The organism is Streptomyces sp. SudanB5_2050 (assembly GCF_964272335.1).
Taxonomy (GTDB): Bacteria; Actinomycetota; Actinomycetes; order Streptomycetales; family Streptomycetaceae; genus Streptomyces; species Streptomyces rochei.
Genome location: NZ_OZ186760.1, coordinates 1806927 through 2033905, shown reverse-complemented (window position 1 = coordinate 2033905; position 226979 = coordinate 1806927). Strand labels below are relative to the sequence as shown.

The following is a 226979-nucleotide window of genomic DNA, read 5'->3' as shown; positions in this document are numbered from 1 at the left end:
GACGGGCTGCGGGCGCAGCGGCCGGTGGGCGCCCCGGTGCGGGACGCCCACCCGGGGTGACTACAGCGCCTGGCCCGCCGGCTTCACCATGCCCCGCACCGTGCGGGACTTGACGAAGTCGCCCATGGCGGTCATCTCCCACTCGCCGGAGTACTGCCGGATCAGCTTCGCCATCATCACGCCGGTCTGCGGCTCGGCGCTGGTGAGGTCGAAGCGGACCAGCTCCTCGCCGGTCGCGGCGTCCAGGAGGCGGCAGTACGCCTTGGCGACCTCGGTGAACTTCTGCCCGGAGAACGAGTTCACCGTGAAGACCAGGCCGCTGACCTCCTGCGGGAGCCGGCCGAGGTCGACGGTGATCACCTCGTCGTCGCCGCCGCCCTCACCGGTCAGGTTGTCGCCGGAGTGCTTGATGGCGCCGCCGACGATGGAGAGCTTGCCGAAGTAGCAGCTGTCGATGTGGTTGCGCTGCGGGCCGTAGGCGATGACCGACGCGTCCAGGTCGATGTCCTTGCCGCGGTACGCCGGCTCCCAGCCGAGACCCATCTTGACCTGGGAGAGCACCGGACGGCCGCCCTTGACCAGGGAGACGGTCTGGTTCTTCTGGAGGCTCACCCGCCCCTTGTCGAGGTTGATCTTGCCGGTGCCCGGCGCCGGGGCCGGCGGGGCGGCCGGTGCGGCCGGGGGAGCGGCGGGCATGGACGGCGCGGCGGCGGGCGGCGGCGGAGAGCCCGCGAACGACCGCGCCGGGGGCGCGGGCGGGGCGGGCGCGGCGGGCTGGGCCGGGGCGGCCGGCTGGGGGGCCGGCTCCTCCACGGTGACGCCGAAGTCGGTGGCGATGCCGGCCAGGCCGTTCGCATAGCCCTGGCCCACCGCGCGGGCCTTCCAGGCGCCGTTGCGCAGGTAGACCTCCACGATGACCAGCGCGGTCTCGGAGCCGAGCTGCGGGGGCGTGAAGGTGGCGAGGACGGAGTTGTCGTCCGCGTCGCGGATGGTGGCGGTCGGTTCGATGCCCTGGAAGGTCTGCCCGGCCGCGTCCGGGCTGGCGGTGACGACGATCTTCTCGATGCCCGGCGGGACGGCGGCGGTGTCCACCACGATCGCGTCCGGGGCGGTGCCGCCGCCGGAGCGGTAGGTCACGCCCGGGCCGGTGGGCTGGTTGTAGAAGATGAAGTCGTCGTCGGAGCGCACCTTGCCGTCGGCGGTGAGCAGCAGGCCCGATACGTCGAGCCGCACGGGCGCGGCGACGTCCACCGTCACGCGGGCGGCGGAGAGGGGGATGTTCGAGCCGGGGGTCATAGCTGTCATGCCGGGTGAACGAGCGAGGGCGTTTTACCGTTCCCTTACCCGGGGGCCAATCGGGGAGTGCGGTGGTGGGGGGAGGGGTGGGAGGGCGCGCCGGAGGGTTTCGCCCCCGCCGCCCCTTCCCTTCCCGTCCCGGGGGCTGCCGCCCCCGGACCCCCGCTTTCGGCCTGGACGGCCTCGTCCTCGAGCGCCGGACGGGCTGAGAGCGCGGCCGGGGCGAAAAGGTTCTACGGCACCACCACGATCTTCCTGCCCACCCCCGCCGCGAACTGCTCCAGCGCCTCCGGATAGCGGGCCAGCTCGATGCGGTCGCTGATGAAGACGTCCGGGTCCAGGACGCCGTTCGCGAACAGCTCCGCCGCGCGTTCGTAGCTGTGCAGGACCGCCATCGAGCCGGTGATGGTGATCTCCTGGTTGTAGATGCGGTACGGGTCGATCTGCACCCGGGTCGCGTAGTCGGCGACGCCGAACTGGAGGAAGGTGCCGGCCTTGGCGACGCGGTCCAGTCCGTCCTGGATGGCCGCCGCGTTGCCGGTCGCGTCGATGACCAGGTCCCAGCCCTGGGGGCGGTCCAGCTCGTCGGGGGTCGCGGCCGAGGCCGAGACGCCGAGGCCGCGGGCGGTCTCCAGACGGGCCGGGTTGAGGTCCACCACGTCCACGCTGGCCGCGCCGGTCCGCTTGGCCAGCTCCAGCATCATCAGGCCCATGGTGCCGGAGCCGTAGATCAGGACGTGGGCGCCGAGGCGGGACTGGAGGACGTCGTAGCCGCGGACCGCGCAGGACAGGGGCTCGATCAGGGCGGCGTCCTGGGTGCGGACGTGCTCCGGGAGCTTCACGCAGTTCGCGACCGGCGCCACCGCGTACTGGGCCGCGCCGCCCGCCGTGGTCACGCCGATGGCGGCCCAGCGTTCGCAGAGGTTGTTGTGGCCGTTGCGGCAGTAGCGGCACTCGTAGCAGTAGAGGGAGGGGTCGACGGCGACGCGGTCGCCGACGGAGACCTCGGTGACCTGGGCGCCGACGCCGACCACCTCGCCGGCGAACTCGTGGCCCGGCACGATCGGGAGCTTGGGGGCGAACTCGCCCTGGAGGATGTGCAGGTCGGTGCCGCACAGGCCGCAGGCGGCGACCTCGACGACGACCTCGCGCGGCCCTGGCGTCGGGTCGGGGACCTCGGTGACGACGGCGCGGCCCACGGACTCGATGACGGCGGCCTTCATTTCACGGCTCCCAACGACAGGCCCTGGACCAGTTTGTCCTGGGCGGCGAACCCCGCGGCGAGCACCGGCAGGGAGATGACGAGCGACGCGGCGCACACCTTGGCCAGGAAGAGGCCCTGGCTGGTGATGAAGCCGGTCAGGAAGACGGGCGCGGTCTCGGCGACCACGCCCGTCAGCACCCGGGCGAAGAGCAGTTCGTTCCAGCTGAAGATGAAGCAGATCAGGGAGGTCGCGGCGATGCCGGGCAGGGCGATCGGGGCGACCACGCGGGCCAGGATCGTGGGCAGCTTCGCGCCGTCCACCCGGGCGGCCTCGATGATCGCGACCGGCACCTCGGCCAGGAAGGACTGCATCATCCAGACCGCGATCGGCAGGTTCATCGAGGTGTAGAGGATGACCAGCAGCCAGATGTTGTCCAGCAGGTCGGTGTTCTTGGCGAACAGGTAGATGGGGAGCAGGCCCGCCACCACCGGCAGCATCTTGGTGGAGAGGAAGAAGAAGAGGACGTCCGTCCACTTCTTCACCGGGCGGATCGAGAGGGCGTACGCGGCGGGCAGGGCCAGGACCAGGACGAAGAGCGTCGAGGCGACCGAGGCGACCGCCGAGTTGATCAACGCCGGCCAGGGGCTCGCGCCGCCGTCCGCGCCGAAGAACTCGCGGTAGCCGTCCAGGGTGAGGGAGGCCGCGAAGGACGGCGGATTGGTGGCGGCGTCCTCCTCCGAGTGGAAGGAGGTCAGCGCCATCCAGGCGATGGGCAGGAAGAAGACGATCCCGGCCAGCCAGGCGACCAGGCCCAGTCCGGCACCCGTCTTGCGGCGGGCCCGTACGGGCTTGGCACCGGTGGTGCCACTGGCGGCGGGGCGTACGGCGGTGGTGGCGCTCATGCGCGGCCGACCTCCTCGCGGAACAGGGACGACACCACGCGCAGCGCGAAGGTGGCGATGACGATGGACCCGATGACGACCAGGACGCCCGCGGCCGAGGCGAGGCCGTTCTCGTGGGCCTGGTAGAAGCTCTGGTAGACGGTGTAGGGCAGGTTGGCCGTGCCCAGGCCGCCGGACGTGATCGTGAAGACCGCGTCGAAGTTCTGGACGATGTAGATCGAGCCGAGCAGGGCGCCCAGTTCGAGGTAGCGGCGCAGGTGGGGCAGGGTCAGGTGGACGAAGATCTGCCAGTCGCTCGCGCCGTCCACCCGGGCGGCCTCGATCTGCTGCTGGTCCCGGCTCTGCAGTCCGGCCAGCAGGATCAGCATCATGAAGGGCGTCCACTGCCACACCAGCGCCGCCTCGACCGCGAGCAGCGGGGTGTTCGAGATCCAGTCCGGCTGCGGGCCGCCGACGTAGTGCAGCAGGCCGTTGAACAGGCCGTACTCCGGGTTGTAGAGGACGTGCTTCCAGAGCAGGGCCGCCGCGACCGGGACCACCAGGAACGGCGCGATCAGCAGGGTGCGGACCACGCCCCGGCCCTTGAACCTCCGGTCCAGCAGCAGGGCGAGGGCCAGGCCCAGGACCAGACTGGCCAGGACCACCGCCACCGTCAGCAGGATCGTCGTCCAGACCGACTTGCGCAGGGCCGGGTCGGAGAGCACGTCGCCGTAGTTGCCGAAGCCGGCGAAGGAACGGGCGTCCGGGTAGAGGGAGTTCCAGTCGAAGAAGGAGATCACCAGGGTCGCCACGAAGGGCAGCTGGGTGACCGCGATCATGAAGATCAGGGCGGGGAGGAGCGGGGCCCGGGTGGCCCAGGCCCTCAGCCGGGGCGACGGCGGGCGGACAGTGGTGGACACGCGGTCGGGTGCGGCCGAGGGGGCCGTGGTCGTGGCGCTCATCGTCCCTCGTACTCCTCGGAGATCTGCTCGGCGAGCTGCTGGGACTTCTTCAGGGCCTGTTCGACGGACTGGCGTCCGGCGATGGCCGCGCTGATCTCCTGGGAGACCTTGGTACCGAGGTCGGTGAACTCGGGGATGCCGACGAACTGGATGCCGGGCGCCGGCCGGGGCTGCACCCCGGGGTCGTTCGGCCTGGCGCCCTCGATGGCCTCGCGGGTCATCTCCTGGAAGGCGGCGGCCTCCTTCGCGTACTCCGGGTTCTCGTACGTCGAGGCGCGCTTGCCGGCCGGGACGTCGGACCAGCCGATCTCGTCGCCGACCAGCTGCTCGTACTCCTTGCCGGACGCCCAGGAGACGAACTCCCACGCCTTGTCGGCGTTGCGGGATGCCTTCTGGATGCCCCAGGCCCAGGTGTAGAGCCAGCCGGAGGACTCGGTCTTCTCGACCGGGGCGGGCGCGTAGCCCATCTTGCCCTTGACGGGGGAGTTGGCCGACTCCAGGGAGCCGGCCGCGGAGGTGGCGTCGTACCACATGGCGACGTTGCCCTGGGTCATGTTGTTCAGGCACTCGGCGAAGCCGGACTGGGCGGCGCCGGACTGGCCGTGCTCGCGCACGAGGTCGACGTAGAACTTGGTCGCCTTCTCCCACTCGGGGGAGTCGAGCCGGGCGTTCCAGTCCTCGTCGAACCAGGTGCCGCCGAAGGTGTTCACCACCGTGGTCAGGGGCGCCATCAGCTCGCCCCAGCCGGGCAGGCCGCGCAGGCAGATGCCCTTCATGTCCGGCTCGGCGCCGTCGAGTCGGGCCGCCAGCTCGGCCACCTCGGTCCAGGTGGGGTGCGCGGGCATGGTCAGGCCCTCCTTCTCGAAGACGTCCTTGCGGTACATCAGGAAGGACGACTCGCCGTAGAAGGGCTGGCCGTAGAGCTTGCCGTCGTCGCCGGTGAGGGACTCGCGCATCGGCCCCAGGACGTCCTTCTCGTCGTACGCCGGGTCCTCGGCGACGTAGGAGTCCATCGGCTGCAGCCACTCGTTGCGGGCGTAGATCGGTATCTCGTAGTTGGAGAGGGTGGCGACGTCGTACTGGCCGGCCTGGTTGGCGAAGTCCTGGCTGATCTTGTCGCGGACGTCGTTCTCCGGCAGGACGGTGAAGTTCACCTTGATGCCGGTGTCCTTCGTGAAGTGCTCGGCGGTGAGTTTCTGCAGCTCGACCATCTGCGGGTTGTTGACCATGAGGACGTTGAGGGAGTCGCCGCCGGATCCGGCGCCGCCCGCCCCGACCCAGCAGCCGGAGAGCAGCGGGGCGACGAGCAGCGTCCCTGCGGCGGCCATGGCGAGCGTGGCTCGCGGCCTCCGTCGGCTCTGGGTTCGCATGGATCGCTCCTGAACATATGGGGAGGTATGGGGCAGAGGAGGGCGTGGGGGTGCCATGGGAGTGGACTCTTCCGGGGTCTCAGACGCGGATGACCTGAGGTCCGAGCAGGGAGTAGCGGTGTGCCTCGGCCGTGGGCAGCAGGGTGCTGGTGACGATCGCCTCCAGGGCGCCGACCTCCGCGAACCGGCAGAAGCTGACCGCCCCGAACTTGGTGTGCGTGCCCGCGAAGACGGTGCGGCGGGCGGCACGGATGGCCTGGGCCTTGACCTCGCTGACGGCCGGGTCGGGGGTGGTGAGGCCGTGCTCGCGGGAGATGCCGTTGGCGCCGATGTACGCCAGGTCGATGACGAAGCCGGCCAGCATCTTCGTCGTCCAGTGGTCGACGGTGGCCAGCGTGCCCGAGCGGACCCGGCCGCCGAGCAGCAGGACGGAGGTGTCACCGGCCTCGGCGAGCGCGCCGGCCACCGGCAGGGAGGCGGTGACCACGGTCAGCGGGCGGTCCCGGGGCAGGGCCTCGGCGATGAGCTGGGGGGTGAAGCCCTCGTCGACGAAGACCGTCTCGGCGTCGCCGAGCAGTTCGGCGGCCGCGGCGGCGACCCGGCGCTTCTCGGGCACATGGCTGGTGGCGCGGAAGGCGAGCGTGGTCTCGAAGCCGGCGCTCTCCACGGGGTAGGCGCCGCCGTGGGTGCGGCGGACCAGGCCGTGGTCCTCCAGGGCGCGCAGGTCCCGGCGGACGGTCTCCTTGGCGACGCCGAGGTCGGCGGCGAGCGCGGTCACGTCGACGGAGCCGGTGGCGCGGGCGATCCGCACGATCTCCCGCTGGCGTTCCTCCGCCGTCCTGGTGCCCATGCCGAACACCTGCCTCACCGCCTCGTCGCCGTGTCCCTGCCCGTTCGGGCCCGTCGAGCCCATGGGGGAAGTTGTACAGCGGCCGTGCGGCGCTGACCAGGTCTGTTGCGGAACCGATGCTGCCCGTTCATGCCCGCTTCGGTCATCGGGTGCCCGTCTCGGACCAGGGAGGCAGCGCCACGGGGAGTGGGAACGGGCAGAGCGGCTGCCCGCATGCCGGGGCGGGCGGGCCCGTTCGGTGCCCGCCCGCCCCGTCGGCCGACCGGTTCCGGTCAGTACGGCCAGATCGGGGGGTCGGTCACGAAGTGGCCGCCCAGGCAGGCGTGCGCCGGGTCGTCGGGGTCCAGCTCGCCCTGTTCGGCGATGAGCTTCTGCGCGTACGGCTCGGAGTCGTCCTGAGGCTCGTAGCCGAGCGCCCGCGCGGAGCTGAGGTCCCACCACAGGCGGGTGTTGGCGGAGGAGCCGTGGACGACGGTGTGCCCGACGTTCTCGGCGGTCAGGGCGGCGTGGAGGAGACGGGCGCCGTCGGCGGGGCTCATCCACACCGAGAGCATGCGCACACTGGTCGGCTCGGGGAAGCAGGAGCCGATGCGGACGGAGACGGTCTCGATGCCGTGCTTGTCCCAGTAGAACTGGGCAAGGTCCTCACCGAAGGACTTCGACAGGCCGTAGAAGGTGTCGGGGCGGCGCGGGGTGTCGATCGGGATGAGCGGGTCGTCGCCCCGGGGCCGCGGGGTGTAGCCGACGGCGTGGTTGGAGGAGGCGAAGACGATCCGCCCGACACCCTCCTCGCGGGCCGCCTCGTAGACGTGGTACGTGCCCTCGATGTTGGCCTTCAGGATCTTCTCGAAGGGGGCTTCCAGGGAGATGCCCGCGAGGTGGATGATCGCGTCGACGCCCCGTACCGCCTCGCGCACGGCCGCCCGGTCGGCCAGGTCGGCGACGATCGCGTCCGGCTCGCCCTCGATCGGGCGCAGGTCGAGCAGGCGCAGCTCGTAGCCGTGGGCGGGCAGCAGCTCCCGCATCAGGGTGCCGAGGCCGCCGGCGGCGCCGGTGAGCAGGACGGTGCGGGGAGCGGGCATCCTCGGGCTCCTAGGTCTCCGGGTGGGTCATCCGAACCGCCGGCCGTGCGCGGTGACACGACGGGCGTGCGCATGAGCGGCTGGCGTTCATATGCGTGGACACGCTAAGGAACGGGTGGTCAGCCGTCAAGACTCCGCCTGCTTGACGGTGTTCGCGGGGCGGCTTAGCGTGGTCGCGTTCAGAAATATGGACGCAGATCACGAATATGACAAAGCGAAGACGTCGTCCTCGACCCTGGAATGGGGAGCGCCCGTGACCTCAGCCCCTCTCGCCGCCCGGCTCACCGTCCCCAGCGGGCCGCTGTTCTTTCCCGTCACGGCCTACGGCCCCGACGGCGGAGTCGACCTCGACGTCTACCGCGCCCATGTGCGCCGCGGGGTGGACGCCGGAGCGGCGGCGGTCTTCGCCTGCTGCGGCACCGGCGAGTTCCACGCGCTGACGCCGGAGGAGTTCGGCGCCTGTGTCCGGGCGGCCGTCGAGGAGACCGCGGGACGCGTCCCCGTCCTCGCCGGCGCGGGCTACGGCACCGCCCTCGCCGTGCGCTACGCCCGCCTCGCCGAGGAGGCCGGGGCCGACGGCCTGCTCGCCATGCCGCCGTACCTGGTCGTCGCCGGGCAGGAGGGGCTGCTGCGGCACTACCGGGAGGTGGCCGCCGCGACCGCCCTGCCGGTCATCGTCTACCAGCGCGACAACGCCGTGTTCAGCCCGGAGACGGTGGTCGAACTCGCCCGCACGGACGGGATCGTCGGCCTCAAGGACGGCCTCGGCGACCTCGACCTGATGCAACGGATCGTCAGCGCCGTGCGCACCGACGCCCCGGACGGCGACTTCCTCTACTTCAACGGACTGCCGACCGCCGAGCAGACCCAGCTCGCCTACCGGGCGCTCGGCGTCACCCTCTACTCGTCCGCCGTGTTCTGCTTCGCCCCCGAGATCGCCCTCGCCTTCCACCGGGCGCTGCGCGAGGGCGACGACGCCGTCGCGCACCGGCTGCTGGACGGCTTCTACCGGCCCTTCGTCGAACTGCGCGCCCAGGGCCACGGGTACGCCGTCGCCCTGGTCAAGGCGGGCGTACGACTGCGCGGCCTGGACGTCGGGGAGGTGCGGACGCCGTTGCGGGAGCCGGCCGAGGAGCACCTGAAGCAGCTCGCCCAGCTCATCGAGCGGGGCCAGGCGCTGCTGGACGCGGAGGGCGACCGGTGAGGGCGTCGGCGTTCGTCTACCCCTGGGACGTCAACGGGGACCCGGCGGCTCCCGAGTTCGTCGCGGGCCTCGGCGTGGAACAGGTGACGCTCGCCGCGGCCTACCACTCCACCCGCGCCCTGACCCCCCGTCACCCGCGCCACCGCGTCGTCACCGCCGAGTACGCGGCCGTCCTCTACCCGCCGGACCCCGCCCGCTGGCAGGGCCGCGACCTGCGCCCGTACGAGGCCGGAGACTGGGCGCCCGGCGACGCGTACGGCGAGGCCGCCGCCGCGCTCGCGCAGGCGGGTCTCGAGGTGCACACCTGGGTCGTCCTCGCCCACAACTCCCGCCTGGGCGCGGAGCACCCGCCGACCTCCGTGGTCAACGCCTACGGCGACCGCTACCCCTGGGCGCCGTGCGTCGCGCAGCCCGCCACGCGCGCGTACCTCGCCGACCTGGCCGCCGAGGCGGCGGTCCGGCCCGGCGCACGCGGCACCGAACTGGAGTCGGCGGGCTGGTACGGGCTGGCCCACCTGCACGCCCACGACAAGACCGGCGGGGTCGGCCTCGGGGACGCCGGGCAGTACCTCATGTCCCTCTGCTTCTGTCCGCACTGCCGGGAGGGCTACGGCACGCGGGGCCTGGACCCCGACGGCCTGGCCGCCGCCGTGCGCGCCGCGCTGGAGCCGGTGTGGCACGGGAGCGCGCCGTCGGACGGCGGCTGGGCGGGCGTGGAGAAGCTGCTCGGCGAGGGGTACGCGAACGGTACCCGCGCCTGGCGGGACGAGCGGGCCCGCACCCTCCAGGAGACGGTGGTCGCGGCCGTGCGCGCCGCCGCGCCCGAGGGCTTCCGGGTCCTGCTGCACGCCGACCCGGTGTCGTACCACTGCGGTGCCAACGCCGGGGTGGACCCCGCGCACATCCTCTCCGTGGCGGACGGCGTGGTCGTCCCCTGCACGGGCGGCGCGGGCCTGCTGACGCCGTTCGCCGAGCAGGGCCGCGACGGGGCCGTCCTCGCGGCCAACCTCACCGTGGTCTCCGGGATGGGCGGCCGTCCGGACACGCTCGCCGCGGACGCGGCCCGCGCGGAGGACCTGGGCGCGACGGAACTGCGCCTGTACCACGCGGGGCTGGCGTCGGACGGGGACCTGGCGCGGGTGCGGGCGGCGCTGCGGGCGGGGTGAGCCGGGGCGGGGCCGTGCTGCGGGCGGGGGTCGGCGAGGGCCGGTCGCGCGGTTCCCCGCGCCCCCGTCAGAGGCGTTCGGCGCGCGTCGGGACGGCTTCGGCCTCCGGTCGCCGGCCGAGTGCCACCGCCGTCGCCAGCAGGACCGCGCCCAGCGACGGCAGCAGCAGCGGCAGGGCGACCGTCTCGACCAGGAGCGCGCCCGCGGCCAGCCCGAGGACGTTCGGCGCGAAGACCAGGGTGCCGGCGGTGGCGCTCACCCGGCCCAGCAGCGGTCCCGGTGTCCCGCGCTGCACGGCGGTCAGGGCGGCGATCAGCACCGCCGGCAGGCCCAGGCCGACCGCCGCGCCGGACGCCCAGGCGACCGCGTCGGACGGAACCGCGCGCACCGCCACCGCCACCCCGAACAGGGCGACACCCGCCGCCCCGTACCTACGTGCGCCCAGGCGGCGCAGGGCGGGACCGGACAGGACCCCGGCCACCACCGAGCCGGCGCCCTGGACGGCGTACAGCACACCGGCGTAGGCGGGGGAGCGGCCCAGGGCGTCGACGACGGCGTACAGCGTGGCGCCGCCGACGCCCGCGCACAGCATCGTCGCCCCGCCCGCGAGGACGAGCGGGCGCAACCCGGGGTGCCCCCACAGGTACCGGGCGCCCTCGGCCGTCCGCCGACGCCAGGTGGCCGTCGGCCGCCGCGGCGGCGCCTCCCGCACCCGCAGGGCCGCGTACAGCCCCGCGGCCAGTACGAACGTCGCCGCGTCCAGCGCCGCCACACCCGGGCCGCCGTACGCCGCGTAGAGCCCCGCCCCGGCGAGGGGCGCCACCAGCTTCATGCCCTCGTTGGCGGTCATGCGCAGCCCGTTGAAGTCGCCGAGCAGGCGCGGGTCGACGGCGGTGGCCACGAGCGCCGACTCGGCCGCGTCCTGGACGACGCCGGCCACGCCGTACACGAACAGCACCGCGAACAGCAGCCACAGCGCGCCCGGCGAGTCGACGGCGAAGAGGGTGGGCAGCAGGCCCGCCGGCAGCAGGTTCGCGGCGATCAGCAACGGCTTGCGGCGGACCCGGTCGGCGACCTCGCCCAGGGCCGGACCGGCCACGGTCGGCGCCCAGAGCGCGAGCAGACACAGCGCCGCCAGACCGTCCGAGCCGGTCAGGTCCTTCACCCACACGCCCGCCGCCAGGCCGAGCGCCGAACTGCCGAAACCGGACACCACCACCCCGGCGAGATACAGGCCCGCGTTGCGGTCGCGCAGGACGCGGACCACGGGCCAGGACCCGCGCGTCGACTTCCCCGTGCGCGTCGTTCTTTCCGTCATGCCTGGTCATCGTCGGTCTAAGGCCGGGATGCCGGCATCGGGCAGGTGCCCTAGGGGCGGGCGGTGGCGCCGATGAGTTTCGCGGCCGTGATCGGTCTACCTCCCGACAGAGCCGACCGCCCGTTCCCGAGGAGCAGCCGATGACCGCCGACCCCGCGACCCTCGACCTCGGACCCCAGGCGCGGGTCCTGGCACGCCTCGCCGAGGGCGTGAGCGACGAGCGACTCGCCGACCCGACGCCCTGCCCCGACCTGGCGGTCCGCAACCTGCTGGGCCATCTGGCCGGCCTGGCCGTCGCCTTCCGCGACGCCGCGCGCAAGGACCTGGGAGCCACCACCGACACCAGCCCCGAGGCGAGCGTGCCCGACATCGGCCCCGGCTGGCGGGAGGAGCTGCCGAGAGTGCTCGGCGAACTCGCCGCGGCCTGGCGCGACCCGGCGGCCTGGACCGGCATGACCCGGGCCGGCGGCGTCGACCTGCCCGGCGAGGTGGCCGGTGCCGTGGTCGCCGACGAACTGGTCGTCCACGGCTGGGACCTGGCCCGCGCCACCGGCCAGGAGTACGCCCCCGACCCGGCGGCCCTGGGAGCTGCGTACGGTCTGCTCGCCGCCTCCGCCGAGGAGACCGACCGGGACGAGGGCATGTTCGGGCCCGTCGTCGCCGTCCCCGACGACGCCCCGCTGCTGGACCGGGCGGTCGGGCTCAGCGGACGCGACCCGGGCTGGACGCCGCCCGCCTAGGGCGACACCAGAACTTCAACTTCCTTTGTCAGAAGCATTGACGCCACCCCGCGCCCCTCTTACCTTCAACGCGTCGTACTCCGTACGTCATATATGAGACGCGATACGCGAGATCGGATATCCGAAGCCTCTGATCGGATGTCCGGGGTCCGCGCATCCGACGCGAGATTCCGAGAGGCGCGCATGACCTCTGTGCCCACGCCGATCCCCTCCCGCACGCAGTACGTGCTGGAGGAGATCAAACGCCGCATCCTCACCGGCCGGCTCACCCCCGGCCAGGCCCTGGTCGAGACCGACCTCGCCGCACAGTTCGGGGTGTCCAAGACACCGGTGCGCGAGGCGCTCAAGACGCTGGCCGGTACCGGACTGGTGGTGATGAGCCAGTACAAGGGCGTCACGGTGCGCATGGTGGACGCGGACATGGCGCGCGAGGTCTACGACGTGCGGCTGCTCCTGGAACCCGAGGCGCTGCGGCGCGCGGTGCGCCGCGGAGCCTCCCTGGAGGCCGCCAGCGACGCGCTGACCCGGGCCGACCAGGCCACGGACACCGCCGAACGGTCGCTCGCCAACCGGGAGTTCCACCGCGCCCTGTACGTGCCGTGCGGCAACCCGCTGCTCGGCCGGATGCTCGACGAGGTCCGCGACCAGGCGGCCCTCGTCTCCGCGGTCGCCTGGGCCGCCGACCCCTCCTGGGAACGGGAGGCCCGCGAGCACCAGGAGATCCTGCGCCTCGCCCTCGCCGGTGACGCGGACGGCGCCGCCCGCGCCCTGCACGCGCACATCGCGTCGTTCGTCGAGCGGGCCTTCCCCGAAACGGGAGCCCAGGCCCAGGAAGAGGACGGTCAGGCATGACAGCGACGTTCGAGACCCAGCGGGCGGCCCTGGCCGACGTGGTGGCGATCCCGGTGACCCCGTTCGCCGAGGACGGCTCCGTCGACCCAGGCACCTACCGGGCCCTGCTGCGTCGTCTCCTCGACGGTGGCATCACGACCCTCACCCCCAACGGCAACACCGGCGAGTTCTACGCCCTCTCCCCGGCCGAGCGCAGCCTCGTCACCGAGCTGACGGTCGAGGAGGCCGGGGACCGCGCCGCGATCCTGGTGGGCGTCGGCCACGACGTGCCGACCGCGGTGGCCTCCGCCCGGCACGCCCGTGACCTGGGTGCCTCCATGGTCATGGTCCACCAGCCCGTCCACCCCTACGTCTCCCAGGGCGGCTGGGTCGACTACCACCGCGCCATCGCGGAGGCCGTGCCCGAGCTGGGCGTCGTGCCGTATCTGCGCAACCCGCAGCTGCCCGGCACCCGCCTCGCCCAGCTCGCCGACGCCTGCCCCAACGTCATCGGCGTCAAGTACGCCGTCCCGGACGCCGCCCGCTTCGCCGCCTTCGCCCGCGACGCCGGCCTCGACCGCTTCGTCTGGGTCGCCGGACTGGCCGAGCCCTACGCCCCCTCGTACTTCTCCGCGGGTGCCACCGGCTTCACCTCGGGGCTGGTCAACGTCGCCCCGGCCGTCTCGCGCAACATGATCGAGGCGCTGCGCGCCGGCGACTACCCGGCCGCCATGAAGGTGTGGGAGCAGATCCGCCGCTTCGAGGAGCTGCGCGCCGCCAACGGCTCCGCCAACAACGTCACCGTGGTCAAGGAGGCCCTGGCCTCGCTCGGCCTGTGCCGCCGCGAGGTCCGCCCGCCGAGCAAGCCGCTGCCCGAGGACGAGCGTGCCGAGGTCGCCGCGATCGCCGCGGGGTGGTCGATATGACCGACCGGAAGTCCCCGGAAGAGCTGCGCAGCCACCAGTGGTACGGCAGCGGCGTCTCCTCGGGCCTGCGCTCCTTCAGCCACCGCGCCCGCACCCGCCAGCTCGGCTACCTGCCCGAGGAACACCTCGGCAAGCCCGTCATCGCGATCCTCAACACCTGGTCCGACATCAACCCCTGCCACGTCCACCTGCGCGACCGCGCCCAGGCGGTCAAGCGCGGGGTGTGGCAGGCGGGCGGCTTCCCGCTGGAGTTCCCGGTCTCCACGCTCAGCGAGACCTTCCAGAAGCCGACCCCCATGCTCTACCGCAACCTGCTCGCCATGGAGACCGAGGAACTGCTGCGCTCCTACCCGGTCGACGGCGCGGTGCTGATGGGCGGCTGCGACAAGTCCACCCCCGCCCTGCTCATGGGCGCCGCCAGCGTCGACCTCCCGGCGGTGTTCGTCCCGGCCGGCCCCATGCTCCCCGGCCACTGGCGCGGCGAGACCCTGGGCTCCGGCACCGACATGTGGAAGTACTGGGACGACATGCGCGCCGGCCTCATCGGCGACTGCGAGATGCAGGAACTGGAGAGCGGCCTGGCCCGCTCGCCCGGCCACTGCATGACGATGGGCACCGCCTCCACGCTGACCGCCGCAGCCGAGGCCCTCGGCGTGACGGTGCCGGGCGCCTCCAGCATCCCGGCCGTCGACTCCGGCCACGACCGGATGGCCGCCGCCGCCGGACTGCGCATCGTCGAACTCGTCCACCGGGACCGGAAACTGAGCGACATCCTCACGGCCGACGCCTTCGAGGACGCCGTCACCACCGTGCTCGGACTCGGCGGCTCCACCAACGCCGTGATCCACCTGATCGCCATGGCGGGCCGCGCGGGCGTCACCCTCACCCTCGACGACTTCGACCGCATCGCCCGCACCGTCCCGGTCCTGGCCAACGTCCGCCCCGGCGGCCGGACGTACCTGATGGAGGACTTCCACTTCGCCGGCGGACTGCCCGGCTTCCTCTCCCGCATCCCCGACCTGCTCCACCTGGACCGGCCCACCGTCGCGCACGACACGATGCGCGAGCAGATCGCCGGCGCCCGGGTCCACCACGACGACGTCATCCGTCCCCGCGACAACCCGGTCGCGGCCGAGGGCGGGGTCGCCGTCCTGCGCGGCAACCTCTGCCCCGACGGCGCCGTCATCAAGCACATCGCCGCGGAGCCGCACCTGCTCAAGCACACCGGCCCCGCCGTCGTCTTCGACGACTACAAGGCGATGCAGCGCACCATCAACGACCCGTCCCTCGGCATCACCGCCGACAGCGTGCTGGTGCTGCGGGGCTCCGGCCCCAAGGGCGGGCCGGGCATGCCGGAGTACGGCATGCTGCCCATCCCCGACCACCTGCTCAAGCAGGGCGTGCGCGACATGGTCCGGATCTCCGACGCCCGCATGAGCGGCACGAGCTACGGCGCGTGCGTGCTGCACGTCGCCCCCGAGTCGCACGTCGGCGGACCGCTCGCCCTGGTGCGCACCGGCGACCCGATCACCCTCGACGTCGAGGCCCGCACCCTCCGGCTCGAGGTGGACGACGAGGAGCTGGAACGCCGCAGGGCCGCCTGGACCCCGCCGCCCGCCCGCTACGAACGCGGCTACGGCGCCCTCTACGACGAACAGATCACCCAGGCCGACACCGGCTGCGACTTCGAGTTCCTGGCCCGCCCGGGCAAGGTGCAGGACCCGTACGCCGGCTGACCCCCCCTGTACGACACGCACACCCCCGCACGACACGCACCCACCCCCCCCGCACACCCCTGCACGCCGAGAAAGCGCTTCCTGCACGACCCGCGCACGACGTACCAGAACGGAGAACTGTCATGGCCCAAGCCGCAGCCGTGGCGAAACCGCCCGCGCCACCCCGGCGGCGCCGTGCCTCCGCCACACCGCGCAGGCTCCCGTACCTGCTGATCGCACCGGCCGCCCTGCTGATGCTGGGCTTCATCGCCTACCCGGTGCTCAGCGTCTTCTACTACAGCCTGCAGGACTACAACCCGACCAAGCCGTGGCGGAACGGCTTCGCGGGCCTCGACAACTTCACCAGGATCTTCACCGAGGACCCGATCTTCTGGGACACCCTCGTCTTCAGCGCCAAATGGGTCTTCGTCGAGGTCGGACTCCAGCTGCTCTTCGGCCTGGCACTGGCGCTCATCGTCAACCAGACCTTCGTCGGCCGGGGCATCGGGCGGGCCCTGGTCTTCTCCCCCTGGGCCGTCTCCGGCGTGCTGACCTCCGCGATCTGGGTGCTGCTCTACAACTCCCAGACCGGCATCACCCGTTACCTCGCCGACCTGGGCATCGGCGACTACGGCACCAGTTGGCTGTCGGACACCTCGACCGTGTTCTCGGCCGCCGTCGTCGCCGACCTCTGGCGCGGCGTGCCCTTCTTCGCGATCCTCATCCTCGCCGACCTCCAGTCCGTCTCGAAGGACCTGTACGAGGCGGCCGAGGTCGACGGGGCGAGCCGCTTCAAGCAGTTCTGGCACATCACGCTGCCCCACCTGAAGGACGCCATCATCCTGTCCACGCTGCTGCGCGCGGTCTGGGAGTTCAACAACGTCGACCTGCTCTACACCCTGACCGGCGGCGGACCCGCGGGCGTCACCACGACCCTGCCCCTCTACATCGCCAACACCAGCGTCGACGCCCACGACTTCGGCTACGCGTCGGCCCTCACCACGGTCGCGTTCGTGATCCTGCTCTTCTGCTCGATCGTCTACCTGCGGCTGAGCAAGTTCGGAGGCGAGAACAAGTGATCACCAAGGAGGCCACCGCGCCCGCCCCCGCGCCCGCGCGGGCCGACCACGAACCGCCGCGGCCGGCGAAGAAGCGCCGCCCGGCCTGGGACGAGGTCCCGCGCTGGCAGATCTACCTGCCGCTCGGCGTCTACCTCGTCTTCACCCTCGTCCCCTTCTACTGGATCCTGCTCTTCGCGCTCCGCCCGGCCGGTTCGACCTCGCTCGTGCCCTGGCCGATGACCTTCGACCACTTCGAGAAGGTCTGGACCGACCGCAGCTTCGGCACCTTCTTCGAGAACAGCGTGTACGTCGGCCTCGCGACGCTGGTGATGACCACCCTCGTCGCCCTGGCCGGCGGCTACGCCCTCGCCCGGTTCGACTTCAAGATCAAGCGGGCCTTCATGCTGGCCCTGCTCTGCTCCCAGTTCGTGCCCGGCGCCCTGCTGCTGGTCCCGCTCTTCGAGATCTTCGCCGAACTCCAGATGATCAACTCGCTGGGCAGCGTCATCATCGCCGAGACGGTCTTCCAGCTGCCGCTGTCGATGATCCTGATCAGCAACTTCATCAAGAACGTGCCGTACTCCCTGGAGGAGGCCGCCTGGGTCGACGGCTGCGGACGGATGCGGGCCTTCCTGGTCGTCGTCCTGCCGCTGCTGCGGCCCGGTCTGATCGCCGTCGGCTCCTTCGCCTTCGTGCACTCCTGGAACCACTTCCTGTTCGCCCTGATGTTCCTCAACAACCAGGACAAGCAGACCATCCCGGTCGGCCTCAACACCCTGATGAGCGCGGACAGCGTCGACCTCGGCGCCCTCGCCGCCGGCGGCATCATCGCCGCCGTGCCGGTGGTCCTCGTCTTCGCCTTCATCCAGAAGTGGCTGATCACCGGCTTCAGCGCGGGGGCGGTGAAGGGATGAGCCCGGTCCCCGTCGTCCTCGCCGGCGCCCGCGGCCACGGCCGCTGGCACGTCGCCAACATCCGCCGCCTGGAGCGGGCGGGACTGGTCCGGCTGGCCGGCATCTGCGAGCTGACCCCGCTGACCGAGGAAGAGGCCGGCGGGGAGGTGCCCGAGCAGTCCGCCGACTTCGGCGCCCTGCTCGATTCCACCGGCGCCCGGATCGCCGTGATCTGCACGCCGATCCCCACCCACACCGACCTGGCGCTGACCGCCGCCCGCCGTGGCGTGCATCTGCTGCTGGAGAAGCCCCCGGCCCCGTCGTACGCGGACTTCCGCCGGATGGCCGACGGGGTGGCCGAGGCGGGCGTCGCCTGCCAGATCGGCTTCCAGTCGCTGGGCTCGCACGCGGTGCCGGCGATCCGCTCGCTGATCGCCGAGGGCGCGATCGGCGAGGTCGTCGGCGTCGGCGGGGCCGGGGCGTGGGTGCGCGACGAGGCGTACTTCCGCCGGGCGCCGTGGGCCGGACGGCGGCGGCTGGACGGCGTCGACGTCGTCGATGGAGCGTTGACCAACCCGCTCGCCCACGCCGTCGCCACCGCCCTCGCCCTGGACGGCAGCACCCGCGCCGAGGACGTCACCGGCATCGAGACCGAGCTGAGCCGTGCCAACGACATCGAGGCCGACGACACCTCCTGCGTACGGATCGGCACCGCGCACGGCCACCGCGTCACAGTCGCCGCGACCCTGTGCGCGGAGCGCGCGGACGAGCCGTACGTCCTGGTGCACGGCGGCAGCGGCCGCGTCACCTTCTGGTACAAGCAGGACCGGGTCCTGCTCCAGCGCGGCGGCCACGGCCCCGAGGAGTTCGAGTACGGCCGCACCGACCTGCTGGAGAACCTGGTCGCCCATCTCACCGACGGCACCCCGCTGCTGGTCCCGCCCCAGGAGACCGGCGCCTTCATGCGGGTCGTCGAGGCGATCCGCCGGGCCCCCGACCCCGACCGGCTGCCCGAGGCCGCCTGGCGCCGTGTGCCCGGCGAGGACCGCCGGGTGGTCCCCGGCATCGACGGACTCGTGGCCGCCGCCGCCGACACCCTGTCCCTCTACTCGGAGCTGGGCGCCCCCTGGGCGCCGCGCACCGAGCACCCGCTGAGCGAGGTGAGCACCCGATGACCGGCCACGACTCCCTGGTCCTGCGCGTGGCGGGCCGCCCCGTCGGCCGCTACGTCACCCGGCCCGAGCTGCCCGCCCGGCTCTCCCCGCGCCCCTGTCTGCACCCCGTCACCACCCTGGCCGGCACGGCCGTGACCGAGTTCGGCCCCGCCGACCACCTCCATCACCTCGGCGTCGGTGTCGCCGTTCCCGACGTCGAGGGGCACAACTTCTGGGGCGGGCGCACCTACGTACGCGACCGGGGACCGACCGAGCTGGACAACCACGGCGCCCAGCGGCACACCGCCTTCCAGCTCCGCGACCCCGACGGCTTCGTCGAGGAGCTGCGCTGGGTCGCCGCGGGCACCGAGCTGCTGCGCGAGCGCCGCACGGTCGCCGCCACCGGGATCACTGCCACCGCCTGGGCGCTGGACTTCACCTTCTCCCTCACCAACGTCACCCCGGGCCCCCTCACCATCGGCAGCCCCGCCACCAACGGGCGCCCCGGCGCGGCCTACGGCGGCTTCTTCTGGAGGGCCCGCAAGGAGGCCACCGCGCCCCGGGTCTTCACCGCCGACCGCGAGGGCGAACCCGAGGTCCACGGCAGCCGCGCCGACTGGCTCGCCCTGAGCGGCGACACCTGGTCGCTGGTCTTCGCCGGGGCCACGGAGCGGACCCGGCGCGATCCGTGGTTCGTGCGCACCGAGGAGTACCCGGGGGTCGGCTCGTCCCTCGCGTCCGACGAGCGGACGCCGATCGCCCCCGGCGACACCCTGGTCCGCCGGATCGTCACCGTCGTCGCCGACGGCCGCCTGGGCCCCGACGACGCCGCGGCCCTCGTACGGAAGGCGGTGAGCCCGTGACCCCCGAGGCCCCCGAGACCCCCGAGACCCCCGTGACCCCCGAGGCCCCCGAGACCCCCGAGACCCCCGTGACCCCCGAGACCCCCGAGACCACGGACACGTACACGTACACCAACCCCGTCCTGAACGCCGACTGGTCCGACCCGGACGTCGTCCGCGTCGGCGACGACTTCTACCTCACCGCCTCCAGCTTCGGCCGCGTCCCCGGCCTGCCCCTGCTGCACTCCCGCGACCTGGTCAACTGGACGCTGGTCGGGCACGCCCTCTCCCGCCTGGAACCGGCGGACGCCTTCACGGCGCCCCGCCACGACTGCGGCGTCTGGGCCCCGTCCCTGCGCCACCACGCCGGCCGCTTCTGGATCTTCTGGGGCGACCCCGACCACGGGATCTTCCAGGTCAACGCCCCCGAGATCCGCGGCCCGTGGACCGCGCCCCATCTGGTGAAGGCGGGCAAGGGCCTGATCGACGCCTGCCCGCTGTGGGACGAGGAGACCGGCGAGGCGTACCTGGTGCACGCCTGGGCCCGTTCCCGCTCGGGCGTCAAGAACCGCCTCACCGGTCACCGCATGCGCCCGGACGCCACCGGACTCCTCGACGAGGGCAAGGTGATCGTCGACGCCGACCGCATCCCCGGCTGGTTCACCCTGGAGGGCCCCAAGCTCTACAAGCACGACGGCCGGTTCTGGATCCTGGCGCCCGCCGGGGGAGTGGAGACCGGCTGGCAGGGCGCCTTCCGCTCCCGCGACTTCTTCGGCCCCTACGAGGAGAGGGTCGTCCTCGAACAGCGGGACACCGAGGTCAACGGACCCCACCAGGGCGGCTGGGTGCGCACCGCCGGCGGCGAGGACTGGTTCCTGCACTTCCAGCAGCGCGGGGCGTACGGCAGGGTGGTCCACCTCCAGCCGATGACCTGGCCGGAGGGCGGCTGGCCGGTCCTGGGCGACGACGGCGCCCCGGTCACCGAGCACGCCCGGCCGGGTCTGCCCCCGCAGCCACCGGCCGCGCCCGCCACCGACGACGACTTCCCCGGCGGGCGCTTCGGCCGCCAGTGGTCCTGGACGGCCAACCCCCGCGACGGCTGGGCCACCCGGCACTCCGGGGACGGCCTGCGGCTGGCCTGCGTCCGCTCGGCCGACGCGCACGACCTGCGCAGGCTGCCGAACGTGCTCACCCAGCGGCTGCCCGGCGTCCCCTCGGTCGTCGAGGTCGACCTGCGCCTGGACGGCGAGGAGCCGGGAGCGCGCGCCGGACTCGCCGTGCTCGGCGACGCCTACCGCTGGATCGGGCTCCAGCGGGACGCGGAGGGGACCGTGCGCCTGGTGCACCGGTTCGCCGAGACGGTGGCCGAGGCCGAGCGGGACGCCGACCGTCCGCGTCCCGCTCCCGAGGGCCGGGTGCGGCTGCGGATCGAGACCGTGCCCGGTGCGCGCTGCCGCTTCTCCTACGACCTGGGCGAGGGCTTCCGGCCCACCGGCCGGGAGTTCGCCGCCACCCCCTGGCGCTGGGTCGGCGCCCTGCTCGGGCTGTTCGCGCTCGCACCCGCCGGCGAGGGACATGCCGGTACCGCCACGTTCACCCGGTTCCGGATCGGCCCCCGGTAACCGCACCTCATCCGCACGCCTGTTGGGAGAGCCGCAATGACGCACCTCCGTAGCAAGCGCTTGCCGGGCCCCGGCAGGGCGTTGGCCGCCGTACTGGGCCTGGTCGCCGCCCTGACCCTGGGCACGGTCGGGGAGGCCCAGGCCGGCCCGGCCGGGCAGACGGCGTCCCCCCGCCCCGCCGACCGGCCGCACGGCTTCGCCTCCCTCGCCGGGGGTACCACCGGAGGCGCGGGCGGCGAGGTCGTCACCGTCACCGACCAGGCCGGGCTGGCGAAGTACGCCGCGGCGAAGGAGCCGTACGTCATCCGGGTGGCGGGCTCGATCCCCGTCGCGCCCTTCGGCTCCGACATCGTGGTGGCCTCGGACAAGACGATCGTCGGCGTCGGCGACACCGGCGAGATCGTCCACGGCGAACTCCACCTGAACCCCGGCACGCACAACGTCGTCATCCGCAACCTGACCATCCGCGACAGCTACGTCGAGGGCGACTGGGACGGCAAGACCACCGACTTCGACGCCATCCAGATGGACTCCGTCCACCACGTCTGGATCGACCACAACCGCCTCACGCACATGGGCGACGGACTGCTCGACATCCGCAAGGACAGCGAATACATCACCGTCTCCTACAACCGGTTCGAGAACCACAACAAGGCACTCGGCATCGGCTGGACGGACAACGTCCGCACCCAGATCACCATCGACCACAACTGGTTCACCGGCACCAAGCAGCGCAACCCGTCCGCCGACAACTGCGCCTACGCGCACCTGTACAACAACTACCTCTCCGCCCAGGTGACCGACGGCGATCCGACGTGGACGTACGGGAACTGGGCGCGCGGCGCGACCCGGATGGTCATCGAGAACAGCTACTACGACGGCGTCCAGCACCCCTACCAGGCGGACGCCGGCGCGGAACTGGTGCAGCGCGGATCGATCCTGAAGGGCACGACCGGCCGGCACGACGCGTGGGGCGACGCCTTCGAACCGGGCGACTTCTACACGTACCGGCTGGACCCGGCGGCCGCCGTCCCGGCGCTGGTCAAGCGCTTCTCCGGGCCGCAGAAGCACCTCGGCGCCCACGCACACACCCACTGACCCCCCACGTGTCCAGCACGTCCGAAAGAAGAGAGCCGACCGATGAAGATCAGCAATCGCAGCAGCAGAGGCACGCGCGCGGGCCGGACCTCCGCCGCCGTCGCCCTGGGGGCCGTACTCGCGCTGACCGCCACCGCCTGCGGTGACGACGGCAGCGGGGCGGGCGGCGACAAGGGCGCCGAGGGAAGCGGCACGGGCAAGATCGTCTTCTGGGACAACAACGGCGGCATCCGCACGGCCGTCTGGAAGGAGATCATCGCCGACTTCGAGAAGGCGAACCCGGACATCGACGTCGAGTACGTCGGGATCGCCGCCACCGAGTACCAGTCCAAGGTCGACACCGCCATCCAGGGCGGCGGCCTGCCGGACGTCGGCGGTGTCGGCGCGGCGATGCTGGCCGGCTTCTCCGCCCAGAACGCCCTGGAGCCGCTGGACGACCGGCTCGCCAAGTCCTCGCTGAGCGGCAAGCTCAACAAGGACATGGTGGAGTCCCTGAAGGCGGCCGGCGGCGGCGACGGCACGCTGTACTCGGTGCCGACCTCCGCCAACAACGGCGTCCTCTACTACCGCACCGACCTGTTCGACAAGGCCGGCCTGGACGCCCCCACCACGTGGGACAAGTTCTACGAGGCCGCCGAGAAGCTGACCGACGAGGACAAGAACGAGTTCGGCTACACCATCCGCGGCGGATCGGGGTCGATCGCCCAGGCGCTCGACGCGATGTACGGGCAGTCCGGCATCACCTCGTTCTGGAGCGAGGACAAGAAGACGACGACCGTCAACGACCCGAAGAACGTCGAGGCGCTGGAGAAGTACGCGGCCCTCTACAAGAAGGCCACGCCGGCCGCCGACGTCAACAACGACTTCGCGAAGATGGTCGCCCAGTGGGACTCGGGCACGATCGGCATGGTCAACCACAACCTGGGCTCCTACCAGGACCACGTGAAGGCGCTGGGTGTCGAGAAGTTCCGCGGCATCCCGCAGCCGGTCGGCGCCTCGGGCAAGCGGGTCCAGGTGTCCAACCCGGTCGACGGCCTCGGCGTCTTCAAGAGCTCCAAGAACAAGGAAGCCGCCTGGAAGTTCATCGAGTTCGCCACCTCGCACGAGCAGAACTCGAAGTTCAACGAGTCGGCGGGGCAGGTGCCGGCGAACACGGAGGCCGCGAAGGACGCGTGGATCCAGAAGGCGGAGCCCACCAAGCTGGCGGCCGAGGCGCTGAACGACGGTTCCACGACCATCGTCCAGCTGCCGTACTACCTGCCGGACTGGAACACGCTGTCCAAGTCGGAGAGCGAGCCGGCCTTCCAGAAGGTGCTGCTCGGTGAGACGAGCCCGAAGGACTTCCTGGACGGGCTGGCCGACAAGCTGAACGAGGCGCAGGCCGAGTGGACGGAGCAGATGGGTTAGCCGGTCGCGGGTTCCGCCGCGGGACGGCCCGTGCCTCGCGGGCTGCGGGCCGTCCCCCCAGGTGAACTCATCCCCCTCCAGCGAAAGGCACCCGACATGGTCCTCAGCCGAAGACAGGTCACCGCGGCCGCCGTCTCCGCCGTCCCGCTGACGGTCGCCGCCGCCGGTACCGCCCGTGCCGGCGGGCACCGCCCCCGCACCCTGCGTATCGCCGGTGATTCCACCGCCGCCCAGAAGTACGCCGACGCCGCGCCCGAGACCGGGTGGGGGATGGCGCTGCCCTTCCTCCTGCGCAAGGACCTCCGGGTCGACAACCACGCCGTGAACGGGCGGAGTTCCAAGAGCTTCGTCGACGAGGGGCGGCTGGACGTCGTCCTCGACGCGATCCGCCCCGGGGACTTCCTGCTCGTCCAGTTCGCGCACAACGACGAGAAGAAGGAGGACCCGGCCCGCTACACCGAGCCCTGGACGACGTACCAGGACCATCTGCGGCTGTACGTCGAGGGCGCGCGGGCCCGTGGGGCGCGGCCGGTGCTGGCCACGCCCGTGGAGCGGCGCCGGTTCGACGCGCGGGGGAACGCCGTGCCGAGCCACGGGGAGTACCCGGCGGCGATGCGGGCGCTCGCCCGGGAGGAGGGCGTGGCCCTGCTCGACGTACAGGCGCTGTCCCTCGCGCTGTGGCAGCGGCTCGGGGCCGAGGGGACCAAGGCGTACTTCAACTGGACCCCCACCGAGCAGGACAACACCCACTTCAACCCGCCCGGCGCGATCGCGGTCGCCCGGCTCGTCGCGCGGGAGCTGCTGCGCACGCGGGTGCTGGCGCACCGGGACGTGCGCCGGCTGGACGAGGAGATCCCCGAGTCCTGGATCGAGTGGCCGGCGCCGGCCACCGCGTAGCACCTCGACACTTCCGGAAAAGGAGAGCCGCACCATGAGCACATCCAGATGGCATGGGCATGCCAGAAGAGCGCGGGCCGGCCGGAGAGCGGCCGCGGTCGTCGGCTGCACCGCCCTGGTACTGAGCCTGACCGCCGCCGCGGCGCAGGCCCGCCCCGGTCACCACCATCCCCGCGACACCGCCCGGCAGACCCTGCCCGCCGGCGACGGCTGGGCGTCCCACGGCACCGGCACCACCGGCGGTGCGGACGCGGACCGGGACCGCGTGTTCACCGTCTCCACCTGGGCCGAGTTCAGGGCCGCCCTCGCGGTGGAAGGCACCGCACCGAGGATCGTCAAGGTCAGGGGCACCATCGACGCCGTGTCCGAGGGCTGCGAGGCGTTCGCCGAGCCCGGCTACGACTTCGACGCGTACCTGGAGAAGTACTCCCCGGAGAACTGGGGCAGGGAGACCGATCTGAGCGACGAGCCCGACGACAGCCCCGAGGGGCTGCGCCGCGCCTCCGCCGCCCGGCAGGACCGGTCCATCAAGGCGAACGTCCCCGCCAACACCACCATCATCGGCGTCGGCCGGAATGCCGGACTCAAGGGCGCCAGCCTCCAGATCAAGGACGTGGACAACGTCATCGTCCGCAACCTGACCTTCGAGAGCCCCGTCGACTGCTTCCCGCAGTGGGACCCCACCGACGGGGACAAGGGCAACTGGAACTCGGAGTACGACAGCGCCGTCGTGCACGGCTCGACGCATGTGTGGCTGGACCACAACACCTTCACCGACGGCGAGCACCCCGACAGCGCGGCGCCCACCCACTTCGGCATGCTGTACCAGCAGCACGACGGCCAGCTCGACATCGTGAAGGGCGCCGACTACGTCACCGCCTCCTGGAACGTCTTCACCGAGCACGACAAGACGATCCTGATCGGCAACAGCGACAGCGAGTCGACGGCGGCCGTGGACCGCGGTCATCTGCGGACGACCTTCCACCACAACCTCTTCAAGAACCTCGTCGAGCGCGCGCCCCGGGTGCGGTTCGGCCAGGTCGACGTCTACAACAACCACTTCGTGGCCGGCGCGGACCACTCCTACAGCTTCGGCATCGGCAAGGAGTCCCAGCTCGTCGCGGAGCACAACGCCTTCACCCTGCCGGACGGGGTCAGCCCCGCGAAGGTCCTCAAGAAGTGGAGCGAGGCGCCGGTCACCGCCGCGCACAACCGGGTCGACGGCCGCACCGTCGACCTGATCGCCGCGCACAACGCGGAGAACCCGGCCACGCCCCTGCGGTCGGGCGCGGGCTGGACGCCCACCCTGCGCACCGAGGTCCTCCCGGCCCGCGCGGTCCCCTTCGTCGTGGACCGCGGCGCCGGCGCCGGCCGCCTGCGCTGACGCCCCCCTGAACCGGGCCGGGGCGCCCGCACCGCCCCGGCCCACCCGGCCCGCGTCCCTCGAAGGAGAGCACCCGCATGCACCGACCCGCCCTGTCCCGCCGAGGCTTCCTCCTGACGACCGCCGGCGCGGGCGCCGCCCTCGGCCTCGCGGCCGGCCCCGCCCTCGCCGGCGGCGCCCGTCGCCCGCGCCCCTTCGGCAGGTACGGCTCGCCCGACGACCGCCGCACCCCGAAGACCCTGTACGTGGACCCCCACGGCCGGGGCGACTTCACCTCCGTTCAGGCCGCCGTGACCGCCGCCGAGGGCAGCGGCTGGACCCTGGTCCTCGCGCCCGGCACCTACCGCGAGACGGTGTCCGTGGACGCCGACCGCACCGACGCCACCTGGATCGGCGCCTCCCACGACCCGCGCGACGTCGTCATCGTGTACGACAACGCGGCCGGCACCCCCAAGCCGGACGGCTCCGGCACCTACGGCACCAGCGGGTCGGCCACCACCACCGTGCGGGCCGACGGCTTCACCGCCCGCTGGATCACCTTCGCCAACGACTGGCTGCGCGCCGACCACCCGGGCTGGAGCGGCACCCAGGCCGTCGCCGTCAAGGCCATGGGCGACCGCACCGCCTTCCACCACTGCCGCTTCCTCGGCCACCAGGACACCCTCTACGCCGACACCCGCGACCTCGCTCACTTCGCCCGCCAGTACTTCGCCCACTGCTACGTCGAGGGCGACGTCGACTTCGTCTTCGGCCGGGCCACCGCCGTGTACGAGGACTGCCACTTCCGCACCCTGGTCCGCACCGACCTGTCCGGCGCCCCGTACGGCTTCGTCTTCGCGCCCTCCACCGCGGGCGCCAACCCGCGCGGCTACCTGGTGACACGGGGCCGCGTCACCAGCGAGGCCCCCGACGGCTACTACAAACTGGCCCGCCCCTGGGTGCCCAGCTCCGACACCACCGCCCGCCCCATGCTCACCGTGCGCGAGACCCACCTCGGCGCGGGCATCGACGCCGTGGCGCCGTACGCCGACATGCGGGACGCCCACCCGTGGCAGGACCAGCGGTTCCGGGAGTACCGCAACACCGGCCCCGGCGCGGCGGTCACCGTCCCGGAGAACCGGCCGCAGCTCACCCGCGCCGAGGCCGCCGCCCACACCCGGGAGGCGTACCTCGGCGACTGGCGGCCGTATGCCCGCCGCCGGTGACCCGCCCGGCACCCCGCCCGGCGTCCTGCCCCGTTTCCACCCGGCACTCAAGGACGAGCTGACCTTCCCGCTCGCCTGGGGCACCTCACCGGTCGGGGACTTCGACGCCTGGCGGCGCACCGCCCGCGCCACCGTGGAGGCGCACCTCCTCGTCGACCGGCAGGACGACACCCCGTACGCCCCCGAGTTCACCGCCCGCCAGGACGGCGACGGATACACGCGGGAGCTGGTCACCCTCTCCCTCACCCGCTACGGACGGGTCCGCGGCGCCCTGCTCACCCCGCACGGCGCCGGGCCCTTCCCGGCCGTACTGCTCCTGCACGACCACGGCTCCCGTTTCGACATCGGCAAGGAGAAGGCGGTCCGCCCCTGGTACGACGACACCCGGCTCGCCGCGGCCCGGGACTGGGCGGACCGGCACTTCGACGGGGTCTTCCCCGGCGACGAACTGGCCCGGCGCGGCTACGTGGTGTTCTGCGCGGACGCCCTGGGCTGGGGCGAGCGCGAACCGCTCACCTACGAGCGGCAGCAGGCCCTCGCGAGCACCCTCTTCCACCTCGGCAGCTCCCTGGCCGGGCTGCTGGCCCGCGAGGACCAGCGCGCCGCCGGCTTCCTGGCCGGCCTCGACCGGGTGGACGCCCGCCGGGTCGCGGCGGCCGGCTTCTCCATGGGCGGCTACCGCGCCTGGCAGGCCGCCGCCCTCAGCGACGACGTCGCCGCCGCGGTGAGCGTGTGCTGGATGACCGGCCTCAAGGAGATGCTGGTGCCCGGCAGCAACACCCTGCGCGGCCAGTCCGCCTTCCACATGCTGCACCCGGGGCTCGCCCGCCACCTCGACCTGCCCGACGTGGCGAGCATCGCCGCGCCGAAACCGATGCTGTTCCTCGGCGGTGGACGGGACCCGCTGTTCACCGCCGAGGGCGTGCGCACCGCCTACGCCCGGCTGCGCGCCGTCTGGGACTCGCTCGGCGCCGCCGGCCGGCTGCGCACCGAGATCTGGCCGGACACCGGGCACGCCTTCCCGCGGCGCATGCAGGACGAGGTCTTCGCCTGGCTGGAGTCGGTCACCGCCGCACCGGACTGACCGACCCGAGGGTCGGCACCACCGGTTCGATCGTGCCGTCCGCCGCGAAGCGCAGCCGGTCGATCGTGGTCTCCCGGTGCGTGCCGTCCCCGCCCGGTCCGCCGGGGCCGTTCAGGGCGAAGCGGTGGTAGACGACGTACCAGTCGTCGGTGCCGGGGGCGTTGACCACGGAGTGGTGGCCGGTGCCGAGGATGCCGTACTCCGGGCGCTTGGACAGGATCGTACCCCGCTTCGTCCACGGTCCGAGCGGGGTCGGGCCGGTCGCGTAGGCCACGTGGTAGTCCTCGCTGCGGGTGTCGTCCTCGGACCACATGAAGTAGTAGGTCCCGTCGCGCTTCACCACGAAGGAGCCCTCGCGGAAGCCCTCCGGGGTGATGTCCTCCACCCGGGAGGCGTCGAAGGACACCATGTCGTCGTTGAGCGGGACGACGTAGCCGTGCCCGTTGCCCCAGTACAGGTACGACCGCCCGTCGTCGTCCGTGAAGACGGACGGGTCGATCATCTGACCGCTGAACCGGCCCTTGCCCACCAGCGGTCCACCCAGTGCGTCCTCGAAGGGCCCGGCCGGCGAGTCGGCCACCGCGACGCCGATCTGCTGCTCCGCGCAGAAGTAGAAGTAGTACTTCCCGTCCCGCTCGGCGATCGCCGGGGCCCAGGCGTTCCCGTCGGCCCAGGCCACGTCCGGCCCGAGGTCGAGGATGACGCCGTGGTCCGTCCAGTGGACCAGGTCCCGGGAGGAGAACGCCTTGAACCGCGTGCCGCTCCAGCCGGGGAAGCCGTCCGTCGTCGGGTAGATCCAGTACCGGCCGTCCATGTACCGCACGTCCGGGTCCGCGTACAGGCCGGGCAGGACCGGGCTGCGGGTGGGCACCGCCTCGACGGTCCAGACGCGCCGCGTGCCGTCGGCGGCCGTCACCGTGTACGTCTGCGGCCTGCGGAAGTCGCGGCGCGTACCGGACCTCGGGCTGACCGTCGCGCCCTCGCCGACGTACAGCCTCGGCGCGAGGGCGCGCAGGTTCGCGCGCGGTTCCATCGGCAGGACGACCTTGCTCGTCTCCTCGCTGACGACGGCCCAGCCCTTCTGCCCGCGTGCCGTGGCGTCCACGACCGAGGCGGGGCTCTCGGGGTACGCGGCCAGCAGCCGGTCGTACTCCGCCTGCGTCACCGGGATCACCGTGCCGTGCCGGGGGCTGGCGGGCAGCCGGTAGTCCGTCGACGGCGTCCACTCGCCCGAGGCGAGGTCGGTGGTCTCGAAGGGGAGGTAGCCCCGGCCGCCGTACTCGTCGACGAACAGGTACCACTTCTCCTCGGTGTTGGACTTGAAGACCGTCGGCCCCTCGCCGCGCTCCATCGCGCCCCGGCCGATGCAGTCCGAGACGAAGTCGAAGGAGGTGTCGGTCAGCGAAGTCGACTTCTCGGCGGTGACGAACTTCGAGCAGGGCGAGCCGGAGGACGGGTCGCGCTCGTCCTTGGTGTAGCGGTAGTACGTGCCCTCGTGCTCGACGACCGTGGAGTCGATGACCGAGTAGCCCGGATCGTTCCATACCTTCGGCTCGCTGAAGGAGCGGAAGTCCTCGGTGGTCGCGTACAGCATCCTGTTGTACGTCGAGCCGGTGTGGCCCGGGTCGTCGTCGGCGTAGAGCTTCGACGCCCAGAAGACCACGTACGCGTCCAGCTCGTCGTCCCAGTAGGCCTCGGGCGCCCAGGTGTTGCCCGCGTTGTCCGGGGCGACCTCCACCAGGCGCTGGTCGGTCCAGTGGACCAGGTCGGTGGACTCCCACACCATGATCGACTTGCTGCCGTGCCGCTGGACCTCGTCCCAGCTGCCGCTGCTGTTCCGGTACATGCGCAGGTCGGTGGCGATCATGAAGAACCGGTCGCCCTCGGGGGAGCGGATCACGAACGGGTCGCGCAGGCCCCGCTCGCCGGTCGTGGACGTCAGGACCGGCTCGCCCCCGTTCAGCTCGCGCCAGTGCAGGGCGTCGTTGCCCCGGCTGAGGGCGTAGCGGATCTGTTCGCCGTCGGCGGTGCCCTCGCCGGTGAAGTAGGCGAAGAGGTAACCGGCGTACGGGGTCTTCGGCACGGGCGGTGCTCCCGGGTGTGCGGCGCCCGGCGGGGCGGCGAGCAGGGCGAGGAGGAGGGCGAGGAAGGGGACCAGGAGCGTGCGGCGGACGGTGGGACGACGCATGACACTTCCTGTGGGAGTCTGGGGGATTCTGTTGGATGGCGTGCTCTCGGAGTGTCACCAGCGGGGAGCGGGGCGTCAACGGGACGGCAGGGCCCGAAAGTTTCGGTTCCGCGCAGGGGAACGCCCCCGCCGGTCGTCACCGGCGGGGGCGTTCGGTGGGCCGGCCGAGTGGGGGCTCGGACGGCACGCACCGGCCCGGGGGGCGGGCCGGTGGTCCTGAGGGCTCGGACGGGCTGCCGGCGTCGGCTACTTGTAGGTGATGTCCGAGGCGGTGAAGTCGCAGGTCTTGCCGTACGGGCCGACCGGGGAGAGCTTCTTGGGCTCCTTGCCGCTGCTGTTGCCCTGGTAGCGGGCGCAGGTCTCGATCTTCTTCTTGGCGTCGCCGTGGACGCGGATGTTGCGCAGGGTCGCCGTGTCGCCGTAGTTCTGGTTGACGCCCACGATCGACTTGCCGGGCGCGGTGATGTCCACGTCGTCGATGACGATGGTGCGCTTGTACTGCTTCCTGCAGTTGCCGCAGGAGCGCACCAGCTTGCCGAAGTTCTCCACCTGGAACTTCGAGACGACGAGCTTGCCCGCGCCGTTGAACTGGAGCACCTTGTCGTCGGCGTTCCGCGCGCCGCCGCCGTACACCTTGTAGACGGCGGAGGCCGAGGTGCCCTTGAAGCTGGCGGCGTCCTCGCCGACGTCCAGCCACCACACGTTCTGCAGCGTGCAGGAGCCCTTGCAGTGGACGCCGTCGGCGGCGGGCGTGCCGATGATCACGTTCTTCAGCGTCGCGCCGTCCGCCAGCTCGAAGACCGGGTCCTGGCCCTCGTCCTGGCCGTCGCCGCCCAGGGCGCCGGTGCCGTAGAACTTCTTCATGCCGCCGTCGTAGGTCCCCTTGACCGGGATCGTCGACGAGACGGGCTTGCTGCCGGTGTCCTCGGGCCAGGACGACGCGGCACCCGCGGTGGACAGCATCGTCGTCGTGACGATCGCCGCACCGGTGAGGCCGAAGGCAGCGGTTCCGGCGATCACCGCCCGCCGCTTCGTGACCCGGCGGCGGTGTCGGACGCGCTGTTCAGCTCGTGCAGTCATGCCCATTTCCTTGCGTGGGGAGAGGTACGTTGCGCTACCTGGTCGCCACCCGAGGAGAAAGGGTTGCCGTGACCGCGGGGTTTTTCAGGAACCGCCGTCGCGGGGAGCGAAGTCGCCCCGCACCGACAGCTGTCCGGACGTGGCGGTGGCCGTCGCGGAGTAGCGGTCGCCGTGCGCGTCCCGCCCGCCGCGGTCGTGGTCGTACTGGCCCGCGAACATCCACTCGCCCGCCGGGACCGTGCGGCCCTCCTTCAGGGTCCACCGGTACACCAGGAAACCGTCCCGCTCGCCGACCGTGAAGGCGAAGTCGTCCTCCGGCAGGGACCGCCAGGCACCGGTCGAGGTGACCCCGCCGGTCTGGGCCACCCGCAACTCGACGGTGAGCGCGGTCAGCGGCTCCCCGGTCTTGAGGGTGACATTGCTCTGCGCCCAGAAGTCGTTGCTGTGCGGGTCCACCGAACCGTCCGACCACAGCGGGCCGTCCTGCACGGCCGACGCGGGCGGACGGGCGCTCCCGGTCGCCGTCGAGGTCGCGGCCGGCGGCCGGGAGGAGGCGGGGGCGTCCGGGGACTTCGACCCGGGCCCGGTGCTCCCGGTCGCCTCGGGCGCCGGCGGGGCGGGCATCCGGTCGGCGGTCTCCTGCGGCGACGGCGTGGCCGCGGGTGTCGGCGAGGTGGCCACCGAGCGCTGCGGGGGAGCGTCGTCCTTCACGGCGGAGGCGACCGCGTAGCCGCCGACGGCGAGGACCCCCGCCACGGCGGCCGTCGCCCCGGCCACCCGGGCCCAGCCCAGCAGCGGCGGGCGCGTCGCCCGGTGGTGGGCCGGCGCGGCCCCGCCCGCCATGCCGCGCTCGACCCGGGCCAGGATGCGCGCCCGGTCCGGCCGGTGCGCGCCGGCCGCCTCGCGCAGCCGGGCCCGCAGCTCCTCGTCGACGTCCCGCCGGCCGGTCATCGCTTCCTTCCCGCGGCCTCACCGCTGCGCGCCATCGCCGCGTGCACCTGCCCGACGGCCGCCCGCGTGCCCAGCAGCCGCTGCAGTTCGGCCATGCCCTTCGACGTCTGGCTCTTCACCGTACCCACCGAGACGCCCAGGGCGAGCGCCGTGTCCTTCTCCGAGAGGTCGAACGCGTGCCGCAGCACCACGCACGCCCGCTTGCGGAACGGCAGCCGGCGCAGCGCCTCCTGCACGTCCACCACACCGGCGACGTCCGGGTTCTCGGTCCTCTCCTCGCGCTGCGACCAGAACAGGGCGACCCGTCTGCGCTCGCGCACCGCGGTGCGGATGCGGGTGCGGGCGAGGTTGGCGACCACTCCGCGCGCGTACGCCACCGGACGGTCGGCCGCGCGGACCCGGTCCCAGCGGTGCCACAGGGCCAGCAGGGCGTCCGCCGCGATGTCGTCGGCGGCGTCCGGCTCGCCCGTCAACAGGTGGGCGAGCCGGGAGAGTTCGGCGTAGTGGCGCTCGAAGAACGCGTGGAACTCCACGGAGGCGGCGTCGTCGACGACTGTCCCCACGGGCGGACTCTCCTCGCAGCGGCTTCCCCGGCGTCGAACAGCCGTGCGCCGGGCCGGAATCCGGAACTGTAGCAGCGTTCGACGCACCACTCGTACGGTGCGTCGAACGCTGTGTGACAAGCCGAACCGGCCCGGGAGCCCCGCCCGTTGGATCAGTCCTCGATCGCCGCCTCCATCATCGCCTTGGCCACCGGGGCCGCCAGGCCGTTGCCGCTGACCTCCGAGCGGGCCGCGTCGGACTGCTCGATGATGACCGCCACGGCGACCTCGCGGTCCGACGAGGCGGACTTGGCGTAGGAGGTGAACCAGGCGTACGGGGTCTTGCTGTTCTTCTCCCCGTGCTGGGCCGTGCCGGTCTTGCCGCCCACGGTCGCGCCGGGGATCTGCGCGTTCGACCCCGTGCCCTTCTCGACGACGGTCTGCATCGCCGACTGCAGCTGCTCGGCCGTGCCGGAGGAGACGATCCGCTTAGCGTCGGCGTCGGTGTGGTCCTCCAGGACGTCGCCGCCGCTGTCGGTGATCCGCGACACCATGTGCGGCGAGACCAGCTCGCCGCCGTTGGCCAGCGCCGCCGACACCATCGCCATCTGCAGCGGGGTCGCGGTCACGTCGAACTGGCCGATGCCCGTCAGCGCCGTCGACGACTCGTTCATGTCCTTCGGGTACACGCTCGTGTAGGCGCGTACCGGCACGTCCTGCGTCTCGTCGTTGAAGCCGAACCTCTCGGCCATCGCCCGCACCTTGTCCTGGCCGAGGTCGACGGCCATCTTGGCGAAGACGTTGTTGCACGAGTACTGGAGCGCGGTGCGGATCGTGGCGTTCTCGCAGGGCGCGTTCGGGTTCTCGTTGGTCAGGTCCGTCACGGTGCCCGGCAGCGTGTACGGGTCCGGGCTGTCGGTCCGCTCGTCCACCGACCCGTACAGCCCGTCCTCCAGGGCGGCGGCCGCCACGACCAGCTTGAACGTCGAGCCCGGCGGCAGCGGCTGGCGCAGCGCGCGGTTGGTCAGCGGCTTGTCCGGGTCGCCGGTCAGCTTCTCCCACGCCTCGCCGGCGGTGTTGGCGTCGGTCAGCGACGTCGGGTCGTACGACGGGGTCGACACGACCGCCAGGATCTCGCCGGTCCTCGGGTCGATCGCGACGGCGGCGCCCTTGGTGTCGCCCAGCGCCTCGAACCCGGCCTTCTGCACGTCCGGGTCGATCGTCGTGACCACGTTGCCCGGCTCGGCGCGGGTGCCGGTGATCGTGTCCATCACCGTCTTCAGCCGCGGGTCGGTGCCGTTGAGGACGTCCTGGTAGATGCCCTCCAGCTGCGTCGGCGCGTACGCCTGCGAGGCGTAGCCCGTCACGGCGGCGTACAGCTCGCCGTTCTCGTACGTCCGCTTGTGGGCGAGGTCACCCCCCTCCGTGGGTGCCGAGCCGGTGATCGACCGGCCGGCCACGATGATGTTGCCCAGCGGCTCCGCGTACGTCTCGATCGCGTTGCGCCGGTTGTCCTTGTCGTCCGCGAGTGCCTCGGCCTTGTAGAACTGCACCCAGGTCGCCCTGACCAGCAGAGCGAACACCAGGAGCAGCGTGAAGACCGACGCACGCCTGATCGTCTTGTTCATCCCGTTTGCAGGACGAGCGGGCCGGGGCGAATCGTTCCCCCGCGCCCGTTTTCTCATCCTCCGTTCATGAAGCCGGCCTCGTGGGCCCGGACGACCGCCTGGGTGCGGTCGCGGCTGCCGGTCTTCGCCAGCACCGACGCCACATGGGTCTTCACCGTGGCCGGTCCCACGCCCATGCGTCCGGCGATCTCGGCGTTGGTCAGCCCGGTCGCCATCAGCCGCAGCACCTCGCCCTCGCGACCGGTCAGCCGTGCCACCCAGGGCGGCGGGGCGGGGTGGGCGCGCGCGTGCTCGGCCGCCAGCGCGCGCACCGCCGACGGGAACAGCAGGGTGTCGCTGTGCGCGACCAGCCGTACCGCCCGCACCAGGGTGTCGGCGTCGGCGCGCTTGAGCAGGAAGCCGGCGGCCCCGGCGCGCAGGGCGTCGTAGACGTGGGCGTCGTTCTCGAAGGTGGTGACGACCACGACGCGGGGCGGCCGGTCGAGGGTGGCCAGGATCCGCTCGGTGGCGCGGATGCCGTCGGTCCCCGGCATGCGGACGTCCATCAGGACCACGTCCGGCAGGGTCTCCCGCACGACGGAGACGGCTTCGGCCCCGGTGGCGGCCTCGCCGACCACCTCCAGGTCCGGCTCGGCGGAGAGGATGGCGCGCAGGGCGGTACGGACCATGCGCTCGTCGTCGGCGAGGACGATCCGGATCGGCGGGCGGGACACACGGGCTCCTTCGGGCTGGTGCGGTCGGCGCGGTCGGTGCGGTCGGCGCGGTCGGTGTGGTCGGTGGCGGGGTGCGGTGGGTGCGGGAGGTGTGGCGGGTGCGGCTGCTGCTGAGGTCCCGCGTGCGCGGGTGTGCGCCCGCGGCCCCGGGGTGCCGCGCGGTGTGCCTGCGTCCGGAGGGGCGCGGCGCGGTCCGGCCCCGGCGTGATCCGGGCCGGTGGCGGGATGCGCCCGGCGTGGTGGTGGGGCCGGTGGCGGGGTGCGCCCGGCGTGGTGGTGGGGCCGCGCGTGCGTCGCGGCGGTGGGTGCCCGGCCCCGCCGGAGCGCGTCACGGGGTCCTGCCGAGCGGCAGCCGTACCTCCAGCCGCCAGATCCGTCCGACGGGGCCCGCCCGCGCCGACCCGCCCAGCACGCGGGCCCGGTCGGCGATGCCCCGCAGGCCGTGGCCCCCGCCGGGGCGCGGAGCGACGGTGCCCGTCGGGCCGGTGCCGGCCAGGGGATTCTCCAGGGTGATCCGCAGGTGACCGTCGAGCACGTCGACGCCCACCGCCACGGTGCCCCGTCCGCCCGCGTGCCGCAGCGCGTTGCTCAGCCCTTCCTGCACGATCCGGTACGCCTCCCGGGACACCGCCGGCGGCAGTGTCCGCGGGTCCGCCGCGACGGTGGCCGAGACCCGCAGCCCGCCCGCGCGGGTGCGGTCCAGCAGGCCGTCGAGGTCGTCGGCGAGGGTGGGGGCGGGCGCCGTGCCGGGCGCGTCGCCGTCGCGCAGGACGCCCAGTACGGCGTCGAGTTCCCCGACCGTGCGCCGTGTGGTCTCCTCGATCGCGGCGAGCGCCTCGCGCACGAACCGCGGATCGGAGTCCAGCACCCGGCGGGCCGCGCTCGCCTGGAGGGTGACCGCGCTCAGGGCGTGGCCGACGGAGTCGTGCAGTTCGCGCGCGAGCCGGTTGCGTACGGCGAGGTCGGCGGCGCGTGCCTCGGCCGCCGCCACCCGGTCCTCGGCGGACGGCCCGAGCAGCGCGGGCGCCCAGCGGGCCAGCAGCGCGCCGCACCCGGCGGCGCACCCGGCGAGCGCGACCAGCGTCACGGCACCCGCGAAGGGCGCGAGCGCGAGGCCCCAGGCGCCTTCGAGGGGGCCCGGCAGAGCCGGGCGCCCGTCCCGCAACGCCGGTACGAAGGGCAGCACGATCAGGAACGCCGCGAACGGCGGCACCGCCAGCGACATCCCCGCGACGATCCCGCCGACGCCCAGGTGCAGCGTGAACCAGGCCGCGGTGCGCCCCTTCTCGCCCTTCGACCGGGCGGGCCCGTACGCCAGCCGGTCGGCCTCGACCCCGCACAGCGACCGCACCACCCCGGCCTCCAGGGGACGGGTGAGCGGGAACAGCGAGGTGATCGCGGCGAGCGGCAACCCGACGGCGAACGAGGCCAGTTGGAGGGTGAGCGACCCGAAGACGTCGTCGACACCGGTGAACGGGCCGACGACGACCGAGCCGACGAGGACGTACGGCATGGCGAGCGCGCCGCCGAGGATCAGGTGGATCCACCGCAGCCGGGCCCGCCGGCCGAACAGGAACCGGGCGAGGGCGCTCACGGCAGGGTGCGGACCGCGGCCGACCGCCGGGCCAGGAAGTGGGCGCCGACGGAGGCGAGGAGGAGGCCGACGGTCATCTGGCCAGCGTAGGTGAGCGTCAGCAGCGTTGTCGGGCGGTCGGCGGGATCGTCGGCCGGCAGCAGCAGGGCGAGCAGCATCCAGCCGCCCCAGCAGGCCGTGGCAGCGGAGCAGATCCAGTGCGCGGCGAGGGGCGCCGGGACGGGGAGCGCCCGGCCGCCCCGGAAGGCGAGCAGCAGGGTGCCGGCGGCGGCCGCCGCCAGGAACGCGACGTGCATGCCCTCCAGCACCTGGACGTCCGCGGTGCGTTCCCCGTCCCGGAGCCCCGCCGAGCCACCGCACAGCCAGTACAGCCGGACCGCGAGCGGGAACGACGCGAGGACAGCGCCGACCACGGCGACCGCACGGTACGGCGCCCGGACGACACCCGCCGGAAGGTCCCGCACCCGGCCGCGCCACAGCCGGCCCCAGCGCGTGCGCGCGTACCGCGCGAACAGCGCCCCCAGGGCCAGCCCCTGCACGATGAAGCCGGTGTACACGACCCCGAACACCCAGGAGTCCAGGAAGGGTTCGCCTCCCGCCCCGGACGACGTCGCGGTGTCGCCGCCCAGCGCCCGCGTCAGGAGCTGGAGCGGGAAGCCGGCCATGATCGGCGCGAGCAGCCCCGTGGCCACCCAGACCGGGAGGGCCATCGCCCACGCCGGCACCCGCAGCCCCCAGGGGCGCGTCAGCACCAGGGTCAGCACGATCACACAGCTGTCCAGCAGGACGGTGAGCCCATTGCCCACCGCCATGGTCACCCGGTGCTCCAGCAGCGCGCTGCCCTCGGGAATCCCCACCCGGCTCCCGGCGATCCAGGCGACCTTGAGCCCGAGGTAGGGCAGGCAGGCGGCGATGGCGGTCGCGCGCAGCAGCCGGAGTGTCCGGGTGCCGCCGGGAGCCGGTGCGGGCGTGGCGGTGAGCGTCTGCGTCATGGCTCCACGCTCCCGCCCCGCGCCCCCGGGCGCGTCCTGCGCCCGGGCGATCCGTCTCCGCCGCGCGGCGGAGACGGATCACCGCCGCGGGTCATTCCGCCAGGTGCAGGACCACCTCGTCGATCTCCTCGCCGCGGGCCGGGGCGAACCCCCGGGCCCGGGCGCTCGTCTCGAAGCCGCACTTCTCCAGCACCCGGCGCGAACCGGCGTTGTCCGCCGCCGCACGCGCGTACAGCGGACGGTCGCGCACCTCGGCGAGCAGGGCCCGCAGCGCCGCGGTGGCCACCCCGCGTCCCCAGTACGCCCGGTCGACCCAGTACGTCACCTCGCGCTCGCCCGGTTCGCCGTACACCGCCGCGCTGCCGATCACGTCACCGTCGCCGAGGATGGTCCGCACGACGTCGCGCGAGGTCCGTATGGTGTGCCAGTGGGTGCTGAAGGCGTCCCAGTCGGCCGGGTCCGGCGGCGTGAAGGCCGCCATGCGCAGGGACTCCGGATCGTTCATCTGCCGGAAGAAGACGGGCAGATCGCTGTCGTGTACCTCGCGCAGTGCGATGTGCATGATCAGAGCCTACGCGTGGCCAGCGTCAGCCGGTCCCGCGCGTCGAACAGCGCGTCCTTCACCATCTGTTCGTGCGCGGGCGTCAGCCGCGCCACCGGCACCGAGCAGCTGATCGCGTCCCGCGCCGGCGTGCGGTAGGGCACGGCCACGCCGAAGCAGCGCAGCCCCAGCGTGTTCTCCTCGCGGTCCACGGCGAAGCCCTGCTCCCGTACCTGGCGCAGCTCCTCGATCAGCTTCTCCCGGTCGGTGATGGTGTGCTCGGTCAGCGCGGGCAGCGTCTCCGGGAGCATCTTGCGCACCTGCTCGTCGGTGTACGTGCTCAGCAGCGCCTTGCCCAGCGACGTCGAGTGCGCGGGCAGCCGGCGGCCGACCCGGGTGAAGGGCCGCAGGTAGTGCTGCGACTGCCGGGTGGCCAGGTACACGACGTTGGTGCCGTCCAGTCGCGCCAGGTGGATGGTCTCCGTGGTGTCGTCGGAGAGCCGGTCCAGCGTCGGCCGGGCCGCCGCGACCACCTCGTCGCCGTCGATGTACGACGTGCCGACCAGCAGCGCCCGGACCCCGATGCCGTACCGCGTGCCGGTCGCGTCGGTCTCCACCCAGCCCAGCTCGACCAGCGTGCGCAGCAGCATGTAGAGGCTGGACTTGGGATAGCCGACGGCCTCCTGGACCGACGCGAGGGAATGCATGCCGGGGCGCCCGGCGAAGTACTCGAGCAGTTCAACCGTCCGCACGGCGGACTTGACCTGCGCTCCGCCCCCCGTCTCGCCAGCCGACATCGCCCTTGACCCCTTCGTTCGACGAGAAGCTGAAGATATAGTCTCCAGCACATTCATCAGTAGAGACAGCGTTCAGTATATCGAACGAGTTCCAGGTAGAGCACGTGGAGGGACCCGCGGTGGCAGCAGCACCAGTCTGGAGTGTCGACCCCCGTACCGGGAAGCAGCGTGAACAGGTCGCGGCGGAGGCCACGGCCCAGGAGGTGGACGCCGCGGTCCGGGCCGCGCACGCGGCCCGGGACTCCCTCGCCGACCGCGCGGTCCGCGCGGCCTTCCTGCGCACCGCCGCCGACGAGCTGAAGGCCGCCGAGAGCGCCCTCGTCGAGGTGGCCGACGCCGAGACCGCGCTCGGCCCGGTCCGCCTCACCGGTGAACTGGCCCGCACCTGCTACCAGCTCCGGGCCTTCGCCGACATCGTCGACGAGGGCGAGTTCCTCGGCGTCGTCGTCAACCACCCCGACGACACCGCGACCCCGCCGATCCCGGATCTGCGCCGCTACAAGGTGCCGCTCGGCGTCGTCGCCGTCTACTCCGCCTCCAACTTCCCCTTCGCCTTCTCCGTCCCCGGCGGCGACACCGCGAGCGCCCTCGCGGCCGGCTGCCCGGTCGTGGTCAAGGCCCACCCGGACCACCCGGCCCTGTCGGAGCGGGTCGCCGAGGTGCTGCGCCGCGCCGCCGCCCGGCACGACCTCCCCGAGGGCGTCGTCGGCCTGGTGCACGGCTTCGAGGCGGGCGTCGAGCTGATCAAGCACCCGCTGGTCGCGGCGGCGGGCTTCACCGGGTCCATCCGCGGCGGCCGGGCGCTGTACGACGCGGCGGCGGCGCGGCCGGTCCCGATCCCCTTCCACGGCGAACTCGGTTCGCTGAACCCGGTCGTGGTCACCGAGGCGGCGGCCACCGAGCGCGCGGAGGCGATCGGCGCGGGCCTGGCCGGCTCGATGACGCTGGGCGTCGGACAGTTCTGCGTGAAGCCCGGACTGGTGCTGGTGCCGGCCGGTGACGCCGGTGACGGCCTGGTCAAGTCGCTCACGGACGCGGTGGGCGCCACCGACGCCGGGGTGCTGCTCGACCACCGCATGCGGGACAACTTCGTCGCCGGGGTCGCCGAGCGCGCGGCGCTGCCCGACGTGGACTGCCCGGTGACGCCGGGCGCGGGCGGCGAGCACACCGTCAGCGCCGGGTTCCTGACCGTGCCGGCGGCGCGGCTGGCGGCCGAGGGCGAGCACGACCTGCTTCTGGAGGAGTGCTTCGGGCCGGTCACCGTGGTGGCCCGCTACCGGGACGAGGCCGAGGTGCGGGGGGTGTTGTCGCGGCTGCCGGGGAACCTCACGGCGACGGTGCAGCTCTCCGCCGAGGAGGCGGCGGGGGAGGGCGCCGGAGCGGCCCTTCTCGCCGAGGTGACGCCGCTGGCGGGCCGGGTGCTGGTCAACGGCTGGCCCACGGGGGTCGCGGTGGCGGCGGCCCAGCACCACGGGGGGCCGTACCCCGCCACGACCTCGACCTCCACCTCGGTGGGCGGGACGGCGATCGAGCGCTGGCTGCGGCCGGTCGCCTACCAGGGGGTGCCGGAGGCGCTGCTGCCGCTCGAACTGCGGGACGGGAACCCGCTGGGGCTGCCCCGTCGGTTCAACGGGGTGCTGGAGCGGTAGCGCTCAGCGGGGCCGGCCGCGCACAGCGGTACGGCCCCGCGCCCCTCGGGTGTGCCCTCCCCCGGCCTGAGAGGATCGGTCCATGCTGCTCGAACTGCCCGAACTGCCCTTCTCCCTCCGCCCCTACGGACCCGACGGCGACTGGTCCTACGCGGACGGTGTGCTCACCGGAACCGCCGGGCCCCGGCAGGACCGGTTCGTGCCGCCCACCGGTGAGACGCTGGAGCCCGCCTCCGACGCGCCCCGGCTGCTGGGCGCGCCCGAGGGGGACTTCCAGCTGATCGCCCGGGTCCGCGTCGGGTTCGGCGCGGCCTTCGACGCCGGGGTCCTCTACGTCCACGTCGGTGAGCGGGCGTGGGCCAAGCTGTGTCTGGAGTACTCCCCGGACGCGGCCACCGTCTGCACCGTGGTCACCCGGGGGCACTCCGACGACTGCAACTCCTTCACGGTGGACGGGGACTCGGTGTGGCTGCGGGTCAGCCGCACGGGGCGGGCGTTCGCCTTCCACGCCTCCCTCGACGGGGAACGCTGGACCTTCGTCCGCCTGTTCACCCTGGGCGAGGAGGAGGAGAGCGGGGCCGCGCTGGTCGGCTTCCTCGTCCAGGCGCCGACGGGGGAGGGGTGCACGGCGGCGTTCGACCGGCTGGAGTTCCGGCCGACGTGGCCCGCCGACCTGCGCGACGGCAGCTGACGGAACCGGAACGTCTCGCTCCAGCGTCCTGGGGAGCATGATCGACGAACGTGTGACCGGGTGCCGGGTGATCCGCACCGTCCTGCCGGCCGAGGCGGAGGCCGTCGCCGCCCTGCACGCGCGGGCCCGGGCGACCTACTACCCCGACGGGCTCCCCGACGACGGCACCGACTGGCCCGCGGCCTGGCGCACCGCTGTCGAACGGCCGGACGGTCAGGTGCTCGCCGTCGTGGAGCGGGGGAGCCTGATCGGCATCGCCTCCTTCCGGGTGCCGGAGGGCGGCGCGCGGGACACGGTCAAGCTGTTCCAGTTCCACGTCGACCCCGGTCGCTGGCGCTCCGGCGTCGGCACCGCGCTGCACACGGCCTGTGTCGAGCAGTGGCGGGCCGACGCCAGGCGGACCGCCGTCCTGGACGTGCACGTCGACAACCGGCGCGCCCAGGCGTTCTACGCCCGGCAGGGCTGGGTCCCCGACCCGGAGCACCCGCCGGCCGAGGGCGACCACCACCTGTTCCTGCGTTTCCGGGTGCCGGAGGAGTGAGGCGGGAATGAGGCCCGCTGGTTGAACGTTCACGTACGAGCGGAGAGGGCCTCCGCACCCGTACGACCTGGAGAAGAGCCGAGACATGCGCGTCGAGATCTGGAGCGACATCGCCTGCCCGTGGTGCTACGTGGGCAAGGCCCGCTTCGAGAAGGCGCTCGCGGCCTTCCCCCACCGGGACGGCGTCGAGGTCGTCCACCGGTCCTTCGAGCTGGACCCCGGCCGGGCCAAGGACGACGTCCAGCCCGTACTGACGATGCTCACCGCGAAGTACGGGATGAGCGAGGCGCAGGCACAGGCGGGTGAGGACAACCTCGGCGCGCAGGCCGCCGCCGAGGGCCTGGACTACCGCACCCGGGGCCGCGACCACGGCAGCACCTTCGACATGCACCGCCTGCTCCACCTCGCCAAGGACGCGGGCCGGCAGGAGGCCCTGCTCGACGCGCTGTACCGGGCCAACTTCGCCGAGGAACGCTCCGTCTTCGCCGACGACGAGCGCCTGGTGGGCCTGGCCGTCGCCGCCGGTCTGGAGGCGGACGCCGCCCGCGCGGTGCTCGCCGACCCCACCGCCTACGCCGACGAGGTCCGCGCCGACGAGCGCGAGGCCGCGCAGCTCGGCGCCACCGGGGTGCCGTTCTTCGTGCTCGACCGGAAGTACGGCGTCTCCGGTGCCCAGCCCGCCGAGGTCTTCGCGCAGGCGCTGACCCAGGCGTGGGGCGAACGCTCGCCCCTGAAGCTGATCGACGACGGGGGCGCCGAGGCGTGCGGCCCGGACGGGTGCGCGGTTCCGGGCCGGTGAGACGGCCGGTGAAACGGCCGGGGGAGCGGCGGGCCGGGGCGCTCGCATAAGCGACCCTTTGAGGTACCGCGTAGAAATACGCAATGGACGGGGAGGTCCCGGGGCCGCACAGTGGTCCCATGGAGAGCTTCGAGAACCTCGTCCGTACCGAGTTCGCCCCGAAGACCACGTACCTCAACACGGCCGGCACCGGTCTGCTCCCCGCCCGGACCCTCGTGGCCATGCGCGACGCGGCGGCGTCCGCGGCGGCCGGGCTGCCGTCCGACATGTTCGCCGACGTGGAGGCGTCCAGGTCCGCCTACGCCCGCCTGATGGGGGTGCCCGCCACCCGGGTCGCGACCGGCGCGTCGGTCGCCACGTTCAGCGGGCTGGTCGCCTCCTCGCTGCCCGCCGGTGCCGAAGTGCTCACCGCCGAGGCCGACTTCAGCTCCCTGGTGAACCCGCTGCACCTGCGGGACGACCTGAAGGTGCGCGGCGTGCCGCTGGAGCGGATCGCCGAGTCGGTGGGCCCGGACACCGCGCTCGTCGCGGTCAGCTCCGTCCAGTCCGCCGACGGCCGGATCGCGGACCTGGCGGCGGTGCGGGAGGCCGCCCGGACGCACGGGGCGCGGACGCTGATCGACGTCTCGCAGTCGAACGGGTGGCTGCCGTCGGCCGCGGACGACTTCGACTTCGTCGTGGCCGTCGCCTACAAGTGGGTGCTCTGCCCGCGCGGCGTCGCGTTCCTCGTCGTACCGGAGGATCTGGGGGAGTCGGCCGGGCTGACGCCGCTGTTCGCCGGGTGGGCGTCGGGGGAGCGCCCGTGGGACAGCTGCTACGGCAGGGTCGAGGAACTCGCCCACTCCGCGCGGCGCTTCGACGAGAGTCCCGCCCTGTTCTCCTACACGGGCGCCCGGCACTCCCTCGCCCTGATCGAGGAACTGGGCGTGGAGGCGGTGCACGCCCACGACACCGCGCTCGCCGACCGGTTCCGCGCGGGACTCGCCTCCCTGGGCCACGAGCCGGTGCCCGCGCCGGGCTCCGCGATCGTGTCCGTGCCCGGACTCGGGCACCGCCAGGAGGAGTTGAGCCGGGCCGGCGTCCAGGTCTCCGACCGGGCCGGCAACCTGCGGGCCGCCTTCCACGTGTACAACACGGCGGCGGACGTGGACCGGCTGCTGGACGTGCTGGCGGGCTGAGGCAGGGGGGCGAAAATATCGGGCAGGGGCCTCCCGTCCCACACGAAAAGGCCCCTGCCCGAGTCTCAGACGCGGTTCACTTCACCGGCGTGAAGTCCCGCGCTCCGATGAACTCCGGCCGCCGGATCGGTGCCGCGAAGGGCTCGACCGCCGTGTTCTCCACGCTGTTGAACACGATGAACACGTTGCTGCGCGGGAACGGCGTGATGTTGTCGCCGGAACCGTGCATGCAGTTGCAGTCGAACCAGGTCGCCGAGCCGGCCTTGCCGGTGAACAGCTTGATGCCGTACTCGGAGGCCATCTTCGTCAGCGCCTCGTCGGACGGCGTCCCCGCGTCCTGCATCTGCAGGGACTTCTTGTAGTTGTCCTTCGGCGTGGCCCCCGCGCACCCGAGGAACGTCTTGTGCGACCCCGGCATGATCATGAGGCCGCCGTTGGTGTCGTAGTTCTCGGTGAGCGCGATCGAGACCGAGATGGTGCGCATGTGGGGCAGGCCGTCCTCGGCGTGCCAGGTCTCGAAGTCCGAGTGCCAGTAGAAGCCGCTCGCACCGAAGCCCGGCTTCACGTTGATCCGCGACTGGTGGACGTAGACGTCCGAGCCGAGGATCTGCCGGGCCCGCCCGACCACGCGCTCGTCGCGCACCAGCTCCGCGAAGACCTCGCTGATCTTGTGCACCTCGAAGACCGACCGGATCTCCTTGGACTGCGGCTCCACGATGGAGCGCTCGTCCGCGCGGATCGCCGGGTCGGTGGTGAGCCGCTCCAGCTCGCGGCGGTAGACCTCGACCTCGTCCGGCCCGATGAGCTGGTCGATGGCGAGGAAGCCGTCGCGGTCCAGGGCCTGCAGGTCACCGGCCGAGACGGGACCGGGCGTGTCCGGGGAGCCCCAGACGACCGGGTCCTGCCGAGGGGTCGCCACCTCGGTGGCGCCGCGGGTGGGATAGAGATCGGTGACGTTCGTGGTCGTGGTGGTCACGGTGACTCACACCTCCTCGGTGAGCAGCGGGTAGACGCCGTTCTCGTCGTGGTCCTCCCGTCCGGTCACGGGCGGGTTGAAGACACAGATGCAGTGGAAGTCCTCCTTGACCTTGAGCGTGTGCCGCTCGTGGCCGTTCAGGAGGTACATGGTCCCCGGCGTGATGTGGTACGTCTTCCCCGTCTCGCGGTCGGTCAGCTCGGCGTCGCCCTTGGTGCAGACGACCGCCTCGATGTGGTTCGCGTACCACATCGACGTCTCCGTACCCGCGTACAGGATCGTCTCGTGGACGGAGAAGCCGACCTTCTCCTTGGCGAGGACGATGCGCTTGCTCTCCCAGGTGCCGGACGCCGATTTCACGTGCCGGTCGGTGCCTTCGATCTCCTTGAACGAACGGACGATCACGGTGTTGCGATGCCTCCTAGGTGAAGGGTGTGCAAGGTCTCCGGCGCCTTCGGACCACGGTCGCGTGGACCACGGTCGCGCGGGCCGAGGGCGCCGGAAGCGGTGGGGTGCGGGCGGTGGAACGTCAGGCGGTCTCGCGCACGGCGCGGGCGAGGGTCTTCATGCCCTCGTCCAGCTCGTCGGGCGTGATGGTGAGCGCCGGCAGCAGCTTGACGACCTCGCTCTCGGGCCCGGACGTCTCGATGAGCAGCCCCAGCTCGAAGGCGCGCTTGGCGACGCGGCCCGCGCGGCCCTTGTCGTGGAACTCCAGCCCCCAGACCAGACCGCGGCCGCGGTACTCCTTGACGTCGGCGAGGTTCTCCTCGGTGATGGCGATCATGTGCTGCTCGACCTGCTCACCGCGGGTGCGGGTCTGCTTCTCCATCGCCGACCCGTCGGCCCAGTAGGTCTCCAGCGTGGCGGTCGCCGTGACGAAGGCCGGGTTGTTGCCGCGGAAGGTGCCGTTGTGCTCGCCCGGCTCCCAGACGTCCAGCTCCGGCTTGAACAGCGTCAGCGCCATCGGCAGGCCGTAGCCGCTGATCGACTTGGAGACGGTGACGATGTCCGGCGTGATGCCCGCCTCCTCGAAGGAGAAGAAGGCGCCGGTACGGCCGCAGCCCATCTGGATGTCGTCGACGATGAGCAGCATGTCCTGGCGCTCGCACAGGTCGGCCAGGGCGCGCAGCCACTCGGCGCGGGCGACGTTGATGCCGCCCTCGCCCTGCACCGTCTCGACGATCACGGCGGCCGGCTTGTTGAGACCGGAGCCCTGGTCCTCGAGCAGCCGCTCGAACCAGATGAAGTCCTCGACGGTGCCGTCGAAGTAGTTGTCGAACGGCATCGGCGTGCCGTGCACCAGCGGGATGCCGGCGCCGGCCCGCTTGAAGGCGTTGCCGGTCACCGCCAGCGAGCCCAGCGACATGCCGTGGAAGGCGTTGGTGAACGACACGATCGACTCGCGCCCCTTCACCTTCCGCGCCAGCTTGAGCGCGGACTCGACGGCGTTGGTGCCCGTCGGGCCCGGGAACATGACCTTGTAGGGCAGGTCGCGCGGCCGGAGCACCAGGTTCTGGAAGGTCTCCAGGAAGCGGCGCTTGGCGGTGGTCGACATGTCGAGACCGTGCGTGACGCCGTCCCGCTCCAGGTAGTCGATCAGGGCGCGTTTCAGCACCGGGTTGTTGTGCCCGTAGTTGAGCGAGCCCGCTCCGGCGAAGAAGTCGAGGTACTCGTGGCCGTCCTCGTCGTACATGCGGCTGCCGTGCGCACGGTCGAAGACGGTGGGCCAGCCGCGGCAGTAGCTGCGCACCTCGGACTCGACGGTCTCGAAGACGCTGAGGTCGGGCTGGGTGATGGTCACGACGAATCGCTCCTCGTTGGGTGAGGGTGGGAGAGGAAGGTCGTACGGAACCGGGGGACCGGTGCGGTCCCGGCCGGGAAGTCTTCTGGGGCCGGACTGGCACGGGGTGCCGGGCTGCCCGGCGAACCGGTCGGTCAGCGGGCGCCGGCCGGCAGGGGGCCGATGCGGTACAGGACCTCGGGCTCGTGCGGCCCGTCCGGGAACAGGCCGGTGTCGAACAGCACCTCACGCTCCAGCCGGGCACCGTGGCGCTCGGCGAACGAGGTGAACAGCCGCTGGGAAGCGGTGTTGTCCGGGGATATCGTGGTTTCCAGGGTGGTCAGTCCGCGCTCCGCGACGGTGCGGGCGGCCAGTCCGTCGAGCAGGGCCGCGGCGAGCCGGCGTCCTCGGTACGCCTCGTCCACCGCGACCTGCCACACGAGCAGGGTGTCCGGCCGGTCCGGCCGCACGTACCCCGTGACGAAGCCGACCGGCTCACCGCGCTCGTCGCGGGCGACGGCCGACGTGGCGGCGAAGTCGCGGCACCAGAGCAGATAGCTGTAGGACGAGTTCAGGTCGAGGACCTTCGAATCCCTCGCTATCCGCCACAGGGCGGCCCCGTCGGCCACTCTCGGACGGTCGATTTGCAGGTCTGCTTGCGCGGCAGTCATGCAAATTGAATTTACCCAGCGAAATTCAAAATTGCATCGCCGGACGGGGTTACGTATGGGCGCTCCGTGTGTTATCACGCGGGCGCGTGCCGCCGCGCGAGGGGGCGGCGTTATGTGCCGATTTCTACCGGACGTAAGCCGCAAAGCGGGCAGCATGTGGATCGGGTCACAATCACGTAACTCGCGCGAGACGTGCCCGAAATGCGCAGCTTGAGCTTCGCGGAATCTTTGTGTTTAGGTCCCGGAAAAGCGGGCAGAAGAATACGGGAAGCTGTGCTGAGTGTAATTACTTAATTCTGTTTGTGTGAGGTCCGGGAATTACCTCGAATTCACGCTCCCGTGTCCGTCGGCGAAAGGCCGGGGCCGGTCGGCCGGTCCCAGGCTTCCTCGGCGGCCCGCCGAGCGGCCTCCAGGTCGACCTTCAGGCCCTTCTCGGCCAGTGCGGCACCCAGTGCCGCCAAAGACCCCTGAACGGCCCCGGGCGTGGCGTCCGGCCCGTAGTGGTTGACCCGGATCATCTCCCCGGCCAGCGCGCCGCCGCCGGCGGCCAGCGGCAGCGCCGGGTCGGACTCCAGCGCCCGGGCGACCAGCGCGGACGCGTCCACGTCCGGCGGCGTGCGCAGCGTGGTCGCCACCGGTGCCGCGTCCTTCGCCTCGTCCACGTACGGCTCCAGCCCGCCCAGCGCGAGCACACCGGCCCGGGTGGCCGCCGCGGCCGACGCGTGCCGCGCCATCACGGCCTGGAGGCCCTCCGCCTCGATGCGCTCCACGCACGCCTCCAGCGCGAGCATCTCCAACTGCGCCGGGGCGTGCAGCAGCGCCGTGCGTCCGCCGTCGATCCAGCGCTCCTTCCAGTCCAGCAGCGACAGGTAGGACCGCCGCGGCGCGTTCGGGTTCGCGGACATCCGCGCCCACGCCCGCTCGCTCACCGACACCGCCGACACGCCGGCCGGGCCGCCCATCGCCTTCTGTGCGCCGATGACGCACAGGTCCACGCCCCACGCGTCCGGCAGCACCGGCTCGGCACCCACGGAGGCCACGGCGTCCAGGTAGAACAGCGCGCCGTGCGCCCGCACCACCTCGCCGATCTCCGCGACCGGGTTGGTGTTCCCGGTCGCCGCCTCCGCGTGCACCAGGGAGACGAAGTCGATCTCCGGGTGCTCGGCGAGCGCCCCGCGGATCTGCTCGGCCGTCACCGCCGTGTGGAACGGCACGGCGAGGTCGTGCACGGTCGCGCCGCAGTCCCGCAGCCAGTTCCCGAAGGTCTGCCCGTACGGCCCCGTGATCACGTTCAGCGCCACCGTGCCCGGACCGGCGGCGGCGCGGATCGCGCCCTCCAGCGGGAGCAGCGCCTCGCCCTGCATGATCACGACGTCCTGCCGGGTGCCGAGCAGGCGCGCCACCCGGTCCTCGATCGCGGCGAAACGGCCGGCGCTCAGCGGGGCGAGGTCCAGGAAGGGGTGGGTCACGGCGGTGCTCTCTTCAGTAACGGTCAGGTGTACGGCACGTACGGAGTCGAGAGTAACCATGGCCCCCGCGGCGACTCGCGGCGGAGGGTTTCCGTTGCGACACCCCCACGCCCGGAATTGTGGCTTCCGCCACAGCCGAGCGCGCGCCGGACTGATGGACTCGGCCCGTGCCGGCTCTTCTGTTGCTCGTCCTCGTCGCGGTGGCGACGGCCGTCCTCCTGCGGCGGGGGACCGGGACGTACCCGCCGGTGCGGACGGTCCCGGCCGTCGGGCGCGCACCGCGCGAGCCGGGCGCGCCCTTCCGCGTCCTCGCCGTCGTCGCGGGCTGGGCCGCCGGCCTGCTCTACGTCTGGGGTCTGCTGATCACGGGTCTCACGGTCCTGGAGGCCGAGGACGGCGGCACGGACTCCTCGCCGCTGCGGCCGTGCCGGGCCGGCGTGTCCCCGGAGCTGGCCGGGCGGGTCGTCGACTACTCCGTCTCCTACCTGCCCCTGCGCTTCAGCTGTGAGACCGCCGACGGCGGGGCCTACGACTCCGCCGACATCCCCGGCTACGTCAACCCGGGCGTCGCCGCGCTCGCCCTGACCGCCGCCGCGAGCGCCGTCGCGGCCGGATACGCGAGCGAGCGGCGCGCCCGCGCCGCGTCCCGGGACGCGGGCGCGTGACCGGGCCTTCGACCGGGCCCGGGGGCCGGTCCAGGCCCTGTCGTCACACTCCCGTCTGCCTCGCGACGCCATGCACGCACTCTCGCCGCGCGGGGCCCTGACCCGAGTACATCCAGTACGAGGATCAGGGCCCCGCGCACCGAGAGCACGCACCTGACGCCGCGAGGCCCGCCCTCCGGGCGGACGACGGGAGTGTGACGACAGGGCCTAGGGTGCTGGGCATGAGCGATCACACGGTGCTGCACGTGAAGGGTCGGGTGCTCGTGGGGCCGGAGGAGGTCCGCGACGAGCTGTGGGTGATCGACGGCCGGATCTCGTACGACCGCCCCGCCGGCGCCGGCGACGTCCGCACCGTCCGGGGCTGGGCCGTGCCCGGCCTGGTCGACGCCCACTGCCACGTCGGCCTGGACCAGCACGGGGCCGTCCCCGAGGACGTCGCCGAGAAGCAGGCGCTGACCGACCGGGAGGCCGGCACCCTCCTCATCCGCGACGCGGGCTCGCCCTCCGACACCCGCTGGATCGACGACCGCGACGACCTCCCGAAGATCATCCGGGCCGGCCGGCACATCGCCCGCACCCGCCGCTACATCCGCAACTACGCCTGGGAGGTCGAGCCCGACGACCTCGTCGCCTACGTCGCCCAGGAGGCCCGGCGCGGCGACGGCTGGGTGAAGCTGGTCGGCGACTGGATCGACCGCGACCTCGGCGACCTGTCGGCCTGCTGGCCGCGCGGCGCCGTCGAGGCCGCCATCGCCGAGGCCCATCGCCTGGGCGCCCGCGTCACCGCGCACTGCTTCGCCGAGGACTCCCTGCGCGATCTGGTCGAGGCCGGGATCGACTGCGTCGAGCACGCCACGGGCCTGACCGACGAGACCATCCCGCTCTTCGCCGAGCGGGGCGTCGCCATCGTGCCCACCCTCGTCAACATCGCCACCTTCCCGGCCCTCGCCGACGGCGGCGAGTCCAAGTTCCCCCGCTGGTCGGCCCATATGCGACGGCTCCACGAACGCCGCTACGACACCGTGCGCAGCGCCTACGACGCCGGTGTTCCGGTCTTCGTCGGCACCGACGCGGGCGGTTCGCTGGCGCACGGCCTGGCCGCCGCGGAGGTGGGGGAGCTGGTGACCGCGGGCATTCCGCCCGTCGAGGCGCTGGCCGCGACGACCTGGGCGGCCCGGCGGTGGCTGGGACGCCCCGGCCTGGACGAGGGCGCGCCGGCCGACCTGGTGGTGTTCGACGAGGACCCGCGCGCGGACGTGCGCGTGCTCGGCGCTCCGCGCCGGGTGGTGCTGAACGGGCGGGTCGTCGGGTAGCCGACCGGGGTGACGGTGGGGAACAGCCGTGCCAGGAGAATCGAAAAGGCGGGCGGAAACCCCACGAAGGGGTGAAGTGCCCCGCTATCGCTGACGGTTCGGTGTGCGCGGGGACATTCTTTCCGGGTCCCAAGCATGTCGCTCATGCGTGTCCCGCACGCATGTCTCACTGGGGGTCCCACCACCTTGAACGGCAACACCTTCCGCATGCCCGCACGCCGCCTCGTCACCGTCGCGGCGGCCACCGCCCTCGCCGCGGGTCCCGCGGCGCTGGCCGGCGCGGGCACCGCACAGGCGACCGGCGACCACGGCCGCGCGAGCGCCACCGTCCTGCGCACCGGACTCGACGTCTCGCTGCTCGACAAGACCGTGAACGTCCCGCTCACGGTCACCCTCAACGAGGTGCGGGCCCCCGAGAGCGCCGAGAAGACCGCGCTGACCGCCCGCCTCGACGGCGTCGACGGCGGCAAGCCCTTCAGCGTGCTGCGCGCCGACGTGGCGCGGGCGACCGCGACGGCGACCGCGGCGAAGAGCGAGGGCCGCACCGAGCTGGCCCGCGCCCGGGTGCACGTGCCCGGCCTGCCCCTGCTGTCCCTGATCGAGGTCGAGAAGGTCACCTCCACGGCGACCTGCGAGGCCGGGAAGGCACCGGTTGCTGACGCCAACCTGCTCGGCGCGGTGACCGTCCTCGGCAAGAAGGTCACGCTGACCACCGGCGGACCGACGGAGGTGAAGGTGCCCGGCGTCGGCGAGGTGCGGCTCGACCTCTCCAGGACACAGACCACCTCGCGGACGGCCGCCGCCACCGCGCTCGAGCTCAAGGTGTCCGTCAACCCGCTCGACCTGAACGTCGCCGAGGTCGACGGCACCCTGACCCTGGCCGAGGCGACCTGCGAGTCCCCGGCGGCCCCGGAGTCGGAGGCCGCACAGCCCCCGGCGCAGGCCGAGGAGCCCGCCGCCGAGCCGGAGGCGGAACCTGCCGCCGACGTCCGGCCCCAGGGCGCCCCCGCCGAAGCCGACCTGGCCGAGACCGGCGGCAGCTCGGCGACCCCGTACATCGCCGCGGGCGCTGCCGCGCTGGTCCTGGCGGGCGGCGGCGCTCTGCTCCTGGCCCGGCGCTCGCGCGGCCGCGGCTGACGGACGCCGCGGCTCCCCGGGTCGTGGGGGCCCGCCGGGAGAGGGAGGGCCCGATAGGCGCCCCGGGCCCTCACGGGGCCTTGGTGACCGCCCGCCCCAGCGCCCGCAGGAAGCCGTCCGTCGTCGCCCGGTCCCGTACCGCGAGCCGCAGCCACTCCTCGCCCAGACCGGGGAAGGTGTCCCCGCGCCGCACCGCGTACCCGAGGCGGCGCAGCCGGTGGCGTACGGCGGCGGCGTGCGGCAGGCGCACGAGGACGAAGGGCCCCTCGGCGGGCGCGACGACCCGCAGACCCGCCTCGGTGAAGCCGGCCAGCCCGGCGATCAGGTGGTCCCGGTCCGCGGCGGTGCGGTGGGCCGCGTGGGCGGCCTCCGCCAGCGCCCGCGGCGCCACGCACGCCTCGGCCGCCGCCAGCGCGGGCGTGGACACGGGCCACAGCGGCTGGGCGCGTTCCAGGTCGGCGACCGTCTCGGGGGCCGCCAGGACGTAGCCGATGCGCAGCCCCGCCAGCCCCCACGTCTTGGTGAGGCTGCGCAGGACCACCAGCCCGGGGACGTCCGTCCGCCCGGCCAGCGCCTCCCGCTCGCCCGGCACCGCGTCCAGGAACGCCTCGTCCACGACCAGCGTCCGCCCGGGACGGGCGAGCCCGGCGATCGCGTCCGCCGGGTGCAGCACCGACGTCGGGTTGGTCGGATTGCCGATCACCACCAGGTCGGCGTCCTCCGGGACGGCCGCCGGGTCCAGCCGGAACCCGTCCGCCTCCCGCAGCAGCACCCGGTCCACCGTGTGCCCCGCGTCCCGCAGCGCCGCCTCCGGCTCCGTGAACTGCGGGTGCACCACGACCGGCCGGCGCACCTTCAGCGCCCGCGCCAGCAGCACGAACGCCTCCGCCGCGCCCGCCGTCAGCAGCACCCGCTCCACCGGCAGCCCGTGCCGTGCCGCCACCGCCGCCCGCGCGGCCCGCCCGTCCGGATAGGCCGCCAGGGAGCCGAGCGAGCCGGCGATGTGCTCGCGCAGCCAGGCCGGCGGCGTGTCCGCGCGGACGTTCACCGCGAGGTCCACCAGAGCCGAGCCGTCGTCGCGCACCTCGGCGTCCCCGTGGTGCCGCAGATCGGGGCCCGGAGCCTCAGTGGGCGTGGGAGTGTGCGTGTCCATGCCCGTGATGGTGCCCGTGGTGGTGGTGGCCGTCGTCGTCGGGGTGGAAGTGCGGCTGCTGCGGCAGTCCCACCTTGTCCTCGAAACCGGGCAGCGCGATCCGGTACACGCAGGAGTCGCAGTTCATCCGCAGATCGCCCTTGACGGCCTCCTCGTACCGCTCCCACACCAGGTCCAGCAGCTCCGGCTCGGGACCGATGACGTCGGCCGAGCGCACCTCGGTCTCCGGGTGCGCCGCCGCCCACTCCTCGGTCTGGTGCCGGACCCGGTCCGGGAGGATGCCCGTGAACAGGAAGTACGGCAGGACCACGACCCGCCGCGCCCCCAGCCGCGCGCACCGGTCCAGGCCGCCCGGCACGTCCGGCTTCGCCAGCGACACGAACGCCGTCTCCACGGCCCCGTAGCCGCGCCCCTCCCACAGCAGCCGCGCCGCCTTGAACACCTCGGCGTTGGCGTCCGGGTCCGTCGAACCGCGCCCCACCAGCAGGACCGTCACCTCGGAGGGGTCCCACGACGGGTCCACCGCCTGGGCCAGCCGCCGCTCCAGCACCCGCAGCAGCGCCGGGTGCGGGCCCAGCGGACGCCCGTACGTGTACGAGATGCCGGGGTGGCGCTCCTTCTCGCGGGACAGCGCCGCCGGGATGTCGCCCTTGGCGTGCCCGGCGGACACCAGCATCAGCGGGACGGCCGCGAACCGGCGCACCCCGTGCTCGACCAGCTCGGCGACGGCCTCGCCCAGCGGCGGCGGGGACAGCTCGATGAAGCCGCCCGCGACGGGCAGTTCGGGGTGGCGGCGGCCCAACTCGCGCACGAAGTCGCGGAAGGCCTCGGCTCCGGCCTCGTCCCGGGTGCCGTGCCCGGCGATGAGCAGGGCGGGCGGGGGGGTGGTCACGATGTCTCCTCGGGATGCTCGGAACGGTCGGGGTACGAAGTGGGGTGGTACAGCAGGGCGTTGAGCGCCGCGGCGGCGACCGCCGAGCCGCCCTTCTCGGACACGTTGCTGACGGCGGGCAGCCCGCTCTCGCGCAACGCGGCCTTGGACTCGGCCGCGCCGACGAACCCGACGGGCAGACCGATGACGAGCGCCGGGTCGGCGTCCAGGGTCAGCAGCTCCTCCAGCGCGGTCGGCGCGTTGCCGATCACCCAGAGGGCCCCGGGACCGACCTGCTCGTGGGCGAGCCGGATCGCGTGCGCCGAACGGGTCAGACCCGGCCCGGCCACGGCCTCCTTCAGCCGGCAGACGGTCTCCCGCCGGGTGATCCCGGCCGCGACCATCTCGACGTCCACCACGACGGGCGCCCCGGCGTGCAGCGCGGCGTACGCCCGCTCCAGCGCGGCCTCGTCCATGACGAGGTCGGTGGCGTACTCCAGGTCGGCGGCGGAGTGGATGACCCGCTCCACCACCGCCCGGGTCAGCGGCGGGAAGTGCGAGGTGTCCAGGCGGGCGCGCAGCCGCCGGTAGGACTCCTCCTCGATGGGGTGGACCACGCGGTTCACTTCGGCTCCTCCTGCCACCGGTAGCCGCGCGGCGTCACCATGCGCCCGGCGATCTCGCGGGTCGCGGTGTTGCCCACCGTCACGACCGTCATCATGTCGACCGTCGCCGGGTCGAGCGCGGCGAGCGTGGTCAGGCGGCTGGACTCGTCGGCGCGCGAGGCGTTGCGCACGACGCCCACCGGCGTCGTCGGCTCCCGGTGCTCCGCGAGGATCGCCAGCGCCTTGGGCAGCTGCCAGTCCCGGCCCCGGCTGCGCGGGTTGTAGAAGGTCACGACGATGTCCGCCTCGGCCGCCGCCCGTACCCGCCGCTCGATGACCTCCCACGGCGTGTGCAGGTCGGACAGGCTGATCGACACGTGGTCGTGGCCGAGCGGCGCGCCCAGGATCGCCCCGGCCGCCAGCGCCGCCGTCACACCCGGCACCCCGACCACGTCGATGTCGTCGGACGCCTCCGCCAGCGCGGGGGAGGCCATGGCGTACACCCCGGCGTCCCCGCTGCCGATCAGCGCCACGGCATGCCCGCGCCGCGCCTCCTCGACCGCCGTCCGGGCCCGCTCCTCCTCGGCGCCGAGCCCCGACTCCAGGACCCGCGTGCCCGGCCGCAGCAGGTCGCGGATCTGGTCGACGTACTGGTCGAGCCCGACCAGCACCGACGCCCGCCGCAACTCGGCCTGCGCGCGCGGCGTCACCAGATCCCGGGCGCCCGGCCCGAGTCCGACCACCGCGAGCCGCCCGCGCCCCGGACGCCGCACGACCGCACAGGTCGCCATCGCCGGGACGGCCGCCGACTTCCGCTTGGGCACGAGCAGTTCGCCGCCGCCCACCAGCGCCGCCGCCTCCGCGACCGACGGGGTGCCGACGGCCGCGAGCGGGGCGTCGGACGGGTTGGGCACCTCGACTCCCGCCAGCTCCTCGGCGGCGTACGTCACCAGGGGCACGCCCAGACGCTCGGCGGCGCCCACGATCCCGGGCTCCCCGGCCTTGGCGTCCACGGTGGCCAGCTCGGCGACCGACGCGGCGGACAGCCCGGCGTCCCGCAGGGCGCCCTCCACCAGCCCCAGCACCTCGTCGACCGGCGCGCCCTTCGACGCGCCCACCCCGACGACCAGGGACGGCGGACGCAACACGACCTCCCGCTCGGCCGGCTCCACCAGACGGTCGGTCACCCGTACCGCGTACGCCCCGTCCTCGGCGACCGGCAGTGGCGGCAGCGGCCAGGACACCTCCGCCCGCAGCGCCACCGGCTCACCGTCGAGCAGCGCCCGCGAGACCCCGGCGACATCACCCTCCACGGGCAGCCCGAGCGTGTCCAGACCGGCCAGGCCCACGGCGTCCGTCGCCGTCGTCACCACCGGCTCGGCGCCCAGCACCCCGCCGACCGCGCGGGCGAGTTCGTTGGCGCCGCCGCCGTGGCCGCCGACCAGCGACACGGCGAACCGCCCGCCCTCGTCGACGCACACCACGCCGGGGTCGGTCCGCTTGTCGCCCAGCAGCGGCGCCACCAGCCGGACCACGGCCCCGGTCGCCAGGAAGCACACGAGCTGCTCGCACTCGGCGAACGCGGTCCGCACGGCGTCCGCGACGGGACCCCCGTACACGCGCGTGCGGTCCGGCCACGCCTCGGCCAGCCGGTCCCGCGCCGCCGCCCCCGCCGCGGTGGCGGAAATGAGGCCGATCAAGGGGAAACTCCTTCGGTACGGCTGTGCGGCCTGACGCCCCACAGCAGGAACACGGGATTGGTGGCCGCGAGCCGGGTCACGTCACCCGGCAACGGCGCCAGCCGGGACGACTGCAGCAGCACCCCGTCACACTCCAGCCCGGCGTCGACCAGGGCCTCCCGGGCCGCCGGCACCCGGTCCAGGGCCGCCATGGCGACGACCACGGACCGCCGGGCACGCCGGGCGCAGGCGGCGACGATCGCGGGCAGTTCCCGTCCGCCGCCCCCGACGAACACGGCGTCCGGATCGTCCAGCCGGGACAGCGCCGCCGGCGCCGCCCCCTGCACCACCTGCACGTCCACACCGTGCGCGGCGGCGTTGGCGCGGACCCGCTCCACCCCGTCCGGCGTCTTCTCGACCGCGGTGACGGCGGCGCCGAGCCGCGCGCACTCCACGGCCACGGACCCCGAGCCCGCCCCGACGTCCCACACCAGGTCCCCGGGCCGGGGCCCGAGCCGGGCCAGCGCCAGCGCCCGCACCTCGAACTTGGTGATCATCGAGTCGCGGTGGGCGAACGCGGACTCCTCCAGCGCCCACCCGGCGGCCCCCGCACGCGGCCCGGCGACCGAGCGGACCGGCCCCAGCGCCCGCGCCTCGTCCAGGCACAGCACCACGCTCACCGCCGCCCCCCAGTCCCGCCCGGCGGCCTCGGCGGGCGTCACCCGCTCCACGCGCTCCTCGCCGGAACCCAGCGCGGAGGCGACGACCAGCACCCGGGGATCGGTGCGCAGCGCGGCCCCCAGCTCCGCCGGACCGGCCCCCGGCCCGGTCAGCACGGCGACCTTCGGGTACACCCGACACAGGTTCACCGCCGTCCGCAGGTCCCGCCCGTGGGCGCTCGCCACCACGGCGTCGTCCCAGGGCAGCCCCACCCGCGCGAACGCGGCGGCGACCGAGGACACCCCGGGCCGCACGTCCAGCCGCTGTGCCCCGAACCGCTCGGCCAGCACCCGCACGATCCCGAAGAACCCCGGGTCACCGGAGGCGAGCACGGTCACCGGCCGCCCCTCGGCGACGTACTCCGCGACCGTGTCCAGGGCGGGCGCCAGCGCCCCGAGCACGACCCGCTCGGCCCCCTCGGGCAGCCGTACGGCGTCCAGATGCCGCCGCCCGCCGACGACCAGCTCCGCACCGGCGGCGACGTCCGCGCCCGGGGGCGCACCGGCCCCCATGCCCACCACGGTGATCACGTGCTCGCACCCCGCGCGCGCAGCTCACGACGGGCCTCGGGGTCGGCCTTCCGGTACCCGTGGAAGTGCCCCGGGTGGTACAGGTGCGAGCGCGTGCCGTGCGCGGCCAGGGCCGGACCGACCAGGAACAGGGTGTGCTTCCAGAGCTTGTGCTCCTTGACCGTCTCCTCCAGCGTGCCGACGGTGCACCGCACGACCAGTTCCTCCGGCCAGGTGGCCTGGTACGCCACGACGACCGGGGTGTCCGTCGGGTAGCCGCCCTCCAGCAGCTCCCGCACCAGCTGCCCGCTGCGCGCCGCCGACAGGAACACCGCCATGGTCGTGCCGTGCTTCGCGAACTCGCGGACCTCCTCCCCGGGCGGCATCGGCGTCTTGCCGCCGCCGAGCCGGGTGAGCACCACGGACTGCGCGACCTCCGGGATCGTCAGCTCCCGCTGCGCCAGCGCGGCCACGGCGGAGAAGGCGGAGACGCCGGGCACGACCTCGGTCGCGATGCCGATCTCCGCGCACCGGTCCAGTTGCTCCTGCGTGCCGCCCCACAGCGCCGGGTCGCCGGAGTGGATGCGGGCCACCCGCAGCCCCTCCCGCGCCGCCCGCCGGTAGACGGCCACGACGTCCTCCAGCGACATCGTCGCCGAGTCCAGGACCTCCGCGCCCTCCCGCGCGTGCCCCAGCACCTCTTCCTGCACCAGGCTCGCCGCCCAGATCACGACGTCGGCCTCGGCGATGGCGCGCGCCGCGCGGAACGTCAGCAGATCGGCGGCGCCGGGACCGGCACCGACGAAGGTCACCTTGCCGGTGCGGACAGCGGCGTCACGGGCCACGGAATCCATGGGTCTGGGTCCTTTCCTACGCATATTTACTGCCGTTGCTGCTGTCGTGCGCACGGATCGGCGCTCCGATCGGATAGCAAGGGCCCATGGCGGTCTTCGTCGCGCTCGGCGCGTTCCTGATGACGCTGGCCGGCGGCTGGACGGCACAGCGCGTGACCGACCGGCGCCACCTGGTCCTGGGTCTGGCCGGCGGCCTGATGCTGGGCGTGGTCGGCCTCGACCTGCTCCCGGAGGCGCTGGAGGCGGCCGGCGACGAGGTGTTCGGCGTGCCCGAGGCACTGCTGCTCTTCGTCGCCGGATTCCTGCTGGCGCACCTGGTGGAGCGTCTGCTGGCCGCCCGCCGCGCCGCGCACGGCGCCGAGGAGAACGGTCACCGCGCGCCCGAGGTGGGCCTGACGGCCGCCGCCGCGATGGTCGGGCACAGCGCGATGGACGGCGTGGCGATCGGCGCGGCCTTCCAGGTCGGCGGCGGCATGGGCGCGGCGGTCGCGATGGCCGTGATCGCCCACGACTTCGCGGACGGCTTCAACACCTACACGCTCACCAGCCTGTACGGGAACGCCCGCCGCCGGGCGATCGCGATGCTGGTCGCCGACGCCGTCGCGCCGGTGGCCGGCGCCGCCTCCACGCTCCTCTTCTCCATCCCGGAGGGCGTCCTCGGCGCGTATCTCGGCCTCTTCGGCGGCGCGCTGCTCTACCTCGCCGCCGCCGAGATCCTTCCCGAGGCCCACCACGAGCACCCCGCCCGCTCGACGCTGCTGTGCACGGTGGCGGGCGCGGCGTTCATCTGGCTGGTGGTGGGCGTGGCGGAGTGACCGGCGCCGGTTCACAGTTTGCCGCCCCGCCCGCCGTCGCGCCGGGCGGGCGCGATCAGCGTCGAGAGATAGGGCAGCGGCCCGCCGTCCAGTTCGGCCGCCGCCCGTACGGACTCCTCCGGCAGCCCCAGTGCCGACCCCCACACGGCGTCCTCGAGCCGTCCGGTCTCGCGCAGCGCCTCGGCGACCTCGGCGGCCTGCCGACCGAACTTGTAGGCGACGACCGTTCCGGGCCCGTTCAACGCGTCCTTGAGCACGGCGGCGCCCGCCGTCACCGGCACCAGCGTCAGCGGCTCGGTGCCCTCGGTCAGCACGGCGCCCGACCGCGCCGCGAGATCCTGCATGGCCGTGATCCCCGGCACGGTCTCCACGACGGTGCCCGGCACCAGCTCGCCGACGGTCTGCGCGAGGTAGGTGAAGGTCGAGTACACGTTGGGGTCGCCGATGGTGGCGAAGGCGACGGAGCCGTGCTCCCGCAGCAGCCCCGCGACCTTGTCCCCGGCCGCGTCCCAGGCCGCCTCGCGCCGCGCCCGGTCGGTGCGCTCGTTCAGCGCGAACACGACCCGTACGACCTTCTCGGCGCCCACGTAGTGCAGCACGGTCGCCTCGGCGCGCCCCCGCTCACCGGTGTCCATGACGGGGACGACGACCACGTCGGCGGCCCGCAGCGCGTTGACTCCCTTGACGGTGACCAGCTCGGGGTCGCCCGGGCCGACCCCGACCCCCACCAGACGGCTGCTCATGACGTTCGGCACCTCTCCACGAACCGACGGGCGACACCGGGCTCGGACGCCCAGTGCGTGTGCAGATAGCTCGCGTGCACACCGCGTTCCACGAATCCCTCGACGCGCCGCTCGGGCGCCCGCATCCCCCACGCCGGCGCGGCCCCGGCCCCCGGCTCCACCGCGGTCCGGTGGAACTCGTGCCCCCGCATCCGCGTCCCCGCCGCGGCCAGCGCGCTGTCGGACACGGCCACGGCGTCCCGGTACCCCAGGGTCAACCGCTCCGACATCTGCGCGGAGGCGTCCAGCACCCCGCACATCGGCAGCCCGTCCAGCTCCCGGCACAGGTACAGCAGCCCCGCGCACTCGGCGGCGACCGGGGCGCCGCTCAGCGCCAGCTCGGCGACGGCCTTGCGCAGCGGCTCGTTGGCGGACAGTTCGGCGGCGTACACCTCGGGGAACCCGCCCCCGACGACCAGCCCGGCCGTCCCCTCGGGCAGCTCCTCGTCCCGCAACGGGTCGAAGGTGACGACCTCGGCCCCGGCGGCGGCGAGCAGCTCGGTGTGCTCGGCGTAGGAGAAGGTGAACGCGGCCCCACCGGCGACGGCGACGCGCAACGGTGATCTCTCGTCCGACCGAGTCGGGTGGTGGGTGGGCGCAGGCCCGGGGGTCCAGGGGGCAAAGCCCCCTGGCAACGGCCCGGCAGCCCGGGCCAGCCCGACCAGCGCCTCCAGGTCACACCCGTCGGCGACCAGCGCGGCCATCGCCTCGACCGCCTCGACCGCCTCCGTCCCCCGCTCCGCGACCGGCACCAGCCCCAGATGCCGCGACGGCGTCGAGACCTGCCGCGCCCGCCGCAACACCCCCAGCACCGGCACCCCGACGGAGTCCGTCGCCTCCCGCAGGAGCGCCTCGTGCCGGTCCGACCCGACCTTGTTGAGGATCACGCCCCCGACCCGCACCTCCGGGTCCCAGGACACGAACCCGTGCACCAGCGCCGCCACCGACCGCGCCTGCGACGAGGCGTCCACGACCAGCACCACCGGCGCCCCGAGCAGCTTCGCGACCTGCGCCGTGGAGGCCAGCTCGCCCTCCCCGGCGGCGCCGTCGTACAGCCCCATCACGCCCTCGACCACGGCGATGTCACAGCCGCGCGCCCCGTGCAGGAACAGCGGAGCCACCAGCTCCGTCCCGCACAGGTACGCGTCCAGGTTCCGTCCGACCCGCCCGGTGGCGAGCGTGTGGTACCCGTGATCGATGTAGTCGGGCCCGACCTTGTGCGGCGACACGGCGAGCCCGCGCGCCGCGAGCGCGGCCATCAGCCCGGTGGCGACGGTGGTCTTGCCGCTGCCCGAGGAGGGTGCGGCGATGACCAGCCGGGGAACGGCGGAGGTCACCACTCGATGCCCCTCTGCCCCTTCTGCCCCGCGTCCATCGGGTGCTTGACCTTGGACATGTCGGTGACGAGGTCGGCGAACTCCACCAGCTTCTCCGGCGCGTTGCGCCCGGTGATCACGACGTGCTGGGTCCCGGGCCGCTCCCGCAGCACGGACACCACCTCGTCGGTGTCGACCCACCCCCAGTGCATCGGGTAGGCGAACTCGTCCAGCACGTACAGCCGGTACGTCTCGGCGGCCAGGTCCCGCTTGACCTGCTCCCAGCCCTCCCGGGCCTTCTCCTCGTTGTCCATCTGCGCGTCGCGCTGGACCCAGGACCAGCCCTCGCCCATCTTGTGCCAGTCGACGGACCCGCCCTCGCCGCTGGCGCCCAGCACCCGCAGCGCGTTCTCCTCGCCGACCTTCCACTTGGCCGACTTGACGAACTGGAACACCCCGATCGGCCACCCCTGGTTCCAGGCGCGCAGCGCCAGCCCGAAGGCGGCGGTGGACTTGCCCTTGCCGATGCCCGTGTGCACGACGACCAGCGGACGGTTGCGCCGCTGACGCGTCGTCAGTCCGTCGTCCGGTACGACACTCGGCTGCCCCTTGGGCATTACGCGGCCCTCCTCGTCCCCTGCACGTCCCGCACCAGCCCGGCGATCGCGTCCGCCCGCAGCTCGTCCAGCGTCACCGCCGTACCGCCCAGCTCGTCCGCGAGCCGCCCGGCCAGCCCCAGCCGCACCGGCCCCGACTCGCAGTCCACGACCACGGAGGCGACGCCCTCGGCCGCGAACAGCCGCGCGGCCCGCCCCGCGAGCGCCACCGGCTCGGGACCACCGGTCGCCCGCCCGTCCGTCACCACCACGACCAGCGCCCGGCGCGCCGGGTCCCGCAGCCGCTCCACCCGCAGCACCTCGTGGGCGCGCAGCAGCCCGGCCGCCAGCGGCGTCCGCCCGCCGGTCGGCAGCGACTCCAGGCGGGCCGCCGCCGCGTCCACCGACGAGGTCGGCGGCAGCGCGACGTCGGCCGCCGCACCCCGGAAGGTCACCAGCCCCACCTTGTCCCGCCGCTGGTAGGCGTCGAGCAGCAGCGACAGCACGGCGCCCTTCACCGCGCCCATCCGCTGCCGCGCCGCCATCGACCCGGAGGCGTCGACCACGAACAGCACGAGGTTGCCCTCGCGCCCCTCGCGGGTCGCCTGCCGCAGATCGTCCCGCCGGACCACCAGACCGCGCCCCGACCGTCCCCGCGCCCGCTGGTGCGGGGCGGCGGCCTGCACGGTGGCGGCCAGGTGCAGCTTGGTCAGCGCCCCCCGGGGCCGCCGGGCCCCGGTGGTCCGCCCGTGCTCGGTGCGCGCCCGCGACCGCCGCCCGGCGGCACCCTCGCCGAGCCCCGGCACGCTCAGCACCTTGGTGCGGAACGGCTCGGCGGCCCGTACGGGCGACTGCTCACCGGCCCCGGAAGGCCGCGGCTCACCGCCCTCCCCGGCCTCGGGACGCGCGGCGGCGTCACCGTCGCCCGGCGGGGCGTCGTCGGGCTCCGGCTGACCGCCCGGACCGCCGGGACCGTCGGGCCCGGGGTCGGGATCGTCGTCCCCGCCGCCGTCCCCGTCCTGACCGCCGAACTCCTCCAGCGTCTCGTCGAGCTTGTCCTCGTCGAGGCCCGGCGCGTCGAACGGGTTGCGCCGCCGCCGGTGCGGCAGCGCCAGCAGCGCGGCCTGCCGCACGTCCTCCGCCAGTACGTCCGTCCGCCCGGCCCACGCCGCCAGCGCGGTCGCGGTCCGCGCCATCACGATGTCGGCGCGCATGCCGTCCACCTCGAAGGCGGCACAGGTCGCCGCGATCTGCCGCAGCGCCCCGTCCCCGAGCCGCACCGACGGCAGCAGCTCCCGCGCCGCCGTGATCCGCGCCCGTACGGCCGCCTCCTCGTCCGCCCAGCGCGCGGCGAAACCGGCCGGGTCGTCGTCGTGGGCGAGCCGGCGCCGCACGACCTCCACCCGCTGGTCGGGCTCGCGGGAGGCGGACACCTCCACGGTCAGCCCGAACCGGTCGAGGAGCTGCGGGCGCAGCTCGCCCTCCTCGGGGTTCATGGTGCCGACGAGCAGGAACCGGGAGGCGTGCCGCACCGACACCCCCTCGCGCTCGACGTACGAGGCACCCATCGCCGCCGCGTCCAGCAGCAGGTCGACCAGGTGGTCGTGGAGGAGGTTGACCTCGTCGACGTAGAGGATGCCGCGGTGCGCGTCGGCCAGCAGGCCCGGCTCGAAGGCCTTCACGCCCTCCGCGAGCGCCCGCTCGATGTCCAGGGCGCCGACCAGCCGGTCCTCGGACGCGCCGACGGGCAGCTCCACCATCCGCGCGGGCCGCGCGACGCCGGCCCCCGGCTCGTGCGGGCCGTCCGGGCAGCCGGGGTCGGGGGAGTGGGGGTCGCAGGAGAAGCGGCACCCGGGGACGACGTCCACCTCCGGCATCAGCGCCGACAGCGCGCGCACGGCCGTGGACTTGGCGGTGCCCTTCTCACCACGCACCAGCACGCCGCCGACCGCCGGGGAGACGGCGTTCAGCAGCAGCGCGAGCCGCAGGTCGTCCTGACCGACCACGGCCGTGAACGGGAACGGGGTACTCACTTCTCGTCGCCCTCCGAATCGCCTTCGAGATCGCCTTCGAGTTCGAGATAGGTGGCGCGCAGCCGCTCCAGCGTCTCCGCGTCCGGCTCGGCCCACAGGCCCCGGTCCGCCGCCTCCAGCAGCCGCTCGGTGATGCCGCGCAGCGCCCACGGGTTGGACTTCTTCATGAAGTCCCGGTTCTCCGGGGCGAAGACGTACTCGGCGCTGAGCTTCTCGTACATCCAGTCGTCCACGACCCCGGCCGTGGCGTCGTACCCGAAGAGGTAGTCCACGGTGGCCGCCATCTCGAAGGCGCCCTTGTAGCCGTGCCGACGCATCGCCGCCATCCAGCGCGGGTTGACCACGCGGGCCCGGAAGACCCGGTGCGTCTCCTCGCCCAGCGTCCGCGTCTTCACCTGGTCGGGGGTGGCCGAGTCACCGACGTACGCCTCGGGGGAGGCCCCCGTGAGGTGCCGCACCATGGCGACCATGCCGCCGTGGTACTGGAAGTAGTCGTCGGCGTCGACGAGGTCGTGCTCGCGCGTGTCCACGTTCTTGGCGGCGACCGCGATCCGCCGGAACGCCGTCTCCATGTCCCCGCGCGCCGCGCGCCCGTCGAGCCCGCGCCCGTAGGCGTAGCCGCCCCACACCGCGTACACCTCGGCGAGGTCGGCGTCGGAGCGCCAGTTGCGGGCGTCGATCAGCGGCAGCAGCCCCGCGCCGTACGCGCCCGGCTTGGAGCCGAAGATGCGGGCGGTGGCCCGGCGTCGGTCGCCGTGCTCGGCGGTGTCGGCGTCGGCGTGGGCGCGCACGTAGTTCTGCTCGGCCGGCTCGTCCAGCTCCGCCACCGCCCGCACCGCGTCGTCGATCAACCCCACGACGTGCGGGAACGCGTCCCGGAAGAAGCCCGAGATGCGCACCGTGACGTCCACGCGCGGCCGGCCCAGCTCCGCCAGGGGCACGATCTCGAAGCCGGTCACCCGGCGCGAGGCGTCGTCCCAGACCGGACGGCAGCCCAGCAGGGCCAGGATCTCGGCGATGTCGTCACCCTGGGTGCGCATCGCGGACGTGCCCCAGACCGTCAGACCGACGGACTTCGGGTACGCGCCGGTGTCGGTCAGGTACCGCTGGATCAGCGAGTCCGCCAGCGACTGCCCCACCTCCCAGCTCAGCCGGGAGGGGATCGCCTTGGGGTCGACGGAGTAGAAGTTGCGGCCGGTCGGCAGGACGTTGACCAGTCCGCGGGTCGGGGAGCCCGACGGGCCCGCCGGGACGTAACCGCCGTCCAGGGCCCGCAGGATGTGCCCGATCTCGTCCGTGGTCCGGGCCAGGCGCGGCACCACCTCCGTGCAGGCGAACTCCAGCACCGCGACCGCGTCGGGCAGTTCGGTGCCCAGCACCTCGCGCACCAGCGCCGGTACGGCCGCGGTGTCCCACGCCCGCGCCTCCATGCCCAGCGCGAACCGCCGGCACACCTGCTCCAGCAGGTCGATCGCGTCGGCGGCCGAACGCGCCGGGCCGTCCACCAGGTCCGTCAGTTCCACCGGCACCTTCACGGGGGCGCCCGGCTCGGCCAGCAGCTCCTTCTCCACCAGCCCGAAGTGCTCGGCCAGGGACGCCCTCAGGCCCGGCAGCGCGTTCGCCTGCCCGCCCCACACCTGCGAGGCGCGCAGCACCGCCAGGACGAGGTTGACGCGCGGCTCGCCGACCGGGCCGCCGCCCAGGACGTGCAGCCCGTCGCGGATCTGCACGTCCTTGATCTCGCAGAGATAGCCGTCGATGTGCATGACGAACTCGTCGAACGCGTCGTCGTCCGGCTGGTCCTCCACGTGCAGGTCGTGGTGGAGCTCCGCGGCCTTGACCAGGGTCCAGATCTGCGCCCGGACCGCCGGCGCCTTCACCGGGTCCAGGTCGGAGACGAGCGCGTACTCGTCGAGCAGCTGCTCCAGCTTGGCCAGGTCGCCGTACGTGTCGGCACGCGCCATCGGCGGCACGAGGTGGTCGACGACGGTGGCGTGGCCGCGCCGCTTGGCCTGGGTGCCCTCGCCGGGGTCGTTGACGATGAACGGGTAGATCAGCGGCAGGTCGCCCAGGACCGCGTCGGGCGCGCAGCCGGCGCTCAGCCCGAGGCCCTTGCCGGGCAGCCACTCCATCGTGCCGTGCTTGCCCATGTGCACGATCGCGTCGGCGCCGAAGCTGTTCTCCAGCCACCGGTAGGCGGCCAGGTAGTGGTGCGACGGCGGCATGTCCGGGTCGTGGTAGATCGCGATCGGGTTCTCGCCGAAGCCGCGCGGCGGCTGGATCATGACCACGACGTTCCCGAACTGGAGGGACGCCAGCACGATGTCGTCCCCGTCCACGTACAGCGAGCCCGGCGGCTCGCCCCACGCCTCCCGCATGGCTCCCTTGAGGTCCGGGTCGAGCTTCTCGAACCACGCCCGGTAGTCGGCCAGCGGCACCCGCGCGGGCGCGGCGGCCAGCTGGTCCTCCGTCAGCCACTCCACGTCGTGGCCGCCGGCCTCGATGAGCCGGTGGATCAGCTCGTCGCCGCCGGACGGGTACTCGGTCAGCGCGTACCCGGCGTCCCGCAGCGCGTCCAGCACCCGCACCGCCGACGCCGGGGTGTCCAGACCGACCGCGTTGCCGACGCGGGAGTGCTTGGTCGGGTACGCCGTGAAGACCAGCGCGAGCTTCTTCTCGGCGTTCGGCTTGTGCTTGAGCGCCGCGTGCCGTACGGCGATCCCGGCGACCCGCGAGGCCCGCTCGGGGTCGGCCACGTACACCGGTACCTCGTCGGGACCCTGCTCCTTGAAGGAGAACGGCACGGTGACCAGGCGCCCGTCGAACTCCGGGATCGCGACCTGCATCGCCGCGTCCATGGGGGAGAGGGCGGCGTCCGACTCCTCCCAGGCGGCCCGGGAGGAGGTCAGGCAGAGCCCTTGGAGCACCGGGACGTTCAGGTCGGCCAGCGCCCCGATGTCCCACGCCTCCTCGTCGCCGCCCGCCGACGCCTGCGAGGCGTGCGTGCCGCCGGCCGCGAGGACGGTGGCGACCAGGGCGTCCGCCCGGCCCAGCAGCTCGTACAGCCCGGCGTCCGCGCCGCGCAGCGAACCGCAGTACACGGGCAGGGCGTTGGCGCCGCGCGCCTCGATCGCGTCGCACAGGGTGTCGACGAAGGCGGTGTTGCCGCTGAGCTGGTGGGCGCGGTAGAAGAGCACGCCGACCGTCGGGCGGCCCTCGGTGAAGGCCCGCTCGCCGTGGAGGCCGTACTCCGGCATCTTGCGCGGCTCCTCGAAGCCCTCGCCGGTCAGCAGCACGGTGTCCGACAGGAACCGGGCGAGCTGGGTCAGGTTGTCCGGACCGCCCTCGACCAGATAGCGCAGCGCCTCCGCCACCACCCCGGCCGGCACCGAGGACTCGGCCATCAGCTCGGCGTCCGGCACGCTCTCGCCGCCCAGCAGGACGGTCGGGACGCCGGCGGCCTTCAGCGCGGCGAGCCCGTCCTCCCAGGCGCGCTTGCCGCCCAGCAGGCGCACGACGGCGACGTCCGCGCCCTCCACGAGCGCGGGCAGTTCCTCGCGTACGTCGACCCGGGTCGGGTTGCCGATCCGGTAGGCGGCGTCCGACGCGCGGGCCGCCAGCAGGTCCGTGTCGGCGGTCGACAACAACAACACTGTGCTCATGCGGGCGCTCCCGGTGGGATGAAGGGCAGTCCTTGCGGCGCGCCGGACTCGATGAGCCGCCACAGCGCGTCCGTGTCCGCGTGGTGTTCGATCAGGTCGCCGAGCCGGTCGAGCTGCTCTTCGCGCAGCGCGGCGAACGAGGTGTCGGGGGCCGGCACGAAGCGGCGGCCCGCGGCGGCGGCCACCTCGCGCAGGAACGCCCGCCGGAAGCCGTCCGACTCCAGCGAGCCGTGCCAGTGCGTGCCCCAGGTCTGGCCGACCCGGCAGCCGTCCAGGAAGGGCTCGCCGCCCGCGACCTCGGCGACCCCGTGGTGGATCTCGTACCCCTCGACCCGCTCGCCGAGGGCCTCGCCCCGTGGCCGGGTGAGGGTCTTCTCGCGGGCGAACCGCACCCGCACGGGCAGCAGTCCGAGCCCGTCCACATTACCGGCCCGCGACTCGACCTCGTCCTCGATGTGCTCGCCGAGCAGCTGGAAGCCGCCGCAGATCCCGAGCACCGGGCGCCCCTCGGCGGCCCGGCGGGCGATCGCGTCCGCGAGCCCCCGCTCCCGCAGCCACCGGAGCGCCCGGACCGTCCCGCGCGTGCCCGGCACGATCACCAGGTCCGCGTCGGACAGCTCCTCCGGCCGGTCCACGAACCGCACCACGACGCCGGGTTCGGCGGCCAGCGCGTCCACGTCGGTGAAGTTGGACATCAGCGGGACCGCGCAGACGGCGGCCCGCAGCACGTCGTCCCCGACCGGTGGCGCGACGACGGACTCCCGCACCGTTCCCCGCAGGGAGACGCGCAGCCCGTCCTCCTCGTCGATGCCGAGCCCGTGCCGGAAGGGCAGGACGCCGTACGTGTGCCGCCCGGTGAGTCCGTGCAGCATCTCCAGACCCGGCTCCAGCAGCGACACGTCGCCCCGGAACTTGTTGACGAGGAACCCGGCGACCAGCGCCTGGTCCTCGGGCGCCAGCAGCGCCACCGTGCCGAAGAAGGAGGCGAAGACGCCGCCGCGGTCGATGTCGCCGACGACGAGGACGGGGAGCCCGGCGCCCCGGGCGATCCCCATGTTCACGATGTCGGTCCGGCGCAGGTTGATCTCGGCCGGACTGCCCGCCCCCTCGCAGATCACCGCGTCATACGTGCCCCGAAGCTCGGCCAGACAGTCCAGCACGGTGCCGAGCAACTGCTGCTGCCGGCCGCCGTGGTAGCCGCGGGCGCTCATCTCGCCGACCGGCTTGCCCAGCAGCACGACCTGGCTGCTGCGCTCACCGCCCGGCTTCAGCAGCACCGGGTTCATCTGCGCGGTCGGCTCCACGCGGCACGCCTGGGCCTGCATGGCCTGCGCCCGCCCGATCTCGGCGCCCTCGCGCGTCACGAACGAGTTGAGGGACATGTTCTGCGCCTTGAACGGCGCCACCTTCACGCCCTGCCGCACCAGCCAGCGGCAGATCCCGGCGGTGACGACGCTCTTGCCGGCGTCGGAGGTGGTGCCGGCGACGAGGAGGCCACCGCTCATGACGTACGTCCCTTCCTGACGATGCCGCGCGCGAGCATCCGCGTGCCCGCGCACACGCCCAGCGCCAGCCAGCCCACGCGCCGGGAGAGCCGGACGGCCCGCTCGATGTCGCCGCGGCCGGCCCGGACGGCGCGTCCCGCCGCCCCGTTGAGGACCGGCCGGTGCTCCACCCGGCCGCCGTAGGAGAGCGTTCCGCCCAGCCGCACCCCGAGGGCGCCCGCGAACGACGCCTCCACGGGCCCGGCGTTGGGGCTCGGGTGCCGTCCGGCGTCGGCGCGCCAGGCCCGCGCGGCACCCCGGGGGCCGCCGCCGGCCACGACGGCCAGGAGGGCGGTCAGCCGGGCGCCCGGCCAGCCCGCGAGGTCGTCGAGCCGGGCCGAGGCCCAGCCGTAGCGGCGGTACCGGGGCGACCTGTGGCCGACCATCGCGTCCAGGGTGTTCACGGCCCGGAAGCCGGCCAGCCCCGGAACTCCGGCCACGGCGCCCCACACCAGGGCGCCCACCACCGCGTCCGAGGTGTTCTCGGCGACGGACTCCACGACGGCCCGGGCGATCCCGTCGGCGTCCAGCGCCTGCGGGTCCCGCCCGCACAGGTGCGGCAGCCGCGCACGGGCCGCCTCCACGTCACCGGCCTCCAGGGCACGGCCGATGGCACCCGCCTCACGGGCGAGCGAGGTGCCGCCGACGACCGACCAGGTGGCGGCGGCGGTCAGCGCGACCGAGGCGGCGGGGGAGCGGCGTACGGCACGGGAGGCGGCCAGCCCGAGGGCGGCGGCGCCACCGGCGCACACGGCGGTGTGCAGCGCGCCCCACCCGCGGTGGTCGCGCCACAGCACCCGTTCCACGGCACCGGCGGCACGGCCGAACGCGGCGACCGGGTGTCCGCGGCGCGGGTCGCCGAGGAGGAGGTCACCGAGGAGGCCGGCGGCGGCGCCGTACGCGAAGACGCGTTCGGCGCGCACGGCTCAACCGGCCGTGGGGAGGGGAAGGCGAAGGGTGTCGCTGGTGAGCCTGGAACGGCAGCCGCGCATGGCGATAGGTCCTCACTCAGGGTGTCCGCGCCCTGGTTCGAAGAGCACGGCGGTGAGAGTTCCTGGCTCCCGGGGATCACTCCCCGGTCACAGTGGCGGGACCGCGCCGGATTCACACCGGGCTTCCTCTCCAGCCGCCGCATTGGCTCCGGCAGTCCACCACGCCCCGCGAACACCCGTCAACTTGCCGTTGACCTGCGAGGGGGGAGTGTGCGAAGGCCCACACACGGAAGGCGTGCGCGGGCGCGGGGGAGTAGTGCGGGGTGGGCGAAAAGGGCGGGGCGCCGGACGGACCCCGAGGTCCGTCCGGCGCCCCCGCACCACGACGTGCGCCGCGCCGGTCCGCCGGCTAGGCGACGATCAGATAGATGCCGTACGCCACCGCCGCCGCGCAGGCCGCGAAGCACGCGTACGCGCCGGTGACCGCGAGGCCGGCGGAGCCGCCCTCGGCGGCGGCCCGCTCCTGGCGGGAGAGGCCGGCGATGCCGAGGGTGAACAGGCCCACCAGGACCACGGTGGCCACGAGGCTGACTCCGAAGACGGAGCCGAGAGCTGCCCAGTCGATGCTCATGGAGGTTCGTTTCCTTCGTACCCGGGGCGCGGGTTCAGACGGTGGTGGTGGCCGAGGGGGCCTTGGGCTCGGACGCCGAGGACGCGACGGCGGCCGCCGGCTCCCCGGTCACGCCCGCCGGGGGCGGGGTCACGGCGGCCATCGCCTGGGTCACCACGCCGGCCGCCTCCGGCTCGTCGTCGACGACGTTGGTGTGGTCGACGACCTCGCGCCGGGAGATCTTCCAGATGGCGGCGCTGGAGACGACCAGGAAGACCGCGACCAGGGCGGTGCCCCAGTCACCCAGACCGCAGACCCACTCGGCGATCGCGGCGACCAGGGCCGCGGCCGGCAGGGTCAGGCCCCAGGCGACGAACATCCGGGTGGCCGTGGACCAGCGGACCACGCCGCCCTTGCGGCCGAGGCCCGCGCCCATCACGGCGCCGGAGACCGAGTGCGTGGTGGACAGGGAGAAGCCGAGGTGCGAGGAGGCCAGGATGACCGTCGCGGCGCTGGTCTGGGCGGCGAAGCCCTGCTGCGGCTGGAGGTCGGTCAGGCCCTTGCCCATGGTGCGGATGATGCGCCAGCCGCCGAGGTAGGTGCCGAGCGCGATGGCGATGCCCGCGGAGAGGATGACCCACATGGGCGGGTCGGAGTCGGGGGCGAGCGCGCCGCCGGCGACCAGGGCGAGGGTGATGATGCCCATCGTCTTCTGGGCGTCGTTGGTGCCGTGGGCCAGCGAGACCAGACCGGCGGAGGCGATCTGCCCGGCGCGGTAGCCCTTCGCGGCGGCCTTGCCGTCGGCCTTGCGGCCGAGCCGGTACGTCAGGCGCGCGCCGAGCATCGCCGCGATGCCCGCGACCAGCGGGGCGGCGATCGCCGGGAGGAGCACCTTGGTGACGAGCACGTCGCCGTGGACCGCGCCGACGCCCGCCGAGGCGATCGCGGCACCGATCAGGCCGCCCATGAGGGCGTGCGAGGAGCTGGACGGGAGTCCGACCAGCCAGGTCAGCAGGTTCCAGAGGATCGCGCCGACCAGGGCGGCGAAGATGACCTCGGGACGGATGCCGGTCTCGTCCACGAGACCCTTGGAGATCGTGTTGGCGACCTCCACGGAGAGGAAGGCGCCGACAAGGTTGAGGACGGCGGACATCGCCACCGCCACCTTGGGCTTGAGCGCACCGGTCGAAATGGTCGTTGCCATCGCGTTGGCGGTGTCGTGGAAACCGTTCGTGAAATCGAACGCGAGAGCGGTCACCACCACAATCGCGAGGATCAGCGAGAAGCTTTCCATTTACCCAGGCAATCGTTCGAGGTCATTGGCTGGACGAACGTAGGTAACCATGGTGAACGGAAGATGAACTGGGCAGGGCGTCGCGGTGACCGGAACCGGGGCCGCCGCCTCCCTCCCCGTGTGCGCTCCGATGCTCTCCGGAGACGTCCCTGGCAGGATCGCCGCGACGCCGGTCGGCGGCGGTCGGAACGGGCCCGGAGCGGGCGGGGAGGAGACGGTGACTGTGACGTATTCGCGGGCCGGACGGGCGGCGGAGCAAGCGGAACCGGAAGAGGAACGGGAGCGGAGGGCGGCCTGGGAGGCGCTCGTCGCCACGGCCCGGCGGACGGTGACGGACGGGCTGGTGGTCGGCACCTCCGGCAACGTCTCGGTCCGGGTCGGCGACACGGTGCTCGTCACCCCTTCGGGTGTGCCCTACGACCGTCTGGCCCCCGAGGACGTCACCGGCGTCGACCTCGACGGCCGGCAGGTGCTCGGCACGCTGGTCCCGACCAGCGAGCTGCCCATGCACCTCGCCGTCTACCGGGCCACCGACGCCCGTGCCGTCGTCCACACCCACGCCGTGCACGCCACGGCCGTCTCGCTGCTCGTCCCCGAGCTGCCCCCGGTCCACTACATGACCGCGGCGCTCGGCGGCCCCGTGCGCGTCGCCCCCTACGCGGCCTACGGCACGGAGGAACTGGCCCGCCACGTGCTCGACGCCCTCGCCGGCCGCACCGGCTGCCTCCTCCAGAACCACGGCACCCTGACCTACGGTGCCTGCCTCGACCAGGCGTACGACCGCACCGCCCAGCTGGAGTGGATGTGCCGGCTGTGGCTGACGGCCTCCTCGGTGCCCGGCCGGTCACCGTCGCTGCTGACCGGGGAGCAGCTGGCCGAGGTGGCCGAACGCCTGGGCGGGTACGGCCAGCGCCCCTGACCCGCGCCGCACGGCCCGCGCCCCCGCCCCCGCCTCGGGCCCGTTGATCCGAACGGGCCCGTCCGCCCGCCGTCCCGGTGGCTTACTCCGGAGCCCCCCGGGAAACTGAAAGGCGTGCGCATCCTCCCCGCGACGGCCGCCGCCGTCACCGCAGCCCTGGCCGCAGGGGCGGCGAGCGTCGCCGCCGGACGGCTCGCCAGCGACGCCGCGCTCAAGGCGCCGCCCGGACGGCCCCTGCCCACCGAGCCGAGGCTCACCGTGCACGGCACGGCCGCCGGACAGATCACCCTCACCCGGGACCTGGCCGCGCTGCGACCGGGCCGCTACGGCCTGGCCGGCGACGGCTCCCACGCGGTCGTCGGCCCGGTCCTCGGCACCGCCGACCACGGCGCCGACACCGTCGTACGCCGACTCGAACGCGTCACCCACGGCACCCTCGGCGCCGGCGACCGGGCCTGGTTCACCCCGAACCTCTACGTCGGCAACCCGGGCACCGCCCTGGACCTCGACTTCGCCGACGTCGAGGTCCCCGGCGAACTCGGCCCCCTCCCGGCCTGGTTCCTGCCCGGCTCCCGCCCGACCTGGGTCATCGCCGTGCACGGCCTGGCCGCCACCCGCGAACACGCCCTCAACCTCATCGCGCCCCTGCACCGCCGCAGCGTCCCGGTGCTCGCCCTGGCCTACCGCGGCGACGTCGGCGCCCCGCCCTCGCCGGACGGCCTGCACCACTTCGGCGAGACCGAGTGGCGCGATCTCGACGCGGCCGTCCGCTACGCCGTGGACCACGGCGCCCGCCAGGTCGTCCTGCTCGGCTGGTCCACCGGCGCCACCATGGCCCTGCGCACCGCCGCGCTCTCCGGCGTGCGCGAGCGCATCGCGGGGCTCGTCCTGGACTCCCCGGTCCTCAGCTGGGAGACCACCCTGCGCGCCCTGGCCGCCGCCCGCCGCACCCCGGGCGCACTCCTGCCGCTCGCCGTCCGCGCCGCCCAGGGCCGCGCCGGCCTGCACGCCGACCACGACGCGGGAACCGCCGGCCTGTACCGCCCGGCCGTCCCGACCCTGATCTTCCACGGCCCCGACGACGCGGTCTCCCCCTGGCGCCTCTCCCGCCGCCTTGCCGACACCCACCCGCGCCTGGTCGCGCTGCACACGGTCAGGAGCGCACCGCACGGCGCGATGTGGAACGCCGACCCCGACGACTACGAGGAGACGCTGCGCCGCTTCATGACCCCGCTGGTCTGACCCCGAAGCCCTCGCGCCGCCTCCGCCGGACCGCGCGGCCCGCCCTCGGCCCGCCGCCCCGCACCGGGCGCGTACGCGGCCCCGCCGAACGGGTGGCAGCCGCGCACCGTACCGGTTCCGTTTAGTGCTGTACGGGTGGCTTGATCCCCGCCCGGAAGGGGTTCTGGACCGGTGTGTCCCCGGTCCCGGACAGGGCTCACCGCATTCCGTTTGGGTTTTCGGACCGTCAACCGGAAGACTGCACCCGTGACGTCCCGTATCCCGCGCGACTCCAGGCTCCGACTCGTCCGCCCGCGACCCCTGGCCGCCGCCCCGCAAGCGATCACCCAGCGGCGTCCGCGCCGCGCCGCGCCACGCCCCCCGGAGGGCACGCCCGCCCGGTCGGAGCTGGCCAGAATGGCGCGCGCCGGCCTGGCCGACGCGGCCCGCGTCGCCCGCTGGGCCGACGCCGCCCTCGGCCGCGGCAGCGCGACCGCCGACGGCAAGGCCACCCTCTCCGACGCGACCGCCGACCGCGCCGCCCGGGAGCTGGGCCTGACCGCGGCCGAGGTCCGCGCCGACTGGGACACCGCCCGCCTCGCCGGACTGATCGAGGTGCACGGCGACAGCGCCCGCCCCGGCTGGCGACTGCGCGCCTGGAACCGGGACGACAGCGCCGTGCTGCGCGGCTGGGTCGCCCTCTTCGACGCCTGGTCGCTCGCCCACCCCGAGCCCGCCGGACAGGAGCCCGCGGCGGTCGCCGAGGTCGTCTCCGCGATGCCCCAGTTGCTCTCGTTCCTCCAGCTGTCCGCCGGACCCGTGCCCGTGGCGCAGCTCCTGGACCTGCTGGAGCAGCGCGTCACCGAGCTGCGCACCGAGCGCTGCGAGGTCCCCTACGGCCCCCGCCTGGAGCCCGGCACCCCGCAGACCCCCGAGGCCGCGGCCCCGGCCCCGGACACCACCGCCGACACCCCGCTCGCCCCGCTCCTCGACTGGGCCCTGCACGCCCTCGCCTCCGTCGGCGCGCTCACCTGCGGCGACGGGCACGCCACGCTCACCCCGCTGGGCAGCTGGGCGGTCTGGGTCAAGCTGGAGCAGATCTGCGTCGCCGCGCAGAGCCCCGCCGGCAACATCGAGCAGTCGGCGGAGGACATGCTCCGCGGCTGCGCCCGGCTCCGCCCCAACGCCGCCCGTGCCGAGTACCGCGCCTGGCTCGCCGCCCGCCCCGTCGGCAGCGCCGTCGCCGAGCTGATCGCCGCCGCCCGCGGCGAGGACGCCCTGCTGCGCGGCCTCGCCTTCGACGCGCTGCGGGTCGTCGGCGCCCCCGCCGAGCCCGACGTCCGCGCCGTCGTCGACGAGCCGACGCTGCGCCCGTACGCGCTCCTGTGGCTGGCCGAGCACGACGGCGCCGACCCCGAGGACGCCCACGAGGTCCTCACCCGCCGGGAGGCCACCTGGCTGTGGGTCGACACCGCCGCCGCCGTCGCCGACCACGGCGAGGCCCCGCTGCTCGTGCGGCACCTGGAGTCCGCGGTGCAGCCCACCGTGCCGGCCCTCCTCGACGAGGTCCGGGCGGTCGGACACCCGCGCACCGTGCAGGTCCTGGTCGCGCTCGCCGCCGCACACCCCGACCCCGCGCTGGCGAAGGCCGTGCGCCGAGCGGCGTTCCAGGTGCACACCGGGGGCAGTTGAGGGGCCCGGCCGGGCCGGGGCGGCGGACCTCGCTCAGGTGCTCAGGCGCGGACCTCCGGGGCGTACGTACCGAAGCTCCAGACGTTCCCCTCCAGGTCGCGGGCCATGTAGTCCCGCGAGCCGTAGTCCTGGTCGGTCGGGGGCATCAGGATCTCCGCGCCGTGCTCCACCGCCCGGCGGTGGTGGGCGTCGACGTCGTCCACCACGACGTACACCCCCGTCGTCCCGGCGTTCCTCATCGCCTCGTCGAAGCGGCTGCCCGTGCCCTTCGAACCGAGCATGATCGCGCCGTTTCCCTGGGCCAGCTCGGCGTGGGCCACCGAGCCGTCCTCGCCCTCGTACACGGCGAGTTCCCTGAAGCCGAAGGCCCGGGTGAGCTGGCGGACCGCCGCCTCGGCGTCCGCGTAGAGCAGCGTCGGGTAGACGCTGGGACGGCCGCCGTCCATGCCTGCCATGCCGATCACTCCCTTGTGAGTCGGTGCGGGAAGCCCTGTCGCCAGTCTCGCACCGCCCACCGACGACGCCCCGGACCAGCGCTTCCGAACAGGGGAGCCCCGAACAAGGGACCGCGGGCGCCCGTACCCGGGAAAAGCGCTTGCACGGTCCCGTTAGACTGGCCCCATGGCCATTCTCCTCGCGCATTAGACGGCGGGAATCCACCAGCCGCCCGTCCCGCCACCCACCCGCCCAGGAGTCTGACCGTGATCTCCGCCTCCGGCATCGAGCTGCGCGCCGGTGCCCGCGTCCTCATCGAAAGCGCCACCTTCCGCGTCGCCAAGGGCGACCGCATCGGACTGGTCGGCCGCAACGGCGCCGGCAAGACCACCCTCACCAAGGTCCTCGCCGGCGAGGGCCAGCCCGCCGCGGGCACCGTCACCCGCTCCGGCGAGGTCGGCTACCTCCCGCAGGACCCGCGCACCGGTGACCTCGACGTGCTCGCCCGCGACCGCATCCTGTCCGCCCGCGGCCTGGACGTCCTGATCCGCAAGATGCGGGACAACGAGCAGCGGATCGCCAACGGCAAGGGCGCCACCCGCGAGAAGGCGCTCAAGCAGTACGAGCGGCAGGAGACGGAGTTCCTCACCAAGGGCGGGTACGCCGCCGAGGCCGAGGCCGCCACCATCGCCGCCGCGCTGAACCTGCCCGACCGGGTGCTCGGCCAGCCCCTGCACACACTCTCCGGCGGTCAGCGCCGCCGCATCGAGCTGGCCCGGATCCTGTTCTCGGACGCGGACACCCTGCTGCTCGACGAGCCGACCAACCACCTCGACGCCGACTCGATCATCTGGCTGCGCGACTACCTGAAGACCTACCGCGGCGGCTTCATCGTGATCTCCCACGACGTCGACCTGGTCGAGACGGTCGTCAACAAGGTGTTCTACCTGGACGCCAACCGCTCCCAGATCGACGTCTACAACATGGGCTGGAAGCTTTACCAGCAGCAGCGCGAGGCCGACGAGAAGCGCCGCAAGCGCGAGCGCGCCAACGCCGAGAAGAAGGCCGCCGCGCTGCACTCGCAGGCCGACAAGATGCGCGCCAAGGCCACCAAGACGGTCGCCGCGCAGAACATGGCCCGCCGCGCCGACAAACTGCTCTCCGGTCTGGAGGCGGTCCGCCAGTCCGACAAGGTCGCCAAGCTCCGCTTCCCGGAGCCCGCGCCCTGCGGCAAGACCCCGCTGACCGCCGAGGGCCTGTCCAAGTCGTACGGGTCCCTGGAGATCTTCACCGACGTCGACCTGGCCATCGACAAGGGTTCCCGGGTCGTCATCCTCGGTCTCAACGGCGCGGGCAAGACCACCCTGCTCCGCCTCCTCGGCGGCGTCGAGAAGCCCGACACCGGCCGGGTGATCGAGGGCCACGGCCTCAAGCTCGGTTACTACGCGCAGGAGCACGAGACCCTCGACCCCGAGCGCACCGTCCTGGAGAACATGCGCTCGGCCAACCCCGACCTGGACCTGGTCGAGGTCCGCAAGACGCTGGGCTCGTTCCTGTTCTCCGGCGACGACGTCGACAAGCCGGCCGGGGTGCTCTCCGGCGGTGAGAAGACCCGTCTGGCGCTGGCCACCCTCGTGGTCTCCTCGGCCAACGTGCTGCTGCTCGACGAGCCCACCAACAACCTCGACCCGGCCAGCCGCGAGGAGATCCTCGGCGCCCTGCGCACCTACAAGGGGGCCGTCGTCCTGGTCACCCACGACGAGGGCGCCGTCGAGGCGCTGCAGCCGGAGCGGATCATCCTGCTTCCGGACGGCGTCGAGGACCTGTGGGGCGCGGACTACGCGGATCTCGTCGCCCTGGCTTGATCGAATGGATGATCCACTGAGTATGGATCATTCGGCCCATCGGTGATCCACCATCTGTGTGAGATCTCCTCATCACGAGGTGTGTCCTACACGGATTTCGCGGCCGGGCCCCCTTCCTCGGGGGCCCGGCCGCGTCGCCTTTCTGACCTGGAACTTCGCGGAGAAACCCGTTCGGCCGTACGGACACGATCCGCTGGAATCCCGCATTCCGTATGTGGGGACCCGCTCCTGTCGTCACCACCTTGTCTCATCGACCTTGCCGAATGGGTGGCCATGAGGGCCGGGAGGGGTGATCATGAGGAGACCAGAGCGCACTTCCCATGAGGAGGCACGGGTGGCCGAGACTCTGAAGAAGGGCAGCCGGGTGACCGGCGCCGCGCGCGACAAGCTCGCGGCAGACCTGAAGAAGAAGTACGACGCCGGTGCGAGCATCCGGGCGTTGGCCGAGGAAACCGGCCGCTCGTATGGCTTTGTGCACCGCATGCTCAGTGAGTCGGGCGTCACGCTCCGAGGGCGTGGCGGGGCTACCCGGGGCAAGAAGGCCACATCGGCCTGAGGTTCCGGGCGACCCCTCGGCTTTCGAAAGTGAAGGTGGTCACCCGGTCGGTCGTCGGACCGTCCGGGTGGTTACTGTGCAGTCACTTAGCTCCGTCGTGGCACGGCTTGCCGGCCGGCGTACGACGGGGATGACGACCGCACCTTTCGGAGGCGCCCCATGGCTTCGCCCGCCCACGATTCCGCTCCCGTACTCGACAAGGACGGCGTGCGGCTCACCGTCGACGACGCGATCGCCACGGTGACGCTGACCAACCCGGCCAAGCGCAACGCGCAGAGCCCCGCCCTGTGGCGGGCGCTCACCGAGGCCGGCCGGCTGCTGCCGGGCTCCGTCCGGGTCGTGGTGCTGCGCGCCGAGGGCAAGTCGTTCTCGGCCGGGCTCGACCGGCAGGCGTTCACGCCCGAGGGCTTCGACGGGGAACCGTCGTTCATCGACCTGGCGCGGGGCGGCGACGCCGAGCTGGACGCGACCATCACCGCGTACCAGGAGGCGTTCACCTGGTGGCGGCGCAGCGACATCCTGTCGATCGCCGCGGTGCAGGGGCACGCCATCGGCGCGGGCTTCCAGCTGGCCCTCGCCTGTGACCTGCGCGTCGTCGCGGACGACGTGCAGTTCGCCATGCGGGAGACCAGCCTGGGGCTGGTGCCGGACCTGACGGGCACCCACCCCCTGGTGTCCCTGGTCGGCTACGCCCGCGCGCTGGAGATCTGCGCGACGGGCCGCTTCGTCATGGCCGAGGAGGCCGTGAACACCGGGCTGGCCAACCTCGCCGTGCCCGCCGACCAACTCGACGGTGCCGTCGGCGACCTGGCCTCCGCCGTTCTGGCCGCGCCGCGCGACGCCGTCATCGAGACCAAGGCGCTCCTCCAGGGCGCCCTCAGCCGCGACTACGAGGCCCAGCGCACCGCCGAACGCGCCGCCCAGGCCCGCCGTCTGCGCGACCTGGCCGGTCTCGGGGAGTGACCGGGGCCGGGGCCGGGGGCGGTCCGGCGTAGGCGGGCGCCGCCCCGTCAGTCGATCGCCGTCACCACCACCGCCACCGAGGGGCGGTCCGGCAGGGCCTCGGACACCGCCGTGCGCACCTGCCGGGCCGACTCCGCCGCGCTCCGGCCGGCGCGCACGGCCAGTTCCACCCGAACGTGCCGGCGCGGCAGGGCGGACGCCTGCGACAGCTCCATGACATCCACCGGACGGCCCAGCACGGCCGTCAGCCGGGACACGCCCGGCACGGCCAGCGCGGCGTCGGCCGCCCGCGCCGCGTCCCCCTCCTCCCGCCCGCCACCGGTGTCCGCCCCCGCAGGGTGCGCCGCCGCCCCGGGCGCCGCCTCGGTTCCGTGCCCGGAGGCCGCCCCGTCACCCGGGCCCGACGCGGCTCCGCGCCCCGCCTCGGTCCCGTCGTCCGGTCCCGCACCCGCCTCCAGCAGCTCCGTCGCCCGCAGGTCCACGTCCGTCACCGTCAGGCCCAGCTCGTCGGCCGCGGTGAGCAGGGCCGTGCGCAGCCGGGCCGCCGTCGCCGGCAGCGGCTCCGCGACCGTCGCCGCGAAGTCGGCCGTCACCCTCAGCGGCCCGGGCGGCAGGGCGCTCGGCGGGGACGGCACCACCGGCTCGAACGCACGGCCGGGATCGGCGGCCGCCACCCGCAGGGCCCCGGCGCGCACGCCCGGCACACGCCCGGCCGCTGCCAGCAGCGCCCCGCGCACCGCCCGTTCGGCGATCCACGCCCCGTCTCCCGGCCCGCCGAGCGGCAGCAGCCTGCCCAGCCCCAACCGTTCCCGCACCGCCTGTGTCCATCGGTCCGCCGTCGTCATTCCTCCAGCCTGCCGCATCCCCGGCGCGCGATCGCGGAACCTTGCTTACGGTGGTCGAAGAAGGACGTACCGGGAAAGGACTGCGGCGATGAGTGACCTGACGGAGAAGGACACGCCCGACACCGGTGCCCACCGGGCCCAGGGCGTACGGCGTGGCGGAGGAGCCCCCGGTGAGCGGGGCCGCACCACCATCGCCGACGGCGTCGTGGAGAAGATCACCGGAATGGCGGCACGCGACGTCGCCGGTGTGCACGCCATGGGCAGCGGCATGTCCCGCACCTTCGGCGCCGTGCGCGACCGGGTGCCCGGCGGGGCCAAGTCGGGCGTGACGCGCGGCGTCAAGGCCGAGGTCGGCGAGAAGCAGACCGCCCTCGACCTCGAGATCGTCGTCGAGTACGGCGTGTCGATCTCGGACGTGGCCCGTGACGTGCGGGAGAACGTGGTGGCGGCGGTGGAGCGGATGACCGGCCTCGAGGTCGTCGAGGTCAACATCGCGGTGAGCGACGTGAAGCTGCCCGACGAGGAGGACGAGGAGCCGGAGCCTCGGATCAAGTGACGCGGACGCGGACTGAGGGGAGCGCACCATGAGCATGGCCGTGGTCGGTCTGATCGCCGGCATGGCGCTGGGTTTCGCCGGGTACTTCGGCGGCTTCGGGGCCTTCCTGCTGGTGGCGGCCCTGGGAGCCGTCGGTTTCGTCGTGGGCCGCCTGCTGGAGGGCGACATGGACCTCGGCGACTTCTTCCGCTCCCGCGACGACCGGCGGCGGTGACCGGCGTGAGCGACGGGGCCGGTGGGCTCCTCGAACCCCGGACCGTCGTACCGCCGGGCGAGCGCGGGGCCACGCGGATCGCCGACCGGGTCGTCGCCAAGGTCGCCGCGCGGGCGGCGCGCGAGGCGGTCGGCCCGCTCCACCCGGACGCGGCCCGGCCGTACGCCACCGTCGCCGTCCACCACGACACCGCCCGCGTCCGGGTCCACCTCGAACTGGACTACCCGTGCGACATCGGCGCCCGCTGCGGGCAGGTGCGTCACCAAGTCGTGCAGCGGGTGCGCGCGCTGGTGGGCATGGCGGTCCCGGAGGTCGCCGTCCAGGTGGAGCGGCTGCACCTGACGGCGGAGCACGGAGCGAGTCAGGGGAGGACGCGATGAGCGAGCCCCAGGGAACCGAGGGCAGCACCCGGCGGCTGCCGGTCGTGGAGACCGCCGCGCAGCCCACCGGCCCCACCGATCCCAGCGATCCCACCGACCCCACCGGGCAGGAGACGCCCGGCGGCGACTCCCCGCCACCGCCGGCCTCCGACGCCGCAGGCGGACGGGCGGGCCGCTTCTGGTCCGCGCGGCGTGTCCCCGCGGGCATCGTCGCGCTGCTGCTCCTGGTCGTCGCGGGCGCCTTCCTCTACGACGTCGTCGCCGTGCGCACCGGGCGCTCCGCCCTCGGCTGGCGCCGCGAACTGGCCCGGCAGCTCGCCGAACGCCCCCTGGACGACACCTGGGTCCGGGTCGGCGCCGGGGTCGCCGCGGCCCTCGGGCTCTGGCTGCTCCTGCTGGCCCTCACCCCCGGTCTGCGCAAGGTGCTGCCGATGCGGCGCACCCGGCCCGACGTACGGGCCGGACTCCACCGGGACGCCGCCGCCTCGGTGCTGCGCGACCGGGCCGTGGAGGTCGCCGGGGTGCAGTCGGCGCGCGTGCGGATGCGCCGGCGCAAGGCACGGGTGCGCGCGCTGGCCCACTTCCGTGAACTGGACGACGTACGGACCGATCTGCACGGCGTGCTCGACGACGCGGTGCGCGGGCTGGGACTGGCCCGGCCGCCCACCGTGTCGGTCAAGGTGGCGCGTCCCGGACGGAAGGGGTGAGAGCGGTGCTCAGGACCGTCGACCGAGTGCTCCTGGGACTGGTGGGCCTCGTCCTGCTCGCCCTGGGCGGCTCGGTGCTGGCCATCGGCTTCGGCGCCTCCGCGCCCTCCTGGTGGCTGCACCGGGGCCCGCACGACGTGCTGCTGAGCGCGGCCGAGCGGACCAGGTGGCGGGAGTCGGGCTGGTGGTGGCCGGTCGTCATCGCCGCGCTCGCCGTCCTGCTGCTGCTCGCCCTGTGGTGGCTGGTGGCCGTGCTGCGCCGCCGCCGGCTCGGGGAGGTCCTCGTCGACACCGGCGACGGCGAGGGCGCTGCGCTGCGCGGCCGGGCCCTGGAGAGCGTCATCGCCCAGGAGGCCGACCGCGTGGACGGTGTCGAGCGGACCAGGGTCCGGCTGACCGGCCGACGGGCCTCCCCGGCGGCCCGCGTCCGCCTCCTCCTGGCCCCTCACGTCGACCCCGGCACCGCGCTGGACGACGTCACCGCCCACGCCCTGGCCCACGCCCGTACTGCGGCGAACCTCTCGGCCCTCCCGGCGGAGGTTCAGCTCCGGGGCGTCAAGCACGGCGCCGAGCGGGTCAGCTAGGCCCGCCCCGCACGGCCGGACGGAGTATCCGTGCCGCTTGCCGGCACCCGCGGAGCCCGCGACCCGTCTAGAACCCGTGCCGCATCCCGCCGTCCACCGGCAGCATCACGCCCGTGACGTACGAGGCGGCGGGGGACAGCAGGAAGGCAGCGGTCCGGCCGAACTCCTCCGGGGCGCCGTAGCGGCGCAGCGGGACGCGGGACTCGGCCGCCGCCCTGGTGGCCTCCGGGTCGGCGGACATGCCGTCCAGCTCGCGCACCCGGTCGGTGTCGATGCGGCCCGGCAGCAGGCCGACGACGCGGATGCCGCGGGGGCCCAGCTCGTCGGCGAGGGACTTGGCGAAGCCCGCCAGGCCGGGCCGCAGGCCGTTGGAGATGGTCAGGCCCGGGATCGGCTCGTGCACCGAACCCGACAGCACGAAGCCGATGACGCCGCCGCCCTCCAGTTCGGCCGCCGCCGTCCGGGCCAGCCGTACCGCGCCGAGGAACACCGACTCGAACGCCGCCTGCCACTGCTCGTCCGTGTTGTCGGCGACGAACCCGGGCGGCGGCCCGCCCACGCTGATCAGTACGCCGTCGAAGCGGCCGAAGCGCTCACGGGCGGTCGCGACCAGCCGGCCGGCGGCCTCCGGGTCGGCGTTGTCGGCGCCCACACCCACCGCGTGAGGCCCCAGCGCCGCCGCGGCCTCCTCCGCCGTCTTCTCGTCCCGCCCGGTGACGACCACCTTCGCCCCGTCGGCGACCAGCTCGCGCGCGACGGCGTTGCCCAGGCCCCGGGTGGCACCCGTGACGACGTACACCCGGTCCTTCAGTCCAAGATCCATGGCCCTATCCTGCCCCCTCGTCCCCGAACAGGGCGAGGGCCGTGTTCACCAGTCCGATGTGACTGAACGCCTGCGGGAAGTTGCCGAGCTGGTGGCCGGCCACCGGGTCGTACTCCTCGGCGAGCAGCCCCACGTCGTTGGCGAGCCCCACCAGCCGCTCGAACAGCTCCCGGGCCTCCTTGGTCCGGCCCGTCGCGTGCAGCGCGTCCGCGTACCAGAACGAGCAGACCAGGAACGTCCCCTCGCCGCCCGGCAGCCCGTCGACGGGGTCCCCCTCGGTGCTGTAGCGGCGCACGAGCCCGTCCCGGGACAGCTCGGCGCCGATCGCGTCGACCGTCCCGACGACCCGGGGATCGTCCGGCGGCAGGAAGCCCACGCGCGGGATGAGCAGCAGCGAGGCGTCCAGTTCACGGGAGCCGTAGGACTGGGTGAAGGTGTTGCGTTCCGGGTCGTAGCCCTTCTCGCACACCTCCCGGTGCACCTCGTCGCGCAGCGCCCGCCAGCGGTCCGGGTCGCCGCCGGTCAGCTCCGGGTGCTCCTCCAGGGTGCGCACGGCCCGGTCCAGCGCCACCACGTCATCACCTTCGAGTGCACGAACTGCCGGCGCCCGCCGCGCACCTCCCACAGCCCCTCGTCGGGCTCGCGCCACGCCGTGGCCAGGAAGTCCATCAGGGCGCACTGCAACTCCCACATCTGCGGCTGCGGGTGCATGCCGGCCAGCCGGGCCAGCGACAGGGAGTCCATGACCTCGCCGTACACGTCCAGCTGGAGCTGGTTGACGGCGTCGTTGCCGACCCGTACGGGCGTGGACCCGGCGAAGCCCGACAGCCACGGCAGCTCGAACTCCGGCAGCCGCCGCTCACCCGCCAGGCCGTACATGATCTGCAGGTCCGCCGGATTGCCCGCGACCGCGCGCAGCAGCCAGTCGCGCCATGCCTCGGCCTCCTCCAGGTACCCGGCTGACAGCAGGGCGCCCAGGGTGAGGGTGGAGTCGCGCAGCCAGCAGAAGCGGTAGTCCCAGTTGCGCACGCCGCCCGGTTCCTCGGGCAGCGAGGTGGTGGGCGCGGCCACGATGCCGCCGGTGGGCTTGTAGGTGAGCGCCTTCAGGGTGATCAGCGAACGGACCACGGCGTCCCGGTACGGGCCGTCGTAGCCGCAGTGCGCCGCCCAGGCCCGCCAGTCCTCGACGCTGTGCTCCAGGGCGATGAACGGGTCGACCAGCGGCGGGCGGGGCTCGTGCGAGGGGTGCCAGGTGAGGACGAAGGCGACCTTCTCGCCCTCGGCGACCGTGAACTCCGCGTGCGTCCCGAAATCCTGCCCCCAGCTGCGCACCTCCGGCTCGCTGCGCAGCCACGCCGAGTCCGGCCCGGCGACCGCCACCCGGTGCCCGTCGGTGCGGCGCATCCAGGGCACGACCGAGCCGTAGTCGAAGCGCAGCCGCAGCACGCTGTGCACGGTGACCTCGCCGCGCAGACCCTCCACGACGCGTACGAGGTCGGGGGCGCGGTCGCGCTGCGGCATGAAGTCGGTGACCCGCACCGCGCCGTCCGCGGTCTCCCACTCGGTGTCCAGGACGAGGGTGTCGGGCCGGTAGGCGCGGCGCGTGCAGCGCTCGGCTCCCTCGGGAGCGATGCGCCAGTGGCCGTTGTCCTCGTCGCCGAGCAGTCTGGCGAAGCAGGCGGCGGAGTCGAAGCGGGGCAGACAGAGCCAGTCCACGGAGCCGTCCGTGCCGACCAGGGCGGCGGTCTGCTCGTCGCCGATGAGCGCGTAGTCCTCGATGTGGGGGTGCACGGCATTCCGTCTTCCCGACCCGGGACGGAGCAATCGGGCCCGTCCGCGTGCCGGCGCCCGGGGCGGCCGTCGGCCGCTACACCGCCGCGTGCTCCGGCTGCGGCTGCGCCGCGTCCTCGGCGGTCTCCCGGTCGCGCTTCTCGCGGCGGACCAGGAACCACCAGCCGACCGGTACGGCGGCGGCGAACAGCCACCACTGGATCGCGTACGCGTAGTTCAGCGCGGCGTCCTCGTTGCCGGGCCTGCCGATGCGCTCCGGGGTGCCGTTCTTCGGCTCCGGCTCCATCAGCACGACGTATCCGCCGAGCACCGGTGCCTTCAGGCGCTCGGCCTGCTGCGCGCTGTTGATGAGCATGATCTGCCGGTCCGGCAGACCTTCGAGGTCCTTGATGCCGCTCGCCTCGGTCGTCTCGTCGGGCATCAGCCGTCCGGTGACGGTGATCTCCCCGCCGGGCGGCGCGGGCACCTCGGGGAAGGCGGTCTGACTCGGGCCGTCCGCCGGGATCCAGCCCCGGTTGACCAGCAGGATCCTGCCGTCGTTCAGCACGAACGGGGTCAGCACGTGGTAGCCGATGTTGTCGTCGGAGTCGGTGCGGCGACGGACGACGACCTCGCGTTCGGTGTCGAAGTGGCCCTGCGCGGTGACCGTGCGGTACCGCTCACGCGTGGTGATCTTCTTGCCGGGAGCGGTCAGCGACTCGGCGGGCACCGGCGCCGCGTCGAGCGCCCGCGCGACCAGATCGTTCCGGGCGGTGCGCTCCTCGTAGCGGTGCATCTGCCAGAAGCCCAGCCGGATCATCGTGGGGATGAGCAGCACGGCGACCAGCGTGAGGATCACCCACTGGCGGGACAGGAGGAAGCGGTACACCCCACGACGGTACAACTCGGTCGTGGGGCGCCGTGCGGCGGGTACGCCGTCGAGGGACTAGACCTTGTCGACGATCCCCGCCCTCCCCTCCGCGCGGGCGCAGTGGGCGCCGCAGTACCAGTGGCCCTCGACCTCGACGCCCTGGCCGATGATCTGGACCCGGCAGTGCTCGCAGATGGGGGCCATCCGGTGGATCGCGCAGGAGAAGCAGTCGAAGACGTGCACCGCTCCCTGGGCGTGGACCTCGAAGGTCATTCCGTAGTTGTTGCCGCAGACTTCACATGTCGCCATGCGCCACAGGGTGAGCCGTCACCGCGACGCGGGCGAGCGGGCGCCGGGCGAGTCGCCCGGAATCACCCGTCCGTACGGCTCGGCCGCGATCCGCCCGGAGCCCGGCTCACGGCGTGGCGTCCGCGGGCTCGACGTCTGCCAGCAGCTGGCCGAAGGCCGCCTCGTCCACCACCGGCGTGCCGAACTGGCGGGCCTTGACCACCTTGGACGTGCCCGAGTCCGGGTCGTTGGTGACCAGCAGACTGGTGAGACGGGACAGGCTGGTGGCGACGTGCAGTCCGGCCTCGGTCGCACGGTCCTCCAGCAGGTCCCGCTCGACGGAGGTGTCACCCGAGAAGGCGACCCGCATGCCCTGCTTGAGCCGTTTGCCCTCTTCGTACCGGCCCGGGTTGGGGTAGAGGCACGCGGGCCTCTTGCGGGAGGGGCGCCAGCCGGCCGACCGGTAGCCGCCGGGGCCGGCCTGGTGGCCGATCCGGGGAGCGGGCGCGTCCGACCACTCGGTCAGCGGCCGGCACTCGTGCAGCGGCAGCCGCAGGCCGCCCGCCGCCGCCGCGAGCAGGCTCGGCCGGAACGCCTCCGCCAGCACCCGGGCGTCGTCCAGCGCGTGGTGCGCCCGCTGCTGCACGACGCCGAAGTGGGCGGCCAGCGACTCCAGCTTGTGGTTGGGCAGCGGCAGCTCCAGCGCCTTGGAGAGCGCGATGGTGCACAGCCGTTGACGCACCGGTGCCTCGCGCTTCGCGCGCGCGTACTCGCGGGCGATCATCTGCCAGTCGAAGACGGCGTTGTGCGCGACGAGCACCCGCCCGTCGAGACGGGCCGCGAACTCCTCGGCCACCTCCGGGAAGAGGGGCGCGTCCCGGAGCACCTCGCTCGTCAGGCCGTGTATCCACACCGGGCCCGGGTCCCGCTGCGGATTGACCAGGGTGTACCAGTGGTCCTCGACCTCGCCGCGGGCGTCCAGACGGTAGACGGCCGCGGAGATGATGCGGTCGTCGCGGGCCAGTCCGGTGGTCTCCACGTCAACGACCGCGTATCCCTGCGGATACGCGGTCGGCCACGCCGTCGCGGACGGCGCTGCGGTCGTGCGGTCTTCGAGCATGGTCCATGAGGATACGGGCCGCGACTGACACTCCGGTGCGCCAGGTGCCGCCGCGCGCCGCGGCGCGACGGCCGTACGGTCAAGCGGCCGCCGCCGGGCGGGCGTTGCGGGACTCACCACCGGATCGGCACCGGAAGGGCCGTCAGCAGCCCGGAGACCGCGACCACGAAACCGAGGGCGGCGACCTCCGCGCGCGCCGGGACGCAGGCGGTCAGCGGATCGGCCGCGCGGCCCAGCCGGATCCTGGCCCACAGCGCGAGGGCGGCGACGGCGACCATGAGGATCACCTTGGCGAGCAGGACCCGCCCGTACGCCGTGTCCGTCAGCTGGTCCACGATCGTGCCGGGCGGCATCCGGCGCAGCGAACTGCACACGCCCGTCGCCGTGATGGCCGCGAGCAGCACGGCCGCCACACGCGCGTAGAGCCCCAGCAGGGCCGGGCCGGCGGCGGCCTCCCGCCAGGTGCGCAGCGTCCGCAGCGCGTACAGCAGACCGCCCACCCACAGCGACGCGCACGTCAGGTGGACGAGGGTCAGGCCGGAGCCGAGCAGGGGGCTGTACTCGGTCGTGGGGTGCGCGCGCAGCGCCTCCGCGACGATCACCGCGGCCAGCGGCCAGACCTGGAGGCCGGGGCGGCGGGAGGTGGCGCACAGACCGGCCGCGAGGAAGCCGTTGACCTCCAGGAGGGCGAGTTTGCCGTCGCGGGTGGAGTAGAGGCCGCCGACGTCGATGTCGGCGGCGCTGTCCGGCACCAGGTTGCCCGTGGCCACGACCGACGCCAGGCCCAGCGCGGCGACGAACCCGGCGGCGGCCGCGTACGGCGCCCAGCTGCGGGGGCGTTGCGGGGGAGCGCCGGGGAGGGACCTGGCGAGCCGGTTCACGAAGAGTTCGCCGACCGGGACGCTCAGCGCGGCGAACAGCACCGTGCGCAGCAGGGCTATGCCGCCGGTGCCGGGTGCCTCGGCCTCCCCGGTGCCGTGCAGGGCGGGGGACGGGCCGAGGACGGGTATCAGCGCGGCCAGCACCACCAGCACGAGCACGGCCACGGTCCGGCCGGTGCCGGTGGGCCGCGCGTGCCGTCCGGTGCCGGTGGTCCGGGACGGGGGTCTTGTCAAGGTCACCTCGAGATCTTCACCAGCTCCCCCAGATCCGGGCAAGTTCCGGAAAACAACTGGCGGTCCGGCATTCCACACATGAGGACGTTTTCGGCCGCCGTGCGGTTCGGGAGAGCGGGGAAGGGGGTGAGGGACGCGTCACACCCAGCGCGCGGCGTCCGCGCCCCAGGGGCCCGGCGCCCGTTCCCAGTCGGTGGGTCCGCCGTCGAAGCGGACCGGCGGCAGCGCGTACCGCAGCCGCCCCAGCGGGCTCTCCCGCTCACGCAGCCACGGTGAGGCGCCCGGGCCTCCCGCCTCGCCGGCGTCTCCCGGGCCTCCCGCCTCGCCGGCGGCACGTACGCGGCGCGCGCCGCTGCCCGTGCCCAGAGTGCTCGGGCCGCCGGTGCCGCCGGTGCCCCTCGCGCCGCCCGTGCCGCCCGTGTCGGCGGAGGCGCTTCGGGCCGACCCGCCGACGCCGTGCGGCCGGCCCGCGCCGCTCGCGCCGTCCGGCGCCGGCCCCGCCGACAGCCACGCGGCCGTGCGGGCCAGCGCGACCTCGACGTACCGGCTGCCGCCGTGCCGGGACTGCTCGGTCAGCGCCCGCAGCACCCCGGCCGCCAGCAGGTAGCCGCTGCCGTGGTCGAGGGCCTGGGCGGGCAGCGCGCCCGGCCGGTCCGCCGTTCCCTCCAGCGCGGCGATCCCGGTGCCCACCTGCACCAGGCTGTCGAAGCCGCGCCGCCCGGCCCACGGCCCGTACGCGCCCCAGGCCGACAGCCGGGCCACGACCAGTCCCGGCCGCCGAGCGGCGAGCGCCCGCGGGGAGAGGCCGAACCGGTCGAGGGAGCCCGGCCGGTAGCCGGTGACGACGACGTCGGCCGCGCCGAGCAGTTCCTCGAAAGCGGCCTGATCGGACGTCAGGTCCAGCGTCGCCGAACGCTTTCCGAAGCCCGTGTCGACGTGCTGGTCGGGCAGTTCGGGCAGCCCCGGCGGGTCCACGCGCAGGACGTCCGCGCCGAGCAGGGCGAGGGTGCGGGTGGCCACCGGGCCGGCGATGACCCGGGTCAGGTCCAGGACGCGCAGCCCGGCGGCGGGCAGCAGCGCGCCGGCGGACGGCGGGACGGGGGCGAACGTCCGCGCCGGCGACGCGTCCAGCACGCCGCGCTCCACCAACGGCCGCCCGGCCACCGCGCGGCCCTGCTCGGAGGCCGCCCACTCCTCGGGCGTCCGCAGGGCCACGGCCGCCCCGCCGGCCGCGTACACGGTCTCCTCGACGGAGCGCGCGGGCAGCCCGGCCAGCAGGGAACCCACGGCGTCCACCGCCCGCGCGTCCTCCGTGTCCCGCGCCAGGCCCAGCGCCGCCAGCAGCCGCGCCCGGTGGTGCGGGTAGTTCGCGTGGGTGCGCACCCACCCGTCGGCCGTCCGCCACAGCCGCGACAGCGGCGCGAACGACACCGGCTCCCGGCCGCCGATCCGCAGGTGACGCTCGCTGGTGAAGGCCGCCGCGACCGCCCCGTCGTCCACCCGCACCGCGGGTACCCCGCCGGGCGCGGCCCGCCGCGCCGCCAGCTCGGCGGCGGCCAGCGCACAGGCGCCGACGCATGCCGACGCGAGCGCCCGCACCGGCAGGCGCGCCTCCAGGACCTCGGGGCGCGCCGCCCGCGCGACCCGCGCGGTGAGTGCCGCGTCACCGCCCAGCACGGACCACACGTACTCGATCTCGTCCATCTCTTCCATGGCGAGCAGTGTGCGGTGCCCGCCCCGCGCACGGAACGGCGGGCCGGGGGAGGTTCCCCCGGCCCGCCTCACGCGCGTGGTGGCCGCGGGGGCCACCGGAGCGCCGCTACCGGGTCACCGCGTCCAGCGCGTCGGCCGTGCCCCAGCCGTAGAAGCCGTTGCGGTTCTTCGAGCCCTCGCACACCGCGTCGACCTTGCCGTCGCCGTCGATGTCGTACGGCTCGGTGCACGCGGTGGCGTCGGCCTGGGCGTACAGCAGGGCCTTGACCATCGCCGGTGAGGCGTGCGGGTGCGTCGACTTGATCAGCGCGGCGACGCCCGCGACGTGCGGGGACGCCATCGACGTACCGGCCATGTAGCCCCACTTGCCGCCGGGCAGCGTGCCGAGGATCAGTCCGCTGGTCGCGGGCGGTTCCGGCTTCTGGTACGCCGTCGAGTCGCCGCCGGGCGCGGCGATGTCGACGACGCCCAGCCCGTGGTTGGAGAAGGACGACTTGAGGCCCTTCGCGCCCGTCGCGGCGACCGTCACGACGCCGGGCAGCTGGGTCGGGATGTCCAGGCACTCGGACGGGTCGACCACCCGGTCGCCGGGCGTGGTGTCGTTGGGGGAGGACGGGTCGGTGATCTCGTCGGACGAGAGGTCGTAGTTCTCGTTGCCCGCCGCCGCGACGTTGACCGCGCCCTTCTTCTCCGCGTACCGCGAGGCCCGGGTGACGGCCTCGACGAGCGCCTTCTGGTCCGGGTCGTTCTTGCAGTTGAAGTACCAGGGGTCGGTGTAATAGCTGTTGTTGGTGACGTCCACGCCGTGCTCGGCCGCCCACATGAAGCCGCAGACCACGGCCTCGGTGTAGAAGAAGCCGTCGGGGTTGGACACCTTGATGCCCGACACCTTCACGCCGGGCGCCACGCCCGTCATGCCGACGCCGTTCTTGGCGGCGGCGATCTCCCCGGCCACGTGCGTGCCGTGCGGGCTCTCCGCCGCCCCCGGCCGCCAGGCGCCGTCGGTGGTGTCCGGCTTGCCGGAGACGCAGTTGACGGAGGCGTCCCGGTCGAAGTTGGGGGCGATGTCCGGGTGGGTGTCGTCCACGCCCGTGTCGATGACCGCGACGGTCACCTTCTCGCTGCCCAGCGACTTCTCGTGCGCCTTGTCCGCCTTGATGGCGGGCAGGTCCCACTGGAGTCCCTGCAGCGGGTCCTGGCCCTCGGCGGCCTCGGCGGCGGCGATCTCCTTGCCGCTGAGGACCTTCGGCGCGCCGGTGTCGGTGGTGGCGGCCGACGGCAGCGGCGCGGTGCGGGTGGCGCCGGCCGACTGCACACCGCGCACCGTGCGGACCTGCCGGGCGAAGTCCGGGTTCGAGGAGTGGACGACGACCACGCCGATCCGGTCGTACGACGTCACGACGGTGCCGCCGGCCTCGGCTATCGCCCGCTTCACGTGCGCCGGGAGGCCGTGCCCGGGGCGGACGTTGACGACGTAACTCATCGAGGTCGAGGACGTCGAGTCCGCCGACAGCGTGGGGGCGGCCTCGGCGGCGGAGGCCGGGACGCCCGGCAGGAGGGCCAGCGACGCGGCCACGGCCATACCGGCCGGGATCGCGAGGGCTCGGCGGTGACGCGGGTGGGGAGGTGTCATGTGCGGTGTCTCCAGTTCGTTCGTGAAACCGGTGCGCGACTCGGGAGCGGACGACGAGCGGGCCCGTGCGGGGCGGGTCACTTCACCGCGCGCAGCGCGTCGACGATGCCGTGGCCGTAGAAGCCGTTGACCCGCTTGCCGCCCTCGCAGCCGGCGTCCTGCGTGCCGTCGCCGTCCTGGTCGTAGGAGGCCGGGCAGCCCGGGTTGTCGGCCTGCGCCTTCAGCAGCCGCTGGAGCGTGGCCGGGGACGCCCAGGGGTGCTCCGACTTCAGCAGCGCGGCGACGCCGGCGGCGTGCGGGGAGGCCATCGAGGTGCCCTGGAGCCAGGCGTAGGCGTTGTTCGGCATGGTCGACAGGATGCGGCCGTTCTTCGACGGCGTGTCCGGGATCTGGTAGCGCGCGTCGCCGCCCGGCGCCGCGACGTCCACGACGCCCTTGCCGTACGAGGAGTAGTACGACTTCTCCTCGTCGACGCCGGTGGCGCTGACCGTGACGATGCCCGGCAGCTGGGTCGGCACGTCGAAGCACTCGTGCGGGTCGATGGTCCGCGTCACCGGCGTGGAGTCGTCGGGGCTGGAGTCGTCGACGATGGCGTCGGAGTCCAGGTCGTGGTTGGAGTTGCCGGCGGAGGCCAGGTGCAGGGTGCCCTTGCGCTGGGCGTACAACTGGGCCCGGTTGACCGCGTCGACGATCGCGCGCTGGTCCGGGTCGTCCATGCAGTTGTAGAGCCAGGGGTCCACGTAGTAGCTGTTGTTGGTGATCTCGACGCCGTGGTCGGCGGCGAACACGAACGCGCACACGACGTTCTCGGGGTAGAAGAGCCCGTTGTCCGGGTCGCTCACCTTGATGCTGGAGACCTTCACGCCCGGTGCGACACCGGCGACGCCGATGCCGTTGCGGGCGGCGGCTATCTCACCGGCCACATGGGTGCCGTGGTAGTCGTCGGCGGTGTACGGCCGCCAGGCGCCCTCGCTGGTGTCGGCCTTGCCGCCGACGCAGTTGGCGGACTGGGCGGCGGAGAAGTTCGGGGCGAGGTCGGGGTGGGTGTCGTCGACACCGGTGTCGATCACGGCGACGGTGACCCGGGAGCTGCCCGGGTTGATCTTCGCGGCCTTGTCGGCGCCTATCGCGCGCAGGTCCCACTGGTCCGCTTCCAGCGGCTCGCCCGCCCCCGCGGCCTTCGACGCCTTCGCGGTCCGCGCGGCCTGCTCGGCGGTGAGCACCTCGGCGGCACCCTGGTCGGTCGTCCCGGCGGCGGTCAGCGGCGCGGTGCGGGTCGCCCCCGCGGACTGCACCCCGCGCGCCTTGCGTATCTCCGCGCCGAAGTCCGGGTTCGCGGAGTGGACGACGATCACGCCGATCTGCCGGTAGGTGGCGACGACGCTGCCGCCGGCCTCGGCTATCGCCCGCTGCACGGAGGCGATGGTGCGGTGGTCCGTCCGCGTGTTGACCACGTACGCGAGGCTCGGCGCCTCGGCGGTCCCCGTGGCCCGCGCCGCCTGCCGCGCGGAGTCCGCGGGCGGGGCGGCCGAGGCGGCGGCCGGCAGGAAGCCGAGGGACGCGGTGAGGGACAGCACGACCGGGACGGCGAGGGCGAGGCGCCGTCTGGAACGCCGCGACCGGTGCGAGGACGCCGTACTCGGACGTTCCGAACTCCGATGATCCATGGGGTCTCCACATCATCCGGAAACGAGACCGGCCCGAGACACAGGTGGTGCTCGGGCAGGTACATGACGGAGTGGTGCAGGGCGAAGCTATCCCTCCCGGTCGCCGGCCAGCAATGACCCCGCAACGGGTGACTTCGGAAAGTGCCGGACGGGTTGAACCGCTGCCCGTGGGGCGCCGTGTCGTTGGGCAGGGAGCCCGAGCACGATCAGGCCCCGCAGAACACCGAGGTACAAGCCGTCATGTCCGTCGTACGAGGAGACTCCGTGGCCACCGACGCACCGCCCCCCTCGAAAGAGGAACGCCATCTTCCGTCACCCGAGGAGTTCTCCGAAGTGCAGCAGAGCGCTGAGTTCGCCGAACTCCGCCGCTCCTTCCGCTCCTTCGCGTTCCCGCTGACGATCGCGTTCGTCGCCTGGTACCTGCTGTACGTGCTGCTGTCGAACTACGCCGGCGGCTTCATGGGCACCGAGCTGTTCGGCAACATCAACGTCGCCTTCGTCTTCGGCATCGCCCAGTTCGTCACCACGTTCCTCATCGCCTGGTGGTACTCGCGGCACGCCGCCGCGAAGCTCGACCCCAAGGCCGAGGCCATCAAGTCCCGGATGGAGGGCGGCGCATGAGCCCCGCGATCACCCAGGTCACGCTCGCCGCGAACGAGGCCAGCGAACACCGCCCGCTGATCATCACCCTCTTCGCGCTCTTCGTCCTCGCGACGCTCGGCATCACCGTCTGGGCCGGCCGCCAGACCAAGGACGCCGCCGACTTCTACGCCGGCGGCCGGTCCTTCAGCGCCTTCCAGAACGGACTCGCCGTCTCCGGCGACTACATGTCCGCCGCGTCCTTCCTCGGCATCGCCGGCGCCATCGCCCTCTTCGGCTACGACGGTTTCCTCTACTCCATCGGCTTCCTGGTCGCCTGGCTGGTCGCCCTGCTCCTGGTCGCCGAGCCCCTGCGGAACTCCGGCCGCTACACCATGGGCGACGTGCTCGCCTACCGCATGCGCCAGCGCCCCGTGCGCACCGCCGCCGGCACCTCCACCATCGTGGTGTCGATCTTCTACCTGCTGGCCCAGATGGCGGGCGCGGGCGTCCTGGTCTCGCTGCTGCTCGGCATCACCTCGGACGCGGGCAAGATCCTCATCGTGGCCCTCGTCGGCCTCCTGATGATCGTCTACGTCTCCATCGGCGGCATGAAGGGCACCACCTGGGTCCAGATGGTCAAGGCCGTCCTGCTGATCGGCGGCACCGTCCTGATCACCTTCCTGGTGCTGCTGAAGTTCGACTTCAACATCTCCGACCTGCTGGGCACCGCCGCCGAGAAGAGCGGCCACGGCGCCGCCTTCCTGGAGCCCGGCCTCCAGTACGGCGCGAGCGGCACCACCAAGCTGGACTTCATCTCCCTGGGTATCGCCCTGGTGCTCGGCACGGCCGGCCTGCCGCACATCCTGATCCGCTTCTACACGGTGCCCAACGCCAAGGCCGCCCGTAAGTCCGTGAACTGGGCGATCGGCATCATCGGCGCCTTCTACCTGATGACCATCGCGCTCGGCTTCGGCGCCGCCGCGCTCGTCGGGCCGAAGGAGATCACCGAGTCCAACCCGTCCGGCAACACGGCCGCGCCGCTGCTCGCCCTGCACGTCGGCGGCGTCGACTCGGCCTGGGGCGCGATCCTGCTCGCCACGATCTCGGCGGTGGCCTTCGCGACCATCCTCGCCGTCGTCGCCGGCCTCACCCTCGCCTCGTCCTCGTCCTTCGCGCACGACATCTACGCCAACGTCATCCGCAAGGGCGAGGCCACCGAGAAGGAGGAGATGCGGGCGGCCCGCTGGGCGACCGTCTTCATCGGCATCGTCTCCATCGCCCTCGGCGCCCTCGCCCGCGACCTGAACGTGGCCGGCCTGGTCGCCCTGGCCTTCGCGGTCGCCGCCTCCGCCAACCTGCCCACGATCCTCTACAGCCTCTTCTGGAAGCGGTTCACCACCCAGGGAGCCCTGTGGTCGATCTACGGCGGCCTGATCGTCGCCGTCGGCCTGGTGCTGTTCTCGCCGGTCGTCTCCGGCGACCCGAAGGCGATGTTCCCCGACGTCGACTTCGCCTGGTTCCCGCTGAAGAACCCGGGCCTCATCTCCATCCCGTTCGGCTTCTTCATGGGCTGGCTCGGCACGGTCCTGTCGAAGGAGGAGCCGGACAAGGCGAAGTACGCGGAGCTGGAGGTCCGGTCCCTGACCGGCACGGGCGCCCACTGACCCCGCCCGGAGTCCTCCACCTACCGCGGGGCCCCGTCGTAGATCCCTACGACGGGGCCCCGCGGTACGTCGTAGGGATCGGCCCGCTGTCGATGTCGGTCCCGTCACGTAGGCTCGCAGGTGTCGGAGGAGAGAAGCGCTCCGCCGATCCGCGTCGAGGGAGGGGTCCACGTGCTCATCGACACCTACGGCCGGGTGGCCACCGACCTGAGGGTCTCGCTGACCGACCGCTGCAATCTGCGCTGCACCTACTGCATGCCCGAAGAGGGCCTGCAGTGGCTGGCCAAGCCCGACCTGCTCACGGACGACGAGATCGTCCGCCTCATCGACATCGCGGTCACCTCCCTCGGCATCGAGGAGGTCCGCTTCACCGGCGGCGAGCCGCTGCTGCGCCCCGGCCTCGTCGGCATCGTGGAGCGCGTCGCCGCCCTGGAGCCGCGCCCCCGGATGTCCCTCACCACCAACGGCATCGGCCTCAGGCGCACGGCGGGGGCGCTGAAGGCCGCGGGCCTGGACCGGGTCAACGTCTCGCTGGACACCCTGCGCCCGGACGTCTTCAAGACCCTCACCCGCCGGGACCGCCACAAGGACGTCCTGGAAGGTCTGGAAGCGGCCCGCGAGGCCGGTCTGACGCCGGTCAAGGTCAACTCGGTCCTGATGCCGGGGCTCAACGACGACGAGGCCCCCGACCTGCTCGCCTGGGCCGTGGAGCACGACTACGAGCTGCGCTTCATCGAGCAGATGCCGCTGGACGCCCAGCACGGCTGGAAGCGCGAGGGCATGATCACCGCCGGTGACATCCTGGCCTCCCTGCGCACCCGCTTCGAGCTGACCGCCGAGGGTTCCGACCAGCGCGGCTCGGCCCCCGCCGAGCGCTGGCTGGTGGACGGCGGCCCGCACCGCGTCGGTGTCATCGCCTCCGTCACCCGCCCGTTCTGCTCGGCCTGCGACCGCACCCGCCTGACCGCCGACGGCCAGGTGCGCACCTGTCTGTTCGCGACCGAGGAGACCGACCTGCGGGCCGCCCTGCGCTCCGACGCCCCGGACGAGGAGATCGCCCGCATCTGGCGGCTGGCCATGTGGGGGAAGAAGGCCGGTGCGGGACTCGACGATCCGTCCTTCGTCCAGCCCGACCGGCCGATGTCGGCGATCGGGGGCTAGGCGCGTTCGGAACCGTCCGGGGCTTCCCACTCGGCCAGCGGGACCACGTCCTTGAGGAAGCCCCGCACCCCGAGGAACTGCGACAGGTGCTCCCGGTGCTCGTCACAGGCGATCCACGTCTTGCGGCGCTCGGGAGTGTGGATCTTCGGGTTGTTCCACGCCAGCACCCACTCGGCGGCGGTGCGGCAGCCCTTGGCGGAGCAGATCGGGGCGGTCTCGTCACTCACAGGTTCGTCTCACAGGTCCACACACAAGGCGACGCCGAGCAGCCACGGGGGGAGCTGCCCGGCGTCGGTCCGTCGCTCCGACGGGGGATGCGGAGCGCGTACGAAGTATGTCACGGGTCACCCATCGCCCGGCACCGGAACCACACGATTCATCTGAGCATTTCTTCGGCCTGGCGCGGAATCGACGTGCGCCCCGCCGAGCGCCCCGCGGTCACGCCCGTGCGCGGGGCTCGCCGGCGGCGTCCCGCGCCGCTCCCGGCGGCGTGTCCTCCGGGTCGGATTCCGCCTGCGCCTCGTCGTCACGCGGCGGTGTGATCATCGGGGCGGTCGGCATCGTCACGAACGTCGACGGCAACGATGGCGCGTTCTCGCGCCCCGCGTTCGCGATCACCACCGCGATGTACGGCAGGACCGCGCCCAGGACCAGCGCCACGATCGCCACGTGGCGTTCCACGTTCCACAGACAGGCCGCGAGGACCACCGACAGGGTGCGGATCGACATCGAGATGACGTACCGGCGCTGCCGGCCGCGCACGTCCTCCTGGAGGCCCGTCCGGGCCCCGGTGATCCGGAACACCTCGGCCTTGCCGCCGACACCTTGCTTCCGCATCTGGTTCCACCATCCGCCCGCATCGGACTTCCCCGCCCCGCTCCCGTCCGCGGCCGCACGGGGACTCCGGTCCCGGACAACTCACCACGTTACGCCGCCCCCGCGCCGTCCACGAGACCGGGGCACCCCCGGCCCGTCCGCGGGACCTGCGTCGGAGCGCCCGGCCCGGTACCCCATTCGGCCGTACCCGCCATGCGCCGAACGCGGTACGGCCGAAGACTGGCGGTATTGCTCGCGTGGAGCCGAATGAGGAGGCAGCCATGGGCTGGTTGTGGGCGATCATCGTCGGATTCGTACTGGGTCTGATCGCCAAGGCGATCATTCCCGGGAAGCAGCACAGCCCTCTGTGGCTGACCACCATCTTCGGCATGCTCGGTGCCATCGCCGGAAACGCGATCGCCCGGGCCGTCGGCGTGGACGCGACCCGCGGCATCGACTGGTGGCGGCACGTGTTCCAGCTGGTGGCCGCGATCATCATCGTCGGTGTCGGCGACGCGCTCTACATGGCGGTACGGGGGAACAAGCGGCGCGAGAGGGCCTGACCCCCGCGCGCACGGGGGCGGCCTCCGGCACTCGGAGGCCGCCCCCGCCGCGTGTGCTCAGCCCCCGGTGACCTCGACCGCGGCCAGGTTCTTCTTGCCGCGGCGCAGCACCAGCCAGCGCCCGTGCAGCAGGTCCTCCCGGGCGGGGACGGCGTCCTCGGCGGCGACCTTGGCGTTGTTCACGTAGGCGCCGCCCTCCTTCACCGTGCGCCGGGCGGCGGACTTGCTGGCGACCAGGCCGACCTCCGCGAGGAGGTCCACGACCGGCGCCGGCTCGGCGACCCGCACGTGCGGCAGCTCGGACAGGGCGGCGGCCAGCGTCCGCTCGTCCAGCTCCGCCAGGTCGCCCTGGCCGAAGAGGGCCTTGGACGCGGCGATCACGGCGGCCGTCTGGTCGGCGCCGTGCACCAGCGTCGTCAGCTCCTCGGCCAGCGCCCGCTGCGCGGCCCGCGCCTGCGGACGCTCCTCGGTCTGCCGCTCCAGCTCCTCCAGCTCCGCGCGGGAGCGGAAGGACAGGATGCGCATGTAGCGCGAGATGTCCCGGTCGTCCACGTTCAGCCAGAACTGGTAGAACGCGTACGGCGTGGTCATCTCCGGGTCCAGCCAGACGGCGCCGCCCTCGGTCTTGCCGAACTTGGTGCCGTCCGCCTTGGTCATCAGCGGCGTCGCGTAGGCGTGCACGGACGCGTCCGGCTCCAGCCGGTGCAGCAGGTCGAGGCCGGCCGTCAGGTTGCCCCACTGGTCGCTGCCGCCCTGCTGCATCGTGCAGCCGTAGCGGCGGTAGAGCTGAAGGAAGTCCATCGCCTGGAGGAGCTGGTAGCTGAACTCCGTGTAGCTGATGCCCTCCGAGGACTCCAGACGCCGGGCGACGGAGTCCTTGGTCAGCATCTTGTTGACCCGGAAGTGCTTGCCGATGTCCCGCAGGAACTCGATGGCCGACAGACCCTCGGTCCAGTCGAGGTTGTTGACCATCACGGCCGCGTTCTCGCCCTCGAAGGACAGGAACGGCTCGATCTGGCCCCGCAGCCGCTGGACCCAGCCCGCGACGGTCTCCGGGGAGTTCAGCGTGCGCTCGGCGGTCGGGCGCGGGTCGCCGATCTGGCCCGTCGCGCCGCCCACCAGCGCCAGCGGCCGGTGCCCGGCCTGCTGGAGCCGGCGCACGGTGAGCACCTGCACCAGGTGCCCGACGTGCAGGGACGGCGCGGTCGGGTCGAAACCGCAATAGAACGTGACGGGACCGTCCGCGAGCGCCTTGCGCAAAGCATCCTCATCGGTGGACTGGGCGAACAGCCCACGCCACTTCAGCTCGTCGACGATGTCCGTCACGGTTCTCGTGTCTCCTACATGCTCATGATCTCCGGCGGCCAGGCGGCAGCCGACTACGAGGTTATACGCCCTGACTGACGGAGCTCATATTGAAGTCCGGCACCCTCAGGGCGGGCATCGCAGCCCTAGTGAACCAGTCGCCCCACTCCCTGGGCAGCGTCTTTTCCGTCCGCCCGGCCTCGGTGGCCCGGCCCAGCAGGCTCACCGGCGACTCGTTGAACCGGAAGTTGTTCACCTCGCCGACCACCTCGCCGTCCTCCACGAGGTAGACGCCGTCCCGGGTCAGTCCTGTGAGCAGCAGCGTCGCCGGGTCGACCTCGCGGATGTACCAGAGGCAGGTCAGCAGCAGTCCGCGCGAGGTGCCGGCGACCATGTCCTCCAGGGACCGGTGCGGGTCGCCGCCGTCCAGGACCAGGTTCCCGACGGCCGGTGCCACCGGCAGGCCGGTCAGCGCGGCGCTGTGCCGGGTGGTGGTCAGCCGGTGCAGCTCACCCGCGCGGACCCAGTCCGTCGCCGCCACCGGCAGCCCGTTGTCGAACACCGACTGGTCGCCGCCCGAGGAGTGCGCCACCACGAAGGGCGCGCACTCGAGTCCCGGCTCGTGCGGATCGCTGCGCAGCGTCAGCGGCAGCTCGCCCAGCCGCTCGCCCAGCCGCGTACCGCCGCCCGGCTTCGAGAAGACCGTGCGCCCCTCGGCCGCGTCCCGGCCCGAGGCCGACCAGAACTGGTAGATCAGCAGGTCCGCGACGGCGGTCGGCGGCAGCAGCGTCTCGTACCGCCCGGCGGGCAGCTCCACCCGCCGCTCGGCCCAGCCGAGCCGCACCGCGAGCTCCGCGTCGAGCGCGGCCGGATCGACGTCCTTGAAGTCCCGCGTCGCCCGCCCCGCCCACGCAGACCGGCTGCGGTCCGGCGACTTGGCGTTCAGCTCCAGCGTCCCGTTGGGCTGGTCGTGCCGCAGCCGCAGCCCCGTGGACGTGCCCACGTACGTGGAGGTCAGCTCGTGGTTGGCGAAGCCGTACAGCTCCCGCCCGCCCGCCCGCGCCCGGGCGAACGCCTCCCCGAGGGCCGGCGCGAAGTCGGCGAACACGGCCGACGACGTCTCGGCGGGCGCGTCGGTGAAGTCGGGCGACGCGGGCACGTCCGTGACCAGGGGCTGCGCGTCCTCGGCCGGCCCCGCGCCGCGTGCGGCGGCCTCGGCGGCGCGCACCAGGGGCTCCAGCTCGTCCCTGGTCACGGCCGAGCGCGAGACGACGCCGGACGCGGTGCCCTCCCGCCCGTCGACGGTGGCGACCACCGTCAGCGTGCGCCCGCGCGTGACCCCGTTCGTGGTGAGCGCGTTGCCCGCCCAGCGCAGGTTGGCGGTGGACTCCTCGTCGGCGATCACGACGCAGCCGTCGGCCCGGGACAGCTCCAGCGCCCGCTCGACGATCTCGTGCGGCCTGCTCGTGCGCGCGCTCATCGACCCGCCTCCTGCGTGGTGTTCAGAATGTTGACTCCCTTGAAGAGGGCGGACGGGCAGCCGTGCGACACGGCCGCCACCTGCCCGGGCTGCGCCTTGCCGCAGTTGAAGGCGCCGCCCAGGACGTACGTCTGCGGGCCCCCGACGGCCGCCATGGACCCCCAGAAGTCGGTGGTCGTCGCCTGGTAGGCCACGTCCCGCAGCTGACCGGCGAGCCGCCCGTTCTCGATCCGGAAGAACCGCTGACCGGTGAACTGGAAGTTGTACCGCTGCATGTCGATCGACCAGGACCGGTCCCCGACGACGTAGATCCCGCGCTCCACGCCCCCGATCAGGTCCTCCGTGGACAGCCCGCCGGGATCGGGCCGCAGCGACACGTTGGCCATGCGCTGCACCGGCACATGGGCGGGGGAGTCCGCGTAGGCGCACCCGTTGGAACGCTCGAACCCGGTGAGCCGGGCGATCCGCCGGTCCAGCTGGTAACCCACCAGCGTCCCGTCCTTCACCAGGTCCCAGGACTGGCCCGCCACGCCCTCGTCGTCGTACCCGATGGTCGCCAGCCCGTGCTCGGCGGTGCGGTCACCCGTGACGTTCATCAGCTCCGAGCCGTAGCGCAACTTGCCGAGCTGGTCGAAGGTGGCGAAGGAGGTGCCGGCGTAGGCGGCCTCGTAGCCGAGGGCGCGGTCCAGCTCGGTGGCGTGCCCGATGGACTCGTGGATGGTCAGCCACAGGTTGGAGGGGTCCACGACCAGGTCGTACAGCCCGGCCTCGACACTGGGCGCCCGCATCTTCTCGGCCAGCAGCTCCGGGATCTCGGCCAGCTCGGCGTCCCAGTCCCAGCCGGTGCCGGTCAGGTACTCCCAGCCGCGTCCGGCGGGCGGCGCCAGGGTGCGCATGGAGTCGAACTCGCCGCTGGAGTCGTCCACCGAGACGGCGGTCAGCACCGGGTGCAGCCGCACCCGCTGCTGGGTGGTCACGGTCCCGGCGGTGTCGGCGTAGAACTTGTTCTCGTGCACGGTGAGCAGCGAGGCGTCCACGTGGTCGACCCCGTCGGCGGCCAGCAGCCGCGCGCTCCAGTCGGCCAGCAGGGCCGACTTCTCCGTGTCCGGCACGGTGAAGGGGTCGATCTCGTACGCCGAGATCCAGGTCCGGTCGGCGTGCACGGGCTCGTCGGCCAGCTCCACCCTCTCCTCCGACCCGGCCGCCTTGATCACCTGCGCGGACAGCTTCGCCATCGCCACCGCCTGGGACGCCACCTTGGCCGCGGCGTCCATGGTCAGGTCGACCCCCGACGCGAACCCCCAGGTCCCGCCGTGCACCACGCGCACCGCGTACCCGAGGTCGGTGGTGTCCGAGGAGCCGGCGGGCTTGGCGTCCCTCAGGCGCCAGGAGGCGTTGCGCACCCGCTCCAGCCGGAAGTCGGCGTGGTCCGCGCCGAGCGCCCGCGCCCGGGCCAGGGCGGCGTCGGCGAGGGCGCGCAGGGGGAGTGCGGTGAAGGCTTCGTCGATGCTATGAGGCACCTGCGTCTCTTTCTGTCGACTGGACGAGGTCGGGGCGCACCGGGCCGGTGTGTCCGTGGTCGCTCCGATCATGTCGTCCATCCCGCCCCCGGACCAGAGGTTTCCGACCGGTGCGCGCACGGTTCTGTAGGGACCCGACAGTCACTCCCGTAAGCCACTGTGGGTGCCCGAATGTCCCCGGCCGGTCGCCGACCGATAGGTTTTCGAGGAAGCCGCCTGCTCTCCACGGGTCCGGGCGGGTGTGCCAGAACGCTATGGAAAGGGTGATCCGTTGAGCCGCTCGGTTCTCGTCACCGGAGGAAACCGGGGCATCGGCCTCGCCATCGCCCGCGCATTCGCCGACGCCGGCGACAAGGTCGCGATCACGTACCGCTCGGGTGAGCCGCCCGCCGGCTTCCTGGCCGTCAAGTGCGACATCACCGACAGTGAGCAGGTGGAGCAGGCCTACAAGGAGATCGAGGAGACCCACGGTCCCGTCGAGGTCCTCGTCGCCAACGCCGGCGTCACCAAGGACCAGCTCCTGATGCGGATGACGGAGGAGGACTTCACCTCCGTCGTCGACACCAACCTCACCGGCACCTTCCGCGTCGTCAAGCGCGCCAACCGCGGCATGCTGCGGGCCAAGAAGGGCCGCGTCGTGCTCATCTCGTCGGTGGTCGGGCTCCTCGGCTCCGCGGGGCAGGCGAACTACGCCGCCTCCAAGGCCGCCCTGGTCGGCTTCGCGCGCTCCCTCGCCCGTGAGCTGGGGTCGCGCAACATCACCTTCAACGTCGTCGCGCCCGGTTTCGTCGACACCGACATGACCCGGGAGCTCACCGAGGAGCAGCAGACGAAGATCCTCGCGCAGGTGCCGCTGGCGCGGTACGCGCGGCCGGAGGAGATCGCCGCGACGGTGCGGTTCCTCACCTCGGACGACGCCTCGTACATCACTGGAGCCGTCATTCCCGTTGACGGCGGACTGGGAATGGGTCACTGATCACCATGAGCGGAATTCTCGAGGGCAAGCGCGTCCTGATCACCGGTGTGCTGATGGAGTCCTCCATCGCCTTCCACGCCGCCAAGCTGGCCCAGGAGCAGGGTGCCGAGATCATCCTGACCGCGTTCCCGCGGCCCACGCTGACCGAGCGCATCGCCAAGAAGCTGCCCAAGCCCACCAAGGTCATCGAGCTGGACGTCACCAACGACGAGCACCTCGGACGCCTGGCCGACGTCGTCGGCGAGGAGCTGGGCGGCCTCGACGGCGTCGTCCACTCCATCGGCTTCGCCCCGCAGGACGCGCTCGGCGGCAACTTCCTGAACACGCCGTTCGAGTCGGTCGCCACCGCCATGCACGTCTCGGCGTACTCCCTGAAGTCGCTGACCATGGCCTGCCTGCCGCTGATGCAGAACGGCGGCTCCGTCGTCGGCCTCACCTTCGACGCGCAGTACGCCTGGCCGCAGTACGACTGGATGGGCCCGGCCAAGGCCGCGCTGGAGGCCACCAGCCGCTACATGGCCCGTGACCTGGGCAAGCAGAACATCCGCTGCAACCTGGTCTCGGCGGGCCCGATCGGCTCCATGGCCGCCAAGTCCATCCCGGGCTTCGGGGAGCTGGCCTCGGTGTGGGACAGCCGGTCCCCGCTGGAGTGGGACCTGAAGGACCCGGAGCCGGCCGGCCGCGGCATCGTCGCGCTGCTCAGCGACTGGTTCCCGAAGACCACCGGCGAGATCGTCCACGTGGACGGCGGTCTGCACGCCATCGGCGCCTGACGGACGTCCGGACCGGGGCCCGCATCCACCAGGGTGCGGGCCCTCGGCGTGTCACCGTCGCGGGTCACCCGTTCGGCTCAACCGGCCGGGCGTCCGGACCGGCAACGCCGCAGGCTGGAGTACGAGTTCACCACGCGCTTCCCCTCCCCAGCCGGCCGAGGAGGTCCCTTGTGCGTCCACTCCACCGTCCGGTCTGCGCCGCTCTCGCCGTCGCCTGCGTGCTGATCCTCCCGGCCGAAGCGGCGGCCCACGCGACCGTCCCCGCCGAGTCCTCCGGCGCCGCGTGCCGGGTCCGCGTGGAGGCGTCCGACGTGACCGCCTACTGCCACAACCCGTACCCGGAGCCCGACCATGTGCGCCTGCACGTCGAGTGCGCTCGCTGGTGGGACCTGGACGGCGACACCTTCCCGGTGGTGGCCGGCCCCGCGCAGACCGTCCGCCTCGACGGCCGGTGCTGGAAGGAGGTCCGGGCGGCCTGGGTCAGCCACGCGCGGGAGAGCTGAGCCGCCCCGCGCGGCACTGGAACGGGTAGCCCGCGGCCTCCGCGTGGGCGGTCTCGGCGTCCCCCTCGCGGATCGCGTCGACCAGCCGGGTGTGGTCCATGCGCGTCTCCGGCGTCAGCTCGCCGCCGACGTCCACGCGCAGCCAGTCCCGCATCACCTCGCCCAGGTCCGCGTACATCGCGGTCATCACGTCGTTGTGCGAGGCCGCCACGACGGCGAGGTGGAAGGTCGAGTCCGCCGTCACGTACGCCTCCGGGTCGCCCGACCGCCACGCCTCCTCGCGGCGGGCGAGGAGCGCGTCGAGCTGCCTGAGGTCCTTCTCCGTGCGCCGCTCCGCGGCCAGCCGCGCGGCGGCCGACTCCAGCGTGGAGCGCAGCTCGGCGATGTGCACGGGGTCGGCCTCGGCGAAGCGGCGCTGCATCACGCCGGCCAGCTCGCTGGTCGCCACGACGTACGTCCCGGAGCCCTGGCGGATGTCCAGCAGGCCGTTGTGGGCCAGGGCGCGGACCGCCTCGCGGACCGTGTTCCGCGCCACCCCGAGCTGGTCGACCAGCTCGGGCTCGGTCGGGATACGCGAACCGACCGGCCACTCGCCCGAGGCGATCTGCTGCCGCAGTGCCGCGATGACCTGCTCGGACAGCGCCGAGCGACGGGGATGACTCAGAGGCATGGCTCACCTTCGGGCGCGGATCGACGAGCGAGTGGACAATCAATCATCCCATGATTCTATGATGGGCCCCATGGCTAGTGACGAAACCCGGACGGGAACGCGGACGGAAGGGCGGGCCGAGACGCCGACACGGACCACGCGCTCCACGACCCCCGGTGAACCGGCGGCGCGGGACGCCCGGGTACCCGGGCCGGCGCCCGAGGCCACCGGCACGCGTGCGTGGACCCCGTGGAGGATCCGCCTGCTCGTCCTCGGCATCGTGCTGGCCGCGGTCAATCTGCGCCCCGCCATCACGAGCCTGGGCGCGCTCCTGGAAGAGGTCCGCGACGGACTCGGCATGAGCGGCAGCGTGGCCGGACTGCTCACCTCCGTGCCCCCGCTCTGCTTCGCCGTCTTCGGGGTCGCCGCCCCGCGCCTGGCCCGCCGCTTCGGCCCCGGCGCGGTGGTCTTCGGCGGCATGGTCGCCATCACCGCCGGCCTGCTGATACGCCCGTACGCGGGCGGCACCGCGGGCTTCCTGGCCGCCACCGCCCTCGCCCTGATGGGCATCGCGCTCAGCAACGTCCTGATGCCGGTCATCGTCAAGCGCTTCTTCCCCGACCGGGTCGGCTCCATGACCGGCCTCTACTCGATGGCTCTCGCCTTCGGCACCTCGATCGCCGCCGCGGCGACCGTGCCGATGACGGACGCGCTGGGTGGGCACTGGCAGCCCGGTCTCGCGGTGTGGGCCGTGCTGGGCGCTGCCGCCGCCCTGTCGTGGATTCCGTTCGTACGGGCCCGCAAGGCGTCGGCGTCCGCCGGGTCTCCCGCGCACACCGGGTCCGCCGGAGCCACGGAGTCCGCGGGGGCCGGCGCCCCGCGCGCGGACGCTCCGGCCGAGCAGCCCCCGCTGCGCATCACCCGCAGCCGTACGGCCTGGGCGCTCGCGGTCTTCTTCGGCCTCCAGGCCACCGCCGCGTACATCACGATGGGCTGGATGGCCCAGATCTTCCGGGACGCGGGCGTGTCCGCCGGCACCGCCGGACTGCTGCTCGCCGTGATCATGGTCATGGGTGTGCCGCTCGCCTTCGTCATCCCCCGCGTGGCCACCCGCCTGCCCCATCAGGGGCCGATCGTGCTCGTCCTGGGCGTGTGCGGACTGGCCGGGTACGCGGGCCTGTACTTCGCGCCGGCCGGCGGCGCCTGGCTCTGGGCCCTGCTCCTCGGCGTCTCCAACTGCGCCTTCCCGCTCGCGCTGACCATGGTCGGCATGCGGGCCAGGACCGGCGCGGGCGTCGCCCAGCTGTCCGCCTTCGCGCAGAGCACCGGCTACCTGATCTCCATCCCGGGGCCGCTGCTGGTGGGCGTGCTCTACCAGCACAGCGGGGGCTGGGGCCTGCCGATCGCGCTGATGAGCGCCCTCATGGTGCCGCAGATCGTGGTGGGCGTCCTGGCGGGGCGCGACCGCACGGTGGAGGACGAGGCGGCCCGCTGACCGGGACCGCCGTCCGGGGCGGGGACGACGGATGCGAGACTTGCCCCATGCCAGTCCTCGACCCGAACCCGCAGCACGGCCAGAAGAAGATGCTGATCGTCTTCGGCTCCTTCCTCGCGATCTTCGTGATCATCGGCATCGTGGCGACGATCGCCTCGCCGTGACGGCGGCCGGGGCCGCCCGCGGCTCCCTGCCGCCCGGCCGGGGGTGGGGTTAACCCCCCGTCCCCTAGGGGGTGAGGGTCAGGGTCAAGTGGGTGGATCTCCGGATGGGTTGGCGCCCGTGGAGCCCGTAGTTTCGAGGTGTGCCCGCGTCACGCGGGCCGCGGAGCACGGACCAGGGACGCCCGAAGACCAGCGGAGGCACTCATGTCGGCCCCTACCCACACCCGGCCTCCCCAGGCGACCCGGGGCGGCGTGGACATCCGCCTGCCCTGGTGGGCCCTCGCGCTGCCCGTCCTCGCCTTCGTGACCCTGCTCCTGCTGATCCTCAACCCCGCCGAGGCCCACGCCGCCGCGGACGAACCCGCACTCGCCCCCCTCCTGGAGTGGCTGCGGCAGCTGACCGCGCGCTGAGGCCGGGCCGCGCCCCGACGTACGCCGACCGCGGTGAATCCGCATGTCAACTCCCTGCGCCCCGTGGCCTGTTTCATGCGAAGCTGGATGACATGAGCGTCGCAGAATCCCGCAGGATCGTCCTCTTCCGGCATGCGAAAGCCGACTGGCCACAGGTGACCGACCACGAGCGGCCGCTCGCCGAGCGGGGCCGGAAGGACGCCGCAGAGGCCGGACGCCGGCTGGCGGACACCGGAGTCCCCTTCGACCAGGCCCTGTGCTCCACCTCCACCCGGACCCGCGAGACCTGGAAGCTCGCCGTCGCGGAGTTCCCGCAGCGGCCGAAAACCGTCTACGAGGAGCGGATCTACGAGGCCTCGCCCGGCGAGCTGATCGCCGTCCTCAACGAGACCCCCGACGACCTGCGCAACGTCCTGGTGATCGGCCACAACCCGGGCATGGAAGGACTCGCCGAGATCCTGGCCGGCTCGGCCGACGAGGACGTCCGCGAGCGGATGGGCCGCCGCGGCTTCCCGACCGCCGCCTTCGCCGTGCTGACCTTCACCGGTTCCTGGAAGGACGTGGAGCCGGGCGTGGCCTCCCTGGTCGACTACTGGGCGCCGACCGACTGAGCATCCCGCTGGTGGGCGGGCCCCGGCGGAGTGGCGTTCACGGCCGTCGTCGCGGCCTTCGCGGTCCGCCTGCCGGCCCGTCCGTCGCTCCGCCTGTCGGCCCCCTGTCGGCCCCCCGTCGGCCCGGCCCGGCGGGCGGCGCGGTCAGACCCGGCCGGTCGACCCGCCCAGGCTCTCCTCGAGGCCCTCGTCCAGCGTGTCGGCGGCCTCGACCTCCTCGCGGGTGATGCCCAGCAGATAGAGGACGGTGTCCAGGAACGGCACGTTCACCGCGGTGTGCGCCGCCTCGCGGACCACCGGCTTGGCGTTGAAGGCGACGCCGAGCCCGGCCGCGTTCAGCATGTCCAGGTCGTTGGCCCCGTCACCGATCGCCACGGTCTGCGACAGCGGTACGCCCGCCTCGGCGGCGAACCGGCGCAGCAGCCGGGCCTTGCCCGCCCGGTCCACGATCTCCCCGGTGACCCGCCCGGTCAGCTTGCCGTCGACGATCTCCAGGGTGTTGGCCTGCGCGAAGTCCAGCCCCAGCTTCTCCCGCAGATCGTCGGTGACCTGGGTGAAGCCACCGGAGACGACGCCCACCTGGTAGCCGAGCCGCTTCAGCGTGCGGATCAGGGTCCGGGCGCCCGGCGTCAGGCGCACCTCGCCGCGCACCTTCTCCACCACGGACGCGTCCAGCCCCGCCAGCAGCGCCACCCGCGCGTGCAGCGACTGCTCGAAGTCCAGCTCCCCGCGCATCGCGGCCGCCGTGACCTCGGCGACCTTGTCCTCGCAGCCGGCGTGGGCGGCGAACAGCTCGATGACCTCGTCCTGGATCAGCGTGGAGTCCACGTCCATCACGACCAGCCGCTGAGCCCGCCGGTGCAGGCCCGCCGAGACGACCGCGACGTCCACACCCAGCGCCGCGGCCTGGGTGGCCAGCGCGGTGCGCAGCGGCTCCGTCTCCACGCCGGAGACCGCGAACTCGACGGCGGTGACGGGGTACTTGGCGAGCCGGAAGATCCGGTCGATGTTGCTGCCGGTCTCGGTGATCCGGGCCGCTATGGCGGCCGTCGCCTCGGCGGTGAGCGGGTGGCCCAGCACGGTGACCAGGGAGCGGCCGAGGCCGCGCGGCCGGTTGTCACCGATGCCGGAGATGATCTCCGCCTGCAGCTTCAGGGACTCCGCCCAGCTGTGCACGGTCGCCCGGAGATCGCCCTCCAGCCCCCGGGGCGGCTCGGTCACGAGCGCGCACAGCACGATGCGGCCGCGGGTGACGACCTGCTCGATGTCGACCACGTCGACGGAGTAGGCGGCGAGGGTGTCGAACAGGCCGGCCGTGATACCCGGCCGGTCCTTGCCGAAGATCTTGACGAGAAGCGTGGGAACGTCAGAGGTCTGCGAAGCGCTCATGGTGCTCCCACCGTATCCGGCACCCGGTGCCTCCCGCCCCCGAGGTCCGCCTGACGGACACGGCGACGGCCGCCTTCCACGGCGGCGGTGGGCGCGGGCGCCGAGGGCACCGTGAGGGGGCCGGGACAGTTCCGCGGCGGCGAGCGTGTCACCCCGGGACGTACGGGGTGATCGCGGTGGCCGCCGCCTAGCGCTCGCCGTCCCTCGGGTCTCTCGGATTCCTCGGGTCCCTCGGATTCCTCGGATTCCTCGGGTCCCTCGGTGGCGCCGGCGGTGGGGGAGGAGGCGGTGGCGGTACCTCGCCCCAGCGGGACGGCGGCCTGCCCGGCCGCTCCCCGGGGCGGGGCGGGGCGGCCGCCGCGGCGTACCCGGCGGAGGCCCCAGCGGCCCGGCGACGGTGGGGGCACCGGACAGGTCCTCGCCGCCCCCGCCGCTCCCGGCGACACCGCCGCGCCCTCCACCGGCGAGGCCGTCGCCCGCGCCGTACCCGCCTGCCGCGTCGTCCCGCCCCGTACCCCTGGGACCGGCACCCCTGGGACCCGCACCCCTGGGACCGGCACCCCTCGGACCCGCACCCTCCGGACCAGTCCAGCCCCGGCCCGGACCGCCCCACCCCACTCCACCACCACCGCCACCACCAGCCCCACCGCCGACCGTCCCGGCCTCCACGCCCCCAGCCCCCACGCCCCCGCCCCCCATCACCCCGGCGGCACTCCGTGCCAGCCCCGTGGCCCGTGCCCCCGCCGCCCCGCTCACCCGCGTCAGCAGGGCCCCGACGGCACCCGCCGCCGCGCCCCACAGCGCACCCGGTAACAGGGCCGTGGCGAGCGGTCCGCGCAGGTCGAGACCCGCGCCGAACGCGTCGACGCCCAGCACGGACAGGGAGGCGTCCACGGACACCTCCGTCAGCCAGGCCGACACCGGCAGCGCCACCGCCGTCGCCAGACCCAGCCGCACGGCACACCGCCCGGCGAACGTCCAGGACCGCTCCTCACCGGGTGCCACCGGCGTCCGGGCCGCCGTCAGCACTCCGGCGGACAGCATCAGCAGCGCCGCCGCCACCCCCAGCAGCCACACCCGCCCGTCCAGCTCCGCCAGCCGCGCGAGGGTGACCGGCTCCCACGTGCCGGTGCCCAGCAGCTCGTCCAGCGGATCGGGGAGCACCCGGACCAGCTCGCCGGTGGCCCGCCCCTCCCACGGCACGAACAGGCCGAGCGGGACGCCGAGCCAGACACCGTTGGGTGCTCCCAGCAGGGCGGCGCCGAGGATGCGCCGGGGGTGATCGTCACCGATGGCCGCGTAGCCGGCCGCGGCCCACCCCGCGGCGACCGCCGTCAGCGCCACCGTGACGAGGGCGGACACGGCCGGCCGCACCACCCGGTGCACCGCCTCGCACCCGCGCGGCAGGGGAGTGCGGCGCGAGGCCAGCAGCGCGATCAGGAGGACCGCGGTGACGTGGACCAGCCCGCCCAGCAGCGTCGGCACCGTGTCGACGGTGAAGCCGACCGCCGCCTCCGCCTCGATCAGGTCACCGATCCGGTCGGGCAGCAGCCCGCCGACGTCCCCGATGTCCCCCACGTCGCCGAGCCCGGGGATCTCGACACCCCCGGCCCCGGGCAGGTCGTCCAGCCCGAGCGAGTCGCCGTCGATCGTGATGACGTCGTGACCGACCCAGGCGAGCCCGCCCAGCATCGCCACGTACAGGCCGGCCACCGCGCCCGCGCGCGCCAGCAGTTCCGCGGGCGTGACCACCGCACCGGCCGCCCGCAGGGACCGCAGGAAGAAGAAGGACAGGAACAGCGCCCCGACCAGCCCCACACCCAGTGGCGTGATCTCGATGGCCGTGTGCGTCCGCGCACCGTCCAGCCCGAAAGCGGACACGTCACCGGCCGGCGAGACCGAACCGCCCGCACCGAGCGCCACCACCGCCGCGGTCATCGGACCCAGCGACCCGGCCGCGTCCGCGCCCAGCAGGCGTAGACCGAGCGCCGCCGTGCCCGCCATCCCGATCAACGCCCAGCTCACGGAGGCGATCGCGGACATCAGTACGTCACCCCACGGCACCCCGGTGCCGGACCCGCCCGCCCCTGTGCTCGTGGACGCGCTCATGGCAGACCCCCCGATCCGCAGCGCGGCCCGGTTGCCGCGCATGTCCCCCTCGCCTGGAATACCACTGTCCGAGCAGGTTTCAACCCCGTCGACGGGACCGGTCGATGGCCGCCCGCGCAAGTTTCACAAGGCCCGACTTTCGGTCAGGGGGCCGAGCCTGAAATAGTTCCCCCCGATGTTCGACATCCCTAGACTCCCCGCTACGGGGGTACATCGGGGGACAACTCAGTGGGGCTTGGAGTGCCGGAACTCGTACTGGAATCCAATGGACAGACCTGGACGCTCGATCCGTCCCGGTCCTACGCGCTCGGACGTGATCCGCAGGGGGAACTTGTCTTCGACGACGCCAGGGTGTCCTGGCGTCACGCCACCATCCGCTTCGACGGCCGCAGTTGGGTCGTCGAGGACCACGGCAGCACCAACGGCACCTTCGTGCACGGGCAGCGCGTCCAGCACATGGAGCTCGGCGCCGGCACGGTACTGAACCTCGGCAACGCCACCGACGGACCGCGCGTCAGCCTGACCGGCGCGCAGGCCCCGGCCGCCACGCCGCAGGGGCAGCCCCAGCAGCAGCCGTACGCCGCCCAGGGCGCCGGCGCCGGCTGGGCCCAGCAGGCGCCGGTCCAGGAGCCGCAGAAGCAGCAGGCCCCGCCGCAGCAGGTTCCGCAGCACGGACAGCAGCAGGCGGGCTGGCAGCACCAGCACCAGGCCGCACCGCACCAGGCCGCGCCGCACTTCCCCCAGCAGCAGGGTCCCGGTGGCGCGGCGGGGGCGCCGCCGGCGTACGGCGACCGCAGCCCCACCACGTTCCACCAGTTCTCGCTCGGCCGCGTGATGCGCATCGGCCGTGCCCTGGAGAACGACCTGGTCGTCTCCGACCTCCAGGTCAGCCGCAACCACGCGGAGTTCCACTCGACGCCCGACGGGCGCATGGAGATCCGCGACCTCGGCTCGCACAACGGCACGTACGTCAACGGTCTGCCGATCGCCAAGGGCGGCTCCCAGCTGCTCGGCCCGACCGACATCGTGGGCGTCGGCCACTCGACGTTCCGGATCGTCGGCGACCGGCTCGAGGAGTTCGTCGACACCGGTGAGGTGTCCTTCTCCGCCCGCCACCTGACCGTCACGGTCGACGGCGGCAAGCAGATCCTCAAGGACGTCTCCTTCGGAGTGCCCGAGAAGTCGCTGATCGCGGTCATCGGCCCCTCCGGTTCCGGCAAGTCCACCCTGCTCAAGGCGCTCACCGGCTACCGGCCCGCCGACCAGGGCGAGGTCCTCTACGACAACCGGAACCTGTACAAGCAGTTCGCCGAGCTGCGCCAGCGCATCGGTCTGGTCCCGCAGGACGACATCCTGCACAAGGAGCTGACCGTCAAGAAGGCCCTCAAGTACGCGGCCAAGCTCCGCTTCCCCGCCGACACCACCGGCGCCGAGCGCGACGCCCGCATCGACGAGGTGCTGCGCGAGCTGAAGCTGGACATCCACAAGGACAAGAAGGTCACGTCCCTCTCCGGCGGCCAGCGCAAGCGCGTCTCCGTCGCCCTGGAGCTGCTGACCAAGCCGTCGCTGATCTTCCTGGACGAGCCGACCTCCGGCCTCGACCCGGGCATGGACCGCGACGTCATGCAGCTGCTGCGCGGCCTCGCCGACGACGGCCGCACCGTCCTCGTCGTCACCCACTCGGTGGCCGAGCTGGCGATCTGCGACAAGCTGCTGGTGATGGCGCCGGGCGGCTCGGTGGCGTACTTCGGTCCGCCCGAGGAGGCGCTGAACTTCTTCGGCTACGACACCTGGGCCGACGTCTTCTCCGCCTTCGAGAACTACCGCGACTACGACTGGGCGGGCCGCTGGAAGGGCTCGCAGCATTACCAGATGTACGCCGCGGACATCGACGCCGTCGCCCCGCAGGCCGTACAGGTCCCGGCGATGCAGGCGATGAAGCCGCCGAAGCCGCAGGGCTGGATGTCGCAGTTCGTCACGCTGGTGCGGCGCTACGTCTCGGTGATCGTCTCCGACAAGGGCTTCCTCGCCCTGATGGTGATCCTCCCGGCGGTGCTCGGCGCGGTGAGCCTGCTCATCGACGCCGACAAGGGACTGCTGCCCAACCCGCCCAACGCGGCCGGCCGCATCATCCCGAACGGCACCGCGACCACGGTCCTGCTGATCCTCGCGGTCGGCGCCTGCTTCGCCGGCGCCGCGAACTCGGTCCGCGAGCTGATCAAGGAACGGGTGATCTACGAGCGGGAGCGGGCGACCGGCCTGTCCCGGTCGGCGTACCTGATGTCCAAGGTCTTCGTGCTCGGTGTGATCACCGTGCTCCAGGGCCTGATGGTCGGCGTCATCGGCTTCGCCACCCGCGAGATCCCCGAGGAGGGCCTCGTCCTCGGCGGCCTCACCCTCGTCGAGCTGTCGCTGCCGATCATGGCGCTCGGCTTCACCTCGATGATGTTCGGCCTGATCATCTCCTCGCTGGTGAAGACCGCCGAGAAGACCATGCCGCTGCTGGTCATGTTCGCGATCATCCAGGTCGTCTTCACCGGCTGCCTCTTCGCCCTGAACGGCGCGGTCGGCGTCAACCAGTTCTCGTACCTGATGCCCTCGCGCTGGGCGGTGGCCGCGGCCGGTGCCACGCTGGACTTCAACAAGATCAGCCCGCCCGAGGAGGGCGCCGAGGCCGATCCGCTGTGGGAGCACACCGTCGGCGCCTGGGGCATGGACATGGCCGCGCTGATCGCCCTCGGTGTGATCTGCGGCTTCTTCGTGGCGCGCTTCCTGCGCCGCCACGAGCCCGAGGTCATGCGGAAGTGACCCGAGGGGCCCGCGGGCCCCGTGAACGCCCCGAAGGGCGGCACCCCGTCAGGAGGGTGCCGCCCTTCGGCGTACGGTGCGGCGTCGGCGACGTCGTGAAGAGGTCCGCGCCGACCTCAGTACGCGCTGTCGACGTTGTCCATGGTGCCGTACTTGTCCGCGGCGTAGTTGCACGCGGCGACGATGTTGGCGACCGGGTCGTAGATGTTCTTCGACGTGCCGGCCACGTGGTAGGCCTCGAACGTCGGCGGGATGACCTGCAGCAGGCCCTTCGACGGGATGCCGTTGATGGCGTTGATGTCCCAGTCGTTGATGGCCATCGGGTTGCCGGAGGACTCCCGCATGATGTTGCGGTGGATGCCCTCGTAGGAGCCGGGGATGCCGTGCTTCTTCATGATGGCCCGGGCCTCGCGGATCCAGCCGTCGAGGTTGTTCGGGTAGGACTTCTTGACCTCGGTGCGCGCGGCGGAGCGGCTGGTGGACTGCTTCGCCTCACGCTTGGCGGCGGCCTTCTTCGCCGCGGCCTTCTTGGCGGCGGTCTCCTTCTTGGCGGCCGCCTCCTGCTTCGCCTCGATCGCGGCGACCTTCTGGCTGGCGCTCGCGAGCTGGCCGGTGACGCCGGCCTGCACGTCCTGGATCTGCTGGGTGCTGTACGCCACCTTGGCCGTCGGAGCGGCCTCGCTCGTGGTCGTCGTCTGACCGCTGGCCGGGACCGCGGTGAACGCGACGGCGGCGGCGCCGAGCGCGCCGACACCGGCGATCGCGATCTTGTGCGTGCGGTTCAGGGGAAGACTGCGATCACGGGTGAAGATGTTCTTGGGCATGGCGGGATAGACCTCTTCGAATAGCGCGGAGGTCGCTCTCGTCCGGTGGGGACCGTTGATGCTTCCGGCACGAACGCCGCGGGGAAACGACCCACGGCGTTGAGCGACGAGAGCAATTCTTAGCGGCCGCAAAATTCGGAGGCAAAGGTGTGACGTACGATCCGGGGTAGTGGATCAGGGAGGGGAGGAACGGGACAGATTGGACCATCTGCCCCGCTCAAAACGGACGAGTCGTTCTCCTACTCCCCTTCGTACGTGACGTGGGCCCTATGCGCGGGCTCACACGCACCCCCCGCTCTTCTCACTGTTGGTTGCTGAAGCAATGCGGTGGGTGAGGGGCCGGTAGTCGTCCCGTCACGGCCGGGCGCCACCTTCCCGCGGCAGCAGGAGATGGACGTCGCCGAACTCGTGCCACAGGTAGCGCCCGCGCACCGCCGCCTCGTACCCGCGGTCGATCGCCGCCCTCCCCGCCACCGCCTCCAGCATCAGCAGGTGCGAGGCCTCCGGCTCGTGCAGCCCCGTCAGCAGCCCGTCCACCACCCGCACCCCCCGCTCCGGGGTGACCACCAGATCGGTCCACCCGGCCCGCGCCCTGACCACCCCGCCGGAACCGGCCGCCGACTCCACCGCCCGCACGGCGGTCGTCCCCACCGCCAGCACCCGCCCCTCACCCGCCCGGGCCGCGTTGATCAGCCTGGCCGACGCCTCGGGCACCGAGAACCGCTCCGGGTACGGCGGCTCGTGCGACTCCGCCGACGCCACCCCCGTGTCCAGCCGCACCGGCGCGAACCGCACCCCACGGCTCACCAGCTCCGCCACCAGCCGAGCGGTGAAGGGCCGCGCCGCGCTCGGCATCTCCGCGCTGCCCGTCCCGTCGCCGGACGGCAGCGCGAAGACCGTCTGGTACGCCGACAGCGGCTGGTCCCGCTCCGTGTAGGAGTAGCGGATCGGCCGTCCGTACTCCCGCAGCAGCGCCGGCACCCGGACCCCGGACACCCGCGCCCACCACAACCGCGCGGCGCCCGGGCTCAGCGGCTCCTCCAGCACCAGCCCCCCGCCGCCCGGCAGCCGCACCCGAAGGCCCTCCCCACTGTCCGCACGCGCGCGCGTGGTGCCGCGCCCGTCCGGCTCCCGCAGCTCCACCGCCCACCGGCCGTCGTCCCCGCGCGTGGAGAAGTGCACCACCACGCTCGCGTGCCCCACCCGCCCGTCCACGGCGGCGGCCAGCGTCGCCGACGTGTTGACGACCAGCAGGTCCCCGGCCCGCAGCAGCCCCGGCAGCTCCCGGAACCCGTGGTGCGACACCTCGGTGCCCCGCGACACCAGCAGCCGTACGTCGTCCCGCTCCCGGCCCGGCCCCCGCTGCTCGGCCGGCACCCGCGCCGACAGCTCCTCCGGAACACGCACCGCCAGGGTCATCGCCGACCCTCCAGCAGCGCCGGCGCCCCGTAGCGGCCCCCGGCCGGCCGCTCGTCCAGCAGCCGCAGCAGTGCCGGTACGACACTCGCCGGATCGGGCCGGGGGTCGTCGTCGTCCGGTACGGCCGCCGCGTACAGGTCGGTGGCCATGTCCCCCGGATCGACCGCCCAGACCCTCAGCCCCGGCTCCTCCGCCCCCAGCACCGCCATCAGCTGGTCCAGGGCCGCCTTGGACGCCCCGTAGCCGCCCCAGGTCTCGTACGCCTCCGCCGCCGCGTCCGAGCTGATGGCCAGCACCGCGCCCGCCGGGGCGGCCCGCAGCAGCGCGAGCGCCTCCTGGACGAGACCCAGCGCCGCCACCACGTTCACCTCCAGCGCGCGCCGCAGCCCGTCCAGCGGCAGCTCCGCCAGCCGCACCAGCGGCTCGGCCCCCAGCGCGCTGGCGTTGCCGACCAGCAGGTCCACCCCGCCCAGCCGCCGGGCCTGCGCGACCAGCGCGGCCCGGTGCCCGGCGTCCGTGACGTCACCGGGCAGCGCCCGCACGCGGGTGCCGTACGCCTCCAGCGCCGCCGCCGCCTCCTCCAGCGGACCCGGCGTCCTGGCGTCCAGCACCAGATCCCAGCCCCGCGCCGCCAGGGCCTCGGCCAGCGCCCGGCCCAGCCCCTTCGACGCACCCGTGATGATCGCAACCGGCATGACACCCGTCCCCTCGTCCTGCGCGCCCCTGATCGGGCCGGCGTGGTCCTCAACGTAGGAACCGGGCCGGCCGGGCCGCCTCGGGCACGGGCCGCAACCGTGCGGGGCCCTTCGCCCTAGGACCGGCCGACGGGACCTCGGACCTAGGCCCACCGCCCTAGGCGGCGGCGTCCACAGGCCGATCCCGCCGTCGCACCCCGCCGGTACCGTGAGGACATGAGTCACGGCCCCCGGTCCGGCCTCGGCGCGGTGAGTTCCGCGCTGCTGGCCATGAGCAGGCCCCTCGAGGTGCGCGACGTCCTCAAGACGATCGTCGCCTCGGCCCGCGAGCTGCTCGACGCGCAGTACGCCGCCCTCGGCGTCCCCGACGACCACGGCGGCTTCGCCCAGTTCGTGGTCGACGGCGTCAGCGACGAGCAGTGGAAGGCCATCGGCCCCCTGCCCCGCAGGCACGGCATCCTCGCCGCGATGCTCGACGAGGCCGCCCCCCAGCGCCTCGCCGACGTCCGCAAGGACCCCCGCTTCGAGGGCTGGCCCTCCGCCCACCCCGATCTGGCCGACTTCCTGGGCCTGCCGATCCGCGACGGCGACGAGGTCATGGGCGCCCTCTTCCTCGCCAACAAGAACTGCCCGAAGCCCGAGGGCGGCTGCGGCTTCACCACGGACGACGAGGAACTGCTGGGCATCCTCGCCCAGCACGCCGCCATCGCCCTCACCAACGCCCGCCTCTACGAACGCAGCCGTGAGCTGACCATCGCCGAGGAGCGCTCCCGGCTCGCCCACGAGCTGCACGACGCGGTCAGCCAGAAGCTCTTCTCCCTGCGCCTGACCGCCCAGGCCGCCGCCGCCCTCGTCGACCGCGACCCCGCCCGCGCCAAGGGGGAGCTGCAGCAGGTCGCCGCGCTCGCCGCCGAGGCCGCCGACGAACTGCGCGCCGCCGTCGTCGAGCTGCGCCCCGCCGCCCTGGACGAGGACGGCCTCCTCGCCACCCTCCGCACCCAGATCCAGGTCCTCGACCGCGCCCACAGCGCGCGCGTGACCTTCGCCGGGCACGGCGTCAAGGCACTGCCCGCCGCGCAGGAGGAGGCGATGCTGCGCGTCGCCCAGGAGGCCCTGCACAACGCCCTGCGCCACTCCGGGGCGAAACACGTCGACGTGGCACTGAGCCGGCGCGGCACCGGGGCGGTGCTCCGGGTCACCGACGACGGCGGCGGCTTCGACCCGCGCACCGTGCGCCGCGCGGGACGCCATCTGGGCCTGGTCTCGATGCGGGACCGGGCCAACGGCGTCGGCGGCAGGCTCACCGTGCGGTCCGCGCCCGGGAAGGGCACGACGATCGAGATGGAGGTTCCCGGTGGCTGACGCGATCAAGGTGCTGCTGGTCGACGACCACCAGGTGGTCCGCCGGGGTCTGCGCACCTTCCTGGAGGTACAGGACGATATCGAGGTGGTGGGGGAGGCCGCGGACGGCGCCGAGGGAGTCGACCGCGCCGAGGAACTGAGGCCCGACGTGATCCTCATGGACGTCAAGATGCCGGGCATGGACGGCGTGGACGCGCTGCGCAGACTCCGCGAGCTGGACAACCGGGCGCGTGTGCTGATCGTGACCAGCTTCACCGAGCAGCGCACCGTGGTCCCGGCCCTGCGCGCGGGAGCCGCCGGGTACGTCTACAAGGACGTCGACCCCGACGCGCTGGCGGGCGCCATCCGCTCCGTCCACGCCGGCCACATCCTGCTCCAGCCCGAGGTCGCCGGCGCCCTGCTGTCCCAGGAGGAGAGCACCCCCGGCCAGGGCAGGGCGGGCTCCCTCACGGAGCGGGAGCGCGAAGTGCTGGGCCTGATAGCGGACGGCCGCTCCAACCGCGAGATCGCGCGCGCCCTCGTCCTCTCCGAGAAGACCGTGAAGACCCACGTCTCGAACATCCTGATGAAACTCGACCTCGCGGACCGCACCCAGGCCGCGCTGTGGGCCGTACGCCACGGGGTCACCGGCTGATCCCTCACGCGGCGGCAACTCGGAGGGTTCCCCTCCGGTGCGAGATTCATACCGTCGTGGGAATGTCCCCCATATGGCGCATCCTCTTCGGCGCCCGGCCGTTCTCCAGTACGTGCCGCGGCGACTGCCGCGGAGATCGCAAGGAGGGCTTGTAAGTGAAGAACCTGAAGAAGGCAGCGGCCGTGACGATGGTGGCCGGCGGGCTGATCGCCGCCGGCGCGGGCATGGCCTCCGCCACCGACGGCTCCGCCGCCCACGGCGAGGCCATCGGCTCCCCGGGCGTCGCCTCCGGCAACGTCGTCCAGGCCCCGGTCCACATCCCGGTGAACGCCGTCGGCAACAGCGTCAACGTCATCGGCGTCCTGAACCCGGCCTTCGGCAACCTCGGCGTCAACCACTGACCCAGGTCCCCCGCCACACGGACCCCCGGCCTCCCGGCCCCACCCGGGAGGCCGGTCGCGTTTCCTGTCCCCTCCCCTTAGCCGCGGGCAGTCGTGCCGCTGGGCGGCACAGGTGGGCGCAGCGGCACACCCGTGACGCCGGGCCGCGCACCCCCCGGCCGACCGCGACGCCGGGCACCTCTCCCGAGATGCTCACCGCACGCCGGCAAGACCACCGGCACCACCGGAGGACGTCACCGCACCCCGCGCTCCCGCTCCTCCACGACGGAGTTGTACGCGGCCACCTGCGCCCGCCGAGCCGTCCGCTCCACCGGCCGCAGCGCCTCCCCCCGAGCCGCCATCTCGGCGGCGCTCACCGCACCCCCGTGCCCGTTCTCGTACGCCAGCGAGATCAGCATCCCCACCCGCTGAGCCATCTCCAGCACCCGCACCGCCCGCGACGGATACCCCGGAGCCAGCACCTCCCGCCCCCGCTCGGCCCGCGCCCGGTACGCCGCGAGCGCCGCCTCCGCCACCGGACCCGACCCGGCGACGTCCAGCCGCGTCAGCACCTCCGTCGCGTCCCGCAACGCCTCCGCCAGCTCCCGCTCGGCCTCCCCGAGCGACGGCACGTCCGCCGGCGGCGCCTCCCGCACCGCCAGACAGTGCCAGACCACCTCGACGTGGACGTCGCCCTCGGGCCCGGCCTCGTACACCTCCGGCACCAGCCCCAGCGCCGCCCCGTGACAGATCACCGCCTCCTCGGCCTCCAGCGCCCGGGCGTTGAACTCCGGCGGCCCGCTCAGCCCCAGCGGATGCCCCGGCGCGGGCAGCGCCACCCGCAGCCCCCTCGCCCCGAGGGCCCGCAAGCGCCCGAGCGCCAGCGTGAGACCGACGGGCCCCGCCTCACCCGGCAGCCCCTCCACCCGGTGCACCGCGTCGTCCCCCACGATGGCGACCGCGGCGTCGTCCGGCGAGACCATTCCGGCAATAAGGGCATTTCCCCAGGCGGCAAGGCGCCCTGCACGTGGTTCCGTGAGCATCCCCCCACCCTAAGGACCGGACCGATGGAACGGTGACGGCGACCGGTGGCGTAGATTTCCTGGAGGGCCTGCGCCCACCGGCGCGGCGACCCGAGCCACAGGCGTACGCGACAGCCGGAACCGGCCACACTGCAAGGGGAGACAACGCGCTCATGAGCGATGTTCTGGAGCTTCAGGACGTATCCGTGGTCCGCGAGGGCCGGGCTCTGGTGGACCAGGTCTCCTGGTCGGTGAAGGAGGGTGAGCGCTGGGTCATCCTCGGCCCCAACGGCGCCGGCAAGACCACCCTCCTCAACGTCGCCTCCAGCTACCTCTACCCCAGCAAGGGCACCGCCACCGTCCTCGGCGAGACCCTCGGCAGGCCCGGCACCGACGTCTTCGAGCTGCGCCCGCGCATCGGCATGGCCGGCATCGCGATGGCCGACAAGCTCCCCAAGCGCCAGACCGTCCTGCAGACCGTGCTCACCGCCGCCTACGGCATGACCGCCGGCTGGCAGGAGGAGTACGAGGACATCGACGAGCAGCGCGCCCGCGCCTTCCTCGACCGCCTCGGCATGACCGAGTACCTGGACCGGAAGTTCGGCACCCTCTCCGAGGGCGAGCGCAAGCGCACCCTGATCGCCCGTGCCCTGATGACCGACCCCGAGCTGCTGCTCCTGGACGAGCCGGCCGCCGGCCTGGACCTCGGCGGCCGTGAGGACCTCGTCCGCCGCCTCGGCCGCCTCGCCCGCGACCCGATCGCCCCCTCGATGATCATGGTGACCCACCACGTCGAGGAGATCGCCCCGGGCTTCACCCACGTCCTGATGATCCGTCAGGGCAAGGTCCTGGCCGCGGGCCCGCTGGAGCTCGAACTGACCTCCCGCAACCTCTCCCTCTGCTTCGGACTCCCGCTCGTCGTCGAGCAGGTCGGCGACCGCTGGACGGCGCAGGGACTCCCGCTGTCCTGACCCACCCCCCGTGCGCCCTGTCCCCGGCAGGTCACCCGGACCTACCATGACCGTGTGAACGACATCGACGCATGGGTGTGGTGGCTCGTCGCCGCGGCAGCGCTCGGAATCCCGCTCGTCGTGACCGCGATGCCGGAATTCGGGATGCTCGCCGTCGGCGCGGTCGCCGCCGCCGTCGCCTCCGGCTTCGGCGCGGACCTCGTCGTCCAGGTCCTGGTCTTCGTCATCGTCTCGGTCGCCCTGATCGCCGTGGTCCGGCCCGTCGCCGCCCGGCACCGCTCCCAACGGCCCCAACTGGCCACGGGAGTCGACGCCCTGAAAGGCAGACAGGCCGTCGTGGTGGAACGGGTGGACGGATCCGAAGGCGGCCGCATCAAGCTCGCGGGGGAGATCTGGTCGGCCCGGGCGCTCGACACCGCACGCGCCTACGAGGCGGGCGAGGAAGTGGACGTCGTGGACATCGACGGGGCAACGGCGATCATCATGTGACCTCGCCGGACACAAGTGGACCGAACACCCACCGAGGCTCCCGACGGTCTGTCAGACTCGACGAACAAGATCCTCAACAGCCGTAAGATGCACAGCAGTCAGGGTCAATAGGATCTGCCAGAGCGCCGAGGCGGAGAAGGGGACGGACAGCCACGATGGAACCGGTCATCATCGTTCTGATCATCCTGGTGGTGTTGGTCTTCATCGCCCTGATCAAGACCATCCAGGTCATCCCACAGGCCAGCGCCGCCATCGTCGAGCGCTTCGGCCGCTACACGCGGACCCTCAACGCGGGCCTCAACATCGTCGTCCCGTTCATCGACACCATCCGCAACCGCATCGACCTGCGCGAACAGGTCGTCCCCTTCCCGCCGCAGCCGGTCATCACCCAGGACAACCTGGTCGTCAACATCGACACCGTCATCTACTACCAGGTGACCGACGCGCGCGCCGCGACCTACGAGGTCGCCAGCTACATCCAGGCCATCGAGCAGCTCACCGTCACCACCCTGCGCAACATCATCGGCGGCATGGACCTGGAGCGCACCCTGACCTCCCGCGAGGAGATCAACGCGGCCCTGCGCGGCGTCCTCGACGAGGCCACCGGCAAGTGGGGCATCCGCGTCAACCGCGTCGAGCTCAAGGCCATCGAGCCGCCCACCTCCATCCAGGACTCGATGGAGAAGCAGATGCGCGCCGACCGCGACAAGCGCGCCGCCATCCTCCAGGCCGAAGGTGTCCGGCAGTCCGAGATCCTGCGCGCCGAGGGCGAGAAGCAGTCCCAGATCCTGCGCGCCGAGGGTGAGGCCAAGGCCGCCGCCCTGCGCGCCGAGGGCGAGGCCCAGGCCGTCCGCACCGTCTTCGAGGCCATCCACGCCGGCGACCCGGACCAGAAGCTCCTCTCCTACCAGTACCTCCAGATGCTCCCGAAGATCGCCGAGGGCGACGCCAACAAGCTCTGGATCGTCCCGAGCGAGATCGGCGACGCCCTCAAGGGCCTCTCCGGCGCCATGGGCAACATCGGCGGCCTGGGCGGCGGTTCGGGCAACGGCAACAGCGGCGCGAGCGTCCCCGCCCAGGAACGCCGCGAGAAGCCGTCCATCGACTAGCCGGTACGTCACGAAGCCGGGCGACACCCGCGCCCCCGAAGGGGCGCGGGGAACGGCCCGACAAGCCACGACCAACCCGCGGTCAGCGACGCGGACCGGCTCCTACGGCGCACCCTCACGCCGCGTCCAGCACCAACCAATCCGGCAGCGCCTCGAGGTCGTCCCTGGCCAGCGCCAGCAACATCGCATCGGCCGGAGTGGGCTCGAACGGCTCCCGCAGCAACGGCATCCCCGCCTGCTCCGGCGTCCGGTTCGCCTTCCGGTGATTGTCCTCCGCACACGAGGCCACCGTGTTCAGCCACGTGTCCTGCCCACCGTGCGACCGCGGCACCACGTGGTCCACGGTCGTCGCCCGCCGCCCGCAGTACGCGCACCGGTGCCGGTCCCGGACCAGCACACCCCGCCGCGACCACGGGGCGCGTCTTCGGAAGGGCACCCGTACGTATTGGCACAGCCTGATCACCCGGGGCGCCGGCATGTCGAGCGCGGCTCCGCGCATCCGCAGTGAGGGGTGGGCCTGTTCGACGACGGCCTTGTCCTGGAGCACCAGAACGACGGCTCGATTCAGCGTCACCGTCGACAACGGCTCGAAGCTCGCGTTCAGTACCAGCGTGTCCCGCATACCAGCCCACCTCCCGTGCGCACCGGCCCACCCCCTGGCGGGCTGGGAACAACTCTGGCCGGGCACGCCGGGATGGACAACGCAATATCTGCTGCTCCGACGGGGGACTCACCCCCCACCACCCCCGCAACAAAAATGCCCGCCCCTGATCCATTCCAAGACCAGGGGCGGGCAAACGTTCCATGAACGCTCGGAACACTCAGCCTTCGGCAGGCACCTCGTACTCACCGATCAACTGCGCCCGGCCGATCGTGTGGAACCGCAGGTTGAAGCCGACGAAGGCGGGAGTCGCCTCCGCGTCCGGGCCCAGCTTCTCCTGGTCCACGGCGTACACCGTGAACACGTACCGGTGCGGCCCGTCGCCGGCCGGCGGCGCCGCACCGCCGAACTCCTTGGTCCCGTAGTCGTTGCGTACCTGCACGGCACCCTCGGGCAGGCCCTCGAACGTGCCGCTGCCCGCACCCGCCGGCAACTCGGTCACCGAGGCCGGGATGTCGAACACCACCCAGTGCCAGAAGCCGCTGCCCGTGGGGGCGTCGGGGTCGTAGCAGGTCACGGCGAAGCTCTTGGTCCCGGCCGGGAAGCCCTCCCACCGCAGCTGCGGCGAGGTGTTCCCGGCCGCGTAGACCTGAGCGTCCTTGAGCGTCCCGCCCTCCTGGACGTCCTCGCTCGTGACCGTGAACGCCGGCACGGGCGGGTGGAAGTCATGGGGGAGCGGACGCCGCTTCAGCTCGGTCACCTCGGTACCTCCTGATGGTTCGGTGCAGTGAACCCCGAGCCTAGAACCCTCAGAACCAGTTCCGCTTGCTGCCGACCTCCGACAGCCACTGGTTGAGGTACGCCGTCCAGTCGGTCCCCTGGTAGTCGTTCAGCCCCACCTTGAAGGAACGGAAGGTGTCGCTGCCCTCGCTGAACAGACCCGGCTTCTTGTCCATCTCCAGCACGACGTCCATCGCCTGCGCGTCGGCCACGAAGCTCAGCTCGACCTGGTTCAGCCCCCGGTACTGCTGCGGCGGGAAGAACTCGATCTCCTGGTAGAAGGGCAGCTTCTGCCGGGTCCCCCGGATGTGGCCGCGCTCCATGTCCGCGCTCTTGAAGCGGAAGCCCAGCCCGATGAACGCGTCCAGGATCGCCTTCTGCGCCGGGAGCGGGTGCACGTTGATCGGGTCCAGGTCACCGGAGTCCACCGCGCGGGCGATCTCCAGCTCCGTGCTGACGCCGATGTTCATCCCGCGCAGCGCCTGCCCGTCGATCATCGTGATCGGCGTCTCCCAGGGGATCTCCAGACCGAACTGCACGGCGTGCACCGCGTTCGCCTTCAGCTCGAAGGCGCCGCCGAGCCGGCTCTTCGTGAACTCGATGTCCTGCTTGTACTCCTGGTCGCCGCTCTCCACCTCGACCTTGGCCTGGAGCCCCACCGACAGGGCCTCGATCTGCTGGTCCACGGACCCGCCCTGGATCCGCACCTCGCCCTGGACGACACCGCCCGGAACGACGTTGACCTCGCTCAGCACGGTCTCGACCGAAGCCCCGCCGGCCCCCAGGCTCGCGAGCAGCTTCTTGAACGCCATGTCTCTCCCTCTCCAGGCTTTGCGTGTGAACCTCTGACCCCTACAAACGCGATCCGGCCATGACCGGTTCCACGCCCCGCACCCTGGCAAGGGGGGAGGGAACCTGGCCACCCCGTCCACGGACTCGCCTGCGTTACGCTCGGAAGGCATGATCGCGAGCCCCGACCGTACGCCTCTGCCCAGGGAATTCTTCGACCGCCCCATCCTCGAGGTGGCCCCCGACCTCCTGGGCCGCATCCTCGTGCGCACCACCCCTGACGGCCCGATCGCCCTCCGCCTGACCGAGGTCGAGGCCTACGACGGTCAGAACGACCCCGGCTCCCACGCCTACCGCGGCCGCACGCCCCGCAACGAAGTGATGTTCGGCCCGCCCGGACACGTGTACGTCTACTTCACCTACGGGATGTGGTTCTGCATGAACCTGGTGTGCGGCCCCGAGGGCAGGGCGAGCGCGGTTCTGCTGCGCGCCGGCGAGATCATCGAGGGCGCGGAGCTGGCCCGTACCCGACGGCATTCGGCCCGCAACGACAAGGAACTGGCCAAGGGCCCGGCCCGTCTCGCCACCGCCCTGGACGTCGACCGCGCCCTGAACGGCACGGACGCGTGCACGGCCCAGGACACTCCGCTGCGCATCCTGACCGGGGCTCCCGTCCCCGCCGACCAGGTACGCAACGGTCCACGCACCGGTGTGGCCGGCGAGGGAGGCGTCCACCCCTGGCGTTACTGGGTGGCCGACGACCCGACGGTCAGCCCGTACCGGGCCCATGTCCCGAGGCGCCGTCGAAGTTGACTCTCCCTTGGGAGACGCGTAATGTAGCCCGAGCCGCTTGACCCGGGTACGGCAATCGCCTGCAGCCGGAAGCGGCCAACCCACTACCTACGGTTTCCCCTCAGCGGGGGCGAATTCGACGTGTCCGCATGTCCGAATTCAATCTCGCGGGACTCGATTATGAGTCCACGGAGAAATCCGCTAACGTAGTGAATGTCGAAAGGCCGACAGGCGAAAGCCCGAAAGCCGACGACGAGCCCGCCGACCGGGAATCGGATCGAAAAGGATCTGATAGAGTCGGAAACGCAAGACCGAAGGGAAGCGCCCGGAGGAAAGCCCGAGAGGGTGAGTACAAAGGAAGCGTCCGTTCCTTGAGAACTCAACAGCGTGCCAAAAGTCAACGCCAGATATGTTGATACCCCGACCTGATCGGTTCGATCGGGTTGAGGTTCCTTTGAAAAAACACAGCGAGGACGCTGTGAACGTCGGGACTATTCCTCCCGGCGTTCCGTTCTCGTGGTGTCAACCGGATTACCGGTAAACATTCACGGAGAGTTTGATCCTGGCTCAGGACGAACGCTGGCGGCGTGCTTAACACATGCAAGTCGAACGATGAACCACTTCGGTGGGGATTAGTGGCGAACGGGTGAGTAACACGTGGGCAATCTGCCCTGCACTCTGGGACAAGCCCTGGAAACGGGGTCTAATACCGGATACTGATCCTCGCAGGCATCTGCGAGGTTCGAAAGCTCCGGCGGTGCAGGATGAGCCCGCGGCCTATCAGCTAGTTGGTGAGGTAACGGCTCACCAAGGCGACGACGGGTAGCCGGCCTGAGAGGGCGACCGGCCACACTGGGACTGAGACACGGCCCAGACTCCTACGGGAGGCAGCAGTGGGGAATATTGCACAATGGGCGAAAGCCTGATGCAGCGACGCCGCGTGAGGGATGACGGCCTTCGGGTTGTAAACCTCTTTCAGCAGGGAAGAAGCGAAAGTGACGGTACCTGCAGAAGAAGCGCCGGCTAACTACGTGCCAGCAGCCGCGGTAATACGTAGGGCGCAAGCGTTGTCCGGAATTATTGGGCGTAAAGAGCTCGTAGGCGGCTTGTCACGTCGGTTGTGAAAGCCCGGGGCTTAACCCCGGGTCTGCAGTCGATACGGGCAGGCTAGAGTTCGGTAGGGGAGATCGGAATTCCTGGTGTAGCGGTGAAATGCGCAGATATCAGGAGGAACACCGGTGGCGAAGGCGGATCTCTGGGCCGATACTGACGCTGAGGAGCGAAAGCGTGGGGAGCGAACAGGATTAGATACCCTGGTAGTCCACGCCGTAAACGGTGGGCACTAGGTGTGGGCAACATTCCACGTTGTCCGTGCCGCAGCTAACGCATTAAGTGCCCCGCCTGGGGAGTACGGCCGCAAGGCTAAAACTCAAAGGAATTGACGGGGGCCCGCACAAGCGGCGGAGCATGTGGCTTAATTCGACGCAACGCGAAGAACCTTACCAAGGCTTGACATACACCGGAAAACCCTGGAGACAGGGTCCCCCTTGTGGTCGGTGTACAGGTGGTGCATGGCTGTCGTCAGCTCGTGTCGTGAGATGTTGGGTTAAGTCCCGCAACGAGCGCAACCCTTGTCCCGTGTTGCCAGCAGGCCCTTGTGGTGCTGGGGACTCACGGGAGACCGCCGGGGTCAACTCGGAGGAAGGTGGGGACGACGTCAAGTCATCATGCCCCTTATGTCTTGGGCTGCACACGTGCTACAATGGCCGGTACAATGAGCTGCGATACCGCGAGGTGGAGCGAATCTCAAAAAGCCGGTCTCAGTTCGGATTGGGGTCTGCAACTCGACCCCATGAAGTCGGAGTCGCTAGTAATCGCAGATCAGCATTGCTGCGGTGAATACGTTCCCGGGCCTTGTACACACCGCCCGTCACGTCACGAAAGTCGGTAACACCCGAAGCCGGTGGCCCAACCCCTTGTGGGAGGGAGCTGTCGAAGGTGGGACTGGCGATTGGGACGAAGTCGTAACAAGGTAGCCGTACCGGAAGGTGCGGCTGGATCACCTCCTTTCTAAGGAGCACTTCTAAGCCAAGCTTGCTTGGTTCAGAGGCCAGTACATCAGCGAACGTCTGATGCTGGTTGCTCATGGGTGGAACGTTGACTACTCGGCACACTTGACCAGCTCGTCTTCCTAGTACTGCTTCGGCGTGGAACGGGAGAGTGAGCGGGGAGTGTGTCGGGCACGCTGTTGGGTGTCTGAGGGTACGGCCGCGAGGTCGCCTTCAGTGCCGGCCCCAGTGCACTCGGGATGTTGTCCCGGGGTGATGGGTGGTTGGTCGTTGTTTGAGAACTGCACAGTGGACGCGAGCATCTGTGGCCAAGTTTTTAAGGGCGCACGGTGGATGCCTTGGCACCAGGAACCGATGAAGGACGTGGGAGGCCACGATAGGCCCCGGGGAGTCGTCAACCAGGCTTTGATCCGGGGGTGTCCGAATGGGGAAACCCGGCAGTCGTCATGGGCTGTCACCCGCTGCTGAACACATAGGCAGTGTGGAGGGAACGCGGGGAAGTGAAACATCTCAGTACCCGCAGGAAGAGAAAACAACCGTGATTCCGGGAGTAGTGGCGAGCGAAACTGGATGAGGCCAAACCGTATACGTGTGAGACCCGGCAGGGGTTGCGTGTGCGGGGTTGTGGGATCTCTCTTCCACGGTCTGCCGGCCGTGGGGCGAGTCAGAAACCGTTGATGTAGACGAAGGACATGCGAAAGGTCCGGCGTAGAGGGTAAGACCCCCGTAGTCGAAACGTCAGCGGCTTGCTTGAGAGACACCCAAGTAGCACGGGGCCCGAGAAATCCCGTGTGAATCTGGCGGGACCACCCGCTAAGCCTAAATATTCCCTGGTGACCGATAGCGGATAGTACCGTGAGGGAATGGTGAAAAGTACCGCGGGAGCGGAGTGAAATAGTACCTGAAACCGTGTGCCTACAAGCCGTGGGAGCGTCGGGATGGAGCTTGCTTCATCCTCGTGACTGCGTGCCTTTTGAAGAATGAGCCTGCGAGTTTGCGGTGTGTTGCGAGGTTAACCCGGGTGGGGTAGCCGTAGCGAAAGCGAGTCCGAACAGGGCGTTTCAGTAGCACGCTCAAGACCCGAAGCGGAGTGATCTAGCCATGGGCAGGTTGAAGCGGAGGTAAGACTTCGTGGAGGACCGAACCCACCAGGGTTGAAAACCTGGGGGATGACCTGTGGTTAGGGGTGAAAGGCCAATCAAACTCCGTGATAGCTGGTTCTCCCCGAAATGCATTTAGGTGCAGCGTCGTGTGTTTCTTGCCGGAGGTAGAGCACTGGATAGGCGATGGGCCCTACCGGGTTACTGACCTTAGCCAAACTCCGAATGCCGGTAAGTGAGAGCGCGGCAGTGAGACTGTGGGGGATAAGCTCCATGGTCGAGAGGGAAACAGCCCAGAGCATCGACTAAGGCCCCTAAGCGTACGCTAAGTGGGAAAGGATGTGGAGTCGCACAGACAACCAGGAGGTTGGCTTAGAAGCAGCCACCCTTGAAAGAGTGCGTAATAGCTCACTGGTCTAGTGATTCCGCGCCGACAATGTAGCGGGGCTCAAGCGTACCGCCGAAGTCGTGTCATTGCAGCAATACGGCCAACGCCGGCTGTGATGGGTAGGGGAGCGTCGTGTGCCGGGTGAAGCAGCCGCGGAAGCGAGTTGTGGACGGTTCACGAGTGAGAATGCAGGCATGAGTAGCGATACAAACGTGAGAAACGTTTGCGCCGATTGACTAAGGGTTCCTGGGTCAAGCTGATCTGCCCAGGGTAAGTCGGGACCTAAGGCGAGGCCGACAGGCGTAGTCGATGGATAACCGGTTGATATTCCGGTACCCGCTGTGAAGCGTCAAACATCGAGCATCGTGATGCTAAGGCCGTGAAGCCGCCCTGATCTCTTCGGAGTTGAGGGGAGTGGTGGAGCCGCTGAACCAAGCGGTTAGTAGGTGAGTGATGGGGTGACGCAGGAAGGTAGTCCATCCCGGGCGGTGGTTGTCCCGGGGTAAGGGTGTAGGACGTCAGGTAGGTAAATCCGCCTGGCAATAGTCTGAGACCTGATGCCGAGCCGATTGTGGTGAAGTGGATGATCCTATGCTGTCGAGAAAAGCCTCTAGCGAGTTTCATGGCGGCCCGTACCCTAAACCGACTCAGGTGGTCAGGTAGAGAATACCGAGGCGTTCGGGTGAACTATGGTTAAGGAACTCGGCAAAATGCCCCCGTAACTTCGGGAGAAGGGGGGCCATTCTTGGTGATCGGATTTACTCCGTGAGCTGGGGGTGGCCGCAGAGACCAGCGAGAAGCGACTGTTTACTAAAAACACAGGTCCGTGCGAAGCCGTAAGGCGATGTATACGGACTGACGCCTGCCCGGTGCTGGAACGTTAAGGGGACCGGTTAGCTCCATTTCGGTGGGGCGAAGCTGAGAACTTAAGCGCCAGTAAACGGCGGTGGTAACTATAACCATCCTAAGGTAGCGAAATTCCTTGTCGGGTAAGTTCCGACCTGCACGAATGGCGTAACGACTTCTCGACTGTCTCAACCATAGGCCCGGTGAAATTGCACTACGAGTAAAGATGCTCGTTTCGCGCAGCAGGACGGAAAGACCCCGGGACCTTTACTACAGTTTGATATTGGTGTTCGGTTCGGCTTGTGTAGGATAGCTGGGAGACTTTGAAGCTCGCACGCCAGTGTGGGTGGAGTCGTCGTTGAAATACCAGTCTGGTCGTGCTGGATGTCTAACCTGGGTCCGTGATCCGGATCAGGGACAGTGTCTGATGGGTAGTTTAACTGGGGCGGTTGCCTCCTAAAGGGTAACGGAGGCGCCCAAAGGTTCCCTCAGCCTGGTTGGCAATCAGGTGTTGAGTGTAAGTGCACAAGGGAGCTTGACTGTGAGACCGACGGGTCGAGCAGGGACGAAAGTCGGGACTAGTGATCCGGCGGTGGCTTGTGGAAGCGCCGTCGCTCAACGGATAAAAGGTACCCCGGGGATAACAGGCTGATCTTCCCCAAGAGTCCATATCGACGGGATGGTTTGGCACCTCGATGTCGGCTCGTCGCATCCTGGGGCTGGAGTCGGTCCCAAGGGTTGGGCTGTTCGCCCATTAAAGCGGTACGCGAGCTGGGTTTAGAACGTCGTGAGACAGTTCGGTCCCTATCCGCTGTGCGCGTAGGAGTCTTGAGAAGGGCTGTCCCTAGTACGAGAGGACCGGGACGGACGAACCTCTGGTGTGCCAGTTGTTCTGCCAAGGGCATGGCTGGTTGGCTACGTTCGGGAGGGATAACCGCTGAAAGCATCTAAGCGGGAAGCCTGCTTCGAGATGAGGACTCCCACCTCCTAGAGAGGGTAAGGCTCCCAGTAGACGACTGGGTTGATAGGCCAGATATGGAAGCCGGGTAACCGGTGGAGTTGACTGGTACTAATAGGCCGAGGGCTTGTCCTCAGTTGCTCGCGTCCACTGTGTTAGTTCTGAGGCAACGAACAGTTGCCGGCTTTCGAGCTGAACAGAACAATTGAAGAGTGTGCTTGTTCGCTCGAAACCATTAGGGTTTCGGTGGTCATAGCGTAGGGGAAACGCCCGGTTACATTCCGAACCCGGAAGCTAAGCCTTACAGCGCCGATGGTACTGCAGGGGGGACCCTGTGGGAGAGTAGGACGCCGCCGAACAATCTTTGGGAAGGACCCCTGGTCCCCAGCGTTCAGCTGGGACCAGGGGTCCTTTCGTTTTTCCAGGGCGCACCGGGTACTCGGCTGCGCGAGAATGACTTGCAGTACGAAGACAGGAGTCACCGATGTCCACCAACTCTCCCGACGACCGACCGGACCGCGATCAGCGGCGACGGGACAGTGGTGACCGTGGCGACCGGAGCGGCCAGCGCGGGGACCGCGGCGGTTTCCGTCGCGACGGTGACCGTGATCGCGGCGGCTTCCGTCGTGACGACCGTCGTGACGACAATCGCGGTGGCGGGTACGGGCGTCGTGACGACCGTGACCGTGGGCCGCGTCGTGACGACCGTGATCGTGGTGGGGACCGTGGCTTCCGTCGTGATGACCGCGGTGGCGACCGTCCTTCGTTCCGTCGTGATGACCGTGGTGACCGGGGCGAGCGTCCTTCGTTCCGCCGTGACGACCGTGGCGACCGGGGCGAGCGTCCTTCGTTCCGTCGTGATGACCGTGGCGACCGGGGTGACCGTCCTTCGTTCCGGCGGGACGACCGTGGCGATCGCGGTGGCTTCCGGCGTGACGACCGTCGTGACGACAATCGCGGTGGCGGGTACGGGCGTCGTGACGACCGTGACCGTGGGCCGCGTCGTGACGACCGTGATCGTGGCGGGGACCGTGGCTTCCGTCGTGATGACCGCGGTGGTGAGCGTCCCCCGTTCCGTCGTGACGACCGTGATGATCGCGGTGGCGAGCGTCCTTCGTTCCGTCGTGATGACCGTGGTGACCGGGGCGAGCGTCCTTCGTTCCGTCGTGATGACCGTGGTGACCGGGGCGAGCGTCCTTCGTTCCGCCGTGACGACCGTGGCGACCGGGGTGGATTCCGGCGTGATGACCGTCGTGACGACCGACGGCACGACAACCGGGGTGAGCGCGGTGAGCGCGGTGACCGGGGTGGTTTCGGGCGGCGTGATGACAGCCGTGGCGGTGACCGGGGCGGTTTCCGCGGGCGTGACGACCGGGGTGGCTTCGCCGGCCGGGACGACCGGGGTGGCTTCCGTGGGCGGGACGACCGTGGGGGACGTGGGCCCCGGCGGGACGACCGAGGCGGGCGGCCCGGCGGTTTCCGTGGGCGGGACGACCGGCAGGGCGGCGGCGGCCGCTTCCGTGAGGAGCGGGACCGCGACCGCGAGCCGATCAAGCGCCTGCCGATCCCCGAGGAGGTCACGGGCGACGAGATCGACAAGGACGTGCGTCAGGAGCTGCAGAGCCTTCCCAAGACGCTCGCCGAGGACGTCGCCAGGAACCTGGTGATGGTCGCCCGGCTGCTCGACGAGGACCCCGAGGCGGCCTACGGCTACTCCAGGGTGGCCCTGCGTCTCGCCTCCCGCGTCGCGGCCGTGCGTGAGGCGGCCGGATTCGCGGCGTACGCCAACCAGAAGTACAGCGAGGCCCTCGCGGAGTTCCGGGCCGCGCGGCGGATGACCGGGTCCGTGGAGCTGTGGCCGGTGATGGCGGACTGCGAGCGTGGGCTCGGGCGGCCGGAGAAGGCGCTGGACATGGCCGGCGCCCCCGAGGTGCACAAGCTCGACAAGGCGAGCCAGGTCGAGATGCGGCTCGTGGCGGCCGGCGCCCGGCGCGACATGGGGCAGCTGGACGCGGCCATCGTGACGCTGCAGAGCCCCGAGCTGGCCTCCAACTCCGTACAGCCCTGGACCGCGCGGCTGAGGTACGCCTACGCGGACGCGCTGCTGGCCGCCGGCCGGGAGCAGGAGGCCCGGGAGTGGTTCGCCAAGGCCGTCGAGTCCGACCGGGACGGCAGCACGGACGCCTCCGACCGGCTGGCCGAGCTGGACGGAGTGGAATTCGTGGACGCCCTCGACGAGCACGAAGAGGATGGCGGCGCGGCGCGCCCGACGGCCGAGGCCGGACACGAGGACGAGACGCAGGACGGCAAGGAGGACTGACCTCCGTCGTCCGACGACGAAGGGGCGGGACCGCGAGCCGGTCCCGCCCCTTCGTCATGCCGTCTTCCCGCCCGTCACAGGTCCAGCGCCCGCAGCACCAGGCCCGAGGCCGGTTTGGGGCCGAAGGACGTCGACTTGCGGGGCATCGTGACGCCCTGCTGGGCCAGCTCGCGGACGACCTCTTCGCGCACGGGGTGCATCAGCACCGCCGTACCGCCGTCGCGTTCGGCCTTGGCCACGGTCGCCGCCGTGTCGTGGATGTAGGAGACATGGGCGGCGGAGTCGTCGGGGATCCGCCAGATGTCGGCCAGGAGCGTGGCGTGCAGGACCGTGGCGTCCAGGGTGCGCCATGCCCGGGGGCGGCCGGCCGGGACCGTGCGGTCCAGCAGGGCGGGGTCCGGACGGTCGACGAGGCGGAAGGAGCCGTCACCGGCGAGGAGGAAGGCGTTGCCCGACTCGGCCGCCTTCGCCAGCTCCTCCATGGCCCGGGGCAGGGGGCCGTCCAGCCGGCGGACGCGGAAGTAGCCGTCCAGGGCGGCGACGGCGTCGCGCACGGGGAAACCGTGCAGCAGACGGTGGATGGCGCGGACACGGAGCGGGTAGCGGGCCGTGTCCACCAGGAGGACGAGGCCGTGGTCCCACGGGCTGGGCGAAGGGTGCTCGGCCCGGAGGGTGCGGTAGGTCGCCCAGCGGTGGTGGCCGTCGGCGATGAGAGCCTGGTGGCGCGCCAGCTCGGCGCGGACGCGGGCGACGTCGTCGGCGTCGGTGACCGACCACAGGCGGTGGCAGTAGCCGTCCTCCGTGGTCGTCGAGAGCAGCGGGGGCCGTTCGGCGGTGCGCTCCACGACGGTGGTCGTGGCGGCTGCGGCACCGTCGCCGCGGTAGGTGAGGAGGAGGGGCTCGAGGTTCGCGTACGTGGCCCGCATGAGCGCCGCGCGATCGGCGACCACATGCGGCATGACGTCCTCGTGCGGCAGGACGACCTGCTCGGAGGGGTCGGACACGCGCAGCGCGCCGATGATGCCGCGTTGCAGCATGCCGTCGCCGCCGCGCTGCTCGTAGACGTACAGGCCGGGCTCGGAGTCGACGGTCAGTACGCCCTCCGACCGCCAGCGCCGGAGGGTTTCGGCGGCCTGCTCGTTGCGGGCCTCGGGCGAGGCGGCCTGGGGGAGGATCAGGCGGACGATGTTGTGCGGGTCGGCGGATTCGAGGTGGAGCAGGCCGTCGGGGCGGACCACGACGTCGTAGGGCGGGGACGTCACGGCGGCCAGGCTGCCGACCCGGTCGGGGTCGTAGCGGAGGCCTCGGAACGGGGTGAGTTCCAGGCCCCGGCGCGCCGTTGCTTCCGGGTGACCTGCTGTGTTCATCCCGGCATCGTACGTGTGTCAGCGGCATGGGGGATGATCGGGGGAAAGGCGTCGAACGAGGAGCGATGTGCAATGAGCCGGAGCGTCAGGACGAGGCCCGAGGGCAGTGGGCGGAGCCTGGGCGAGGCGTACGACACGGCGCTGCTCGACCTGGACGGGGTGGTGTACGCCGGGGGGAACGCGATCGACCACGCCGTGGAGTCGCTCGCCGCGGCCCGCGCGGGCGGCATGCACCTGGCGTACGTCACCAACAACGCGCTGCGGACGCCCGACGCGGTGGCCGAGCACCTGACGGAGCTGGGCATACCGACGGGCGCGGACGACGTCATCACCTCGGCGCAGGCCGTGGCCCGGCTGATCGCCGAGCAGGTGCCGTCGGGTTCGCGGGTGCTGGTGATCGGCGGCGAGGGACTGCGGGTCGCCCTGCGGGAGCGGGGGCTGGAGCCGGTGGAGTCGGCGGACGACGACCCGGCGGCCGTCGTGCAGGGCTTCGGCGGGCCCGAGTTGCCGTGGGGCCGGTTCGCGGAGGCGTGCTACGCCATCGCGCGCGGTGTTCCCTGGTACGCCTCCAACACCGACCTGACCATCCCGGGTGCCCGGGGCATCGCACCGGGCAACGGAGCCGCGGTGGAGGTCGTCCGGATCGCCACCGCGGCCGAGCCGCAGGTCGCGGGGAAGCCGCTGCCGCCCATGCACCGGGAGACCATCCTGCGGACCGGCGCACAGCGCCCGCTGGTGGTGGGGGACCGGCTGGACACCGACATCGAGGGCGCGTTCAACGGAGAGGTCGACTCGCTGCTCGTCCTGACCGGCGTGACCGACGGCGCCCAGGTGCTGGCGGCGCCGCCGCGGCACCGGCCGACGTATGTCGACGCCGATCTGCGCGGGCTGCTGTCCGGGCAGCCCGAGGTCACCGGCGACGCGGACGGTGGCTTCCGCTGCGGTGGCTGGACGGCGAGGGCCGGCGCCGAGCGACTGGAGCTGGAGGGCGAGGGCGCGGTGCTGGACGGGCTGCGCGCGCTGTGCGCGGCGGCCTGGACGGCGGGCGGGGAGGAAGGCTGCGCGCTCGACTCCGGAAAGGCGTTGGCGCGCCTGGGGTTGTGAGCCGTCGCACGGGGAAGGAGCCCGGCCGCGCACCCGCGCCGGGCCGCACGGCGGCGGAGCCCGGCCGGCGGCGAGATCGAGATCGGATGGCAGGGTAGGCTAACCTAACCGCGTGTTGGTCGACAGTCCCCCCGAACAGCGCGCGGAGACCGCCCCCGCGCCGCCCCCGAAGCGCCGTGTCCTGCGTGCCGTCGGGCTGCCCGTGTCGGCAGCGGTCCTGGTCCTCATCGCGTTGGCGAGCCTCGCGGTCGGCGCGAAGGACCTCTCCCTGGCGCAGGTCTGGCACGGCCTGTTCCACGACTCGGGCACCTTCAGCGACGTGGTCGTCGGCGAGCGGCTGTCGCGGACCGCGCTCGGTCTGCTCGCGGGTGCCGCGCTCGGCCTCGCCGGAGCCGTGCTGCAGGCGCTCACCCGCAATCCGCTGGCCGACCCCGGTCTGCTCGGCATCAACGCGGGCGCCTCCGCCGCGGTCGTCACGGCCATCACCTTCTTCGGCGTCACCTCGCTGACCGGGTACGTGTGGTTCGCGTTCGCCGGAGCGGCGGGCGTGGGCGCGCTGGTCTGGTTCCTGGGCGGCAGCCGGGGTGCCACGCCGGTGCGGCTGGTCCTGGCCGGCACGGCGATCAGCGCCGCGCTCTTCGGCTACCTCCAGGCCGTGATGATCATGGATGACGCGGCGCTGGGCCGGATGCGTTTCTGGACGGTCGGGTCGCTGTCCTCGGCGACCGACGACACCATCAGGGAAGTGCTGCCGTTCTTCGTCGTGGGCACGATCCTCGCCCTGGCCCTCTCCCGGCCGCTCAACGCCATGGAGATGGGCGACGACACCGCCAAGGCCCTCGGCGCCGACCTCAACCGCACCCGGGCGCTGTCCATGCTCGCCGCGACCGTGCTGTGCGGAGCGGCGACCGCCGCCTGCGGGCCGATCGTGTTCGTCGGGCTGATGGTCCCGCACGTCGTCCGCTCCTTCACCGGGCCCGACATGCGCTGGATCCTGCCGTACGCCGCGATCCTGTCGCCCGTGCTGCTGCTCGGCGCCGACGTGCTCGGCAGGATCGTCGCCCGGCCCGCCGAGCTGCAGGTCGGCATCGTCACCGCCGTCCTGGGCGGGCCGGTCTTCATCTATCTCGTACGACGGCGGAGGACGGCCCAGCTGTGAGAACCGGGAAGACCGTGAAGACGAACCGCGCCGTGCGCACTCCGGGCGGGCTGTCCTTCCGTCTGGACGTGCGGGCCACCGTCGTCGTCGCCGTGCTGCTGCTCCTCGCGCTCGCCGCGAGCGTCCTGCTGATCGGCACCGGCGACTTCGAGATACCGGCCGCCGACGTGCTCCGCACCCTGGCCGGCGAGGGCAACGCGAGCCAGGAGTTCATCGTCAACGAGCTGCGGCTGCCCAGGGTCCTGGTGGGCCTGCTGGTCGGCGCCGCGCTGGGGCTGGGCGGCGCGCTGTTCCAGGCGATCTCCCGCAACCCGCTGGGCAGTCCCGACGTGCTCGGCCTCGGACAGGGCGCGACCGCCGGCGCCCTCACCATGATCGTGCTGTTCTCCGGCACCTCGGCGCAGGTGACCGTCGGCGCGCTCGTCGGCGGGCTGGTGACCGGCCTCGCCATCTACCTGCTCGCCTGGAAGCGGGGCGTCCACGGCTACCGGCTGGTCCTGGTCGGTATCGGCGTCTCCGCCATCGTCACGGCCGTCAACGGCTATCTGCTCACCCGGGCCGACATCGTCGACGCCTCCCGCGCGGTCGTCTGGATGACCGGCTCCCTCAACGGCCGTGACTGGAACCAGGTCTGGCCCCTGCTCATCCTGTGCGCCGTGCTCGTCCCGCTGGTCCTCGGCAACGGGCGGGCGCTGCGCATGATGGAGATGGGTGACGACGTCTCGTACGCGCTCGGAGTGCGCGTCGAGCGGGTGCGGGCGCTGCTGATGGTGGCCGCCGTGCTGCTCACCGCCGCCGCCACCGCCGCCGCGGGACCGGTGAGCTTCGTCGCGCTGACCGCGCCGCAGCTCGCCCGGCGCCTGACCCGCTCGCCCGGACCCAACCTGCTGCCGTCCGTGTGCATGGGCGCCGCCCTGCTGGTCTCGGCCGACTTCGTCTCGCAGCGGGCCTTCGGCGCCGACCAGCTGCCCGTGGGCGTCGTCACCGGTGTGCTCGGCGGCGTCTACCTGCTGTGGCTGCTGGTCACCGAGCGCAAGGCGGGCCGGGTATGAGCGCCGGCACCGGCCACCGCAGCGGGCCGAACAACCAAAGGAGCAACGTGAACCGCCTGACCGCCGAGAACGTCACCCTCGCCTACGACCAGCGGGTCATCGCGGAGCAGCTGTCGGTGGAGATACCCGACAACTCCTTCACGGTGATCGTCGGCCCGAACGCCTGCGGCAAGTCCACCCTGCTGCGCGCCCTGTCGCGGATGCTGAAGCCCACCCGGGGCCGGGTGCTGCTCGACGGGTCGGTCATCCAGTCGATGCCCGCCAAGCAGGTCGCCCGCACCCTCGGCCTGCTGCCCCAGTCGTCCATCGCGCCCGACGGGATCACCGTCGGCGACCTGGTCGGCCGCGGCCGGTACCCGCACCAGGGCCTCCTGCGCCAGTGGTCGACCGAGGACGAGCGCGTCGTCCAGGAGTCCATGGCCCAGACCGGCGTCTCCGAGCTGGCCGACCGCTATGTCGACGAACTCTCCGGCGGACAGCGCCAGCGGGTGTGGATCGCCATGGCGCTCGCCCAGCAGACCCCGCTGCTGCTGCTCGACGAGCCGACGACGTACCTGGACATCCAGCACCAGATCGACGTCCTGGACCTGTGCGCGGAACTCCACGAGGAGCAGGGCCGCACCCTCGTCGCCGTCCTGCACGACCTCAACCACGCCGCCCGCTACGCCACCCACCTCATCGCCCTGCGCGGCGGGGAGGTCATCGCCGAGGGCGCGCCGAAGGACATCGTCACCGCCGACCTGGTGGAGCGGGTCTTCGGGCTGCGCTGCCAGGTCATCGACGACCCCGAGACGGGTACGCCGCTGGTGGTGCCGGCCGCGCGCAAGGCCCGGGGCACCGGCCCCGCGCGGCCCGAGAAGGTGGCGGCTACAGAAGCTTCCTGAGGCGGAACAGGTCGCGCAGGCCGGCCTCCAGCTTCACCCGGCCCGAGCCCCAGGCCTTGGCGAAGTTCAGCTCGCCGTCGACCAGGGCCACCAGGTCGTCACCGGTCATCGCCAGCCTGATGTCGGCCTTCTCGCGCGGCGGCCCCTCCAGGGTCTCGCGCACGTCGATGCGGCCGTCCGCCATGCGTCCGGCGAAGGTGACGTCCAGGTCGGTGATGTGGCAGCTCACCGAGCGGTCCAGCTCGGCGGCGGACCGCACGTCCCCTTCCGCGTTCCCCAAGTTGTCCGAGAGCTTCTCGAGTGCGGCGCGGCACTCCTCAGTCGTCGCCATCGGGACCGACCGTACCCCAGCGGTACGCGGTAGCGTCGGGGCATGAGCGACGCAGTACCGGAGCCGGAGGCGCAGCGGAGCGACGGGGAGCCGGCCCAGGCGCACGCGCCGGAGCACGACCCCGCCGCCCCCGCCCCCCTCGGGGTTCCGCGCACCCCCACCGGGAACGCCGAGGTGGACGCCCGGCTGGCCCGGCTGGCCGACGCCGACCACCTCACCACGGACGGACATGTCGAGGTGTACGAGGATGTACACCGGGGGCTGCGTGACGCGCTGACCGCGCTCGACGCCCGCCCGGGGCCTCCGGCCCCGCCGTCGCCGTACGAAAACAGGAGCTGAACCGAACGTGGCAGGAGTCGCACGCCGCCGTCTCGACGCGGAGCTGGTCCGCAGGAAGCTGGCGCGCTCGCGCGAGCACGCGAGCCAGCTGATCGCCGCCGGGCGGGTCTCCGTCGGCAAGACCGTGGCGACCAAGCCGGCCACGCAGGTGGAGACCGCCGCCGCGATCGTGGTGAGCGCCGACGACAGCGATCCCGACTACGTCTCGCGCGGCGGCCACAAGCTGGCCGGCGCCCTCGCCGCCTTCGTGCCGCGGGGGCTCGTCGTCGAGGGGCGGCGGGCGCTGGACGCCGGCGCCTCCACCGGCGGCTTCACCGACGTACTGCTGCGGGCGGGCGCCGCGCACGTCGTCGCCGTCGACGTCGGCTACGGACAGCTCGCCTGGTCTCTGCGGCAGGATGAACGCGTCACCGTCAAGGACCGTACGAACGTACGTGAGTTGACGCCGGAGGCGATCGATGGGGAGCTGGTGGACCTTGTGGTGGGGGATCTTTCCTTCATCCCGCTCGGGCTGGTGCTGCCGGCCCTGGTGCGCTGCACCCGGCCGGACGCCGACCTGGTGATGATGGTGAAGCCGCAGTTCGAGGTGGGCAAGGAGCGGCTGGGCAGCGGGGGAGTGGTACGCAGTGCGCAGCTGCGGGCCGAGGCCGTGACGGGGGTCGCCCGCAGGGCCTGGGAACTGGGGCTCGGGGTGAAGGGGGTCACCGCCAGTCCGCTGCCCGGTCCCTCCGGGAACGTCGAGTACTTTCTGTGGCTGCGGGCCGGGGCCGGTGAACTGGACCCGGCCGACGTTGACCGTGCAGTGGCGGAGGGGCCGAGTTGACACAGAACCGAGCGCGTACTGTCTTCCTGCTCGCCCACACCGGGCGTCCCGCGGCGATCCGCAGCGCGGAGCTGGTGGTCAAGGGACTGCTGCACGCGGGGCTCGGCGTGCGGGTCCTGGAGGCCGAGGCGCGCGACCTGCCGCTGCCGGACGAGGTGGAGCTGGTCGGGGAGGCCACCCCGCAGTGCCTCGACGGGTGCGAGCTGCTCATCGTGCTCGGCGGTGACGGGACGCTGCTGCGCGGCGCGGAGTTCGCCCGCGCGTCCGGCGTGCCGATGCTCGGCGTCAACCTGGGCCGGGTCGGGTTCCTCGCGGAGGCCGAGCGCGACGACCTCGACAAGGTCGTCGACCGGGTGGTGAACCGGGCCTACGAGGTCGAGGAGCGGATGACGGTCGACGTCGTCGTGCACCGCAACGGCGACATCGTGCACACCGACTGGGCGCTGAACGAGGCGGCCGTGCAGAAGGCCGGAGCCGAGAAGCTGCTGGAAGTGGTGCTGGAGATCGACGGGCGCCCGGTGACCGGCTTCGGCTGCGACGGCATCGTGCTGTCGACGCCGACCGGGTCGACGGCGTACGCGTTCTCGGCGGGCGGGCCGGTGGTGTGGCCGGAGGTGGAGGCGCTGCTGATGGTGCCGATCAGCGCGCACGCGCTGTTCGCCAAGCCGTTGGTGACGTCGCCGGACTCCGTCCTCGCGGTGGAGGTGCTGCCGCATATTCCGCCGGGGGTGCTGTGGTGCGACGGACGGCGGACGGTGGAGCTGCCGCCCGGGGCGCGGGTGGAGGTGCGGCGGGGGGCGGTGCCGGTGCGGTTGGCCCGGCTGCACCACGCGTCCTTCACCGACCGGCTGGTGGCCAAGTTCGCTCTGCCGGTCTCCGGGTGGCGTGGAGCGCCGCATTAGCGGACACGAAGGAGTGGTTTCGGCGCGACGGCGGCCGCGGACGGTTCGTGGCCGGTCGCCCCGCCGCGCGGCCGCTGCCGGCCCGGCCCCGCGCCCGTGACGGCGGTGTCCCGCCCCGCGGGACAAGGGCGGGCCGGTCGCACTCGCCGCCTCGGACCTCGTAAGGTCGTGTCCGTGCTTGAGGAGATGCGGATACGGTCGCTGGGAGTCATCGACGACGCCGTGGTCGAGCTGTCGCCCGGATTCACCGCCGTCACCGGTGAGACGGGCGCGGGCAAGACCATGGTGGTCACCAGCCTCGGACTGCTCCTGGGCGGACGCGCGGACGCGGCGCTGGTGCGGATCGGGGCCAAGAACGCCGTCGTCGAGGGGCGTATCGCCGTGCCCGAGGACGCCGCGGCGGCCGTGCGGGCCGAGGAGGCCGGGGCCGAGCTGGACGACGGCGCGCTGTTGATCAGCCGTACCGTTTCCGCCGAGGGCCGCTCACGGGCGCACCTGGGCGGGCGGTCGGTGCCGGTGGGGATGCTCGCCGAGCTGGCCGACGACCTGGTGGCCGTGCACGGGCAGACCGACCAGCAGGGGCTGCTCAAGCTGACCCGGCAGCGGCAGGCGCTGGACCGGTACGCGGGCGACGCGGTCGCCGGGCCGCTCGCCAAGTACGCCGAGGCCTACCGGCGGCTGCGGGCGGTCACCCGTGAGCTGGAGGAGATCACCACGCGCGCCCGCGAGCGGGCGCAGGAGGCCGATCTCCTGCGCTACGGCCTCGACGAGGTCGCGGCCGTCGAGCCGCGCGCCGGCGAGGACGTGGAGCTGGCCGAGGAGGCGGAGCGGCTGGGCCACGCCGAGGCACTGGCGTCGGCGGCCACCGCCGCGCACGCCGCGCTGGCCGGCAATCCGGAGGACCCCGAGGGCGTCGACGCGTCCACGCTGGTCGCCGGCGCGCAGCGGGCCCTGGACGCCGTACGGGCGCACGACCCGGCGCTGGCGGCGCTCGCCGAGCGGATCGGCGAGGTGGGCATCCTGCTGCGCGACGTGGCCGGGGAGCTGGCCGGGTACGCCGACGACCTGGACGCCGATCCGCTGCGGCTGGCGGCGGTCGAGGAGCGGCGGGCCGCGCTCACCGCGCTGACCCGCAAGTACGGCGAGGACGTGGCCGCCGTGCTGGCCTGGGCCGAGCAGGGCGCCGCGCGGCTGACCGAGCTGGACGGCGACGACGAGCGGATCGGCGAGCTGACCGCCGAGCGGGACGCACTGCGGGCGGAGCTGGGCGGGCTGGCCCAGGCGCTGACGGACGCGCGGACGGAGGCCGCCGAGCGGTTCGCCGCCGCGGTCACCGCCGAGCTGGCCTCGCTGGCCATGCCCCACGCGCGGGTGTCGTTCGCGATCCGGCAGACCGAGGACCCCGAGGGCGTCGAGGTGGGCGGGCGCACGGTCGCCTACGGGCCGTCGGGCGTCGACGAGGTCGAGCTGCTGCTCGCCCCGCACCCGGGCGCCCCGCCCCGGCCGATCGCCAAGGGCGCGTCCGGCGGTGAGCTGTCGCGCGTGATGCTCGCGGTGGAGGTCGTCTTCGCGGGGACCGACCCCGTCCCGACGTACCTCTTCGACGAGGTGGACGCCGGGGTCGGCGGCAAGGCGGCGGTGGAGATCGGGCGGCGTCTGGCGCGGCTCGCGAAGAGCGCGCAGGTCGTGGTCGTCACGCATCTGCCGCAGGTGGCCGCGTTCGCCGACCGGCAGCTGCTGGTGGAGAAGACGAACGACGGGTCGGTGACCCGGTCCGGCGTCAAGGTCCTGGAGGGCGAGGAGCGCATCCGGGAGCTGTCCCGGATGCTGGCCGGCCAGGAGGACTCGGAGACGGCCCGCGCGCACGCGGAGGAACTGCTGGAGACGGCGCGGTCGGACGCGTAGGGGCGGGCCCGGCGGCTCCGCGGGAGCGCCGGGCCCGGTGGTGCGGGGCCCGAGGGCTCCGGTCACCGGAGGGCGGCCCTGCGGGTCGGGGCCGTGGCGGCGCGGGGCCGGCAGGCCGTCACACCGGGACACCGGGCGCCCGGTGCGCCGCGTCCCACGCGGGGCGCATGTCCCGGCGGGTGCTCGGCGGCACGTGCGCACGGCGCGGCCCGGCGCCCCGACGGTCCGGGCGGGCTTCCGGGACGGCAGGCACCCGGTCCTCGGCCGCACGGGCGGGGCGTCGCCCCCGAGGACGTCTGGCCGTGTGTCCCGGCGGCCTTCGCGGCACCTCCGCCGTCCCGGGCGGGCGGACGCTCGGCCAAGGGCCAAGGGCCAAGGGCCAAGGGCCAAGGGCCAAGGGCGGAGGGCGGGGTCCCGTAGGGTGGCCCGATGATCGACCGTGTCCGCCGGAACGGCTCCGCCCTCGTCCTCGCCGCCGCTCTCGCGCGGACCGGCCTGACCGCACTGCGGGCCCTGTCGCCGGGCGGTCGGGAGCGCTGGGAGCGCAAGAACCACGCCGGGCGGACCGTGGACCTGTACGCCGGGCCCGCGTGTGCCGCGGCGGCCGCCGCGGGGACGGCGCGGGTGCGTCCCGCCGTCGGCCTCGCCGTGCTCGCCGCGGGGGCCTGCGGGGCCTACGACGACGTGGCGGGCGCCGGGGACGACCGGCGCGGCTTCCGGGCGCATCTGGCGGCGCTGCGGGACGGTGAGGTCACCAGTGGGGCGGTGAAGCTGTTCGGGATCTCGGCGGCCGGGCTCGCCGTCGGCGCGGCGCTGAAGGAACGGCCGCTGGACAGGGTGCTGGCGGGCGTCGTCGTCGCCGGGGCCGCGCACTTCGTCAACCTGGTGGACGTACGCCCGGGGCGGGCCGCCGCGGCGGTCCTCGCGCTCGGCGCGCCGGGGCTGCTGCGCGCGGGGCCCGGGGCGGAGACGGCCGCCGTCGCCATGGGCGCCGCCGCGGCCGTACTCCCCGACGACCTCGCCGAGCGCACCATGCTCGGAGACACCGGAGCACACGCGCTGGGCGCGGCCCTGGGGGCCGCGGTGGTGGCAGGCAACGGCAGGACCGGGCTCGCCGCGCACGCCGTCGCGCTGGTGGCCGCCGCCGCGCTCGGGGAGCGGGTCAGCGAGGCGGCACGTTCACTCGGGTGAGTGAACCGGTGCCGTTCCGTTGCCCGGCGGTCGCGCACCGGCGACCGCCGTCGTTCCCGGAACACCCGTACGGCCTGGCATCCTTGACGGAGTGACGCCCGGACGAGCAGGCGGCGCACGCCCTCCGCACCATCCTTCTGTACGTTCTTCGTGACCGTCCCCCGCCGAACCAGGAGCCCCGGCCAGGTGACCCCCGTGAGCAGCCTCCCGCCGCACGGCCAGTCGCAGTTGCGCACCGTGCAGGTGCTGGGCGGCGGCAACGCCGGCAGCAGCGCGCACGTCCGCTCGCTGGCCGCCGGGCTCGTCGCACGGGGCGTGAAAGTGATGGTGTGCGCCCCCGACGATGCGGAACACACCTACGACTTCACCGGCACCGGAGCCGACCACGTGCACGTGCCGCGCAGCAGCGACCCGGTCTCCGTGGCCACGCTGCGGGCGGTGTGCGCGGACGCCGACCTGGTCCACGCGCACGGCCTGCACGCCTCCTTCCGTGCCGCGCTCGCCCTCGGCGGGCGCCGGGTCCGCACGCCGTTCGTGGTGACCTGGCACGACCGGGTCCACGCCGAGGGAGCGCGCGCCCAGCTGCTGCGTGTGCTGGAGCGGCGGGTGATGAAGTCGGCCACCGTGGTGCTCGGCGCCACCTCGGAACTGGTCGACGGAGCGCGCCGGTCGGGGGCGCGGGACGCCCGGTTCGGCCCCGTCGCGCTCCCCGCCTGGCCCTGCCCGCCGGACGAGTCCGACGACCCCGACGGGAAGCGCCCGAAGATCCGGGCCGAACTCGGCGCCGTCGACCGCCCGCTGCTGATCGCCGTCGGCTCCCTGGAACGGCACCGGGGCTACGACGTCCTGCTCGACGCCGCCCGGACCTGGCGCCGTCTCGACCCCGTCCCGCTGGTCGTCCTCGCCGGAGAGGGCCCGCTGCGCGCCGAGTTGCAGCGGAGGATCGAGGACGAGGAGCTGCCGGTGGCGCTCATCGGCAGCCGCGACGACGTCACCGACCTGCTGTCGGCGGCCGACCTCGCGCTGCTGCCCAGCCGCCGGGAGGCGCGTTCCGTCCTCGCCCAGGAGGCCCTGCACGCGCGGGTGCCGCTGGTGGCGAGCGACGCGGGCGGCATCCCGGAACTCGTCGGGGACGCGGCCGAACTCGTGCCCGCCGGGGACGCGCGGGCCCTCGCCGACGCCGTGGTGCGGCTCCTCGCCGACCCCGCGAGGTGCGAGCGGCTGCGGGAGGAGGGCCTGCGGCAGGCGGCCACCTGGCCGACCGAGGACGAGACCGTCGCCCAGGTGCTCAGTGTCTACGACGAGTTGACGCAGCCGGTCCCGCTGCTCTGAGGGGCCGGGTCACTGCACGTGCCGGCGGGCGCGCAGGGCCAGGCTCAACGCCAGGACGGTCTGCGGGTCGTCGAGGTCGGTGCCCAGCAACTCCCCGATCCGCGCCAGCCGGTTGTAGAGCGTCTGCCGGTTGAGGTGCAGCTCGCGCGCGGTCTCCGCCTTGCGGCCCGCGTGCGCCAGATACGTCTGGAGGGTGGGCAGCAGGGGCGGCTTGGAACGGTCGTCGTGGTCGCGCAGGGGACCGATCGCCCGGTCCACGAACGCGGCGAGGTCCGGATGGTCGCGCAGCCGCCACAGCAGCAGGTCGATGTCGAGGCGCCGGGCGTCGTACCAGGGCCGGTCGGTGAGCCCCTGCGCCGCGGTCGCCGTCTCCGCCGCGTGCCTGAGGCCCGCCGACGCCGCCGCCCAGCCGCCGGCCACCCCGACGACCACGACCGGCGGCTGCGCTCCCGGCCGCCGCATCCCGGCCCGCTCCACGCCCGCCCGCAGCGCCGCCGCGACCCGGTCGGCGACCGCCGCGCGCTCCGACTCCGCGCGCAGGCCCAGCAGCAGCGGTACCCGTCCCTCCACCGGGCGCACGCCCAGCAGCACCGGCACCCCGACCGAGGCCAGCTCCTCGGCGACCGCCCGGGCCAGCACCGCCCAGTCGCCGCCGGCCGGGGACAGGGCGTCGCCCAGACGCATCACCACGGGGAGCAGGGGGCTGTTCCCGGGCTTGAAGCCCAGGACGCGGGCCTGCGCCGGGGCGTCCTCGGCGGAGATCCGGCCCTCGGCGAGGTCGGTGAGGAAGTCGCCGCGTCCGCGCGCCGCCAGCTCCTCCTCCTGGCGCGCCTGCATCAGCACCACGGCGAGGATTCCGGCCGCGCGTTCCGCCGCCATCCGGTGCACCTGCGCCAGCGGGGACCGTACGGGGAGCATGACGAGCCGGGCGCGCACCGAGCCGGGGCCCGGGGCGGCGGCGCTGCCGGGACCCGGGCCGCCGCCGGGCACGTCCACCAGGACGGAGCCGGCCGGGGGCGGGGCCTCCTTGTGCGGGCCGCGCAGGCCCTCCCACACCTGGAGCGGGTCGGCGCCCTCGGGGCCGGAGCCGGCGGCGTACAGCAGGCGGCCGTCGGTGGTCTCCAGGAAGACCGGGTTGGCGCCGAAGTCGGCGAGGATGCCGAGCACCTGGGGGACCCCGCCGCCGCCGAGCAGGGCGTCGGTGCAGCGTCGGTGCACCTCCTCGGCACGCTGGAGGAGGGCGTAGTGGCCGTTGACGATCTCGGTGTGGATCTCCTCGGTGACCGTCACGAAGGGCACCTCCCGGTGCAGCTGCACCAACGGCAGGCCGGCCGAGCGGGCGGTGTCCACGAGCGCCGCGGGGAGGCGGGCGAAGCGCGGGCCCAGCTCCACGACGAGGGCCGCGATGCCGCGTTCCGCGAGGGTGCGGACGAAGGCGCGCTGCTCGGCGGGCCGGGTGCCGAGACCGTAGCCGGTGGTGAGGAGGAGTTCGCCGCCCTTGAGGAGGGAGGCGATGTTGGGCACCTCGCCGGCGTGCACCCAGCGGACGGTGCGGTGCAGGCGGTCGGCGCCGGCGAGGATCTCGGGGAGGCCGCTGCGGAGGCCGGGGAGTTCCAGGGCGCGCTGCACGGTGATGCCCGTGGGCGGGGGTGCGGCGGTGTTCATGGAGCGGACGGTACCTCTTGGGCGGGCGGTGCCTCTCGGGTGCGCGGTGCGCGGTGCCCGGTGCGCGGTGCCCGGTGCGCGTGCGGGCCGGGGGCGGGTGCCGCGGCCCGGTGCGGCGGCGTCGGTAGGCGGCTGCCCGCAGCCGGGGTGGCGCGGACAGCCGTTCGTCGGACTCCGTACGGGCCGCTAGCCCCCGTACGCCCCGCTCGCCGTCAGGCGCAGGGCCGTGTCGATCAGGGGCACGTGGCTGAACGCCTGCGGGAAGTTGCCGACCTGGCGCTGGAGGCGGGGGTCCCACTCCTCGGCCAGGAGGCCGAGGTCGTTGCGCAGGGAGAGAAGCTTTTCGAAGAGCCTGCGGGCCTCGTCCACCCGGCCGATCATCGCCAGGTCGTCGGCCATCCAGAACGAGCAGGCCAGGAACGCGCCCTCGTCGCCGGGCAGGCCGTCCACGCCCTCGTCGCCGCCCTCCGTGGGGTAGCGCAGGATGAAGCCGTCCGACGTGGACAGCTCCCGCTGGATGGCCTCGATGGTGCCGATGACCCGCTTGTCGTCCGGCGGCAGGAAGCCCATCTGCGGGATCAGCAGCAGCGAGGCGTCCAGCTCCTGGGAGCCGTAGGACTGCGTGAAGGTGTTGCGTTCCTTGTCGTAGCCCTTCTCGCACACGTCCCGGTGGATGTCGTCGCGCAGCTGCTTCCAGCGCTCCAGCGGACCGTCCGCGTCGCCCGACTCGATCAGCTTGATGGTCCGGTCGACGGCGACCCAGGCCATCACCTTGGAGTGCACGAAGTGGCGGCGCGGGCCGCGCACCTCCCAGATGCCCTCGTCCGGCTCCTGCCAGTGGTCCTCCAGGTAGCGGATCAGCTTGAGCTGGAGCACGGAGGCGTAGTCGTTGCGGGCCAGGCCCGTCATGTGGCCCAGGTGCAGGGCCTCGGTGACCTCGCCGTAGACGTCCAGCTGGAGCTGGTGGGCCGCGCCGTTGCCGACCCGGACCGGGGTGGAGCCCTCGTATCCCGGCAGCCAGTCCAGCTCGGCCTCGCCCAGCTCGCGCTCGCCCGCGATGCCGTACATGATCTGCAGGTTCTCCGGGTCGCCGGCGACCGCGCGCAGCAGCCACTCGCGCCAGGCGCGGGCCTCCTCGCGGTAGCCGGTGCGCAGCAGCGAGGACAGCGTGATCGCCGCGTCGCGCAGCCAGGTGTAGCGGTAGTCCCAGTTGCGGACACCGCCGACGTCCTCCGGCAGGGAGGTGGTCGGGGCCGCCACGATGCCGCCGGTGGGGGCGTACGTCAGGGCCTTCAGCGTGATCAGGGAGCGGACCACCGCCTCCCGGTAGGGCCCGTGGTAGGTGCAGTGCTCGACCCACTCGCGCCAGAAGTCCTCGGTGGCCTCCAGGGACTGCTCGGGCTCCGGCAGCGGCGGCGGCTCCTTGTGCGAGGGCTCCCACGAGATGGTGAACGCGATCCGGTCACCCGGCGCGACCGTGAAGTCGGCGTACGTGGTGAGCGCCTTGCCGTAGGTCTCCACGTCCGTGTCGAACCACACGGAGTCCGGGCCCGCGACGGCCACCGTCCGCCCCTCGTGCTTGTGCACCCACGGGACCACCCGGCCGTAGCTGAAGCGCATCCTCAGCTCCGAGCGCATCGGCACCCGGCCGGAGACGCCCTCCACGATCCGGATCACCTGGGGCGCCCCGTCGCGCGGCGGCATGAAATCGATCACCCTGACGGTGCCGCGCGGGGTGTCCCACTCGGACTCCAGGATCAGGGAGTCGCCGCGGTAGCTCCGCCGGGCCGCGGTCGGGGGCTCGGCGCCCGGCGCGTAGGCGGGGCCCATCCGCCAGAAGCCGTGTTCCCCGGTTCCCAGCAGACCGGCGAAGATGGCATGCGAGTCGAAGCGGGGCAGGCACAGCCAGTCGACTGTGCCGTCCCGGCAGACCAGTGCGGCGGTCTGCATGTCTCCGATGAGTGCGTAGTCTTCGATGCGCCCGGCCACGTGCAACTCCAGTCGAACGGCCACGTCACCCCGCGAGGGGGCGGTCGCTAGTGCGGTCAAGGGGGGTCATGGGTGAGTCATACGTCGTTGAGCCATGAAGCAAAGCAGCCGTCCGGCCGTGAAGCCAAACGCTGTGCCGCGAAGGACAATCTTTTCTCAACGAACTGACGAGCTCTCGTTGTTCCGGCGCTGACGGGCGGGGGGTGGTGCCGTGTCGCCGTGCGGGCTCGGCAGCGAACGTCCGAGCAGGATACGACGCACGTAGATGATCTGTGTGCCGCTCCGGACAACGCGGGTCCGCCGAACGGGTGACCACCGGGTGAGGAATCGGTGAGCCGCGCGCCTGGGTGACGAGATGTGCGCGGAGCGTGGCCGGAAGCCATCGCCCCGCGGCGCTGATACGCTGGTAGCCCGTGGACCGGTGGGAGAAGAACCCCGGAACCGCAGCGACGGCGCCGCCGACGGCAACCCGGCTCGACCGGGTCGGACGACGAACGCACCGCACCCCAGACCGCGACCACGGGAGCCCCCTCTTGGCCATGCCGCCCAAATCTTCGACGACCAAGCACATCTTCGTCACCGGGGGTGTCGCCTCCTCGCTCGGCAAGGGGCTGACCGCCTCCAGCCTCGGCATGCTGCTCAAGGCACGGGGTCTGCGCGTGGTGATGCAGAAGCTCGACCCGTACCTCAATGTCGACCCTGGCACGATGAACCCCTTCCAGCACGGTGAGGTGTTCGTCACCAACGACGGCGCCGAGACCGACCTGGACATCGGACACTACGAGCGCTTCCTCGACCGCGACCTGGACGGCTCCGCCAATGTCACTACAGGCCAGGTCTACTCGACGGTGATCGCCAAGGAGCGTCGCGGCGAGTACCTGGGCGACACGGTGCAGGTCATCCCGCACATCACCAACGAGATCAAGCACCGTATCCGCCGCATGGCGACGGACGAGGTCGACGTGGTGATCACCGAGGTCGGCGGCACCGTGGGCGACATCGAGTCGCTGCCGTTCCTGGAGACGGTCCGCCAGGTCCGGCACGAGGTCGGCCGGGACAACGTGTTCGTCGTGCACATCTCGCTCCTGCCGTACATCGGTCCCTCGGGCGAGCTGAAGACCAAGCCCACCCAGCACAGCGTCGCCGCGCTGCGCAACATCGGCATCCAGCCGGACGCCATCGTCCTGCGCTGCGACCGTGAGGTACCCACGGCGATCAAGCGCAAGATCTCCCTGATGTGCGACGTCGACGAGGCCGCCGTGGTGGCCTGCCCCGACGCCCGCTCGATCTACGACATCCCGAAGGTCGTGCACGCCGAGGGCCTGGACGCCTACGTCGTGCGCAAGCTGGACCTGCCCTTCCGCGACGTGGACTGGACGACCTGGGACGACCTGCTCGACCGCGTCCACCGGCCCGAGCACGAGATCACCATGGCGCTGGTCGGCAAGTACATCGACCTGCCCGACGCCTACCTCTCGGTCACCGAGGCGCTGCGCGCCGGCGGCTTCGCCAACCGGGCCCGCGTGAAGATCAAGTGGGTCACCTCCGACGACTGCAAGACCCCGGCCGGCGCCAAGGCCCAGCTCGGCGACGTCGACGCGATCTGCATCCCCGGCGGTTTCGGCGAGCGCGGCGTGACCGGCAAGGTCGGCGCGATCAAGTACGCCCGCGAGAACAAGATCCCGCTGCTCGGCCTCTGCCTGGGCCTGCAGTGCATCGTGGTCGAGGCCGCGCGCAACCTGGCCGGCATCGAGGACGCCAACTCCACCGAGTTCGACCCGGCCACGGCCCACCCGGTCATCTCCACCATGGCCGAGCAGCTGGACATCGTGGCGGGCGAGGGCGACCTGGGCGGCACCATGCGCCTCGGCATGTACCCGGCCAAGCTGGCCGAGGGCTCGATCGTGCGCGAGGTCTACGACGGCAAGGAGTACGTCGAGGAGCGGCACCGTCACCGCTACGAGGTGAACAACGCCTACCGCGCGGAGCTGGAGAAGAAGACCGGCATCCTCTTCTCGGGCACCTCCCCGGACGGCAAGCTCGTCGAGTACGTCGAGTACCCGCGCGACGTCCACCCGTACCTGGTCGCCACGCAGGCGCACCCGGAGCTGCGCTCGCGCCCGACCCGCCCGCACCCGCTCTTCGCCGGGCTGGTCAAGGCCGCGGTCGAGCGGAAGACGTCGAAGTAACACACCGGTTGTACGGTGGCCGGGGCACGCGCGCTCAAGGGCGCGGGCCCCGGCTTTTCGCGTACGTCTGGAAGGGCAGGTCAGCATGGCGGGCAGCACGATCAAGGACAGCCACGAGGAGTGGGAGGTCCGGCGGACCGAGATCCCCTTCCGGGGCAAGAAGACCTCCATGCGCACGGACGAGGTCGTCATGCCCGACGGCTCCGTCGCCTCCCGCGACTACCAGGTCCACCCGGGCTCCGTGGCCGTCCTCGCCCTGGACGACGAGGGACGGGTCATCGTCATCCGGCAGTACCGCCACCCGGTGCGGGAGAAGCTGTGGGAGATCCCGGCCGGCCTGCTCGACGTCCCCGGCGAGAACCCGCTGCACGCCGCCCAGCGCGAGCTGTACGAGGAGGCGCACGTCAAGGCCGAGGACTGGCGGGTGCTGACCGACGTCTACACCACGCCCGGCGGCTGTGACGAGGCCGTACGGATCTTCCTGGCCCGCGACCTCTCCGAGGCGGAGGGCGAGCGGTTCGAGGTCGAGGACGAAGAGGCCGACATGGAGCTGGCGCGGGTGCCGGTCGACGACCTGGTCCGGGGCGTGCTCGCGGGTGACCTGCACAACAACTGCCTGGTCGTGGGGGTGCTCGCACTGGTCGCCGCCGAGCGGGGCGACGGCGTCGACGCCCTCCGGCCCGCCGAGGCGCCGTGGCCGGCGCGTCCCTTCGAGGCCTGAGCGCACCCGGAACACCCCCACCGGTGTGACCATCGGTTGATCCGATCGGGCGACGTGTCCGCCCTGCTCCACCGGGATCGTCGCAGAGCGTGAACTAGGCTCGGGAAACGCCCGAACCGGGGTTCCGGCGGGCGCCGGTGTGCGGTGGGATCGGGAGTGTGGCCCGTGACGGATCAGGCGGTGGACACGGACGGCGTACGGCTGTCGCAGGACCCTGCTGAGGAGAATCGGTTCCTGGGCCGCACCCGGGAGTTGAAGGAGTTGCGCGCCGACATCGAGCGCGCGGGCCTGGACACCCTCTCCGGCCGCAAGGCACCCCGCGCGCGGGTGCTGCTCATCGCCGGCCGGCCCGGCTCCGGCCGCACCGCGCTCGCCGAGGAACTGGTCGCGCAGGTCGCGGACGCCTACCCCGACGGTGTGCTGCGCGCCCGGCTGAGCGAGCCGGACGGCACGCGCGTGCCCGTCAGCCGCCTCGCCCGCGAGCTGCTCACCGAGCTGGAGTGCCCCGTCCCGCCCGGAGCCGGCGAGGACGACCTCACCGAGGCCCTGCGCACCGCCCTCGCCGACCGCAGGGTCCTGCTCCTGCTCGACGACGCGGCCGACGCCGAGCAGGTCGACGCCCTGCTGCCGGACACCCCGGACTGCCTGGCCGTCGCGGTCGCCCAGGGCCCGCTGACCGGCATCGCGGACGTCCGGCCGTGCACGCTGGGCGGCCTGGACACCAAGTCGGCGGTGGAGCTGCTGTCCCGGTACACCGGGTCGGTGCGCATCACCGTCGACCCCCGGGCCGCCGAGCAACTGGTCGAGGCGTGCCAGGCGCAGCCGGCCGCGCTGACCCTGGCCGGCGGCTGGCTGGCCGCCCGGCCCCAGGCGGCCGTCGCCGACCTCGCCAAGCACGTACGCGCGGAGGACGGCGAGGGCACGCCGCTCAGCCGGATGTTCCGCGTCGCCTACGCGGCGCTGCCGAGCCCCGCCGCCCGGATACTGCGACTGCTCTCCCTCGCCCCCGCCGGGATGGTCGACCCGCACACCGCCTCCGCGCTCGCCGGCTGCTCGGTGAACGGCGCCCGCACCACCCTCGACGACTTCGTGGCCCTCGGCATGCTGCGCGCGGTCGACTCCCCGCTGCCCGAGTACGAGGTGCCCGCGTGCCTGCACGACCGGCTGCGGGCCCTCGCCGAGACCCACGACCGGCCCGCCGAGCTGCAGCTCGCCCGCGCCCGCATGCTGGAGCGGACGGTGCGGCTGCTCCAGTCCTGCCGGGCGGTCACCGAGACGGACAGCCCCCAGGCCCGCGAGAAGCTGCAGGACATGCCGCGGGCGCTGCGCTTCCCCACCCCGAGGGCCGCCGCCGACTGGCTGCGCGCACGCCGGCCCGCGCTGCTGGCCTCGGCCCGGCTCGCGGTGGCCGACGGGGAGCTGGACACCCTCGCCCGGCGGCTGATGTCCCAGCTGGTGCGGGCCATGGTCGCCCACTTCGGCACCCAGGCCGCCGCCCCCGACCTCTACGGCATCCACCGCCTCGTCCTCGACGTGGCCGAGCGGCGCGAGCTGCCCCGCGAGAAGGCCGCCGCCCTGCTCAACCTCGCCGACCTGGACGCCCGCACCGGCCGCACCGCCGAGGCCCTGGTGCGCTACCGGGCCGCCCTGGACGCCGGACGTGAGGCGAACGACCCGTACGCGACCGCCCGCGCGATGGAATCCGTAGGCGGCGCCCACCTGGAACTCGGGGACTACGACCGGGCCGCCGACTGGTTCGGCCGCGCCCTCGCCCAGCGCCTCGCCCGGGACGAGCGTGCCGACGCCGCGCGCGTCTACGGCCGCCTCGCCGCCGCCCACACCTACGCGGGGCGTTACGGGGAGGCGCTGCGCGGCTGGCGCGCCGCGGTCGCCGGGTACCGCAGGACGGGCGATGTGGCCGCGCAGGCGCGGGCGTTGAGCGAGCTGGCCCGGGTCCAGGAGTACGCGGGGCGCCCCGAGGAGTCGCTGCGCACCTGCCAGGAGGCCGTCGAGTGGGCCCGCCGGGCCGAGGACGTCCGGCTCCAGGCGGCGCTGCACCTGCGGCTGGCCGACACGCTGGACCGGCTCGGAGACCCGGCGGCGGCCGGGCTGCAGCGCGGGGCAGCCGATCGCATGTTGAAGGAGGATCGGTCAGATGCCTGCGAAATCCGCAGCGCAGTGACTAAAGATTGATGCTTTGAAAGGCTAGACACGGGGAACACCTTCATTAGACTGGCTCTGCCGCACGTTCTTGCGGTCTCTCCCGTTGTGCCCACGTGTGCGCGGGTATGTGTAGCAATAGCCCCATCCTCTGAGCCAAGGACCGTGATCGACGTGAAGGTCGGTATCCCCCGCGAGGTCAAGAACAACGAGTTCCGGGTGGCCATCACCCCCGCCGGCGTGCACGAGCTGGTGCGCCACGGTCACCAGGTCGTCATCGAGCGTGACGCCGGTGTGGGCTCCTCGATCCCCAACGACGAGTACGTCGCCGCCGGCGCGCGGATACTCGACACCGCCGACGAGGTCTGGGCCGCGGCCGACCTGGTGCTGAAGGTCAAGGAGCCGGTCGCGGAGGAGTACCACCGCCTCCGCAAGGACCAGACGCTCTTCACCTACCTGCACCTGGCCGCCTCCAAGGAGTGCACGGACGCCCTCGTGGAGTCCGGCACCACCGCCATCGCCTACGAGACGGTCGAGCTGCCGAACCGCGCGCTGCCGCTGCTCGCCCCGATGTCCGAGGTCGCCGGCCGGCTCGCCCCGCAGGTCGGTGCCTACCACCTGATGGCCCCCAACGGCGGGCGCGGCGTGCTGCCCGGCGGTGTGCCGGGCGTCACCCCCTCGAAGGCCGTCGTCATCGGCGGTGGCGTCTCCGGCTGGAACGCCACCCAGATCGCCGTCGGCATGGGCTTCGACGTGACCCTGCTCGACCGCGACATCAACAAGCTGCGCGAGGCCGACAAGATCTTCGGCACCAAGGTCAAGGCCGTGATGTCCAACTCCTTCGAGCTGGAGAAGGCCGTCGTCGACGCCGACCTGGTCATCGGCGCGGTGCTCATCCCGGGCGCCAAGGCCCCGAAGCTGGTCACCAACGAGCTGGTCTCCCGGATGAAGCCGGGCAGTGTCCTTGTCGACATCGCGATCGACCAGGGCGGCTGCTTCGAGGACTCGCACCCGACCACGCACGCCGAGCCGACCTTCAAGGTCCACAACTCGGTCTTCTACTGCGTCGCCAACATGCCGGGCGCGGTGCCCAACACCTCCACCAACGCCCTCACCAACGCCACGCTGCCCTACATCGTGGAGCTGGCGAACCGCGGCTGGGTCGAGGCGCTGCGCCGTGACCCCGCGCTGGCCAAGGGCCTCAACACGCACGACGGCAAGGTGACTTACCGCGAGGTCGCCGAGGCACACGGCCTGGAGTACGTCGACCCGGCCACCCTGCTCGCCTAAGTCACCAAACGGTAAAGGCGATACGTCAACAGTCGCCGTCAACCCCGCACGCCCGGCCGGACCTTGCCCGACAAGGTCCGGCCAGGTGTGTGTATGGTCACTTTGCGATTCTCGGCCAACTCGCCTCGAACGTAACGCTTCAACCGATTCGCGCACCGGTGAAACCTGCTGTGCGACGGCCGTACGCCCTTGACAGAGGGATGTTTCATTGCCGACACATCGGGCCGGGTCCGGCGGATTGTGTTGCTGCGGACGCCCGACACGCCATAGAGTCGCCGAACGTCGGCATGGTGCCACGCTGACCTGTCTAGAAGTTTCCTGGTCACCAAGGAGGTAAGACGACTTGTGAATGAGTCGACATTTACTCCCGGGGGTGGTCAACCAGGAATGCCTGCACGGGCCGAGAGCCCCGGGCGTCTCGAGGCTGTCGGCTCCGTCGCTGTACGCACCTTCACAGCCGCCCACCAGAGTCCGCAGGCAACTCAGACAGCACACATGAGTATGGATGGCCAACACGTGAACGCCATGGCCGGCGACGGAAGTGGCGCGCCCCGCAACCACTTCACCGACTACGACGAACTGCCCGAGGGGCACTTCTACGATCCCGACGCGGAGTACGAGCCCGATCCCGAGTACGCGGCGACGCTCGCGCCCGACGCGGCCCGCCAGCGCCGGGAGCGCATCGGCCCGACCGGCCGCCCGCTGCCGTACTTCCCGATCCCGGGCCCGCTGACCGACCACGGTCCCGCGAAGATCATCGCGATGTGCAACCAGAAGGGCGGCGTGGGCAAGACCACGTCGACCATCAACCTGGGTGCCGCGCTCGCCGAGTACGGGCGCCGGGTGCTGCTCGTCGACTTCGACCCGCAGGGCGCGCTGTCGGTCGGTCTCGGCGTCAACCCGATGGAACTCGACCTCACCGTCTACAACCTGCTCATGGAGCGGGGCATGGCGGCCGACGAGGTGCTGCTGAAGACGGCGGTCCCCAACATGGACCTGCTGCCCAGCAACATCGACCTGTCGGCGGCCGAGGTCCAGCTGGTGAGCGAGGTCGCGCGCGAGTCGACCCTGCAGCGGGCGCTGAAGCCGCTGATGGACGACTACGACTTCATCGTGATCGACTGCCAGCCCTCGCTCGGCCTGCTGACGGTCAACGCGCTGACCGCCGCGCACAAGGTGATCGTGCCGCTGGAGTGCGAGTTCTTCGCGCTGCGCGGTGTGGCGCTGCTGACCGAGACGATCGAGAAGGTCCAGGAGCGGCTCAACCCCGACCTGGAGCTCGACGGCATCCTCGCCACCATGTACGACTCGCGCACGGTGCACAGCCGTGAGGTGCTCGCGCGGGTGGTCGAGGCGTTCGACGACCACGTCTACCACACGGTCATCGGGCGCACGGTCCGCTTCCCGGAGACCACGGTCGCCGGTGAGCCGATCACCACGTACGCCTCCAACTCCGTCGGTGCCGCCGCCTACCGCCAGCTCGCCAGGGAGGTGCTCGCCCGGTGTCACGCCGAGTGAGTCTGCCGGGGGCCGACGAACTCTTCCGTACGACAGGGGGGATGGCGCTCCAGGCGTCCACCCCGCGGCGACCGGCCAACGGGGAAGCCCGGGTGCCGGCACCGGCGGGGGAGAGCGACCAGGCCGCCGCCGAGGACGCACCGCAGTCGGTGCCCGCGCAGGGCGGTGACGGCGAGGGCGCGGAGCACGCCGCGGCGGACGCGGAACAGGGCGCGGCCGGCGAGTCCCGCAGCCGCGGCGCCGAGCGCTCCGCCCGGGGCGCCGGGACGGGCGCGGCCACGCAGGAAGGTTCTGCCGCGCAGGGCCAGCCCCGCAAGCGCGGCCGGGCCGCCGCACGCCGGCCCAGTGGCCGCGAGCGCCACGACGAGAAGATCACCGTGTACGTCTCCGCCGAGGAGCTGATGGACCTCGAGCACGCCCGCCTGGTGCTCCGGGGCGAGCACGGACTGGCCGTCGACCGCGGCCGCATCGTCCGCGAGGCCGTCGCCGTGGTCCTCGCCGACCTGGAGACCCGCGGGGACGCCAGCATCCTCGTACGACGGCTGCGCGGGCGGTAGCGGTAGCCTGCGGGGGCCATGACCTCGAACGACGCCTCCCGCCCCGGCTTCCGTGCCGGCCGTCGCCGTGCGCTGGGCCGGGGGCCGGGCGAACGGGCGGCGCCGCCGGTGTCGCCGGTCCCGGACCCGTCCGGTACGCCCGAGGCCGCCGACGCTCCCGAGGTGCTTCCCGGGCCCGGTCCGTCCGAGCCCACCGACCCGGAGGCGGGTTCCGCCCCTGCCGGTCCCGAGGGCGGACCTCGACCGTCCGGGCCCGCGGAGGCCGAGAGCGCACCCGTGGTGCCCGGGCCCCCGGAGCCTCCCGCCGACCCGCCTCCGGGAGGCGCGAAGGCCCCGTCCTCCGCCCTCGCGCAGGGCGCCCCCGGCGAGGGCGACGGCGTCTTCAAGGTGCGGCTCGCCAACTTCGAGGGGCCGTTCGACCTGCTCCTCCAGTTGATCTCCAAGCACAAGATGGACGTGACCGAGGTCGCGCTGTCCAAGGTGACCGACGAGTTCATGGCGCACATCCGTGCGATGGGCCCCGACTGGGACCTGGACGAGACGACCGAGTTCCTGGTGGTCGCGGCCACGCTGCTCGACCTCAAGGCGGCCCGGCTGCTGCCCGCCGCCGAGGTCGAGGACGAAGGGGACCTGGCGCTGCTGGAGGCCCGCGACCTGCTCTTCGCCCGGCTGCTCCAGTACCGCGCGTACAAGCAGATCGCGGAGATCTTCAACGACCGGCTGGAGGCCGAGGCCCGCCGCTACCCGCGCACCGTCGGCCTGGAACCCCACCACGCGGAGCTGCTGCCCGAGGTCGTCATCAGCATCGGCCCCGAGGGTTTCGCCGAGCTGGCCGTGAAGGCGATGCAGCCCAGGCCCAAGCCGCAGGTGTACGTCGAGCACATCCACGCCCCGCTGGTGAGCGTGCAGGAGCAGGCCGGGGTCGTCGTCGCCCGGCTGAAGGAGCTGGGCGAGGCCAGTTTCCGGGTCCTCGTCGAGGACACCGAGGACACGCTGACCGTCGTGGCCCGCTTCCTGGCGCTGCTGGAGCTGTACCGGGAGAAGGCCGTCGCCCTGGACCAGGAGACCGCGCTCGGCGACCTGCTGGTGCGCTGGACCGGCGGCGACGGGGAGACCGAACCGGTGGTGACCGACGAGTTCGACCGACCGCCCGAGGCGCCGAAGGAGGAGCAGAAGGCGTGAGTGAAGAGACCCCCGAGACCGCGCAGAGCCCGGGCGGGACCGCCGCCGTCGCCGACCTCGCCCTCAAGCCGGCCCTCGAGGCCGTCCTCATGGTCGTGGACGAGCCCGCGACCGAGGAGCACCTCGCGAAGATACTCCAGCGGCCCCGACGGCGGATCGCCGACGCCCTGCGCGAGCTGGCCGACGAGTACACCGTGCAGGGGCGCGGCTTCGAGCTGCGTCTGATCGCGGGCGGCTGGCGCTTCTACACCCGGCCCGAGTACGCGGCGGCCGTCGAGGGCTTCGTCCTGGACGGCCAGCACGCCCGCCTCACCCAGGCCGCGCTGGAGACCCTGGCCGTGGTCGCCTACCGCCAGCCGGTCAGCCGCAGCCGCGTCTCCGCCGTGCGCGGCGTGAACTGCGACGGCGTGATGCGCACCCTCCTCCAGCGGGGTCTGGTGGAGGAGGCGGGCACGGAACCCGAAACAGGTGCGATCCTGTACGTGACGACGAACTACTTCCTGGAGCGGATGGGCCTGCGCGGCCTGGACGAGCTCCCGGAGCTCGCGCCCTTCCTCCCGGAGGCGGCGGCGATCGAGGCTGAGACACTGGAAGCGGTCCCGTCGTTCGATCCGGACGCCCCGGATTCCGAGGACGCAGACGACAAGACGGAACTTTGATGCGAAGCAGCAGCGGCAGGAACAGCAGCGGAAACAACGGCGGGAGCCGTGGTGGCAACAGCGGCGGCCGCGGCGGGAGCGGCGGTGGCCGCGGTAACTACCGCGGCGCCGGCAACAACCGCGACGACAAGCAGGGCGGGCGTCCGAAGAAGCCGCGTCCCGAGGAGCGGCGCTACGACGTGGGCCCCGGCGCCACCAAGGACGGCCCGAAGTCGGGCCGCGGCCCCTCGGCCCGCGGCGGCGCCAAGGGCGGTCCCAAGCGTCCGCAGCAGCGGGGGCGCTCGGCCCCGGCGACGTCCCGCGAGTACGAGACCCGGGCCGAGGAGCGCAACCGCGAGCGGTACGCGGGCAAGAAGGACGTCAAGCTGCCCAAGACCTTCCCGGGCGCCGAGCAGGAGGGCGAGCGGCTGCAGAAGGTCCTCGCGCGCGCGGGCTACGGCTCCCGGCGCTCCTGCGAGGAACTGATCGAGCAGGCCCGCGTCGAGGTCAACGGCGAGATCGTCCTCGAGCAGGGCAAGCGGGTCGACCCCGAGAAGGACGAGGTCAAGGTCGACGGCCTGACCGTCGCGACGCAGTCGTACCAGTTCTTCTCGCTGAACAAGCCCGCCGGTGTCGTCTCCACCATGGAGGACCCGGAGGGCCGCCAGTGCCTGGGCGACTACGTCACCAACCGCGAGACCCGTCTCTTCCACGTCGGCCGGCTCGACACCGAGACCGAGGGCGTCATCCTGCTCACCAACCACGGTGAGCTGGCCCACCGCCTGACCCACCCCCGGTACGGCGTGAAGAAGACCTACCTCGCGCACATCGTGGGCCCGATCCCGCGCGACCTCGGCAAGCGCCTCAAGGACGGCATCCAGCTGGAGGACGGGTACGCGCGCGCGGACCACTTCCGGGTCGTCGAGCAGACCGGCAAGAACTACCTGGTCGAGGTCACCCTCCACGAGGGCCGCAAGCACATCGTCCGCCGGATGCTGGCCGAGGCCGGCTTCCCGGTCGACAAGCTGGTGCGCACCGCCTTCGGCCCGATCACGCTGGGCGACCAGAAGTCGGGCTGGCTGCGCCGGCTGTCCAACACGGAGGTCGGGATGCTGATGCAGGAGGTCGACCTCTAAGGGTCCCGGGCCCCCGACGGTTGTGTTCGAGCACCCACTCTCTTTATAGTCGTAGTGACTATTAAGGGGGTGGGTGCTCGTGCACGGCTACGACAAGCACGCCTACGAGCCGTTCGCCGTCACCGTCGACCTCGCCGTCCTCACGCTGCGCGCGGGCGCGCTGCACGTGCTGCTCGTCGAACGGGGCCAGGAGCCGTACGCCGGCCGCTGGGCGCTGCCCGGCGGCTTCCTGCTGCCCGAGGAGTCGGCGGAGACGGCGGCGCGGCGGGAGCTGGCCGAGGAGACCGGCCTCGCCGACGTGACCGGACTGCACCTGGAACAACTGCGCACCTACAGCGAACCCGGCCGGGACCCCCGGATGCGGGTGGTGTCCGTCGCGTTCGCCGCGCTGCTGCCCCACCCGCCCGAACCGCGCGGCGGGGGTGACGCCTCGCAGGCCCGCTGGGTGCCGTACGACGCCGCCGCGGACCTCGCCTTCGACCACGACCGGATCCTGGCCGACGCCCGGGACCGCGTCGGCGCCAAGCTGGAGTACACCTGCCTGGCCACCGCCTTCTGCCCGCCCGAGTTCACGCTCGGCGAGCTGCAACAGGTCTACGAGACGGTGTGGGGCACGGCCCTGGACCGGCCGAACTTCCGCCGCAAGGTGCTCGCCACCCCGGGCTTCGTCGAGGCCGTCCCCGGCGCCGCCCGTCTCACCGGCGGCCGCGGCAAACCGGCCGCGCTCTACCGCGCGGGCCCCGCCACCACCCTGCACCCGCCCCTGCTCCGCACCCCTCGGGAAGGACGCCCCGCATGACCACGACCACCCTCACCAAGCGCGCCGCCACCGGGGCGCTCACCGGGCTCGCCCTCGGCGACGCGCTGGGCTTCCCGACCGAGTTCAACGACGTCCCGTCGATCCTCGCCAAGTGCGGGCCGTGGCGGGAGATGGAACTGCCCCGACCGGCGATCGTCACCGACGACACGCAGATGACGCTGGCGCTGGGCAAGGGGCTGCGGACGGCGATGGACCGCGGCGTCCTCGCCCCGGAGGGCATGGTGGAGCCGGTACGGCAGGAGTTCATCGCCTGGAACCGGTCGCCGGAGAACAACCGGGCCCCGGGCAACACCTGCCTGCGGGCCTGCGACCTCCTGGAGCGGCCCGACCGCCCCTGGCAGGACGCCAGCCAGATCCACTCCAAGGGCTGCGGGGCCAACATGCGCGTCGCCCCCGTCGGCCTGGTCCCCGGCCTCAGCGACGAACAGCGCGCGGGCGCCGCCCAGCTGCAGTCGGCGCTCACCCACGGCCACCCCACCGCGCTCGCCGCCTCCGACCTCACCGCGCACGCCGTACGGCTGCTCGCCTCGGGCGCCGAGCCGACCGGGCTGGTCGGGCTGCTGCGCTCGTACGCCTACGACAACCGCACCCGCTACCACGAGCGCTGGCTCGGCGACCTGTGGACCCGCTCCCAGGACCCGACGCCCGAGCACTTCATCGCCCGCGGCTGGGACGAGTGCCTGGCCATGCTCGACCGCCTCCAGCACGCCGTGCGCACCGTCTCGCCGGAGACCGACCCGTGCCTCGCGGTCGGTGAGGGCTGGATCGCCGAGGAGGCCATGGCGGCCGGGCTGCTCTGCTTCCTGCTCTTCGTCGACGAGCCGCTGACCGCCCTGCGCCGCGGTGCCTGCACCGCCGGCGACTCCGACTCCATCGCCTGCCTCGCGGGCGCCTTCGCCGGCGCTCACCTGGGCGCCGACGCCTGGCCCGCCGAGTGGGCCGAGCGCATCGAGTACCGGGCCGACCTGCTGGCCCTCGGAGCGCTCTGGGACGCTTGAGCGCGTGATCGACGCCCTCGACATCGACCTGGCCCCGGTGGTGGCCGAGCAGCCCTTCCCGGTGCTGTTCGCCACCGTCTCCGGCGCCCACCCGGCGCGAGCGCGGCCAGCTCCCGTGCGCGCTCTCGACGCCGTCCCGCTCCCACATCCGCGACCGGGTCTCCTCCGGCTCGCGCAGCCCGACCGGATCGGCGGCGGGCAGCAGCCTTCCGGGTGCTGCTCACCGGCATTCACCTGATGCGCGCGGCCGAGGTGCAGCCGCATCTGCCCACGCTCCTCGGCGAGGTGGACGCGGCACCGGACTACCTGCCCGAGCTGATCGCCGCCAAGGCGGAGCGCGAGCACGGGGACGCGGGCGTCGACCACGCCCGGGTGTGCGCCGACGTCGAGCGGCTGCACGGGGTGCTGGACGAGGCGCGGGCGGCCTCAGCGCTGCCCGACGCCCCCACCGCGTACGACGCCCTGCACGACTTCGTCGTACGGGCGCGACTGGAGCGCTGAGGTCCGGCGGACGCGGACCAGGAAGTCCTCGACGCGGCGCCGGTCCGGTTCGGCGGGCAGCGGGCTGCTCCGGGCGGCCGTCTCGCCCTCCTCCACCAGGCGGGCCATCCACGACCGCACCTCCGGCCAGGGCACCTCGCCGCGCTTCACGGCGAGCAGCGGCTCACGGCCGTCGCCGACGTCGATCGACAGGACGCCCGTGCGCAGCAGGTCGCGGGCGCTCGTCAGGAGCCGCAGCAGGTGCATCGCGTGCTTCCAGCGAGGGGCGCCGTGCGTGCGCACGTCGGCGTCCAGCTTGCGGCGCTGGCCGTGCGCGTAGCGGGTGAAGGTCTCGTGGGCCCGGCGGGAGAGGAACGCCTCGCGCAGGGCGAGCAGTTCGCGGCCCGTGTCGTCGACGGACTCCACGAGCGGGGAGTGCAGGCACTCCAGGATGTTCGGGTTGGCGCGCAGGGCCAGCTCGCAGAAGCGCTCCAGCTCCCAGCTGAACTGCTCCTCGGCCGGGCCCTCCACGTGCGTCGGCGGCTTCTCGAAGCGCCAGAACAGCTCGGTGGGGGCCAGGAACACCCCCCGGCGGTCGGTGTCGCTGCCCTCCGTCGCCAGGCCGAAGGCGCGCGAACCCATGACACAGGCGTAGATCGTGTGGTCGCGCACCAGGGTCTCGGGCTCCATGCCCGGAGCGTACGCGGGCGGCTCACGCCAGGCGGATCGAATTTCCCTCCACCGCGATCCGCTCCTCGGGCAGCGGCCTGGTCGCCGGACCCTGTTCCACCGAGCCGTCGGCGATGCTGAACCTGCTTCCGTGACAGGCGCAGTCGATGGTGCCGTCCCGGACGTCCGACACCAGGCAGTTCTGGTGGGTGCAGACCGCCGAGAAGCCCTTGAACTCGCCCTGCCGCGGCTGGGTCACCACGATCTTCTCGTCCGCGAAGACCTTGCCGCCGCCGACCGGGATGTCACTCGTCGGCGCCAGCTCACGCCCCGGCGAGGCGGCCGGTGCGTCGCCGTCGCCGCCCCCGCCGCCGCAGCCCGCGGAGAGCGCCGCCGCGCCCGTGCAGAGGAGGACCGTACGGCGGGCCGGGGTGTGGGACATGTCGCAGCTCCGGGGGAGGGGGAGGGCCGGGTCCGGGCCAGCGTCTCAGGAGACGGGCGCCCCGGGCCGGTACCCGGCGGCCTGACTAGGCTGGACGGACCAACAACCGATACGCACGTCAGCAAGGAGCAACGCCGTGGCGGTACGAGCGGTCCGGGGCGCCGTCCAACTGGAGCGGGACGAAGCCGGGCACATGGACGAGCAGGTCGCGGCCCTGCTGACGGCGATGCTGGAACGCAACGGGCTGACCGGCGACGACCTGATCAGCATCTGGTTCACGGCCACCCCGGACCTGCACAGCGACTTCCCGGCCGCCGCCGCCCGCAAGCTCGGCATCACCGACGTCCCGCTGATCTGCGCCCAGGAGCTGGACATCGAGGGCGCCATGCCGCGCGTCGTCCGGGTCCTCGCCCACATCGAGTCCGACCGGCCCCGCGCCGAGATCTCCCACGTCTACCTCGGCGCCGCCGCGGCCCTGCGCAAGGACATCGCCCAGTGAGAACCGCACTCGTCATCGGCACCGGCCTCATCGGCACCTCGGCCGCGCTCGCGCTGACCCAGCGGGGTGTCACCGTCCACCTCGCCGACCACGACCCCGAGCAGGCCCGTACGGCCGCCGCACTGGGCGCCGGCACCGACGAGGCACCGGACGGGCCCGTCGACCTCGCGATCGTGGCCGCCCCGCCCGCACTCGTCGCCGACGTGCTCGCGGACGCCATGGGGCGCGGCGCCGCCCGCGGCTACATCGACGTGGCCAGCGTCAAGGGCGGCCCCCGGCGCGAGCTGGAGGCGCGCGGCCTCGACCTCTCCGCCTACATCGGCACACACCCCATGTCCGGCCGGGAGAAGTCCGGTCCGCTGGCCGCCACCGGCGACCTCTTCGAGGGCCGCCCGTGGGTGCTGACCCCGACCCGGGACACCGACACCGAGGTGCTGAACCTCGCGCTGGAGCTGGTCTCGCACTGCCGGGCGGTCCCCGTGGTGATGGACGCGGACGCCCACGACCGCGCCGTGGCCCTGGTCTCCCATATGCCCCACCTGGTCTCCAGCATGGTCGCGGCCCGCCTGGAGCACGCCGAGGAGGCCGCCGTACGGCTGTGCGGGCAGGGCATCCGCGACGTGACCCGGATCGCCGCCTCCGACCCCCGGATGTGGATCGACATCCTCTCCGCCAACCCCGGGCCGGTCGCCGACCTGCTCGGGGACGTCGCCGCCGACCTCGACGAGACCGTACGGGCCCTGCGCGCCCTGCAGTCCTCCGACGAGGTCGAGCGCCGCGAGGGCAGCGCCGGCATCGAGGCGGTGCTGCGGCGCGGCAACGCGGGGCAGGTGCGGGTCCCCGGCAAGCACGGCAGCGCGCCCCGCGTCTACGAGACGGTGGCGGTCCTCATCGACGACCAGCCCGGCCAGCTGGCCCGCATCTTCGCCGACGCCGGCCGGGCCGGGGTCAACGTCGAGGACGTGCGGATCGAGCACGCGACCGGGCAGCAGGCCGGTCTGGTGCAGCTCATGGTCGAGCCGAAGGCCGCCGCGGTGCTGACCGCGGCCCTCAAGGAGCGGGGCTGGGCGATCCGGCAGTGACCGCGGGCCCCGTACGGCTGCAAGAGGGGTCCTGCGCGCCCGGTAACCTTGTGCGGGACGCGTTCGCGTCCCGCACACCACCCACCGCACCGCACCAGGAAGGTGTCCCCTCGTGGAAAACGGCGCCGCCCCGACCGCCCCGGCCGTGATTGTCGCCATCGACGGCCCCTCCGGCACGGGCAAGTCGAGCACGTCGAAGGCCGTCGCCGCCCAGCTCGGCCTGAGCTACCTGGACACGGGCGCCCAGTACCGGGCGATCACCTGGTGGATGGTGACCAACGGCATCGACACCGACGACCCGCACGCGGTCGCCGCCGCGGCCGGCAAGCCCGAGATCGTCTCCGGCACCGACCCGGCCGCCCCCACCATCACCGTCGACGGCACGGACGTGGCCGGCCCGATCCGCACCCAGGAGGTCACCTCCAAGGTCAGCGCGGTCAGCGCCGTCCCCGAGGTGCGGGCCCGGATCACCGAGCTGCAGCGCACCATCGCCGCCGGCGCCCCGCAGGGCATCGTCGTCGAGGGCCGCGACATCGGCACGACCGTGCTGCCGGACGCCGACCTGAAGATCTTCCTCACCGCCTCCGCCGAGGCCCGCGCCGCCCGCCGCAGCGGAGAGCTGAAGGGCGCCGACGTCAACGTCACCCGCGAGGCCCTGATGAAGCGGGACGCGGCCGACTCCAGCCGCAAGACCTCGCCGCTGGCCAAGGCCGACGACGCGGTCGAGGTGGACACCACCGAGCTCACCCTCCCGCAGGTCATCGAGTGCGTCGTCACCCTCGTCGAGGAGAAGCGGGCCGGGAAGTGACCGAAATCCCGTCGGCGCGGGGCGCCGAGGTCGGGCGGCGCATCGGCGTCGGACTGATGTACGGGCTGTGGAAGCCGCGCGTGCTGGGCTCCTGGCGGGTCCCCGCCACCGGCCCGGTCATCTACGCCGTCAACCACGCGCACAACATCGACGGCCCGATGGTCATGGGCGTCGCGCCCCGGCCGACGCACTTCCTGATCAAGAAGGAGGCGTTCGTCGGACCGCTCGGCCGCTTCCTGACCGGCATCGGCCAGCTGAAGGTCGACCGCCACTCCACCGACCGCACGGCCATCGCCCGCGCGCTGGGCGTGCTGGAGAACGGTGGCGTGCTGGGCATCTTCCCGGAGGGCACCCGGGGCGAGGGCGACTTCGCCTCGCTGCGCGCCGGCCTCGCCTACTTCGCGGTGCGCAGCGGCGCCCCGATCGTGCCGGTCGCGGTGCTGGGAAGCACCGACCGTCCCGGACGGTTGATAAAGGCGCTGCCTCCCCTGCGTTCCCGGGTCGACGTCGTCTTCGGCGACCCCTTCGACGCGGGTGACGGCAGCGGACGGCGCACCCGCAAGGCCCTGGACGAGGCCACCGAACGCATTCAGAAGCAGCTCACCGCCCACCTGGAAAACGCCAGGCGCCTCACCGGGCGCTGAGTGACACTTGAGTAGTGGATCACCCGTGAACAGGGGTTTCCACCGATCACCACGATGAACGAGGTACGGACTTCATGAACGACCACATCCACTCCGAGGGCTCGGGCGAGGAGCACGACCACGGGGCGCTCGGCGACGCCGAGTACGCGCAGTTCATGGAGCTGGCCGCCGAAGAGGGCTTCGACATCGAGGAGGTCGAGGGCGCGATCGAGGAGGCCGGGCACGGCCCGCTGCCCGTCCTCGCCGTCGTCGGCCGCCCCAATGTCGGCAAGTCGACCCTGGTGAACCGGATCATCGGCCGCCGCGAGGCCGTCGTCGAGGACAAGCCCGGTGTCACCCGCGACCGCGTCACCTACGAGGCCGAGTGGGCGGGCCGCCGCTTCAAGGTCGTCGACACCGGCGGCTGGGAGCAGGACGTCCTCGGCATCGACGCGTCCGTGGCCGCGCAGGCCGAGTACGCCATCGAGGCCGCCGACGCGGTGGTGTTCGTCGTGGACGCCAAGGTCGGCGCCACCGACACCGACGAGGCCGTCGTACGGCTGCTGCGCAAGGCCGGCAAGCCGGTCGTGCTGTGCGCCAACAAGGTCGACGGCCCGAGCGGCGAGGCCGACGCCTCCTACCTGTGGTCGCTGGGTCTGGGGGAGCCGCACCCCGTCTCCGCGCTGCACGGCCGCGGCACCGGCGACATGCTGGACAAGGTGCTGGAGGCGCTCCCCGAGGCCCCGGCACAGACCTTCGGCACCGCCGTCGGCGGCCCGCGCCGCATCGCCCTGATCGGCCGCCCCAACGTCGGCAAGTCCTCGCTGCTCAACAAGGTGGCCGGCGAGGAGCGCGTCGTCGTCAACGAGCTGGCCGGCACCACCCGCGACCCGGTCGACGAGCTGATCGAGCTGGGCGGTGTCACCTGGAAGTTCGTCGACACCGCGGGCATCCGCAAGCGCGTCCACCTCCAGCAGGGCGCCGACTACTACGCCTCGCTGCGCACCGCCGCCGCCGTCGAGAAGGCGGAGGTGGCCGTCATCCTCATCGACTCCTCCGAGTCGATCTCGGTCCAGGACCAGCGGATCGTCACCATGGCCGTCGAGGCGGGCCGCGCGATCGTCCTGGCCTTCAACAAGTGGGACACCCTCGACGAGGAGCGCCGCTACTACCTGGAGCGGGAGATCGAGACCGAGCTGGGCCAGGTGGCATGGGCGCCGCGGGTCAACGTCTCGGCCCGCACCGGCCGGCACATGGAGAAGCTGGTCCCCGCGATCGAGACCGCCCTGGCGGGCTGGGAGACCCGGGTCCCGACGGGCCGGCTGAACGCCTTCCTCGGCGAGCTGGTCGCGGCCCACCCGCACCCGGTGCGGGGCGGCAAGCAGCCGCGCATCCTCTTCGGCACCCAGGCGGGCACCAAGCCGCCGCGGTTCGTGCTCTTCGCCTCCGGCTTCATCGAGGCGGGGTACCGCCGCTTCATCGAGCGCCGGCTGCGTGAGGAGTTCGGCTTCGAGGGGACGCCGATCCACATCTCCGTGCGGGTGCGCGAGAAGCGCGGCGCGAAGAAGAAGTAGCGGCCGCCGCGACCGCCGCCACGAGAGAGGGCGCCCCCCGACGGGGGGCGCCCTCTCTCGTGGTCCGGGTGAGCCTCAGGCACCCGGACGCCGTGCCGGTGGCAGCGCGGCCGGGACGTGGTGCGTGCCGACGCGCTGCCACACCGACTGCTGGCCGACGCGGGCGCTCTGTGCGCCCGCGCTGTAGGCGCTGTAGGAGCTCCGGCCGCGCGGGATGCTCCTGAAGGACGTGAACCCCAGCTCCTCCTCGCCGCTGCGGTCGCCCGGAAGCGATCGGAAGGACCTGACGTACTCGGCGTAGAGCGCGTCGTAGATCGGCGTGGCCGAGGGGCCGCCCTGGCGGTGGAAGGCGTCGTATGCGTACACGTATGTCCAAACGACCCCGCGCGGGAAGGGATGCGGCCGGACGGTGACCGCCTGCTGCCGTACGCGCGGACGGCGCTCAGGTCCCGGCCAGCGGCAGGGCCGCCGCGACCAGCTGGCCGCCGGCCGCCGCCTTGTCCAGCGCGTCCCGCAGCAGGTCCTCGCGCGGCTGCCGCCCGATCGACCCGACGGGAGCCGCGAACATCAGCACCTGCTGGTGCTTGTTGGCCGCCGTGCGCCAGCCCTCGGTGACCTGGAGCGGCTGGTGCGCCTGCCACCAGGCCACCGGCCGCCCGCCGTTCGTCCCCGGCTGGAGGACCGCGTGCAGCTGGCCCATCGCGAGCAGCACCGACCAGCCGTGCAGCACGGTCGGGGTGGTGGACAGCTCGGTGACCGGCAGGAAGCCCTGCTCGATCAGCAGCGGCAGGAAGTCGTCCCCGGCACCGGTCGTGCCGGGGCGGGCGATGGGGGCGGTGGGTTCCACCACGAGGGCCGGGTGCAGCTCCCCGGCGATCAGGATCAGTCCGCTGGTGACGCCGAGCACCGCCTGCTCGGGGGCCACCTTGTCGGGAGCGGCCTGCTCGGGCCGGTGGGGGGCCTGGTCCGGCTGGGGGCGGGCCTGGTCGGCGTTGATGGACCGCACGGCCCCCTGGAGCTGCTCCTCGGTGACCTTGACGACCTGCGAGGGCAGGCAGCCGGCGTGGGCGAAGGCGAGGACGGCGGTCTCCTCGCCGATGAAGAGGACGGTGCTGGTGCGCTCCTGTTCGCAGTCGCCCGGTGTGCGGCAGGATGTGCAGTCGTAGCTGCCCGGGGCCGACTCCCCGGCGAGCAGGCGGTCGGCTTCTTCGTCGCCGATCTCGGCGCGTACGTCGTCGCTGACGTCGAGCATGCGCGGCACGGGTGGCTCCCTCGGGATGCGGTGCGTGGCCGGACCGGGTGGCTCCCGGGCCGTGGTCCGGGCGGTCCCCGGCTCATGCAGAAGACAACGGGCGATCTGTGGAGGGAGTCACGCCCCACGGCCGACGGAATCGAACCGTGTGCGGCACGGGGGCGGCTGCGCCCCGGCACGCCGACCGACCGCCAAGTGGCCTTTCCCGTAACGAGGTTGGAACGAAGAGCGGGTGACCGGCGCCGTGCCCCTCAGTCGACAAATCGGGAAATCAGTGAAGGAACTGGGTGACTGAAATCCCCCGGTCGTGACCACATCGCAATCGGACACGGACAACCAGAAGGCGGGGTTCCGGGTCTAACCGGGCGACGGGAGATCAGGGAGGAACCGCACCGCATGACGCCGCCGCTCCAACCGGCCGCCCCGCTGCGCGCCGACTGCATCGGCGACTCCGCGGGCGGTCTGACCTTCGACGTCGCCGCGCACGGGGACTTCGGGACGCCCTTGCTGATCCTGCGCCGCCGCGAGGGCGAGAGCGTCGGTGACACGGTGAGCCTGCCGCTCGCCCCGGCCGCCGAGGGCCGGCTGCGCGCCGCGCTGCCCAGCAGCGTCGCCCTGCCCGAGGGGCGCTGGGACGCCTACGCGCGCGTCAGCGACGGCGACCAGCCGCGGCGCCTGGTGCCCGGCGTCACCGACCTGCGCTCGCTCGCCGACCGCACCCCCAGCGGGCTGCTCGGCCACGTGGCCGTCCGTATCCCGTACGCCACCCGCCAGGGCAATCTCACGGTCCGCAGCTGGCTGCGCGCCCCGCACGCCGAGGCGGGGGAGTTGCGCCTCACCGACGACGGGACGAGCGTGCGCGGGCGGGTGTACGGCACCCAGCTCGCCCCCGAGGCCCACGCCGAGCTGCGGACCCGGCCCGGCACCGGGGAGGGCGGCGTGCGGCGGCTGGAGGTCGCGGGCGACCGGACGGAGTTCGGGTTCTCCGTGCCGTACGCCGCTCTGGAGCCGGGTGAGTGGGACCTGTGGCTGCGGCCCGCGGGCGACCCGGGTCCGGCCGTGCGCGTCGCGCGGCTGCTGGACGACGTCGCCGACAAGCACCCCGTCCTCACCTATCCACGCGCGCGCGTGGAGACGCGGCACGGCCCGGTGGAGGCCGGGCCGTACTACACCCGGGACAACGACCTGTCGGTGTCCGTCACGGCGCTGAGGCGCTGAGGCGCTGAGGGGTCCGCGGGGCGGCGGCGGACGTGGTGAACCTGTGAGCGCGCCATGCGTTTTCTGTAGGGGTGCCTGGTATCCGCAAGCGCGTTCGGCGGTGGTCGGGTACGGAATTCAGGGAGCTCGTAGGGCCCTTTGCGCGGCCATTCCGTTCCTTTATTCGAAGGGTCGGTGCGACACGCGGCAATTCACCTGGCATGCCCACGAAAGGCGTAGGAATCCGTCCGTCCGTGTGACCGGGCCCGATCAAAACGAGGCCCGTGATGCTGTGACAGAAGTGTGACGGTACGGGCATCTGTGGCCCCGGTTACCGGCTCGGGCTTCCCCGCTCGATGAGCAGGGCTTAGCGTGACGCCATGGCACCGATTCCGACACCCCCGGTCGAACCCCAGGACAGCCCGGACACCTACGTGGGCCTCGCCTCCGAAGCGGCCGAACGGCTCGCCCGGGAGCGCGGCTGGTCGACGGTGCGGTCACTGGCGCCGGGGACGGTCATCACCATGGAGTACCGCGTGGGGCGCCTCAACTTCGAGGTGAAGGACGGCCGCGTGGCCCGCGCCTGGAAGGGCTGACAGGGCGGGGGAGCGCCTGGAAGGGCTGACAAGACGGGGGAGCGGGCGGTGCGTACCGACACTCCCGGGGCGTCGTGCGCGCCGGTCAGCCGCCCGACAGGGGGCGGGCGGCCGGGGCCGTGTTGCGGGGGTGACGGTCGGCGTGCGGCGGCCGTCGGCTGCCGGCCGGCGTCACCGGCGTACGGTCCGAGCGGGTCGTGTGCGGCCCCGGGGCCAGGTGCACGGGCGCCCGGGTCCGGGGCGCGGCGACCGGCTCGCGCACCGGGGCGTCCTCCCGTCCGGAGCCGAGCGGCGCGGGCGCCACGGGCACACTGACCGGCTCCTTCGCCGGTTCCGGACGGCCGCGACGGGCGAACCAGCGGTCCCGCAGGTCGAGGATGCGCACCTCGGCGCGGGTGATCAGCGGCTCGAACCACGGCAGCGCCAGCAGGATCAGCAGGCCCGCGGCCCAGCCGAGCAGCACGTCGCTGAGCCAGTGCGTCCCGAGGTAGACGGTGGACATGCCCACCCCGAGCGAGACGACCGCGGACAGCGCCGAAAGCCAGCGCCGCGCCCTCGGCGTCGAGGCCAGATAGGCCAGGATGCCCCAGGTCACGACGGCGTTCGCGGTGTGACCGCTCGGAAATATATCGCCGCCGGCCCACATCTCGTTCGAGCCGATCGTGGTCGCGTAGTGCGGTCCGAGCCGGCCCATGCCGTACTTGGCCGCACCCACCGTGACGTTCAGCAGGAGCAGCGAGACGCCGAGCGCGAGCAGCGGGCGCAGGGTGTGCTGCCGCCAGGAGCGCCAGCCGAGCCAGGCCGCCACCATCACCGCGGTGGGGCCGCGCTGGCCGAGGACCACGTAGTAGTCGACGAACGCGTGGATCTCCGGCCACTGCTGGTACGGCCGGAAGAACATGACCTGCCAGTCGAGCCGGACCAGCCATGAGGTGATGAGCACCGCCCACACGATGGCGAGGTAGAACGCGAGGGTTCCGGCGAACAGCGCGATCCGGTGCCGGCTCATCTCCGGCACATCAAGGTGGACCGGCCGTTCCGGCTCCCGGTCGAGTCTCGCGAACACCCGGTCCAGACGGGTGAGGCTCCGTTCGGTACGCACCCAATCGACGTTACAGCGAGTGAGGAGTGATCCCCGCCGAATCAACGGCTTTGTGATGACGATGTGATGTGGGATTCCTCTCAGGCGGAGGTTTATTTCCGAGGAATCCGCAATCCGGGCCGACTGCGGACTTCAATTCCTTTGATCGGTCCGGTCGACGGTTTTATCGTGCTTATGAATTCGTTCACCGAATGCTGGTGCGGAATTGTCCCGGCGGTCATCGGGCGCCTCCGGACGGTCAGGGCGGCCCCGAGCCGTTCAACCAGAACGCCCCGTACACCGCCGAGGCCATCGCCAGGACGCCCACCACCAGCGTCGACCTGCTGGTTCGCAGCCGGGCCAGGGACAGGGCGAGCGGCAGCAGCAGCGGGAAGGCGGGCATCAGCAGCCGCGGCTTCGAACCGAAGTAGCTCGACGCGCACAGGGCGAGGGCGACCACGACGCCCGTGTACACCAGCAGCGGCAGCGGCTGGCGCCGCCGTACGCACACGACGTACAGCCAGAGCAGCAGAACGACCCCGACCGCCAGCGCGACACCCGCCAGGGCCGACGGGAAGGAGGTGAACCGCCCGGCGACGAAACGGGCGAAGGCCACCCCGCCGTCGAAGCCGTTGCGCCAGCCGGCCTGGACGTCGAGATAGCCGAGGGGGCCCTTGCCGGTGCGGTGGCCGACCCACAGCACGTAACCGGCGGCGCCCAGGGGCGCGAGGACCATGCCGAGTACGCGCCGCGCGCCCTCGCCGGGGGCGTGGCGCGAGCCGCGGGCGCCGTCCGGGACGCCGTCGCCCCGGCTTCGCACGAACGCCGCGATCGCGGCCGCCCACACCGCCGCCGCCACCGCGAGACCCACCGGCCGGGTCAGCCCGGCCAGCGAGGCCAGCAGCCCCGCCGTCACCCAGCGCCCGGTCAGCACCGCGTACAGCGACCAGGCGGCCAGTGCCGTGAACAGGGACTCGCTGTACGCCATCGACTGCACGATCCCGACGGGCAGCACGGCCCACAGCAGCACCGCGCACACGCCGGCCCGGCGGCCGTGGAGGTGCTCCGCGACCGCGAAGATCCCCCACGCCGCGGCCAAGGAGGCGAGCAGGCTCACCACGAAGCCCGCGTCCGCGTACGACAGCGGCGAGAGCGCGGCGCCCAGCCGCTCCAGCCAGGGCAGCAGCGGGAAGAACGCCAGGTTGGAGTGGACGTCGCCGTTGGGCAGCCGCACCTCGTAGCCGTAACCCAGCTCGGCGACCCTCGTGTACCAGAGCGAGTCCCAGCGGGCGGTCAGCAGCGTGTACGCGTTCTTGTCGCGCGCGGCGCTCCACAGGGCCAGGGCGAGCAGGCCCAGGGCGCGTACGGCCGCGTAACCGAGGAGCGCCGGGGCGGCCCGGCGCAGGGCACCCGGACGGCCCGCCGTGCGCGTTTCAAGATCGATCACGGACTCGATTATCCGCCGGGCGAGGTCGCGGCCGGACGGCCGGGGCGGCCGGGGCCGCGGACGCGGTGGCGCACGCCACACGGGTCATGCGGGATGTGTGAGGCCCACCACGTGTGCGGGGCTCGCTCTCGCGTACCCTGACGAGTCACTCGCGTTCCGTCGCGCGGCCCGGAGACCCCGCTCCTCTCCGGCCGAGCCGCCGGGGAGTCCCCACCCCGCGGCCCGCCGGACGCGAGGGAACATCTTGGAGGTACGTACATGTCCGGGACGACCACGGCTGCCGCCGCGCTGCGCCGTCGGACGGCCGGGGCCGGTGCCAACCGCTGGGTGGTCCTGGTCGTCCTCTGCGTCAGCCTGCTGCTCGTCGCCGTCGACGCCACCGTGCTGCACGTGGCGGTCCCCGCCGTCACCGAGGACCTCAGGCCCGGCGCGATCGAACTGCTCTGGATCGTCGATGTCTACCCGCTCGTCTGCGCCTCGCTGCTGATCCTCTTCGGCACGCTGGGCGACCGGGTGGGCCGCAGACGGATCCTGCTCCTCGGCTACGCCCTCTTCGGGGTCGCCTCCGCGCTCGCGGCCCTCGCCGACAACGCCCACGTGCTGATCCTGGCCCGTGCGCTGCTCGGCGTCGGCGGCGCGATGATCATGCCGGCCACGCTGTCGATCCTGCGGCAGGTCTTCCCCGACCGGCGGGAGCGGGCGCTGGCCATCGGCGTCTGGAGCGCCGTGGCCGCGGTCGGCGCGGCGGTCGGGCCGCTGCTCGGCGGGTTCCTGCTGGAGCACTTCTGGTGGGGCTCGGTCTTCCTCGTCAACATCCCGCTGATGCTGGTCAGCCTCCCGGTGGGGCGGCTGCTGCTGCCCGAGTCCAAGGGCGACGGCGCAGGGCCCTGGGACGTCGTCGGCGCGCTGATGGCGGCGGCCGGGCTGTTCGGCGTGGTCCTGGGCGTGAAGCGACTGGGCGGCGGCGAGCCGGTGGCCGACGCGTTCACGGTGCTGCCGCTGGTCGTCGGCGCGGGCCTGCTGGTCGCGTTCGTACGGCGGCAGCGGCGGCGTGCGCATCCGCTGGTGGACCTCGCGATGTTCCGGCGGCCGGCGTTCAGCACGTCGGTGGGGTGCATCGTGCTGGCGATGCTGGCGCTGGTGGGTCTGGAACTGATCGCGGCGCAGTACCTGCAGCTGGTGCTGGGGCTGTCCCCGCTGGAGACCGGGCTGCGGCTGCTGCCGCTGACCTTCGCGGCGATGGCGGCGGGGCTGGCGGGCGCGCGGCTGCTGCGGCGGTTCGGGCCGCGCCGGATGGTGTGTGCCGGGTTCTGCCTGACGGCCTTCGCGGTGCTGCTGCTGACCGCGATGGGCCGGGCCGACAACTGCGCGCTGCTGGTCTCGGGGTTCGTGCTGCTCGGCTTCGGTCTGGAGACCACGCTCTTCGGGGCGTACGAGTCGATGCTGAGCGAGGCGCCGCAGGAGCAGGCCGGCGGGGCGGCGGCGATCGGCGAGACGTCGTACCAGCTGGGCGCCGGGATCGGGATCGCGCTGCTGGGCACGGTGATGAACGCGGCGTACGCGCCGGGGGTGACGGGCGGTGTGCCCGGGGTGCCGGCCTCGGCGTCGGTGGCGGCGGGGCATTCGCTGGGGGAGGCGTACGAGGTCGCCGCGCAGCTCGGGGGGCCGGCGGGGGTCGCGCTGCGGCGGGCCGCGGGGGACGCGTTCGTGCACGGGCTGCATGTGACGTTGGTGGTGAGTGCGGGGTTGTTGCTGCTGGGGGCGGTGATGGCGTTGCGGTTGCCGCGGGTGATGCAGTGCGAGGCGGTCTCCGTGCCCGCGCCTCGGGACGCGGTGGAGTCACGCGTGTCGGTGTGACCGTGGGGCGTCTCCCACCCACGCACCGCCCGTTCGCCGTCGGCTGGAGGGTGGACGTCGCCAGTGGGTGGCGGGGGCCGTCGGCGTCTGCGGGTGGTGGGCCGTGGGGTTCGCGTCCGCGGACCGTCTGTTCGCCGTCGGCTGGAGGGTGGACGTCGCCTGTGGGTGGCGGGGGGAGGGCGTCGGCGTCTGCGGGTGGTGGGCCGTGGGGTTCGCGTCCGCGGATCGTCCGTTCGACGTCGGCTGGGGGGTGGACGTCGTCTGTGGGTGGCGGGGGGTCGTCGGTGTCTGCGGGTGGGGGGTGGGGTTTTGCGTCCCCGGATCGTCCGTTCGCCGTCGGATGGGGGTGGAGGTCGCTCGTGGGTGGCGGGGGCGTCGGCGTCTGCGGGTAGGGCCGTCGGGGGCGGGGGGCTCTCGTCCGCCGTACCGCCCGGGGGCATCGGCGAGCCGTCATTGCCGCTCGCCCGCGCGCCGTGGGCCGTCGGTGGTGGATCACCGCCATGGGGGATGTCCGCCTCGGTCCCGGTGGTGGCGGGGATGGTGGACGCGCGGCACCGGGCGTCGTAACGTCGGCGCGAGAACCGCCACTAGCAGCGCTAGTTTTCACAGCCAGCCCCGGAGGGTGTTCCATGGCCGCGTCCCCCAAGTCGCCCACGTTCGACCCCGCCGACCCCCTCGGCGTCGACGATCTCCTGGAGCCGGAGGACCTGGCCGTCCGGGACACCGTGCGGGACTGGGCCGCCGACCGCGTGCTGCCGCACATCGCGGAGTGGTACGAGAAGGGCGAGCTGCCCGGCATCAGGGACCTGGCACGCGAACTCGGCTCCCTCGGCGCGCTCGGCATGTCGCTCGACGGCTACGGCTGCGCCGGCGCGAGCGCCGTCCAGTACGGACTGGCCTGTCTGGAGCTGGAGGCGGCCGACTCCGGCATCCGCTCCCTCGTCTCCGTGCAGGGCTCCCTCGCCATGTACGCCATCCACCGCTTCGGCAGCGAGGAGCAGAAGCAGACGTGGCTGCCGCGCATGGCCGCCGGTGAGGTCATCGGCTGCTTCGGGCTCACCGAGCCCGACCACGGCTCCGACCCCGCCCACATGCGCACCCGCGCCAAGCGTGACGCCGGCGGGGACTGGGTGCTCGACGGCCGCAAGATGTGGATCACCAACGGCTCGGTCGCCGGCGTCGCCGTCGTCTGGGCGCAGACGGAGGAAGGGATCCGCGGGTTCGTGGTGCCCACCGACAGCCCCGGTTTCTCCGCCCCGGAGATCAAGCACAAGTGGTCGCTGCGGGCCAGCGTCACCAGCGAGCTGGTGCTGGAGGACGTGAGGCTGCCCGCCGACGCCGTACTGCCGGAGGTCACCGGCCTGCGCGGTCCGCTCAGCTGTCTCACCCACGCCCGCTACGGCATCGTCTGGGGTTCGATGGGCGCGGCCCGCAGCTCCTTCGAGGCGGCCGTCGAGTACGCGAAGTCACGGGAGCAGTTCGGGCGGCCGATCGGAGGCTTCCAGCTCACCCAGGCCAAGCTCGCCGACATGGCGGTCGAACTGCACAAGGGGATTCTGCTCGCCCACCACCTGGGGCGGCGCATGGACGCCGGCCGCCTGCGTCCCGAGCAGGTCAGCTTCGGCAAGCTCAACAACGTGCGCGAGGCCATCGACATCTGCCGTACGGCCCGGACGATCCTCGGGGCGAACGGGATCTCCCTGGAGTACCCCGTGATGCGGCACGCGACGAACCTGGAATCGGTGCTCACCTATGAGGGCACCGTCGAGATGCACCAGCTGGTGCTGGGCAAGGCGCTCACCGGACTCGACGCCTTCCGCTGAGAGTCCGGCCGGAAGGGCGGGGCCGTGGTGCGCGGCCCCGCCTCAGCTCTGGTTGAAGAAACCGTCGGAACGGTGCGCGGCGGGCTCGCCGCTGATGACCTGGGTGTCGGCCGGGCTCAGCAGGAACACCCGGGTGGAGACCCGCTCGATCGAACCGCGCAGGCCGAAGATCAGCCCGGCGGCGAAGTCGACGACGCGCTTGGCGTCGGCCCCCTCCATGGCCGTCAGGTTCATGATGACCGGGACCCCGTCCCGGAACAGCTCGCCGATCGACCGCGCGTCCCGGAAGCTGTCCGGGGTGACGGTCGCGATGCGGCGGCCCTTCTCCTCGGCCACGTCCGAGGCCACCTTGACGCGCGGGTCGGTGACCCAGGCGTCGCCGGGCTCGTTGCCCTCGGAGTAGTCGTCGTCGTAGTAGCGCTCGTCATCGTTGTCGTCGACGAGGCCGAGCCACGCACTCGCCTTGCGTACCGATCCCATGGACGCCTCCTCTCACAGCGGTCTTTCGTGCTTCCGCATCCCTATGGTCATCCATGATGCGGACGTCGCGCCAAGTGGATAGACGCCGCGCGGGGGGTTTGTGACGGTACTGGTGCACAGCGAATCCGTCGAGAGTCCTTGTGTCCCAAGGGTCGTTTCCCAAACGGATGCTGACTGTGAGTGAAATATGATTCTTCTCGGCACACGGGTGAGGGCGGGTACGTACGGGTGAACGCGGCGGTCGATACGATGCCGCAGCTCAACGTCGTACCAACCACGGGCCAACCACGGGGGAATGTCGTGTTCGGAATCGTCAGGCCGTGCAGGCACCGGCTCGGGGAGAGCCTCACCAGCCAGTGGATGGCGCATCTGTGCGGGTTGTGTCTCGCGCTGCGCAAGGACCACGGCCAGTTCGCGCGGATCGTGACTAACTATGACGGCCTGCTCATATCGGTTTTGACGGAGGCTCAGGCCGGACAGGGCGGAGCGGGTGCCGGGCGGCGTACGGCCGGCCCCTGCCCGTTGCGCGGGATGCGCACCGCCTCCGTCGCGCACGGTGAGGGCGCCCGGCTCGCGGCGGCCGTGTCCCTGGTGCTGGCCTCCGCCAAGGTCCGCGACCACGTCGCCGACGGGGACGGCATGCTGGCGCGACGGCCGGTGGCCCTCGCCGCCCGCCGGATCGCCACCGGTTGGGACGCGGCCGGCGCCCGCGGCGGCGGTGCCGTCGGCTTCGACACCGCCGTGCTGGTGGACGCCGTGGACCGGCAGGGCGGCATCGAGGCGCTCGCCGGTCCGGGTACGCCCCTGCTCGCCGTCACGGAGCCGACCGAGACGGCGACCGCCGCCGCGTTCGCGCACACCGCGTACCTCGCCGGGCGCCCGGACAACGCGGAACCGCTCGCCGAGGCCGGACGTCTCTTCGGCCGGCTCGCCCACCTCCTCGACGCCGTGGAGGACAAGGAGGCTGACGCCGCGTCGGGTGCCTGGAACCCGCTCACCGCCACCGGCACCCCGCTCACCGAGGCCCGGCGGCTCGCGGACGACGCGGTGCACGGGGTGCGGCTCGCGCTGCGCGAGGCGGAGTTCGCCGACGGCCGGCTGGTGCACCGGCTGCTCGTGCACGAACTGGGCAACTCCGTCGACCGGGCCTTCGGCACCGTCTCCTGCGCGCACGGCGGCCACCCGTACGCCCCTCCCGGAACTCCGGGCGCCCCCCAGGGCCCCGGTGCGCCGCCGCCCCCGGAGCCGCCGCGCGGCAACCGGCGCGGACTGCTCGCGGGCTGCGCGGTGTGGGTGGGGCTGGCCTGCACGTGCCAGTTGTGCTGCGGCACGTACCACGACCCGTGGAGCGGGGAGCGCAAGGAGGGATCGTGCACCAACTGCGACTGCAGCGGGTGCGGCGACTGCTGCAGTTGCTGCGACTGCTGCAGCGACTGCTGCGGTGACGACGGGTGCGGCTGCGACGGCTGCGACTGCGGATGCAGCTGTTGAGACGCCCGGCGCGCGAGGGCCTGCCGGGCCCGCGGGGCGCCCGGCAGGGGTCGTTCAAAGCTTGACGGCCGAAAGGCACTCTTGCGCCGACCGGCCGTTCGGCCGAATACTCCAACCTCAGCGCTTGTCAGGGGCACGACGTATCCGGAACCCGGAGGTCCGACCCTGGCTGCGCCTCACGGGCCCCAACCCCACAAGAGGGCCCCCGACTTCCTTTGTGGAGGAACGAAAAGTGAGGATCAAGCGCACCACCCCCCGCAGCGGTATCACGAGACGGACTCGGCTGATCGCCGTATCCACCGGCATCGTGGCCGCAGCAGCGATCGCGATCCCCAGCGCGAACGCGACCGAGACCCCCGCCACCTTCAGCGCCGCCGAGCTGAGCAGCGCCAGTGGCGCGGTGCTCGAGGCCGACGTCCCGGGCACCGCCTGGGCCGTCGACAGCAAGACCGGGAAGGTGCTGGTCACGATCGACAGCACGGTCTCCCAGGCCGAGATCGCGAAGATCAAGAAGGAGGCCGGGGACAAGGCCGGCGCCCTCAAGATCGAGCGCACCCCCGGCACGTTCAACAAGCTCATCCAGGGCGGCGACGCCATCTACGCGAGCAGCTGGCGCTGCTCCCTCGGCTTCAACGTCCGCAACAGCAGCGGCGCCGAGTTCTTCCTGACCGCCGGTCACTGCACCGACGGCGCCGGCACCTGGTACTCGAACTCGGGGCGCACCTCGGTCATCGGCTCGACGGCCGGGTCCAGCTTCCCCGGCAACGACTACGGCCTCGTCCGGTACTCGGGCTCCGTCAGCCGGCCCGGTACGGCGAACGGCGTGGACATCACCCGCGCGGCCACCCCGAGCGTGGGCACCACCGTCATCCGTGACGGCTCCACCACCGGCACCCACAGCGGCCGGGTCACCGCCCTGAACGCCACCGTCAACTACGGCGGCGGCGACATCGTCTCCGGGCTGATCCAGACCACGGTCTGCGCCGAGCCCGGTGACTCCGGCGGCCCGCTCTACGGCAGCAACGGCACCGCGTACGGTCTGACCTCCGGCGGCAGCGGCAACTGCTCCTCCGGCGGTACGACGTTCTTCCAGCCGGTCACGGAGGCCCTGAGCGCCTACGGCGTCAGCGTCTACTAGTCCGTCCGGTCCGCGACCGAAGCGCAGCCGGCAGCACCACGAGCCCCCGCACACCGACCGGTGTGCGGGGGCTCCCCTTTGCGCTGGGCCGCCCTCGGCCGCCCTCGGCCGCCCTCGGTCGCCCCGAGCGGCCCCGAGCGGCCCCGAGCCGCCCCGAGCGGCCCCGAGCCGCCCCGAGCGGCCCCGGGCCGCCCCGAGCGGCCCCGAGCCGCCCCGGACCCCCGGCCCCCCGAGCCGCCTCGGGCCCCGGGATGAGCGCCACCGCGTGTAGATGCACACCCGAAGGCCGGGGCGCAAGAGGCGAATTCAGGACAGGGGCGCGCCCGGCCGCACGGATCTCGGTTACCGGCCCGTAGCGTTTGCTGATGCGTCGGCGGCACGAATCCCCCTGGAAGGGACATGAATGGTGAAGGACGTGTGTGCACGCTGAAGTTGTCGTGCGCACGTCCTGAAGTCGACCTTGTGTGCCCCCTGTGCGGTTGGAAGAGTGAGCGCTCGTCAACCAGCCTTCCGGCCCGTGAGGTCCCCACAACCTCCCGGGTCGACCCCCCACAGGAGGACGTGAGTTGAAGCACCGACGCATACCCAGGCGGCGGGCCGCCGTGGTCGGCGCGGGTATCACCGCACTGGTCGCCGCGGGAGTCACCTTCCAGAGTGCGAACGCCAGCGAGGCCCCGAAGGCTTCCGTGCCCGAGACCCTGTCGGTCACGGCGGCCGGAAAGCTCGCCTCCACGCTGCTCGGCGACCTCGGCGCCGACGCGGCCGGCACGTACTACGACGCGCAGGCGAAGAGCCTCGTGGTCAACGTGCTGGACGAGAGTGCCGCGCGGACCGTCGAGGAGGCCGGCGCCCAGGCGAGAATCGTCGAGAACTCGCTCGCCGAGCTGAAGAGCGCGCGCACCACCCTCGCCGAGGACGCCACCATCCCGGGCACCTCCTGGGCGACCGACCCGACCACCAACAAGGTCGTCGTCACCGCCGACCGCACGGTCTCCGAGGCCGAGTGGGCCAAGCTGACCAAGGTGGTCGACGGGCTGGGAGCCAAGGCCGAGCTCAAGCGGACCAAGGGCGAGTACAAGCCCTTCGTCGCCGGCGGCGACGCCATCACCGGCAACGGCGGGCGCTGCTCGCTCGGCTTCAACGTGACCAAGGGCGGGGAGCCGTACTTCCTCACCGCGGGTCACTGCACCGAGGGCATCACCACCTGGTCGGACTCCTCCGGGACGGTCATCGGCGAGAACGAGGCGTCCAGCTTCCCGGACGACGACTACGGCCTGGTCAAGTACACCGCCGAGGTGGACCACCCGAGCGAGGTGAACCTCTACGACGGCTCCTCCCAGGCCATCTCCGGCGCCGCCGAGGCCACCGTCGGCATGGAGGTGACCCGCAGCGGCTCCACCACCCAGGTGCACTCCGGCACGGTCACCGGCCTGGACGCCACCGTGAACTACGGCAACGGCGACATCGTCAACGGCCTGATCCAGACCGACGTCTGCGCCGAGCCCGGCGACAGCGGCGGCTCGCTCTTCTCGGGCGACAAGGCCGTCGGCCTCACCTCCGGCGGCAGCGGCGACTGCACCTCGGGCGGCGAGACCTTCTTCCAGCCGGTGACGGAGGCCCTGTCGGCCACCGGGACGCAGATCGGCTGAGCACCACCCGCACCTGAGAAGTACCTCCGAAATGCCGCTGAAGTCCCGTCCCGCGCGCGAGGGGCGGGACTTCCGCGTGCGTACGGCGCCGGTTAGTCGGCCTGCGTGGGAAGCTCCGCCTCCTGCCGCCGGACGCGCAGCGCGGCGGCCAGCAGTGTGATCAGCGTCCCCGCGACCGCCCACGCCCACAGCACCAGCAGGGACGCGGTCTCGGCGTTGCCCTTGAAGTAGGCGATCGAGCGGGCCGTCCAGGTGCCCGCGCCCGGCGGCAGCCAGGGGCCGATCGCCTGCCAGAACGGCGGCAGCATCGGCAGCGGGAAGGCGCCGCCCGCGCTCGGGTTGCCCGCGATCACCACCAGCAGGATCGCCAGTCCGATGCCGACGATCCCGAAGACGCCCTGGAGGGCGAGCGTGGCCGCGCCCACCGCGAAGGTGATCAGCGCGCCGAGCCCCCACAGGTCCACGACGGCGCCGGGCAGCGCGCCCAGGATCGGGCCGACGATCACCGCGCCGCCCAGTCCGCCGACGATCGCGACCAGTGCCATCACGATCAGCCGGATCGCCGCGCGGCGCGGGTCGGCGGGCCGGGCGCCGGTGCTGATCGCCAGGATGGAGGCGCACAGATAGCCGCCGACGCACCAGCCGACGACCAGGTAGAAGGACGAGAGCCCGTTGAAGTCGCGGGTGGAGGCGGGGGCGACGTCGACGGTCCGTACCGCGCGCCCCTCGGCGCGCTCCGCCTGGGCGACGACGCGCTCCAGGGCGGTGGCGAGGGCGGTGCCGCCGCCGGAGGCGACCAGCAGGGTGTCGGTGCGTCCGGAGGGGGCGACGACCAGGGCGCCGTCGATCTCCCGGTTCTCGATCTGTCTGCGGGCGCTCGCCTCGTCGGCCACCGTGCGCGGATCCAGCGTCGCCCCGGGCAGGCGCTCCAGCCGGTCCGCGGTCCGCTCGGCCGCCGCCCCGGGCGCGACCACCCCGAAGGGGACGTCCTTCGGTTTCGGGTCGTGCAGCGCCCCCACGTAGGAGGCGATGAACAGCAGCTGGAGCGCGAGCACGCCGAGCACGAGCAGGGTGGCCCGCGGGGTGACGGCGTCCTTCACCTCGCCGAGGAAGGAGCCCCTGCGGCGGTCTGTGACCGGGGTGTGCGACATGTCCCCACGGTCCGGGCGGACCGGCGTTTGCGCAGGTGGGGCGGGGCCGAACGGATGTCGCACACGCATTCGAAAATTGGTCTATGGTGGGGGTGAGGCAGTTGGGAACAGATGTTCGACAGGGCGTCGGTTCATGAGATCGGGAGGTGCGTGTGCCGGGTTTCACGCATCTGCACACCGTCTCCGGGTTCTCCGCCCGCTACGGCGCCTCCCACCCGGAGCGGCTGGCCGAGCGCGCCTTCGAACGGGGTATGGACGCCCTCGCCCTCACCGACCGCGACACCCTCGCGGGCACGGTCCGCTTCGCCAAGGCCTGCGCGAAGGCGGGCGTCCGTCCGCTGTTCGGCGCGGAGCTGGCGGTCTCGTCCCCCGAGCCCGAAGCCGACCGCACGGAGACCTCCGTACGCCGGGGCCGGCGCCGTACCCCCGTGCGCGGAGGCGCCTTCGTCGACGAGTCGGCCCCGCGGGTGACCTTCCTCGCGCGGGACGGCGCCCGCGGCTGGGCCGACCTGTGCCGCCTGGTCTCCGCCGCCCACACCACCCCCGACACGCCTCTGCTGTCCTGGGCCGACAACCACGCCGACGGTCTGACCGTCCTGCTCGGCCCCGACTCCGACGTCGGCCGCGCCCTCGCCGCCGGCCGTCCCGACCGCGCGGCGAGGCTCCTCGCCCCCTGGCGGGAGGTGTACGGCGACGCCCTGCGGCTGGAGGCCGTCTGGCACGGCCGCAAGGGCACCGGCCCCGGCTCCCTGCGCCTGGCCGCCCGCACCGTCGGCTTCGCCGCCGAGCAGGGGGTGCGCCCGGTGCTCTCCAACGCCGTCCGCTACGCCGACCCCGGCCAGGGGCAGATCGCCGACGTCCTGGACGCCGCCCGCCGCCTGGTCCCCATCGACGCCACGAAGGAACTGGACTCCGGCGAGGCATGGCTCAAGGACGCCGGTGCCATGCGGCACGCCGCCGAGCGGATCGTCGAGGCGGCCGGCTTCCGGCGCGAGGCCGCCCACCGCCTGCTGGAGCAGACGCAGGCGACGGCCGCCGCGTGCCTGGTCGACCCCGAGGACGACCTCGGCATGGGCGCCGTCCACTTCCCCGAACCGCACCTCGTGGGCGCCGGCCGCCGCACCGCCCAGCGGGCGCTCGCCTCCCGGGCGGCGGCGGGCATGGTGCTGCGCGGCTACGACCGGCGGCCGGGCCACCGGGAGTACTGGGAGCGGATGCACCACGAGCTGGACATCATCGCCCACCACGGTTTCGCCTCGTACTTCCTCACCGTCGCCCAGGTCGTGGACGACGTACGGCACATGGGCATCCGGGTCGCCGCGCGCGGCTCCGGCGCGGGCTCGCTCGTCAACCACCTGCTCGGCATCGCGCACGCCGACCCGGTCGAGCACGGGCTGCTGATGGAGCGCTTCCTGTCCAAGGAGCGGGTGGTCCTGCCCGACATCGACATCGACGTGGAGTCCGCCCGCCGCCTGGAGGTCTACCGCGCGATCATCGGCCGCTTCGGCACCGAGCGGGTCGCCACGGTCGCCATGCCGGAGACGTACCGGGTGCGCCACGCCATCCGCGACGTGGGCGCCGCCCTGTCCATGGACCCGGCCGAGATCGACCGCGTCGCCAAGTCCTTCCCGCACATCCGCGCCCGCGACGCCCGCGCGGCGCTGGAGGAGCTGCCCGAGCTGAGGGAGCTGGCGGGGGAGAAGAAACGGTACGGCAGGCTCTGGGAGCTGGTCGAGGGCCTGGACGCCCTCCCGCGCGGCGTCGCCATGCACCCCTGCGGTGTCCTCCTGTCCGACGCCTCCCTGCTCTCCCGTACGCCGGTCATGCCGACCAGCGGCGAGGGCTTTCCGATGGCGCAGTTCGACAAGGACGACGTGGAGGACCTCGGGCTGCTCAAGCTGGACGTGCTCGGCGTGCGGATGCAGTCGGCGATGGCGCACGCGGTCGCCGAGGTGGAGCGGGCGACGGGGGAGCGGGTCGACCTGGACGCCGTACCGGAGGGCGATCCGGCGACGTACCGGATGATCCGGTCCGCCGAGACGCTGGGCTGCTTCCAGATCGAGTCGCCGGGCCAGCGGGACCTGGTCGGCAGGCTCCAGCCGTCCACCTTCCACGACCTCGTGGTCGACATCTCGCTCTTCCGGCCGGGACCGGTCGCCGCCGACATGGTGCGGCCGTTCATCGAGGCCCGGCACGGGCGGGCGCCGGTGCGCTATCCGCACGAGGACCTGGCGGAGCCGCTGGAGGGGACGTACGGGGTCGTCGTCTTCCACGAGCAGGTCATCGACATCGTGGCCATCATGACCGGCTGCGGGCGCGGTGAGGCGGACCGGGTGCGGCGCGGTCTTTCCGACCCGGAGTCGCAGGGGCGGATCAAGGTGTGGTTCGCGCAGCACGCGGCGGCGAACGGATACGACGCGGAAACGATCCAGCGGACCTGGGAGATCGTCGAGGCCTTCGGCAGTTACGGCTTCTGCAAGGCGCACGCGGTCGCCTTCGCCGTGCCGACGTACCAGTCGGCGTGGCTGAAGGCCCATCACCCGGCGGCCTTCTACGCCGGATTGCTCACCCACGACCCCGGCATGTACCCGAAGCGGCTGCTGCTGGCGGACGCGCGACGGCGCGGGGTGCCGATCCTGCCGTTGGACGTCAACAAGTCGGGGGTCGCACACAGGATCGAACTGGTGTCTGAATCAAGGGGAGCGAAGGTGTGGGGCCTGCGCCTCGCCCTCTCCGACGTGCACGGCATCAGCGAGGCCGAGGCGGAACGCGTCGCCGAGGGGCAGCCGTACGCCTCCCTGCTCGACTTCTGGGAACGGGCGCGCCCCAGCAGGCCGCTGGCCGGACGGCTCGCCCAGGTCGGCGCGCTGGACGCGTTCGGCGCCAACCGCCGCGACCTGCAACTGCACCTGACCGAGCTGCACCGCGGCGCCCGGGGCGGACGCGGTGACCAGCTCCCCCTGTCCGGCGGCCGCAGGACCGCCTCCGCCGGACTGCCCGACCTCACCTCCGCGGAGAAGCTCAGCGCCGAACTGGGCGTGCTCTCCATGGACGCCTCGCGCAACCTGATGGACGACCACCGCACCTTCCTGCGCGAGCTGGGCGTGGTCTCGGCCAAGCGGCTGCGCGAGGCCCGGCACGGGGAGACGGTGCTGGTCGCGGGCGCCAAGGCGGCCACCCAGACCCCGCCGATCCGCTCCGGCCGCCGGGTCATCTTCTCCACCCTCGACGACGGCTCCGGCCTGGTCGACCTCGCCTTCTTCGACGACTCGCACGACGCCTGCGCGCACACCGTCTTCCACTCCTGGCTGCTGCTGGTGCGCGGGGTGGTGCAGCGGCGCGGCCCGCGCAGCCTCAGCGTGGTCGGCTCCGCCGCCTGGAACCTCGCCGACCTGCTGGAGGTCCGCCGGGAGGAGGGGCTGGAGGGCGTCGCCGCCCGGCTGGCCGGAGCGGGCGGAGGCCAGGGGGGCGACGATCCCGAGGGCGGCCCGGCGCGCCGTCGTCTCGCCGGTTCGGACGGACAGCCCGCGCCGGCCGGTTCCGCGGCCCAGGACCCGATGGAGCGGCAGCGGACGATCCGCATGTCCACCGGGTACGAGATGCACCCCTGGGCCGATCTGCGCCCCGCGGGCGAAGGGCCCGCGGTCGGAAGGAAGTTGTGGCACCAGAGTCCGGGGAGTGCGGGATGACCATCCTCTGCGTACGTTTCCAGCTGCCGCCGATGTACGAGGCGGCCCTGCCCCAACTGCTCGGGTTGCTGGAGGAGTTCACGCCGGTCGTCGAGGCGCTGCCCCCTGACGGCGCGCTGGCCGACCTGCGGGGCGCCGAGCGGTACTTCGGGCGCGACGCCGTGCAACTGGCCTCGGTGATCCGCGTCCGCGCCCTCGCGCTGTACGGCGTCGACTGCGTGATCGGCGCCGGTCCGGGGCCGATGCTGGCCCGCATGGCGCTGCGCGACGCCCGGCCGGGGCTGACCGGCGCGGTGCCCGAGGGCGGGGAGCGGGACTTCCTCGCCGGCAAACCCGTCGCCGCGCTCCCCGGCGTCGGCACCGCGACCGCCCGCACGCTGTGCGAGTACGGCCTCGACACCCTCGGCCGGGTGGCCGCCGCGCCCCTGTCCACCCTCCAGCGCCTGGTCGGCGCCAGGGCGGGCCGCGAACTGCACGAGAAGGCGAACGGCGTCGACCGGGGCCGGGTGGTCCCCAACGGCGTCTCCCGCTCCCTGGCCGCCGACCGCCCCTTCGACCGCGACGAACTCGACCCCGGCCGCCACCGCCGCGCCCTGCTCTCGGCCGCCGAGGAGCTGGGCGCCCGGCTGCGCGCCGTGGACAAGGTCTGCCGCACCCTCACCCTGACCGTGCGCTACGCCGACCGCTCCGCCACCACCCGCAGCCGCACCCTGCCCGAACCCACCGCGCACTCGGCGGCCCTGACCCGGACCGCGTACGACCTGTACGGAGCGCTCGGCCTCCAACGGGCCCGGGTCCGCTCGATCGCGCTGCGCGCCGAGGGCCTGGCCCCCGCCGAGCTGGCCTCCCACCAGCTCACCTTCGACCCCGTGGACGAGAAGGTCCGCCGGATCGAGGAGGTCGCGGACCGCGCGCGGGCGAAGTTCGGGCCGAGGGCGGTGATGCCGGGGTCGCTGGCGGCATGACGCCCGCGCGGGTCAGTTGGCCCACGGGGGAGTGAGCACCGTGCCGTCGGCCAGCTCCGCCGTCAGACCGACGGAGGTGGTGACCCAGGACGTGGCGGTCCGGTCGGTCGGGTTCTCGACGGCGAGGGTCGCCCCCGGGTTGACGATCACGGTGTCGCCCGCGGTGACGCGCTCGGTGCGGCCGTCGAGGGTGATCAGCAGCTCACCGGTGAGCAGGTGGAGGATCTCCTCCCGGTCGACGGTGTGCGCGGGCGCCTTCGTGCCCGCCGGGATCTCGCCCCGCCAGGCGCACAGCTCCCTGCTGCCGGTGCGGGGAGCGGCGTACGAGACGAAACGGGCGCCGTGGATCTCGTGGGTCTCGGCTTCGGAGCAGCGGACGATGGGCATGGCGGCCTCCCGGGCGATGATGGTCAAGCGGCTTGACTGATCTGTCGCCCTTAATGGTCAAGCCGCTTGACCATCGCGTCAAGGGTGTTTCAATGCCCTGTGCAGAATTCCGAAGCCATGGCCGTGTCCGCCGCCCTGCTCGCCGCCGCCGGTGAACTCACCCGGCGCATCCACGAAGGCGTCGTCGCCCGCGGCTTCGAGGGAGTGCGGCCCGCGCACGGTTTCGCGTTCACCCGGCTCGCCCCGGACGGGGCGACGGTCACCGAGCTCGCCGGGCACCTCAGGGTGACCAAGCAGGCCGCCAGTCAGCTCGTCGAGGAGCTGGTCCGCAGGGGGTACGTCGAACGCCGGCCGCACCCCGCCGACGCGCGCGCACGGCTGGTCGTGCTGACCGAGGCCGGGTGGGCCTGCACGCGGGCCGCGGAGGAGGCGGCGGCGGATGCCGTGGCCGAGTGGGCCGACGCGCTCGGCGAGGGCGGGGTCGCGGAGCTGCGGGACCGCCTCCTGCGCATCGCGCCGGGCGGGCCGATCCGCCCCGTGTGGTGAACCGCGCCCGGCCCGCACCCCGTACGCCACGCGGGGCTCGTCCGGCCTGAGCCGCCGGACGAGCCCCGCGCCACCCCGTACCCGGGGGTCAGCCGCTGTGCCTGCCCCCGGCGGCCCGCCGGCGCGCCGACGCGAACATCGCGGCCGCCCCGACGGCCAGGGCGGCGGCGCCGCCGACCGCGATGTAGGCGGTGGTGCCGTCCCCGCCGGTCTCGGCGAGGTTCTCGGTGCCGGCGCCGGCGGCCTTGACCTCGTTGGGCTCACCGGCCGCGGCGGCCTCGGTGCCCGCGCCGGACGCCTCGTCCCCGGAGGCGGGGGCGGCCGGGTCGGTCGGGTCCGTCGTCGTCTCGGCGTCCTGGTCGCCGTGGCCGTGGTGCTCGATCGTCGACTTGTCGGCGGCGGCCGCGATCTGCTCCTCGGACGGGGCGGACGCCTCGGGGGCCGGGGCGGCGGTGCCCGGGGAGTCACCGCCCGCGGAGTCACCGGCCGCCGTGCCGCTGCCGCCGCCGCTCGTGCCGGCGCCGCCGAAGGAGACGTCGGAGCAGGAGTAGAACGCCTCCGGGCTGTCCGAGCGCTGCCATACCGCGTACAGCAGGTGCTTGCCGGAGCGCTCGGGCAGCTTGCCGGAGAAGGTGTAGAAACCGCCCGAGGCCGCCGGGTCGGTGGCCGTCGCCACCGGCGCGGACAGGTCCAGGTCGCCCCAGCCCAGCGGCTTCGCCGGGTCGTAGCCGGGCTTGGTGATGTACACCTTGAAGGTGCCCTTGTGCGGCGCCGTCACGCGGTACTTGAAGGTGTACGCGCCGCTGCTCACGCTGGTCGCGGGCCAGTCGGCGCGGGCCAGGTCCATGCCTTTGAACGCCGGGTCGTTGGCGCTGCACAGCTTGCCGTCCGGGATCAGCTCCTGGTGCTTGCCGGCGGCGTTGCCGATGCGGATGCCGTTCCAGTCGTACAGCGCCTGGGTGCCGCCGGCCGCGACGGCCGCCTTGCACGCGGCGGACTTCGGGTTCTCGGGCCCCTCCGCGTGGCACTGCGACACCCGGCTGACCGGGTCGCCCATCGAACCGTGCGCCGACGCCGGGGCGGCGGCCAGGGTGGTCAGGGCGAGCGGGGCGAGGCCGGCGACGGCGACGGCGGCGACCCTGCGGGGCGCGGACGGTGCGGGCATGGGGAACTCCTCGAAACGGTCACTGGGGATGCGGAACTCGGGCCGGAACCCGTGGGGTTGATCAGCAAGCTAGCCCCAAGAAACCGTGAAATCGCCTGCTGGAGGCGGGTGATGGAGATCCTTATGGTCGCGTTAAGGGAGTGCTCAGGCTGGGCTGAGGTAGCTACCGTTCGCCGCATGGAACGAGAGCAGATCCGGCCGGCGTCCGCCGCCGACGTACCGGCGGTGAAGGCCGTCACCGACGCCGCCTACCGCCCCTACGTCGAGCGCATCGGCGTGGTGCCGCAGCCCATGGAGGCGGACCACGCGGCGGACGTGGCCGAGGGGAAGGTGTTCGTCACGGGCGGGCCCGGTAGGGAGGTCGCGGGGCTCGTCGTCGTGGAGGCGCACGCGGACCACCTGTTCCTGGACAGCATCGCCGTCCACCCCGACGCGCACGGCACGGGGGTGGGACGGCGGCTGCTGCGGTTCGTGGACGCGCACGCGAGGGCGCTGGGCCTGACCGAGGTCAGGCTCTACACCAACGCCATGATGTGGGAGAACCAGAAGATCTATCCGAAGTACGGCTACGAGGTCGTGGAACGGAGGGTGGACGGGCCCTACGACCGCGTCCACTACCGCAAGCGGCTGATCTGAGGCGTCTCATGCCCGACCGGCCCGGTCAGCTGTCCGGCCACCAGGTGCGCGCGATGTCCTTGCGGACCTCCGGGCGCCCCGAGGGACGCTCGTCGACCTCCTCGCGGACTCGGCGGGCGTCGGTCTTCTTCAGGGGCTTCTGCACGGTCAGACGGCGCATGGCTGCCTCCTTACGGATCCACCGGGTTCCGCGTTCTCACGGAGGTAGACCCTTTCCCCGAGAGTTCCTCATCGATGCATCCCTGTCAGTGGCGGTTCTCACGTCCCCTTGTCCCGCCTGCCTTGTCGGGCCGGATGTCACTCCGGGCACAGGGGCGGTGACGGTGACGACGCGGGCACCGTGCGTGGCGGCCGGACTCCGTCACGCCAGCAGCGCGGTGAAGTCCGCTCCGCGTGCCAGCCGCTCCAGTTCGTCCAGTGCGGCCACCGCGGCGGCGGCGGACTCGGGGTCGCGCTCCGGCAGGCCGCTCCGCGCGAACTCGTCCTCGTCGAGGCGCCGTACGTCCGTGCCGTCCGCGGAGCGCCACAGGTCGAGGTCGAGGTCCTCGACGACCAGTTCCGCGCCGGTGAGCACGGCGGGTCGCGTGATGTCGCAGTACCAGCCCTTCAGCGCACCGGCCGCCGTGCGGACCTCCTTCACCGAGTACCACCGGTCGCGCCAGTAGTACTCGGTGAAGACGTCACCGGCCTCGAAGCGCACGAAGCCGAAGTCGCGGGCGCCGGCGCCCGCCCAGGGGGCGCGGACGGCGAGCCGGGTGCCGTCGTCGTGCAGCAGCACGCCCCCGTACCGGATCTTCGTGCGGCCCGCCTTGACCAGGACGACGTCCACCTCGGCAGGCGGCTCAGCCGAGTTCACGGACATGGCGCACCTCCGTCCCGCAGATCGCGTACCCGAGCCACTTGTTGATGGCGAGCATCGGGCCGTTGTCCGTGTCGTTGCCGGTCAGGGCCTCCGTGTACCCGGCGGCGCGGGCGCGGCGCAGGGAGTCGGTCTTGGTGAGCTTGGCCAGGCCCCGGCCGCGGTGGGCGCGGGCGGTGCCGGTCATCGCGGTCGAGTACCGGGTGCCGTCCGTGTAGGCCACGCTGAAGGCGGCGGGCCGGCCGTCGACGACCGCGACCGTGGTCAGCTCACGGTTCAGCAGCGGGTGCCGCCAGGTCTCCGCGAGCCACGCCTCGTAGTCCGTGAACTCGACGTCGACGTCGCTCGGTTCGTCCGCCAGCGTCTCCGCGTCCAGTTCGAACAGCGGGCGGGGATCGTCCGCGAAGTCGGCGGCGGAGCACAGCTCGACGCCCGGCGCGGGCGGCGGCTCCGGCAGCGCGGCGTTCGCCAGGTCCAGGCGGAGGAAGTGGGCCGAGCGCCGTCGCCCGTAACCGTGCCGTGCGGCGAAGGCCAGGCAGGCGGGCTCGTCCAGCACCCACGCGAACACCTTCGTCGCCCCCTCCGTGGCGAGGTACTCCTCGGCCGTGCGCACCAGCAGTCCGCCGGCGCCGCGGCGGACCCGGTCCGGGCGGACATAGGCGTTGAGGTACGCCTGGCCGGGCTCCGGACTGTCGTGCACCAGCCCGAGCTGCGCCGTGCCGATCGTCTCCCCGTCCTCCTCCACGACGAGGGACCGGCTCCGGGCGTCCGGGTGCGTGTGCACGAGGTGGTGGACGACGCCCTCCGGCGTCCACAGGATGTACGGCAGGGCCAGGTGCCGGACATGCGCGAAGGCGGCGACATCGGCCGGGTCGTCGGGACGCAGGTCGCGTACGAGTACGGTCATGTGGGCGCACGCTACGGCGCAGGGACGCCGGGGTGCCTCTCATTTTTCCGGGGATACGGGACAATCGCCGGGTGAGCTTGCAGATCCACATCGATGACGGAACCCCGCCCTACGAGCAGGTGCGCGCGCAGATCTCCGAACAGGCGCGGTCGGGGGCGCTGCCGGTCGGCTACCGGCTGCCGACCGTGCGCGGGCTGGCCGAGACCCTCGGGCTCGCCGCGAACACGGTCGCCAAGGCGTACCGGGCGCTGGAGGGGGACGGGGTGATCGAGACGCGGGGGCGCAACGGAACGTTCGTCGCCGCCGCGGGGTCGGCGGCGGAGCGCGAGCTGGCCTCCGCGGCGCGGGGATACGCCGAGCGCGCCCGGCGGCTCGGGGTGGCGGAGGAGGACGCGGTGGCCGCGGTGCGGGACGCGGTGCGGGCGGCCTACGGGGACTGAGCGCCGTTCCGCCGTCGGCCGGGGGCTGCCCGTGGGTCCGGTGTGACTGGTCGCGTCCGCGCGGCGGAGCCGCGCCGTGTCTCAGCCCCGCGCCTCTGCGGGGAGCGTCCGGGTGACCGTCAGGTTCGCCGCGCGGGCCGATGCGGCGAAGAGCTGTGCGTCGCCGACGGCCGCCGCGTTCGGGTCGTTGTTGAAGTACGCGTACACGTCGTGGTCGTCCGTCCAGGTCGTGGCGATGCGGTCGGCCCATGTCGCCAGCGACCGGCGGCCGTAGTGCGGCCAGGCCGCCGCCCGGCCCTGGTGGAAGCGGACGTACCCCCAGTCGGTGGTGCGCCACAGCGGGGTGACCGGGCGGGCCAGGACGTCCGCCCAGCACAGGGCCGCGCCCCGGGACACCAGGACCTCCCGCACCTCGGGCGTCCACCACGACGCGTGCCGGGGTTCCACCGCGACCCGCGTGCCGGGCGGGAAGCATGCCAGGCAGGTGTCCAGGAGGACCGGGTCGGCCCGCAGGGTCGGCGGCAGTTGCAGCAGGACCGGGCCGAGGCGGTCGCCGAGGCCCGCCGCGTGGGTCATCAGGCGGTCGACGGGCTCCTCGGGGTCCCGCAGGCGCTTGACGTGGGTGAGGTAGCGGCTGGCCTTGACCGCGACCGTGAAGTCCGCCGGCACCCGCTCGCGCCACGCCTCGAAGGTCTCCCGGGACGGCAGCCGGTAGAACGCGTTGTTGATCTCCACGGTCGCGAAGGTCTCCGCGTACCGCTCCAGCCACAGCCGTACGGGCAGACCGGGCGGGTAGAGCGCCTCCCGCCAGTCCCGGTACTGCCAGCCCGACGTCCCGACGAACAGGGTCATACCCCCATCAAAGCACCGGGCTAGAGATACAGCCCGGCTTCCGCGCCGTCCCGCGGCTCCGGCAGCGTGGTCGGCGAGGTGCCCCGGCGCAGCGCGTACAGCTCCGCCAGCGTGGCACCCTCGCGGCCGATCGCTTCCTCCCGGCCCGCGGCCTCGCTGCCGAGCCAGTCCACCGCCTCCCGGCGGGTGAGCGGGCCGACCTCGATACGGGCCAGGCAGCGGCCGGGACGGACGACGGCGGGGTGGAGGCGCTCCAGGTCCTCGTTGGTGGTGACGCCGACCAGGACGTTGCGGCCCTGGCCCAGGAGCCCGTCCGTCAGGTTCAGCAGCCGGGAGAGCGCCTGGCCGGCCGTGTGCTTGGCCTCGCCGCGGATCAGCTCGTCGCAGTCCTCCAGCAGCAGCAGCCGCCAGCGGCCCTTGCCCGCCGCGTCCTCCTCGCCGATGGCGATGTCCATCAGGTAGCCGACGTCGGAGAAGAGCCGCTCCGGGTCCAGTACGCAGTCGACCTGGCACCAGTCCCGCCAGGACCGGGCGAGGGTGCGCAGCGCCGAGGTCTTGCCGGTGCCCGGCGGCCCGTGCAGGAGCAGCAGGCGGCCCGCGATGTCCTCCGGGGTGGTCTTCATCAGGCCGTCCATGGCGTCCGCGACCGGCGCCGTGTAGTTGGCCCGGACCTCGTCCCAGGTGCCCGCGGAGATCTGCCGGGTGGTGCGGTGCGGGCCGCGGCGCGGCGAGACGTACCAGAACCCCATCGTCACGTTCTCCGGCTGCGGCTCGGGCTCGTCCGCCGCGCCGTCCGTCGCGTCGGCGAGCACCTTCTCGGCCAGGTCGGCGGTGGTCGCCGTCACCGTGACGTCGGCGCCCCGGTTCCAGCGGGAGACCAGCAGGGTCCAGCCGTCGCCCTCCGCCAGGGTCGCGCTGCGGTCGTCGTCCCGGGCGGTCCGCAGCACGCGCGCGCCGGGCGGCAGCAGCGTCGCCCCGGACCGCACCCGGTCGATGTTGGCCGCGTGGGAGAAGGGCTGCTCGCCCGTCGCGAAACGGCCGAGGAACAGCGCGTCGACGACATCGGACGGGGAGTCGCTGTCGTCGACGTTGAGCCGGATCGGCAGGGCGTCGTGCGGGTTCACGGACATGCCGCCATGATCCGGCACCCGGCCGCCGCGTGCACCCGGTTTCCCGGCCCACGCGGCGCGCCGGGCACGAGCGGCGCCGGTCGCCGGCCGGCGGTTCAGGCGCCGGCCCGCGAGGCCCGTTCCCGCAGCCGCCCCCGTACCCGCCGGGACCGGCGGAGCACGGCGTACCCCTGGGTGAGCGCCCGGTCCCGGGCGAAGGTACGGGCGATCGCGCGGCCCTCGATCAGCCGGGCGAACTCGTCCGGCCCGGTACTCCTGCGCACGGTGACCCGCCGCAGCGCGTACGGCCCCTGCGCGCGGCGCGCCAGGCCGTTGCCGACGGCCAGCGCCTGCGCGTACCCCGTCTCGCGCACCGCCCGCCGCACCCGGCGGTCGGAGTACCCGTACGGGTAGGCGAACGAGGCCGGTACGGCGCCCAGTTGGTCGGCGACGATCTCCTTGCAGTGGATCAGCTCGAACCGCAGCCGCTCCTCGTCGAGCTGGTCGAGCTGCGGGTGGCTGTGGCTGTGCCCGCCGATCTCCACGCCGGCGGCGGCCAGTTCGCGGACCTGGTCCCAGTCGAGCATGGTGTCCAGGGCGCCCCCGGTGTCGTACGGGCCGCGCAGCCAGCCGGTCGTGACGAACAGGGTGGCCGGGAAGCCGTGCTCGGCCAGGGCGGGCAGGGCGTACCGGTGCACGCCCTCGTAGCCGTCGTCGAAGGTGATGAGCACGGGCCGCTCGGGCAGCGGGCGCCCGGAGCGCCAGGCGGCGGCCAGCTCCGCCGTCCCGATCGGGGTCAGGCCCCGGTCGGCGATCGCCGCCATCTGCTCGGCGAAGGCCCGCGGGGTCACCGACAGGGCACGGGTCGCGTCGTTCGGGTCGGCCGCGACCGCGTGGTACATGAGGACCGGTACGCGCGCGTCGTCCCCTTCGTGCTCGTGCCGCCGGGCCTCAGCCATGCGCGCCCCCCTCGACCGGCGCCACCGAGAAGGAGGCCCCGCCCCGCCGGGCCCGCACGCTCCCCACCGCGTAGCCGCCCGCCGCCGTGAGCACCCCGGCGACGATCGCGCCGGCCCGTCCCGCGCCGCCCGGCCGGGCCAGCACGGCGTCGCGCAGCCCGCGCAGCACGCCGGCCGGCAGGACCCGGGTGGCGTACCGGCGTTCGGACTCCAGGCCCTTGTCCGCGCCGACGCTGCGCGCCACCAGCGCCTTGGACAGGCCCTCGGCGTAGGCGCGGGTGCGGAAGTAGGCGAAGTGCTCGCGGACCTCGGGCACCCGGTGGTGGATCACCGCCCGGTCGTCGATCAGCAGCACGGCGTCGGGCCGGGCGCGGGAGAGCCGGATGCACAGCTCGGTCTCCTCGCAGCCCAGCGGACGCTTGTCGCCGTCGCGTCCGATGCCGGTGGCGAAGCCGCCCGCCGCGTCGAACGCCTCGCGCCGGAAGGAGGCGTTGCCGCCGAGCACGTTGCGCACCCGGACCCGGCCGGGCGGCAGGCCGCGGTACGTGCAGCCCACCACCCAGTCGAACTCCTCCGGGAACCAGACCGGCCGGCGCCCCGACGCCCAGATCGGCACCGTGCGCCCGCCGACGGCGATCACCGCCGGGTCGGCGTACCCCTCGGCGAAGTGCCGCAGCCAGTCGCGTTCGGCCACCGCGTCGTCGTCGAGGAAGGCGATCACTTCCCCGCGCGAGGCGGCGATGCCGGTGTTGCGGCCGGCCGACAGGCCGCGGGGGCCCGCGTTGGCGAGCACCCGCACGTCCTCCCGCTCCTTGTACTCCTTCAGCAGCCGCTCGCGCAGCGCCTCGTTGTGGTCGACGACCAGCAGCGTCTCGCGGGCCGGGTGGGACTGCGCCCGCACCGAGGCGACCGCCGCGAGGATGTCCTCCCAGCGGTCCTCGGTGTAGACGCAGATCACCACGGAGACGGTGAGGGAGGCGTCGGGACCGCTCAAGACGCCTTCCTCCGGACCGGGACGACCGGGGCGACGGGCGCGGCGGAGCCGACCGAGGCGAGCGTCGGCGCGTGCGTACGGCCGCGCAGCGCGCGCCGGTTGGAGCGCTCGTCGAGGATCACTCTGAGCACCCGCAGCCCGTCCCGCACCGCGCGCAGATTGCTGACGCCGTGGATGCGCAGGTACTCGTGGCTGGGGATCTCCTGCACCTTGAGGCCCGCCTTGACGACCCGGATGTTCATCAGGGTCTCCACCTCGAAGCCGGTGCAGTCGAGGTCGATCTTGTCCAGGCAGTGCCGCCAGAACGCGTTGTAGCCGTAGCAGAGGTCGGTGTACCGGGCGCCGAACTTCCGGTTGACCACCGCGCACAGGGCGCGGTTGCCGAGCTTGCGGATGAAGGTCATGTCGTCGGTGCCGCCGCCGTTGGCGAAGCGGGAGCCCTTGGCGAAGTCCGCGCCCGACACCAGCGCGGAGACGTAGGAGACGATCTCCTGGCCGTCGGCCGAGCCGTCGGCGTCGACCATCACGATGATGTCGCCGGTGCACGCCTCGAAGCCGGTGATCAGCGCGTCCCCCTTGCCCTTGCCGCGCTGCTCGACGACCTTGACGTCCGGCCACAGCTCCCGGGCGACCGCGACGGTGTCGTCGGTGGAGTTGCCGTCCACCAGGACGACCTCGTGGATCCAGTCGGGCAGCGTCTTGAAGACGTAGGGAAGGTTCTCCGCCTCGTTCATGGCGGGTATCACCACGCTCACCGGCGGTGCTATCGCCAGGTGCGAGGAGACGGGCCGGTACTTCTGGGCGGGAGACTGATCGGACGACGGATCGCTTCCCGTCGACGCCGGCTGCAGAACTGAGCTCATGAGTCTGGTCCCTCTCGTCCGGCGGACCGCCCGCCCCAGGGGCGGTCCGGCTCTGTGTCCGGTTCGAAAGGGGGGTTCTCACCCACGGCGCGACGGGACGGATCTCCGTGCGTGCCAGGTGAGCTGGCAAAGCCTGTCGGCGCCGGAAGCAGACGGCGACCGACCGCGCGGCACGGCCCGGTCACCGAAGCGGTCACCGAGCACGGCACCCCCCTACCGCGCGTCCCACCCCGGTCCGCCGCGGCCTCGAGCCCTCCCCTGAGCCGCTTGCCGACGCACCGGATGCGAGAGATGTATGACGGTATTGACGATTGAACCCCTATGGCAAGACCTGGACGCAGGTCTCACGTTTTTGTTGGTTTGCCGTCATCCGTTCTTCTTGTGGGGCGTTCTCCCGCGGCACGGGTCTCCCTGACCGTTCCGCTTTGCCCCCCGAAGCCCAAGATGCCGGGCCTCAATGTGGCTCAGCCCTCGGGAGAGCGTCAAGACGGCACTGGTGTTCCTACCGGTTTTCGTCCGATTTTGAACGACCATCAGCCATTTATTGGCATGGACACTTCCTGTCAACACGCGTAGCTGCTACCACGGTTGACGGCAGAGATCCTGCTAAAGGAGGTTCCATGAGACGTTCCCGACTTGTCGGCTTCCTCAGCTCCCTCGTCCTCGCCGCCGGTACGGCCCTCACCGGGGCCGCGACCGCCGGGGCCGCCCAACACGCCGCAGCCGACGGCTATGTGGCGCTCGGCGACTCCTACTCCTCCGGTGTCGGAGCGGGCAGCTACATCGCCTCCAGCGGCGACTGCAAGCGCAGCACCAAGGCCCACCCCTATCTCTGGGCGGCCGCCAACTCACCCTCCAGCTTCGACTTCACCGCCTGTTCCGGCGCCCGTACGGGTGATGTTCTCGCCGGACAGCTCGGCCCGCTCGGCTCCACCACCGGTCTCGTGTCGATCAGCATCGGCGGCAACGACGCCGGCTTCGCCGACGTCATGATGACCTGCGTCCTCCAGTCCGACAGCTCCTGCCTGTCCCGGATCGCCACCGCGAAGGCGTACGTCGACTCGACGCTCCCCGGCAACCTCGACAACGTCTACTCCGCGATCCGCGACCGGGCCCCCGCCGCCCACGTCGTCGTCCTCGGCTACCCGCGCTTCTACCAGCTCGGCACCTCCTGCCTCGGCCTCTCCGAGACCAAGCGGAAGGCGATCAACGACGCCGCCGACCACCTCAACACCGCGATCGCCAAGCGCGCCGCCGACCACGGCTTCACCTTCGGCGACGTGCGTCCCACCTTCAGCGGTCACGAGATCTGCTCCGGCAGCTCCTGGCTGCACAGCGTGAACTGGCTCAACATCGGCGAGTCCTACCACCCGACCGCTGCCGGGCAGTCCGGCGGCTACCTGCCGGCGCTCGACGGCGCCGCCTGACCCGGCGGTCCCCCACGGGCGCAGGTCCGTCACGGACCTTAAGCGGACCTCAAGCGGAGGGAGCGGAGGGAGACGGAGAAGAAGAGGAGGAGGCCCCGCCCGTCGGGGTCTTCGTCCCCGGCTCCGTCTCCGTCCGCGTCACGCACGTCACCGAGAACGCCACGGCGTTCGACGTGGCCCCCACAGGCTCCCGCACCTCCACACGCACGGCGCCCTCGAACGTCCCGCTCTCCTCGTGCGTCGTCACGACGACCGTGTCCTGCCGCGACCGGTCGCCGTCCGCGGGGAACGACAGCGTCCGCCACCCGGGGTCGGAGACCGACCCGTCATCGGTCACCCAGCGGTAACCGACCCGCGCCGGCAGCCGGTCCACGGTGAACGTCGCCGTGAAGGCGGGTGCCCGGCCGTGCGGCGGCGGACAGCTCCCCTCGTACTCGGTGTGCGCGCCGGCCACCGACACCCGCACCGACTGCGGCGGCCGACCGCTCTCCGGGCCGCTGCTCCCGGAAGAGGAAGAGGCCGACGGGCTCGGCTCCCCGCTGCTCCCGGTGCGGCTCGGCGCGGGCGTGCTCGCCCCCGGCTCCGGGCTCCCGCCCGACCCCTCGGCGCCGTCACCGCCGCCCGACCGGTCGACCAGGGTGTACGTCAGCCCGGCCAGCGCCAGCACGAGCACGGCCAGCCCCGCCACCAGCACGGCCCGGGCGCGCCGCTCTCGCCCGCCGGTCGCGGCGGTCGCGGCGGTCGCGGCCTGCGCCGTGCCGGGCGGCGCCGACGGCGCGGGCAGCGGGGGAGTGCGGGACGTCTCCGGCCCGGTGCGGGCGGTGACCGTCGGGGCGAAGGGGCCGCCCGGCACCGTGTCCGCCCGGGTGGTGTCCTGTCCGGTGACGGAGCCCCCGGCGCCTACGAGACGCAGGTCCCTCTCGGCCCGCTCGCCGGTCAGCCGCTCCGCCGGGTCCTTGCGGAGCAGCCCCTCGACGACGGGGGCGAGCGCACCCGCCCGGTGCGGCGGCGGCAACTCCTCGTCCACGACGGCCCGCAGCGTGCTCAGCGGGGTGTCCTGGCGGAAGGGGGAGGCCCCCTCGACCGCCGCGTACAGCAGCACGCCCAGCGACCAGAGGTCGGACTCGGGGCCGGGGGTGCGGCCCAGCGCGCGCTCGGGGGCCAGGAACTCCGGTGAGCCGATCACCTCGCCGGTCATGGTCAGCGCGGAGCTGCCCTCGACCCTGGCGATCCCGAAGTCGGTGAGCACCACCCGGCCGTCGTCGGACAGCAGCACGTTGGCCGGCTTCACGTCCCGGTGCAGCACCCCGGCCGCGTGCGCGGCCCGCAGGGCGGCCAGTACCTCGGCGCCGATCAGCGCGGCCCGCCGCGGCTCCAGCGGGCCCTCGGCGTCCAGCACGTCGGCCAGGGAGAGCCCGCGCACCAGCTCCATCACGATCCAGGGCCGGCCGTCGTCGGTGGCCACGTCGTACACCGTGACCACGTTGCGGTGGGCCACCCTGGCCGCGGCCCACGCCTCCCGCTCCAGCCGCGCGTACATCCGCCGCACGTCGGCCTCCGGCAGCCCGGCGGGAGCGCGGACCTCCTTGACGGCGACCTCGCGGCGCAGCACCTCGTCGCGGGCGCGCCACACCGTGCCCATGCCGCCCTCACCGAGGGGGGACAGCAGGCGGTAGCGGCCGGCGATCACGCGCTCACTGCCCGGTTCCTCGGACACCGGCGCCCCCTCGGAGTCTCGCGCGGACATTCCCGGGAACGGGCCCGTGGTTCTCCCGTTTTCCTCCCAAAAGTAGCTCAGCCGAGGGCGGATGCGGCCCCCCTGAGCACCGATCCGGCCCCGACGGCCACCACCGCCGGCGCGGACCGGTGCCGGGCCGACCCGCGTTTTCGGCCCGCCGATCCGTACCCACTGCCGGGGCGGTCCACCGGCACGCCCCGGCAGTGGCGCGAGCGGGTCTCACGGGGCACGCGGGGAGAGGGGGACCGGGTGGAGGCGGACGAGCTGCTGGTGCTCGTGGCGGGCGGTGACCAGAAGGCGTTCGAGGACCTGTACGGGCTGATCTCCGGCCCGGTGTTCGGACTGGTGCGCCGCGTCGTGCGCGACCCCGCGCAGTCCGAGGAGGTGACGCAGGAGGTACTGCTCGAACTGTGGCGGTCCGCCGCGCGGTTCGACCCGCGCCGGGGCAGCGCCCTGGCGTGGATCCTCACCGTCGCCCACCGCCGCGCCGTCGACCGGGTGCGCAGCGCCCGCGCGGCCGGCGAACGCGAGCGGCGCGAGGCCCGGCGCGCCCGCCTCCCCGCCTTCGACCAGGTCTCCGAGGAGGTCGAGGCGGGGCTCGAACGCGAGTGGGTACGCCGCTGCCTGGACCGCCTGACCGCCCTGCAGCGCCAGTCCGTCACCCTCGCCTACTACGACGGCTACACCTACCGCGAGGTCGCCGAGCGCCTCTCCCTCCCCCTGGGCACGGTGAAGACACGGATGAGAGACGGACTGGGACGTCTGCGCGAGTGCCTGGGAGGTGCCGCGTGAGCCTCTTCGGCCGGCTGCCGCGCCGCGGCGGCCTCCACTCGCTGGCCGCCCCTTACGCCCTGGACGCTCTGGACGGCGCGGAACGGGACCGCTTCGAACGGCACCTTCGGACCTGCGACCGCTGCGCCGCCGAGACACGGGCGCTGTCCGAGGACGCCGTCCGGCTGGCCTGGTCCACGGCGGCACCGGCCCCGGCCGCCCTGCGCGACCGCGTCCTGGCCGCCGTACGGACCACGGCGCAGGAACCCGCGCCGGGACGGGGCCGCCCGGCGCGCCGGCTGCCGCCCCATGTGTGGGGCGGGCCGCCGACGCCGGAACGTTCCCGCCCGCTCGGCCGGCGTCCCCTGCTGCCGCCCTTCGCCACGGCGACGGCCGCTGCGGCGCTCGTGGTCGCCTCGCTCTTCGCCGTCCAGGCGGACCGGACGCGGGGCGAGCGGGACACCGCCCGGGACCGGGCACGTGAGATCGCCCACGTTCTCGCCGCTCCGGACGCTCGCGCGGCCCACGGGGAGGACGAGCGCGGGCGCGGGATCGGAGTAGTCGCTTCCGCATCCGAGGGGCGCGCGGTCGTCACCCTGAGCGGGTACCGCGAGCCGTCCGGCGACCGCGTGCACCAACTGTGGGTCATGCGCCCCGGCGCTGAAGCGCGCTCCCTGGGGCTCTTCGAGGGCGACACGCCCCTGGTCGCCACCGGCCTGGACCGGTCGGCCACCTCACTCGCGGTGACGGTCGAACCGGGCGGCGGGTCCCACCGGCCGACGAGCAGGCCGGTCCTCCAACTCACCCTGGAATCTGTCGGATTCGGAGAGTAATCGTCAACCCCCTTACGGGGAAGGTGAATCCTGTGACCGCGATACACGCATGCCGTACCGGGGCGATAGGGTTACCCTGCCCGGGCCGGGTGGACTCGTACGGGTGGGGAGTGACATGGAACAGATAACAGTGCGCAGCAGGGCCAGGGTCCCTGCGATCACCTGCGGCAGCAGCGCGACCAGCTCGCGCCTCGACCGCCATCTCGCGGTGCTCGGAGGGCCCGCCCTCCCACAGCGGGAAACGGTGGAGGCGACGTCGCTGATGCGTGAGCTGACCGCGCGTGAGCCCGCGCACCAGCGCAGCGGCAGGGGCGCCCGGGTCCGCCGGGTCTCGCTGTTCGCGCCACTGCGCCGACTGCGCCGCTCGCTGTTCGGCGGCAACTGAGGCCCGCGCTCCGGCGGTCACACCGTCCCGGCGCGGCGCCGCGCGTTCGTCCGTCATCCCCACGGCACGCAGCGGCGCCCCGGTGTGGTCCCGAGCGCGGGTGTCACCCGTACCCCGGCTCCTCCGTGCGCCCGCTCCGTACGCCTGCCCGTCCCGTACCTGCCGGTCCGGTGCGTTCGCGCTCTCCGCGCCCGTACGCCGGCACGCGTCCGCCGTGCCCGTCCCGCCCTCTCCCCGCCCGGCGGTGACCTCCGCCCGCCCGCTCAGCCCTCCCCGCGCGCGTACCGGCGTACGGCGAGCGGGACGAACACCGCCAGCAGGACCGCGCACCAGGCCAGCGACCCGGCGACCGGATGCGCCACCGGCCAGGCGGCCCCCTCCGGCACCGGCGCGTTGCCGAACAGGTCCCGCAGCGCCGTGGTCACCGCGCTGATCGGATTCCACTCGGCGACCGTGCGCAGCCAGCCCGGCAGCCCCTCGGTCGGGATGTACGCGTTGGACAGCAGCGGCAGGATGAAGGTCGCGCCGCCCAGTTGACCGGCGGCCTCCTCGTTGCGGGTGAGCAGCCCCAGGAAGACGCCGATCCACGTCGTGGCGAACCGGAACAGCAGCAACAGCCCCACGGCGCCGGCCGCGCCCGGCACGCTGCCCTCCATCCGCCAGCCCACCGCCAGCCCGACCAGCAGGAAGGGCACCAGGCCGGCGGCCGTGACGAGCAGGTCCGCGACCGCCTGTCCCAGCGGTACCGCCGCCCGGCTCACCGGCAGTGTCCGCAGCCGGTCCGTGACACCCCGGTGGGTGTCCTGGGCGGCCTGGAACATGCCCGTCATCAGGCCGTTCGCGGCCGTCGCGACCAGCAGGCCCGGCACCAGGAAGGCGCGGTACTCCTCACCCGGCATCGCCAGCGCGCTGCCGAAGACGTAGCCGAAGAACAGCAGCATCGTCACCGGCATGGTCTGGGTGAGGATCAGCAGCCCCGGATTGTTCCGCAGCCGCTGAAGCTGCCGGCCCAGCATCGCGGTGCCGTCGTGGGCCAGGTCGTGTGTCACGGTGCTCATGCCGCGACCTCCTTGTTCTCGCCGGTGAGGCGGAGGAAGACGTCGTCGAGGGTCGGCGGCCGCAGGCTCGCGTCCAGCAGGGGGACGCCCGCCGCGTCGAGTTCGCGCACCAGACGCGGCAGGGTCAGCGTCGGGTCGGTGCTGGCCGCGCCCACGGTGCGCCGGTCGGGGTCCAGCACGGGTTCGGTTCCGGTGAGTCGGTCGAGGACCGCCGCCGCAGGCCCCATGGCCTCCGTATCCGCGACGACGGCCTCCGCGTACGCCCCCACCAGCGCCTTGAGTTCGGCGGGCGACCCGGTGTGCGCGACCCGTCCCCGGTCCACCAAGGCGATGTCGTCGGCGAGGCGGTCGGCCTCCTCCAGGTACTGCGTGGTGAGGAGCACGGTCGTGCCCTCCTCCTTGAGGGCGCGCACGGCGTCCCAGATCCGGTTCCGGCTGGCCGGGTCGAGTCCCGTCGTCGGTTCGTCCAGGAACAGCACCTCCGGGCGGCGGACCAGGCTCGCGGCCAGGTCGAGGCGGCGTCGCATGCCGCCGGAGAAGGTGGAGGCGGGGCGGTCCGCGGCCTCCGTCAGGCCGAAGCGGTCGAGGAGTTCGTCCGCCCGCGCCGAGGCGTCCCGCAGCCGGTGCAGCCGGGCGAACAAGCGCAGGTTCTGGCGGCCGGTGAGGTCCCCGTCGACCGACGCGTACTGCCCGGTGACGCCGATCCGGCGCCGGACGGCGGCGGCCTCGCGGACCAGGTCGTGCCCGGCGACCCGCGCGGAACCCGCGTCCGGCCGCAGCAGCGTGGTCAGCAGGCGTACGGCCGTGGTCTTGCCCGCCCCGTTCGGCCCGAGCAGCCCGCACACGGTGCCCTCGGCCACCGCCAGATCCAGACCCCGGAGCGCGCGTACCTCGCCGAAGCGCTTCTCCAGACCTTCACTAAGTACAGCGTACGTAGTAGTCATGGGTCGACCATAGCGCACTACGTACGCTGTACGTAACTAGGATGGTGGCCGAGGTGATGACGATGGCGGGCCGAGCGGCCGTACCCGAAGTGATCTGGGCGCGCCCCGAGCGCACCGGCCGGGGGCCGAGACCGGCGTACACGCGCGCCGACATCGCCGCCGCCGCGGTGCGGATCGCCGACGCGGAGGGCCTCGACGCGGTCTCGATGCGCCGCGTCGCCGCCGAGCTGGGCTGCGGCACCATGTCGCTCTACAACTACGTCCCCCGCAAGGAGGACCTGTACGAGCTGATGATGGACGCCGTCAGCGGCGAGCACGAGCTGTGGGAGCCGAGCGGCGACTGGCGCGCGGACATGATCCGGGTGGCCCACCAGACCCGTGCGCTGATGCACCGCCACACCTGGCTGCCGCGCCTGATGTCCCCCGTCTACGGCTTCAGCCCCAACGCCCTGCGCTTCCTGGAGCACTGCCTCGCCTGCCTCGACCCCTTCGACGCGCCCTACGGCACGAAGATGGAGCTGGTGGCGATGGTGAACGGCGTCGTGACGACGTACGTCACCAACGAGATCTCCACGGCCGAGCGCACCCGTTCGCTGCCCTGGTCCGAGGAGCAGGAGAACGCGACACGCATCGCCTACCTGGGCGCGCAACTGGCGAGCGGCGCCTATCCGCGGCTGGCGGCGTCCTTCGGGGCGGACGCCGGGCCCATCGACATGGAGGCGGTCTTCGAGCGGGCGCTGGGGCGGGTGCTCGACGGATTCGCCTGAGCCGGGAGGGCACCGCCGGGCGTCCCGGGCCGCCCGCGGGCCTGGGGGACCCAGGGCCTACAGCAGCGCCAACTGGCCCTCCGGCCCCTCCTCCCGGCCGTCCAGGACGGACGCCGGCCTGCGGGCCGCCGCGGACACCGGCAGCACGCCCGCCGCGCGCAGCTCGGAGACGGTGATCTCCGCCGTGACCTCCAGCTCGCCGCAGCGCGGGCGCACCTCGGCGAGCAGCGCGAGGACCGTGATCAGCTCCAGCAGCTCCGACGTCCAGGTCTGCGGCCAGGCCGCCGGGCGGACGGCCGCCAGCGTGCCCGGCTCGCCCTCGGCGGTGCGGGCCGCGAACCACTGCTCCAGCACCCGCACCCCGCCCACCTCGAAGTCCCACGCGCCGGGCGGCACGGGGGAGACGCGGCCCTCGTCCAGGTACAGGGCCTCCTCGTCGCGGTCGTAGCGCAGGGTCAGGGGGCGCGGGGGCAGCGGTGCGCGGACGTAGGGGCGGCGGCCGCCGGGCAGCTTCGGGCGTTCGCCGTCGCGGCGCATCAGCCACAGCGCGCGCCGGCCCAGTTCGACCCCGCGCTCCCACAGCGCCGGGTCCGCGGTGAGCGGAACGCGGCAGTCCTCCCGGGCCGTCGCCACCGCCCAGGCCAGGACGTCCGGCGGCGCGGGGCGCCGGCCGAGACGGGCGGCCAGGTGGTCGAGGAGGCCGGGGGACAGGTTGGGCTCGGCCCCGCCGGGGCGGCGGTAGAGCGGACGCACGCGGGAGGGGCCGAACAGCGGCAGCCGGGACGTGGCGAGGAGCGGAGGCGGACCGGGGGCGCCGGAGGCGCCGGGCGAGCCCGGGGCGCCGGGCAGCGCCACGACGAAGACCTGCCGCTCGTCCGCCACCCGCCACAGCTCCGGGCGGGCGGCGTCGATCAGCCGCTGGTCGGGGATGAGCCACTGCTCGTCGAAGGGGGCGCGCAGCACCCGGACCGGTTCCGGACACGGACCCGAGGCGCGCAGCAGCCTCTCCGTTCCCCCGGCGGTGCCCGGCAGCCGTCCCACGGCCGTGTGCAGCGTGCGGGAACGCGTCGGTTCGAACAGGGCCTCGCGGCCGGGGCCGTCGGCCTTCACCAAGGCGTCCCAACGGGCCTTCAGCGTCGCCGGGTCGGGGGCCGCCGGCCACCCCCGGCCGAGCCGCGGCGGTGCGACGGACCACGGCATGAGGTCCGCCAGCGGCGGAGCGTCGTCGTGCGTCACGCCGGGCATCGTACGACGTGGCGGGCCGGCCTCAGGCGGCTTCGACGGCCTCAGGTGGCGTCCAGGGTGACCGTGAAGGAGAAGCGGTCGCCCCGGTAGTGGATGACCGCCACGTCCAGCACCCGCCCCGCCGTGTCGTACGTGATGCCGGTGTAGTGCAGGATCGGGCTGAGCAGGGGCACTTCGAGCAGCCGGGCCGTCTCCGGGTCGGCGAGCCGGGCCTCCACGGTGTCCGTGATCCGGCTGATGCCGATGCCCAGCACGTCCCGCAGCACCTTGGTCATCGGCCGGCGGACCAGGTCGTCGGGGTCGATGCGGGCGGCCAGCTCGGGACGGACGTAGTTGCGGGCGTGGTTGGTGGGCTCTCCCGTCTGCTCGTCGCAGCGCAGCCGGTGGTAGGTCCCCACCCGGTCCGCGTCCGGGAAGTGCTCCGCGACCTCCGGCGGCACGGGGCACGTGCCGTGGTCCAGCAGCTCGGCCTTCATGCCGGACTGCTGGGCCACGATCGCGTCCACCGAGCCCAGCAGCCGCACCGGGGCGCCCCGCCGGGCGTCGGGCTCGATGAACGTCCCGCGCCTGCGGTGACGGGTGATCAGCCCCTCGTCCTCCAGCTCCTTCAGCGCCTGCCGCATGGTCAGCACGCTCACCCCGTAGTGGCCGGCCAGCTGCTCCTCCGTGGGCAGGCGCAGCGGGTCCCGGGGCGAGCGGCCCAGTATCGAGGCGCGCAGCGACTGCGACACCTGGTACCAGAGCGGCAGCTTGCGGTTGAGGACGATGGAGTCCGGGGCGAAGGAGGTCACGGGCCATCCGTACCGGTAGTGAATCCTCAGTGCAAGGGGCGGAAGTGACGCTCCAGGCCCTGCCAGACGTCGTCGTAGCCCTGCTGCAGGTGCTCGGCGCGGGCCGCCTGGGGCGTGAGCGTCACCGGCCACCGCGTCTCGAACATGAACGCCAGCCCGTCGTCGATCCGCTGCGGCTTCAGCTCGGCCGCGCTCGCCCGGTCGAAGGTCTCCCGGTCCGGTCCGTGCGCCGACATCATGTTGTGCAGCGAGCCCCCGCCCGGCACGAAGCCCTCCGCCTTGGCGTCGTAGGCGCCCTCGATCAGGCCCATGTACTCGCTCATCACGTTCCGGTGGAAGTACGGCGGCCGGAAGGTGTCCTCGCCCACCAGCCAGCGCGGCGCGAACACCACGAAGTCGACGCCCGCGAGACCCGGGGTGTCCGAGGGGGAGGTGAGCACCGTGAAGATGGACGGGTCCGGGTGGTCGTAGGAGATGGTGCCGATGACGTTGAAGCGGCGCAGGTCGTAGACGTACGGCACATGGTTGCCGTGCCAGGCGACCACGTCGAGCGGGGAGTGGTCGTAGGTGGCCGTCCAGAGGTTCCCGCAGAACTTGTTGACCACCTCCACCGGGCCCTCGACGTCCTCGTACGCGGCGACCGGCGCCAGGAAGTCCCGGGCGTTGGCCAGCCCGTTGGCCCCGATCGGGCCGAGGTCGGGCAGCTGGAACGGCGTGCCGTAGTTCTCGCAGACGTAGCCGCGGGCGTCGGCGTCGAGCAGCTCCACGCGGAAGCGGACCCCGCGCGGGATCAGCGCCACGTGGCCCGGCTCGGCGTGCAGCAGCCCGAACTCGGTGCGCAGCAGCAGACCGCCGCGCTCCGGGACGATCAGCAGTTCGCCGTCGGCGTCGCCGAAGACGCGCTCCATGGACGCCGTCGCGTGGTAGAGGTGCACGGCCATGCCGGTGCGCTGGGTGACGTCGCCGTTGCCGCCCAGCGTCCACAGGCCGGCGAGGAAGTCGGTGCCCGCCTCGGGCTCGGGCAGCGGGTTCCACCGCAGGCGGTTCGGGTCCGGCACCGCCTGGGTGAAGGGGGCGGTGCGGATGGCGCCGTTGCCGGTGCGGGTGAAGGCCGGGTGGGCGGCCGACGGGCGGACGCGGTACAGCCACGAGCGGCGGTTGTGCGCCCGCGGCTCGGTGAACGCCGTGCCGCTCAGCTGCTCCGCGTACAGGCCCAGCGGGGCCCGCTGCGGCGAGTTCCGGCCCTGGGGCAGCGCCCCCGGAACCGCCTCCGAGCTGTGCTCGTTGCCGAAACCGGACAGGTAGGCCAGTCCCTCCGCGGTCTTCCGCGCGTCCCCGCTCATCGCTCGCTCCCTCGCAACCCGTGTCCCGCCCGATTCCTATGGGACACCGTAGGATTGCGTTTTCCCGCGCGCAAGAGGTCGTACGGTCTTCCCGTGCCTCCCGCGCCTCCCGTGCCTCTCGTCCCTCCAGTCCTCCGGTCTCTCCTGCCCTCCCGTCTCTCCTGTCCTCGTACCTGTCCCCCCACAGGAGGATGACCGGAACCAGACCCCCGGGGGATCCGCGCGGTCGGACCGGTGTTCTAGTCTCCCGTCATGTCGTGGACGCGGGGTGTGCTCGCCGCGCTCGCGGTCTGTGTCCTGCTGCTGACCGGATCCGCGGGCTGCGGCGCCAGTGATGCGGGTGAACCGGAGGCCGGGGAGTCGGCCATGCCGGTGGGCAGGCTGCTCGACGCCACCGACGAGGAGGGCCGTCGGTACCGCGAGGTGGACGCCGAGCGGGCGCCGGAGGTCGGCATCGAGGTGCAGCCCGCCGCCGACGACAGCTGGGACGTGCGGCTGACCGTGCGCGACTTCAGGTTCTCGCCGGCGGGCACGGAGACGGTGGCGGTGCCCGGCCGGGGCCTCGCCCACCTCTTCCTCGACGGCGAGCTGATCGCCCGCCTGCACGGCCCGGACCACCGCCTGGAGGCGGCCCTCGTCCCCCGCGGCACGCACCAGCTCACCGTCCGCCTGTACGCCGACGACGGCACCGTCTGGGCCGTCGACGGCGAGCCGGTCGAGAGCACGGCGGACATCACGGCCTCGGACGCGGAGCCGACCGGGGCGACGCGACCGGAGGAGATACCCGAGGACGCGGTGAGCCGGACCCCGCCCGGCTCCGCGGCGGCCCGATGAGTACGCGGACCGCGGGTGCGCGTACCGGAGGTCACGGTTCACCGAAGCGCGCCGGAAGGGCATCATGAGCACCGTGTCCCAAGCGACCCCGCTCCGCCGGGCCCCCGTGCAGCGGCGCAGCGCCGAACGCCTGACCAGGATCCTCGACGCCTGCGCCGACCTCCTCGACGAGGTCGGATACGACGCGCTGAGCACCCGCGCCGTGGCGCTGCGCGCCGACGTCCCCATCGGGTCGGTGTACCGCTTCTTCGGCAACAAGCGCCAGATGGCCGACGCGCTGGCCCAGCGCAACCTGGAGCGTTACGCGGAGCGCGTCACCGAGCGGCTGACCGGGTCGGACGACGACGGCTGGCGCGGGGCGCTGGACGCGGTGCTCGACGAGTACCTGGCGATGAAGCGCACCGCGCCCGGCTTCTCCCTGATCGACTTCGGCAACCAGATCCCGGTGGGCGACCGCCACGCCGTCCCCAACCACCGCGTCGCCGACCGGCTCACGGAACTGCTCTCCGGCTACCTCGGCCGCAGCCCCGACGACGATCTGCGCCGCGCCTTCCTCGTCGCCGTCGAGACCGCGGACACCCTCGTGCAGCTCGCCTTCCGGGTCGCCCCCGACGGGGACGAGAAGATCATCGAGGAGGCGCGCGAGCTGCTCCGGGCGTATCTGGGGCGGGTCCTGGACTGACGGACCGGCGTCCCACCTCTCCACGCGCCGGTCGCCGCAAGGTCTCCCCACCATGCCTACCGGTCGGTATGCTCACGCGCAGAGCGTCCACGCCGCCGCCCACCGGGAGGACCCGTGCCCCGCACCGCCCTGCGTATCTGTCCCCTGTGCGAGGCCACCTGCGGCCTGGTCCTCACCGTGGACGGCACCACGGTCACCGCCGCACGCGGCGACCGCGACGATGTCTTCAGCCGCGGATTCGTCTGCCCCAAGGGCGCGTCCTTCGGCGCCGCCGACGCCGACCCCGACCGGCTGCGCTCGCCGCTGGTGCGCAGGGGCGGCGAGCTGCGCGAGGCCGGCTGGGAGGAGGCCTTCGACGCGGTCGCCGCCGGCGTCCGGCCCGTCGTCGAGCGGTACGGACCGCACGCCGTCGGCGTGGTCCTCGGCAACCCCAACGTGCACACGATGGCCGGCGCCCTCTACCCGCCCGTCCTGCTCGGCGCCCTGGGCACCCGCAGCCTCTTCACCGCCTCCACGGTGGACCAGATGCCCAAGCACGTCTCCAGCGGGCTGCTCTTCGGCGACGCGAACGCCATCCCGGTCCCCGACCTCGACCGCACCGACCACCTCCTCCTCATCGGAGCCAACCCGCTCGAGTCCAACGGCAGCCTGTGCACCGCCCCCGACTTCCCCGGCCGGCTCAAGGCCCTCAGGGCGCGCGGCGGCACCCTCACCGTCATCGACCCGCGCCGCACCCGCACCGCGAAGCTCGCCGACCGGCACGTGGCGATCCGCCCCGGCACCGACGCGCTGCTCCTCGCCGCGACGGCGCAGGTGCTGTTCGAGGAGGGCCTGGTGGACCTCGGCGCACTGGCGCCCCACGTGGAGGGCGTCACCGAACTCGGCCGGGCGCTGCGCGACTTCACCCCGGAGTCCGTCGCCGCCGCCTGCGAGGTGGACGCCGAGGTGACCCGCGCCCTGGCCCGCGAACTCGCCGCCGCCCCCACCGCCGCCGTGTACGGCCGCATCGGCAGCTGCACCGTCCCGCACGGCACCCTCGCCAGCTGGCTGGTCGACGTCCTCAACGTCCTCACCGGAAACCTCGACCGGCCCGGCGGAGCGCTGTTCCCGCAGGCCGCCACCGACAGGACGCCCCGCCCCGCCGGGCCCGGCCGCGGCTTCGCGCTCGGCCGCTGGCGCTCCCGGGTGAGCGGACACCCCGAGGCCAAGGGCGAGCTGCCCCTGTCCGCCCTCGCCGAGGAGATCGACACCGTCACCGACGAGGGCGAACCGGTGCGCGCGCTGCTCACCGTCGCCGCCAACCCCGTGCTGTCCGCACCCGACGGCGACCGCCTCGACAAGGCGCTGGCCTCCCTCGACTTCATGGTGAGCGTCGACCCGTACCTGAACGAGACCTCCCGCCACGCCCACGTCGTCCTGCCACCGCCCCCGCCCTCCCAGAGCCCGCACCACGACTTCGCCTTCAACACCCTCGCGGTGCGCAACCAGGTCCGCTACACCCGCCCCGCCGTCCCGCTGGAACCGGGCCGGATGGCCGAGACCGAGATCCTGGCCCGCCTCACCCTGGCCGTCACCGGCGGGCACGGCACCGACCCGGCGGCCGTCGACGCCGCGGTCGTCGAGCGGACCCTCGGCGCAGCCGTCCGGGACCCGCACTCACCTGTCCACGGCCGCGACCCCGGCGAGCTGGCCGCGTGCCTCACCGGGGAGGACGGCCCCGAGCGGCGCCTCGACCTGATGCTGCGCCTCGGCCCCTACGGCGACGGCTTCGGCGCCCGGCCGGACGGGCTGACCCTCCAGCGGCTCCTCGCCCACCCGCACGGCATCGACCTCGGCCCGCTGCGCCCGCGCCTTCCCCAGCCGCTGAAGACCCGCAGCGGCAAGGTGGAGCTGCTGCCGGGTCCGATCGCCGCCGACCTGCCGCGCCTGCGCCGGGCCATGGCCGAGCGCCCCGCGGGGCCGGTCCTCGTCGGCCGCCGCCATCTGAGGTCCAACAACAGCTGGATGCACAACGTCCCCGCCCTCACCGGCGGCTCCAACCGCTGCACCCTGCAGCTGCACCCCGACGACGCCGACCGGCTCGGCCTGCGCGACGGTCAGCCCGTGCGGGTCGAGGGCGCCGGGGGAGCGGTGACCGCGCCCGCCGAGGTCACCGACACCGTCCGGCCCGGTGTGGTCAGCCTCCCGCACGGTTGGGGCCACGACCGCCCCGGCACCCGCCTCACCCACGCCGCCACCGATCCCGGCGTCAACGTCAACCAGCTCCTCGACGGCAGCCTGCTCGACCCGCTCTCGGGCAACGCGGTTCTCAACGGCGTACCGGTAAAGCTCACGCCACTGACCGGCACAAAGCTGTGACCTGGAGTTTTGCGCTTATTGCTCGCGTGTCAACATCTTGTTAACGCCGCTTCACGGCACCTAACGTCGCTCGCACCGCCTGCCCCGGTGGGATGTTCAAGGGCGAACGTTAGGTACTCACTCATGCTGACCATCCTCGGCTTCGCCATGATCGCGACCTTCCTGGTCCTGATCATGATGAAGAAGATGTCGCCGATCGCGGCGCTCGTGCTGATCCCCGCGCTGTTCTGCGTGTTCGTCGGCAAGGGCGCCCACCTCGGTGACTACGTCATCGACGGCGTGTCCAGTCTCGCCCCCACCGCGGCGATGCTCATGTTCGCGATCGTCTACTTCGGGGTGATGATCGACGTCGGGCTCTTCGACCCGATCGTCCGGGCCATCCTGAGGTTCTGCAAGGCCGACCCGATGCGGATCGTCGTCGGCACGGCCCTGCTCGCCGCGATCGTCTCGCTGGACGGCGACGGCTCCACCACCTTCATGATCACGGTCTCGGCGATGTACCCGCTGTACAAGCGGCTGAAGATGAGCCTGGTCGTGATGACCGGTGTCGCCGCGATGGCCAACGGTGTGATGAACACCCTGCCCTGGGGCGGCCCCACCGCCCGTGCCGCCACCGCGCTGAAGGTCGACGCCACCGACATCTTCGTCCCGATGATCCCGGCACTCGCCGTCGGACTGCTCGCGGTCGTCGTCCTGGCGTACGTCCTCGGTCTGCGCGAGCGCAGGCGGCTGGGCACGCTGACGCTGGACGAGGCGCTGGCGCGGGAGCCGGAGAGCGAGACGGTGCTGGTCGGGGCGGGTTCCGGCACCGCGTCCGGTGCCAAGTCCGGTGCGAAGTCCGGCGCCAAGTCCGGTGGCGGGGCCGGCTCCGGCACCGGTGAGGACGCGGACGCCGGCCCGGCCACCGCGGACGGCGGGTCCGACGACGACTTCCAGGGCCTGGACCCGAACCGGGCCACCCTGCGTCCCAAGCTGTACTGGTTCAACGCGCTGCTCACGGTCGCCCTGCTCACCGCCATGATCATGGAGTGGCTGCCGATCCCGGTGCTGTTCCTGATCGGCGCCGCGCTCGCGCTCACCGTCAACTTCCCGCACATCCCGGACCAGAAGGCCCGGATCGCCGCCCACGCCGACAACGTGCTCAACGTCTCCGGCATGGTCTTCGCCGCCGCCGTCTTCACCGGGGTCCTCACGGGCACCGGCATGGTCGACCACATGGCCAACTGGCTCGTGGACACCATCCCCGACGGCATGGGCCCGCACATGGGCCTGGTCACCGGCCTGCTCAGCCTGCCGCTGACGTACTTCATGTCGAACGACGGCTTCTACTTCGGCGTCCTGCCCGTGCTCGCCGAGGCCGGCCAGGCGCACGGCGTGTCGACGCTGGAGATCGCCCGCGCCTCGATCGTCGGCCAGCCGCTGCACATGTCCAGCCCGCTCGTCCCGGCCGTCTACGTCCTGGTCGGCATGGCCAAGGTCGAGTTCGGCGACCACACGAAGTTCGTCGTGAAGTGGGCGGTCCTGACGAGCCTGGTCATTCTCGGAGCGGGCATCCTGTTCGGCATCATCTGATCATCGGACCGGTTCCCCGGTCGGCTCCCTCGCGGAGCCGCCCGGGGCACCGGCGGTCCGGGAAGGAAACGACCATGGCGCCCGGTGGGAACCGCGGCTGGCTGCTCCGCCTCGTCATCGCCTTCGGCTTCGCCCAGGGGGCGGTGTCGATGGCCCGGCCCGCCGTCTCCTACCGGGCCCTGGCGCTGGGCGCGGACGAGCGGGCGGTCGGCGTCATCGCCGGTGTCTACGCGCTGCTGCCGCTGTTCGCCGCCGTCCCGCTCGGCCGCCGCACCGACCACGGCCGCTGCGCGCCGCTGCTGCCCGTCGGGGTGGTCCTCATCGCCGGCGGCTGCGCGCTCAGCGGCGTCGCCGGTTCCCTGTGGGCGATGGCCCTGTGGAGCGGCGTCATGGGCCTCGGCCACCTGTGCTTCGTCATCGGCGCCCAGTCGCTGGTCGCGCGTCAGTCCGCGCCGCACGAACAGGACCGCAACTTCGGCCACTTCACCATCGGGGCCTCGCTCGGACAACTGGTCGGCCCCATCGCCGCGGGCGCGCTGATCGGCGGGCACGACATGGCGGGCAGCAGTGCCCTCGCCCTGGTGGTGGCGGGCGCGGGCGCCGCCGTCGCGTTCACGTCGCTGTGGCGGATAGAGCACCCGGGCGCCGCCGGTTCCCGTGCGGAAGCCGGGGCGCGGGTGCCCGTGGGGAGCATCCTGCGCGCCCGGGGCGTCCCCGGCGGCATCCTGATCAGCCTGTCCGTGCTGTCCGCCACCGACATCCTCACCGCCTATCTGCCGGTGGTCGGCGAGCACCGGGGCATCTCCCCGGCCCTGATCGGCGTCCTGCTCAGCCTGCGCGCGGCGGCCACGATCGCCTGCCGGCTGGTGCTCACGCCCCTGTTGCGGCTGCTCGGCCGCACGGCGCTGCTGACGGTCACCTGTCTGCTGGCCGCCCTGCTGTGCGCGGGCGTCGCCCTGCCGGTGCCGGTGTGGGCGCTCGCGCTGATGCTGGTCGTCCTCGGCTTCTGCCTCGGCGTCGGCCAGCCGCTGTCCATGACGACCGTCGTCCAGGCGGCTCCCGACGGCGCCCGCTCCACCGCCCTCGCCCTGCGCCTGACCGGCAACCGGCTCGGTCAGGTCGCCGCGCCCGCCGCGGCCGGCCTGATCGCGGGCGTCGCGGGCGTCGCCGCGCCGTTCGTGATGCTCGGCGCCCTGCTGCTCCTGTCCTCGGGCGTCGCCCTGCGCTCGCCGTCCGCCGGGGCGCCCGCCGATGGTGACGGCCGGCGGCGGCCTGGCAGGATGACGCGGACCGCCTCGCGAGGGTCGGACGACCCGCAAGGGCCGGACGAACCGCGAAGGGCGGACGACTCGCACGGCTACAACTCGGAAAGCAGGGAACGCGCGTGATCCTCATTCTTCTGTCCGCGGTCCTCCTCCTGGTCGTGGGCGGCTGCGTCTGCGTGGTGTGGGCGGCCCGGGGCGGCCCCCGCTGGACCCGGGTGGTGGCCAGGGGAACGCTGCTGGCGGGCGAGCTGGCGCGCTCGTCGGGCCGCGGTGGGAACGGCCGCGGCGGCGACGCGGACGACTGAGGCGCCGTCGCCCGCCCTCGCCTGAATCCGGACGTCCGCTTTCTCATCAGATGGACACCCGCACCGAGATTGAGTCCGGCGTCTTCCCCCGGCCGCGCACAGTCCGTTAACTTCCGTGACTCACACGCCCCGTACGACCCGCACGAGGGCGTCCGACCGCGGAGCACCAGCGCTCAGTGAGCCCCCGGGGGCACCTCTCATGACACGCGCCATCTCCCTGCACGACGTGAGCAAGACCTACGCGCGAGGCGTCCGCGTGGTGGACCGGCTGTCGCTGGACATCGCGCCCGGCGAGTTCCTCGTCCTGCTCGGCCCCTCCGGCTGCGGCAAGTCCACCGTGCTGCGCATGATCGCCGGCCTGGAGGAGATCAGCGAGGGCCGGCTGCTGCTGGACGGGGCCTACGCCAACGACCTGCTCCCGTCCGAGCGGAGCATGGCGATGGTGTTCCAGAACTTCGCCCTGTACCCCAACATGACGACCCGCGGGAACATCGGCTTCCCCCTGCGCGTCGAGGACCCGCAGGGCGACCACGGCCCCCGCGTGGACGCCACCGCCCGCATGCTGGGCATCGAGGACCTCCTCGACCGCTTCCCCGCCCAGCTGTCCGGCGGCGAGCGCCAGCGCGTCGCCATGGGCCGGGCCATCTCCCGCCACCCCAGCGCCTTCCTGATGGACGAGCCGCTGTCCAACCTCGACGCCAAGCTCCGCAACCACCTGCGCGCCGAGATCACCAGGCTGACCCGCGAACTGGGCGTCACCACCGTCTACGTGACCCACGACCAGTCCGAGGCCATGTCCCTCGGCGACCGCGTGGCCGTCCTGCGCGGAGGCGTCCTCCAGCAGGTGGACACCCCCCGCGCGGTGTACGCCCTGCCGCGCAACGTCTTCGTCGCCGCCTTCGTCGGCACCCCGCGCATCAACCTCCTGCGCGGCCTGGTCCGGGCCCCGCTGGACGGCGCGATGACCATCAGCCTGGGCAAGCAGTACCTGCGCCTGCCCGAACCGCTCTCCCTGGACCACCAGTTGCTCCGCGTCCAGCAGGGCCGCGAGATCATCGTGGGTCTGCGCTCGGAGGCCGTGCGGATCGCGAAGCCCTCCTCCGCCCGCCCCGGCGAGGTGCTGCTCACCGGCCTCGTGGAGCACGTCGAGTTCCAGGGGCACGAGGTCCTCGTCCACTTCGACACCGGTTCGCGCCCGGCCGTCGTCCCCGACCTGGAGGCCCCCCGCCCCGCCGCCCGCCCGGCCCGGCGCCGCCGCGGCGACGGCACGGTCCTGGACCGCCTGAGGGAACGCGCCGGCGCCCTGCGCGCCGGACCGGTGGTCGTCCTGGACGAGGCCGACGAGGCCGAGCCCGCGGTCGCCGCCCCGGACGACCGCCTCCCCGGCGACCTGATCGTGCGGACCACGCCCGACATCGACCTGCGCCACGGCATGCAGGTGCCGCTCCTGGTCGACCTGGCCCACCTGTTCGTCTTCGACCAGCACGGCGACCGGATCTGCCCGGCCCCGGCCCGGCTGCCGGACCTGGAGGAGTGACACCACCGGACACCGGCCCACCGGGAGGGTGACCCGCGCCACCATGGTGGCCGCCCCTGGTGCCGTAAAACTATCGGCGCTAGTTTGGGGCGCGGACGACGAGGCCCGCCCGGAAGGAACCCGATGAAGGCACACGACGGCATGTACATCGACGGCGCCTGGCGAGACGCCGACGGACGGGACGCGATCGACGTCGTGAACCCGGCCGACGGGCAGGTCATCGGCCAGGTCCCCGCCGGCACCGCCCTGGACGTCGACACCGCCGTACGGGCCGCCCGCGCCGCACTGCCGGGCTGGTCCGCCACCCCGCCCGCCGAGCGCGCCGCCCGGCTGTCCGCCCTGCGGGACGTGCTGGTGGCCCGCAAGGACGAGATCGCGGAGACGATCACGGCCGAGCTGGGGTCGCCGCTGAAGTTCTCGCAGGCCGTGCACGCCGCCGCCCCCATCGCGGTGGCCGGCTCCTACGCGGAGCTGGCGGCGACGTACGCCTTCGAGGAGAAGGTCGGCAACTCCGTCGTCCACCACGAGCCGATCGGCGTCGTCGGCGCCATCACTCCCTGGAACTACCCGCTCCACCAGATCGTCGCCAAGGTCGCCCCGGCGCTCGCGGCCGGCTGCACGATCGTGCTGAAGCCCGCCGAGGACACCCCGCTGACCGCCCAGCTCTTCGCCGAGGCGGTGCACGAGGCGGGCGTCCCCGCCGGTGTCTTCAACCTGGTGACCGGCCTCGGCCCGGTCGCCGGGCAGGCCCTCGCCGAGCACCCGGGCGTCGACCTGGTCTCCTTCACCGGCTCCACCGCCGTGGGCCGCCGGATCGGTGCCGCCGCCGGCGCGGCCGTCAAGCGGGTCGCCCTGGAACTGGGCGGCAAGTCCGCCAACGTGATCCTCCCCAGCGCCGACCTGGCCAAGGCGGTCAACGTCGGCGTCGCCAACGTCATGTCCAACTCCGGTCAGACGTGCAGCGCCTGGACCCGCATGCTGGTCCACCGCGACCAGTACGACGAGGCCGTGGCGCTGGCCGCCGAGGCGGCCGCCAAGTACGGCGACCGGATCGGCCCCCTGGTCAACGCCAAGCAGCAGGAGCGGGTGCGCGGCTACATCGAGAAGGGCGTCGCCGAGGGCGCGCGCCTGGTCGCCGGCGGCCCCGAGGCGCCGCGCGAGGAGGGCTGCTACGTCAGCCCTACGGTCTTCGCCGACGTGACCGAGGACATGACCATCGCCCAGGAGGAGATCTTCGGACCGGTCCTGTCCATCCTCCGCTACGACGACGAGGAGGAGGCCCTGCGCATCGCCAACGGCACGGTCTACGGCCTCGCCGGCGCCGTCTGGGCCGGGGACGAGGCCGAGGCGGTCGCCTTCGCCCGCCGCATGGACACCGGCCAGGTCGACATCAACGGCGGCCGCTTCAACCCGCTGGCCCCCTTCGGCGGCTACAAGCAGTCCGGCGTCGGCCGCGAGCTGGGCCTGCACGGACTGACCGAGTACCTGCAGACCAAGTCCCTCCAGTTCTGAGCCAGGGAGCAGCCCACGTCATGGCCGTCCGTACCGCTGTCCGCGCCGCCGTCGTGCCCGCCACCGGCGCCCCGCTGGAGATCACCGGCATCGAGCTGCCGGAGCCCGGCCCGGGGCAGGTCCGGGTGAGGCTCGCCGCCGCCGGGGTCTGCCACTCCGACCTGTCCCTGTCCAACGGCACCATGCGCGTGCCGCTCCCCGCCGTCCTCGGCCACGAGGGCGCCGGCACGGTCGTCTCCGTCGGCGAGGGCGTCACCCACCTCGCCGCCGGCGACGCCGTCGTCCTCAACTGGGCCCCGTCCTGCGGCGCCTGCCACGCCTGCTCGCTCGGCGAGGTCTGGCTGTGCGCCGACGCCCTGACCGGCGCCGCGAACATCCACGCCCGCCGCGTCGACGACGGCACCGATCTGCACCCCGGTCTGAACGTCGCCGCGTTCGCCGAGGAGACCGTGGTGGACGCCGGCTGCGTGCTGTCCTGCCCCGACGGCATCCCGCTCGCCGACGCCGCCCTGCTGGGCTGCGCCGTCCTCACCGGCTACGGCGCCGTCCACCACTCGGCCAAGGTCCGCGAGGGCGAGACGGTGGCCGTCTTCGGCGTCGGGGGAGTGGGTCTGGCCACCCTCCAGGCGGCCCGGATCGCGGGCGCCTCGAAGATCGTCGCCGTCGACGTCTCCCCGGAGAAGGAGGAGCTGGCCCGCGCGGCCGGCGCCACCGACTACCTCGTCGCCTCCGACACCACCGCCCGCGAGATCCGCGCCCTCACCGCGAAGCAGGGCGTGGACGTCGCCGTCGAGTGCGTGGGCCGCGCGGTCACCATCCGCACCGCCTGGGAGTCCACCCGGCGCGGCGGCCGCACCACGGTCGTCGGCATCGGCGGCAAGGACCAGCAGGTCACCTTCAACGCCCTGGAGATCTTCCACTGGGGCCGCACCCTGTCCGGCTGCGTCTACGGCAACGCCGACCCGGCCCGGGACCTGCCGGTGCTGGCCGAACACGTCCGGGCCGGACGCCTGGACCTCGGCGCGCTGGTGACCGAGCGCATCGCTCTGGACGGCATCCCGGCCGCCTTCGAGAACATGCTGGCGGGCAAGGGCGGGCGGGCGCTGGTGGTCTTCTAGGACGGTCCCGCACGGGCTCCGGGATCGGTACCGCGCGTCTGTAGGGTCGGTCCCGCAACGTCGTCCGGGACCGGGCCCCGCGCGTCCGTAGGGCCGGTCCCGCAACGTCCTCCGGGACCGGTCGCACGCCCCTAGGGACCGGTCCCGCACGTCCTCCAGGACTGGTACCGCGCGTCCTAGGGCCGGTCCCGCACGTCCTCGCGGCGCGGTGCCGGGGTCCTCGTGGGCCCCGGGGCCGCCGCGCGCCCACGGGAGCGCGAGACCGCCACGCCCGCCAGGCACAGCGCGCCGCCGCCGAGGGTGAGCAGCCCGGGCACCTCACCCAGGAACAGCCAGGACATCAGGACCACCAGGGCCGGCACCGCGTACGTGGTCGCGCCCATGCGGCCCGCCGTCGTACGGGCCAGGGCGTACGCCCAGGTGGTGAAGGCCAGCGCCGTCGGGAAGACGCCCAGGTAGACCATGTTCAGCGTCGCGGAGACCGGTGCCCGGCCCGCCTCCGACACCAGCTGCCCCATGAAGGGCAGACAGAGCACCGCCCCCACCAGACATCCGAAGGCCGTCACCTGGAGCGCGCTCGCGTGTCCCAGCGCGGGTTTCTGCGCCACCACCCCGCCCGCGTACGCCACGGCGGCCAGCAGGCACAGCACCACCCCGAACAGCGAGGAACCGCCCTCGCCGGACATCGACAGCCCCACGGTCACCGCACCGGCGAACGACACCGCCATCCCCGCCAGCAGCCGCGGCGGCAGCGCGTCCCCGAGCAGGCGCGCGCCCAGCAGCGCGATGAGGATCGGCCCGACGTTCACCACCAGGGCGGCCGTACCGGCGTCCACCCGCTGCTCGCCCCAGTTCAGGACGACCATGTAGAAGCCGAACCACAGCAGGCCCGAGACCGCGATCCCCCGCCAGGCGGGGCGCGGCGGCAGCCCCTCCCGGCGCAGCAGGCAGAGGACGCCGAGCGTCAGGGCACCCGACAGCAGCCGGCCGAGCGCCAGCGCGCCCGGCGAGTACGCCTCGCCCGCACTCCGGATGGAGACGAAGGCCGAGGCCCACAGGACGACGGTGACCGAGGCCGCGCCGGCCGCGAGCAGGTCGGGTCGGCGGGACGGGGCGGTGCTCATCATGCTCCCGAGGCTAGGAGGGAAAGGACGGGGCGACCGGCGGGTTCCGGACGCCGAAGCGCCGGCCCGGGGCGCCGGACGGGCAAGCGGCACACCGCTCAGCGCAGGGCCACCGGATCGATCCCCAGCAGGTCGGACAGCGCCTCCTCGCCGGCCGCCGTCACCTTCACCGCCCGCTCGGACCCGATGCGCACGCACCAGCCCGCCTCCAGGGCGTGCCGGCACAGGGCGGCGCCCGCGACGCCCGCCAGATGGGGGCGGCGTTCGGTCCAGTCGAGGCAGGCGCGGGCCAGCGGCCGGCGACCGGCGGTCTTCAGGGGTATCCCGGCGGTGCCGAACCAGCCGAGTCCGGCGTCCGTGAGCGCGAAGCCGGTGTCCTGGCGCAGCAGCCCGCGCCCGGTCAGCGCGTCGGTGACCGCGATCCCGAGCCGCCCGGCGAGGTGGTCGTAACAGGTGCGCCCCCGGGCCATCGCCGACCCGGCGCTCGACGCCCGCAGGGTGCGCGGACGCCGCGCCTCGGGCGCCACCTGGGCGGCCAGGTCCTCCACCAGCTGCGCCACCCGGTCGTCGGCCAGCCGCACGTACCGGTGCCGGCCCTGCCGCTCCTCGGCGAGCAGCCCGCCCGCGACGAGCTTGCCCAGGTGCTCGCTCAGCGTGGAGGCGGCCACCCCGGCGTGCCGGGCCAGCTCACCGGCGGTCCACGCCCGCCCGTCGAGGAGCGCCAGCAGACAGGCGGCCCGGGTCTCGTCGGCGATCAGCCCGGCGAGCCGCGCGAGTCCGGGCGCTCCGGGGTCCTTGTCGGTCATGCGTCCCAGGATGCGGTACGCACGGTTCGGCCGGCGCCGAAGTGTGCTCAGGCGCCCCGCGCCACCTGCGCGTACTGCTGCGCCAGCCCGTCCAGCAGTGCCGTCAGCCCGGTCTCGAAGGCCCGCTCGTCGATCTTCTCCTGTTGCTCGGCCAGGAGGTGGGCCCTGCCCAGGTGCGGGTAGTCGGCGGGGTCGTAGGCGCTGGCGTCGTCGGGGAAGCCGCGGGCGAAGGAGCCGAGCGCGGAGCCCATGACGAAGTAGCGCATCAGCGCGCCGATGGACGTCGCCTGGGCCGGTGGCCAGCCCGCCTCGACCATCGCGCCGTAGACGGCGTCGGCGAGGTGGAGCGCGGCCGGCCGGCGGCCGGGGCCGTGGGCCAGCACCGGCACGATGTTCGGGTGGTCGCGCAGGGCCGCCCGGTAGGAGACCGCCCAGTCGTGCAGCGCGGTCCGCCAGTCCCGGCCGTCCCGGAACATCGACAGGTCGACCTGGGCGCTCACCGAGTCGGCGACGGCCTCCAGGATCTCGTCCTTGGTGCGGAAGTGGTTGTAGAGCGAGGGGCCGCTGACACCCAGCTCCGCGGCGAGCCGGCGGGTGGAGACGGCAGCCAGGCCCTCCGCGTCCACCAGCGCGCGGGCCGTCTCGACGATCCGGTCGGTGCTGAGCAGGGGCTTGCGCGGTCGGGCCATGGCGCACATAGTAGGGCTGCGCACAGAAACTAGCAGTGCTAATTTAAATGTACGGCTTTCAAGATCCTTCACGTCTCGGCTTTCGAGACTCCTTTCCTGTGGGGTGACTCGGCATGAACCTGGAGCTCAGCGAGGAGCAGACCGCCGTGCGGCAGCTCGCCCGGGACTTCGTGGAGCGCGAGATCGCCCCCCATGTCGTCGCGTGGGACCGGGCGGAGGAGGTCGACCGGGGCATCGTGAAGAAGCTCGGCGAGGTCGGCTTCCTCGGGCTGACCATCGACGAGGAGTACGGCGGCTCCGGCGGCGACCACCTCGCGTACTGCCTGGTCACCGAGGAGCTGGGCCGGGGCGACAGCTCCGTGCGCGGCATCGTCTCCGTCTCCCTCGGCCTGGTCGCCAAGACCATCGCCGCCTGGGGCGACGAGGCGCAGAAGCGGCGCTGGCTGCCCGGCCTCACCTCCGGCGAGTACGTCGGCTGCTTCGGCCTGACCGAGCCCGGCACGGGGTCGGACGCCGGGAACCTCGCCACCCGCGCGGTGCGCGACGGCGACGACTACGTCCTCAACGGCACCAAGATGTTCATCACCAACGGCACCTGGGCCGACGTGGTGCTGCTCTTCGCCCGCTCCACGGACGCCCCGGGCCACAAGGGCGTCTCCGCCTTCCTGGTGCCCACCGACACGCCCGGCCTGACCCGCCGCACCGTCCACGGCAAGCTCGGGCTGCGCGGCCAGGCCACCGCCGAGCTGGTCCTGGAGGACGTCCGGGTCCCCGCCTCCGCGATGCTCGCCCCCGAGGGCAAGGGCTTCTCGGTCGCCATGTCGGCCCTCGCCAAGGGCCGGATGTCGGTCGCGGCGGGCTGCGTCGGCATAGCCCAGGCCGCGCTGGACGCGGCCGTGCGGTACGCGGGGGAGCGCGAGCAGTTCGGGAAGACCATCGCCCACCACCAGCTGGTGCAGGAGCTGATCAGCGACATCGCCCTCGACGTGGACGCGGCGAGGTTGCTGACCTGGCGGGTCGCCGACCTGATCGACCGCGGGCAGCCCTTCACGGTGGAGTCCTCCAAGGCCAAGCTGTTCGCCTCCGAGGCCGCCGTGCGCGCCGCCAACAACGCCCTCCAGGTCTTCGGCGGCTACGGCTACATCGACGAGTACCCGGCCGGCAAACTGCTCCGCGACGCCCGCGTCATGACCCTCTACGAGGGCACCAGCCAGATCCAGAAGCTGGTCATCGGGCGGGCGCTCACCGGAGTCTCGGCCTTCTGAGTACCCCACCTGAGTACGTCGGCGGATGTGGCCCCGGCCACATCCGCCGACCCTTGTCCCCATGAGTGACACACCGGTCAAGCAGCAGAGCACGGCCGCCTTCTACGGACAGGCCGTGGCCTCGTTCGCGGTCGCGATGATCGCCACCGCCGTCGGCATCTACAACCTCCAGGCCGACGCCTGGGTGCGTGCCTTCCTCGCCGTGGCCGTCCTGTACCTGGTCACCTCGGCCTTCACCCTGGCCAAGATCATCCGTGACCGTCAGGAGGCCGGCCAGATCGTCAGCAGGGTCGACCAGGCCCGCCTGGAGAAGCTCCTCGCCGAGCACGACCCCTTCGAGAAGCTGGGCTGACGCGTGGGCCGGCAGCCGCACTAAGCGCCCGCTCACCTTCGGCGGTATGGTGGTGCTCCTGTCACCGAGAGGGGCGAACAAGCGATGAGTACGGCGGCCGAGACAACGGGCGGCGACATCGAGCCGTGGGGCGAGGTCACCCCGGACGCGGCCCGGCGGCTCCTGGTCGCCGCCGTGGAGGCCTTCGCCGAGCGCGGGTACCACGCGACCACCACCCGCGACATCGCCGGCCGGGCCGGCATGAGCCCGGCCGCGCTCTACATCCACTACAAGACCAAGGAAGAGCTGCTCCACCGCATCAGCCGCATCGGCCACGAGCGGGCCGTGTCCATCCTGCGTGCCGCGGCCCAGGGTGAGGGCAGTGCCACCGAGCGGCTCGCCGACGCCGTCAGCTCCTTCGTCCGCTGGCACGCCGGGCGGCGCACGACCGCGCGGGTGGTGCAGTACGAACTGGACGCGCTCGGGCCCGAGGCCCGCGAGGAGATCCTGGCACTGCGCCGCCAGTGCGACGCCGCCGTGCGCGGCATCATCGAGGACGGCGTGGCGACGGGCGAGTTCGACGTGCCGGACGTCAAGGGCACGACGCTGGCCGTGCTGTCGCTCTGCATCGACGTCGCCCGCTGGTTCAACGTCAAGGGTCCCCGCACGCCCGACGAGGTCGGCGCGCTCTACGCCGACCTCGTGCTGCGGATGGTGGGTGCCGGGACGTCCGGCGCCGCTCAGAGGTAGTAGCGGGAGACCGATTCGGCGACGCACACCGGCTTGTCGC

206 protein-coding genes, 3 rRNA genes, 5 pseudogenes and 1 riboswitch (2 of these 215 cut by a window edge) are annotated in these 226979 nt (G+C 72.9%); of the genes and pseudogenes, 118 read left to right on the top strand and 96 right to left on the bottom strand.

Annotated elements, in window-relative coordinates; all coding sequences use genetic code 11:
* Positions 1 to 60: the final stretch of a TetR/AcrR family transcriptional regulator gene (locus tag ACFZP7_RS09085; RefSeq protein WP_385634196.1), read on the top strand. It extends 558 nt beyond the left edge of the window; the window shows 60 of its 618 coding nt (coding positions 559–618); its start codon lies off the left edge, out of view; the stop codon is at positions 58 to 60.
* Here the strand turns inward: ACFZP7_RS09085 and ACFZP7_RS09080 are convergent, their stop codons facing one another.
* From ACFZP7_RS09080 to ACFZP7_RS09050, 7 genes are all read right to left on the bottom strand, one after another.
* The gene (locus ACFZP7_RS09080; protein ID WP_385638391.1) at positions 61 to 1296 is read right to left on the bottom strand and encodes a TerD family protein; all 1236 of its coding nucleotides are present in this window, start codon (positions 1294 to 1296) and stop codon (positions 61 to 63) included.
* A 233-nt stretch (positions 1297 to 1529) separates the two neighbouring features.
* Positions 1530 to 2519, bottom strand: coding sequence for a zinc-dependent alcohol dehydrogenase family protein (locus ACFZP7_RS09075; RefSeq protein WP_019329272.1), 990 nt, complete (start codon positions 2517 to 2519; stop codon positions 1530 to 1532).
* Positions 2516 to 3403 (bottom strand): carbohydrate ABC transporter permease, encoded by an 888-nt coding sequence (locus ACFZP7_RS09070; RefSeq protein ID WP_030976862.1) that lies wholly within the window; start codon positions 3401 to 3403, stop codon positions 2516 to 2518. The genes ACFZP7_RS09075 and ACFZP7_RS09070 overlap by 4 nt, the downstream gene beginning before the upstream one ends.
* Positions 3400 to 4344, bottom strand: a complete 945-nt coding sequence (locus tag ACFZP7_RS09065; RefSeq protein WP_019329274.1) for a carbohydrate ABC transporter permease — start codon at positions 4342 to 4344, stop codon at positions 3400 to 3402. Before ACFZP7_RS09065 ends, ACFZP7_RS09070 begins: the two co-directional genes overlap by 4 nt.
* Positions 4341 to 5714, bottom strand: a complete 1374-nt coding sequence (locus tag ACFZP7_RS09060; RefSeq protein WP_029394177.1) for a sugar ABC transporter substrate-binding protein — start codon at positions 5712 to 5714, stop codon at positions 4341 to 4343. Before ACFZP7_RS09060 ends, ACFZP7_RS09065 begins: the two co-directional genes overlap by 4 nt.
* A 79-nt stretch (positions 5715 to 5793) precedes the next feature.
* Positions 5794 to 6564, bottom strand: coding sequence for a DeoR/GlpR family DNA-binding transcription regulator (locus tag ACFZP7_RS09055; protein WP_029394178.1), 771 nt, complete (start codon positions 6562 to 6564; stop codon positions 5794 to 5796).
* 272 nt (positions 6565 to 6836) lie between these two features.
* On the bottom strand, positions 6837 to 7646 hold the full coding sequence (locus ACFZP7_RS09050) for an NAD(P)-dependent oxidoreductase (RefSeq protein ID WP_031021646.1): 810 nt from the start codon (positions 7644 to 7646) through the stop codon (positions 6837 to 6839).
* A gap of 253 nt (positions 7647 to 7899) precedes the next feature.
* On the opposite strand from ACFZP7_RS09050, the gene ACFZP7_RS09045 reads away from it, so the two are divergent.
* Together ACFZP7_RS09045 and ACFZP7_RS09040 are read left to right on the top strand one after the other, a co-directional pair.
* Positions 7900 to 8850 carry a 5-dehydro-4-deoxyglucarate dehydratase gene (locus ACFZP7_RS09045; protein ID WP_109203181.1) on the top strand — a complete coding sequence of 317 codons (951 nt, stop codon included), beginning with the start codon at positions 7900 to 7902 and terminating at the stop codon, positions 8848 to 8850.
* Positions 8847 to 10016 (top strand): hypothetical protein, encoded by a 1170-nt coding sequence (locus ACFZP7_RS09040; RefSeq protein ID WP_385634195.1) that lies wholly within the window; start codon positions 8847 to 8849, stop codon positions 10014 to 10016. Before ACFZP7_RS09045 ends, ACFZP7_RS09040 begins: the two co-directional genes overlap by 4 nt.
* A gap of 67 nt (positions 10017 to 10083) precedes the next feature.
* On the opposite strand, the gene ACFZP7_RS09035 is transcribed toward ACFZP7_RS09040, so the two are convergent.
* The gene (locus ACFZP7_RS09035; protein WP_385634194.1) at positions 10084 to 11334 is read right to left on the bottom strand and encodes an MFS transporter; all 1251 of its coding nucleotides are present in this window, start codon (positions 11332 to 11334) and stop codon (positions 10084 to 10086) included.
* 140 nt (positions 11335 to 11474) lie between these two features.
* On the opposite strand from ACFZP7_RS09035, the gene ACFZP7_RS09030 reads away from it, so the two are divergent.
* From ACFZP7_RS09030 to ACFZP7_RS08960, 15 genes and pseudogenes are all read left to right on the top strand, one after another.
* The gene (locus ACFZP7_RS09030; protein WP_385634193.1) at positions 11475 to 12074 is read left to right on the top strand and encodes a TIGR03086 family metal-binding protein; all 600 of its coding nucleotides are present in this window, start codon (positions 11475 to 11477) and stop codon (positions 12072 to 12074) included.
* 183 nt (positions 12075 to 12257) lie between these two features.
* Positions 12258 to 12926 (top strand): GntR family transcriptional regulator, encoded by a 669-nt coding sequence (locus ACFZP7_RS09025; RefSeq protein ID WP_029394180.1) that lies wholly within the window; start codon positions 12258 to 12260, stop codon positions 12924 to 12926.
* A complete protein-coding gene (locus ACFZP7_RS09020; RefSeq protein ID WP_019329283.1) occupies positions 12923 to 13831 on the top strand; it encodes a dihydrodipicolinate synthase family protein in 909 nt (302 codons plus the stop codon). The genes ACFZP7_RS09025 and ACFZP7_RS09020 overlap by 4 nt, the downstream gene beginning before the upstream one ends.
* A complete protein-coding gene (gene araD / locus ACFZP7_RS09015) occupies positions 13828 to 15567 on the top strand; it encodes an L-arabinonate dehydratase (RefSeq protein ID WP_031021666.1) in 1740 nt (579 codons plus the stop codon). Before ACFZP7_RS09020 ends, araD begins: the two co-directional genes overlap by 4 nt.
* Before the next feature lie 122 nt (positions 15568 to 15689).
* Positions 15690 to 16625 carry a carbohydrate ABC transporter permease gene (locus ACFZP7_RS09010; protein WP_019329285.1) on the top strand — a complete coding sequence of 312 codons (936 nt, stop codon included), beginning with the start codon at positions 15690 to 15692 and terminating at the stop codon, positions 16623 to 16625.
* Positions 16622 to 17521, top strand: coding sequence for a carbohydrate ABC transporter permease (locus ACFZP7_RS09005; protein ID WP_019329286.1), 900 nt, complete (start codon positions 16622 to 16624; stop codon positions 17519 to 17521). The genes ACFZP7_RS09010 and ACFZP7_RS09005 overlap by 4 nt, the downstream gene beginning before the upstream one ends.
* Positions 17518 to 18675, top strand: a complete 1158-nt coding sequence (locus ACFZP7_RS09000; protein WP_019329287.1) for a Gfo/Idh/MocA family protein — start codon at positions 17518 to 17520, stop codon at positions 18673 to 18675. Before ACFZP7_RS09005 ends, ACFZP7_RS09000 begins: the two co-directional genes overlap by 4 nt.
* On the top strand, positions 18672 to 19517 hold the full coding sequence (locus ACFZP7_RS08995) for a PmoA family protein (RefSeq protein ID WP_031021672.1): 846 nt from the start codon (positions 18672 to 18674) through the stop codon (positions 19515 to 19517). The genes ACFZP7_RS09000 and ACFZP7_RS08995 overlap by 4 nt, the downstream gene beginning before the upstream one ends.
* A gap of 68 nt (positions 19518 to 19585) precedes the next feature.
* Positions 19586 to 21118: a family 43 glycosylhydrolase gene (locus ACFZP7_RS08990; RefSeq protein ID WP_385638388.1), complete on the top strand. Its 1533-nt coding sequence runs from the start codon at positions 19586 to 19588 to the stop codon at positions 21116 to 21118.
* Positions 21119 to 21154: 36 nt separating this feature from the next.
* Positions 21155 to 22195, top strand: a pseudogene (locus tag ACFZP7_RS08985) (polysaccharide lyase family 1 protein); the annotation flags it as partial.
* 63 nt (positions 22196 to 22258) lie between these two features.
* Positions 22259 to 23623 carry an ABC transporter substrate-binding protein gene (locus tag ACFZP7_RS08980; protein ID WP_385634192.1) on the top strand — a complete coding sequence of 455 codons (1365 nt, stop codon included), beginning with the start codon at positions 22259 to 22261 and terminating at the stop codon, positions 23621 to 23623.
* Between the two features lie 96 nt (positions 23624 to 23719).
* Positions 23720 to 24520, top strand: a complete 801-nt coding sequence (locus tag ACFZP7_RS08975) for a rhamnogalacturonan acetylesterase (protein ID WP_385634191.1) — start codon at positions 23720 to 23722, stop codon at positions 24518 to 24520.
* A gap of 34 nt (positions 24521 to 24554) precedes the next feature.
* Positions 24555 to 25904 carry a polysaccharide lyase family 1 protein gene (locus ACFZP7_RS08970; RefSeq protein ID WP_385634190.1) on the top strand — a complete coding sequence of 450 codons (1350 nt, stop codon included), beginning with the start codon at positions 24555 to 24557 and terminating at the stop codon, positions 25902 to 25904.
* 77 nt (positions 25905 to 25981) lie between these two features.
* On the top strand, positions 25982 to 27109 hold the full coding sequence (locus ACFZP7_RS08965) for a pectinesterase family protein (protein WP_127437245.1): 1128 nt from the start codon (positions 25982 to 25984) through the stop codon (positions 27107 to 27109).
* The gene (locus ACFZP7_RS08960) at positions 27093 to 28193 is read left to right on the top strand and encodes a dienelactone hydrolase family protein (RefSeq protein WP_366112725.1); all 1101 of its coding nucleotides are present in this window, start codon (positions 27093 to 27095) and stop codon (positions 28191 to 28193) included. Before ACFZP7_RS08965 ends, ACFZP7_RS08960 begins: the two co-directional genes overlap by 17 nt.
* On the opposite strand, the gene ACFZP7_RS08955 is transcribed toward ACFZP7_RS08960, so the two are convergent.
* The 10 genes from ACFZP7_RS08955 to ACFZP7_RS08910 all read right to left on the bottom strand — a co-directional run bounded on the left by ACFZP7_RS08955 (position 28174) and on the right by ACFZP7_RS08910 (position 39219).
* Positions 28174 to 30381, bottom strand: a complete 2208-nt coding sequence (locus ACFZP7_RS08955; RefSeq protein ID WP_385634189.1) for a family 43 glycosylhydrolase — start codon at positions 30379 to 30381, stop codon at positions 28174 to 28176. The genes ACFZP7_RS08960 and ACFZP7_RS08955 overlap by 20 nt on opposite strands.
* A 246-nt stretch (positions 30382 to 30627) precedes the next feature.
* Positions 30628 to 31461, bottom strand: coding sequence for a pectate lyase (locus ACFZP7_RS08950; protein WP_385634188.1), 834 nt, complete (start codon positions 31459 to 31461; stop codon positions 30628 to 30630).
* 84 nt (positions 31462 to 31545) lie between these two features.
* A complete protein-coding gene (locus ACFZP7_RS08945; protein WP_385634187.1) occupies positions 31546 to 32412 on the bottom strand; it encodes a hypothetical protein in 867 nt (288 codons plus the stop codon).
* Positions 32409 to 32975, bottom strand: a complete 567-nt coding sequence (locus ACFZP7_RS08940; protein WP_019329299.1) for a SigE family RNA polymerase sigma factor — start codon at positions 32973 to 32975, stop codon at positions 32409 to 32411. The genes ACFZP7_RS08945 and ACFZP7_RS08940 overlap by 4 nt, the downstream gene beginning before the upstream one ends.
* 152 nt (positions 32976 to 33127) lie before the next feature.
* Complete coding sequence (locus ACFZP7_RS08935; protein WP_046251777.1) at positions 33128 to 34582, bottom strand: penicillin-binding protein 2; 1455 nt, start codon at positions 34580 to 34582, stop codon at positions 33128 to 33130.
* A 53-nt stretch (positions 34583 to 34635) separates the two neighbouring features.
* A complete protein-coding gene (locus ACFZP7_RS08930) occupies positions 34636 to 35295 on the bottom strand; it encodes a response regulator transcription factor (RefSeq protein ID WP_019329301.1) in 660 nt (219 codons plus the stop codon).
* 328 nt (positions 35296 to 35623) lie between these two features.
* Positions 35624 to 36889 carry a sensor histidine kinase gene (locus ACFZP7_RS08925; protein ID WP_385634186.1) on the bottom strand — a complete coding sequence of 422 codons (1266 nt, stop codon included), beginning with the start codon at positions 36887 to 36889 and terminating at the stop codon, positions 35624 to 35626.
* Positions 36886 to 37881 (bottom strand): hypothetical protein, encoded by a 996-nt coding sequence (locus tag ACFZP7_RS08920; protein ID WP_385634185.1) that lies wholly within the window; start codon positions 37879 to 37881, stop codon positions 36886 to 36888. The genes ACFZP7_RS08925 and ACFZP7_RS08920 overlap by 4 nt, the downstream gene beginning before the upstream one ends.
* A gap of 91 nt (positions 37882 to 37972) precedes the next feature.
* Complete coding sequence (locus ACFZP7_RS08915; protein WP_030976908.1) at positions 37973 to 38443, bottom strand: GNAT family N-acetyltransferase; 471 nt, start codon at positions 38441 to 38443, stop codon at positions 37973 to 37975.
* Between the two features lie 2 nt (positions 38444 to 38445).
* Positions 38446 to 39219 (bottom strand): IclR family transcriptional regulator, encoded by a 774-nt coding sequence (locus tag ACFZP7_RS08910; protein WP_019329305.1) that lies wholly within the window; start codon positions 39217 to 39219, stop codon positions 38446 to 38448.
* Between the two features lie 119 nt (positions 39220 to 39338).
* On the opposite strand from ACFZP7_RS08910, the gene ACFZP7_RS08905 reads away from it, so the two are divergent.
* The 5 genes from ACFZP7_RS08905 to ACFZP7_RS08885 all read left to right on the top strand — a co-directional run bounded on the left by ACFZP7_RS08905 (position 39339) and on the right by ACFZP7_RS08885 (position 44077).
* The gene (locus ACFZP7_RS08905) at positions 39339 to 40868 is read left to right on the top strand and encodes an aldehyde dehydrogenase (NADP(+)) (RefSeq protein ID WP_385634184.1); all 1530 of its coding nucleotides are present in this window, start codon (positions 39339 to 39341) and stop codon (positions 40866 to 40868) included.
* A gap of 82 nt (positions 40869 to 40950) precedes the next feature.
* The gene (locus tag ACFZP7_RS08900; RefSeq protein WP_030976915.1) at positions 40951 to 41559 is read left to right on the top strand and encodes a DUF1349 domain-containing protein; all 609 of its coding nucleotides are present in this window, start codon (positions 40951 to 40953) and stop codon (positions 41557 to 41559) included.
* Between the two features lie 37 nt (positions 41560 to 41596).
* Entirely contained in the window at positions 41597 to 42100 is a 504-nt protein-coding gene (locus ACFZP7_RS08895; protein WP_385634183.1) for a GNAT family N-acetyltransferase, read from the top strand.
* A gap of 85 nt (positions 42101 to 42185) precedes the next feature.
* Positions 42186 to 42899 (top strand): DsbA family oxidoreductase, encoded by a 714-nt coding sequence (locus ACFZP7_RS08890; protein WP_019329309.1) that lies wholly within the window; start codon positions 42186 to 42188, stop codon positions 42897 to 42899.
* Between the two features lie 83 nt (positions 42900 to 42982).
* Positions 42983 to 44077: an aminotransferase class V-fold PLP-dependent enzyme gene (locus ACFZP7_RS08885; protein ID WP_079127057.1), complete on the top strand. Its 1095-nt coding sequence runs from the start codon at positions 42983 to 42985 to the stop codon at positions 44075 to 44077.
* 76 nt (positions 44078 to 44153) lie between these two features.
* Here ACFZP7_RS08885 and thpD read toward each other — a convergent pair whose 3' ends face one another.
* The 5 genes from thpD to ACFZP7_RS08860 form a co-directional block, all read right to left on the bottom strand.
* The gene (gene thpD, locus ACFZP7_RS08880) at positions 44154 to 45053 is read right to left on the bottom strand and encodes an ectoine hydroxylase (protein WP_168723660.1); all 900 of its coding nucleotides are present in this window, start codon (positions 45051 to 45053) and stop codon (positions 44154 to 44156) included.
* Positions 45054 to 45059: 6 nt separating this feature from the next.
* Positions 45060 to 45458: an ectoine synthase gene (locus tag ACFZP7_RS08875; RefSeq protein WP_043374438.1), complete on the bottom strand. Its 399-nt coding sequence runs from the start codon at positions 45456 to 45458 to the stop codon at positions 45060 to 45062.
* A 124-nt stretch (positions 45459 to 45582) separates the two neighbouring features.
* Positions 45583 to 46854, bottom strand: a complete 1272-nt coding sequence (gene ectB / locus ACFZP7_RS08870) for a diaminobutyrate--2-oxoglutarate transaminase (RefSeq protein ID WP_019329313.1) — start codon at positions 46852 to 46854, stop codon at positions 45583 to 45585.
* Positions 46855 to 46988: 134 nt separating this feature from the next.
* The gene (gene ectA, locus ACFZP7_RS08865; RefSeq protein ID WP_030976927.1) at positions 46989 to 47504 is read right to left on the bottom strand and encodes a diaminobutyrate acetyltransferase; all 516 of its coding nucleotides are present in this window, start codon (positions 47502 to 47504) and stop codon (positions 46989 to 46991) included.
* Positions 47505 to 47833: 329 nt separating this feature from the next.
* Positions 47834 to 48973 (bottom strand): pyridoxal-phosphate-dependent aminotransferase family protein, encoded by a 1140-nt coding sequence (locus tag ACFZP7_RS08860; protein WP_385634182.1) that lies wholly within the window; start codon positions 48971 to 48973, stop codon positions 47834 to 47836.
* A 167-nt stretch (positions 48974 to 49140) separates the two neighbouring features.
* Between ACFZP7_RS08860 and ACFZP7_RS08855 the strand changes: the two genes are divergently transcribed.
* The 3 genes from ACFZP7_RS08855 (at position 49141) to ACFZP7_RS08845 (ending at position 52088) form a co-directional block, all read left to right on the top strand.
* Positions 49141 to 49638 carry a hypothetical protein gene (locus ACFZP7_RS08855; protein ID WP_220671074.1) on the top strand — a complete coding sequence of 166 codons (498 nt, stop codon included), beginning with the start codon at positions 49141 to 49143 and terminating at the stop codon, positions 49636 to 49638.
* A gap of 221 nt (positions 49639 to 49859) precedes the next feature.
* A complete protein-coding gene (locus tag ACFZP7_RS08850; protein WP_193516532.1) occupies positions 49860 to 50951 on the top strand; it encodes an amidohydrolase family protein in 1092 nt (363 codons plus the stop codon).
* A 186-nt stretch (positions 50952 to 51137) separates the two neighbouring features.
* Positions 51138 to 52088 (top strand): SCO1860 family LAETG-anchored protein, encoded by a 951-nt coding sequence (locus ACFZP7_RS08845; RefSeq protein WP_385634181.1) that lies wholly within the window; start codon positions 51138 to 51140, stop codon positions 52086 to 52088.
* Positions 52089 to 52158: 70 nt separating this feature from the next.
* On the opposite strand, the gene cobC is transcribed toward ACFZP7_RS08845, so the two are convergent.
* From cobC to cobM, 6 genes are read right to left on the bottom strand one after another with little or no spacing between them, the layout of a single operon-like run.
* A complete protein-coding gene (gene cobC / locus ACFZP7_RS08840) occupies positions 52159 to 53241 on the bottom strand; it encodes an Rv2231c family pyridoxal phosphate-dependent protein CobC (protein WP_385634180.1) in 1083 nt (360 codons plus the stop codon).
* Positions 53213 to 54133 carry a sirohydrochlorin chelatase gene (locus ACFZP7_RS08835; RefSeq protein WP_385634179.1) on the bottom strand — a complete coding sequence of 307 codons (921 nt, stop codon included), beginning with the start codon at positions 54131 to 54133 and terminating at the stop codon, positions 53213 to 53215. Before ACFZP7_RS08835 ends, cobC begins: the two co-directional genes overlap by 29 nt.
* On the bottom strand, positions 54130 to 54738 hold the full coding sequence (locus ACFZP7_RS08830; RefSeq protein ID WP_019329321.1) for a precorrin-8X methylmutase: 609 nt from the start codon (positions 54736 to 54738) through the stop codon (positions 54130 to 54132). Before ACFZP7_RS08830 ends, ACFZP7_RS08835 begins: the two co-directional genes overlap by 4 nt.
* Positions 54735 to 56417, bottom strand: coding sequence for a precorrin-3B C(17)-methyltransferase (gene cobJ, locus ACFZP7_RS08825; RefSeq protein ID WP_062138617.1), 1683 nt, complete (start codon positions 56415 to 56417; stop codon positions 54735 to 54737). The genes ACFZP7_RS08830 and cobJ overlap by 4 nt, the downstream gene beginning before the upstream one ends.
* Positions 56414 to 57646 carry a precorrin-6y C5,15-methyltransferase (decarboxylating) subunit CbiE gene (cbiE, locus tag ACFZP7_RS08820; RefSeq protein WP_385634178.1) on the bottom strand — a complete coding sequence of 411 codons (1233 nt, stop codon included), beginning with the start codon at positions 57644 to 57646 and terminating at the stop codon, positions 56414 to 56416. Before cbiE ends, cobJ begins: the two co-directional genes overlap by 4 nt.
* Entirely contained in the window at positions 57643 to 58479 is an 837-nt protein-coding gene (cobM, locus tag ACFZP7_RS08815) for a precorrin-4 C(11)-methyltransferase (RefSeq protein ID WP_019329324.1), read from the bottom strand. The genes cbiE and cobM overlap by 4 nt, the downstream gene beginning before the upstream one ends.
* 86 nt (positions 58480 to 58565) lie before the next feature.
* Between cobM and ACFZP7_RS08810 the strand changes: the two genes are divergently transcribed.
* Positions 58566 to 59294: a ZIP family metal transporter gene (locus tag ACFZP7_RS08810; protein WP_019329325.1), complete on the top strand. Its 729-nt coding sequence runs from the start codon at positions 58566 to 58568 to the stop codon at positions 59292 to 59294.
* 11 nt (positions 59295 to 59305) lie between these two features.
* Here the strand turns inward: ACFZP7_RS08810 and cobI are convergent, their stop codons facing one another.
* The 9 genes from cobI to ACFZP7_RS08765 all read right to left on the bottom strand — a co-directional run bounded on the left by cobI (position 59306) and on the right by ACFZP7_RS08765 (position 72063).
* Positions 59306 to 60037 carry a precorrin-2 C(20)-methyltransferase gene (gene cobI, locus ACFZP7_RS08805; protein ID WP_385634177.1) on the bottom strand — a complete coding sequence of 244 codons (732 nt, stop codon included), beginning with the start codon at positions 60035 to 60037 and terminating at the stop codon, positions 59306 to 59308.
* On the bottom strand, positions 60034 to 61413 hold the full coding sequence (locus ACFZP7_RS08800; protein ID WP_385634176.1) for a cobyrinate a,c-diamide synthase: 1380 nt from the start codon (positions 61411 to 61413) through the stop codon (positions 60034 to 60036). Before ACFZP7_RS08800 ends, cobI begins: the two co-directional genes overlap by 4 nt.
* Positions 61410 to 62009: a cob(I)yrinic acid a,c-diamide adenosyltransferase gene (gene cobO, locus ACFZP7_RS08795; RefSeq protein ID WP_019329328.1), complete on the bottom strand. Its 600-nt coding sequence runs from the start codon at positions 62007 to 62009 to the stop codon at positions 61410 to 61412. The genes ACFZP7_RS08800 and cobO overlap by 4 nt, the downstream gene beginning before the upstream one ends.
* On the bottom strand, positions 62009 to 64021 hold the full coding sequence (locus ACFZP7_RS08790; protein WP_385634175.1) for a putative cobaltochelatase: 2013 nt from the start codon (positions 64019 to 64021) through the stop codon (positions 62009 to 62011). The genes cobO and ACFZP7_RS08790 overlap by 1 nt, the downstream gene beginning before the upstream one ends.
* On the bottom strand, positions 64018 to 67683 hold the full coding sequence (gene cobN, locus ACFZP7_RS08785; protein WP_385634174.1) for a cobaltochelatase subunit CobN: 3666 nt from the start codon (positions 67681 to 67683) through the stop codon (positions 64018 to 64020). The genes ACFZP7_RS08790 and cobN overlap by 4 nt, the downstream gene beginning before the upstream one ends.
* Positions 67680 to 69188 (bottom strand): cobyric acid synthase, encoded by a 1509-nt coding sequence (locus ACFZP7_RS08780; RefSeq protein ID WP_385634173.1) that lies wholly within the window; start codon positions 69186 to 69188, stop codon positions 67680 to 67682. The genes cobN and ACFZP7_RS08780 overlap by 4 nt, the downstream gene beginning before the upstream one ends.
* On the bottom strand, positions 69185 to 70150 hold the full coding sequence (locus tag ACFZP7_RS08775) for a cobalamin biosynthesis protein (protein WP_385634172.1): 966 nt from the start codon (positions 70148 to 70150) through the stop codon (positions 69185 to 69187). The genes ACFZP7_RS08780 and ACFZP7_RS08775 overlap by 4 nt, the downstream gene beginning before the upstream one ends.
* A gap of 104 nt (positions 70151 to 70254) precedes the next feature.
* A riboswitch (cobalamin riboswitch) is annotated at positions 70255 to 70396 on the bottom strand.
* Positions 70397 to 70568: 172 nt separating this feature from the next.
* A complete protein-coding gene (locus ACFZP7_RS08770; RefSeq protein ID WP_019329335.1) occupies positions 70569 to 70790 on the bottom strand; it encodes a hypothetical protein in 222 nt (73 codons plus the stop codon).
* 34 nt (positions 70791 to 70824) lie between these two features.
* Entirely contained in the window at positions 70825 to 72063 is a 1239-nt protein-coding gene (locus tag ACFZP7_RS08765; RefSeq protein WP_031021722.1) for an inorganic phosphate transporter, read from the bottom strand.
* A 223-nt stretch (positions 72064 to 72286) separates the two neighbouring features.
* Between ACFZP7_RS08765 and ACFZP7_RS08760 the strand changes: the two genes are divergently transcribed.
* The 3 genes from ACFZP7_RS08760 (at position 72287) to ACFZP7_RS08750 (ending at position 75895) form a co-directional block, all read left to right on the top strand.
* Positions 72287 to 72982 (top strand): class II aldolase/adducin family protein, encoded by a 696-nt coding sequence (locus ACFZP7_RS08760; RefSeq protein WP_127437263.1) that lies wholly within the window; start codon positions 72287 to 72289, stop codon positions 72980 to 72982.
* A 114-nt stretch (positions 72983 to 73096) separates the two neighbouring features.
* Positions 73097 to 74224 (top strand): S9 family peptidase, encoded by a 1128-nt coding sequence (locus tag ACFZP7_RS08755; protein WP_019329338.1) that lies wholly within the window; start codon positions 73097 to 73099, stop codon positions 74222 to 74224.
* Between the two features lie 246 nt (positions 74225 to 74470).
* Positions 74471 to 75895 carry a hypothetical protein gene (locus tag ACFZP7_RS08750; protein ID WP_175437962.1) on the top strand — a complete coding sequence of 475 codons (1425 nt, stop codon included), beginning with the start codon at positions 74471 to 74473 and terminating at the stop codon, positions 75893 to 75895.
* A gap of 41 nt (positions 75896 to 75936) precedes the next feature.
* On the opposite strand, the gene ACFZP7_RS08745 is transcribed toward ACFZP7_RS08750, so the two are convergent.
* A complete protein-coding gene (locus tag ACFZP7_RS08745) occupies positions 75937 to 76350 on the bottom strand; it encodes a VOC family protein (RefSeq protein ID WP_385634171.1) in 414 nt (137 codons plus the stop codon).
* A gap of 246 nt (positions 76351 to 76596) precedes the next feature.
* Between ACFZP7_RS08745 and ACFZP7_RS08740 the strand changes: the two genes are divergently transcribed.
* The 3 genes from ACFZP7_RS08740 to ACFZP7_RS08730 all read left to right on the top strand — a co-directional run bounded on the left by ACFZP7_RS08740 (position 76597) and on the right by ACFZP7_RS08730 (position 79714).
* Positions 76597 to 78195 (top strand): ABC-F family ATP-binding cassette domain-containing protein, encoded by a 1599-nt coding sequence (locus tag ACFZP7_RS08740; RefSeq protein ID WP_019329341.1) that lies wholly within the window; start codon positions 76597 to 76599, stop codon positions 78193 to 78195.
* 334 nt (positions 78196 to 78529) lie between these two features.
* The gene (locus ACFZP7_RS08735; protein ID WP_003976983.1) at positions 78530 to 78751 is read left to right on the top strand and encodes a helix-turn-helix domain-containing protein; all 222 of its coding nucleotides are present in this window, start codon (positions 78530 to 78532) and stop codon (positions 78749 to 78751) included.
* Positions 78752 to 78910: 159 nt separating this feature from the next.
* Positions 78911 to 79714: an enoyl-CoA hydratase/isomerase family protein gene (locus ACFZP7_RS08730; RefSeq protein ID WP_030977846.1), complete on the top strand. Its 804-nt coding sequence runs from the start codon at positions 78911 to 78913 to the stop codon at positions 79712 to 79714.
* Positions 79715 to 79761: 47 nt separating this feature from the next.
* Here the strand turns inward: ACFZP7_RS08730 and ACFZP7_RS08725 are convergent, their stop codons facing one another.
* On the bottom strand, positions 79762 to 80559 hold the full coding sequence (locus tag ACFZP7_RS08725) for a nucleopolyhedrovirus P10 family protein (RefSeq protein WP_385634170.1): 798 nt from the start codon (positions 80557 to 80559) through the stop codon (positions 79762 to 79764).
* An 88-nt stretch (positions 80560 to 80647) separates the two neighbouring features.
* On the opposite strand from ACFZP7_RS08725, the gene ACFZP7_RS08720 reads away from it, so the two are divergent.
* From ACFZP7_RS08720 to amaP, 5 genes are read left to right on the top strand one after another with little or no spacing between them, the layout of a single operon-like run.
* The gene (locus ACFZP7_RS08720; RefSeq protein ID WP_019329345.1) at positions 80648 to 81115 is read left to right on the top strand and encodes an Asp23/Gls24 family envelope stress response protein; all 468 of its coding nucleotides are present in this window, start codon (positions 80648 to 80650) and stop codon (positions 81113 to 81115) included.
* 28 nt (positions 81116 to 81143) lie between these two features.
* Positions 81144 to 81329, top strand: coding sequence for a hypothetical protein (locus tag ACFZP7_RS08715; protein WP_019329346.1), 186 nt, complete (start codon positions 81144 to 81146; stop codon positions 81327 to 81329).
* Positions 81326 to 81709: a hypothetical protein gene (locus ACFZP7_RS08710; RefSeq protein WP_019329347.1), complete on the top strand. Its 384-nt coding sequence runs from the start codon at positions 81326 to 81328 to the stop codon at positions 81707 to 81709. Before ACFZP7_RS08715 ends, ACFZP7_RS08710 begins: the two co-directional genes overlap by 4 nt.
* Positions 81706 to 82416: a DUF6286 domain-containing protein gene (locus tag ACFZP7_RS08705; protein ID WP_385634169.1), complete on the top strand. Its 711-nt coding sequence runs from the start codon at positions 81706 to 81708 to the stop codon at positions 82414 to 82416. Before ACFZP7_RS08710 ends, ACFZP7_RS08705 begins: the two co-directional genes overlap by 4 nt.
* Positions 82413 to 83000 (top strand): alkaline shock response membrane anchor protein AmaP, encoded by a 588-nt coding sequence (amaP, locus tag ACFZP7_RS08700; protein WP_031021741.1) that lies wholly within the window; start codon positions 82413 to 82415, stop codon positions 82998 to 83000. The genes ACFZP7_RS08705 and amaP overlap by 4 nt, the downstream gene beginning before the upstream one ends.
* Positions 83001 to 83067: 67 nt before the next feature.
* Here the strand turns inward: amaP and ACFZP7_RS08695 are convergent, their stop codons facing one another.
* The 9 genes and pseudogenes from ACFZP7_RS08695 to ACFZP7_RS08655 all read right to left on the bottom strand — a co-directional run bounded on the left by ACFZP7_RS08695 (position 83068) and on the right by ACFZP7_RS08655 (position 94000).
* Positions 83068 to 83823, bottom strand: coding sequence for an SDR family oxidoreductase (locus tag ACFZP7_RS08695; protein WP_030977851.1), 756 nt, complete (start codon positions 83821 to 83823; stop codon positions 83068 to 83070).
* 4 nt (positions 83824 to 83827) lie between these two features.
* A pseudogene (locus tag ACFZP7_RS08690) lies at positions 83828 to 85614 on the bottom strand (glycoside hydrolase family 15 protein).
* Positions 85615 to 85690: 76 nt separating this feature from the next.
* On the bottom strand, positions 85691 to 86482 hold the full coding sequence (locus ACFZP7_RS08685) for an SURF1 family protein (RefSeq protein ID WP_127434132.1): 792 nt from the start codon (positions 86480 to 86482) through the stop codon (positions 85691 to 85693).
* A 57-nt stretch (positions 86483 to 86539) separates the two neighbouring features.
* Positions 86540 to 86773: a hypothetical protein gene (locus ACFZP7_RS08680; protein WP_071528763.1), complete on the bottom strand. Its 234-nt coding sequence runs from the start codon at positions 86771 to 86773 to the stop codon at positions 86540 to 86542.
* A 106-nt stretch (positions 86774 to 86879) separates the two neighbouring features.
* Complete coding sequence (locus ACFZP7_RS08675) at positions 86880 to 87872, bottom strand: DEDDh family exonuclease (protein ID WP_385634168.1); 993 nt, start codon at positions 87870 to 87872, stop codon at positions 86880 to 86882.
* 113 nt (positions 87873 to 87985) lie between these two features.
* Positions 87986 to 88993, bottom strand: a complete 1008-nt coding sequence (locus tag ACFZP7_RS08670) for a CopD family protein (protein WP_031021748.1) — start codon at positions 88991 to 88993, stop codon at positions 87986 to 87988.
* A gap of 132 nt (positions 88994 to 89125) precedes the next feature.
* A complete protein-coding gene (locus ACFZP7_RS08665; protein ID WP_385638385.1) occupies positions 89126 to 90691 on the bottom strand; it encodes a CoA transferase in 1566 nt (521 codons plus the stop codon).
* A 115-nt stretch (positions 90692 to 90806) separates the two neighbouring features.
* Entirely contained in the window at positions 90807 to 92333 is a 1527-nt protein-coding gene (locus tag ACFZP7_RS08660) for a S8 family serine peptidase (RefSeq protein ID WP_385634167.1), read from the bottom strand.
* A 77-nt stretch (positions 92334 to 92410) separates the two neighbouring features.
* Positions 92411 to 94000, bottom strand: a complete 1590-nt coding sequence (locus ACFZP7_RS08655) for a S8 family serine peptidase (protein ID WP_355163577.1) — start codon at positions 93998 to 94000, stop codon at positions 92411 to 92413.
* A 264-nt stretch (positions 94001 to 94264) separates the two neighbouring features.
* On the opposite strand from ACFZP7_RS08655, the gene ACFZP7_RS08650 reads away from it, so the two are divergent.
* The 3 genes from ACFZP7_RS08650 (at position 94265) to moaA (ending at position 97407) form a co-directional block, all read left to right on the top strand.
* Positions 94265 to 94621: a DUF485 domain-containing protein gene (locus ACFZP7_RS08650; protein ID WP_029394199.1), complete on the top strand. Its 357-nt coding sequence runs from the start codon at positions 94265 to 94267 to the stop codon at positions 94619 to 94621.
* A complete protein-coding gene (locus ACFZP7_RS08645; protein WP_127440401.1) occupies positions 94618 to 96246 on the top strand; it encodes a cation acetate symporter in 1629 nt (542 codons plus the stop codon). The genes ACFZP7_RS08650 and ACFZP7_RS08645 overlap by 4 nt, the downstream gene beginning before the upstream one ends.
* A gap of 171 nt (positions 96247 to 96417) precedes the next feature.
* Positions 96418 to 97407, top strand: a complete 990-nt coding sequence (gene moaA, locus ACFZP7_RS08640; protein ID WP_019329362.1) for a GTP 3',8-cyclase MoaA — start codon at positions 96418 to 96420, stop codon at positions 97405 to 97407.
* Here the strand turns inward: moaA and ACFZP7_RS08635 are convergent.
* Both ACFZP7_RS08635 and ACFZP7_RS08630 read right to left on the bottom strand, forming a co-directional pair.
* Entirely contained in the window at positions 97404 to 97634 is a 231-nt protein-coding gene (locus tag ACFZP7_RS08635) for a hypothetical protein (protein ID WP_385634166.1), read from the bottom strand. The two genes, moaA and ACFZP7_RS08635, sit on opposite strands and share 4 nt — an antisense overlap.
* 211 nt (positions 97635 to 97845) lie before the next feature.
* Positions 97846 to 98244 (bottom strand): DUF3099 domain-containing protein, encoded by a 399-nt coding sequence (locus ACFZP7_RS08630; protein WP_019329364.1) that lies wholly within the window; start codon positions 98242 to 98244, stop codon positions 97846 to 97848.
* A gap of 260 nt (positions 98245 to 98504) precedes the next feature.
* Between ACFZP7_RS08630 and ACFZP7_RS08625 the strand changes: the two genes are divergently transcribed.
* Entirely contained in the window at positions 98505 to 98786 is a 282-nt protein-coding gene (locus tag ACFZP7_RS08625) for a GlsB/YeaQ/YmgE family stress response membrane protein (RefSeq protein ID WP_019329365.1), read from the top strand.
* Positions 98787 to 98843: 57 nt separating this feature from the next.
* Here ACFZP7_RS08625 and tyrS read toward each other — a convergent pair whose 3' ends face one another.
* The 3 genes from tyrS to ACFZP7_RS08610 all read right to left on the bottom strand — a co-directional run bounded on the left by tyrS (position 98844) and on the right by ACFZP7_RS08610 (position 103091).
* A complete protein-coding gene (tyrS, locus tag ACFZP7_RS08620) occupies positions 98844 to 100112 on the bottom strand; it encodes a tyrosine--tRNA ligase (protein ID WP_019329366.1) in 1269 nt (422 codons plus the stop codon).
* Between the two features lie 61 nt (positions 100113 to 100173).
* Positions 100174 to 101571 carry a metallopeptidase TldD-related protein gene (locus ACFZP7_RS08615; protein ID WP_127440402.1) on the bottom strand — a complete coding sequence of 466 codons (1398 nt, stop codon included), beginning with the start codon at positions 101569 to 101571 and terminating at the stop codon, positions 100174 to 100176.
* Entirely contained in the window at positions 101568 to 103091 is a 1524-nt protein-coding gene (locus tag ACFZP7_RS08610; RefSeq protein ID WP_062138601.1) for a TldD/PmbA family protein, read from the bottom strand. The genes ACFZP7_RS08615 and ACFZP7_RS08610 overlap by 4 nt, the downstream gene beginning before the upstream one ends.
* Before the next feature lie 271 nt (positions 103092 to 103362).
* On the opposite strand from ACFZP7_RS08610, the gene fabG reads away from it, so the two are divergent.
* The 3 genes from fabG (at position 103363) to ACFZP7_RS08595 (ending at position 105343) form a co-directional block, all read left to right on the top strand.
* Positions 103363 to 104067, top strand: coding sequence for a 3-oxoacyl-[acyl-carrier-protein] reductase (gene fabG, locus ACFZP7_RS08605; RefSeq protein ID WP_046251184.1), 705 nt, complete (start codon positions 103363 to 103365; stop codon positions 104065 to 104067).
* Positions 104068 to 104072: 5 nt separating this feature from the next.
* Positions 104073 to 104840, top strand: a complete 768-nt coding sequence (fabI, locus tag ACFZP7_RS08600) for an enoyl-ACP reductase FabI (protein WP_019329370.1) — start codon at positions 104073 to 104075, stop codon at positions 104838 to 104840.
* A 170-nt stretch (positions 104841 to 105010) separates the two neighbouring features.
* Positions 105011 to 105343, top strand: coding sequence for a hypothetical protein (locus ACFZP7_RS08595; RefSeq protein ID WP_385634165.1), 333 nt, complete (start codon positions 105011 to 105013; stop codon positions 105341 to 105343).
* Here the strand turns inward: ACFZP7_RS08595 and ACFZP7_RS08590 are convergent.
* Positions 105321 to 106013: a FadR/GntR family transcriptional regulator gene (locus ACFZP7_RS08590; RefSeq protein WP_019329372.1), complete on the bottom strand. Its 693-nt coding sequence runs from the start codon at positions 106011 to 106013 to the stop codon at positions 105321 to 105323. The two genes, ACFZP7_RS08595 and ACFZP7_RS08590, sit on opposite strands and share 23 nt — an antisense overlap.
* A gap of 58 nt (positions 106014 to 106071) precedes the next feature.
* On the opposite strand from ACFZP7_RS08590, the gene ACFZP7_RS08585 reads away from it, so the two are divergent.
* The 4 genes from ACFZP7_RS08585 (at position 106072) to ACFZP7_RS08570 (ending at position 108673) form a co-directional block, all read left to right on the top strand.
* Positions 106072 to 107487, top strand: coding sequence for a CynX/NimT family MFS transporter (locus tag ACFZP7_RS08585; protein WP_385634164.1), 1416 nt, complete (start codon positions 106072 to 106074; stop codon positions 107485 to 107487).
* A gap of 47 nt (positions 107488 to 107534) precedes the next feature.
* The gene (locus tag ACFZP7_RS08580; protein ID WP_019329374.1) at positions 107535 to 107651 is read left to right on the top strand and encodes an SGM_5486 family transporter-associated protein; all 117 of its coding nucleotides are present in this window, start codon (positions 107535 to 107537) and stop codon (positions 107649 to 107651) included.
* A 204-nt stretch (positions 107652 to 107855) separates the two neighbouring features.
* Positions 107856 to 108062, top strand: a complete 207-nt coding sequence (locus tag ACFZP7_RS08575) for a hypothetical protein (RefSeq protein ID WP_019329375.1) — start codon at positions 107856 to 107858, stop codon at positions 108060 to 108062.
* A gap of 92 nt (positions 108063 to 108154) precedes the next feature.
* On the top strand, positions 108155 to 108673 hold the full coding sequence (locus tag ACFZP7_RS08570; RefSeq protein WP_029394202.1) for a histidine phosphatase family protein: 519 nt from the start codon (positions 108155 to 108157) through the stop codon (positions 108671 to 108673).
* Positions 108674 to 108817: 144 nt separating this feature from the next.
* Here the strand turns inward: ACFZP7_RS08570 and serB are convergent, their stop codons facing one another.
* Both serB and ACFZP7_RS08560 read right to left on the bottom strand, forming a co-directional pair.
* Positions 108818 to 110062, bottom strand: a complete 1245-nt coding sequence (serB, locus tag ACFZP7_RS08565; protein ID WP_019329377.1) for a phosphoserine phosphatase SerB — start codon at positions 110060 to 110062, stop codon at positions 108818 to 108820.
* Between the two features lie 816 nt (positions 110063 to 110878).
* Positions 110879 to 112066, bottom strand: a pseudogene (locus ACFZP7_RS08560) (streptophobe family protein); the annotation flags it as partial.
* A gap of 345 nt (positions 112067 to 112411) precedes the next feature.
* Between ACFZP7_RS08560 and ACFZP7_RS08555 the strand changes: the two are divergent.
* Entirely contained in the window at positions 112412 to 114979 is a 2568-nt protein-coding gene (locus tag ACFZP7_RS08555) for an FHA domain-containing protein (protein WP_385634163.1), read from the top strand.
* Between the two features lie 116 nt (positions 114980 to 115095).
* Here ACFZP7_RS08555 and ACFZP7_RS08550 read toward each other — a convergent pair whose 3' ends face one another.
* From ACFZP7_RS08550 to ACFZP7_RS08540, 3 genes are all read right to left on the bottom strand, one after another.
* On the bottom strand, positions 115096 to 115803 hold the full coding sequence (locus ACFZP7_RS08550; protein ID WP_019329380.1) for a transglycosylase SLT domain-containing protein: 708 nt from the start codon (positions 115801 to 115803) through the stop codon (positions 115096 to 115098).
* 354 nt (positions 115804 to 116157) lie between these two features.
* The gene (locus ACFZP7_RS08545) at positions 116158 to 117222 is read right to left on the bottom strand and encodes an S-adenosylmethionine:tRNA ribosyltransferase-isomerase (RefSeq protein WP_031022686.1); all 1065 of its coding nucleotides are present in this window, start codon (positions 117220 to 117222) and stop codon (positions 116158 to 116160) included.
* Complete coding sequence (locus ACFZP7_RS08540; protein ID WP_385634162.1) at positions 117219 to 117917, bottom strand: SDR family NAD(P)-dependent oxidoreductase; 699 nt, start codon at positions 117915 to 117917, stop codon at positions 117219 to 117221. The genes ACFZP7_RS08545 and ACFZP7_RS08540 overlap by 4 nt, the downstream gene beginning before the upstream one ends.
* 216 nt (positions 117918 to 118133) lie before the next feature.
* On the opposite strand from ACFZP7_RS08540, the gene ACFZP7_RS08535 reads away from it, so the two are divergent.
* From ACFZP7_RS08535 to chpE, 3 genes are all read left to right on the top strand, one after another.
* A complete protein-coding gene (locus ACFZP7_RS08535) occupies positions 118134 to 119279 on the top strand; it encodes a GAF domain-containing sensor histidine kinase (RefSeq protein ID WP_385634161.1) in 1146 nt (381 codons plus the stop codon).
* Positions 119272 to 119913, top strand: a complete 642-nt coding sequence (locus ACFZP7_RS08530; RefSeq protein ID WP_175461506.1) for a response regulator transcription factor — start codon at positions 119272 to 119274, stop codon at positions 119911 to 119913. Before ACFZP7_RS08535 ends, ACFZP7_RS08530 begins: the two co-directional genes overlap by 8 nt.
* A 155-nt stretch (positions 119914 to 120068) precedes the next feature.
* The gene (chpE, locus tag ACFZP7_RS08525) at positions 120069 to 120314 is read left to right on the top strand and encodes a chaplin ChpE (RefSeq protein WP_019329385.1); all 246 of its coding nucleotides are present in this window, start codon (positions 120069 to 120071) and stop codon (positions 120312 to 120314) included.
* 233 nt (positions 120315 to 120547) lie between these two features.
* Here the strand turns inward: chpE and ACFZP7_RS08520 are convergent, their stop codons facing one another.
* Positions 120548 to 121336, bottom strand: a complete 789-nt coding sequence (locus ACFZP7_RS08520) for a hypothetical protein (protein WP_030969528.1) — start codon at positions 121334 to 121336, stop codon at positions 120548 to 120550.
* Positions 121337 to 121488: 152 nt separating this feature from the next.
* Between ACFZP7_RS08520 and ACFZP7_RS08515 the strand changes: the two genes are divergently transcribed.
* From ACFZP7_RS08515 to ACFZP7_RS08505, 3 genes are all read left to right on the top strand, one after another.
* Positions 121489 to 122286, top strand: coding sequence for an ABC transporter ATP-binding protein (locus tag ACFZP7_RS08515; protein ID WP_029394204.1), 798 nt, complete (start codon positions 121489 to 121491; stop codon positions 122284 to 122286).
* A 54-nt stretch (positions 122287 to 122340) separates the two neighbouring features.
* Positions 122341 to 122775, top strand: coding sequence for an NfeD family protein (locus tag ACFZP7_RS08510; protein WP_019329388.1), 435 nt, complete (start codon positions 122341 to 122343; stop codon positions 122773 to 122775).
* Positions 122776 to 122930: 155 nt separating this feature from the next.
* The gene (locus ACFZP7_RS08505; RefSeq protein ID WP_030969524.1) at positions 122931 to 123884 is read left to right on the top strand and encodes an SPFH domain-containing protein; all 954 of its coding nucleotides are present in this window, start codon (positions 122931 to 122933) and stop codon (positions 123882 to 123884) included.
* 115 nt (positions 123885 to 123999) lie between these two features.
* Here the strand turns inward: ACFZP7_RS08505 and ACFZP7_RS08500 are convergent, their stop codons facing one another.
* The 3 genes from ACFZP7_RS08500 to ACFZP7_RS08490 all read right to left on the bottom strand — a co-directional run bounded on the left by ACFZP7_RS08500 (position 124000) and on the right by ACFZP7_RS08490 (position 126077).
* Entirely contained in the window at positions 124000 to 124506 is a 507-nt protein-coding gene (locus ACFZP7_RS08500; RefSeq protein ID WP_019329390.1) for an HNH endonuclease, read from the bottom strand.
* 199 nt (positions 124507 to 124705) lie between these two features.
* Positions 124706 to 125245, bottom strand: a complete 540-nt coding sequence (locus ACFZP7_RS08495; protein ID WP_019329391.1) for a YbhB/YbcL family Raf kinase inhibitor-like protein — start codon at positions 125243 to 125245, stop codon at positions 124706 to 124708.
* 49 nt (positions 125246 to 125294) lie between these two features.
* Complete coding sequence (locus tag ACFZP7_RS08490) at positions 125295 to 126077, bottom strand: sporulation protein (RefSeq protein ID WP_019329392.1); 783 nt, start codon at positions 126075 to 126077, stop codon at positions 125295 to 125297.
* A gap of 148 nt (positions 126078 to 126225) precedes the next feature.
* Between ACFZP7_RS08490 and ACFZP7_RS08485 the strand changes: the two genes are divergently transcribed.
* From ACFZP7_RS08485 to ACFZP7_RS08460, 6 genes and pseudogenes are all read left to right on the top strand, one after another.
* The gene (locus ACFZP7_RS08485; RefSeq protein WP_019329393.1) at positions 126226 to 126867 is read left to right on the top strand and encodes a DNA-3-methyladenine glycosylase; all 642 of its coding nucleotides are present in this window, start codon (positions 126226 to 126228) and stop codon (positions 126865 to 126867) included.
* A 523-nt stretch (positions 126868 to 127390) separates the two neighbouring features.
* Positions 127391 to 128916 (top strand): 16S ribosomal RNA (locus ACFZP7_RS08480).
* Positions 128917 to 129221: 305 nt separating this feature from the next.
* Positions 129222 to 132342: ribosomal RNA gene (locus tag ACFZP7_RS08475) — 23S ribosomal RNA — on the top strand.
* Between the two features lie 107 nt (positions 132343 to 132449).
* Positions 132450 to 132566 (top strand): 5S ribosomal RNA (rrf, locus tag ACFZP7_RS08470).
* Together the 16S, 23S and 5S rRNA genes form the textbook arrangement of a ribosomal RNA operon.
* Before the next feature lie 125 nt (positions 132567 to 132691).
* Positions 132692 to 133561: pseudogene (locus ACFZP7_RS08465) on the top strand (tetratricopeptide repeat protein); the annotation flags it as partial.
* A gap of 204 nt (positions 133562 to 133765) precedes the next feature.
* Positions 133766 to 134527 (top strand): hypothetical protein, encoded by a 762-nt coding sequence (locus ACFZP7_RS08460; RefSeq protein WP_385638382.1) that lies wholly within the window; start codon positions 133766 to 133768, stop codon positions 134525 to 134527.
* Between the two features lie 74 nt (positions 134528 to 134601).
* On the opposite strand, the gene ACFZP7_RS08455 is transcribed toward ACFZP7_RS08460, so the two are convergent.
* Complete coding sequence (locus ACFZP7_RS08455) at positions 134602 to 135894, bottom strand: DUF1015 domain-containing protein (RefSeq protein ID WP_385634160.1); 1293 nt, start codon at positions 135892 to 135894, stop codon at positions 134602 to 134604.
* A gap of 72 nt (positions 135895 to 135966) precedes the next feature.
* Between ACFZP7_RS08455 and ACFZP7_RS08450 the strand changes: the two genes are divergently transcribed.
* The 4 genes from ACFZP7_RS08450 (at position 135967) to ACFZP7_RS08435 (ending at position 140093) form a co-directional block, all read left to right on the top strand.
* Entirely contained in the window at positions 135967 to 136998 is a 1032-nt protein-coding gene (locus ACFZP7_RS08450; RefSeq protein WP_385634159.1) for an HAD hydrolase-like protein, read from the top strand.
* A 112-nt stretch (positions 136999 to 137110) separates the two neighbouring features.
* The gene (locus ACFZP7_RS08445; RefSeq protein ID WP_031016823.1) at positions 137111 to 138157 is read left to right on the top strand and encodes an iron ABC transporter permease; all 1047 of its coding nucleotides are present in this window, start codon (positions 137111 to 137113) and stop codon (positions 138155 to 138157) included.
* A gap of 14 nt (positions 138158 to 138171) precedes the next feature.
* A complete protein-coding gene (locus ACFZP7_RS08440) occupies positions 138172 to 139209 on the top strand; it encodes an iron chelate uptake ABC transporter family permease subunit (RefSeq protein ID WP_031016821.1) in 1038 nt (345 codons plus the stop codon).
* Positions 139206 to 140093 carry an ABC transporter ATP-binding protein gene (locus tag ACFZP7_RS08435; RefSeq protein ID WP_078855595.1) on the top strand — a complete coding sequence of 296 codons (888 nt, stop codon included), beginning with the start codon at positions 139206 to 139208 and terminating at the stop codon, positions 140091 to 140093. Before ACFZP7_RS08440 ends, ACFZP7_RS08435 begins: the two co-directional genes overlap by 4 nt.
* Here ACFZP7_RS08435 and ACFZP7_RS08430 read toward each other — a convergent pair.
* The gene (locus ACFZP7_RS08430; protein WP_019325368.1) at positions 140077 to 140424 is read right to left on the bottom strand and encodes an SCP2 sterol-binding domain-containing protein; all 348 of its coding nucleotides are present in this window, start codon (positions 140422 to 140424) and stop codon (positions 140077 to 140079) included. The genes ACFZP7_RS08435 and ACFZP7_RS08430 overlap by 17 nt on opposite strands.
* 42 nt (positions 140425 to 140466) lie before the next feature.
* On the opposite strand from ACFZP7_RS08430, the gene ACFZP7_RS08425 reads away from it, so the two are divergent.
* The 6 genes from ACFZP7_RS08425 (at position 140467) to ACFZP7_RS08400 (ending at position 146916) form a co-directional block, all read left to right on the top strand.
* Positions 140467 to 140763 (top strand): hypothetical protein, encoded by a 297-nt coding sequence (locus tag ACFZP7_RS08425; RefSeq protein WP_019325367.1) that lies wholly within the window; start codon positions 140467 to 140469, stop codon positions 140761 to 140763.
* Between the two features lie 7 nt (positions 140764 to 140770).
* Positions 140771 to 141586 carry a hemolysin gene (locus tag ACFZP7_RS08420; RefSeq protein WP_019325366.1) on the top strand — a complete coding sequence of 272 codons (816 nt, stop codon included), beginning with the start codon at positions 140771 to 140773 and terminating at the stop codon, positions 141584 to 141586.
* Positions 141583 to 142488 (top strand): NAD kinase, encoded by a 906-nt coding sequence (locus tag ACFZP7_RS08415; protein ID WP_019325365.1) that lies wholly within the window; start codon positions 141583 to 141585, stop codon positions 142486 to 142488. The genes ACFZP7_RS08420 and ACFZP7_RS08415 overlap by 4 nt, the downstream gene beginning before the upstream one ends.
* 186 nt (positions 142489 to 142674) lie before the next feature.
* The gene (gene recN, locus ACFZP7_RS08410; RefSeq protein ID WP_019325364.1) at positions 142675 to 144393 is read left to right on the top strand and encodes a DNA repair protein RecN; all 1719 of its coding nucleotides are present in this window, start codon (positions 142675 to 142677) and stop codon (positions 144391 to 144393) included.
* A gap of 429 nt (positions 144394 to 144822) precedes the next feature.
* Positions 144823 to 145584 (top strand): hypothetical protein, encoded by a 762-nt coding sequence (locus ACFZP7_RS08405; protein WP_385634158.1) that lies wholly within the window; start codon positions 144823 to 144825, stop codon positions 145582 to 145584.
* A gap of 186 nt (positions 145585 to 145770) precedes the next feature.
* The gene (locus tag ACFZP7_RS08400) at positions 145771 to 146916 is read left to right on the top strand and encodes a glycosyltransferase family 4 protein (protein WP_385634157.1); all 1146 of its coding nucleotides are present in this window, start codon (positions 145771 to 145773) and stop codon (positions 146914 to 146916) included.
* Between the two features lie 9 nt (positions 146917 to 146925).
* Here ACFZP7_RS08400 and ACFZP7_RS08395 read toward each other — a convergent pair whose 3' ends face one another.
* The gene (locus tag ACFZP7_RS08395; protein ID WP_385634156.1) at positions 146926 to 148581 is read right to left on the bottom strand and encodes a PucR family transcriptional regulator; all 1656 of its coding nucleotides are present in this window, start codon (positions 148579 to 148581) and stop codon (positions 146926 to 146928) included.
* A gap of 186 nt (positions 148582 to 148767) precedes the next feature.
* Entirely contained in the window at positions 148768 to 150570 is a 1803-nt protein-coding gene (locus ACFZP7_RS08390; RefSeq protein ID WP_125773095.1) for a glycoside hydrolase family 15 protein, read from the bottom strand.
* 539 nt (positions 150571 to 151109) lie between these two features.
* Between ACFZP7_RS08390 and ACFZP7_RS08385 the strand changes: the two genes are divergently transcribed.
* The 12 genes and pseudogenes from ACFZP7_RS08385 to ACFZP7_RS08330 all read left to right on the top strand — a co-directional run bounded on the left by ACFZP7_RS08385 (position 151110) and on the right by ACFZP7_RS08330 (position 164280).
* Positions 151110 to 152759, top strand: a complete 1650-nt coding sequence (locus tag ACFZP7_RS08385; RefSeq protein ID WP_030978155.1) for a CTP synthase — start codon at positions 151110 to 151112, stop codon at positions 152757 to 152759.
* A gap of 85 nt (positions 152760 to 152844) precedes the next feature.
* Positions 152845 to 153480, top strand: coding sequence for an NUDIX hydrolase (locus ACFZP7_RS08380; protein ID WP_019325357.1), 636 nt, complete (start codon positions 152845 to 152847; stop codon positions 153478 to 153480).
* 165 nt (positions 153481 to 153645) lie between these two features.
* Positions 153646 to 155673: a tetratricopeptide repeat protein gene (locus tag ACFZP7_RS08375; protein ID WP_037899452.1), complete on the top strand. Its 2028-nt coding sequence runs from the start codon at positions 153646 to 153648 to the stop codon at positions 155671 to 155673.
* A gap of 132 nt (positions 155674 to 155805) precedes the next feature.
* The gene (gene ald, locus ACFZP7_RS08370) at positions 155806 to 156930 is read left to right on the top strand and encodes an alanine dehydrogenase (protein WP_030978159.1); all 1125 of its coding nucleotides are present in this window, start codon (positions 155806 to 155808) and stop codon (positions 156928 to 156930) included.
* A gap of 387 nt (positions 156931 to 157317) precedes the next feature.
* Positions 157318 to 158448 carry a ParA family protein gene (locus ACFZP7_RS08365; RefSeq protein WP_385634155.1) on the top strand — a complete coding sequence of 377 codons (1131 nt, stop codon included), beginning with the start codon at positions 157318 to 157320 and terminating at the stop codon, positions 158446 to 158448.
* Between the two features lie 41 nt (positions 158449 to 158489).
* A complete protein-coding gene (locus ACFZP7_RS08360) occupies positions 158490 to 159005 on the top strand; it encodes a hypothetical protein (RefSeq protein WP_019325353.1) in 516 nt (171 codons plus the stop codon).
* Between the two features lie 18 nt (positions 159006 to 159023).
* A complete protein-coding gene (locus tag ACFZP7_RS08355; protein WP_385634154.1) occupies positions 159024 to 160187 on the top strand; it encodes a segregation and condensation protein A in 1164 nt (387 codons plus the stop codon).
* Between the two features lie 89 nt (positions 160188 to 160276).
* On the top strand, positions 160277 to 160846 hold the full coding sequence (scpB, locus tag ACFZP7_RS08350) for an SMC-Scp complex subunit ScpB (protein ID WP_233534830.1): 570 nt from the start codon (positions 160277 to 160279) through the stop codon (positions 160844 to 160846).
* Complete coding sequence (locus tag ACFZP7_RS08345; protein WP_019325350.1) at positions 160846 to 161961, top strand: pseudouridine synthase; 1116 nt, start codon at positions 160846 to 160848, stop codon at positions 161959 to 161961. The genes scpB and ACFZP7_RS08345 overlap by 1 nt, the downstream gene beginning before the upstream one ends.
* Before the next feature lie 79 nt (positions 161962 to 162040).
* On the top strand, positions 162041 to 162760 hold the full coding sequence (locus ACFZP7_RS08340) for an NUDIX domain-containing protein (protein ID WP_031016804.1): 720 nt from the start codon (positions 162041 to 162043) through the stop codon (positions 162758 to 162760).
* Positions 162757 to 163779 (top strand): ADP-ribosylglycohydrolase family protein, encoded by a 1023-nt coding sequence (locus ACFZP7_RS08335; protein ID WP_137960806.1) that lies wholly within the window; start codon positions 162757 to 162759, stop codon positions 163777 to 163779. Before ACFZP7_RS08340 ends, ACFZP7_RS08335 begins: the two co-directional genes overlap by 4 nt.
* A 4-nt stretch (positions 163780 to 163783) precedes the next feature.
* Positions 163784 to 164280: pseudogene (locus tag ACFZP7_RS08330) on the top strand (DNA polymerase beta superfamily protein).
* Here the strand turns inward: ACFZP7_RS08330 and ACFZP7_RS08325 are convergent.
* A complete protein-coding gene (locus ACFZP7_RS08325) occupies positions 164206 to 164949 on the bottom strand; it encodes a DNA polymerase beta superfamily protein (RefSeq protein WP_385634153.1) in 744 nt (247 codons plus the stop codon). The pseudogene ACFZP7_RS08330 and the gene ACFZP7_RS08325 overlap by 75 nt on opposite strands.
* Positions 164950 to 164971: 22 nt before the next feature.
* Positions 164972 to 165370 carry a Rieske (2Fe-2S) protein gene (locus ACFZP7_RS08320; protein WP_385634152.1) on the bottom strand — a complete coding sequence of 133 codons (399 nt, stop codon included), beginning with the start codon at positions 165368 to 165370 and terminating at the stop codon, positions 164972 to 164974.
* A gap of 136 nt (positions 165371 to 165506) precedes the next feature.
* Between ACFZP7_RS08320 and aroH the strand changes: the two genes are divergently transcribed.
* The 5 genes from aroH to der all read left to right on the top strand — a co-directional run bounded on the left by aroH (position 165507) and on the right by der (position 169956).
* Entirely contained in the window at positions 165507 to 165869 is a 363-nt protein-coding gene (gene aroH, locus ACFZP7_RS08315) for a chorismate mutase (RefSeq protein WP_385634151.1), read from the top strand.
* Positions 165866 to 166951, top strand: coding sequence for a prephenate dehydrogenase (locus ACFZP7_RS08310; RefSeq protein WP_019325343.1), 1086 nt, complete (start codon positions 165866 to 165868; stop codon positions 166949 to 166951). Before aroH ends, ACFZP7_RS08310 begins: the two co-directional genes overlap by 4 nt.
* A gap of 112 nt (positions 166952 to 167063) precedes the next feature.
* A complete protein-coding gene (gene cmk, locus ACFZP7_RS08305) occupies positions 167064 to 167759 on the top strand; it encodes a (d)CMP kinase (protein WP_385634150.1) in 696 nt (231 codons plus the stop codon).
* Complete coding sequence (locus tag ACFZP7_RS08300) at positions 167756 to 168403, top strand: 1-acyl-sn-glycerol-3-phosphate acyltransferase (protein ID WP_019325341.1); 648 nt, start codon at positions 167756 to 167758, stop codon at positions 168401 to 168403. The genes cmk and ACFZP7_RS08300 overlap by 4 nt, the downstream gene beginning before the upstream one ends.
* A 74-nt stretch (positions 168404 to 168477) precedes the next feature.
* Positions 168478 to 169956, top strand: coding sequence for a ribosome biogenesis GTPase Der (der, locus tag ACFZP7_RS08295; protein ID WP_019325340.1), 1479 nt, complete (start codon positions 168478 to 168480; stop codon positions 169954 to 169956).
* 75 nt (positions 169957 to 170031) lie between these two features.
* Here der and ACFZP7_RS08290 read toward each other — a convergent pair whose 3' ends face one another.
* On the bottom strand, positions 170032 to 170322 hold the full coding sequence (locus ACFZP7_RS08290; RefSeq protein ID WP_019325339.1) for a hypothetical protein: 291 nt from the start codon (positions 170320 to 170322) through the stop codon (positions 170032 to 170034).
* 76 nt (positions 170323 to 170398) lie between these two features.
* The gene (locus tag ACFZP7_RS08285; protein ID WP_031016793.1) at positions 170399 to 171217 is read right to left on the bottom strand and encodes a hypothetical protein; all 819 of its coding nucleotides are present in this window, start codon (positions 171215 to 171217) and stop codon (positions 170399 to 170401) included.
* A gap of 387 nt (positions 171218 to 171604) precedes the next feature.
* Between ACFZP7_RS08285 and ACFZP7_RS08280 the strand changes: the two genes are divergently transcribed.
* Both ACFZP7_RS08280 and ACFZP7_RS08275 read left to right on the top strand, forming a co-directional pair.
* Positions 171605 to 172426 (top strand): hypothetical protein, encoded by an 822-nt coding sequence (locus ACFZP7_RS08280; protein WP_109203234.1) that lies wholly within the window; start codon positions 171605 to 171607, stop codon positions 172424 to 172426.
* 359 nt (positions 172427 to 172785) lie between these two features.
* A complete protein-coding gene (locus tag ACFZP7_RS08275) occupies positions 172786 to 173001 on the top strand; it encodes an I78 family peptidase inhibitor (protein ID WP_127439553.1) in 216 nt (71 codons plus the stop codon).
* Positions 173002 to 173086: 85 nt separating this feature from the next.
* Here ACFZP7_RS08275 and ACFZP7_RS08270 read toward each other — a convergent pair whose 3' ends face one another.
* Together ACFZP7_RS08270 and ACFZP7_RS08265 are read right to left on the bottom strand one after the other, a co-directional pair.
* Positions 173087 to 174103, bottom strand: a complete 1017-nt coding sequence (locus ACFZP7_RS08270; RefSeq protein WP_019325335.1) for a phosphatase PAP2 family protein — start codon at positions 174101 to 174103, stop codon at positions 173087 to 173089.
* Positions 174104 to 174341: 238 nt separating this feature from the next.
* Positions 174342 to 175529, bottom strand: a complete 1188-nt coding sequence (locus ACFZP7_RS08265) for a mannosyltransferase family protein (protein ID WP_385634149.1) — start codon at positions 175527 to 175529, stop codon at positions 174342 to 174344.
* Between the two features lie 258 nt (positions 175530 to 175787).
* On the opposite strand from ACFZP7_RS08265, the gene ACFZP7_RS08260 reads away from it, so the two are divergent.
* Together ACFZP7_RS08260 and ACFZP7_RS08255 are read left to right on the top strand one after the other, a co-directional pair.
* A complete protein-coding gene (locus ACFZP7_RS08260) occupies positions 175788 to 177386 on the top strand; it encodes an MFS transporter (protein WP_210952884.1) in 1599 nt (532 codons plus the stop codon).
* A 629-nt stretch (positions 177387 to 178015) separates the two neighbouring features.
* Positions 178016 to 179209, top strand: a complete 1194-nt coding sequence (locus ACFZP7_RS08255; protein WP_385634148.1) for an acyl-CoA dehydrogenase family protein — start codon at positions 178016 to 178018, stop codon at positions 179207 to 179209.
* Between the two features lie 42 nt (positions 179210 to 179251).
* Here ACFZP7_RS08255 and ACFZP7_RS08250 read toward each other — a convergent pair whose 3' ends face one another.
* Positions 179252 to 179689 carry a cell division protein SepF gene (locus tag ACFZP7_RS08250; RefSeq protein ID WP_019325331.1) on the bottom strand — a complete coding sequence of 146 codons (438 nt, stop codon included), beginning with the start codon at positions 179687 to 179689 and terminating at the stop codon, positions 179252 to 179254.
* A 300-nt stretch (positions 179690 to 179989) separates the two neighbouring features.
* Between ACFZP7_RS08250 and ACFZP7_RS08245 the strand changes: the two genes are divergently transcribed.
* The 3 genes from ACFZP7_RS08245 (at position 179990) to ACFZP7_RS08235 (ending at position 183967) form a co-directional block, all read left to right on the top strand.
* The gene (locus tag ACFZP7_RS08245; protein WP_193515829.1) at positions 179990 to 181180 is read left to right on the top strand and encodes a DUF5685 family protein; all 1191 of its coding nucleotides are present in this window, start codon (positions 179990 to 179992) and stop codon (positions 181178 to 181180) included.
* A 232-nt stretch (positions 181181 to 181412) separates the two neighbouring features.
* Positions 181413 to 182318: a S1 family peptidase gene (locus ACFZP7_RS08240; protein ID WP_030978204.1), complete on the top strand. Its 906-nt coding sequence runs from the start codon at positions 181413 to 181415 to the stop codon at positions 182316 to 182318.
* A 566-nt stretch (positions 182319 to 182884) separates the two neighbouring features.
* On the top strand, positions 182885 to 183967 hold the full coding sequence (locus ACFZP7_RS08235; RefSeq protein ID WP_385634147.1) for a S1 family peptidase: 1083 nt from the start codon (positions 182885 to 182887) through the stop codon (positions 183965 to 183967).
* A 92-nt stretch (positions 183968 to 184059) separates the two neighbouring features.
* Here ACFZP7_RS08235 and ACFZP7_RS08230 read toward each other — a convergent pair whose 3' ends face one another.
* Positions 184060 to 185118, bottom strand: coding sequence for an ABC transporter permease (locus ACFZP7_RS08230; RefSeq protein WP_031016778.1), 1059 nt, complete (start codon positions 185116 to 185118; stop codon positions 184060 to 184062).
* 152 nt (positions 185119 to 185270) lie between these two features.
* Between ACFZP7_RS08230 and ACFZP7_RS08225 the strand changes: the two genes are divergently transcribed.
* Together ACFZP7_RS08225 and ACFZP7_RS08220 are read left to right on the top strand one after the other, a co-directional pair.
* Positions 185271 to 188807, top strand: a complete 3537-nt coding sequence (locus ACFZP7_RS08225; protein ID WP_385634146.1) for a DNA polymerase III subunit alpha — start codon at positions 185271 to 185273, stop codon at positions 188805 to 188807.
* The gene (locus tag ACFZP7_RS08220) at positions 188804 to 189772 is read left to right on the top strand and encodes a DNA polymerase thumb domain-containing protein (RefSeq protein ID WP_031016776.1); all 969 of its coding nucleotides are present in this window, start codon (positions 188804 to 188806) and stop codon (positions 189770 to 189772) included. Before ACFZP7_RS08225 ends, ACFZP7_RS08220 begins: the two co-directional genes overlap by 4 nt.
* Before the next feature lie 12 nt (positions 189773 to 189784).
* On the opposite strand, the gene ACFZP7_RS08215 is transcribed toward ACFZP7_RS08220, so the two are convergent.
* Positions 189785 to 190159 (bottom strand): cupin domain-containing protein, encoded by a 375-nt coding sequence (locus ACFZP7_RS08215; RefSeq protein ID WP_029393220.1) that lies wholly within the window; start codon positions 190157 to 190159, stop codon positions 189785 to 189787.
* Positions 190160 to 190258: 99 nt separating this feature from the next.
* Here ACFZP7_RS08215 and ACFZP7_RS08210 point away from each other — a divergent pair, with 99 nt between their 5' ends.
* Positions 190259 to 190705 (top strand): MarR family winged helix-turn-helix transcriptional regulator, encoded by a 447-nt coding sequence (locus ACFZP7_RS08210; protein WP_031016775.1) that lies wholly within the window; start codon positions 190259 to 190261, stop codon positions 190703 to 190705.
* An 88-nt stretch (positions 190706 to 190793) separates the two neighbouring features.
* On the opposite strand, the gene ACFZP7_RS08205 is transcribed toward ACFZP7_RS08210, so the two are convergent.
* Entirely contained in the window at positions 190794 to 191870 is a 1077-nt protein-coding gene (locus ACFZP7_RS08205; protein ID WP_031016774.1) for a lytic polysaccharide monooxygenase, read from the bottom strand.
* Between the two features lie 177 nt (positions 191871 to 192047).
* On the opposite strand from ACFZP7_RS08205, the gene ACFZP7_RS08200 reads away from it, so the two are divergent.
* Entirely contained in the window at positions 192048 to 192506 is a 459-nt protein-coding gene (locus ACFZP7_RS08200) for a GNAT family N-acetyltransferase (RefSeq protein ID WP_031016773.1), read from the top strand.
* Positions 192507 to 192531: 25 nt separating this feature from the next.
* On the opposite strand, the gene ACFZP7_RS08195 is transcribed toward ACFZP7_RS08200, so the two are convergent.
* The 3 genes from ACFZP7_RS08195 to ACFZP7_RS08185 form a co-directional block, all read right to left on the bottom strand.
* Entirely contained in the window at positions 192532 to 192666 is a 135-nt protein-coding gene (locus ACFZP7_RS08195; RefSeq protein WP_019325319.1) for a hypothetical protein, read from the bottom strand.
* A gap of 201 nt (positions 192667 to 192867) precedes the next feature.
* A complete protein-coding gene (locus ACFZP7_RS08190) occupies positions 192868 to 193368 on the bottom strand; it encodes a DUF402 domain-containing protein (RefSeq protein ID WP_031016772.1) in 501 nt (166 codons plus the stop codon).
* Positions 193349 to 194272 carry a GNAT family N-acetyltransferase gene (locus ACFZP7_RS08185; RefSeq protein ID WP_031016771.1) on the bottom strand — a complete coding sequence of 308 codons (924 nt, stop codon included), beginning with the start codon at positions 194270 to 194272 and terminating at the stop codon, positions 193349 to 193351. The genes ACFZP7_RS08190 and ACFZP7_RS08185 overlap by 20 nt, the downstream gene beginning before the upstream one ends.
* Positions 194273 to 194343: 71 nt before the next feature.
* On the opposite strand from ACFZP7_RS08185, the gene ACFZP7_RS08180 reads away from it, so the two are divergent.
* Positions 194344 to 194712, top strand: a complete 369-nt coding sequence (locus ACFZP7_RS08180; RefSeq protein WP_019325316.1) for a GntR family transcriptional regulator — start codon at positions 194344 to 194346, stop codon at positions 194710 to 194712.
* A gap of 81 nt (positions 194713 to 194793) precedes the next feature.
* Here the strand turns inward: ACFZP7_RS08180 and ACFZP7_RS08175 are convergent, their stop codons facing one another.
* The 5 genes from ACFZP7_RS08175 to ACFZP7_RS08155 form a co-directional block, all read right to left on the bottom strand.
* Positions 194794 to 195564: a DUF72 domain-containing protein gene (locus ACFZP7_RS08175; protein ID WP_062138203.1), complete on the bottom strand. Its 771-nt coding sequence runs from the start codon at positions 195562 to 195564 to the stop codon at positions 194794 to 194796.
* A 20-nt stretch (positions 195565 to 195584) separates the two neighbouring features.
* Positions 195585 to 196694 (bottom strand): DUF5925 domain-containing protein, encoded by a 1110-nt coding sequence (locus ACFZP7_RS08170; RefSeq protein WP_046250782.1) that lies wholly within the window; start codon positions 196692 to 196694, stop codon positions 195585 to 195587.
* 95 nt (positions 196695 to 196789) lie between these two features.
* Positions 196790 to 197632, bottom strand: a complete 843-nt coding sequence (locus tag ACFZP7_RS08165; RefSeq protein ID WP_051850886.1) for a polysaccharide deacetylase family protein — start codon at positions 197630 to 197632, stop codon at positions 196790 to 196792.
* Positions 197625 to 198626 carry a glycosyltransferase family 2 protein gene (locus ACFZP7_RS08160; RefSeq protein ID WP_019325312.1) on the bottom strand — a complete coding sequence of 334 codons (1002 nt, stop codon included), beginning with the start codon at positions 198624 to 198626 and terminating at the stop codon, positions 197625 to 197627. The genes ACFZP7_RS08165 and ACFZP7_RS08160 overlap by 8 nt, the downstream gene beginning before the upstream one ends.
* Positions 198623 to 199489: a glycosyltransferase family 2 protein gene (locus tag ACFZP7_RS08155; protein ID WP_046250780.1), complete on the bottom strand. Its 867-nt coding sequence runs from the start codon at positions 199487 to 199489 to the stop codon at positions 198623 to 198625. The genes ACFZP7_RS08160 and ACFZP7_RS08155 overlap by 4 nt, the downstream gene beginning before the upstream one ends.
* Before the next feature lie 620 nt (positions 199490 to 200109).
* Here ACFZP7_RS08155 and ACFZP7_RS08150 point away from each other — a divergent pair.
* Complete coding sequence (locus ACFZP7_RS08150; RefSeq protein ID WP_385634145.1) at positions 200110 to 200916, top strand: SGNH/GDSL hydrolase family protein; 807 nt, start codon at positions 200110 to 200112, stop codon at positions 200914 to 200916.
* Positions 200917 to 200965: 49 nt separating this feature from the next.
* Here ACFZP7_RS08150 and ACFZP7_RS08145 read toward each other — a convergent pair whose 3' ends face one another.
* The gene (locus ACFZP7_RS08145; RefSeq protein WP_385634144.1) at positions 200966 to 202663 is read right to left on the bottom strand and encodes a serine/threonine-protein kinase; all 1698 of its coding nucleotides are present in this window, start codon (positions 202661 to 202663) and stop codon (positions 200966 to 200968) included.
* A gap of 162 nt (positions 202664 to 202825) precedes the next feature.
* Between ACFZP7_RS08145 and ACFZP7_RS08140 the strand changes: the two genes are divergently transcribed.
* From ACFZP7_RS08140 to ACFZP7_RS08130, 3 genes are all read left to right on the top strand, one after another.
* Positions 202826 to 203446: a sigma-70 family RNA polymerase sigma factor gene (locus tag ACFZP7_RS08140; RefSeq protein ID WP_223781250.1), complete on the top strand. Its 621-nt coding sequence runs from the start codon at positions 202826 to 202828 to the stop codon at positions 203444 to 203446.
* Positions 203443 to 204258, top strand: a complete 816-nt coding sequence (locus ACFZP7_RS08135; protein WP_193515820.1) for an anti-sigma factor domain-containing protein — start codon at positions 203443 to 203445, stop codon at positions 204256 to 204258. Before ACFZP7_RS08140 ends, ACFZP7_RS08135 begins: the two co-directional genes overlap by 4 nt.
* Positions 204259 to 204373: 115 nt before the next feature.
* Positions 204374 to 204643, top strand: a complete 270-nt coding sequence (locus ACFZP7_RS08130) for a hypothetical protein (protein WP_029393217.1) — start codon at positions 204374 to 204376, stop codon at positions 204641 to 204643.
* A gap of 263 nt (positions 204644 to 204906) precedes the next feature.
* Here ACFZP7_RS08130 and ACFZP7_RS08125 read toward each other — a convergent pair whose 3' ends face one another.
* A complete protein-coding gene (locus tag ACFZP7_RS08125) occupies positions 204907 to 205701 on the bottom strand; it encodes an ABC transporter permease (RefSeq protein ID WP_031016755.1) in 795 nt (264 codons plus the stop codon).
* A complete protein-coding gene (locus ACFZP7_RS08120; protein WP_031016754.1) occupies positions 205698 to 206645 on the bottom strand; it encodes a daunorubicin resistance protein DrrA family ABC transporter ATP-binding protein in 948 nt (315 codons plus the stop codon). Before ACFZP7_RS08120 ends, ACFZP7_RS08125 begins: the two co-directional genes overlap by 4 nt.
* 62 nt (positions 206646 to 206707) lie before the next feature.
* Here ACFZP7_RS08120 and ACFZP7_RS08115 point away from each other — a divergent pair, with 62 nt between their 5' ends.
* Complete coding sequence (locus tag ACFZP7_RS08115; protein ID WP_031016744.1) at positions 206708 to 207412, top strand: TetR/AcrR family transcriptional regulator; 705 nt, start codon at positions 206708 to 206710, stop codon at positions 207410 to 207412.
* A gap of 57 nt (positions 207413 to 207469) precedes the next feature.
* Here ACFZP7_RS08115 and ACFZP7_RS08110 read toward each other — a convergent pair whose 3' ends face one another.
* The 3 genes from ACFZP7_RS08110 to hmgA are packed head-to-tail and all read right to left on the bottom strand — an operon-like array spanning position 207470 to position 210791.
* Complete coding sequence (locus ACFZP7_RS08110; protein WP_355517253.1) at positions 207470 to 208657, bottom strand: type ISP restriction/modification enzyme; 1188 nt, start codon at positions 208655 to 208657, stop codon at positions 207470 to 207472.
* A 41-nt stretch (positions 208658 to 208698) separates the two neighbouring features.
* On the bottom strand, positions 208699 to 209448 hold the full coding sequence (locus ACFZP7_RS08105; RefSeq protein WP_019325301.1) for a GntR family transcriptional regulator: 750 nt from the start codon (positions 209446 to 209448) through the stop codon (positions 208699 to 208701).
* 26 nt (positions 209449 to 209474) lie between these two features.
* Positions 209475 to 210791, bottom strand: coding sequence for a homogentisate 1,2-dioxygenase (gene hmgA, locus ACFZP7_RS08100; protein WP_031016740.1), 1317 nt, complete (start codon positions 210789 to 210791; stop codon positions 209475 to 209477).
* A gap of 252 nt (positions 210792 to 211043) precedes the next feature.
* Between hmgA and ACFZP7_RS08095 the strand changes: the two genes are divergently transcribed.
* The 9 genes from ACFZP7_RS08095 (at position 211044) to ACFZP7_RS08055 (ending at position 221974) form a co-directional block, all read left to right on the top strand.
* The gene (locus tag ACFZP7_RS08095; protein WP_385634143.1) at positions 211044 to 211625 is read left to right on the top strand and encodes a hypothetical protein; all 582 of its coding nucleotides are present in this window, start codon (positions 211044 to 211046) and stop codon (positions 211623 to 211625) included.
* Between the two features lie 64 nt (positions 211626 to 211689).
* The gene (locus tag ACFZP7_RS08090; protein ID WP_193515816.1) at positions 211690 to 212307 is read left to right on the top strand and encodes a TetR/AcrR family transcriptional regulator; all 618 of its coding nucleotides are present in this window, start codon (positions 211690 to 211692) and stop codon (positions 212305 to 212307) included.
* Positions 212308 to 212421: 114 nt separating this feature from the next.
* Positions 212422 to 214665 (top strand): molybdopterin oxidoreductase family protein, encoded by a 2244-nt coding sequence (locus ACFZP7_RS08085; RefSeq protein ID WP_385634142.1) that lies wholly within the window; start codon positions 212422 to 212424, stop codon positions 214663 to 214665.
* A gap of 123 nt (positions 214666 to 214788) precedes the next feature.
* On the top strand, positions 214789 to 216237 hold the full coding sequence (locus ACFZP7_RS08080; protein WP_030978252.1) for a CitMHS family transporter: 1449 nt from the start codon (positions 214789 to 214791) through the stop codon (positions 216235 to 216237).
* Positions 216238 to 216311: 74 nt separating this feature from the next.
* Entirely contained in the window at positions 216312 to 217625 is a 1314-nt protein-coding gene (locus ACFZP7_RS08075; protein WP_385634141.1) for an MFS transporter, read from the top strand.
* Positions 217622 to 217807 (top strand): hypothetical protein, encoded by a 186-nt coding sequence (locus ACFZP7_RS08070; RefSeq protein WP_031016729.1) that lies wholly within the window; start codon positions 217622 to 217624, stop codon positions 217805 to 217807. Before ACFZP7_RS08075 ends, ACFZP7_RS08070 begins: the two co-directional genes overlap by 4 nt.
* Positions 217808 to 218006: 199 nt before the next feature.
* Entirely contained in the window at positions 218007 to 219344 is a 1338-nt protein-coding gene (locus ACFZP7_RS08065; protein ID WP_385634140.1) for an ABC transporter ATP-binding protein, read from the top strand.
* A 123-nt stretch (positions 219345 to 219467) separates the two neighbouring features.
* Positions 219468 to 220856, top strand: a complete 1389-nt coding sequence (locus ACFZP7_RS08060; RefSeq protein WP_019325292.1) for an aldehyde dehydrogenase family protein — start codon at positions 219468 to 219470, stop codon at positions 220854 to 220856.
* 20 nt (positions 220857 to 220876) lie between these two features.
* Complete coding sequence (locus tag ACFZP7_RS08055; protein ID WP_385634139.1) at positions 220877 to 221974, top strand: Zn-dependent alcohol dehydrogenase; 1098 nt, start codon at positions 220877 to 220879, stop codon at positions 221972 to 221974.
* Between the two features lie 176 nt (positions 221975 to 222150).
* On the opposite strand, the gene ACFZP7_RS08050 is transcribed toward ACFZP7_RS08055, so the two are convergent.
* From ACFZP7_RS08050 to ACFZP7_RS08040, 3 genes are all read right to left on the bottom strand, one after another.
* The gene (locus ACFZP7_RS08050; RefSeq protein ID WP_385638379.1) at positions 222151 to 223098 is read right to left on the bottom strand and encodes a DMT family transporter; all 948 of its coding nucleotides are present in this window, start codon (positions 223096 to 223098) and stop codon (positions 222151 to 222153) included.
* Between the two features lie 98 nt (positions 223099 to 223196).
* Complete coding sequence (locus ACFZP7_RS08045; protein ID WP_385634138.1) at positions 223197 to 223904, bottom strand: ArsR/SmtB family transcription factor; 708 nt, start codon at positions 223902 to 223904, stop codon at positions 223197 to 223199.
* Between the two features lie 47 nt (positions 223905 to 223951).
* The gene (locus ACFZP7_RS08040; protein ID WP_031016723.1) at positions 223952 to 224593 is read right to left on the bottom strand and encodes a TetR/AcrR family transcriptional regulator; all 642 of its coding nucleotides are present in this window, start codon (positions 224591 to 224593) and stop codon (positions 223952 to 223954) included.
* A gap of 113 nt (positions 224594 to 224706) precedes the next feature.
* Between ACFZP7_RS08040 and ACFZP7_RS08035 the strand changes: the two genes are divergently transcribed.
* The 3 genes from ACFZP7_RS08035 (at position 224707) to ACFZP7_RS08025 (ending at position 226939) form a co-directional block, all read left to right on the top strand.
* Positions 224707 to 225858 carry an acyl-CoA dehydrogenase family protein gene (locus tag ACFZP7_RS08035; protein ID WP_019325287.1) on the top strand — a complete coding sequence of 384 codons (1152 nt, stop codon included), beginning with the start codon at positions 224707 to 224709 and terminating at the stop codon, positions 225856 to 225858.
* Between the two features lie 61 nt (positions 225859 to 225919).
* Positions 225920 to 226210, top strand: coding sequence for a YiaA/YiaB family inner membrane protein (locus ACFZP7_RS08030; protein ID WP_019325286.1), 291 nt, complete (start codon positions 225920 to 225922; stop codon positions 226208 to 226210).
* A gap of 84 nt (positions 226211 to 226294) precedes the next feature.
* Positions 226295 to 226939, top strand: a complete 645-nt coding sequence (locus ACFZP7_RS08025) for a TetR/AcrR family transcriptional regulator (RefSeq protein ID WP_019325285.1) — start codon at positions 226295 to 226297, stop codon at positions 226937 to 226939.
* Here ACFZP7_RS08025 and ACFZP7_RS08020 read toward each other — a convergent pair.
* On the bottom strand, positions 226930 to 226979 hold the 3' end of the coding sequence (locus ACFZP7_RS08020) for a MaoC family dehydratase (protein ID WP_046250402.1). The gene runs 412 nt beyond the window's last position; 50 of the gene's 462 nt are visible here — the last part of the coding sequence; its start codon lies beyond the right edge, outside the window; it ends in the stop codon at positions 226930 to 226932. The two genes, ACFZP7_RS08025 and ACFZP7_RS08020, sit on opposite strands and share 10 nt — an antisense overlap.

Coding starts and splice junctions, on each gene's coding strand:
- ACFZP7_RS08730 (WP_030977846.1), top strand. CDS start 78,911: ATGGCTTCGCCCGCCCACGATTCCGCTCCCGTACTCGACAAGGACGGC.
- ACFZP7_RS08630 (WP_019329364.1), bottom strand. CDS start 98,244: ATGCGGAAGCAAGGTGTCGGCGGCAAGGCCGAGGTGTTCCGGATCACC.
- ACFZP7_RS08970 (WP_385634190.1), top strand. CDS start 24,555: ATGAGCACATCCAGATGGCATGGGCATGCCAGAAGAGCGCGGGCCGGC.
- ACFZP7_RS08275 (WP_127439553.1), top strand. CDS start 172,786: ATGGCACCGATTCCGACACCCCCGGTCGAACCCCAGGACAGCCCGGAC.
- ACFZP7_RS08625 (WP_019329365.1), top strand. CDS start 98,505: ATGGGCTGGTTGTGGGCGATCATCGTCGGATTCGTACTGGGTCTGATC.
- ACFZP7_RS08145 (WP_385634144.1), bottom strand. CDS start 202,663: ATGTCCGCGCGAGACTCCGAGGGGGCGCCGGTGTCCGAGGAACCGGGC.
- ACFZP7_RS08960 (WP_366112725.1), top strand. CDS start 27,093: ATGCCCGCCGCCGGTGACCCGCCCGGCACCCCGCCCGGCGTCCTGCCC.
- ACFZP7_RS08395 (WP_385634156.1), bottom strand. CDS start 148,581: ATGAACACCGCCGCACCCCCGCCCACGGGCATCACCGTGCAGCGCGCC.
- ACFZP7_RS08435 (WP_078855595.1), top strand. CDS start 139,206: ATGAGCGCCGGCACCGGCCACCGCAGCGGGCCGAACAACCAAAGGAGC.
- ACFZP7_RS08505 (WP_030969524.1), top strand. CDS start 122,931: ATGGAACCGGTCATCATCGTTCTGATCATCCTGGTGGTGTTGGTCTTC.
- ACFZP7_RS08850 (WP_193516532.1), top strand. CDS start 49,860: ATGAGCGATCACACGGTGCTGCACGTGAAGGGTCGGGTGCTCGTGGGG.
- cobM (WP_019329324.1), bottom strand. CDS start 58,479: ATGGATTCCGTGGCCCGTGACGCCGCTGTCCGCACCGGCAAGGTGACC.
- ACFZP7_RS08195 (WP_019325319.1), bottom strand. CDS start 192,666: ATGCGCCGTCTGACCGTGCAGAAGCCCCTGAAGAAGACCGACGCCCGC.
- ACFZP7_RS08485 (WP_019329393.1), top strand. CDS start 126,226: ATGATCGCGAGCCCCGACCGTACGCCTCTGCCCAGGGAATTCTTCGAC.
- ACFZP7_RS09000 (WP_019329287.1), top strand. CDS start 17,518: ATGAGCCCGGTCCCCGTCGTCCTCGCCGGCGCCCGCGGCCACGGCCGC.
- ACFZP7_RS08035 (WP_019325287.1), top strand. CDS start 224,707: ATGAACCTGGAGCTCAGCGAGGAGCAGACCGCCGTGCGGCAGCTCGCC.
- ACFZP7_RS08575 (WP_019329375.1), top strand. CDS start 107,856: ATGTCGGCCCCTACCCACACCCGGCCTCCCCAGGCGACCCGGGGCGGC.
- ACFZP7_RS08675 (WP_385634168.1), bottom strand. CDS start 87,872: ATGCTCGAAGACCGCACGACCGCAGCGCCGTCCGCGACGGCGTGGCCG.
- ACFZP7_RS08360 (WP_019325353.1), top strand. CDS start 158,490: ATGGCGCTCCAGGCGTCCACCCCGCGGCGACCGGCCAACGGGGAAGCC.
- ACFZP7_RS08945 (WP_385634187.1), bottom strand. CDS start 32,412: ATGACCGGCCGGCGGGACGTCGACGAGGAGCTGCGGGCCCGGCTGCGC.
- ACFZP7_RS08615 (WP_127440402.1), bottom strand. CDS start 101,571: ATGAGCGCGCGCACGAGCAGGCCGCACGAGATCGTCGAGCGGGCGCTG.
- ACFZP7_RS08450 (WP_385634159.1), top strand. CDS start 135,967: ATGAGCCGGAGCGTCAGGACGAGGCCCGAGGGCAGTGGGCGGAGCCTG.
- ACFZP7_RS08110 (WP_355517253.1), bottom strand. CDS start 208,657: ATGCCCGGCGTGACGCACGACGACGCTCCGCCGCTGGCGGACCTCATG.
- ACFZP7_RS08810 (WP_019329325.1), top strand. CDS start 58,566: ATGGCGGTCTTCGTCGCGCTCGGCGCGTTCCTGATGACGCTGGCCGGC.
- ACFZP7_RS08320 (WP_385634152.1), bottom strand. CDS start 165,370: ATGTCCCACACCCCGGCCCGCCGTACGGTCCTCCTCTGCACGGGCGCG.
- ACFZP7_RS08090 (WP_193515816.1), top strand. CDS start 211,690: ATGAGCACCGTGTCCCAAGCGACCCCGCTCCGCCGGGCCCCCGTGCAG.
- ACFZP7_RS08540 (WP_385634162.1), bottom strand. CDS start 117,917: ATGCCGGTTGCGATCATCACGGGTGCGTCGAAGGGGCTGGGCCGGGCG.
- ACFZP7_RS08770 (WP_019329335.1), bottom strand. CDS start 70,790: ATGAGCATCGACTGGGCAGCTCTCGGCTCCGTCTTCGGAGTCAGCCTC.
- ACFZP7_RS08975 (WP_385634191.1), top strand. CDS start 23,720: ATGGTCCTCAGCCGAAGACAGGTCACCGCGGCCGCCGTCTCCGCCGTC.
- araD (WP_031021666.1), top strand. CDS start 13,828: ATGACCGACCGGAAGTCCCCGGAAGAGCTGCGCAGCCACCAGTGGTAC.
- ACFZP7_RS08915 (WP_030976908.1), bottom strand. CDS start 38,443: ATGCACATCGCACTGCGCGAGGTACACGACAGCGATCTGCCCGTCTTC.
- ACFZP7_RS08745 (WP_385634171.1), bottom strand. CDS start 76,350: ATGGCAGGCATGGACGGCGGCCGTCCCAGCGTCTACCCGACGCTGCTC.
- ACFZP7_RS08040 (WP_031016723.1), bottom strand. CDS start 224,593: ATGGCCCGACCGCGCAAGCCCCTGCTCAGCACCGACCGGATCGTCGAG.
- ACFZP7_RS08535 (WP_385634161.1), top strand. CDS start 118,134: ATGAGTCACGGCCCCCGGTCCGGCCTCGGCGCGGTGAGTTCCGCGCTG.
- ACFZP7_RS08955 (WP_385634189.1), bottom strand. CDS start 30,381: ATGCGTCGTCCCACCGTCCGCCGCACGCTCCTGGTCCCCTTCCTCGCC.
- hmgA (WP_031016740.1), bottom strand. CDS start 210,791: ATGAGCGGGGACGCGCGGAAGACCGCGGAGGGACTGGCCTACCTGTCC.
- ACFZP7_RS09030 (WP_385634193.1), top strand. CDS start 11,475: ATGACCGCCGACCCCGCGACCCTCGACCTCGGACCCCAGGCGCGGGTC.
- ACFZP7_RS08260 (WP_210952884.1), top strand. CDS start 175,788: ATGTCCGGGACGACCACGGCTGCCGCCGCGCTGCGCCGTCGGACGGCC.
- ACFZP7_RS08680 (WP_071528763.1), bottom strand. CDS start 86,773: ATGGCGACATGTGAAGTCTGCGGCAACAACTACGGAATGACCTTCGAG.
- ACFZP7_RS08590 (WP_019329372.1), bottom strand. CDS start 106,013: ATGCCTCTGAGTCATCCCCGTCGCTCGGCGCTGTCCGAGCAGGTCATC.
- ACFZP7_RS08060 (WP_019325292.1), top strand. CDS start 219,468: ATGAAGGCACACGACGGCATGTACATCGACGGCGCCTGGCGAGACGCC.
- ACFZP7_RS08645 (WP_127440401.1), top strand. CDS start 94,618: ATGAGCCCCGCGATCACCCAGGTCACGCTCGCCGCGAACGAGGCCAGC.
- ACFZP7_RS08895 (WP_385634183.1), top strand. CDS start 41,597: ATGATCGACGAACGTGTGACCGGGTGCCGGGTGATCCGCACCGTCCTG.
- cobC (WP_385634180.1), bottom strand. CDS start 53,241: ATGGACACGCACACTCCCACGCCCACTGAGGCTCCGGGCCCCGATCTG.
- ACFZP7_RS08660 (WP_385634167.1), bottom strand. CDS start 92,333: ATGACACCTCCCCACCCGCGTCACCGCCGAGCCCTCGCGATCCCGGCC.
- ACFZP7_RS08335 (WP_137960806.1), top strand. CDS start 162,757: ATGACCACGACCACCCTCACCAAGCGCGCCGCCACCGGGGCGCTCACC.
- ACFZP7_RS08550 (WP_019329380.1), bottom strand. CDS start 115,803: ATGCCCAAGAACATCTTCACCCGTGATCGCAGTCTTCCCCTGAACCGC.
- ACFZP7_RS08025 (WP_019325285.1), top strand. CDS start 226,295: ATGAGTACGGCGGCCGAGACAACGGGCGGCGACATCGAGCCGTGGGGC.
- cobI (WP_385634177.1), bottom strand. CDS start 60,037: ATGAGCAGCCGTCTGGTGGGGGTCGGGGTCGGCCCGGGCGACCCCGAG.
- ACFZP7_RS08965 (WP_127437245.1), top strand. CDS start 25,982: ATGCACCGACCCGCCCTGTCCCGCCGAGGCTTCCTCCTGACGACCGCC.
- ACFZP7_RS08115 (WP_031016744.1), top strand. CDS start 206,708: ATGGCGGGCCGAGCGGCCGTACCCGAAGTGATCTGGGCGCGCCCCGAG.
- ACFZP7_RS08170 (WP_046250782.1), bottom strand. CDS start 196,694: ATGTCCGTGAACCCGCACGACGCCCTGCCGATCCGGCTCAACGTCGAC.
- ACFZP7_RS08995 (WP_031021672.1), top strand. CDS start 18,672: ATGACCGGCCACGACTCCCTGGTCCTGCGCGTGGCGGGCCGCCCCGTC.
- ACFZP7_RS08080 (WP_030978252.1), top strand. CDS start 214,789: ATGCTGACCATCCTCGGCTTCGCCATGATCGCGACCTTCCTGGTCCTG.
- ACFZP7_RS08920 (WP_385634185.1), bottom strand. CDS start 37,881: ATGACGCAGACGCTCACCGCCACGCCCGCACCGGCTCCCGGCGGCACC.
- ACFZP7_RS08585 (WP_385634164.1), top strand. CDS start 106,072: ATGATGGGCCCCATGGCTAGTGACGAAACCCGGACGGGAACGCGGACG.
- ACFZP7_RS08980 (WP_385634192.1), top strand. CDS start 22,259: ATGAAGATCAGCAATCGCAGCAGCAGAGGCACGCGCGCGGGCCGGACC.
- ACFZP7_RS08355 (WP_385634154.1), top strand. CDS start 159,024: ATGACCTCGAACGACGCCTCCCGCCCCGGCTTCCGTGCCGGCCGTCGC.
- ACFZP7_RS08490 (WP_019329392.1), bottom strand. CDS start 126,077: ATGGCGTTCAAGAAGCTGCTCGCGAGCCTGGGGGCCGGCGGGGCTTCG.
- ACFZP7_RS08520 (WP_030969528.1), bottom strand. CDS start 121,336: ATGCTCACGGAACCACGTGCAGGGCGCCTTGCCGCCTGGGGAAATGCC.
- ACFZP7_RS08130 (WP_029393217.1), top strand. CDS start 204,374: ATGGAACAGATAACAGTGCGCAGCAGGGCCAGGGTCCCTGCGATCACC.
- ACFZP7_RS08380 (WP_019325357.1), top strand. CDS start 152,845: ATGGCGGGCAGCACGATCAAGGACAGCCACGAGGAGTGGGAGGTCCGG.
- ACFZP7_RS09080 (WP_385638391.1), bottom strand. CDS start 1,296: ATGACCCCCGGCTCGAACATCCCCCTCTCCGCCGCCCGCGTGACGGTG.
- ACFZP7_RS08215 (WP_029393220.1), bottom strand. CDS start 190,159: ATGCCCATCGTCCGCTGCTCCGAAGCCGAGACCCACGAGATCCACGGC.
- ACFZP7_RS08345 (WP_019325350.1), top strand. CDS start 160,846: ATGCGAAGCAGCAGCGGCAGGAACAGCAGCGGAAACAACGGCGGGAGC.
- ACFZP7_RS08515 (WP_029394204.1), top strand. CDS start 121,489: ATGAGCGATGTTCTGGAGCTTCAGGACGTATCCGTGGTCCGCGAGGGC.
- ACFZP7_RS08725 (WP_385634170.1), bottom strand. CDS start 80,559: ATGACGACGGCGGACCGATGGACACAGGCGGTGCGGGAACGGTTGGGG.
- ACFZP7_RS08120 (WP_031016754.1), bottom strand. CDS start 206,645: ATGACTACTACGTACGCTGTACTTAGTGAAGGTCTGGAGAAGCGCTTC.
- ACFZP7_RS08230 (WP_031016778.1), bottom strand. CDS start 185,118: ATGTCGCACACCCCGGTCACAGACCGCCGCAGGGGCTCCTTCCTCGGC.
- ACFZP7_RS08885 (WP_079127057.1), top strand. CDS start 42,983: ATGGACGGGGAGGTCCCGGGGCCGCACAGTGGTCCCATGGAGAGCTTC.
- ACFZP7_RS08200 (WP_031016773.1), top strand. CDS start 192,048: ATGGAACGAGAGCAGATCCGGCCGGCGTCCGCCGCCGACGTACCGGCG.
- ACFZP7_RS09020 (WP_019329283.1), top strand. CDS start 12,923: ATGACAGCGACGTTCGAGACCCAGCGGGCGGCCCTGGCCGACGTGGTG.
- ACFZP7_RS08910 (WP_019329305.1), bottom strand. CDS start 39,219: ATGTCGGCTGGCGAGACGGGGGGCGGAGCGCAGGTCAAGTCCGCCGTG.
- ACFZP7_RS08935 (WP_046251777.1), bottom strand. CDS start 34,582: ATGAACAAGACGATCAGGCGTGCGTCGGTCTTCACGCTGCTCCTGGTG.
- ACFZP7_RS08570 (WP_029394202.1), top strand. CDS start 108,155: ATGAGCGTCGCAGAATCCCGCAGGATCGTCCTCTTCCGGCATGCGAAA.
- ACFZP7_RS08720 (WP_019329345.1), top strand. CDS start 80,648: ATGAGTGACCTGACGGAGAAGGACACGCCCGACACCGGTGCCCACCGG.
- cobN (WP_385634174.1), bottom strand. CDS start 67,683: ATGAGCACAGTGTTGTTGTTGTCGACCGCCGACACGGACCTGCTGGCG.
- ACFZP7_RS09050 (WP_031021646.1), bottom strand. CDS start 7,646: ATGCCCGCTCCCCGCACCGTCCTGCTCACCGGCGCCGCCGGCGGCCTC.
- ACFZP7_RS08045 (WP_385634138.1), bottom strand. CDS start 223,904: ATGACCGACAAGGACCCCGGAGCGCCCGGACTCGCGCGGCTCGCCGGG.
- ACFZP7_RS09075 (WP_019329272.1), bottom strand. CDS start 2,519: ATGAAGGCCGCCGTCATCGAGTCCGTGGGCCGCGCCGTCGTCACCGAG.
- ACFZP7_RS08695 (WP_030977851.1), bottom strand. CDS start 83,823: ATGGATCTTGGACTGAAGGACCGGGTGTACGTCGTCACGGGTGCCACC.
- ACFZP7_RS09060 (WP_029394177.1), bottom strand. CDS start 5,714: ATGCGAACCCAGAGCCGACGGAGGCCGCGAGCCACGCTCGCCATGGCC.
- ACFZP7_RS09065 (WP_019329274.1), bottom strand. CDS start 4,344: ATGAGCGCCACGACCACGGCCCCCTCGGCCGCACCCGACCGCGTGTCC.
- ACFZP7_RS08425 (WP_019325367.1), top strand. CDS start 140,467: ATGAGCGACGCAGTACCGGAGCCGGAGGCGCAGCGGAGCGACGGGGAG.
- der (WP_019325340.1), top strand. CDS start 168,478: ATGAACGACCACATCCACTCCGAGGGCTCGGGCGAGGAGCACGACCAC.
- ACFZP7_RS08165 (WP_051850886.1), bottom strand. CDS start 197,632: ATGGCTGAGGCCCGGCGGCACGAGCACGAAGGGGACGACGCGCGCGTA.
- ACFZP7_RS08205 (WP_031016774.1), bottom strand. CDS start 191,870: ATGCCCGCACCGTCCGCGCCCCGCAGGGTCGCCGCCGTCGCCGTCGCC.
- ACFZP7_RS09025 (WP_029394180.1), top strand. CDS start 12,258: ATGACCTCTGTGCCCACGCCGATCCCCTCCCGCACGCAGTACGTGCTG.
- ACFZP7_RS08175 (WP_062138203.1), bottom strand. CDS start 195,564: ATGACCCTGTTCGTCGGGACGTCGGGCTGGCAGTACCGGGACTGGCGG.
- ACFZP7_RS08325 (WP_385634153.1), bottom strand. CDS start 164,949: ATGGAGCCCGAGACCCTGGTGCGCGACCACACGATCTACGCCTGTGTC.
- ACFZP7_RS08405 (WP_385634158.1), top strand. CDS start 144,823: ATGATCGACCGTGTCCGCCGGAACGGCTCCGCCCTCGTCCTCGCCGCC.
- ACFZP7_RS08050 (WP_385638379.1), bottom strand. CDS start 223,098: ATGAGCACCGCCCCGTCCCGCCGACCCGACCTGCTCGCGGCCGGCGCG.
- ACFZP7_RS08665 (WP_385638385.1), bottom strand. CDS start 90,691: ATGGACGAGATCGAGTACGTGTGGTCCGTGCTGGGCGGTGACGCGGCA.
- scpB (WP_233534830.1), top strand. CDS start 160,277: ATGGTCGTGGACGAGCCCGCGACCGAGGAGCACCTCGCGAAGATACTC.
- ACFZP7_RS09035 (WP_385634194.1), bottom strand. CDS start 11,334: ATGACGGAAAGAACGACGCGCACGGGGAAGTCGACGCGCGGGTCCTGG.
- ACFZP7_RS08250 (WP_019325331.1), bottom strand. CDS start 179,689: ATGGGATCGGTACGCAAGGCGAGTGCGTGGCTCGGCCTCGTCGACGAC.
- ACFZP7_RS08095 (WP_385634143.1), top strand. CDS start 211,044: ATGTCGTGGACGCGGGGTGTGCTCGCCGCGCTCGCGGTCTGTGTCCTG.
- ACFZP7_RS08780 (WP_385634173.1), bottom strand. CDS start 69,188: ATGAGCGGTGGCCTCCTCGTCGCCGGCACCACCTCCGACGCCGGCAAG.
- ACFZP7_RS08065 (WP_385634140.1), top strand. CDS start 218,007: ATGACACGCGCCATCTCCCTGCACGACGTGAGCAAGACCTACGCGCGA.
- ACFZP7_RS08150 (WP_385634145.1), top strand. CDS start 200,110: ATGAGACGTTCCCGACTTGTCGGCTTCCTCAGCTCCCTCGTCCTCGCC.
- ACFZP7_RS08030 (WP_019325286.1), top strand. CDS start 225,920: ATGAGTGACACACCGGTCAAGCAGCAGAGCACGGCCGCCTTCTACGGA.
- ACFZP7_RS08500 (WP_019329390.1), bottom strand. CDS start 124,506: ATGCGGGACACGCTGGTACTGAACGCGAGCTTCGAGCCGTTGTCGACG.
- ACFZP7_RS08545 (WP_031022686.1), bottom strand. CDS start 117,222: ATGACCCTGGCGGTGCGTGTTCCGGAGGAGCTGTCGGCGCGGGTGCCG.
- ACFZP7_RS08155 (WP_046250780.1), bottom strand. CDS start 199,489: ATGAGCTCAGTTCTGCAGCCGGCGTCGACGGGAAGCGATCCGTCGTCC.
- ACFZP7_RS08125 (WP_031016755.1), bottom strand. CDS start 205,701: ATGAGCACCGTGACACACGACCTGGCCCACGACGGCACCGCGATGCTG.
- ACFZP7_RS08705 (WP_385634169.1), top strand. CDS start 81,706: ATGAGCGAGCCCCAGGGAACCGAGGGCAGCACCCGGCGGCTGCCGGTC.
- ACFZP7_RS08900 (WP_030976915.1), top strand. CDS start 40,951: ATGCTGCTCGAACTGCCCGAACTGCCCTTCTCCCTCCGCCCCTACGGA.
- ACFZP7_RS08280 (WP_109203234.1), top strand. CDS start 171,605: ATGACGCCGCCGCTCCAACCGGCCGCCCCGCTGCGCGCCGACTGCATC.
- ACFZP7_RS08430 (WP_019325368.1), bottom strand. CDS start 140,424: ATGGCGACGACTGAGGAGTGCCGCGCCGCACTCGAGAAGCTCTCGGAC.
- ACFZP7_RS08255 (WP_385634148.1), top strand. CDS start 178,016: ATGGCCGCGTCCCCCAAGTCGCCCACGTTCGACCCCGCCGACCCCCTC.
- fabI (WP_019329370.1), top strand. CDS start 104,073: ATGAGCGGAATTCTCGAGGGCAAGCGCGTCCTGATCACCGGTGTGCTG.
- ACFZP7_RS08220 (WP_031016776.1), top strand. CDS start 188,804: ATGACCATCCTCTGCGTACGTTTCCAGCTGCCGCCGATGTACGAGGCG.
- recN (WP_019325364.1), top strand. CDS start 142,675: ATGCGGATACGGTCGCTGGGAGTCATCGACGACGCCGTGGTCGAGCTG.
- cobO (WP_019329328.1), bottom strand. CDS start 62,009: ATGCCCAAGGGGCAGCCGAGTGTCGTACCGGACGACGGACTGACGACG.
- ACFZP7_RS08655 (WP_355163577.1), bottom strand. CDS start 94,000: ATGGATCATCGGAGTTCGGAACGTCCGAGTACGGCGTCCTCGCACCGG.
- ACFZP7_RS09070 (WP_030976862.1), bottom strand. CDS start 3,403: ATGAGCGCCACCACCGCCGTACGCCCCGCCGCCAGTGGCACCACCGGT.
- ACFZP7_RS09010 (WP_019329285.1), top strand. CDS start 15,690: ATGGCCCAAGCCGCAGCCGTGGCGAAACCGCCCGCGCCACCCCGGCGG.
- serB (WP_019329377.1), bottom strand. CDS start 110,062: ATGAGCGCTTCGCAGACCTCTGACGTTCCCACGCTTCTCGTCAAGATC.
- ACFZP7_RS08365 (WP_385634155.1), top strand. CDS start 157,318: ATGCCTGCACGGGCCGAGAGCCCCGGGCGTCTCGAGGCTGTCGGCTCC.
- ACFZP7_RS08580 (WP_019329374.1), top strand. CDS start 107,535: ATGCCAGTCCTCGACCCGAACCCGCAGCACGGCCAGAAGAAGATGCTG.
- ACFZP7_RS08185 (WP_031016771.1), bottom strand. CDS start 194,272: ATGACCGTACTCGTACGCGACCTGCGTCCCGACGACCCGGCCGATGTC.
- ACFZP7_RS08385 (WP_030978155.1), top strand. CDS start 151,110: ATGCCGCCCAAATCTTCGACGACCAAGCACATCTTCGTCACCGGGGGT.
- ACFZP7_RS09055 (WP_029394178.1), bottom strand. CDS start 6,564: ATGGGCACCAGGACGGCGGAGGAACGCCAGCGGGAGATCGTGCGGATC.
- ACFZP7_RS08890 (WP_019329309.1), top strand. CDS start 42,186: ATGCGCGTCGAGATCTGGAGCGACATCGCCTGCCCGTGGTGCTACGTG.
- ACFZP7_RS08075 (WP_385634141.1), top strand. CDS start 216,312: ATGGCGCCCGGTGGGAACCGCGGCTGGCTGCTCCGCCTCGTCATCGCC.
- ACFZP7_RS08055 (WP_385634139.1), top strand. CDS start 220,877: ATGGCCGTCCGTACCGCTGTCCGCGCCGCCGTCGTGCCCGCCACCGGC.
- ACFZP7_RS08765 (WP_031021722.1), bottom strand. CDS start 72,063: ATGGAAAGCTTCTCGCTGATCCTCGCGATTGTGGTGGTGACCGCTCTC.
- ACFZP7_RS08950 (WP_385634188.1), bottom strand. CDS start 31,461: ATGACTGCACGAGCTGAACAGCGCGTCCGACACCGCCGCCGGGTCACG.
- ACFZP7_RS08190 (WP_031016772.1), bottom strand. CDS start 193,368: ATGTCCGTGAACTCGGCTGAGCCGCCTGCCGAGGTGGACGTCGTCCTG.
- ACFZP7_RS08455 (WP_385634160.1), bottom strand. CDS start 135,894: ATGAACACAGCAGGTCACCCGGAAGCAACGGCGCGCCGGGGCCTGGAA.
- ACFZP7_RS08715 (WP_019329346.1), top strand. CDS start 81,144: ATGAGCATGGCCGTGGTCGGTCTGATCGCCGGCATGGCGCTGGGTTTC.
- ectA (WP_030976927.1), bottom strand. CDS start 47,504: ATGACTGCCGCGCAAGCAGACCTGCAAATCGACCGTCCGAGAGTGGCC.